204 protein-coding genes, 6 tRNA genes and 1 riboswitch (2 of these 211 only partly in view) are annotated in these 230686 nt (G+C 52.8%); of the genes, 54 read left to right on the top strand and 156 right to left on the bottom strand.

Annotated features, from left to right (window positions below):
* From uvrA to NHM04_RS02365, 3 genes are all read right to left on the bottom strand, one after another.
* On the bottom strand, positions 1 to 3113 hold the 5' portion of the coding sequence (uvrA, locus tag NHM04_RS02355; protein WP_254265451.1) for an excinuclease ABC subunit UvrA. Its footprint begins 2440 nt before the window's first position; 3113 of the gene's 5553 nt are visible here — the first part of the coding sequence; the start codon lies at positions 3111 to 3113; the stop codon falls past the left edge of the window.
* Between the two features lie 128 nt (positions 3114 to 3241).
* Complete coding sequence (locus NHM04_RS02360; protein ID WP_254265452.1) at positions 3242 to 4153, bottom strand: M56 family metallopeptidase; 912 nt, start codon at positions 4151 to 4153, stop codon at positions 3242 to 3244.
* Positions 4150 to 4563 (bottom strand): BlaI/MecI/CopY family transcriptional regulator, encoded by a 414-nt coding sequence (locus tag NHM04_RS02365; RefSeq protein WP_254265453.1) that lies wholly within the window; start codon positions 4561 to 4563, stop codon positions 4150 to 4152. Before NHM04_RS02365 ends, NHM04_RS02360 begins: the two co-directional genes overlap by 4 nt.
* Before the next feature lie 238 nt (positions 4564 to 4801).
* On the opposite strand from NHM04_RS02365, the gene NHM04_RS02370 reads away from it, so the two are divergent.
* Positions 4802 to 6859, top strand: coding sequence for a TonB-dependent receptor (locus NHM04_RS02370; RefSeq protein ID WP_254265454.1), 2058 nt, complete (start codon positions 4802 to 4804; stop codon positions 6857 to 6859).
* 40 nt (positions 6860 to 6899) lie between these two features.
* On the opposite strand, the gene NHM04_RS02375 is transcribed toward NHM04_RS02370, so the two are convergent.
* From NHM04_RS02375 to glgC, 4 genes are read right to left on the bottom strand one after another with little or no spacing between them, the layout of a single operon-like run.
* Positions 6900 to 7250, bottom strand: coding sequence for a PilZ domain-containing protein (locus NHM04_RS02375; protein WP_254265455.1), 351 nt, complete (start codon positions 7248 to 7250; stop codon positions 6900 to 6902).
* A 3-nt stretch (positions 7251 to 7253) separates the two neighbouring features.
* On the bottom strand, positions 7254 to 8813 hold the full coding sequence (gene malQ, locus NHM04_RS02380) for a 4-alpha-glucanotransferase (protein ID WP_254265456.1): 1560 nt from the start codon (positions 8811 to 8813) through the stop codon (positions 7254 to 7256).
* Positions 8810 to 10543, bottom strand: a complete 1734-nt coding sequence (locus NHM04_RS02385; RefSeq protein ID WP_254265457.1) for a glycoside hydrolase family 57 protein — start codon at positions 10541 to 10543, stop codon at positions 8810 to 8812. The genes malQ and NHM04_RS02385 overlap by 4 nt, the downstream gene beginning before the upstream one ends.
* Positions 10544 to 10554: 11 nt before the next feature.
* Positions 10555 to 11808: a glucose-1-phosphate adenylyltransferase gene (glgC, locus tag NHM04_RS02390; protein WP_254265458.1), complete on the bottom strand. Its 1254-nt coding sequence runs from the start codon at positions 11806 to 11808 to the stop codon at positions 10555 to 10557.
* 586 nt (positions 11809 to 12394) lie between these two features.
* Between glgC and glgB the strand changes: the two genes are divergently transcribed.
* The 4 genes from glgB (at position 12395) to NHM04_RS02410 (ending at position 18603) form a co-directional block, all read left to right on the top strand.
* Positions 12395 to 14569: a 1,4-alpha-glucan branching protein GlgB gene (gene glgB / locus NHM04_RS02395; protein ID WP_254265459.1), complete on the top strand. Its 2175-nt coding sequence runs from the start codon at positions 12395 to 12397 to the stop codon at positions 14567 to 14569.
* Between the two features lie 2 nt (positions 14570 to 14571).
* A complete protein-coding gene (glgA, locus tag NHM04_RS02400) occupies positions 14572 to 16053 on the top strand; it encodes a glycogen synthase GlgA (protein WP_254265460.1) in 1482 nt (493 codons plus the stop codon).
* A 546-nt stretch (positions 16054 to 16599) separates the two neighbouring features.
* Positions 16600 to 17553, top strand: a complete 954-nt coding sequence (locus tag NHM04_RS02405; RefSeq protein WP_254265461.1) for a GlxA family transcriptional regulator — start codon at positions 16600 to 16602, stop codon at positions 17551 to 17553.
* A gap of 21 nt (positions 17554 to 17574) precedes the next feature.
* A complete protein-coding gene (locus NHM04_RS02410) occupies positions 17575 to 18603 on the top strand; it encodes a DJ-1/PfpI family protein (protein WP_254265462.1) in 1029 nt (342 codons plus the stop codon).
* A 190-nt stretch (positions 18604 to 18793) separates the two neighbouring features.
* On the opposite strand, the gene NHM04_RS02415 is transcribed toward NHM04_RS02410, so the two are convergent.
* Positions 18794 to 19246: a DUF3592 domain-containing protein gene (locus NHM04_RS02415; RefSeq protein ID WP_254265463.1), complete on the bottom strand. Its 453-nt coding sequence runs from the start codon at positions 19244 to 19246 to the stop codon at positions 18794 to 18796.
* Between the two features lie 1109 nt (positions 19247 to 20355).
* Between NHM04_RS02415 and NHM04_RS02420 the strand changes: the two genes are divergently transcribed.
* Entirely contained in the window at positions 20356 to 20697 is a 342-nt protein-coding gene (locus NHM04_RS02420) for a transposase (protein WP_254265464.1), read from the top strand.
* 154 nt (positions 20698 to 20851) lie between these two features.
* Here the strand turns inward: NHM04_RS02420 and NHM04_RS02425 are convergent, their stop codons facing one another.
* From NHM04_RS02425 to NHM04_RS02450, 6 genes are all read right to left on the bottom strand, one after another.
* Positions 20852 to 22249: a tetratricopeptide repeat protein gene (locus tag NHM04_RS02425; protein ID WP_254265465.1), complete on the bottom strand. Its 1398-nt coding sequence runs from the start codon at positions 22247 to 22249 to the stop codon at positions 20852 to 20854.
* Between the two features lie 183 nt (positions 22250 to 22432).
* On the bottom strand, positions 22433 to 22987 hold the full coding sequence (locus NHM04_RS02430; RefSeq protein WP_254265466.1) for a 2OG-Fe(II) oxygenase: 555 nt from the start codon (positions 22985 to 22987) through the stop codon (positions 22433 to 22435).
* Positions 22977 to 23567 carry a 2OG-Fe(II) oxygenase gene (locus NHM04_RS02435; protein ID WP_254265467.1) on the bottom strand — a complete coding sequence of 197 codons (591 nt, stop codon included), beginning with the start codon at positions 23565 to 23567 and terminating at the stop codon, positions 22977 to 22979. Before NHM04_RS02435 ends, NHM04_RS02430 begins: the two co-directional genes overlap by 11 nt.
* A 6-nt stretch (positions 23568 to 23573) precedes the next feature.
* Positions 23574 to 24077 carry a hypothetical protein gene (locus tag NHM04_RS02440; protein WP_254265468.1) on the bottom strand — a complete coding sequence of 168 codons (504 nt, stop codon included), beginning with the start codon at positions 24075 to 24077 and terminating at the stop codon, positions 23574 to 23576.
* A gap of 103 nt (positions 24078 to 24180) precedes the next feature.
* Entirely contained in the window at positions 24181 to 24885 is a 705-nt protein-coding gene (locus tag NHM04_RS02445; protein WP_254265469.1) for a GIY-YIG nuclease family protein, read from the bottom strand.
* An 846-nt stretch (positions 24886 to 25731) separates the two neighbouring features.
* Positions 25732 to 26583 (bottom strand): ATP-binding protein, encoded by an 852-nt coding sequence (locus NHM04_RS02450; RefSeq protein ID WP_254265470.1) that lies wholly within the window; start codon positions 26581 to 26583, stop codon positions 25732 to 25734.
* Positions 26584 to 26715: 132 nt separating this feature from the next.
* Here NHM04_RS02450 and NHM04_RS02455 point away from each other — a divergent pair, with 132 nt between their 5' ends.
* Positions 26716 to 27300: a response regulator gene (locus tag NHM04_RS02455; RefSeq protein WP_254265471.1), complete on the top strand. Its 585-nt coding sequence runs from the start codon at positions 26716 to 26718 to the stop codon at positions 27298 to 27300.
* 156 nt (positions 27301 to 27456) lie between these two features.
* On the opposite strand, the gene NHM04_RS02460 is transcribed toward NHM04_RS02455, so the two are convergent.
* From NHM04_RS02460 to NHM04_RS02500, 9 genes are all read right to left on the bottom strand, one after another.
* On the bottom strand, positions 27457 to 28302 hold the full coding sequence (locus NHM04_RS02460) for an ion transporter (RefSeq protein ID WP_254265472.1): 846 nt from the start codon (positions 28300 to 28302) through the stop codon (positions 27457 to 27459).
* 9 nt (positions 28303 to 28311) lie between these two features.
* Positions 28312 to 28626 (bottom strand): DUF3012 domain-containing protein, encoded by a 315-nt coding sequence (locus tag NHM04_RS02465; RefSeq protein ID WP_254265473.1) that lies wholly within the window; start codon positions 28624 to 28626, stop codon positions 28312 to 28314.
* Positions 28627 to 28632: 6 nt separating this feature from the next.
* Entirely contained in the window at positions 28633 to 29613 is a 981-nt protein-coding gene (gene hemB, locus NHM04_RS02470) for a porphobilinogen synthase (RefSeq protein WP_254265474.1), read from the bottom strand.
* 3 nt (positions 29614 to 29616) lie between these two features.
* A complete protein-coding gene (locus NHM04_RS02475) occupies positions 29617 to 30042 on the bottom strand; it encodes a hypothetical protein (protein ID WP_254265475.1) in 426 nt (141 codons plus the stop codon).
* A 23-nt stretch (positions 30043 to 30065) separates the two neighbouring features.
* Positions 30066 to 32120 (bottom strand): NAD-dependent DNA ligase LigA, encoded by a 2055-nt coding sequence (gene ligA / locus NHM04_RS02480; RefSeq protein WP_254265476.1) that lies wholly within the window; start codon positions 32118 to 32120, stop codon positions 30066 to 30068.
* 32 nt (positions 32121 to 32152) lie between these two features.
* Complete coding sequence (gene zipA / locus NHM04_RS02485) at positions 32153 to 33133, bottom strand: cell division protein ZipA (protein WP_254265477.1); 981 nt, start codon at positions 33131 to 33133, stop codon at positions 32153 to 32155.
* Positions 33134 to 33165: 32 nt separating this feature from the next.
* Complete coding sequence (gene smc, locus NHM04_RS02490; protein ID WP_254265478.1) at positions 33166 to 36678, bottom strand: chromosome segregation protein SMC; 3513 nt, start codon at positions 36676 to 36678, stop codon at positions 33166 to 33168.
* 261 nt (positions 36679 to 36939) lie between these two features.
* Positions 36940 to 38199, bottom strand: a complete 1260-nt coding sequence (gene ccmI / locus NHM04_RS02495; protein ID WP_254265479.1) for a c-type cytochrome biogenesis protein CcmI — start codon at positions 38197 to 38199, stop codon at positions 36940 to 36942.
* On the bottom strand, positions 38196 to 38708 hold the full coding sequence (locus NHM04_RS02500; RefSeq protein WP_254265480.1) for a cytochrome c-type biogenesis protein: 513 nt from the start codon (positions 38706 to 38708) through the stop codon (positions 38196 to 38198). Before NHM04_RS02500 ends, ccmI begins: the two co-directional genes overlap by 4 nt.
* Positions 38709 to 38879: 171 nt before the next feature.
* Between NHM04_RS02500 and NHM04_RS02505 the strand changes: the two genes are divergently transcribed.
* Together NHM04_RS02505 and NHM04_RS02510 are read left to right on the top strand one after the other, a co-directional pair.
* Positions 38880 to 38955, top strand: a tRNA-Val gene (locus tag NHM04_RS02505).
* Positions 38956 to 38967: 12 nt separating this feature from the next.
* Positions 38968 to 39044, top strand: a tRNA-Asp gene (locus NHM04_RS02510).
* Positions 39045 to 39465: 421 nt separating this feature from the next.
* Here NHM04_RS02510 and NHM04_RS02515 read toward each other — a convergent pair.
* The 7 genes from NHM04_RS02515 to ccmA are packed head-to-tail and all read right to left on the bottom strand — an operon-like array spanning position 39466 to position 44788.
* Positions 39466 to 39996: a DsbE family thiol:disulfide interchange protein gene (locus NHM04_RS02515; RefSeq protein WP_254265481.1), complete on the bottom strand. Its 531-nt coding sequence runs from the start codon at positions 39994 to 39996 to the stop codon at positions 39466 to 39468.
* A gap of 2 nt (positions 39997 to 39998) precedes the next feature.
* Complete coding sequence (locus NHM04_RS02520) at positions 39999 to 41972, bottom strand: heme lyase CcmF/NrfE family subunit (protein ID WP_254265482.1); 1974 nt, start codon at positions 41970 to 41972, stop codon at positions 39999 to 40001.
* On the bottom strand, positions 41962 to 42426 hold the full coding sequence (ccmE, locus tag NHM04_RS02525) for a cytochrome c maturation protein CcmE (protein ID WP_254265483.1): 465 nt from the start codon (positions 42424 to 42426) through the stop codon (positions 41962 to 41964). Before ccmE ends, NHM04_RS02520 begins: the two co-directional genes overlap by 11 nt.
* Positions 42427 to 42434: 8 nt before the next feature.
* Positions 42435 to 42653, bottom strand: coding sequence for a heme exporter protein CcmD (gene ccmD, locus NHM04_RS02530; protein ID WP_254265484.1), 219 nt, complete (start codon positions 42651 to 42653; stop codon positions 42435 to 42437).
* A gap of 5 nt (positions 42654 to 42658) precedes the next feature.
* The gene (gene ccmC, locus NHM04_RS02535) at positions 42659 to 43417 is read right to left on the bottom strand and encodes a heme ABC transporter permease CcmC (protein ID WP_254265485.1); all 759 of its coding nucleotides are present in this window, start codon (positions 43415 to 43417) and stop codon (positions 42659 to 42661) included.
* A gap of 17 nt (positions 43418 to 43434) precedes the next feature.
* Positions 43435 to 44127, bottom strand: coding sequence for a heme exporter protein CcmB (ccmB, locus tag NHM04_RS02540; protein WP_254265486.1), 693 nt, complete (start codon positions 44125 to 44127; stop codon positions 43435 to 43437).
* The gene (gene ccmA, locus NHM04_RS02545) at positions 44120 to 44788 is read right to left on the bottom strand and encodes a cytochrome c biogenesis heme-transporting ATPase CcmA (protein WP_254265487.1); all 669 of its coding nucleotides are present in this window, start codon (positions 44786 to 44788) and stop codon (positions 44120 to 44122) included. Before ccmA ends, ccmB begins: the two co-directional genes overlap by 8 nt.
* 147 nt (positions 44789 to 44935) lie before the next feature.
* Here ccmA and NHM04_RS02550 point away from each other — a divergent pair, with 147 nt between their 5' ends.
* Complete coding sequence (locus tag NHM04_RS02550) at positions 44936 to 46537, top strand: hypothetical protein (RefSeq protein ID WP_254265488.1); 1602 nt, start codon at positions 44936 to 44938, stop codon at positions 46535 to 46537.
* Positions 46534 to 46815, top strand: coding sequence for an EscU/YscU/HrcU family type III secretion system export apparatus switch protein (locus NHM04_RS02555; protein WP_254265489.1), 282 nt, complete (start codon positions 46534 to 46536; stop codon positions 46813 to 46815). The genes NHM04_RS02550 and NHM04_RS02555 overlap by 4 nt, the downstream gene beginning before the upstream one ends.
* Here the strand turns inward: NHM04_RS02555 and NHM04_RS02560 are convergent, their stop codons facing one another.
* The 16 genes from NHM04_RS02560 to NHM04_RS02635 all read right to left on the bottom strand — a co-directional run bounded on the left by NHM04_RS02560 (position 46816) and on the right by NHM04_RS02635 (position 62916).
* On the bottom strand, positions 46816 to 47535 hold the full coding sequence (locus NHM04_RS02560; RefSeq protein WP_254265490.1) for a hypothetical protein: 720 nt from the start codon (positions 47533 to 47535) through the stop codon (positions 46816 to 46818).
* Positions 47536 to 47544: 9 nt separating this feature from the next.
* On the bottom strand, positions 47545 to 48054 hold the full coding sequence (locus tag NHM04_RS02565; RefSeq protein WP_254265491.1) for a DUF2878 domain-containing protein: 510 nt from the start codon (positions 48052 to 48054) through the stop codon (positions 47545 to 47547).
* Positions 48047 to 49315: a cyclopropane-fatty-acyl-phospholipid synthase family protein gene (locus NHM04_RS02570; RefSeq protein WP_254265492.1), complete on the bottom strand. Its 1269-nt coding sequence runs from the start codon at positions 49313 to 49315 to the stop codon at positions 48047 to 48049. The genes NHM04_RS02565 and NHM04_RS02570 overlap by 8 nt, the downstream gene beginning before the upstream one ends.
* The gene (locus tag NHM04_RS02575) at positions 49308 to 50084 is read right to left on the bottom strand and encodes a DUF1365 domain-containing protein (protein WP_254265493.1); all 777 of its coding nucleotides are present in this window, start codon (positions 50082 to 50084) and stop codon (positions 49308 to 49310) included. Before NHM04_RS02575 ends, NHM04_RS02570 begins: the two co-directional genes overlap by 8 nt.
* Positions 50081 to 51346 carry an NAD(P)/FAD-dependent oxidoreductase gene (locus tag NHM04_RS02580; protein ID WP_254265494.1) on the bottom strand — a complete coding sequence of 422 codons (1266 nt, stop codon included), beginning with the start codon at positions 51344 to 51346 and terminating at the stop codon, positions 50081 to 50083. Before NHM04_RS02580 ends, NHM04_RS02575 begins: the two co-directional genes overlap by 4 nt.
* The gene (locus NHM04_RS02585; RefSeq protein WP_254265495.1) at positions 51346 to 52101 is read right to left on the bottom strand and encodes an SDR family oxidoreductase; all 756 of its coding nucleotides are present in this window, start codon (positions 52099 to 52101) and stop codon (positions 51346 to 51348) included. Before NHM04_RS02585 ends, NHM04_RS02580 begins: the two co-directional genes overlap by 1 nt.
* A complete protein-coding gene (locus NHM04_RS02590; RefSeq protein ID WP_254265496.1) occupies positions 52098 to 53525 on the bottom strand; it encodes a deoxyribodipyrimidine photo-lyase in 1428 nt (475 codons plus the stop codon). Before NHM04_RS02590 ends, NHM04_RS02585 begins: the two co-directional genes overlap by 4 nt.
* Complete coding sequence (locus NHM04_RS02595; RefSeq protein ID WP_254265497.1) at positions 53525 to 53971, bottom strand: nuclear transport factor 2 family protein; 447 nt, start codon at positions 53969 to 53971, stop codon at positions 53525 to 53527. Before NHM04_RS02595 ends, NHM04_RS02590 begins: the two co-directional genes overlap by 1 nt.
* Before the next feature lie 62 nt (positions 53972 to 54033).
* Entirely contained in the window at positions 54034 to 54984 is a 951-nt protein-coding gene (locus tag NHM04_RS02600) for a DUF523 and DUF1722 domain-containing protein (protein ID WP_254265498.1), read from the bottom strand.
* Between the two features lie 155 nt (positions 54985 to 55139).
* Positions 55140 to 56114, bottom strand: a complete 975-nt coding sequence (cysB, locus tag NHM04_RS02605; RefSeq protein ID WP_254265499.1) for an HTH-type transcriptional regulator CysB — start codon at positions 56112 to 56114, stop codon at positions 55140 to 55142.
* A 111-nt stretch (positions 56115 to 56225) separates the two neighbouring features.
* Positions 56226 to 57152 (bottom strand): 5'-nucleotidase, encoded by a 927-nt coding sequence (locus NHM04_RS02610; RefSeq protein ID WP_254265500.1) that lies wholly within the window; start codon positions 57150 to 57152, stop codon positions 56226 to 56228.
* Between the two features lie 9 nt (positions 57153 to 57161).
* A complete protein-coding gene (pepN, locus tag NHM04_RS02615; protein WP_254266674.1) occupies positions 57162 to 59843 on the bottom strand; it encodes an aminopeptidase N in 2682 nt (893 codons plus the stop codon).
* Positions 59844 to 59859: 16 nt separating this feature from the next.
* Positions 59860 to 60123, bottom strand: coding sequence for a YeaC family protein (locus tag NHM04_RS02620; protein ID WP_254265501.1), 264 nt, complete (start codon positions 60121 to 60123; stop codon positions 59860 to 59862).
* Positions 60120 to 61010, bottom strand: a complete 891-nt coding sequence (locus NHM04_RS02625; RefSeq protein WP_254265502.1) for a rhomboid family intramembrane serine protease — start codon at positions 61008 to 61010, stop codon at positions 60120 to 60122. The genes NHM04_RS02620 and NHM04_RS02625 overlap by 4 nt, the downstream gene beginning before the upstream one ends.
* 44 nt (positions 61011 to 61054) lie before the next feature.
* Positions 61055 to 62020, bottom strand: coding sequence for a metallophosphoesterase (locus NHM04_RS02630; RefSeq protein ID WP_254265503.1), 966 nt, complete (start codon positions 62018 to 62020; stop codon positions 61055 to 61057).
* A complete protein-coding gene (locus NHM04_RS02635) occupies positions 62017 to 62916 on the bottom strand; it encodes an NAD(+) kinase (protein WP_254265504.1) in 900 nt (299 codons plus the stop codon). Before NHM04_RS02635 ends, NHM04_RS02630 begins: the two co-directional genes overlap by 4 nt.
* Before the next feature lie 58 nt (positions 62917 to 62974).
* On the opposite strand from NHM04_RS02635, the gene NHM04_RS02640 reads away from it, so the two are divergent.
* Complete coding sequence (locus NHM04_RS02640; RefSeq protein ID WP_254265505.1) at positions 62975 to 63931, top strand: DUF1853 family protein; 957 nt, start codon at positions 62975 to 62977, stop codon at positions 63929 to 63931.
* Here the strand turns inward: NHM04_RS02640 and NHM04_RS02645 are convergent.
* The 5 genes from NHM04_RS02645 to NHM04_RS02665 form a co-directional block, all read right to left on the bottom strand.
* Positions 63892 to 65025, bottom strand: coding sequence for a cyclic nucleotide-binding domain-containing protein (locus NHM04_RS02645; RefSeq protein ID WP_254265506.1), 1134 nt, complete (start codon positions 65023 to 65025; stop codon positions 63892 to 63894). The genes NHM04_RS02640 and NHM04_RS02645 overlap by 40 nt on opposite strands.
* A gap of 9 nt (positions 65026 to 65034) precedes the next feature.
* Positions 65035 to 65982, bottom strand: a complete 948-nt coding sequence (locus tag NHM04_RS02650) for a 1-aminocyclopropane-1-carboxylate deaminase/D-cysteine desulfhydrase (RefSeq protein ID WP_254265507.1) — start codon at positions 65980 to 65982, stop codon at positions 65035 to 65037.
* A complete protein-coding gene (locus tag NHM04_RS02655) occupies positions 65982 to 67313 on the bottom strand; it encodes a hypothetical protein (protein WP_254265508.1) in 1332 nt (443 codons plus the stop codon). The genes NHM04_RS02650 and NHM04_RS02655 overlap by 1 nt, the downstream gene beginning before the upstream one ends.
* A gap of 782 nt (positions 67314 to 68095) precedes the next feature.
* Positions 68096 to 68172, bottom strand: a tRNA-Asp gene (locus NHM04_RS02660).
* A 12-nt stretch (positions 68173 to 68184) separates the two neighbouring features.
* Positions 68185 to 68260 (bottom strand) — tRNA-Val (locus NHM04_RS02665).
* Positions 68261 to 68484: 224 nt separating this feature from the next.
* Here NHM04_RS02665 and NHM04_RS02670 point away from each other — a divergent pair.
* Genes NHM04_RS02670 through trmA form a run of 3 tightly spaced genes read left to right on the top strand, consistent with a single transcriptional unit; the run spans position 68485 to position 71824 of the window.
* On the top strand, positions 68485 to 69954 hold the full coding sequence (locus NHM04_RS02670; protein WP_254265509.1) for a nitrogen regulation protein NR(II): 1470 nt from the start codon (positions 68485 to 68487) through the stop codon (positions 69952 to 69954).
* A gap of 20 nt (positions 69955 to 69974) precedes the next feature.
* Entirely contained in the window at positions 69975 to 70730 is a 756-nt protein-coding gene (locus NHM04_RS02675) for an MbeD family mobilization/exclusion protein (protein WP_254265510.1), read from the top strand.
* A gap of 8 nt (positions 70731 to 70738) precedes the next feature.
* A complete protein-coding gene (trmA, locus tag NHM04_RS02680) occupies positions 70739 to 71824 on the top strand; it encodes a tRNA (uridine(54)-C5)-methyltransferase TrmA (protein WP_254265511.1) in 1086 nt (361 codons plus the stop codon).
* A gap of 24 nt (positions 71825 to 71848) precedes the next feature.
* Here trmA and NHM04_RS02685 read toward each other — a convergent pair whose 3' ends face one another.
* The gene (locus NHM04_RS02685) at positions 71849 to 72313 is read right to left on the bottom strand and encodes a DUF2489 domain-containing protein (protein ID WP_254265512.1); all 465 of its coding nucleotides are present in this window, start codon (positions 72311 to 72313) and stop codon (positions 71849 to 71851) included.
* On the bottom strand, positions 72306 to 73817 hold the full coding sequence (gene rmuC, locus NHM04_RS02690; protein ID WP_254265513.1) for a DNA recombination protein RmuC: 1512 nt from the start codon (positions 73815 to 73817) through the stop codon (positions 72306 to 72308). Before rmuC ends, NHM04_RS02685 begins: the two co-directional genes overlap by 8 nt.
* Before the next feature lie 137 nt (positions 73818 to 73954).
* On the opposite strand from rmuC, the gene NHM04_RS02695 reads away from it, so the two are divergent.
* Together NHM04_RS02695 and murI are read left to right on the top strand one after the other, a co-directional pair.
* Positions 73955 to 74377 carry a tol-pal system YbgF family protein gene (locus NHM04_RS02695; RefSeq protein WP_254265514.1) on the top strand — a complete coding sequence of 141 codons (423 nt, stop codon included), beginning with the start codon at positions 73955 to 73957 and terminating at the stop codon, positions 74375 to 74377.
* Positions 74370 to 75233 carry a glutamate racemase gene (gene murI / locus NHM04_RS02700; protein ID WP_254265515.1) on the top strand — a complete coding sequence of 288 codons (864 nt, stop codon included), beginning with the start codon at positions 74370 to 74372 and terminating at the stop codon, positions 75231 to 75233. Before NHM04_RS02695 ends, murI begins: the two co-directional genes overlap by 8 nt.
* Here murI and NHM04_RS02705 read toward each other — a convergent pair.
* Positions 75201 to 78194, bottom strand: a complete 2994-nt coding sequence (locus NHM04_RS02705) for an EAL domain-containing protein (RefSeq protein ID WP_254265516.1) — start codon at positions 78192 to 78194, stop codon at positions 75201 to 75203. The two genes, murI and NHM04_RS02705, sit on opposite strands and share 33 nt — an antisense overlap.
* A gap of 129 nt (positions 78195 to 78323) precedes the next feature.
* On the opposite strand from NHM04_RS02705, the gene NHM04_RS02710 reads away from it, so the two are divergent.
* The 3 genes from NHM04_RS02710 to NHM04_RS02720 all read left to right on the top strand — a co-directional run bounded on the left by NHM04_RS02710 (position 78324) and on the right by NHM04_RS02720 (position 85677).
* Positions 78324 to 81020, top strand: a complete 2697-nt coding sequence (locus tag NHM04_RS02710) for a PD-(D/E)XK nuclease family protein (RefSeq protein ID WP_254265517.1) — start codon at positions 78324 to 78326, stop codon at positions 81018 to 81020.
* The gene (locus NHM04_RS02715) at positions 81017 to 84448 is read left to right on the top strand and encodes an exodeoxyribonuclease V subunit beta (protein WP_254265518.1); all 3432 of its coding nucleotides are present in this window, start codon (positions 81017 to 81019) and stop codon (positions 84446 to 84448) included. The genes NHM04_RS02710 and NHM04_RS02715 overlap by 4 nt, the downstream gene beginning before the upstream one ends.
* Before the next feature lie 143 nt (positions 84449 to 84591).
* Complete coding sequence (locus NHM04_RS02720) at positions 84592 to 85677, top strand: 3-deoxy-7-phosphoheptulonate synthase (RefSeq protein WP_254265519.1); 1086 nt, start codon at positions 84592 to 84594, stop codon at positions 85675 to 85677.
* Positions 85678 to 85728: 51 nt separating this feature from the next.
* Here NHM04_RS02720 and NHM04_RS02725 read toward each other — a convergent pair whose 3' ends face one another.
* From NHM04_RS02725 to NHM04_RS02740, 4 genes are all read right to left on the bottom strand, one after another.
* Positions 85729 to 86817 carry a YdiY family protein gene (locus NHM04_RS02725; protein WP_254265520.1) on the bottom strand — a complete coding sequence of 363 codons (1089 nt, stop codon included), beginning with the start codon at positions 86815 to 86817 and terminating at the stop codon, positions 85729 to 85731.
* A gap of 62 nt (positions 86818 to 86879) precedes the next feature.
* Positions 86880 to 87467 carry a Fe-S biogenesis protein NfuA gene (nfuA, locus tag NHM04_RS02730; RefSeq protein WP_254265521.1) on the bottom strand — a complete coding sequence of 196 codons (588 nt, stop codon included), beginning with the start codon at positions 87465 to 87467 and terminating at the stop codon, positions 86880 to 86882.
* Between the two features lie 139 nt (positions 87468 to 87606).
* Positions 87607 to 88416 carry an ion transporter gene (locus tag NHM04_RS02735; RefSeq protein ID WP_254265522.1) on the bottom strand — a complete coding sequence of 270 codons (810 nt, stop codon included), beginning with the start codon at positions 88414 to 88416 and terminating at the stop codon, positions 87607 to 87609.
* Between the two features lie 27 nt (positions 88417 to 88443).
* A complete protein-coding gene (locus NHM04_RS02740; protein WP_254265523.1) occupies positions 88444 to 89133 on the bottom strand; it encodes a pseudouridine synthase in 690 nt (229 codons plus the stop codon).
* A gap of 76 nt (positions 89134 to 89209) precedes the next feature.
* Here NHM04_RS02740 and NHM04_RS02745 point away from each other — a divergent pair, with 76 nt between their 5' ends.
* The 3 genes from NHM04_RS02745 to NHM04_RS02755 all read left to right on the top strand — a co-directional run bounded on the left by NHM04_RS02745 (position 89210) and on the right by NHM04_RS02755 (position 92106).
* Positions 89210 to 89479 (top strand): DUF2970 domain-containing protein, encoded by a 270-nt coding sequence (locus tag NHM04_RS02745; protein WP_254265524.1) that lies wholly within the window; start codon positions 89210 to 89212, stop codon positions 89477 to 89479.
* A gap of 475 nt (positions 89480 to 89954) precedes the next feature.
* Positions 89955 to 91619 carry a nitrite/sulfite reductase gene (locus tag NHM04_RS02750; RefSeq protein WP_254265525.1) on the top strand — a complete coding sequence of 555 codons (1665 nt, stop codon included), beginning with the start codon at positions 89955 to 89957 and terminating at the stop codon, positions 91617 to 91619.
* On the top strand, positions 91603 to 92106 hold the full coding sequence (locus tag NHM04_RS02755) for a DUF934 domain-containing protein (RefSeq protein ID WP_254265526.1): 504 nt from the start codon (positions 91603 to 91605) through the stop codon (positions 92104 to 92106). The genes NHM04_RS02750 and NHM04_RS02755 overlap by 17 nt, the downstream gene beginning before the upstream one ends.
* An 18-nt stretch (positions 92107 to 92124) precedes the next feature.
* Here the strand turns inward: NHM04_RS02755 and NHM04_RS02760 are convergent, their stop codons facing one another.
* The 3 genes from NHM04_RS02760 to NHM04_RS02770 are packed head-to-tail and all read right to left on the bottom strand — an operon-like array spanning position 92125 to position 94109.
* The gene (locus NHM04_RS02760) at positions 92125 to 92748 is read right to left on the bottom strand and encodes a tRNA-(ms[2]io[6]A)-hydroxylase (protein ID WP_254265527.1); all 624 of its coding nucleotides are present in this window, start codon (positions 92746 to 92748) and stop codon (positions 92125 to 92127) included.
* Between the two features lies 1 nt (position 92749).
* A complete protein-coding gene (locus NHM04_RS02765; RefSeq protein WP_254265528.1) occupies positions 92750 to 93217 on the bottom strand; it encodes a DUF1289 domain-containing protein in 468 nt (155 codons plus the stop codon).
* A gap of 49 nt (positions 93218 to 93266) precedes the next feature.
* Positions 93267 to 94109, bottom strand: coding sequence for an SMP-30/gluconolactonase/LRE family protein (locus NHM04_RS02770; RefSeq protein ID WP_254265529.1), 843 nt, complete (start codon positions 94107 to 94109; stop codon positions 93267 to 93269).
* 349 nt (positions 94110 to 94458) lie between these two features.
* Here NHM04_RS02770 and acnB point away from each other — a divergent pair, with 349 nt between their 5' ends.
* From acnB to NHM04_RS02785, 3 genes are all read left to right on the top strand, one after another.
* A complete protein-coding gene (gene acnB / locus NHM04_RS02775) occupies positions 94459 to 97077 on the top strand; it encodes a bifunctional aconitate hydratase 2/2-methylisocitrate dehydratase (protein WP_254265530.1) in 2619 nt (872 codons plus the stop codon).
* Positions 97078 to 97140: 63 nt separating this feature from the next.
* The gene (locus tag NHM04_RS02780) at positions 97141 to 97980 is read left to right on the top strand and encodes an SDR family oxidoreductase (protein WP_254265531.1); all 840 of its coding nucleotides are present in this window, start codon (positions 97141 to 97143) and stop codon (positions 97978 to 97980) included.
* A 13-nt stretch (positions 97981 to 97993) separates the two neighbouring features.
* A complete protein-coding gene (locus tag NHM04_RS02785; protein ID WP_254265532.1) occupies positions 97994 to 98449 on the top strand; it encodes a methylglyoxal synthase in 456 nt (151 codons plus the stop codon).
* A gap of 50 nt (positions 98450 to 98499) precedes the next feature.
* Here the strand turns inward: NHM04_RS02785 and htpG are convergent, their stop codons facing one another.
* Positions 98500 to 100407: a molecular chaperone HtpG gene (gene htpG / locus NHM04_RS02790; protein WP_254265533.1), complete on the bottom strand. Its 1908-nt coding sequence runs from the start codon at positions 100405 to 100407 to the stop codon at positions 98500 to 98502.
* 162 nt (positions 100408 to 100569) lie between these two features.
* Positions 100570 to 100646: transfer RNA gene (locus tag NHM04_RS02795), tRNA-Val, on the bottom strand.
* Between the two features lie 246 nt (positions 100647 to 100892).
* On the opposite strand from NHM04_RS02795, the gene NHM04_RS02800 reads away from it, so the two are divergent.
* Positions 100893 to 102812, top strand: coding sequence for a nucleoside-diphosphate sugar epimerase/dehydratase (locus NHM04_RS02800; RefSeq protein ID WP_254265534.1), 1920 nt, complete (start codon positions 100893 to 100895; stop codon positions 102810 to 102812).
* 322 nt (positions 102813 to 103134) lie between these two features.
* Here NHM04_RS02800 and NHM04_RS02805 read toward each other — a convergent pair whose 3' ends face one another.
* The 18 genes from NHM04_RS02805 to gyrA all read right to left on the bottom strand — a co-directional run bounded on the left by NHM04_RS02805 (position 103135) and on the right by gyrA (position 123720).
* Positions 103135 to 104154, bottom strand: a complete 1020-nt coding sequence (locus tag NHM04_RS02805) for a glycosyltransferase family 4 protein (protein WP_254265535.1) — start codon at positions 104152 to 104154, stop codon at positions 103135 to 103137.
* Positions 104151 to 105104, bottom strand: a complete 954-nt coding sequence (locus tag NHM04_RS02810; RefSeq protein WP_254265536.1) for an NAD-dependent epimerase/dehydratase family protein — start codon at positions 105102 to 105104, stop codon at positions 104151 to 104153. Before NHM04_RS02810 ends, NHM04_RS02805 begins: the two co-directional genes overlap by 4 nt.
* Before the next feature lie 15 nt (positions 105105 to 105119).
* The gene (locus NHM04_RS02815) at positions 105120 to 106517 is read right to left on the bottom strand and encodes a mannose-1-phosphate guanylyltransferase/mannose-6-phosphate isomerase (RefSeq protein WP_256527132.1); all 1398 of its coding nucleotides are present in this window, start codon (positions 106515 to 106517) and stop codon (positions 105120 to 105122) included.
* A gap of 138 nt (positions 106518 to 106655) precedes the next feature.
* On the bottom strand, positions 106656 to 108041 hold the full coding sequence (locus NHM04_RS02820; protein ID WP_254265538.1) for a UDP-glucose/GDP-mannose dehydrogenase family protein: 1386 nt from the start codon (positions 108039 to 108041) through the stop codon (positions 106656 to 106658).
* An 80-nt stretch (positions 108042 to 108121) separates the two neighbouring features.
* Positions 108122 to 109309, bottom strand: coding sequence for a lipopolysaccharide assembly protein LapB (gene lapB / locus NHM04_RS02825; protein ID WP_254265539.1), 1188 nt, complete (start codon positions 109307 to 109309; stop codon positions 108122 to 108124).
* A gap of 1 nt (position 109310) precedes the next feature.
* Complete coding sequence (locus tag NHM04_RS02830) at positions 109311 to 109610, bottom strand: lipopolysaccharide assembly protein LapA domain-containing protein (RefSeq protein ID WP_254265540.1); 300 nt, start codon at positions 109608 to 109610, stop codon at positions 109311 to 109313.
* A gap of 30 nt (positions 109611 to 109640) precedes the next feature.
* On the bottom strand, positions 109641 to 109931 hold the full coding sequence (ihfB, locus tag NHM04_RS02835; protein ID WP_254265541.1) for an integration host factor subunit beta: 291 nt from the start codon (positions 109929 to 109931) through the stop codon (positions 109641 to 109643).
* Between the two features lie 195 nt (positions 109932 to 110126).
* Complete coding sequence (gene rpsA, locus NHM04_RS02840) at positions 110127 to 111806, bottom strand: 30S ribosomal protein S1 (protein WP_254266675.1); 1680 nt, start codon at positions 111804 to 111806, stop codon at positions 110127 to 110129.
* 303 nt (positions 111807 to 112109) lie between these two features.
* Entirely contained in the window at positions 112110 to 113006 is an 897-nt protein-coding gene (gene galU, locus NHM04_RS02845) for a UTP--glucose-1-phosphate uridylyltransferase GalU (RefSeq protein ID WP_254265542.1), read from the bottom strand.
* A gap of 31 nt (positions 113007 to 113037) precedes the next feature.
* Positions 113038 to 114393: a phosphomannomutase CpsG gene (locus NHM04_RS02850; RefSeq protein ID WP_254265543.1), complete on the bottom strand. Its 1356-nt coding sequence runs from the start codon at positions 114391 to 114393 to the stop codon at positions 113038 to 113040.
* Between the two features lie 216 nt (positions 114394 to 114609).
* Positions 114610 to 115278, bottom strand: coding sequence for a (d)CMP kinase (gene cmk / locus NHM04_RS02855; protein WP_254265544.1), 669 nt, complete (start codon positions 115276 to 115278; stop codon positions 114610 to 114612).
* A gap of 7 nt (positions 115279 to 115285) precedes the next feature.
* Positions 115286 to 116005 carry an orotidine-5'-phosphate decarboxylase gene (pyrF, locus tag NHM04_RS02860; RefSeq protein ID WP_254265545.1) on the bottom strand — a complete coding sequence of 240 codons (720 nt, stop codon included), beginning with the start codon at positions 116003 to 116005 and terminating at the stop codon, positions 115286 to 115288.
* Between the two features lie 116 nt (positions 116006 to 116121).
* Complete coding sequence (locus NHM04_RS02865) at positions 116122 to 116412, bottom strand: ComEA family DNA-binding protein (protein ID WP_254265546.1); 291 nt, start codon at positions 116410 to 116412, stop codon at positions 116122 to 116124.
* Between the two features lie 135 nt (positions 116413 to 116547).
* Positions 116548 to 117966: a sulfate adenylyltransferase subunit CysN gene (cysN, locus tag NHM04_RS02870; protein WP_254265547.1), complete on the bottom strand. Its 1419-nt coding sequence runs from the start codon at positions 117964 to 117966 to the stop codon at positions 116548 to 116550.
* Between the two features lie 76 nt (positions 117967 to 118042).
* A complete protein-coding gene (gene cysD / locus NHM04_RS02875) occupies positions 118043 to 118954 on the bottom strand; it encodes a sulfate adenylyltransferase subunit CysD (protein ID WP_254265548.1) in 912 nt (303 codons plus the stop codon).
* A gap of 166 nt (positions 118955 to 119120) precedes the next feature.
* The gene (locus NHM04_RS02880) at positions 119121 to 120029 is read right to left on the bottom strand and encodes a prephenate dehydrogenase/arogenate dehydrogenase family protein (RefSeq protein WP_254265549.1); all 909 of its coding nucleotides are present in this window, start codon (positions 120027 to 120029) and stop codon (positions 119121 to 119123) included.
* Positions 120030 to 120031: 2 nt separating this feature from the next.
* Complete coding sequence (pheA, locus tag NHM04_RS02885) at positions 120032 to 121129, bottom strand: prephenate dehydratase (protein WP_254265550.1); 1098 nt, start codon at positions 121127 to 121129, stop codon at positions 120032 to 120034.
* Between the two features lie 5 nt (positions 121130 to 121134).
* Positions 121135 to 123720, bottom strand: coding sequence for a DNA gyrase subunit A (gene gyrA / locus NHM04_RS02890; protein WP_254265551.1), 2586 nt, complete (start codon positions 123718 to 123720; stop codon positions 121135 to 121137).
* Between the two features lie 231 nt (positions 123721 to 123951).
* Between gyrA and NHM04_RS02895 the strand changes: the two genes are divergently transcribed.
* Genes NHM04_RS02895 through NHM04_RS02910 form a run of 4 tightly spaced genes read left to right on the top strand, consistent with a single transcriptional unit; the run spans position 123952 to position 127470 of the window.
* A complete protein-coding gene (locus tag NHM04_RS02895; RefSeq protein ID WP_254265552.1) occupies positions 123952 to 125292 on the top strand; it encodes a TRZ/ATZ family hydrolase in 1341 nt (446 codons plus the stop codon).
* A complete protein-coding gene (gene ubiG / locus NHM04_RS02900; protein ID WP_254265553.1) occupies positions 125289 to 126014 on the top strand; it encodes a bifunctional 2-polyprenyl-6-hydroxyphenol methylase/3-demethylubiquinol 3-O-methyltransferase UbiG in 726 nt (241 codons plus the stop codon). The genes NHM04_RS02895 and ubiG overlap by 4 nt, the downstream gene beginning before the upstream one ends.
* A gap of 8 nt (positions 126015 to 126022) precedes the next feature.
* On the top strand, positions 126023 to 126700 hold the full coding sequence (locus NHM04_RS02905; RefSeq protein ID WP_254265554.1) for an HAD family hydrolase: 678 nt from the start codon (positions 126023 to 126025) through the stop codon (positions 126698 to 126700).
* Positions 126701 to 126708: 8 nt separating this feature from the next.
* The gene (locus NHM04_RS02910) at positions 126709 to 127470 is read left to right on the top strand and encodes a YciK family oxidoreductase (protein WP_254265555.1); all 762 of its coding nucleotides are present in this window, start codon (positions 126709 to 126711) and stop codon (positions 127468 to 127470) included.
* 2 nt (positions 127471 to 127472) lie between these two features.
* Here the strand turns inward: NHM04_RS02910 and NHM04_RS02915 are convergent, their stop codons facing one another.
* From NHM04_RS02915 to NHM04_RS03185, 55 genes are all read right to left on the bottom strand, one after another.
* A complete protein-coding gene (locus NHM04_RS02915) occupies positions 127473 to 127856 on the bottom strand; it encodes a DUF2802 domain-containing protein (protein ID WP_254265556.1) in 384 nt (127 codons plus the stop codon).
* A gap of 15 nt (positions 127857 to 127871) precedes the next feature.
* On the bottom strand, positions 127872 to 128357 hold the full coding sequence (locus tag NHM04_RS02920; protein WP_254265557.1) for a chemotaxis protein CheW: 486 nt from the start codon (positions 128355 to 128357) through the stop codon (positions 127872 to 127874).
* Positions 128358 to 128466: 109 nt separating this feature from the next.
* A complete protein-coding gene (locus tag NHM04_RS02925) occupies positions 128467 to 129306 on the bottom strand; it encodes a chemotaxis protein CheW (RefSeq protein WP_254265558.1) in 840 nt (279 codons plus the stop codon).
* Positions 129303 to 130121, bottom strand: a complete 819-nt coding sequence (locus NHM04_RS02930; RefSeq protein WP_254265559.1) for a ParA family protein — start codon at positions 130119 to 130121, stop codon at positions 129303 to 129305. The genes NHM04_RS02925 and NHM04_RS02930 overlap by 4 nt, the downstream gene beginning before the upstream one ends.
* A 27-nt stretch (positions 130122 to 130148) precedes the next feature.
* A complete protein-coding gene (gene motD, locus NHM04_RS02935) occupies positions 130149 to 131045 on the bottom strand; it encodes a flagellar motor protein MotD (RefSeq protein ID WP_254265560.1) in 897 nt (298 codons plus the stop codon).
* Between the two features lie 2 nt (positions 131046 to 131047).
* A complete protein-coding gene (locus NHM04_RS02940) occupies positions 131048 to 131788 on the bottom strand; it encodes a flagellar motor protein (RefSeq protein ID WP_254265561.1) in 741 nt (246 codons plus the stop codon).
* Positions 131788 to 132873, bottom strand: coding sequence for a chemotaxis response regulator protein-glutamate methylesterase (locus NHM04_RS02945; protein WP_254265562.1), 1086 nt, complete (start codon positions 132871 to 132873; stop codon positions 131788 to 131790). Before NHM04_RS02945 ends, NHM04_RS02940 begins: the two co-directional genes overlap by 1 nt.
* Before the next feature lie 30 nt (positions 132874 to 132903).
* Positions 132904 to 135129, bottom strand: a complete 2226-nt coding sequence (locus tag NHM04_RS02950) for a chemotaxis protein CheA (protein ID WP_254265563.1) — start codon at positions 135127 to 135129, stop codon at positions 132904 to 132906.
* A gap of 11 nt (positions 135130 to 135140) precedes the next feature.
* The gene (locus NHM04_RS02955; RefSeq protein WP_254265564.1) at positions 135141 to 135938 is read right to left on the bottom strand and encodes a protein phosphatase CheZ; all 798 of its coding nucleotides are present in this window, start codon (positions 135936 to 135938) and stop codon (positions 135141 to 135143) included.
* A gap of 26 nt (positions 135939 to 135964) precedes the next feature.
* The gene (cheY, locus tag NHM04_RS02960) at positions 135965 to 136348 is read right to left on the bottom strand and encodes a chemotaxis response regulator CheY (protein WP_020209487.1); all 384 of its coding nucleotides are present in this window, start codon (positions 136346 to 136348) and stop codon (positions 135965 to 135967) included.
* Between the two features lie 138 nt (positions 136349 to 136486).
* A complete protein-coding gene (locus NHM04_RS02965) occupies positions 136487 to 137206 on the bottom strand; it encodes an RNA polymerase sigma factor FliA (RefSeq protein WP_305881975.1) in 720 nt (239 codons plus the stop codon).
* Positions 137207 to 137233: 27 nt separating this feature from the next.
* A complete protein-coding gene (locus tag NHM04_RS02970) occupies positions 137234 to 138061 on the bottom strand; it encodes a MinD/ParA family protein (protein WP_254265566.1) in 828 nt (275 codons plus the stop codon).
* 54 nt (positions 138062 to 138115) lie between these two features.
* Positions 138116 to 139486: a flagellar biosynthesis protein FlhF gene (gene flhF / locus NHM04_RS02975; protein ID WP_254265567.1), complete on the bottom strand. Its 1371-nt coding sequence runs from the start codon at positions 139484 to 139486 to the stop codon at positions 138116 to 138118.
* A 14-nt stretch (positions 139487 to 139500) separates the two neighbouring features.
* Entirely contained in the window at positions 139501 to 141702 is a 2202-nt protein-coding gene (gene flhA, locus NHM04_RS02980) for a flagellar biosynthesis protein FlhA (RefSeq protein ID WP_256527143.1), read from the bottom strand.
* A 90-nt stretch (positions 141703 to 141792) separates the two neighbouring features.
* On the bottom strand, positions 141793 to 142929 hold the full coding sequence (gene flhB / locus NHM04_RS02985; RefSeq protein ID WP_254265568.1) for a flagellar biosynthesis protein FlhB: 1137 nt from the start codon (positions 142927 to 142929) through the stop codon (positions 141793 to 141795).
* A complete protein-coding gene (fliR, locus tag NHM04_RS02990; protein WP_254265569.1) occupies positions 142930 to 143715 on the bottom strand; it encodes a flagellar biosynthetic protein FliR in 786 nt (261 codons plus the stop codon).
* Positions 143715 to 143984: a flagellar biosynthesis protein FliQ gene (gene fliQ / locus NHM04_RS02995; protein WP_254265570.1), complete on the bottom strand. Its 270-nt coding sequence runs from the start codon at positions 143982 to 143984 to the stop codon at positions 143715 to 143717. The genes fliR and fliQ overlap by 1 nt, the downstream gene beginning before the upstream one ends.
* Before the next feature lie 2 nt (positions 143985 to 143986).
* On the bottom strand, positions 143987 to 144769 hold the full coding sequence (gene fliP / locus NHM04_RS03000) for a flagellar type III secretion system pore protein FliP (RefSeq protein ID WP_254265571.1): 783 nt from the start codon (positions 144767 to 144769) through the stop codon (positions 143987 to 143989).
* 34 nt (positions 144770 to 144803) lie between these two features.
* The gene (fliO, locus tag NHM04_RS03005; protein WP_254265572.1) at positions 144804 to 145166 is read right to left on the bottom strand and encodes a flagellar biosynthetic protein FliO; all 363 of its coding nucleotides are present in this window, start codon (positions 145164 to 145166) and stop codon (positions 144804 to 144806) included.
* A gap of 51 nt (positions 145167 to 145217) precedes the next feature.
* Positions 145218 to 145667 (bottom strand): flagellar motor switch protein FliN, encoded by a 450-nt coding sequence (gene fliN, locus NHM04_RS03010; protein ID WP_254265573.1) that lies wholly within the window; start codon positions 145665 to 145667, stop codon positions 145218 to 145220.
* Positions 145657 to 146664, bottom strand: a complete 1008-nt coding sequence (fliM, locus tag NHM04_RS03015; RefSeq protein WP_254265574.1) for a flagellar motor switch protein FliM — start codon at positions 146662 to 146664, stop codon at positions 145657 to 145659. The genes fliN and fliM overlap by 11 nt, the downstream gene beginning before the upstream one ends.
* A gap of 11 nt (positions 146665 to 146675) precedes the next feature.
* On the bottom strand, positions 146676 to 147203 hold the full coding sequence (locus NHM04_RS03020; RefSeq protein ID WP_254265575.1) for a flagellar basal body-associated FliL family protein: 528 nt from the start codon (positions 147201 to 147203) through the stop codon (positions 146676 to 146678).
* A gap of 312 nt (positions 147204 to 147515) precedes the next feature.
* Positions 147516 to 149021, bottom strand: a complete 1506-nt coding sequence (locus tag NHM04_RS03025; protein ID WP_254265576.1) for a flagellar hook-length control protein FliK — start codon at positions 149019 to 149021, stop codon at positions 147516 to 147518.
* Between the two features lie 131 nt (positions 149022 to 149152).
* Positions 149153 to 149494 (bottom strand): Hpt domain-containing protein, encoded by a 342-nt coding sequence (locus NHM04_RS03030; RefSeq protein ID WP_254265577.1) that lies wholly within the window; start codon positions 149492 to 149494, stop codon positions 149153 to 149155.
* Positions 149495 to 149529: 35 nt separating this feature from the next.
* Complete coding sequence (locus NHM04_RS03035) at positions 149530 to 151227, bottom strand: fused response regulator/phosphatase (RefSeq protein WP_254265578.1); 1698 nt, start codon at positions 151225 to 151227, stop codon at positions 149530 to 149532.
* An 11-nt stretch (positions 151228 to 151238) separates the two neighbouring features.
* The gene (locus tag NHM04_RS03040) at positions 151239 to 151544 is read right to left on the bottom strand and encodes an STAS domain-containing protein (RefSeq protein WP_254265579.1); all 306 of its coding nucleotides are present in this window, start codon (positions 151542 to 151544) and stop codon (positions 151239 to 151241) included.
* A gap of 150 nt (positions 151545 to 151694) precedes the next feature.
* A complete protein-coding gene (gene fliJ / locus NHM04_RS03045; protein WP_254265580.1) occupies positions 151695 to 152138 on the bottom strand; it encodes a flagellar export protein FliJ in 444 nt (147 codons plus the stop codon).
* Positions 152139 to 152143: 5 nt separating this feature from the next.
* Complete coding sequence (fliI, locus tag NHM04_RS03050; RefSeq protein WP_254265581.1) at positions 152144 to 153553, bottom strand: flagellar protein export ATPase FliI; 1410 nt, start codon at positions 153551 to 153553, stop codon at positions 152144 to 152146.
* Positions 153550 to 154428, bottom strand: a complete 879-nt coding sequence (locus NHM04_RS03055; RefSeq protein ID WP_254265582.1) for a flagellar assembly protein FliH — start codon at positions 154426 to 154428, stop codon at positions 153550 to 153552. Before NHM04_RS03055 ends, fliI begins: the two co-directional genes overlap by 4 nt.
* A gap of 11 nt (positions 154429 to 154439) precedes the next feature.
* Positions 154440 to 155426 carry a flagellar motor switch protein FliG gene (gene fliG / locus NHM04_RS03060; RefSeq protein WP_254265583.1) on the bottom strand — a complete coding sequence of 329 codons (987 nt, stop codon included), beginning with the start codon at positions 155424 to 155426 and terminating at the stop codon, positions 154440 to 154442.
* 42 nt (positions 155427 to 155468) lie between these two features.
* Positions 155469 to 157166, bottom strand: coding sequence for a flagellar basal-body MS-ring/collar protein FliF (gene fliF / locus NHM04_RS03065; protein WP_254265584.1), 1698 nt, complete (start codon positions 157164 to 157166; stop codon positions 155469 to 155471).
* Positions 157167 to 157180: 14 nt separating this feature from the next.
* On the bottom strand, positions 157181 to 157546 hold the full coding sequence (gene fliE / locus NHM04_RS03070; protein WP_254265585.1) for a flagellar hook-basal body complex protein FliE: 366 nt from the start codon (positions 157544 to 157546) through the stop codon (positions 157181 to 157183).
* A gap of 198 nt (positions 157547 to 157744) precedes the next feature.
* Positions 157745 to 159232 (bottom strand): sigma-54 dependent transcriptional regulator, encoded by a 1488-nt coding sequence (locus NHM04_RS03075; protein ID WP_254265586.1) that lies wholly within the window; start codon positions 159230 to 159232, stop codon positions 157745 to 157747.
* Positions 159233 to 159281: 49 nt separating this feature from the next.
* Positions 159282 to 160493 carry a PAS domain-containing sensor histidine kinase gene (locus NHM04_RS03080; protein ID WP_254265587.1) on the bottom strand — a complete coding sequence of 404 codons (1212 nt, stop codon included), beginning with the start codon at positions 160491 to 160493 and terminating at the stop codon, positions 159282 to 159284.
* A gap of 214 nt (positions 160494 to 160707) precedes the next feature.
* A complete protein-coding gene (locus NHM04_RS03085; RefSeq protein ID WP_254265588.1) occupies positions 160708 to 162150 on the bottom strand; it encodes a sigma-54 dependent transcriptional regulator in 1443 nt (480 codons plus the stop codon).
* 160 nt (positions 162151 to 162310) lie between these two features.
* On the bottom strand, positions 162311 to 162709 hold the full coding sequence (gene fliS, locus NHM04_RS03090; RefSeq protein ID WP_254265589.1) for a flagellar export chaperone FliS: 399 nt from the start codon (positions 162707 to 162709) through the stop codon (positions 162311 to 162313).
* Between the two features lie 51 nt (positions 162710 to 162760).
* A complete protein-coding gene (locus NHM04_RS03095) occupies positions 162761 to 163036 on the bottom strand; it encodes a hypothetical protein (RefSeq protein ID WP_254265590.1) in 276 nt (91 codons plus the stop codon).
* Complete coding sequence (fliS, locus tag NHM04_RS03100; RefSeq protein WP_254265591.1) at positions 163033 to 163431, bottom strand: flagellar export chaperone FliS; 399 nt, start codon at positions 163429 to 163431, stop codon at positions 163033 to 163035. The genes NHM04_RS03095 and fliS (NHM04_RS03100) overlap by 4 nt, the downstream gene beginning before the upstream one ends.
* 188 nt (positions 163432 to 163619) lie before the next feature.
* Positions 163620 to 165632: a flagellar filament capping protein FliD gene (gene fliD / locus NHM04_RS03105; RefSeq protein WP_254265592.1), complete on the bottom strand. Its 2013-nt coding sequence runs from the start codon at positions 165630 to 165632 to the stop codon at positions 163620 to 163622.
* A 120-nt stretch (positions 165633 to 165752) separates the two neighbouring features.
* Complete coding sequence (locus NHM04_RS03110) at positions 165753 to 166142, bottom strand: flagellar protein FlaG (RefSeq protein WP_254265593.1); 390 nt, start codon at positions 166140 to 166142, stop codon at positions 165753 to 165755.
* 54 nt (positions 166143 to 166196) lie between these two features.
* Positions 166197 to 167963 (bottom strand): flagellin, encoded by a 1767-nt coding sequence (locus NHM04_RS03115; RefSeq protein WP_254265594.1) that lies wholly within the window; start codon positions 167961 to 167963, stop codon positions 166197 to 166199.
* Positions 167964 to 168150: 187 nt separating this feature from the next.
* Positions 168151 to 168480, bottom strand: a complete 330-nt coding sequence (locus NHM04_RS03120) for a flagellar protein FliT (RefSeq protein WP_254265595.1) — start codon at positions 168478 to 168480, stop codon at positions 168151 to 168153.
* A gap of 12 nt (positions 168481 to 168492) precedes the next feature.
* Positions 168493 to 169749 (bottom strand): flagellar hook-associated protein FlgL, encoded by a 1257-nt coding sequence (gene flgL, locus NHM04_RS03125; protein ID WP_254265596.1) that lies wholly within the window; start codon positions 169747 to 169749, stop codon positions 168493 to 168495.
* A gap of 58 nt (positions 169750 to 169807) precedes the next feature.
* A complete protein-coding gene (gene flgK, locus NHM04_RS03130) occupies positions 169808 to 172522 on the bottom strand; it encodes a flagellar hook-associated protein FlgK (RefSeq protein WP_254265597.1) in 2715 nt (904 codons plus the stop codon).
* 2 nt (positions 172523 to 172524) lie between these two features.
* The gene (gene flgJ, locus NHM04_RS03135) at positions 172525 to 173436 is read right to left on the bottom strand and encodes a flagellar assembly peptidoglycan hydrolase FlgJ (RefSeq protein ID WP_254265598.1); all 912 of its coding nucleotides are present in this window, start codon (positions 173434 to 173436) and stop codon (positions 172525 to 172527) included.
* Complete coding sequence (locus NHM04_RS03140; RefSeq protein ID WP_254265599.1) at positions 173436 to 174536, bottom strand: flagellar basal body P-ring protein FlgI; 1101 nt, start codon at positions 174534 to 174536, stop codon at positions 173436 to 173438. Before NHM04_RS03140 ends, flgJ begins: the two co-directional genes overlap by 1 nt.
* Positions 174537 to 174546: 10 nt before the next feature.
* On the bottom strand, positions 174547 to 175233 hold the full coding sequence (flgH, locus tag NHM04_RS03145) for a flagellar basal body L-ring protein FlgH (protein WP_254265600.1): 687 nt from the start codon (positions 175231 to 175233) through the stop codon (positions 174547 to 174549).
* 16 nt (positions 175234 to 175249) lie between these two features.
* Complete coding sequence (gene flgG, locus NHM04_RS03150) at positions 175250 to 176035, bottom strand: flagellar basal-body rod protein FlgG (protein ID WP_254265601.1); 786 nt, start codon at positions 176033 to 176035, stop codon at positions 175250 to 175252.
* Between the two features lie 37 nt (positions 176036 to 176072).
* Positions 176073 to 176816 (bottom strand): flagellar basal-body rod protein FlgF, encoded by a 744-nt coding sequence (flgF, locus tag NHM04_RS03155; RefSeq protein ID WP_254265602.1) that lies wholly within the window; start codon positions 176814 to 176816, stop codon positions 176073 to 176075.
* Between the two features lie 241 nt (positions 176817 to 177057).
* Complete coding sequence (locus NHM04_RS03160) at positions 177058 to 179430, bottom strand: flagellar hook-basal body complex protein (protein WP_254265603.1); 2373 nt, start codon at positions 179428 to 179430, stop codon at positions 177058 to 177060.
* A gap of 40 nt (positions 179431 to 179470) precedes the next feature.
* Entirely contained in the window at positions 179471 to 180187 is a 717-nt protein-coding gene (locus NHM04_RS03165; protein ID WP_254265604.1) for a flagellar hook assembly protein FlgD, read from the bottom strand.
* Positions 180188 to 180197: 10 nt separating this feature from the next.
* Positions 180198 to 180638, bottom strand: a complete 441-nt coding sequence (flgC, locus tag NHM04_RS03170) for a flagellar basal body rod protein FlgC (RefSeq protein WP_254265605.1) — start codon at positions 180636 to 180638, stop codon at positions 180198 to 180200.
* Positions 180639 to 180650: 12 nt separating this feature from the next.
* On the bottom strand, positions 180651 to 181052 hold the full coding sequence (gene flgB / locus NHM04_RS03175) for a flagellar basal body rod protein FlgB (RefSeq protein WP_254265606.1): 402 nt from the start codon (positions 181050 to 181052) through the stop codon (positions 180651 to 180653).
* Positions 181053 to 181236: 184 nt separating this feature from the next.
* Positions 181237 to 182097, bottom strand: a complete 861-nt coding sequence (locus NHM04_RS03180) for a protein-glutamate O-methyltransferase CheR (RefSeq protein ID WP_254265607.1) — start codon at positions 182095 to 182097, stop codon at positions 181237 to 181239.
* A 69-nt stretch (positions 182098 to 182166) separates the two neighbouring features.
* The gene (locus NHM04_RS03185) at positions 182167 to 183120 is read right to left on the bottom strand and encodes a chemotaxis protein CheV (protein WP_254265608.1); all 954 of its coding nucleotides are present in this window, start codon (positions 183118 to 183120) and stop codon (positions 182167 to 182169) included.
* Positions 183121 to 183325: 205 nt separating this feature from the next.
* Between NHM04_RS03185 and flgA the strand changes: the two genes are divergently transcribed.
* From flgA to NHM04_RS03210, 5 genes are all read left to right on the top strand, one after another.
* Positions 183326 to 184036: a flagellar basal body P-ring formation chaperone FlgA gene (flgA, locus tag NHM04_RS03190; RefSeq protein ID WP_254265609.1), complete on the top strand. Its 711-nt coding sequence runs from the start codon at positions 183326 to 183328 to the stop codon at positions 184034 to 184036.
* Positions 184037 to 184182: 146 nt separating this feature from the next.
* Complete coding sequence (gene flgM, locus NHM04_RS03195; RefSeq protein WP_254265610.1) at positions 184183 to 184497, top strand: flagellar biosynthesis anti-sigma factor FlgM; 315 nt, start codon at positions 184183 to 184185, stop codon at positions 184495 to 184497.
* A gap of 61 nt (positions 184498 to 184558) precedes the next feature.
* The gene (locus NHM04_RS03200; protein WP_254265611.1) at positions 184559 to 185035 is read left to right on the top strand and encodes a flagella synthesis protein FlgN; all 477 of its coding nucleotides are present in this window, start codon (positions 184559 to 184561) and stop codon (positions 185033 to 185035) included.
* Between the two features lie 88 nt (positions 185036 to 185123).
* Positions 185124 to 185200 (top strand) — tRNA-Arg (locus tag NHM04_RS03205).
* 14 nt (positions 185201 to 185214) lie between these two features.
* A complete protein-coding gene (locus NHM04_RS03210; protein WP_254265612.1) occupies positions 185215 to 185925 on the top strand; it encodes a 16S rRNA (uracil(1498)-N(3))-methyltransferase in 711 nt (236 codons plus the stop codon).
* Here NHM04_RS03210 and NHM04_RS03215 read toward each other — a convergent pair.
* The 3 genes from NHM04_RS03215 to ttcA all read right to left on the bottom strand — a co-directional run bounded on the left by NHM04_RS03215 (position 185922) and on the right by ttcA (position 190432).
* Positions 185922 to 188363: a bifunctional diguanylate cyclase/phosphodiesterase gene (locus tag NHM04_RS03215; protein ID WP_254265613.1), complete on the bottom strand. Its 2442-nt coding sequence runs from the start codon at positions 188361 to 188363 to the stop codon at positions 185922 to 185924. The two genes, NHM04_RS03210 and NHM04_RS03215, sit on opposite strands and share 4 nt — an antisense overlap.
* A gap of 8 nt (positions 188364 to 188371) precedes the next feature.
* On the bottom strand, positions 188372 to 189472 hold the full coding sequence (gene ald, locus NHM04_RS03220; RefSeq protein ID WP_254265614.1) for an alanine dehydrogenase: 1101 nt from the start codon (positions 189470 to 189472) through the stop codon (positions 188372 to 188374).
* 69 nt (positions 189473 to 189541) lie between these two features.
* Positions 189542 to 190432 (bottom strand): tRNA 2-thiocytidine(32) synthetase TtcA, encoded by an 891-nt coding sequence (ttcA, locus tag NHM04_RS03225; protein WP_254265615.1) that lies wholly within the window; start codon positions 190430 to 190432, stop codon positions 189542 to 189544.
* 220 nt (positions 190433 to 190652) lie between these two features.
* Between ttcA and NHM04_RS03230 the strand changes: the two genes are divergently transcribed.
* The 3 genes from NHM04_RS03230 (at position 190653) to bioA (ending at position 194372) form a co-directional block, all read left to right on the top strand.
* Positions 190653 to 191408 (top strand): flagellar brake protein, encoded by a 756-nt coding sequence (locus tag NHM04_RS03230; RefSeq protein ID WP_254265616.1) that lies wholly within the window; start codon positions 190653 to 190655, stop codon positions 191406 to 191408.
* Positions 191409 to 191430: 22 nt separating this feature from the next.
* Positions 191431 to 192996, top strand: coding sequence for a PAS domain-containing methyl-accepting chemotaxis protein (locus NHM04_RS03235; protein ID WP_254265617.1), 1566 nt, complete (start codon positions 191431 to 191433; stop codon positions 192994 to 192996).
* Positions 192997 to 193082: 86 nt separating this feature from the next.
* The gene (gene bioA / locus NHM04_RS03240) at positions 193083 to 194372 is read left to right on the top strand and encodes an adenosylmethionine--8-amino-7-oxononanoate transaminase (RefSeq protein ID WP_254265618.1); all 1290 of its coding nucleotides are present in this window, start codon (positions 193083 to 193085) and stop codon (positions 194370 to 194372) included.
* Here bioA and NHM04_RS03245 read toward each other — a convergent pair.
* From NHM04_RS03245 to adk, 6 genes are all read right to left on the bottom strand, one after another.
* A complete protein-coding gene (locus tag NHM04_RS03245) occupies positions 194362 to 195369 on the bottom strand; it encodes a tryptophan--tRNA ligase (RefSeq protein WP_254265619.1) in 1008 nt (335 codons plus the stop codon). The two genes, bioA and NHM04_RS03245, sit on opposite strands and share 11 nt — an antisense overlap.
* A 32-nt stretch (positions 195370 to 195401) precedes the next feature.
* Positions 195402 to 196538, bottom strand: coding sequence for a DUF3524 domain-containing protein (locus NHM04_RS03250; protein ID WP_254265620.1), 1137 nt, complete (start codon positions 196536 to 196538; stop codon positions 195402 to 195404).
* Positions 196535 to 197863, bottom strand: a complete 1329-nt coding sequence (locus tag NHM04_RS03255; RefSeq protein WP_254265621.1) for a M18 family aminopeptidase — start codon at positions 197861 to 197863, stop codon at positions 196535 to 196537. The genes NHM04_RS03250 and NHM04_RS03255 overlap by 4 nt, the downstream gene beginning before the upstream one ends.
* 34 nt (positions 197864 to 197897) lie before the next feature.
* Positions 197898 to 198590 carry a tRNA (adenosine(37)-N6)-threonylcarbamoyltransferase complex dimerization subunit type 1 TsaB gene (tsaB, locus tag NHM04_RS03260; protein WP_254265622.1) on the bottom strand — a complete coding sequence of 231 codons (693 nt, stop codon included), beginning with the start codon at positions 198588 to 198590 and terminating at the stop codon, positions 197898 to 197900.
* 114 nt (positions 198591 to 198704) lie between these two features.
* Entirely contained in the window at positions 198705 to 199385 is a 681-nt protein-coding gene (locus NHM04_RS03265; RefSeq protein WP_254265623.1) for a hypothetical protein, read from the bottom strand.
* 267 nt (positions 199386 to 199652) lie between these two features.
* Positions 199653 to 200309: an adenylate kinase gene (gene adk / locus NHM04_RS03270; protein WP_254265624.1), complete on the bottom strand. Its 657-nt coding sequence runs from the start codon at positions 200307 to 200309 to the stop codon at positions 199653 to 199655.
* A gap of 235 nt (positions 200310 to 200544) precedes the next feature.
* On the opposite strand from adk, the gene NHM04_RS03275 reads away from it, so the two are divergent.
* The gene (locus NHM04_RS03275) at positions 200545 to 200874 is read left to right on the top strand and encodes a type 1 pili tip component (protein ID WP_254265625.1); all 330 of its coding nucleotides are present in this window, start codon (positions 200545 to 200547) and stop codon (positions 200872 to 200874) included.
* 62 nt (positions 200875 to 200936) lie between these two features.
* On the opposite strand, the gene NHM04_RS03280 is transcribed toward NHM04_RS03275, so the two are convergent.
* From NHM04_RS03280 to NHM04_RS03290, 3 genes are all read right to left on the bottom strand, one after another.
* Positions 200937 to 201464, bottom strand: coding sequence for a shikimate kinase (locus tag NHM04_RS03280; RefSeq protein ID WP_254265626.1), 528 nt, complete (start codon positions 201462 to 201464; stop codon positions 200937 to 200939).
* Between the two features lie 25 nt (positions 201465 to 201489).
* The gene (locus NHM04_RS03285; protein ID WP_254265627.1) at positions 201490 to 203115 is read right to left on the bottom strand and encodes a methyl-accepting chemotaxis protein; all 1626 of its coding nucleotides are present in this window, start codon (positions 203113 to 203115) and stop codon (positions 201490 to 201492) included.
* Between the two features lie 131 nt (positions 203116 to 203246).
* A complete protein-coding gene (locus NHM04_RS03290; protein ID WP_254265628.1) occupies positions 203247 to 204962 on the bottom strand; it encodes a potassium/proton antiporter in 1716 nt (571 codons plus the stop codon).
* A 97-nt stretch (positions 204963 to 205059) separates the two neighbouring features.
* Here NHM04_RS03290 and NHM04_RS03295 point away from each other — a divergent pair, with 97 nt between their 5' ends.
* Together NHM04_RS03295 and NHM04_RS03300 are read left to right on the top strand one after the other, a co-directional pair.
* Complete coding sequence (locus NHM04_RS03295) at positions 205060 to 207069, top strand: VacB/RNase II family 3'-5' exoribonuclease (RefSeq protein WP_254265629.1); 2010 nt, start codon at positions 205060 to 205062, stop codon at positions 207067 to 207069.
* 6 nt (positions 207070 to 207075) lie between these two features.
* Entirely contained in the window at positions 207076 to 207534 is a 459-nt protein-coding gene (locus tag NHM04_RS03300; RefSeq protein ID WP_254265630.1) for an EVE domain-containing protein, read from the top strand.
* 66 nt (positions 207535 to 207600) lie between these two features.
* On the opposite strand, the gene NHM04_RS03305 is transcribed toward NHM04_RS03300, so the two are convergent.
* Complete coding sequence (locus NHM04_RS03305) at positions 207601 to 210171, bottom strand: pectinesterase family protein (RefSeq protein ID WP_254265631.1); 2571 nt, start codon at positions 210169 to 210171, stop codon at positions 207601 to 207603.
* Positions 210172 to 210511: 340 nt separating this feature from the next.
* Between NHM04_RS03305 and NHM04_RS03310 the strand changes: the two genes are divergently transcribed.
* The 8 genes from NHM04_RS03310 to NHM04_RS03345 all read left to right on the top strand — a co-directional run bounded on the left by NHM04_RS03310 (position 210512) and on the right by NHM04_RS03345 (position 219159).
* The gene (locus tag NHM04_RS03310; RefSeq protein WP_254265632.1) at positions 210512 to 211090 is read left to right on the top strand and encodes an outer membrane beta-barrel protein; all 579 of its coding nucleotides are present in this window, start codon (positions 210512 to 210514) and stop codon (positions 211088 to 211090) included.
* A gap of 47 nt (positions 211091 to 211137) precedes the next feature.
* Positions 211138 to 211974 carry a S1 RNA-binding domain-containing protein gene (locus NHM04_RS03315; RefSeq protein ID WP_254265633.1) on the top strand — a complete coding sequence of 279 codons (837 nt, stop codon included), beginning with the start codon at positions 211138 to 211140 and terminating at the stop codon, positions 211972 to 211974.
* A 396-nt stretch (positions 211975 to 212370) separates the two neighbouring features.
* The gene (locus NHM04_RS03320; protein ID WP_254265634.1) at positions 212371 to 212835 is read left to right on the top strand and encodes a VapA/VapB family virulence-associated protein; all 465 of its coding nucleotides are present in this window, start codon (positions 212371 to 212373) and stop codon (positions 212833 to 212835) included.
* A gap of 86 nt (positions 212836 to 212921) precedes the next feature.
* On the top strand, positions 212922 to 214046 hold the full coding sequence (locus NHM04_RS03325; RefSeq protein WP_254265635.1) for a helix-turn-helix transcriptional regulator: 1125 nt from the start codon (positions 212922 to 212924) through the stop codon (positions 214044 to 214046).
* 479 nt (positions 214047 to 214525) lie between these two features.
* Positions 214526 to 215041, top strand: coding sequence for a hypothetical protein (locus tag NHM04_RS03330; protein WP_254265636.1), 516 nt, complete (start codon positions 214526 to 214528; stop codon positions 215039 to 215041).
* A gap of 100 nt (positions 215042 to 215141) precedes the next feature.
* Positions 215142 to 215882 (top strand): molecular chaperone, encoded by a 741-nt coding sequence (locus tag NHM04_RS03335; protein ID WP_254265637.1) that lies wholly within the window; start codon positions 215142 to 215144, stop codon positions 215880 to 215882.
* A 93-nt stretch (positions 215883 to 215975) separates the two neighbouring features.
* Entirely contained in the window at positions 215976 to 218312 is a 2337-nt protein-coding gene (locus tag NHM04_RS03340) for a fimbria/pilus outer membrane usher protein (protein WP_254265638.1), read from the top strand.
* The gene (locus NHM04_RS03345; protein WP_254265639.1) at positions 218305 to 219159 is read left to right on the top strand and encodes a hypothetical protein; all 855 of its coding nucleotides are present in this window, start codon (positions 218305 to 218307) and stop codon (positions 219157 to 219159) included. Before NHM04_RS03340 ends, NHM04_RS03345 begins: the two co-directional genes overlap by 8 nt.
* Positions 219160 to 219169: 10 nt before the next feature.
* On the opposite strand, the gene NHM04_RS03350 is transcribed toward NHM04_RS03345, so the two are convergent.
* The 3 genes from NHM04_RS03350 to guaB form a co-directional block, all read right to left on the bottom strand.
* Positions 219170 to 219721, bottom strand: a complete 552-nt coding sequence (locus NHM04_RS03350; protein ID WP_254265640.1) for a YceI family protein — start codon at positions 219719 to 219721, stop codon at positions 219170 to 219172.
* Between the two features lie 58 nt (positions 219722 to 219779).
* Positions 219780 to 221357 (bottom strand): glutamine-hydrolyzing GMP synthase, encoded by a 1578-nt coding sequence (guaA, locus tag NHM04_RS03355; protein WP_254265641.1) that lies wholly within the window; start codon positions 221355 to 221357, stop codon positions 219780 to 219782.
* An 82-nt stretch (positions 221358 to 221439) separates the two neighbouring features.
* Positions 221440 to 222915 carry an IMP dehydrogenase gene (gene guaB / locus NHM04_RS03360; protein WP_254265642.1) on the bottom strand — a complete coding sequence of 492 codons (1476 nt, stop codon included), beginning with the start codon at positions 222913 to 222915 and terminating at the stop codon, positions 221440 to 221442.
* 199 nt (positions 222916 to 223114) lie between these two features.
* On the opposite strand from guaB, the gene xseA reads away from it, so the two are divergent.
* The 4 genes from xseA (at position 223115) to NHM04_RS03380 (ending at position 226866) form a co-directional block, all read left to right on the top strand.
* On the top strand, positions 223115 to 224485 hold the full coding sequence (gene xseA / locus NHM04_RS03365) for an exodeoxyribonuclease VII large subunit (RefSeq protein ID WP_254265643.1): 1371 nt from the start codon (positions 223115 to 223117) through the stop codon (positions 224483 to 224485).
* Positions 224486 to 224499: 14 nt separating this feature from the next.
* Positions 224500 to 224641, top strand: a riboswitch (TPP riboswitch).
* 42 nt (positions 224642 to 224683) lie between these two features.
* Complete coding sequence (gene thiO, locus NHM04_RS03370) at positions 224684 to 225847, top strand: glycine oxidase ThiO (RefSeq protein ID WP_254265644.1); 1164 nt, start codon at positions 224684 to 224686, stop codon at positions 225845 to 225847.
* Positions 225840 to 226064 (top strand): sulfur carrier protein ThiS, encoded by a 225-nt coding sequence (gene thiS, locus NHM04_RS03375; RefSeq protein ID WP_254265645.1) that lies wholly within the window; start codon positions 225840 to 225842, stop codon positions 226062 to 226064. Before thiO ends, thiS begins: the two co-directional genes overlap by 8 nt.
* A 1-nt stretch (position 226065) precedes the next feature.
* Entirely contained in the window at positions 226066 to 226866 is an 801-nt protein-coding gene (locus NHM04_RS03380; protein ID WP_254265646.1) for a thiazole synthase, read from the top strand.
* Positions 226867 to 226873: 7 nt separating this feature from the next.
* Here NHM04_RS03380 and NHM04_RS03385 read toward each other — a convergent pair whose 3' ends face one another.
* The 4 genes in view from NHM04_RS03385 to NHM04_RS03400 are tightly spaced (at most 42 nt apart) and all read right to left on the bottom strand, a layout consistent with a single transcriptional unit that may run on beyond the window.
* A complete protein-coding gene (locus tag NHM04_RS03385) occupies positions 226874 to 227767 on the bottom strand; it encodes an AEC family transporter (RefSeq protein ID WP_254265647.1) in 894 nt (297 codons plus the stop codon).
* 5 nt (positions 227768 to 227772) lie between these two features.
* A complete protein-coding gene (gene der / locus NHM04_RS03390; protein WP_254265648.1) occupies positions 227773 to 229155 on the bottom strand; it encodes a ribosome biogenesis GTPase Der in 1383 nt (460 codons plus the stop codon).
* A 42-nt stretch (positions 229156 to 229197) separates the two neighbouring features.
* A complete protein-coding gene (gene bamB / locus NHM04_RS03395) occupies positions 229198 to 230340 on the bottom strand; it encodes an outer membrane protein assembly factor BamB (protein WP_254265649.1) in 1143 nt (380 codons plus the stop codon).
* Positions 230337 to 230686 carry the 3' portion of a tetratricopeptide repeat protein gene (locus NHM04_RS03400; protein ID WP_254265650.1) on the bottom strand. 319 nt of this gene lie beyond the right edge of the window, so 350 of the gene's 669 nt are visible here — the last part of the coding sequence; the start codon falls outside the window, past its right edge — the gene reads right to left on this strand; it ends in the stop codon at positions 230337 to 230339. The genes bamB and NHM04_RS03400 overlap by 4 nt, the downstream gene beginning before the upstream one ends.

Raw genomic sequence — 230686 nt, forward strand, 5'->3', positions numbered from 1 at the left:
TGACCTTCGCCAAAAATTAAATCGAACGCTAGGGTACTTTTACCACTGCCGCTCACGCCGGAAATAACCGTGAGCTTATCGCGCGGAATGGTCACGTCAATATTTTTTAGGTTGTGTTCGCGGGCGTGGTGCACACTGATCACGTTAGCGGCTTTTTTCGATGCTGCTCTGGCGTTTGCTTCGGACAGCGGTGAGCCTTTTGAAAGGGTTTTTACGTAATCATTCAGGGCTTTGGCAGTGTAACCCGTGCCCTGCTGCATCACCTCAATGGGTGTGCCCTGGGTAATCAGCTCGCCGCCGGCATCGCCTCCCTCGGGGCCGATGTCGATCATCCAGTCGGCGGCACGAATGACATCCAGGTTGTGCTCGATAATCAGCAGCGAATGCCCGGCCGCCTGCAGCTGCCGGAACGCCTGCATAAGCGTGGCGATATCGGAAAAATGTAACCCCGTGGTAGGCTCGTCGAACATAAACAAAATATGGTCGCGGTCTTTCCCTTTGCTGGCCGCCAAATGGCCCGCCAGTTTTAAACGCTGCGCTTCACCACCACTTAAAGTAGGCACCGCCTGTCCCAACTGCACATAATCCAGCCCCACATCGGCCAATGGCTGCAAACTTTTAACCACTTCGGGCTTGTCGTCAAAAAAGCTCAGAGCCTCACTAACGGTCATAGCCAGAGCATCGGCTATGGATACCGCGCGTTTGTCTTTGAGTAATTTAATCTCCAGAATTTCGTCGCGAAAGCGTTTGCCGTCACAATCGGGGCAACGCAGGTACACATCGCTTAAAAACTGCATTTCCACGTGTTCAAAGCCGTTGCCCTGACAAGTAGGGCAGCGGCCATTGCCTGAGTTAAAGCTGAAAATGCCGGGTTTGTAGCCGCGCTCTTTGGCTTGGGGCGTGGCGACAAAGCACTTGCGGATGGCGTCATAGGCGCCCACATAGGTAGCCGGTGTCGAGCGGGTGGTTTTGCCGATGGGGCTTTGGTCCACCATCACGACTTTATCCACGGCTTCTAAGCCGATAATACAATCGTGTGCGCCGGGCGCTTCGGTTTGCTCGCCAAAATGTTTGAGCAGTGCCGGATACAAAATCTGACGCATCAAGGTGGATTTTCCCGAGCCGCTAACCCCGGTTAAACACACCAATTTACCCAGCGGAATACGGACATCAATGTTTTTCAGATTATGCTCGCAGGCGCCTTTGATCTCGATGGTTTTACTGTGCAGCGCATTTAGATCCGGCAGATATTGAGGTGACATTTCGGCGACGCCATCGGTCACCGTCATTTCAATTTGTTCACTGCCGTTCAAATAGCGCGCCGTGGTGTTGTTTTTGCGCTTTAACAACGCCTTGGGGGTACCGAAAAACTCGATATTGCCGCCATCACGACCGGGTTTGGGGCCAATATCCAAAATGCGATCGGCGGCCAGAATCACCTGCGGATCGTGTTCTACCACTAACAGTGAATTACCCGCGTCGCGCAATCGGTGCAGAACATTCACCAACCGATCAATATCGCGCGGATGCAAACCGGTGCTGGGTTCGTCCAGCACAAACAATGTATTTACCAGCGAAGTACCGAGCGCGGTGGTTAAATTTATGCGCTGCACTTCGCCGCCACTTAAAGTGCGCGATTGACGATCAAGCGTTAAATACTCAAGCCCCACTTCGCACAAAAAGCCGAGGCGCGAGCGCACCTCGCCCAGCAAAAGCTCGGTGGCCTCGTCAATGGCCGAGCCGCTGTCCGCCGCCAACTGGTTAAAAAACGCCAAGGCATTGGCCAGAGGCAACTGCATGGTATCGGCAATGTTTAAACCCGGCAGTTTGTGAAAGGTTTTGTCGGCCAGGGTGGCGCCCACAGGCTTAAAGCGCGTGCGTCCCGCCAGGGCTTTTTGCGCCTCGGCAAACGAGCCGATGCGCCACCAGAGTGATTCGGGTTTTAAGCGCGCCCCGCCACAGGCCTTACACGGGGTATAGGCGCGATACTTCGACAGCAGCACCCGAATGTGCATTTTGTAGGCTTTGGATTCCAGCCAATCGAAGAATTCACGCACCCCGTACCAGACGCCTTTGCTCCAACTGCCCTCGCCTTCAATCACCCACTGGCGATCTTCTTCGCTTAAGTCTTTCCAGGCGGTGGTAATCGCAATACCGCGTTTTTTGGCGAATTTGATTAAATCGCGCTGCACTTCAGCGTAGCTTGGGGTTTGGATGGGCTTAATAGCGCCGTCTTTTAAACTTTTGTTTTCGTCGGGAATCACCAGGCCCCAATCCACCCCGATAACCCGGCCAAAGCCTTTGCAGGTTTCACAGGCGCCGATGGGCGAGTTAAACGAAAAGTGGCTGGGCGTGGGTTTGCCGTAGGTAATATCGCAACTGGGGCAATGGTGGTGACTGGAGTAATGCGCCGCCTGTCCGACCTCGCGGTTGTCGTCCAGCGGGTAAACCAGCACATGGCCTTTGCCATAGTGCAACGCCGCTTCCAGCGCTTCGGTTAAGCGGCCGCGATTGTCATCGTTTAGGCGCAGGCGGTCCTGCACCACTTCTACCCGGCTACCGTCGCGTTGGTGAATGCGGGCATACCCCTGCTGGTTGAGCAGTTGCAGTACTTCATCATCGCTGAGCTTTTCCGGCACGGTAATGGGCAGGCATACCATCAGACGTTGCTCGGCGGGCCAGTTGCTGTACAGCGACTCAACAATACTCTGGGGCGTATCAATAACCACCGGATCGCCGCAACCCGAGCAATAGAGTGTGGCCACGCGAGCAAACAGCAGTTTTAGGTAATCGTTAAGCTCGGTCATGGTACCCACGGTCGAGCGCGAGGTCCGCACCGTGTTGTTCTGCTCGATGGCAATGGCCGGGGGAATGCCGTCAATGCTATCGACGGCGGGTTTATCCATGCGGTCCAGGAATTGTCGCGCATAGGCCGAGAAAGTTTCAACGTAGCGACGCTGGCCCTCGGCGTAGATGGTATCGAACGCCAGCGTAGACTTGCCCGAGCCGCTGACTCCGGTAACCACCACCATTTCCCCTAAAGGGATGTCTAAGTCGAGGTTCTTCAGGTTGTTCTGGCGCGCGCCGCGCACTTTAATGGCGTCGAAACTCATGGATAGTATTCTCGCAGCGGATAAAAAGACTGGCTAAATATACAGTAGTGACCGTTAATGGCCAAGGCTAATAGGTACGCATTGCTGCGTCTGTTGGTTCAGATTGTGACAATGCTCTGGCGAGCCTGCTACCAGAGCCACTCCAACAGATGGTGCAAGGGATCTAGCCCCAGAGTAAAGCCCATGGCGGCAAAAAGCCAAATAAGGCACATAATAATACCGCTGTGAGCGCGCTGCGGCACTGGGGCCAACAGGGCTTGCACCCTGGCGCTAACGTGGCTGCGAGCAAAAAAGCTGGCGCTGGGAGTATCCGTGGCGGATTGCTGCAGACGGGTTACATCGATAATAGTCTGCGCCACCAAAGTGGGGGAATTACGCTGGCAGGCAGCGCGGTCGCAGGCTTTTTCGTGGTTGAGGTCAAGGTCTGCCAGCAATTGCCGACACACGGGCAGCGCCGGCAGCAGCGCAAGGCGGGCGAGAACATTGCGCAGGTTGTCGCCACGGCGCTTGTGCGCTTGTTCGTGCGCGGCAATAACTTGCAATGCGTCGGGGCTAAGGGCGGCGAGCAGCCCCTGGCTGGCAACCAGCTTGCAATGCCAAAAGCCCAGGGTAAAAGCCGTAGGGGCCTGAGTGGGCAATATCCACCAGTCGCCCTGGCGCTCGGCTAATTGCAGCAGTTGCCGTGCGCGGCGGCGATCGCGCTGCCAGTGCCACAGCGCCCACAACAGTAAAGCGGACAAAAGCCCCGCGCCGAGAATCAGCAGTAGCAGCGGGTACTGAATGTCCGGGCGATGCTGGCTACAAATATCACCGTGGCAGTGAGATAAGAGCAGCCCCCCTGCGCCGCCGTTAACGGCCCACACCAAAGCGCCACTTAACACCACCGGCACAGCGTAAAGCGCTAGCTGTATAGTCGCTGCATCCGAGGGATGAAGGCGCATTAAAGGTTGCCTGAGCGCAGAGTAAACCATGCGCAGTACCAGCAGTGCGAGCACCCAGAGCAACAACCACTGGCTGACAGGCGCGAGCAAACTGCTCATGGGGCCACCTGGCGCTTTTGTTTTTTAGCGGCAATCAACTGTTCCAGTTCGGTCAGCGACTCTTCGCTGATGTTATCGGCAAAGTCGACAAATCCGCTGAGAATTGGCGATAAGGTACCCGTGTGAACTTTGGCAATGACCCCGCCCAGTAATTTGCCTAAAAACTCGCCGCGCTCTAGCGCCGGGCGATAAAAATAGGCCCTGCCCTTTTTGTGCCGATGCAAAAGCTGTTTGCGATGCAAGCGCTCGAGGGTGGACTGTACCGTGTTAAGGCTTAAGCGCTCTGCCTGGGGCAAAGCCTGCCAAATGTTTTTTGCCTCCTGCTCCGGGCACTCCCACAGCAGGCGTAACACCGAAAGCTCTAGCTCTCCCAATTGCGGCAAGGTGTTACTTTGTGACCGATGTTTCATTCGTTTGCCCAAAACCGATTGCGACGCGGTTTTTATCGCTTTTTACTCAAGGTTAATTCTTTTCTCTAACACGCTGAATTGTAACTGTTTTTTACGCTTTAGTGGTACGGCCATGTGCGCTTGCCCTCCGCTTTGAGCAAGCCGCCGCTAGAATATCGCGTTTTTCAACGGCGCCACTGAATCCATCAGGCAGCCTGCGCCGTAGAGTGATTAGGTTTTATATAAAAAAGGAGCAGTCATGGATCGTCAAAGATCTATTAAAGCGGGCATTATCAGTGTGATGGCAATTAGCCCCTGGGTCAGCGCCCACCCCATTATCGAAGAGATCAATGTGTCGGGCCAGCGCACCAACCTGATTGGCAAAAGTATGTCCGCATCGCAAGGGATGGTATCCCAAGCGGATATGGAAATACGAGCCATGTTGCGCGTGGGAGAAATTCTAGAGCTGGTGCCGGGCATGGTAGTTACCCAACACAGTGGTACGGGCAAGGCCAACCAGTATTTTCTGCGCGGCTTTAACCTGGACCATGGCACCGACTTCGCCACCGCTTATGACGGCATGCCGGTCAATATGCGCACCCATGGTCACGGCCAGGGTTATACCGATATCAATTTTATTATTCCCGAAACGGTGGGAACGCTTTACTACCAAAAAGGCCCCTACTACGCCGATGTGGGCGACTTTAGCGGTGCGGGCGCGGCGAATATTAACAGCTTGCGCAAGCGCAACCAGGGTATGGTGCAATTAACCGCTGGTGAAAATCAGTACCAGCGCTTGCTCGCCACCGACAGCATCAACACCGGTGCCAGCGATGTCCTGTGGGCGCTTGAGTACACAGCTTACGAAGGGCCCTGGAGCGATATTGATGAGGATCTGGACAAAATCAACGCGCAATTAAAAGGCACCACCGACCTCTCTAACGGCACCTTCCGCTGGGGCTTTATGGCCTACGACAACCAGTGGAACAGCGCCGATCAGATTCCCGCCCGCGCGGTGGAGCAAGGCATTATTGACGAGCTGGGCTCTATTGATACCACCACCGGCGGCGAGTCGCACCGCTACAGTGTGAACCTGGGCTTTGAAAATGAGCAGTGGTTAGTGGAGGCCTATGCCATAGATTACGGCATGAACCTCTGGTCAAATTTTACTTACTTTCTCGATGACCCCGAGCGCGGTGACCAGTTTGAGCAGGTGGACGACCGGCAAATTTTCGGCGGCCAGGTGCGCTACACCATTAACTCCCAGTGGGCGGGTAAAACCGTACAAAACCGCTTTGGCTTGCAGACCCGCTATGACGATATCGGCGAGGTCGGCCTTTACACTACCGAACAGCGCATTCGCGATGGCGTGGTGCGCGCCGATGCAGTGGATGAGCTAAGCCTGGCGGCCTACTGGGATAACACCATTGAGTGGAGCGAGCGTTTTAAGACCGTTCTTGGCCTGCGCTACGATCAGTTTGAGTTTGAAGTAAACGACAAGGTCGGTGTTAACACGGCGGGCGTAAACCTCAGCCAAAACTCGGGCGACGCCTCAGACGGTATTGCCTCGGTTAAAGCCAGCGGTATTTTTACTCTGACAGATCACTGGGAAACCTATTTGTCCGCCGGCAGCGGTTATCACTCTAACGACGCCCGTGGCACCACGATTGTGATTGACCCCAACGATGGTGCGGCAGTTGATAGCGTCGACCCATTGGTACGCTCGCTGGGCGCTGAATGGGGGGTACGCGGTTACCTGGGGCACAACTTTAATGTTTCAGCGGCGCTGTGGTACCTGACACTGGACAGTGAATTACTTTTTGTGGGTGACGCTGGCAATACCGAACCCAGCGATGAAAGTGAGCGCCGCGGTTTTGAGTTAACAGGCTACTACCGTTTAAGCGATAGCTGGACCTTGGATTTGGAATACGCCTACACCGACGCCGAGTTTACCCACGAGCAACCGGGCCGGGAAATTCCAGGGGCCGTGAAGGATGTTGTGCAATTCGGGGTCAGCGGTAACTTTAGCAATGGCCTTTTTGGCAGCGCGCGACTGCGCTATTTCGGCCCGCGCCCTCTGGTAGAAACCGGCGAGGTTGAATCCAGCTCATCAACTCTGGTTAACCTAAAAGCGGGTTACCACTTTGAGCCCTTCACCCTAAGCCTGGATGTACTCAACCTGCTCGACAGTGATGACCACGATATTGACTACTACTACGAGTCGCAATTGGCGGGCGAAACCGAACCGGTGGAGGATGTGCATTACCACCCGCTGGAGCCGCGCACAGTGCGAGTGTCTTTAGAGATGAGCTTTTAACAATAAAACGCCGGGTTTAGCCCGGCGTTTTATTATCAAGTTATTCATTCACCAGTTTATTAGCTGCACCCGGCAAAGCTTCACTATGAAAGCTTTTAATCGCGCGCAGTAAACTAGCTGACTGATGATAGGACTGGGCATTGGCATCCAACTCAATAGCAATGCCATTGTCCTGCAGGCGAACAATATTTCCTTTTAATGTGTAGGTGGCATTAGTGAGCCGCACCACCAAGTGCAACGCCTGGTGAAGCCTGTACTCGTCTGGTGCTGTGGCAATAAAAACGCCAAGCAGGCTAATGTTTTTTAGGCGCCCGGCTGCACGGTGCTTATTGGGAGTAATTAGCTCGGCCAGTAAATCGGTATTGGTACGAACGCTTGCGCGGTGTTCCATAGGTTAATCCTCTGGTGTATTGGCCTGGGCAAACGGCAAATCCCGCCCCAGTCGATCGTAGATAGAAACTTCGTGATGAATACGTACGGCTAAATTCTCTGGCAACTCGGACCAATCAAAACGCCAGTGCCAGTTATTATCCGTGGTGCCCGGGGTGTTCATACGGGCGCTGTTGTCCAGCTGTAAAAAGTCCTGCAGCGGAATAATCGCCATACGCGCCACAGACGCCAGGGCGGTTTTAATCAGTCCCCAGCTGCTAACCTCTTCGGCTCCCAAGTAGTCACCGAGGGCCAGACGTTGCCCGGTAGACAAACTGGCGAGCCAGCCCGCTGTTGTGTCGTTATCGTGGGTGCCGGTGTAGACAATATTCACCGGTTCAAAGTGGTGTGGCGCATTGATGTTTTCGGCGTTACCGTCAAAACCAAACTGCAACACCAGCATGCCCGGCAGTGCAAATTGTTTGCGCAGCGCTTCGACTTTGTCGGTAATCAGCCCCAGGTTTTCTGCCACAATGGGCAAACTGTGAAAATGCTCGAACAGACTCGCCAATAACTCTTGCCCCGGTGCCTCTACCCATTTTCCGCCGCGGGCATCTTGCGCATCGGCGGGAATTTCCCAGTAGGCTTCTAGACCGCGAAAATGATCGATACGAATTAAATCAAACTGTGCCAGCTGCCCGGCTATGCGCTCGCGCCACCAACTAAAGTTATCCGCTTGCATAACGGCCCAGTTGTAATGGGGGTTGCCCCAGTGTTGCCCGGTTGCGGAAAAATAATCCGGCGGCACACCCGCTACGGATAAAGGCTTGCCAGCGCTATCCAGTTTAAACTGCTCCGGGTGGGCCCAGACATCGGCGCTGTCCAGGGCGACAAAAATGGGAATATCGCCAAACAATTGCACACCCTGCTCCAGTGCCGTTTGCTTGAGTGCTTGCCACTGGGAGTAAAACGCAAACTGCTCAAAGTGTGCCTGTTCAATATCGCGCCGATAGAGTTTACGCGCTCGGGTCAGCGCCTCGGGCTCGCGCAGGCGCACAGACGCTTCCCAGTCCAGCCAGGAGGCCCCTTGATGAGCGTTACGCAGCGCTAAAAACAGCGAAAAGTCATCCAACCAATGATGTTGCTCGGCGATAAAACGTTTAAAGTCCTGCCCCAGCGCTCCCCCCTCGGGCGTAGCAATGTGGGCGTAGAATGCCTCGCAGGCCAATACCCGTAACTCGGCCAGCTGAGTAAAGCTAAGAGGTTGAGGTCGCTTAAGTACGCCTTGCAAAGCGGCAGGATTTATCCAGCCCCAATCGATTAAGGTTTGCAGGCAAATGAATTCAGGGTTGCCCGCATGGGCGGACCAAGACTGATAGGGCGAGCGATCATCGTGGGTGGGGCCGGTGGGCAGCATTTGCCATACACTCAGGCCGGCATCGTGCAAAAAGCGCACGAAGTTTTTGGCGTGATAACCCAGGTTGCCACAGGGCACGGCACAGCCATTTAGCGCCGCTGCCGGCAGCGAGCTTGGGTGCAGTAAACAACCGGCGGTGCGGCGATTAAAAATATCCGCAGGCTTCATTGGCCGCCGTCCATATGCCCTTGTCGCATCACGCCGCCATTGGCGGGCGTGCCCGAGCCTTTGCTGATGGGCTGGTCGATTTTGGGCGGCGCTTTTTTGCCAATAAGCTGATACAAATTGGAAATGTGTTGGCGAAACAGATAATCAAAATCGCGTACGCTGTCGGAAGGGTTGTAATCGCCAAACCACCAGAACCAATCGCTGCCCTCACACAAAGCCAACTGTTCGGTGGCCAGTGCCAGGGTTTCAGCGTCCAGGGTTCCTGCTTCCACCACTTCATCGTATTCGGTTTTTGCCTGGCAAAGCATATCCCAAGCTTTATTTTTTTCCACATGGGCAATCCAGGTAGAAAAGGTGCCGTAAACCCAACTGCCCGCACACAGGCCCGCAAGTTCTACCGGGGTGGGTTTACGCTCGAGCCATTCGCTGTAGGTGGTGGTGTACAAACGCGGGTGGTCGGCCAGGCGCGCGTAAAGCGTGTCGAGAAAATAATAAGCGTTCTCGGGGTAATACTCCCAGGCGTTTTCGCCATCCATAATAATGGAAATAACACAGCTTTTGGGATCGCTGGCACTGTCGGCAATATTTTCCAGGTGATGAAGAAAATCCCCCACCGCATCATCGGCGTGCCAGTTGGCGTATTCAAAACCGATTTTGTCCGACAGACCGTCGTCGCGAAAAAACACCCCAACCGATTTATCCGCCACGGTAAATTCTCGATGGCGCTTATCCGGGTGCTGATTAATATCGTCAGCGGCGCTCTGGTTTTGTTGTTGCTTCAGGCTGTGGTGCATGACCGAATCACCGGTAGCCGTCCAGCGAAACCCGGCTTCACCCAGGGCCTCTAAGGTGGCGTCGCTGACGGCCCCCTCTGAGGCCCAACAGCCTTTGGGCTTAAAACCAAAGTGCAACTCAAAAACCTCTAACCCTTTTTGTAAATGCCAGGCGGCGCGGGTGTTGCCGCCGGGGTAGTGAGACGCCGCCGGCAGTGGCGCGTCCGGCATAGCCTCGCGGGTAGTTTTAAAATCCTGCAACAGTGGCACTATCGGGTGGGCATAGGGGCTGGTAATAATTTCTGCCTGTCCGCTTTCAGCTAAACGTTTGTAGCGCGGTAACAAGTCGCTCATCAGTTCGGCAATTACCGTCAGCAAGGTGCGGCGCTGCTCATCGGTAAAGCCTGTGCCCTGCTCTTGCAGCTCGCTGACACGCAGATCTTTGCGCCGCACGGTTTCGGCCAGCCAACCCAGGTGGTACCACATGGCCAGGTCAGTCAGAAACTGTTGGTTAAAGTAGCAGGGTAAATCGTCATCCTGACGCCAGGCATCGAGCATATGCACCAACTGGCGAAACGGCGAGAAGCGATCGATAATACGGTCGCGGTTAGCGCGGGTACACTTTTCCAATAGGTCAAGAAACTCAGGGCTGCCCGGGCTCGGTCTTTCGGCGTCGGTTAATAGCGCCAGCAGTGGGTCTTTAATGGCGCTGCCGGTTTCCAGGTTAGCATTTAACTGCCGCGCGTAATCGTCCAGCTGTTCAATCAAAATAGGCACAAAGTTAAACACCGCCTTGCACTCTGGGTGAGCCTCAAGGTGTGCGGCCATATCGACATAGTCTTTAATGGCGTGTAAGTAAGTCCAGGGAAAATAGTAAGTTCCGGTAACGCAATCGCGGTAATCCGGTTGATGCATGTGCCACAAAAAGACAACGGGTATTTTTGTGCCAGTGCTCATGGTAATAACCTCTAGTCTTGGTTGAGCATGTCGGGGGTCACCAGTACGACACCGCCTGGTGAGACATAAAAACGTTCTCGATCGGCCGCTTCGTCATAACCGATGACGGTATCTGGCGGAATAACACAGGCGCGATCAATTAGCGCTTTTTTAATTTTGCAGTTGCGGCCAATTTCCACACTGGGAAACAGCACCGAGTCGGTAATTTCACTGAAGGAGTTCACCCTTACCCGGGGAAACAGCAGCGAGTGTCTGACCACCGCGCCCGAGACAATACACCCGCCGGCGACCATAGAGTCCACCGCCATACCGCGACGGCCGCTGTCATCAAAAATAAATTTCGCCGGCGGCACATGCTCCTGGTAAGTCCAGATGGGCCATTCAGCATCGTACAAATCCAGCTCGGGGGTGATTCCGGTCAGCTCCAGGTTCGATTGCCAAAGCGCGTCCACGGTGCCCACATCGCGCCAGTAAGCCTCGCCGCCCGAGACCGGATCTTTAAATGGAAATGCCTGTACCTTACGTTTGCTTAGCAGCGATGGAATAATGTCTTTGCCAAAATCGTGGCTGGAGCCTTCGACGCTGCTGTCATTTTCCAGCTCGTTAAACAGCACCTCGGTCGAGAACACATAGATGCCCATGGATGCCAGGGCAATCCCCGGTTTGCCCGGTATGGATTCCGGGTCGGCGGGTTTTTCTTTGAATTTTACAATTTGGTAATCTTCATCCACCGCCATCACACCAAAGGCGCTGGCCTCGGCACAGGGCACCTCGATACAACCAACGGTAATGTCTGCCCCACTTTCAACGTGTGCGCCAATCATGGTGCCATAGTCCATCTTATAGACATGGTCACCGGCGAGAATTAATACGTAGCTGGGATCGTGGCGCTTAATAATATCCAGGTTTTGCAGTACGGCATCGGCGGTACCCGCGTACCAGGAGTCCCCCAGCCGTTGCTGCGCCGGAATCAGCTCAACAAACTCCCCCAGCTCGCCGCCTAAAAAGCCCCAGCCGCGCTGGATATGACGGTTAAGCGAATGGCTTTTGTATTGCGTTAAAACACTGATGCGGCGGATGCCTGAATTCACACAATTGGAAAGGGGGAAGTCGATAATGCGAAACTTTCCGCCAAAGTGAACCGCCGGCTTGGCCCGCCAGCGGGTTAAATCCTTTAACCGGGTTCCCTGTCCACCTGCCAGTACCAACGCCAAGGTTTCACGAGTTAAACGACTGACAAAGCGGCCCGATCTGTGATTGGTCATAGGGTGAAGCTCCTTCTTAAAATAACGGTAGTTAACGCATAAGTCCCCTGCGAGTCAGTGTAGTACTACCATTAGCCGAAGCTATACCCACACCAAACGGCGCAACAAATTTGAAGCTGATACTGATGGATGTCCCTGTTCGATTCGCTGCCCTTTTTACCCGGCAACGGTTACTCCTTGTAAAAGATTCCTGGGCAAGTCAGTTTTGCCCGGTGATTATGTTACCGAAATATTTAACAGCAATATGAGTGCCACAAGCCGACACATCGTTCAGCTTTGCGAACTGTGCCCCTGAAGAAACTACGGCTTAAGAAAATAATGCTGAGGGTCGTCTGACTGTCATGCGCCATGGCTACACTCGCCGTTTTACGACGACGGACACCGAGGGTGATAACCATAGAAGCCGCGCGAAACAAAACCCTTGAATAGAAAGTAATAGAGTGGCACCAATAGTGCAAAAGCATTTTGCGTAAAACCTTAATGTCGCTGTAGAGTGTTGCCAAAAGCGGGCATCGATTTCACGCTACTATAACCATAGTGTGTTACGGTTTTGTGTTTAGCACAGATGAAAAGGAATAAGTCAGCTATGACGCGCTCCAAAGGAAGTCACGTTACCCCCGAGATGCAACGAATCAGTGCAGCAACCCACCACGACCCTTTTTCGGTATTGGGCAAACAAAACGATCAGCTACTGGTTTACCTGCCCGACTTAAACGCCCCGCCTTCGGTGGTGACCGAAAAAGGACAACAAGCGCTAATCCCCATCGCGGCCACCGGTTTTTTTACCGCGCCCTTAACCGAGCTTAACGGAAGTCACCAAAAGCTGGTGTGGCAGAACGGCTCGGGTTATACCCACGAGCGCTATTACCCCTATACCTTTGCACCGCAAATTTCCGACTACGACCTGCACCTTTTTAATGAGGGCCGCCACTGGGAGGTCTACAAGGTATTGGGTGCCCATGTAAAAGAGGTGGACGGTATCAGCGGCGTGTTGTTCGCCACCTGGGCACCAGGGGCCGAGCGCGTCAGCGTGGTGGGCAATTTCAACCACTGGGACGGGCGCCTGCACCCTATGCGATCGCGCGGCAGCTCGGGCGTGTGGGAGCTGTTTGTGCCGGGGCTTGGGCCAGACGAGCTGTACAAGTTTGAAATTCGCAGTCGCGCCACCGGCCAGGTAGTGGTTAAATCCGACCCCTACGCCCAGGCCTTTGAGCTACGCCCCGCCACCGCCGCTAAAGTAAATGCCGAACCGTCCTACCAATGGCAGGACGGCAACTGGATGGAACAACGGGCCCAATGGGATTGGCAGCACAGCCCCTTATCGGTTTACGAGGTGCACTTAAGCTCCTGGCAGCGCAGTGACGATGGCGGATTTTTAACGTATCGCGAATTGGCGCACCGGCTTTGCGACTATGTGAAGCCGCTGGGCTTTACCCATATTGAAATTTTGCCGGTGGCCGAACACCCTTTGGACGACTCTTGGGGTTATCAGTGCACAGGTTACTTTGCCCCTACTAGCCGCTACGGCTCGGCGGATGATTTCCGCTATTTTGTCGACCACCTACATCAACACGGCATTGGCGTTATTCTCGACTGGGTGCCGGCGCATTTTCCCAAAGACGAATTCGCCCTGGCACGCTTTGACGGCACAGCACTCTATGAGCATCAAGACCCGCGCCTGGGGGAGCACAAAGACTGGGGCACTTTAATTTTTAACTACGGCCGCAACGAAGTGCGTAACTTTCTTATTGCCAGCGCGCTCTATTGGCTAAAAGAATGTCACATTGATGGACTGCGGGTAGACGCGGTTGCCTCTATGTTGCACCTGGATTATTCGCGTAATGAAGGCGAGTGGATTCCCAACCGTTATGGCGGCAATGAAAACCTTGAAGCAGTCGAGTTTATTCGCGAACTAAATGTTCAGTGTCACGGGCAGTGCCCAGGCGCACTGGTCATTGCCGAAGAGAGCACCGCCTGGCCGCAGGTGTCGGGCCCTGTTTACCTCGGTGGGTTGGGCTTTTCGTTAAAGTGGAACATGGGGTGGATGCACGACACCCTGGACTATATGAGCAAAGACCCTATCTTTCGCCAGTACCATCACAACAGCCTAACGTTTGGCATGATGTACGCCTACAGCGAGAACTTCCAGCTGCCTTTTAGTCACGATGAAGTGGTGCACGGTAAGGGCAGCATGATCAACAAAATGCCCGGCGATTACTGGCAAAAGTTTGCCAACCTGCGCTTGCTTTACACCTATCAATTCACCTACCCCGGCAGCAAATTACTGTTTATGGGGTCGGAGTTCGCCCAGTGGGCTGAATGGGCCGACAAGGGGCAGCTGGATTGGGCGTTAATGGAATTTGACGCTCACACCGGAGTGCAAAAAACCGTGGCTGACCTGAACCAACTGTATCGCCAGTCGCCGGCGTTGTATCAGCGCAGCTACCAAAGTGACGGCTTTAGCTGGGTAGACTGCCATGACAACACCCAGTCGGTAATCAGTTACTTGCGCATTGCCGATGAACAAACCTATCTCGTCATCTTAAACTTTACCCCAGAGCCTCGCACAGGCTATCGCGTGGGCGTACCGGCGCTGGGCACCTACCGCGAGGTGTTTAACTCCGACTCGCAATACTATGGCGGCAGCAACCTGGGCAATGGCGATGGCCTGGTAGCAGAAGAGATTGCGTGGATGAATCAGCCCGCCAGCCTTGAGCTGACCTTACCGCCACTGGCGGGCGTTATTTTAACTAGGGATTAAGTTTGAAAATTTTATTTGTTTGCAGCGAAGCTTATCCGTTAATCAAGACCGGCGGCCTCGGGGACGTAGGCGGCGCCCTGCCCCGTGCGCTGTTAAAACGCGGCGCTCAAGTGCGCCTGCTGCTGCCTGCCTATGGCGCCGTGATGAGCAAAGCCAAAGACGCTGGCCTAAAACTACTGCTTGAGTTTGAATGTGACGGCGCGCCGGTAAAGCTGTGGCAAACCCGCCTGCCGGGCAGCCGTGTGGTAACCTGGCTGGTGGATATCGCTGAGTTTTCCGCTCGCGATGGCGGCCCCTATGGCGACCATACCGGCGCCGACTGGCACGACAACGCCTGGCGCTTTTACCTGTTTAGTCGTGTCGCCGAGCTGATTTCCACCGCTCAGTTAAGCCTCGATTTTACTCCCGAGATAACCCATTGCCACGATTGGCAAACCGGCCTGGTGCCCGCCCTGTTAAGCCGCCATACCAAGCGCCCGGCCACGGTATTTACCATTCACAATCTGGCCTATGGCGGTATTTTTAACTACGAAACCTTTGCCTCGTTGCGCCTGCCCGAAGACTGGTGGCACCACGAAAAGCTCGAGTTTTGGGGGAATTTTTCCTACTTAAAAGCCGGCCTGGTCTACGCTGACAAAATTACCACCGTCAGCCCCAGCTACGCCGAAGAAATACAAACACCTGAGTTTGGCCAGGGGCTAGAGGGCTTGTTATCCCACCGCAAGGCCGATTTACTGGGTTTAATTAACGGCATTGATACGCAAACCTGGAACCCAGGCAGCGATGCTTTTATACCCAGCAAATACACCCGCCGCAGCTTAAAACGCCGCATGGCAAATAAACTTGCGCTGCAGCAAGAACGAAAACTGCCAGTAAACGAAAACATTCCCCTGTTCGGATTTGTCGGCCGCCTAGTTGAGCAAAAAGGTGTCAGCCTGATACTGGAAGCCATCAAGCCACTACTCGCTGCAGGCGAGTGTCAACTTGTAGCCGTAGGCACCGGCCAGCGTGAATACGAACAGGGCCTATTAGCGCTACAGGAAGAATTTCCCGACGCAGTAGCTGTCACCATCGGCTACAGCGAACCGCTTTCTCACTGGGTAGAAGCCGCCTGCGATATTTTCCTAATGCCCTCGCTGTTCGAGCCCTGCGGCCTAAACCAAATGTACAGCCAGCGCTATGGCGCACTGCCCATATGCCACTATGTGGGCGGATTGCGCGATACCGTCGTCAACTTTTGCCAACCCCAGCTAGACGCCTACTTAAACGGCAGCTTAAGCGTTAGCGACATAGATGAAACCGGCTTTTTATTTCGCGAACCCAGCGCCGAGGCTTTAGCCCAATGCATCCACCGCGCCCTCGCCTGCTACCAACAGCCAGAGTTGTGGCAAGCGCTACAGCTCAACGCCATGCATAAGGACTTTAGCTGGCAACAGTGTTGTGAAGGGTATATGGAGCTTTATCGGGAATTGCTGGAGGAATAATGGCCGGCTCTGTACGGCTAGTGCGCCGTGTCTCGAACGCTTCGAACGTCCATATTACATAAATCAAAAGGCTCACCTTCTCTAGAGCCCCATGCCACTGACGGGGACTTTTGATATGCGCGAGTTGTCGCGCGGGCAAGTCACTTTTCTTTGTTTGGGCAAAGCAAACTAACGAAAAGAAAGCCCACCCCGGCTACCAGCCCTGCGGGTTTCCTCTCTCCAACCGATTTTAGAAGGCCGTATCGACACGCCTTCCCTGGCGTGGCGATACTTGCGTACACGTCCATGCGTACTTACCCCCTAAAATAGGTTTCTACTCGGCTGTATGCAGGGGGATTGAAAGCGGCGCTTCGTAGCTAAGCTGGATACCAAGCTGTAGTTTCTATTTACCCACGGAGGTCGGTTCGAAACAATTCAAAACCGAAGAATCCTGTCACGTTTTCACTTCACAACGTTGAAATCCACCATGGCCGAAAACGTCGGGTATTTGTCATTCCAGCCATATATCCTTATGCTACTGTACTGCGTTAATGACAGGACAGATTCATGCAGATAGGTTTTCTATTATTTGACGGTTTTCAGACCATGGATATCGCGGGGCCGCTAGATGCACTGGACTTAGCGAATCAGTGGTTGGCGGAGCAGCGTGAGCCTCCACTATTTGAGCTGAAGTTTATCTCCCAGGCGAACAAGAAGCTTACCAGCGAACCCGGACTAACTTATGTCGCGGACATTAGTTTAAACGATGTAGAGACCTTAGATTGGTTAATCATCCCCGGCGGTAAAGGCACCCGCGAGTTGATGAATCAACCCGAAACTTTGCGAAAAATCATCGAACTGAGTACCAAAGCATCGAGGGTCATATCGATCTGTACTGGAGCCTATATTCTTGCCGCGACCGGACTAATAGACGGGCAGTCATGTTGCTCCCACTGGCGTTTTATCGATGATTTAGCGCAACGCTTTCCCAAGGTAAAATTTGATTCAAACTCTTTATACACAGTTCACGATAAGTATTTATCGTCAGGGGGCTTATCCACAGGTATCGATTTAACCCTATGGTTGATTGAGCAGGAACTGGGCAAGCAAGCGGCTCAATATGTGGCAAGAAATCTAGTGGTCTATTTACGCCGCAGTGGCGACCAGTCCCAATTCTCGTCAGCGCTTAGCGTACAGTCAATGGACTCTCGGTTTTCAAAACTCCAGGACTGGCTAATGGATAACCTGAACAAAGCCATCACTATTGAAGACATGGCAGACCAAGTGGCATTAAGCCCAAGGCAGTTCCGACGGGTCTTCAGCGAGCAAATTCAGCTATCACCCAAAGAGTATCTTGACCAAATCCGACTAGATCGAGGGCGTAACCTACTACTCAGCACTCATATGCAAATAGAAGATATTGCGCGACAAACAGGCTTCTCCGACAGTGACGTGTTTCGTCGGAGATTTAAAAAGCAATTCGACATTACCCCCGGGGAATACCGCAAACACTTTTGTTAAAAATAGAAAAAGGACTACAGTATGTTTTTTGCAGTAAAGCAATCCATGGCTCTTGTTTTTCTTCTCACTTGGTGCATTTGTGCCGCAGCCGAGCCCCCGCACGGCGACAGACAGCATAATTCGCACGACTCAGCCGCTAATAACATAGAAACGGTGGGCATTTTAATATACCCCGGCGTGCAGATCATTGACTTCACCGGCCCCTGGGAGGTGTTTGGCCACGCCGGCTACAAGGTCGCGACGGTGAGTAAAGAGGGGAAGACCTTGAGTACCTCAATGAACATGACCGTAGTGCCCGATTACAGCTTTGAAACAGCCCCGCAATTTGATGCCCTACTGATTCCTGGCGGCCATCACCACAATGCCTACGATGAGTCGACCTACAACTGGATTAAAAAACACGCTGAATCTGGTAAGACGATACTGTCTGTATGCACGGGATCATTTATTCTGGCTGAAGCCGGTTTACTAAAAGAACAAAAGGCGACCACTTTTTTCAAATTACTTGACCCTTTTGCAGAGAATTATCCTGAAACCCAGGTTATCCGCGATCAAAGATTTGTGGATAGCGGAAAAATCATCACCTCGGCTGGGCTCTCATCCGGCATAGATGCCGCCCTACATTTAGTGGCTAAAGATCAGGGACAGCGCGCCGCCCAAACCCTTGCCATGCACATTGAATACGACTGGGAGCCCGAGCAAGGCTTTGTGCGTGGAAAAATGGCCGACCGTTATATGCCGCATTTTTCATTACCTATCCCCGAAGCATTCACATTCCACCGCGAATATGCCTATGGTGACGAAAGTCATTGGTATGAGTCCTACATTGTGACGTTGGCGACATCCGACAATATAAAGCAGAAAACTGTCGATCTGGTCGAAGAACAAATGGCGGCCCTGAACGACTGGAAGCCACACCCCAAAAGCGACAGCATCTGGATCAAGCACTCCGAAGGCAAAGAGTGGCGCGTTTCCATGCAATACACCCCAATTACCAAAGATCAAAGCCTGCGCTATGATCTATCACTCGAGGAAGTAACAGACCAGTAATAAAAGTCAGGGGGAAATCTTGGCGCTTCTTATGCATCATGAATCGGAACAGTTTCAGTCAAGATTTTCCGGTCCTGTTCACGATTCTGTCCTTCGGCTGCGTAATTGAAAGTCAAACACCTGGCCCCTGCTCCCTTTGACCCTGGCTCCCTTAAAGTTAAGCCTTGCCACCAAGATTCTTTGATGCTAGTCATTGGAACGCTTTATTTATGCGAAACGCCACAAAAATAAATAGGCAACCAAAAACCATGGAGGTTAAATGTGGTCTCCGAATGCCGGCCTCTAACGATGCCTGCGCGTGATTTCTTGGGTTCACATAGATCTCTATATACTCTCCGACTCTATAACTTCGAGTTGGGCCAGAAAAACCAAAACCCACAAAGGAGGAAGTATACTCCCTCCCCGCAATCTCATAGGAGTAGCTAAACCGCCCTCCAGAGCCGCTATTGCTTAAATGGCGAGTAACGGACACAACAGAAACTCCCTTGTCATATGCCCCCTGAACTTTCGCCTGAATCGAGTGCCACGAACTAGCTTTAGCACTATTAAAACCGTTCCAAAGCGAACTCCCAACCAGAAACAAACCAGCCACCAGCGGTAATCCAATTAGCAATAGCTTGATAAATTTTAATTTAGTATTCATAGCATCCGTGGAGCCGAGTTAAAATAGACAAAGCCGAGCACCTACGCAATTTTTTGAATGACGCACAAGACCTGTAGTCAGGCTGTATATATTGCAGGCACTTAACACTATACATGTCAGTTTTAGGGTCTGCCGCGAGAATTTCTACGCAGTTGGTTATGTATTTCCAATTACGACGAACACTATTGATGACAACAACCCAAGAATAATAAGACCAAAACCCACATACGAATAACCCTTTGAGCTTTTACGCTGCCTAATCCACTTTAAGCGAAGGTAGTTATGAGCGAATAGCGATATTGAAGCGCCGAACCATAGACATGCCACAAAATACGCTTCATACGCATGAAACCAGATATACTTTGATCGACCAGGGAAAACCGACTTGCCATCCACAGCGAGAAAATATACAGCAAAGATAAAAATAGCAATTGGTAGTAGCAGACCCAACGCTGCTATCTGCAACTTTTCGAACCTATATAATCTTCTTTTTCTTTAATAAATATTCGAAGAGATCGAAGTGTGCGGAGTCAATGAGCTCTCCGGTACAGCGATTTCGATCGTCGAGGCGCCGTCTTAAGTTTTCGACTTGAAAATCGCGCCTAAACTGCTCAGTACCGAGCGCGGTTGCTCTATTTATTGTATCTCGGTTGCTTTGTAGCTCCCATCGAGGAAGCTTGTATTTGATAGGTTTTGGTAAATAGCTTACTACCCAGTTAAGCAGCGCCCCCAAACTAACCACTCTGACACCATTGATCACTCGTATGTCCTTCGGCTGCAACGATTCAAAATCAAAGACCTGGCCCCGGCTCCTCTTCTTACGGAGCTCGGGTGATTAATTGATTACCCTTGCACCACAATTCTTCTCTTTCAGAGGGAGTTTGCTTAGACATACAATGGTTGTTCAATTATCGAGAATAAGTCTGTTCACATTAAATTTAGCAACGGTATTAATGGCTGTATAACATATCGCCCCGTAGTCAGTGAGTGTCCCCAAGTTGTGGGTTAGATAGCCGTCCATACCCGATTAGGCGCCACCGAGGCTACCCCACGTTAGCACTGCGACCGCTGCCAAGGCGACCCAACCAGGGTGCCGACCACAGGTCCCGATGAAGGCGAACGTTGCACCACCCAAAATCAACGACTCTGACCCCATTGATCCCAAGCAAAAGCAGTCTGGAACATCGATCAATGGGCGAAGTAGCCTGTCACGCACTGGGCATAATGCTGCGAGGAAAGCTCTTTTTATGCCCGGCATGGTTGCCAAGCGCTTCAACCCCGTCATCATTGCAGCATCAAGAAGGATTGAGGCAAGAGGGCTGACTCCTAAAGCGATTATTGGCGTCAGCATGAGGAAGCTGGTTCACATGATCTACGGTGTCGTGAAGTCAGGAACCCATTTTAATGCGAAAATTCCACTTTCAGGTCTTGATCTTCAAAAGGGTATCTGACCCGATTGATCGCCTTTTGGCAAGCCCCGATTTTAGCAAAAAACGCCTTGTTTTTAGAGTTTTTCTACAGCCTCAACGCCACAAGAACCGGCGGTGCGACCATCCGATTGCTTTTCTTGTTATATGCTTTTTAGATTCAACGTTCATGGCCATATTAATTTCCTAGGCCCTCTAGGTTTGTTTTTATTAAACCAAAGACCATATGATCATCACTTAATGATTGAGAAAAACAATTACGGGCATCCTGGAAATTATTAATAGCCTTGTTTTTTTGTCCAACCGCCTGATGATATAGTCCTAGGTGATAGAGGATGTTTCCTTTGGCCTCAAGATCAAAAGTATAATTGTCTGCCACTCTAAGCATTGCAGGCTCTATTGATGAGAGCGCGTCATGTTCATCATATAAGTCCAGTAAATCCTGGCAAACCGTCGGATTTCTTGGGGCTAGTTCGAAGAAATCATCGACGGCTTTATCTAGCTTGGCCTCAGCTGCATTTGATATAAGACTCAGCTCAATATTTCCCTTTAGTGCCCCATAACTCGTTGGTAATATTTCAATACTTTTATTAAACTTTTCCTCTGCCTGCTCATACTCTTTAAGCCTCATTAATGTTTTGCCCTGCTCAATTAATATCTCGGCCTTTTCCACTTGGTCCTCGCTATTGGCTAAGTGATAGTCAAGTTCACTTAGCCTAGCCCGACTTACACTATCAGTATCAACATTGAAAGGCAGGGCTCTAGATATTATGTGCTGGAGCTTCTTAATGTTTTTTTCTCTAAGTTCTTCAGGAGTAAAGAGAACGCAGAAAAATATAGACTCCCCAAAATCTATAAAGCCAGTGTATTCTACTGTTGGGTATTCCTCTATTTCTATTGTTCTTAGTAATGTCTTGTACTTCTCTCTCTTGACGGTCTTTTGATAATTAATTTTTGCCTTTGGAAAATTCTTCAGCGTTTCAGACTCATGTAATGCTATGAATGAATCTAAATCACATATTTCCTCATTCTTACTGAAAATATTTAGATACATCCATTCATTTCGATTTCCGGCCTCTTCAAATGTAAGGCCTCGCTGATAAAGAGTTGCTAGAACGCCATCTCTTCTCTCTGCATCAATGACCCAGCCGAAAGGTGCAGGCAATATAACACCATGCCTTCCGCTATAAGGAAGCGCTCCGAATCCTTGAAATCGCTTTAGCTCATCAAAATTTAGAATGTCGAGCTCAACACGTGAAGGGTCATTATGGGCTCTAGCTATTGCAGCTTTTGAATATCCCTTTTGAGCAACTAGCAGGCCTTTATCTGCACCTACGTCTTGCATCATGCCTATAAAAGACTCTACTTCTTTTACATCGATAACTTCCGAAAAAAACTTTGCGTCCACCATTATTCTAATATTTTCGCCGGCAACAAAATCTTCTACCAGCATATCTATCTGTCTATCTACCTTTGAATATCTCCCTCGAACTTTGGCATCATGGGTGATATCAGCATCAGGATACATTTCCTGAAACTGCTGATGTATTTCCTTTTCATAGTCTTTCCAATTCACCTGAGGTTATTCCTATTCCTACTGATGCTTTTTACGTGCCATTTTGGACACCTCCATATAGGGCAAATATAACTATACAGGGTGTCTACTTTTTATGGGTAACTTGGGTGCATAACGCCACGCTCTGCGGAAAATTTGTAGCGCAGCGTAACATTTGTCCAGCAGCATCGCCTTGTTAAACGATTACTGGCAATTGTATCGAGCGCTAATCGTAACTCTTGTTTCTTTACATGGTCTTTGCGGAACTCCAGCTCGATGATAAATATTGGCGTGAAACAAGACTAGCCTGCCGGGTTTAACTGAAACGCATACCTTTGAATCCTTACTTGAATCAAAGAAAATAATTTCTCCACCCCAATCATGATGCCAATAACTATTTACAAAATATAGCGCAGAAATGACATCTGGATTCTCACAATCTTGATGAGTGAACGTATTACAGCCAAAGCGTAAATAATTTCCTAGCACCTTGTAACATACATATCGTTTGCCAAAAGCCTCAGAGATAGAATTCAAAATTGATTTCCCAAGATTCGTTAAAGAGAAATCCTTCTCCTCTAAATCAAACATGATTTCTCTAAACTTATTAGACTTTTCATTTGAGCAGCCAAGTATTGATACATCCGCCCTAATTAAGGCCTGATGAAGGTTTTCAACTTTATCCGTATCAGCTAATACATCAAAGATAAAAATATTACCGTCATCTATTGAATGCTTGCTTACTAACTTATGCTTCATTCCAACAGAACCTCAGATTAAGTGTTACTCGCATTTCTGGGCATGTTCGAAGAGGCAATCCAGGTCTATGAAGAGTATCATTCATAAACGCCACAACTCTACCTGGCTTCGGGCTGACTGTGATTTTGGCTTCATATTCTTCATCAAAAAATAGCAGTTCACCTCCCCAATTAGAGTCCCATTCAGTGTTTAAAAAACATAACATCGAAATTCCTTTTCCACTTTTGCGCTCATCCCTATGTGTAAAAGTAGCGTCTCCATACTGGAAGGCATTGCAAAACCCCCTTTCAAGCCAAACATCTTCGCAGCTGCATATTTCTTGAGCTATTTTTTTAAAAGTTGGATAAAGAGAGTGCTCTTTAAAGTCTTCAACATCTAGCTCAAACTGCAAATAGTCGCAAGGAACATCTCCTGCCAGCTTATGTAGCTTTTGATCATTTATTCTCCATGCTTTGTATGGAGCAGCAGTCAAAGCTAGTGAAAGTTTAGAAAAGGATTCATAATCAATAGCTCCATCAACAACCAAAACAGGGTTGTTGATGGAAATTGAGTCATTCCTTTCGACTATCTCAATACTCATGCCTAGTTAAAACCCTGAGTCTTTCATTTTCTTTAAGAGTTGAATGGGTTCTAAACCACCATTACCAAGCTTTGATACGGCATCTTCGAGAGCGGATAATTTCTGAGTGGATACATCTAGTTTTTTGCTAGCAGAAGTTGAATCTAATGCAACAATTCTTGAGTTTAAGACAATTTGGTCACGCCCTATAACATGAATAGCTACATGAGTAATACCATCATCCAATTCAATGTCTTTTAGAGCCCAAGAGACTGGCCTTCCCTGAAAATCCGAAGGCGATTCAATACTACCAACCATTTTGAGAGGCAGAGTGATATGGATTACATTATCGGATTCCATGGTGATAGTGCTAGGGGTTGAAACCTTCGCTTTATCCGCCTGATATAGTGCGTTTGGGACGAAAGCAAAGGCAGATATATCAATACCTTTATTACCTGGAAGTAACGATCCTTGCGGTTGGAAAAACGGAACGAAATTTCCTTCACTACCTAATTGATCTTCATTGTTCATGTTTATATCTCCTTTTAGTTTCATAGGTGGTCGATAAATCATGACCGTTTAACGCCCTTCAACAACGGCGCCGGCTCAGCCGGCGTCCGATTGCTTGAAATTGTTACGTGTTGACGGGCACAAACTCATGTTCTATTAAATCAATTATGGAGGCCACAGTTACAGTGCTTATGCTCAAAACTTTTGCGCCTCCCTTTTTTCCTTGCTCCACATCAAATCCGTGGTTTTCAAGGAACTCCTTGATGTCTTCGTAGACGTCTTTACTGCGACCAATAGATAGATGGTGCTTACCGGACTTCCTAGCATTTACATAGTATGTGAGCTGCTTTTCATCACTGAAAAATGTTGGTCCGGCAATACGCGAACTTGACCTCAACGGCTTAGAGAGAAAGTCTAAAATTTCACCAAGTAATATGTGGTCAGTCTTTTGCTTGCTCTCCACTTCTTTTTGCATAACGCTCTTTGTATAGGGATCATTACTCTGCTCGATGGGCACTTCTCTGGCACCGATAAGATTCATAATCGGATGCATGCGTTCTACCAGTGAGTCATCTCGGTCCACAAACCACTCACCTTCGATGCGACTATCATCCAGCAGCATATGCAGAGCAGTCTCAACTGCTCTGGCATCACTATGCTCCCAGGCAGCAATGCACTGAGCCTTTATTGGCGACTTGGTATTGCTGATCTGTTGCAACCGAGAACTAAGAGTTGCATTCCCTGCTCCAGTAACACCCACCTTCTTATATGGAATGTCAACATTGCCGCCAATATCTATGTGGCGCATTACGTAGATGATATTCTGCATTACTTAAAAGTTACTCCAATTTCGCAGAAACACGTAACATTTGTAGATCGCGCATGCGCGTTATCATTCCCTGAAACAGAATTAGGAATTGTACGCAGGCTTATGATTTATAAACTATTTAACCAATTTCTTGGACTTGGGAAGGAGAGGCAAAGTGAGCTTGCGCATAACGCCCAACACCGGCCTTATTATCTGTCAGGCTGTTGCAAAGCTACCTACGTTGCCGCTGCGGCGTTAAAAATAGCTTCAAACTGCTCATTTACTAAATGTAAACTCCGCGTTTTCACCGATTTTTGCCTTGCATCGGCTGCCTCGCCTACGTTTTTCAACGGCCTGTTCACCTTCCCAGTTGGTTAAGTGTCTGACTATAAACGTTTTTTAAATTAATGAAAACCGCAAAGCGAGCCAGCTTTGCAGGCAATACGTGCACTTTAGGCGGTAGCGGTCAAATATACCTGTATAAAAAGTCGCGCCTTAAAGGTGAGATAGAAAACCTCAGCCAACTACGAAGCACCGCTCTTAGAATCCCCTGCATCCAGCCGAGCGAAGGCCTATTTTAGGGCGGTAAGTATGCATGGACGCGTACGCAAGCATCGCCACGCCAGGGACGGCGTGTCGATGCAGCCCCCTAAAATCGGCCGTAGCGAGGGCACCCAACGGGCTGAATGCCGGGGTGGGCTTTCTTTTCGTTAGTTTTCTTTGCCCAAACAAAGAAAAGTGACTCGCCCGCCCGGCGACCCGGGCAAACAAAAAGTTACCGCCTCCGGCGGCGCAATTTGTCTAGACACCGGTTCAAGGCCGATGATGATAAAACAGCGGCAGCTCAATGACTCGCGCCAGCGAAACCTAAACCCCCGCTCCCCCCACATAATCCCTAGCAAACTGCCAAGCCACCCTGCCGCTCCGCGACCCACGGGTCATACTCCAACGCAAAGCCGCCGCACGAACCTCATCACTCCACTGCCCGCCTAAGTACTCCACCCAATACTCACAGGCGGCAAAGTACTCGTCCTGGCGAAACGGATAAAAAGTGAGCAAAAGTCCAAAACGCTCCGACAGCGATGTTTTCTCTTCCATGCTGTCGCCGGGGCGAATTTCTCCGTCCACCTGCTCGGTTTCCAGGTTATCGCTCATTTTGTGGGGCAGCAAATGGCGGCGGTTACTGGTGGCGTAAAACAGGATATTGTCACCCGGAGCGCGGATAGAGCCATCCAGAGCTGACTTGAGGGCCTTGTAGTGGTGCTCGCCCTCTTCGAACGATAAGTCATCGCAAAACACAATAAAGCGTTCGGGCCGTTTTGCCAAAATAGTCAGTAGCTGGCCCAGGTCTTTTAAGTCTGGCTTGTCGATTTCAATCAGCTTGATGGCGTTTTTGTGCTGATACCAGCAGGCTTTAATCAGCGTGGATTTACCCGTGCCCCGCGAGCCGGTTAGGAGAATATTATTGGCGGGTTTACCCGCTGCATACTGGGCGGTGTTACGCAAGATGGCTTGTTTCTGCCGGTCGACGTTTTGCAGCGCATCGAGGGGAATATGGTGCGGGTTGTCGACGGCTTCCAGGTAGCCACCGCGGGGATGAGAGCACCAGTAGAAGGCGTCGGCATCCCACTGGGTTTGTGGTGGCAGTGGCGGAATAAAGTGATCCAGGCGATCCAGCAGACGATCAACTTTGGATAAAACATCGGACAACTCGGCCATAGGGCTCTCCTGGAGGGCGCGAAAACAAGGCGCTCACAATAGCAAGTGAAGCGGGAAAATCAAGCGCTCTGCACCTGTGAGATTTACTGAATTTTGATCTATAGTGTGGTTAGAATTTGAGGCCGAGCACTTATGCAGTTTACTCCCCAGGAAAAATCGTTAATTACTCAGACACTACAGCAACGCTGCGACTGGCTAGCCAAGAAACTCAGTCAGATGGATACAGGCGAAGCCAAGCAACAGGCGCAGACCGTCAAGCAGGAGTTGGACGCTATTATTCAGAAAGTCTCCCGCGCCGAAGCCGCCGCAGACACGACTACGGCGCTGGCGGCCGAGGATTTACGAATACTGGTGGTAGATGACGACGAGGCGGTGACCCAGTTGCTGGCCACCATGCTAGAGGGCCTGGGCTTTTGCAATATTGATATCGCCCACGACGGCCAAGCCGCGATTAAGTTTATGTACGACACGCCTCTGCCCTATCACCTGATTTTGTCGGACTGGAATATGCCGATTAAGAGTGGCCTGGAAGTACATGCGGCAATGCAGGCCTCAGACAGGTACACCAACTCGGTGTTTGTGATGACCACCGCCGTTACTCAAGCGAGCCAAATTCGCGAGGCGATTGAGCGCGGGGTCAGCGATTATTTGGCCAAACCCCTGTCGGGCGAGGCGCTGGAGCGCAAGTTAAAGCGGCTGTTTCCGGGCGTAATCTAGGCCTGCATGGATAAACCTCAGTGTTTGGTATCTGGGCCACCGGCGCTGTGCAGAATGCTTATTTAGTCGTGCAAGGCTGCACTCCGGCGGCACCTTTACCTTTGCGCGGTGCTCGCGATGCCTTTGTGCGGTGCTCGCGATGCTGAGAGAGCTCCCCTACTCTTTCTTATTCTGCGCCAAAAGCTCATCCACCGATTTTTGCAGCTGAATAAGCTGGGCTTCAAGCTCGGAGCGGGCGGGCTGCTCGCCCTCTTCTTCGATTTGGCGGGCGCGATTTTCCGACTCAATCACATTGACCACAATGCCGATAATCATATTCAAAAAGGCAAAGGCGGTTAAAAAGATAAAACTGACGTAGAACATCCAGCTGAGCGGATACTCGGCCATGGTTTCGTACATAACGTCGGTCCAATCCTCGAACGTCATAATACGAAACAAGGTCAGCATACTGATGGCAATATCACCCCAGAGCACCTCGTTAACCTCGGCAAAAAAGAAGCTGCCCACGGCGCCGTAGATATAAAAAATAATAAACATTAAAAGCGCCACATACCCCAGCTGCGGCAAGGCTTTAATCAGCGAGCTGAGCAGCATCCGCAGCTCGGGGATAATGGACACCATCCGCAGCACCCGGAACACGCGAATTAAGCGCCCTACCAGTGCCATCTCGCTGTCTTCGATAGGCACCAGGCTGATCACTACGATAAGAGTGTCGAATATATTCCAGCCGGATTTAAAAAAGTCGCGCTTGCGCGGCTCACCGATAAAGCGAATGGTGATTTCAAACAGAAAAAACAGCGTGATTAACCAATCAAGGACCACGATGACCTGCGACAGCAGCGGCGGAATATCGTAAGTTTTGGCACCGATAACCAGCGCCGAAAACACAATAATGGACACCACAAAAAGCTCAAAGGCTTTGTTGCTGCGCAGGCGATGAAACTTCGCCTGGACACTGTTGGGGTCGAAATGCAGTTCGGACAAATCAGAATGACCGCTCACAGGTTAGCCCTACTGGTAAATACAATGCTGAGAAAACAGACGCGCGTCGGCGTCGGACCATTCGCCATCCGGTGTTGCCATCATGGCCTCACACCAGGCCTCTGAGCCTGGCTCGGCGTCGGCATCCGGCACCAAAGTGGCGTTGCTGCCACTGATTTGCGGGACCACCGCCAGCGGCTCTTTGGGGGCAGTTGATTCACTCTGTGGCGCTGCGGCAGGCTCAGGGGCTGGAGCGGGTGTAGTCGCCAAAATATACAGCCCCACCGCCAGGGTACAGACGCCAATAATGGTCGCCACTAAGGCGATAACAAGTGATTTATTCATGGGTGTTTACTTCGCATCGCCGGCGGTGAGCCAGCGCGCCAAATCAGAGGCGTAGTAGGTAATAATCAAGTTGGCGCCAGCGCGCTTGAACGCCAGCATGGTTTCCAGCACTATGGCTTTTTCATCGATAACCCCGGCGGCCGCTGCCGCTTTGATCATCGCGTATTCACCGCTAACGTGATAAACCGCAAGCGGCAAAGCGCTGTGCGCGCGAATATCGGCAATAACATCCAGATAGGCAATGCCGGGTTTTACCATTAGCAAGTCCGCCCCTTCGACTTCGTCTTCCAGCGACTCGGCCAAGGCTTCGCGGCCGTTGGCCGGGTCCATCTGATAGGTATTGCGGCTGCCCTTAAAGGTGCTGTCTACCGCATCGCGAAACGGGCCGTAAAAAGCCGAGGCAAATTTGGTGGAATAGGACATTACCGGAATATGGCTAAAGCCACTGCTGTCCAGCGCCTCGCGAATAGCGCTGATCATGCCGTCCATCATGCCAGAGGGCGCGATCATATCGACCCCGGCGCGGGCGCAGGTGACCACCTGTTTTTGCAGGTTTTTAAGAGTTTTGTCGTTGTCTACGTCGTGATTGCACACCACACCGCAGTGGCCGTGGCTGGTGTACTCGCAAAAGCAGTTATCGCTAATGATCAGCATCTCGGGCACAGCGGCCTTGGCAATGCGAATCATGCGTGCCAGTAAACCGTCTTCGCGCCAGGTATCCGAGCCTATGTCGTCTTTGTTATCGGACACGCCAAACAAGAGTACCGCTTTAATACCCAATTGCCAGGCATTTTGCACGGCGTCTGCCAGCTGGTCTTCCGGGTAGCGCACTACTCCGGGCATGCTGTCGATGGTGACCGGCTCGCTGATGCCTTCCTGCACAAAAATAGGCAGAATCAAATCATCAATACTGAGCTGGTTTTCGCGCACCAAATCGCGAATGGCCGGGGTGCGACGGCGGCGGCGAAAACGAATAGCTTGGTTCATAAATCAGGCTCTTAAGTAATCTTCATGGCTCCACTGGCACTGGACGAACATATCGCCAGAGCCGGGCACGTGAAAGTTGCGGCTGCTCTCCCAGCTAAAGGTGTGGGTGCCGTAGAGTTCAGTTTCAAGGTGGACGGTGGCTGAGACCCAGTACATTTGACTGAGCAAGCCTTCAAATTGCTCTATCCACTGGTTCCATTCGTATTCGACCGCTTTATAAGAGGCGCCGAAATGCATCACCTCGGTTTGATAATTGGTGCTTAGCACACGCTGCTCGGGGATGGAGAACATCTCCTGACAGAGAAATGGCCACTGCTCGGCCCGGGGCAACGCCAGCATGGCCTCGCGATTGACCCGCAGCCGATCGCCCTGCCCGGTACCAACAATGCTGTCTTTGATGCAACCGTAGACAATCGATTCCTGATCCATTGAGCTCACCTATTGGTTTAAATTTACGCGCCGTATTTGTCTAACAACTGAAGCAGAGCTGCTTCATCGAGCACCTCAACGCCCAGTTGCTCGGCTTTTGCAAGCTTGGAGCCCGCACCTGGGCCGGCCACCACAAACGCGGTTTTTTTCGACACACTGCCCGCTACCTTGGCGCCCAGGGCGCGCAGTTTATCCCCCGCTTCGTCGCGGGTCATGGCCTCTAAGGTGCCAGTGAGTACGCAGGTTTGCCCTGCTAGAGGCTGTTGCGCTGCTGCGGCTGACGCATCCGGGCTAGCGGCGGACTTTTCGGGCCAGTGCACGCCTAGCGCTTGTAGCCTTTGAATGATATCCAAGTTCTCGGGCTCAATAAAAAAGTCGCGCACAAAACGCGCCACTACCGGGCCGATATCATCGACCTCTTGCAATGCCTGTTCGTCGGCTTCGCTGAGCGCCTGTAAGGTGCCGAAGTGATCCGCCAAATTGCGCGCGGTGGCCTCGCCCACTTCGCGAATACCCAGGGCGTAGATAAAACGCTCGAAGCTGACCTGTTTGGATTTTTCCAGCGCGGCGATTAAGTTCTCGGCCGACTTGGGGCCCATGCGCTCAAGCTCGGCGACGGCTTGCGCCTCTAGGGTAAAGAGATCAGCTACCGTGGTAATCAAGCCCTTATCGACCAGCTGCTCCACCAGCTTATCGCCCAGGCCATCTACATCCATGGCTTTACGGGAGGCAAAGTGAATGATCGCCTCTTTGCGCTGGGCCGGGCAAATAAGGCCGCCCTCGCAGCGAATCGCCGCTTCGCCCGGCACTTGCACCGCCGGTGAGTCGCATATGGGGCAGCGCTCGGGAAATTCAATAAGTTGTGCGTCGGCCGGGCGGCGCTCTTGCACCACGCCGACAATTTGCGGAATAACATCGCCAGCACGGCGCACAATAACCGTATCGCCAACCCGCGCATCCAAACGGGCAATTTCATCGCGGTTGTGTAGGGTGGCATTGGAAACGGTGACGCCGCCCACAAACACGGGCTTTAAGCGCGCTACCGGGGTGATAGTACCCGTGCGTCCCACCTGAAATTCCACCGCTTGTAGCTCGGTCATCTCTTCCTGCGCGGGAAACTTAAAGGCGATAGCCCAACGCGGCGCGCGCGAGACAAAACCGAGCTTTTCCTGGGTGGCGATATCGTTGACTTTGAACACCACGCCATCAATTTCGTAGCTGAGTGAGGCGCGCTTTTCGCCCAGTTGACGATGGTACTCGATGCACTGCTCAATCGAACGGGCGGCAATCATTTCACGATTGATTTTAAAACCCCATTGATTCAGCAGATGCAGAATATCCGTGTGCCGGGGCGGCAGCTCCATCCCCTGATGCACGCCTACGCTGTAGGCGCATAGCTCTAACGGGCGTTTTGCCGTAATGCGTGAATCCAATTGGCGCAAGCTGCCAGCGGCGGCATTGCGCGGGTTAACAAACACCTTTTCGCCCGCCTCGGCGGCGCGCTTATTTAACGCCGCAAAGCCATCGCTGGGCATGTAAATTTCACCGCGCACTTCCAGCCGCGCGGGAAAGTTATCGCCGCGCAGTTGCAGTGGTACCGAGCGAATGGTGCGTACATTTTCGGTAATGTCTTCACCATTGGTGCCATCGCCACGGGTGGCCGCACGCACCAGCTTGCCCTGCTCATAGAGAATGCTGATGGCAATACCGTCGAGTTTAGGCTCGCAGGCGTATTCGATATCGGCGGTTGCTTTTAGCCGATCTTTAAGCCGCTGATCAAATGCCCTAAGGTCATCGTCGCTAAAGGCATTATCCAGCGACAGCATGGGCATTTCATGGCGCACAGAGACGAAGCTGTCCAGGGGCGCAGTGCCCACACGCTGGGTGGGCGAGTCGGCGCTGGCCAGTTCGGGGTATTGCTGCTCTAAACCCTTTAGCTCGCTTAACAGCCGGTCGTATTCAGCATCGGGAATGCTGGGTTCATCAAGGGCGTAGTAACGGTAGTTGTGGTCGTCGATTTGCTCGCGCAGCTGCTGCACACGGCTGCGCACTTTCGGGGAAACAGAGTCTTGCGACACTGGGTGCCTCGTCTTAATGTCGGGTAGAGGAATCAGGCGCCGGCGCGGGACAGCCGCTTACGCTCGTATTCGGCGATGCGCTGACGGCAGTGCTCCATGGTCTGGCGAGTCATTACACTGCGGTTTTCGTCTTTAAGTTCGCCGCCCAAGCCGTCGGCAATAGCCCAGGCGGTATCGCGCATAATATCGAAAGCTTTAATGCTATCGACCCGCAACGGCAGAGTCAGAAACAGACTGATACCCGGGGTTTGAAAGCTGGCCATATTGTCCAGATCAAAAGTGCCGGGCTTGACCATATTGGCAAGACTGAACAGTACCGGTCCCTCGCCATTTTCACGTGCGTGACGGTGGAATATATTCATCTCACCGTAGCGCATACCCACCTGCAGCAGAGCGTCTAACAGCATTTCGCCGGCGAACATCTGCCCTTCGCGAGCCATGACGTTAATAATAATAACTTCGTCTGGGGCAGCCGGTGGTGCTTCGCTGTCATTTTCCGAGTATACGGGTTCTGGCTCGGCGGCTGGCTCGTCCGGCTGTTCATCGATGGCCGAGAAAGATGGCTCCTGGCGGCTTTGCGGCTCGGCGTATGGGCTGCGGTTATGGGGCTGCTGCTCTTCCGGTTCGGTGGCACTGAAGCTAGGCTCCAGACGCTCTTCGTGGCGGGGCTCCGGGGTTTCGTTTTGCTCTTCTACCGACTCCATCAGCATGGGCACGGACTCATCCAGGTTCAGCGTGACCTGCTGCGGGATGGTGTCGCGCTCACGGCTGTGTTGGTGCTGCGCCGGTGTGGGGGTATCGAGAATTTCACGCTTGGCAACCACCCGCGCGCCGCCGTTGGGAAGCTCACTGGTGTAGGGCTCGTCATCGGGTTCAGGGGTGGATTCAAACTGCCGTGCGCGCTTGGAAACCCTGATACTGTCGCGTTTGGATGCGCGCATTCGGCGCCAGCCATCCAGCAGGATACCGACGATTAACAGAACGACTATGACCGTTAACCAATCTTTAAACATGATGCGTATTCCAATTCCCGAAAATTCGTTGATTACACGGCGGCCAGTTCGGCTGCCTCGTCGACGTCTACTGTTACCAGGCGGGATACACCCGGCTCATGCATAGTAACCCCCATCAACTGATGCGCCATTTCCATGGCGATCTTGTTGTGGGTGATATAAATAAATTGTACCTGGGCGGACATCTCTTCCACCATGCGCGCGTAGCGGCCCACGTTGGCATCGTCCAGCGGCGCGTCCACCTCATCCAGCATACAGAAAGGGGCCGGGTTGAGGCGGAAAATAGAAAATACCAGCGCAATCGCCGTAAGCGCTTTTTCCCCGCCGGACAACAGATGGATGGTGCTGTTACGTTTGCCCGGTGGGCGCGCCATAATCGCAATACCGGTATCGAGCATATCTTCGCCGGTGAGTTCCAGATACGCGTGCCCGCCGCCAAAGACTTTGGGGAACAGCTCCTGCAAGCCACCGTTCACCTGATCAAAGGTCTCTTTAAACCGGGTACGTGTTTCCCGGTCAATTTTCTTGATGGCGTTTTCCAGGGTTTCCAGCGCTTCCATTAAGTCTTCGTTTTGCGCATCCAGATAATTTTTGCGCTCGGACTCGGACTTGTACTCTTCGATGGCCGCCAGGTTAATGGCGCCCAAACGGGAAATCCGATTAGCCAGCTGTTCCAGCTCGGCTTCCAGCGGCGCCATTTGCGCATCTTCCGGAGTGTTATCCAGCAGTGTCTGCAAATCGAAATTGTCTTCTGCCAATTGCTCGGCCAGGGTGCGGCGCTGAACTTCAAAAGTTTGTGCCTGCAGGCGCTCTTGCTCAAGATGCGAGCGCACCGCCTGCACTTCCTGCTCGGCGCGGTTGCGCGACTGCTCTACTTCTCGCAGCTCGTGCTCCACCGCTTCCAGCGCACGGCGTGATTCGTTTAACTCTTCTTCCACACTGACGCGTTTGGCCAGCAGCGCTTCCAACTCCAGTTTGTTTTCTTCCGCCGGATCGCGGTTTTCCGCCATGGATTCGGCCAACTGTTCACGCCGCTCGGCAAGCCCCTCGCTTTGCTCCTGCAATCGAGCAATGCTCAGTTTGATGCTATCGATTTGCGTATTCAACGACGAGGCGCGCATTTGCAGCTCGTGCGCCTTGTCTTTATCGTGCCGTGCTTTTTGTCGCGCGCCGTCCAGCTTGCCGCGAATATCGTCGCGCCTTGCCAGCAGGTTTTCCCGCTCTTCGGTATCGGCCTCCATGGCTTCAATCGCGTCGCTCAGAATCACCCGAGCCTCGGCCAGTTGCTCGGCCTCCTGCTCCATCTGCTCGCGGGCTTCGCGAATTTCGCTCTCGAGTCGGGATTTACGCATGCCCAACTGTTCAATTTGCACCTGCTTAGCGCTGATGCTGGAGCGCAGCTCGCCGTGGCGGCTGTTGAGCCCGTCGAGTTCACGGCGCAGATTTTCGCGCTCTTGTTCTTGGGCTTTGATCGCTTCGCGGTTTTGCTCGCGCTTTTCCGATAACTCGTTGACCAGTGCCTCGGTGGTTTCGATCTCGGCGCTGAGCTCTTCGAGCTCTTGGCGGCGGGCAATCACACCGGCGCTGGCGTCAGTGTCGCGAGCAACTTTAATCCAGTGGGCGCTTAGCCAAATGCCATCGCGCGTGACCACTGTGTCGCCACCGGCCAGTTGCGTGCGCAGCGCCAGTGCCTGGCTGAGATCTTCCGCGACATGCACACCGGCCAACACCCCTGCGGCATCCCACTCGGCGCTGACGTAATCGGCCAACAGCGGGCCTTTACCCGAGGTTGCGGGGGCGGCTTTGGCGCTGGCATCAAGCAGAACCAGCTCACCCTGACTGAGGCTTTCTAAGGTGGCGGCCACTTGGTCTGTGCCGTCTACGCATACGGCCTGCAGAGTCGAACCCAGTACGGTCTCCAGGGCTTTATCCCAGCCGTCGCTGACACTGACTTGCTCGGCAAGGCGCGGCGCGTCGGTCAGTGATTGGCTTTCCAGCCACTGGGTGACAGCCTTGTTTTTCTCGCCCAGTGCTGCTTGCTGCAAGGCTTCGAGGGAGGCATGGCGGCCGCGCATGCTCTGCAACTTGCTGCGCGTGGTGTCCAGCTCATCGCCTATGTCTCGCCCGGCATTGCGCGCCTGCTCAAGCTCGTCCGACAGGCTCTCGCTGCGTTCGCGCCGAGTTTCCATATCCACTTCCAGCTCGGCCAGCTCTTCGCGGGCGATGGCCAGGTCTTCGTCCTCGACGGCATTTTCGCCCAGGCTTTTCTTTTCATCGTTGAGCTTTTCTACCCGTGACAGCAGCCGGGTTTGCACCTGCTCTAAATGCTGGATACGAGATTGCTGCACTTCGGCGCGCTGGCGCGGCTCGGCGGCGCGCTGGTTAAAGCTGTCCCAGTCGCTCTGCCAGGCTTGCATAAGCTCTTCGGCCTCGTGCAGTAGGTCGCCTGAGCTTTGCTCGGCTGCTTCAACCATTTCCAGTTCCGGCTCAATTTCCAGCAATTCGGCCTGCCATTGCTGTTCGCGATCGGTGTCTTGCTCTAACCGCTCGCGGGCTTCGCGAACTTCGCGCTCGGTGCGCTCAAGATCGGTTTGCAGCTGACGGTTGCGCTCTTCGGCGTGTTTGATGCTTTGTTCAATGCGCGCTATATCAGCGCCAATGGCGTAGTAGCGTCCCTGAACCTCGTGAAATCTATCCCCCAGCTCAGAATGCTGCGTGCGGTACTTTTCAATCTGGGTGTCTTTGTTCACCTGCCCGGTGACAAAGGACTCCATTTTCAGTTCCAGCTCGCGGATCGCATCCTGTTTGGCTTTCGCCTGCTGGTCGAGATCGCGGTACTTGAGCGCCTGCACCTGAGCCTTCAAGGTGCGCTCTTGCTTTTTATACTCGGTGTATTTTTCCGCCGCCTGAGCCTGGCGTTCGAGGCGCGCCAGCTGACGCTCCAGCTCGTCGCGAATATCGGTTAAGCGCTCCAGGTTCTCCTGAGTGCGGCGCATGCGGTTTTCGGTATCGCGGCGGCGCTCTTTGTATTTGGAAATGCCGGCGGCTTCTTCAATATACACCCGCAGCTCTTCAGGTTTGGCTTCAATCAAACGGGAGATCATGCCCTGTTCGATAATGGCGTAGCTGCGCGGCCCAAGGCCAGTGCCTAAAAAGATGTCGGTAATATCACGGCGACGACATTTGGCGCCGTTGAGAAAGTAAACGTTTTGCCCGTCGCGGCTGACACGACGCTTGATGGAGATTTCGGTAAACGCAGCGTACTCGCCCACCAGCGAGCCGTCGCTGTTGTCGAATACCAGTTCGATGGAAGCCTGACCCACCGGCTTACGACCGCCGGAGCCGTTGAAAATAACATCGGTCATGGATTCGCCGCGCAGGTTTTTGGCGGAGGATTCGCCCATTACCCAGCGTACAGCATCGATAATATTGGATTTGCCACAACCGTTGGGGCCTACCACAGCGCAGAGGTTACTGGGAAAGTTGACGGTTGTCGGGTCGACAAACGACTTAAAGCCCGCCAATTTAATACACTTTAACCGCATAGGTCCTTGTCACTCGTTATGTGCCTTGCCGGCGAATATTTTGCGACAAATGTCTGGTAAGCGCCTGTACTCTATGACGCTTTAAACGCCACGGGGCAGCTCATTTGCCCGGATAAAGCAAAGAATTCTACACATTTGCCGAGGGCATTACACCTGCCCGACCGGCGTTTGTGACAAGTTTTTTGCCACTTTGGCGGGAGCGCGGCGGCGACTGAACAGGATTTAACCAGTGTGCGCAATTAGCCGCCGCTTTACGCTTACTTAGGGTCTGACAGTGTCGATGGTGATGGTCAGCTCATCTGGCAGGTTTGCCATATCCACCGGCGCAATACTGCCCTCCAGATCGCCGCTTGCGGGCATTGCCTGACCCGAGCGGGATAACCTGGCCACCAGTTCCACCTGTGCATTCTTACTCAAGCGATCGACACTGGTCATGGCCATAGATTCATCCAGAGTAACCGAGGTGGGAAACTCACCCGCTGGGCCGCGGTAAACCGCCAGCGGCATGGGGCTGCCTTGGTATTCGCGGGCGAACACAAACAGCGTCGCGTTGGCCGGCGCTTGCAGACCCTGCCCCAAAGCAACGTCCACCGTAACTTGCCAGGCCGATGACTCTGCCGAGTTCTGCTCCGACGAGGTGCTGTCCGTTGAGTTCACCCCGGCCTCGGCGCGGGCGCGCTCTACCCCGGCCAGCAGCGCCTGACGGCCGGAGGCACCAGGTGGGGTTAAGTCGGCTGCGCGCTGCCAGTGCTTGGCGGCCTCGGCGAAGTTGCGTTGCTCGAAGGCGCGAATACCAGCCAGGCCAAGGGCGGTGGTATCGTCGGGATCAACCTCCAGAGCCCGGTCGGTAAGAAAGCTCACCTCATCGCTCATGCGGTTGCCCTGCCCCAGGAATATTACTTGCGCCAGCTCTGAAGCACTGCCCGGCTCATTGGGAGCGCGCTGATAGACCTCGCGATAACCTTGCTCGGCGAGCGCAAAGTCGCCCAGCTGGCTGGCGTAATTACCCAATAGATACCAGTACTGAGTATTGTCCGGGTGTTTTTGCAGCCGCGTTTGCACCCGCTCAATCAGCTGCCGGATGCGCTGGGGATCGGGCGACTGACCTGCCTGCATAGCGAGAAAATTTTCTTCCATCACCTGCCGCTGCAATTGATTGAAAGCAATATCGCCGCTAGAGCCACGGGCAAAGTACAGCAGCGCGGCAGCCACCAGACTTAGCAGGGCCACCATCACCAACAACCACTTGCCACCGCTGGTGTAGCTGGCAGCGACGGCATTTTGATCAGCAAGCAGGTTTTTCTTTGCTTCCAGTTGCAGCTTATCAAACTGGCTTTGATCGATATCGCCCGCGTCCAGTTGCTGAGCCAGCTCTTGCTCGTGCTCGCGGTACAGCGCGATGTTTTCTTGCAGACGATCTTTGCTGGAGGCAGTATTCGGCGTGCGGACAAACAGCGGCCAGATAACGCAGGCAACAGCCACCAAACAAAGCGCAATAGCGCCGATAATAAAAACAGTCATTCGGATTTCTCGCGGCGAGTAGACGATTCGGTTTTGCTCTGTTGGTTGCCGGTCTCGGCGTTAGTCGCCAACAGCGCGTCGATGCGAGCCTGCTCGGCGGCGGACAACCCCTGGTCGCCAACTGGATCCGCTTTTGCCCGCTTGCGCACCATTGCCACTACAACGCCCACACCCACCAGCAGCAACACCAGCGGGAATGCCCACAAGATCGCCGTAGAGGCGTCAAACGGAGGCCGATAGAGAATGTAGTTACCGTAGCGGCGCACCATTTCGTCGACAATTTCCTTGTCACTGCGCCCGGCCTGAATTTGCTCGTACACTTCGCGGCGCAAATCCCCTGCCTGCATCGACTCCGAGTCGGCTATGTTCTGATTTTGACACTGGGGACAGCGCAGCTCTTTACCAAATTGTTCGAATCGGGCGCGGTCCGCCGGATCGTCAAACTGATAAATTTCTTCCGCCTGCACCTGGGCAAAAAACAACAGAAAAACAAAAACTAAGCGTGTCATATTGACCTCGATTATCATCGACTGGCGAGTATACCGGTAGCCTTAACCCGGTGCGAGCCCGACGCCGATTGCTGAACGCTTTTTAACCTTCGCGCAAGCGGTAATAAAAAATTTAAAAAAGTGGTTGACCTCAGGCGGTTTATCATTAGAATACGCAGCTCTTGAACGGAGGGGTGGTTAGCTCAGCTGGGAGAGCATCGCCCTTACAAGGCGAGGGTCACAGGTTCGATCCCTGTACCACCCACCAATTCAAGACTGCGGACCGGTAGTTCAGCTGGTTAGAATGCCGGCCTGTCACGCCGGAGGTCGCGGGTTCGAGTCCCGTCCGGTCCGCCACTATTCAGAAAAGGCTCCACACTGTGGGGCCTTTTTTATGTCTGTTTAAAATGCCCATGTCGGTCGCGGACGGGACGATGAACCCGCGAAGCGGTGTTCGACAAAATGGCAGGATAGTCATTTTGCACAGCGCGGATGCGCTGCCCGTAGGGCGAGGGCCACGGACGGCCCGAGTGTTTCCCGTCCGGTCCGCCATACATACAAAAGAGCCCTCGCGAATGCGGGGGCTTTTTGTATGTATTGTGGTTCGTGATGGGCGAGAGCTCGCGTTCGGGTTCGACCAATTCGCCGGGAGCGAATTGGCACAGCGCGCATGCGCTGCCCGCAGGGCGAGGGCCAGGACGGCCCGAGTGCTTCCCGTCCAATCTCCTCCCCCTTGTATTTATCGCCTAACTCTACGGTCTCTGAAGCTTAAGCCCCCCTACTGCCCTTCCAACTCCCGATACATTGGCCCCAGCGTTTCACTCCACACTTTGTCGTTCACCACACCAATATGGCGGTAGTGGATTACTCCATCTCCACCGACAAGATAGGTTTCGGGCGCGCCAGTCACGCCCAGGTCTAACCCAAGACGCCCTTCGTCGTCGTAAACGCTGAACAAATACGGATTGTGCAAGTCGCGCAGCCATTTCTGCGCCGCACTGCGCTCGTCTTTGTAGTTGACGCCGATAATTCGAATGCCCTGCTCTGCCAATTTGTTCAGATAGGGGTGCTCTGCCTTACAGGCAAAACACCAGGTAGCCCAAACATTTAACAATACCGGCTGATCGCCAATATTAGCTTCGGTAACAAACTCATCGGCATTGGCCACTTTGCTCAAGCGAAACTCGGGCACGGGGTTGCCAATTAACGCCGAAGGCATGGCGCTGGGGTCGAGCCGCAGGCCCACATAAAACAGCGGCAACAGAATCAGTAAAATAATGAGCGGTAAAAATAATTTAAAACGCCCCATGCTTACGCCTCCTGCACTCTGGCGGCAACCTCAGGCGCCTGTTTTGGTACGCGCTTGCGGTAGCGTTTATCGATGACCGCAAGAATACCGCCCGCTGCCATTAACAAAGCGCCCAGCCAAATCCAGCGTACAAAACGCATATAGTGAATGCGAACGGCCCAACTTTCGGCATTGATCTTATCGCCCAAGGCAACATAAACATCGCGGAAAAAGCCCGGGTCTAATGCCACTTCAGTCATAATCTGGCCGCTGGCAAAATAGCGCCGCTTTTGCGGCTTGAGCACCTGAATCACCTTTTCGTTTTTACTCATCACCACCACGGCTTGATCGGCCATATAGTTGGGGCCGCGAACTTGCTCAAGTTTTTCCAAGGTAAATTGATAGCCGGCTACGGTGACCGGTTGATTGAGGTTCATACGGACTTTTTGCTCGTCGGCGTAGTGACTGTTTAGACACACACCGAGCACTGTAACCGCAATACCAAGATGCGCGGTAATCATGCCCCAATAACTTAAGCTCAGTTTACGCAGCCCATTTACCCTACCTTCGCTGGCGCGGCTTTTACGCCACAGATCAAACAGTGTGGCAAGCGCCACCCAGCTACCGACAAAGACTGCAAAGGCCATTGTCAGCGTAAAATCACCCAGCAGTATTGGTACGGCAATACCAATCAACACACTTGCAACGGCTGGTGCGAGCAAAACTCTGCCGACTTTTTTCGTATCGGTTCGCTTCCAGCGGCTTTCTGGGGCAATACCCATCAGGAGACAAATGATGGTGATAAATGGCAGGAAGGTCATATTGAAGTAAGGCGCACCTACCGAATATTTACCCAATTTAAGCGCATCGGCCACCAGCGGAAACAGAGTGCCAAACAGAACGGTAATCATGGCGATAACTAACAAAATATTGTTAGCCAACAGCAAAGTTTCCCGCGACAGTAATTTAAACCCGGGCGCACTTTTCACTACCGGCGCGCGCAGCGCAAACAGCAGTAGCGAGCCGCCGGCAACCACCGCAAGAAACACCAGAATAAACAAACCGCGCTCCGGGTCGTTGGCAAACGCGTGTACCGAAGTGAGCACGCCAGAACGCACCAGGAAGGTTCCCAACAAGCTTAGCGAAAACGCAAAAATAGCCAGCAGGATTGTCCAGCTTTTAAACAGGCCGCGTTTTTCGGTAACCGCCAATGAATGTATCAGTGCGGTTCCCACCAGCCAGGGCATAAACGAAGCGTTTTCCACCGGGTCCCAAAACCACCAGCCGCCCCAGCCGAGTTCGTAGTAAGCCCACCAGCTTCCTAAAGCAATGCCCACGGTTAAAAACGCCCAGGCTACGGTTGCCCAGGGGCGCGACCAGCGCGCCCAGGCGGTATCCAGTTTTCCGGTTAACAAGGCGGCAATGGCAAAAGCAAAAACACTGCTGAACCCTACATAGCCCATATACAGTAACGGCGGATGAAATATCAGCCCCGGATCTTGCAGCAGCGGGTTTAAATCGGCGCCCTCTTGCGGCGGCAGTGGCAAAATCCGATCAAAGGGGTTGGAGGTAAACAGAATAAACATCAAAAAGCCGGTGGCGACAAACCCCATCACCGCCAGCACCCGGGCTTGCATATCCAAAGGCAAAGAGCGGCTGAATACCGCGATGGCAAAGGTCCAGCCCGAGAGGATAAAAATCCACAACAGTAGTGAGCCTTCGTGACCACCCCAGATCGCACTGAGTTTATATTTAACCGGCATCAGCGAGTTGGAGTGATTGGCCACATAGGAAACGGAAAAATCGTCTTGCAAGAATGCCCAGCCCAGCACCACAAACGCTGCGCCAATCATTACAAGCTGCCCGGTGGCCAGTGACCTGGCCGACAACATTAAGGTTTGGTTTAAACGGTAGGCGCCCCACATGGGCAACACAAACAGCGCGGCGCTTAATACCAACGCCAGAATTAACGCCAGGTGACCTAACTCAGGAATCATATTTGGCCTCTTCGCAGGTAGCCTGATGTTTTTCGCCGTTATTCATGGCCTCAGCCACTTCGGGCGGCATATAGTTTTCATCGTGCTTGGCGAGAACCTGGTCGGCGTAAAAAATGTTGTCGTCGCGCCAGATGCCATTAACCACAGCGGCCTCACCCTCGGCAAACAGGTCGGGCAAGATGCCTTCGTAGTTAACAGTCAGCCGACCGGCAGGATCGACCAATTCAAATTGCACCTGAAGCGAATCTTCGTCGCGCACCACGCTGCCTGGCTGCACACAACCACCTGCGCGCAGGCGCACATCGCGCGGCACTTCATCGGTGCTGAATTTTGCCGGCGGGTAAAACAAGTTGATGTTCTCGCGCAGGGCAAACACCAAAAGCCCAATGGCAATGGACGACAGCACCACCAGGGCGAGCACTATAAATAAACGCTGTTTGCGGACTGGATGCATACTCTTCACTACTCGGTAACGGTTGGACGCTTATGGCGTTGTTGCTGATACTGCTTGAGAGCCAGCTGCTGGGCGATTTTCCGCTTTTGGTTTTTCTGCAGCCACAGCGGGTGCAGCAACAGCGCGGTTAAAATCACCAGAGCAATAACAGTACAGCTCCAAACATAAATGCCGTGGCCGTCCATGGCGGCGAACTCTGCAATAGAGGAAAATTTAAACTTGGGCATATTGGCTAATCTTTTGTATTCGCGGTTTGCTTGCTTACCAGTTCTGCCACCCATTTGGTTCTTGCCTCACGGGCAAGTATCTCCTGACGGGTGTATAGAATCAGCGACAAGGTATAGAAACAGTAATAGGCAAGAATGCACAGCAGCAGCGGATACAACATGCTTGGGTGAATGCTGCTGGAGCCGGTGAATTTAATGCTGGCTGGCTGATGCAGGCTGTACCACCAGTCGACCGATTTATAGATAATCGGCACATTTACCGTGCCCACCAACGCCAAAATAGCACAGGCTTTATCGGCGGCATCGCGCACTGGGTAGACCCGCCCGAGCATGATGATGCTGAGATACAAAAACAGCAGGATCAGCATAAAAATATTGCGCGCATCCCACTCCCAAAAAGTTCCCCAGGTAGGGTAGCCCCAGAGCGAACCGGTAATGAGCGTAAGGGCGGTGAACGCGGCGCCAATGTAAGCGGCCGACTGCATCACCATAAACGGCAGCTTCATTTTCCAGATTAATCCGATACCGCCGGCAATGGCCATGAGGTAATAACCGGCCAAGGACAATACCGCCGCCGGCATGTGAATATAAATTATGCGGTAGCTATTGCCCTGTTTGGCATCCACGGGGGCAAACGCCAGCCCCCAGCTCAAGCCAAGCAACAGCAATGCAATGCTAAGCGGTGCGAACCATGTCAGCCAGCGGCTGGTATTGTCGTAAAACCAGCGCGGCGAGCCCAATTTGTGAAACCATTGCCAAGCCAAAATTTATACCCTCGTTGTTATTGATTGGCGGATATTTTTAACGCGCCGGCAATGGCCGCCGGCATAACAATAAGCGCCATGGCTAACCCCGCGCCCAGCAGTGCCAGTTCACGCTGGTAACCAAAACCTGCCACAGCACTGCTGACGCAATTGGCGCCGATGATCAGCACAGGCAAGTACAGCGGCATGACTACCAAGGTTAGAATCAGGCCGCCGGAGTTCAGGCATACGGTCAGTGCCGCACCCAAGGCGCCAATCAGACTCATAATCGCGGTGCCCAATAGTAGGGATAACACCAGTGCAATGTAACCCCCGTCGGGCAATGCCAGCATTATTCCCAGCAGCGGCGAGATAAGCGCCAAAGGCAAACCGGTGGTGAGCCAATAAGCGGTCACCTTGCCAAGTACCGTGAGAAATAAAGGCTGGGCCGAAAGCTGGAACTGAACCAGGCTGCCGTCTTCATAATCACTGCGAAACAAGGAGTCCAGCGACAGCAAAGTCGCTAACAGCGCCATAATCCACAGCATACCCGGGGCGATACTGCCCAACAGCTGGCGGGAAGGATCAACCCCCAGGGGCAATAGCGTTATGGTGATCAGGTAAAACACCAGCGGATTAATCATGTCGCTGCGCTGGCGCCAAATCAGCTTGAGATCGCGCGATACGATAGTGCGCCAACTGCTACGAGCGACTTGCGGTAATTCAGACATAGGCATAGGCCTCATCTGGCTGAAATTCCGACAAATCGAGAGTGTTCAGGTCATCCAAAGCCAGCGCCTGGTGTGACGTAAGAATCGTGATGCCACCGCGCTCGGCGTGCTCGCGAAGCAGCTGCTGTAAGCGCCCCACCCCCTCTTTATCGATGGCGGTGAAAGGCTCATCCAGAATCCATAGCGGTGAATCGCTGAGATACAACTGAGCCAGCGCCACCCGCCGCTTTTGACCGGCCGACAAACTGCCACAACTGGTATCGTGGTAGGCTTCCAGATCAACTTGCGCCAGGGCGCTGGCAAGCGCGGCCGACGTAGGGCACTGGCCGCGCAACTGGGCCAACCATTGCACATTTTCGGCCACAGTTAAGGCCGCTTTTACCGGCGCCTGGTGGCCCAAATAAAACATGCTGCGGTAATAATCGCGGTTGCCGCTGATTGCCTCACCACCCCAGGTGATAGTGCCACTGCTGGGAGTCATCAGCCCGGCTAGCGTGTGCAGCAAGGTGGTTTTACCCGCGCCGTTAAAACCCAGCACCTGCAACACGCTGCCAGCACAACAGTTATACTGCAACTGAGTAAAAAGTACCCGGTCGTCCCGCACACAGGTCAGGTCATGTAGCCTAAGTTCGATCTGGGCTGGGTCTTGCCACTGCGACATCGGGACACTCAATGATTATGGCCTGCGGCCGAAAACAATTAGCCAATGGCCAAAGAAAACGTTGCGCGGCGATTATATAGCCACAAGCACTAAAAGTTTACCCAAATCCGGGTTAAATGACGTAAACAGCACCCCTACAGGACGAATATGCCGATAGATTTCACCCAGCTGTATACGGGAATGGGCGCAAAAACTGCCGCGCGCACTGCGGGTGCTAGCCCACAAGCCAATAGTGCGCTGGCTCAGCTGCGGCTGACACCGGGAGAGGCCGTCAGCGCCGAGGTGCTGAATGTAAAATCCATTAAACCCGAGCACCAGCAGTGGCTCAGCCGCGAGCAGCCGGCGAGTTTACCCCCCGCCAATACCAGGCCCGGCGACGCACGGGCCGCGTTGCGCTTAGCCACACTGCTGATAAAAGGCCAGAGTTTACCTGTCATCACACGCGAAGCTCTGCAGCCGGGGCAACAAGTTGCTGTAGCGTTAACCAGTAATCGCCAGCTCAGCCTCAGGCCAGAGACAAGCGCAGCGACGCCCCGGCCAGAATCCACGGGCAATAACCGTCCAGCAGTGGCGGCCGAGGTATTAAACCAGGCGCTACGGGAAATACTGCCGCGCCAGGCGGGCCCAAGTGTCGAGCCGCTCGCTGCAGCACTGGCCCGCGTGTTGCAAAAGCTACCGCAGCCTCCGGGCACGCAGCCGTTAACACAGTCGCTCCAGCAGCTCGCCAAAGCGCCTGTTGCATTGCGACCCGGGGTCCCACTTGAACCTGTGCAATTAAAATCGGCGCTGGAGCAGAGCGGCAGTTTATTCGAAAGGCATTTGGCAAACGCCAAAAGCAAAGGCCCGGAGGCGGTGCAGCAGGTAATCAGTACCGACCGCAAAGCCACCCTGCTCCATCTCGCCAAACAAGTGACTGCGCAATTACCCGCGGCGGCACAAGCAACAGCGCCTGGACTGAAAATTCCAGCGACACAGGCGGCCTTACGCCCCAGAGAAGCGGCCGACGTAGCGGCTATTGTGCGTCTGCTCTCAGCAGGCTCAAACGCTCAGGGCGTTAATAGCCATGGCGCCCAAGCGCAACTCTCCAGCCCCGTCAGTCCCACTGCAGTCAATCCCGCGCAGGGCAAAACACCAGCCGGCAGCTTACCTGCCGGCATGGATAGCTTGAGCATTAAAGGCGGCGAACTCAATTTAAGCCAGCTGTTACTAAACAGTCAGCATATCCCTCGCGAGACCTCCGAATCCAGAGCGCTGCGCACTCAATTACTGCTGCTCACCCATCAGCTGACGCTCAACAGTTTGGCCCGTATTCGCCAACAGCAATTGCAGCCCGAGGCCAGCCGCGCAAGAACCGGCGAAGCAGCGCCGGGGATCAATGTGCATTTTGAGCTGCCAATACGCTTAGATCAGGGGGTTTACCCGGCGAAAATCGCCATTCAGGAACAGCCCGAGCCCGGCGAAGAAAAACCATCAGCCCAAAAGGGTAAACGCTGGCAGGTGACCTTGGCGCTACAAACTCCAGAAGCCGGTGACATATACGCGCGCCTGGCCTACATCAATGCGAGTCTGGATATCGTCATCTGGGGCGAAAACCAGCAGCTACTGAAACAGGCCAAGACAAAATTTAGCGACTACCTAAAGCCGATGGCAGCGGCCGGACTTGAGGTGAACAGTGTACAGTTTCGCGAAGGCGTGCCAACCGCCGAAGGCAACACACTCGCTTACAATCTGGTGGATATCAGTACATGAGCAATACCGCTGAGCTACAGGAACTGCAAAAGGCCGTCGCCCTCTATTACGATGGCAAAAACAGCCCGGTCATTAGCGCCAAGGGTACCGGAGATCTGGCGGCGCAAATCATCGAACTGGCGCAGGAGTATGACGTTCCTCTGTGTGACAACCCATCTCTGGTGGACTTTTTGGTCACCTTGGAGCTCGGCGATGAAATTCCGGAAAAGCTTTATCTAGCCGTGGCCTACATTATTGCTTTTGCCTACGAGCTTAAAGGAGAAGCGCCACAGAGCTAACTACTGGCTACTCTGCGGCGGGTAGCGATACTGAATCAGGACATCGAATGCCTGATTATCAGAGTCGGTTAAATTGGAACGCCCGGCATAGCCGGAAAGGCGCTTGTCAGAGTCAAAAGCGAGATAGATGGGGTCGAGAAACATGGCGAAAAACCGATTGTTTAACTCCATTTTCAAATACGTATAGTTTGACTGACGTTGTGTAAAGGGTGTTGCAGCAAAATCCACCGTTATCGCGCGCAGGCTAATATTTTTTAACCGACCTGGAAAGGCAAACGAAAACTCCAACCCCTGCTCCAGCTCGGTGAAATGCTGCTGAATCATGGCGACAAACCCAGCATCAATTACTTGCCTTTCGGCAAGGTCCACCCGACCGCTTTCTTGCTCTCCTGCTGCCGACTTGCTTAAAGCAATCTCACCGTCGATATTTTTAGCCTCGAGAATCAGCTCAAATCTCAGATCCTCAAAGCGAAAGTCGGGAGCCGTTTCGCTGTTGCTATAGTTCAGGGTTTTACGAGCAATGAGTTCTTGTTCGGGAGAGAAATACAACACCCTATGGTGAGCGTTGCCATCATCGTAATATTGTTCGCGATAAACAAGCTCGTCGCGATCATCCAGCTTATAGGCCTCTCCGATAGCGTAAGGATCGCTTTCACCACGAGCGAATACGCTGAGAAGAAGAGCCGTTAAAAAAGCAAGCATATGCGCGAAGCGATACATACAATGACCTCAGGCTTTTGCAGCAACTTTCAGAGAATCCGTAATGGCTTTGTGCAGCGGCAAGACTGTCAGCCACAAGGCAGCGATCACCAGCGCCCCCACCGGGCCTAGGTAGCCCCAGCTTACCCCGCTTAAGGCGACGCCGGCACTGTAGGACAAAGCCGCTGCGACGGCGCCCAGCAGACTCGCCAACCAAAACCGCGAATAGATGATCCAGAGTGAGTGGCGTAGCGTCATGCCCAGCATAAACCACAGGCAAGCCAGCCATAGAGGTTGCAGCTCGGAGCTGTAGCGCAACACGTCTGCTTGCAACAGCGCAGTGTCGTGCACAAAGCCCAAAATCAAGGCGATAACTACCGCAAACATATCCTCTCGACGCTGCTTACTAAGATAAAAATGTAGCATTGCAAATACAAAGGTATAAGCTAATGCCCAGCCGAGCGGCGCGAGCAGGCAGATAAACCACCCAGCCTGAAAAGCCACCGCATTGGCGATGGTGAAACTGTAGTGATTAGCCATGACGATAATCGGGGCCCGCGAACAAAAACTGGCCCGTACCGATACTGCGTTCCACGAAACCACCCTCGCAATAACACAAGTAATATTCCCACAGACGAATAAAACGATCATCAAAGCCCTGCTCACGAACCTGGGGCAACTGCTGCAAGAAGCGCTCGCGCCAGCACTTCAAGGTTTTGGCGTAATCGAGGCCGATATCTTCAAAACTCAGCAGATTGAGCTTGGTCACATCGCCCATCAAGGCAAGCACTTTACTCACTGAGGGTAAACCACCGCCAGGGAAAATGTAGCGTTGAATAAAGTCCACTGAATTTTTTGCCATTTCATAACGCTGGTCGGCAATGGTAATGGCCTGGAGAAGCATCAATCCGTCGTCTTTTATTAATCCGGAGCAGACTTCGAAGTACTTGGGATAGTGCTCATAGCCCACGGCCTCGATCATCTCTACCGACACAAGCTTGTCGTATTGCCCCTGCAGATCGCGATAGTCATCGAACAGCAAAGTAATCTTGTCGTTTAGCCCCAGTGCGGCAACTTTTTGTTTGGCATACTCATACTGTTCCGCCGAAATGGTGGTGGTAGTCACCTTACAGCCGTAGTGCTGCGCCGCATAAATGGCCATTCCGCCCCACCCGGTGCCAATTTCCAACAAATGATCGGAAGGTTTCAGTTCGAGCTTTTCACAAATGGTGTGCAGCTTATGTTCGGCGGCTTGCTCAAGGCTCGCACTGGCATCGGGAAAAATAGCCGACGAGTACATTAACTTTTCATCCAAAAACAAAGAGAAAAAATCGTTACCCAAGTCATAGTGGGCACTGATATTACGCCGGGCACCCTCTTTTGAATTTCGTTTGAAATAGGCAAAAAGGCGCAAGATCATTTTACTCAGGCGCGACTGCCCCTGGTCCATTGCATCCAGCGCATCCATATTGCGCACAAATATACGCACCACACTGGTCAGATTAGGAGTCGACCAGTAGCCCGACATATAGGCCTCACCCGAGCCCACAGAGCCGGAGAAAGCCACATCGGCGTAGGCGGCTGGATCGTGAACATGAATATCCGCCACCAGCTCAGCGGATTGAGGCCGCTCACCAAAGGTGTAGCAATCATCATGTTCATGAATACGCAAACAGCCGTGCCGTAGTTTTTTCAGTGTTTTCAGCACCAGCTTCTTGGCCACCTGTTCGCGATAGCTAAAGGTCCTGGATCTGTGGGCGCTGAAGCCGGCGATACCTTTGCGTGTGGACGATTCAGTCACAATGTTTCTCCTCTGCCAAATCCGAGCCCGGGTGGTTGTACACTGGCACCCGCTTTAACCACAGTTTTAGTGCCTGCCAGTAAATAGCGATCGGCACTTTGATGCTATTGTAGGGTGTACGCCATAGAATGCGATTCAGATGTGCGGCACTCCATGATTCTTTGCTAAGCGTCAGGGTCGCGTCCATGTGCTTGACGCCCTGCTTGTGATTTTCCATGTGCACACTGAGCTTTTCACCCGGCCGGCTGCTAAACCAGTGATAATCCATTGCCAAGGGGTTAAACGGAGATACATGAAATTTCTTGGAAAATCTCACATCATTCGCTCTTTGTTTCTCATCCATTGGAACAAGATAACAATGCCGCTCATTCCAAGGGGTGTTATTCACCTCAGCAACAATCGCCATCAAACGGGAATTTTGATAAACGTAATAAAGACTGACAGGATTAAAACAAAACCCCCAGAGTCGCAAATTAGCCAACAAAAACACTTTGCAGGGAGCGTCGGTGTCGATCACAGCTTGCGCCTTCTGCAAAACCACGTCTTTTAAGTTCTGACTGACCGGCGCCATATAGTCCTCGCGGCGAAAGCAGCCAAGATTGCTTTTATTGAACGACCAAAGACGGCTTTGCGAAAACAGCTCTGGCAGAGCATCTAAGTCCATAAAAAATAAATGCTGCCGATAACTAAATTCATGCTTTTTAGGTGTGAAACGTCTATGCCTTACCCACCCGCTGTAAATAGCACTTTCAGGGTTTGGGGTGCTCACAGGGACACTCCAAAATCTTTCGCGACTCGCAGTGCAGACACCACGCCATCTTCGTGAAATCCATTGTGCCAGTAGGCGCCACAATAATGGGTATGGTTTTGTGCGCTAATCTCCCGCCAACGGGCTTTTGCTGCAACACTTTGCTGGGTAAAAACAGGGTGGGCGTAGTCGTACTCCCCGTATATTTTATTAGGGTCGATACGATCACCCGGGTTTACGGTAACGCAAAAGGTTTGCTCTGCCGCAAGCCTTTGCAATATGTTCATATTGTACGTCAGTAAGGTCGCATCATTATCATTCTTGGGGATACAGTAATTCCAGCTCGCCCAAGCACTATGGCGCTTTGGCAATAGCGATTGATCACTGTGCAAGACAACACGATTGTCTTTGTAGGGAATGCTGCCCAGTATCGAATTTTCTTGCGCGCTGGCATCACCTAGCATGGCGAGAGCCTGATCACTGTGGCAGGCGAACACGACTTCATCGAATTCATCGATACGGCCGTCCTGGTGCTGGATTAAAATGCGGTTGGCCTCGCGAGTAACCGTTTGAATGCGGGCATCGGTAACAATTGCGTCTTTAAACGGTTGAACTAATGGGGCCAGGTATGCGTGCGAGCCTCCCACTAAGGTATACCACTGAGGTTGATCGGTAATCGTAAGTAGACCGTGATTGTGGAAAAATCGAATAAAGAATTCCAGAGGCATTTGCGCCGCTGTTTCGGTGCCCGATGACCAAATCGCCGACACCATGGGAAACAGGTAGAAATTGATAAACTGGCTGCTGTAGCCCTCCCTTGCCACGAAATCCGCAAGCGTAAGGCTGGAATCAATCGCCTCGCGACGGAAGAGCTCGGTGCACTGGCGGTTAAATTTGACGATATCGGTAAGCATTTGCCAGTGCGTCGGCTTAAATACATTTCGCTTTTGCGCAAACAATCCCTGTATTGATGTGCCTGCATATTCATAACCGGTGGTTTCACAACTAACGCTGAAACCCATATCGGTCTTCTGCCCTGCCACACCCAGCTCTTGCATCAATTTAATAAAGTTTGGGTAGGTTCTGTCGTTGTAGACAATAAAACCGGTATCAATCCAGTAGTCACCCTCGTCCGTTGCTACCTTTTTGGTTGCTGTGTGACCGCCAATTTCGCTGGCTTTCTCGAACACAGTGACATTGTGATGCCGGCTGAGCAGATAAGCACAACAAAGTCCACTAACCCCCGCACCAATAACGGCGATATTCTTTTTCTGTTCACTCATTAAGTGCGCACCATTTTTTGCAGCAACTTTAGTTGGAGTCCGGTTGGCAAGCGGCCGATAATGCCCAACGCGCAAGACAGCTGCCAGGGAAACTTATACAGATAACGCCGCTGTGCAATGGCTTTTAGCACATGTGCGGCCGCTTCATCAGCCTCCATTAGAAAAGGCATAGAAAAGTTATTCTGCGCGGTTAAGGGTGTCTTAATAAACCCGGGCTTAATAATGGTGACATCAATACCCCGGCGGTAAACATCGACCCTAAGGCTGGACAAGAAATAGTCGACCGCTGCCTTAGAGGCACCATAAGCCTCTGCCCTGGACAGAGGAGCCTCGGTCACTAAGCTGGAGATACCGACAATGTGAGGAGCATTTTCTGAATCGGCCAAAAGCCCCATACAGGCATTGAGCACATTGATGGACCCTTGAAGGTTCACTTCAATGACACGCTTGCACAGCGCTGCCTCGACCTTACCCGGGTCCAGATATTCACAGGTACCCGCATTCAAAATCAGGGTATCGATTCCTTTTATCTGCGACGCGACACGCTCTACGCTTTCTATATCAGTGATGTCGGCTTTTAACGTTGTCAACTGCAGCCCGAATTGATTTTTCAAGCTTTCCAATGGGCTGACATCTCTCGCCACGGCGTAAACATCACAGCCCTGAGCCAAAAGCTGCTTAACACAGGCCAGCCCCAGGCCTTTGCTGCCACCGGTGATCAGCACGCGACGACCGGCTAACGGATGTGAACTCATAAACTGACCTCTTTGTCTTTCGCCTCGGCAAACCGCTCGATAGCTTGCTTGCGGCTGAGCTTTACATCAACCAGAGGCTTCGGGTAGCCCTCTGCGCCCTCGCCTCGGTGCACACCTTTAGCTTTGACGCCATTAAATTCTGGTAATTGCGAGCAAATGAACTCCGCCTTTGGGTCATAACGTTCAGATTGGGTAATAGGGTTCATGATGCGGAAATACGGCGCCGCATCGGTACCGGTTGAGGCACTCCACTGCCAACCACCGTTGTTCGCACAAAAGTCCGCATCAATTAACTGCTGCATAAAATAGCGTTCTCCCCAGCGCCAATCGATAGCCAGGTTTTTGCAAAGAAACATTGCCACAATCATGCGCAGACGGTTGTGCATCCAACCGGTTGTGTTTAGCTGCACCATCGCGGCATCAACAATGGGCACGCCAGTTTTTCCTTCACACCAGGCGTTGAAAACACTCTCTTTGTAACTCCAGCTGACCTGATCGGTATAGGCTTGAAGTGGCTTGTAGCGACATACCTCGGGGAACGCAGCCGCTACATGCATATAAAACTCACGCCAAATAAGCTCGTTGACCCATACGGAGATACCGGGGGCTGCACTCCAGTGCTCATCGCTGGCAAGGCTGGCAGCCGTTAGGCACTGTTTAGGGCTGAGGCTGCCAACCGCTAAGTAGGGTGAGAGGCCAGAGGTTCCGGCCATGGCGGGAAAGTCGCGGCGTTCATGATAGGTATGAATATCCTCGGCGCAGAATTTCTTCAGCTGCTTCAGCGCGGCCTGTTCACCCGGAGCCCAATAATCACTGAGTGGCTCCAGCTCAAGCCCCTTAAAACAATTCTCCAGCGCCGACTCGTCCACATTCCCCTTGCGGTTGCCCTTGGGCGGGGAATAAACGTCGAGCCGCATCTCGGCCACCAATTTTTTCCAGGCCTTACTAAACGGTGTAAACACCTTATAGGTATCGCCCTGCTGGGTATGAAGTGCTCCTGGCGGCACCAGACATCGGTCATGGTAGCGCTTGAAATCGATATCAGCTTTTTCGCAGGCGTGCTTGGTGGCGCGGTCGCGCTGAATCTCATCCAGCGGGTATTCGGCATTGCAGGTTACCTTGCCGATATTATGCTTTTGGCAGTGGTTCACAATCGCAGTGGGAATGTCTTTCGCTTTAGCGACGCGCAGTAAATCAAGTTTGATTCCACTGGCGGCCAGATCGATTTGCAACTCTCGTAGGGTCTCGCGCACAAACCACAACTTTCTCGCCCCCACCGGATGGGAGGTGATAAATTCGTCGCACAGTACATAGACTGCCTGCACCTGAGGTTTTGTGGCATCCTCCTGATCTTGCAACGCATAGTGAAGTGCGGGGTTGTCGTGGACACGCAGGTCGTTGCGAAACCAAACCAGTGAGTGCATCAGTGCTCCAAACGCTGACGAATTTTACGAACAATGGCACCGACTACAGGGACGTGTTCGTAGAGCATATTACCGAGATCGTAATAGTCGCGATGGCTAAAAATCTCGCGATTAGAATGCTGCAAATAGGAAACGCCCGGCACGCTGATTGACGCACCGGAGCTTAAGCGCGGATGAGAAAAAGTCATCACCCAAGTGAGACTGCTGTGGAATACATCGCCTTTGGGCTGGGTAACCACCTGCTCGAAGTGAAACTCACAAGCATTCAGACCTTCGGCCATAGCAGAAAAGTAAGATTTAAGCGCATCGCGACCGTTAATTTGTGTCACCGGATCGGTGAAAACGACATTGTCATGGTATAGAGAAACGATCTCGCCGATGCTCTCGCTGTTAAAGCTCTGATAACTGAGCATAAGGCGGTCGATCAGTGTGTTATCCGCGTTCATTTGCAACTACCCGATCAATAAATACTACGTAAAAGGTACGCTCAGAAGCCCGGTTCGGATCACTACACATTGCGTAAGCCCAGTTTCTCCGGGTGTGGTGACCAAAAGCTCTGGCGCTGTAAATAGGGGTCGTCCACTTTCAGCAAATGATGCTTTAGCAGAGTCATAGGCACCACAAGCGGTACATAGCCTAAGCGGTAGTTTTCAATCAAATCGCCCAGCTCGGCTTTTTCACTGGTATCCAGTTGATTCTTCAAATAACCGCGCAAGTGCATTAGCGCGTTCGTGTTACCTTTGCGAGTTGCCTTGTGCCCCAGGGCGTACATAAATTCGCCGATAAAATCATTGCAAATGTCATCAATAGGCCGGCTTTTCAAATTGGCCAATAATCGACCAATGGTTTTATAGCTCTCGGGATGATGAGCCATTACTTGGTATTTGTAACGCGAGTAAAAATCAATCAGGCCTTTTGCACTGGGTGATGGCTCAACATTAACTCGCCAATCGTAATACGCGTAAACACGAGTAATAAAATTTTCTCGCAAGCCGGCATCATTCAAGCGCCCCGCTTCTTCGACGGGCAGTAAGGGTAACTTATCAATAATTTGCTGAGCGTAAAGCCCGCGACCGTCTTTGTCTTTGGGGTAACCATTGGCGCCATAGCGTTTCATATCATACACACCGCAGCTGGGCGAGTTTTGCATGAAAATGTAGCCGCACAAATGGCTGAGTTCGCCGGCCATTTTGCGACCATAGTCTGCCAATGGCTCTGTCACATCGATACTGGGGTCGTCATTTTGTTGTACCCGTGTACCTTTATCAGTGGCCACCAGGCGGATGGGTTTACGCGGGGTACCCAACCCGATTGCCACTTCGGGGCAAACCGGGTAGTACTCGAAGTATTGGCTCAGCTGGTCGGTAATATAACGTGATCGCTTGTGCCCACCGTCGTAGCGCACTGTTTCGCCAAGCAAACACTGACTGACTCCTACGGGTATTTTTTCTAGCGCCATACTTAACTGCTCCACTGCCGGCTGCGAATATTTATCGTCAAGCAAACCCCTGACTCTGGCAAGGTTATTCGCTGTCATCGAAAGTATAGATCACCGGACTAAAACGAAAACAGCCAGCGCTGAGGCTGGCTGTTGGAGGGAGCGAGGAGAGCTTGTTAGTACGACGGTAAGGGGATATCCGCAAACAGCTCTTCAAGCTCGACGCGCGAATGACAAGCGTAGGCCTGATCGATGACCTCACGGGTTAGGTGGGGTGCGAACTGCTGAATAAAGTCGTACATAAAGCCTCGGAGGAAAGTACCGCGGCGAAAACCGATTTTGGTAATACTGGTATCGAACAAGTGGCTCGCATCCAGCGCTACCAAGTCATCGTCCAGCTCCTCATCGAAAGCCATGTGGGCAATAATGCCAATACCGAGGCCCAGGCGCACGTAGGTTTTTATGACATCGGCATCGGCAGCGGTAAACACCACCTTAGGGGCCAGGCCTTTGCTGATAAATGCCTCGTCGAGCTTAGAGCGTCCGGTAAAACCAAACACATAGGTAACAATGGGGTGTTTGGCCACCTCCTCCAGGGTGAGCTCGGGCAAATTAGCCAAGGGGTGGCTTTTCGGTACCACGATGCAGCGATTCCAGCGATAGCAAGGCATCATTACCAGATCGCTGAACAGCTCAAGCGCCTCGGTAGCGATGGCAAAATCTACCGTACCGTCGGCTGCCATCTCGGATATCTGCATGGGTGTACCCTGGTGCATATGCAGCGACACCTCGGGATACTGCTCAATAAAGCCTTCAATCACCTTAGGCAGCGCATAGCGCGCCTGTGTATGGGTGGTGGCAATCGACAGACTGCCCTTGCGCTCATTACTGAACTCCTGGGCAACCTGTTTAATGCTCTCGACTTTGCGCAGAATCTCGCCCGCGGTTTTCAGGATTGCCTCACCCGCAGGGGTAATTCGAGTCAGGTGCTTGCCACTGCGGGAAAAGATCTCCACACCCAGCTCATCTTCCAAGAGGCGGATCTGTTTACTGATGCCCGGCTGAGATGTGTACAAGCTCTGCGCCGTCGCGGATACATTCAGGTCGTGGTGCGCCACTTCCCATATATACCGGAGTTGTTGCAGCTTCATAAGCCCTCCAAATGGCCATTGAATTTCGTGTTATAAAAATATAGTTGATTATTCAGAGCAAGAATAGCCGAATTTCATATATCCACCAAATTAGTGGGATAAGAATCACTTTTAACCAGATTTTGGCTTGAATTCGGGTGAGTTCGCCACCCCGTGAGGGACGTGCCCGCTGGCCACATGCTCACTCGCCGATTCGATATGCGCCTCCTGGTCGTCAAAAAACACATCCGCGCCATAGGCTTTTAAGAAGGCACCTTTGGGTAAGCCACCCAAAAACAGCGATTCGTCAATACGAATTTTCCAGGCCCGCAGGGTGCGAATGACTCGCTCGTGGGCAGGCGCCGAGCGCGCCGTAACCAGTGCGGTGCGTATAGGGCAGTTATCGGCATCGCCAAACTCAGCCTGCAACTTGTGCAGCGCATCCAGAAAAGGCTTGAATGGGCCTCCGGGCAAGGGGGTTTTGGCCGCCGCCTTCTCACTTTCGGTAAACGCTGTGAGCCCCTGGCGCTTAAAAATCTTCTCCGCTTCATCGGAAAACAGCACCGCGTCGCCGTCAAAGGCAAAACGCAGCTCGTTGTCATTATAGTTACGGGTTTTGGGCGCAACCAAGGTGGCGGCCGCTATTCCATGGTCCAGCGCATCGCGAACATCGGACGCTTCGGTGGATAAAAATAAATGACAACCAAACGCACTGGCATAGCGATACGGGCTTTGGCCACCGCAAAAAGCCGCGCGGGTGATGTTCAGCTGGTAATGCTCGATGGAGTTAAACACCCTGAGGCCTGTGTCGGCGCTGTTGCGCGACAACAGAATGATTTCAACCCGCGGATCGCCCTGCTGCGAATCGTTCAGGCTCAGCAGTTTTTTGACCATCGGGAAGGCATCGCCGGGCTCCAGGGGTTCTTCCTCGTGCTCAATTTGATATTGGGCGTAGGCCTCAAGCCCCTTTTCGGTAAACACTCGATGGCTGTCGTCCAGATTGAACAGTGCCCGCGACGAAATAGCGATTACCAACTTGTCTCCAAATCCGCTTGCCATAATTAGTCCTCAGAGGCTCTTGGTGGCAATTTCGTTGCAGTCAGGCGAGAGACCTGGCGCGCTTTTTATGCGGCTCAACTCATCGCGCATGGCCTGCCCTCTCGTTGCGTCGAATCGACGCCAGCGAGTTAAGGGCGTCATAAGCCGTGCAGCAATTTGTGGGTTTTTCTTGTCCAGCGCAATAATCTGATCGGCTAAAAACCGATAGCCGGCGGCCGGGTCCTGGTCGGTGCCGCCATGAAAATTAACCGGATTGGCGTTACTGAACACGCCGATTACCGAGCGAATCTTGTTCGGGTTGGTGCCATCATAGGCCGGATGGTTGAGCAGCGCCTGCACCCGTGCCAGGCCACCCGGGCTGGCGTTACGTGCCTGCAGCGCCAACCAACTGTTAATGACCAAGGGCTCGTGCTGCCATTTTTGATAAAAGGCTTCCAGCTGCCGTTCGGCGAGTATTTTTACCCCGCTGGCATCGCAGTTGACGAGCGCGGTCAAGGCTGCAAGCTCATCGGTCATATTATTGGCCTGCTCTAACTGCTTCAGGCAAATATCCAGAACCTCTTGATTGGGATTAATCATCAGATAATCCAAGGCCGTGTTGCGAATCAGGCGCGCAGCGATATCTGCAGCCACCGGCCGGTAATCAAGGCTAGGGTCGAACGATTGCGCCCGCTGTAAAAGCTCTGCTTGTAAGTTATCGGCCACGAAAGCGGCTAAAAATCGCCTGGCAGCGTGAATCGCTAGCGGGTCGACCACCTGTTGCTGCTCGGCAATATAACCCTCACTGGGCAGGGTCAGCATATAGCCGAGCATCGCCTGGTCGAGCCCAGACTCTTGCAGCAATTCGCGATAAACCTGCAGCAGCCTTGTATCTGGAGAAAAGTCTTGCAGGTCGCCGCAGTGGTAGGCCTTAAGTGCATCTTCAATCACTGCCAGCGCCAGCTTTTGGCTGGCCTCGTAACGATTAAAGCCGTCGCTGTCATGCAGCGCCAACTTGACCAAATCGTCGCGACTGTACTGATAATTCAGCTTTACCGGCGCAGAAAAACCGCGCAATAGCGAGGGTACCGGTTTCTCGGGTAGGTCGGTAAAGACAAATTGCTGCTCGGCCTGGGTCAGCTCCAATACCCGATGGGTATTGTCAGCGGGCAAGTCCTCAGGTGTTTCATCTTTCAGCTTTAACGCCAGTTCGCCGGCATCGCCCAGCAAGCCCATCGCAATCGGAATATGAAACGGCTGTTTATCACTGCACTCCGGCGTGGGCGGAGTGTACTGGGAAATGCTCAGGGTGTATTCACGGGTATTCTCATCGTAACTATCGCTTACGCTAAGCTCGGGTGTACCCGCCTGGTTGTACCAGTTTTGGAACAGACTGAAATCGCGACCCGAGACATCGGCCAGCGCCTGCACGAAGTCCTCGGTTGTGACCGCCTGCCCGTCGTGGCGCTCGAAGTATAAATCGGTACCTTTGCGGAACAGCGCCGGGCCCAGCAAATTGGCCAGCATGCGCACCACTTCGCAGCCTTTTTCATACACGGTTAAGGTGTAAAAATTGGAGATCTCCATGTAGCTTGCGGGGCGAATGGGGTGCGCCATGGGGCCGGCATCTTCGGCGAACTGGTGCGTACGCAAAATAGCAACGTCCTCAACCCTTTTTACCGTGGGTGAGCCCATGTCCGCCGAGAACTCAGCGTCGCGGTAAACCGTGAACCCTTCTTTCAGGCTCAACTGAAACCAATCCCGGCAGGTGACGCGGTTGCCGGACCAGTTGTGAAAATATTCGTGCGCTACGACCCCTTCTACTCGTTGAAAGCCAGCGTCTGTGGTGGTTTCACGTTTGGCCAGTACGCAAGAGGTGTTAAAGATATTCAACCCCTTGTTTTCCATGGCGCCCATATTGAAGTCGTCCACCGCGACAATCATAAAAATATCCAGATCATACTCGCGGCCATAAACCTCTTCGTCCCAGCGCATGGCGTTTTTCAGCGAGGTCATGGCGTGATCGCACTTATCCAGATCTTTTGCTTCAACGTAGATTTTAAGCTCTACAGCACGGCCACTGGCGGTGGTAAAAGTATCTTCCACGGCACTTAAATTACCCGCAACCAGAGCAAATAGGTAACAAGGTTTTTTATGCGGATCGTGCCACAGCGCAAAGTGTCGTCCGCCCTCTAGTTCGCCGCTGTCGAGAAGGTTGCCGTTGGAGAGCAGCACCGGGCACTCGGTTTTGTCGGCACTGATACGAGTGGTGAAATCACTCATTACATCGGGCCGATCCAGATAATAGGTGATCTTGCGAAACCCCTCGGCCTCGCATTGGGTGCAGTAAATGGTGCGGGAGCGATAAAGCCCTTCTAATGACGAATTTTGCTCGGGACAAATACGCACCCGTGTTTGCAGCTGAAAGCGCGCCTCTGGATTCAGTAAGACCAGCCCGCCCTCTTCCACACGATACTGCGACGGATCGAGCGGCACGCCATCGACGGCGATATCGAGCAGCTCGAGCTGCTCGCCCGCCAACGCCAGCTCAGCGACCGCTGTGGTACCTGCGCGCACTAAATCGAGCTCTGCCTTTACAAAGGTTTCGCCCCGAAAGATTTCCACATCGAGATAGGTTTTTTCGATCTCGTAGGCCGGCGGTTGGTAATCTTTTAAATACACCGTACCGGGTTGCTGCAAAGATTCAGACATATTCATTGCGGTTACCTCACTGCCACTTCAGTGGCGTTTCAATATCTGAGTCATCGTCGGAGCTGCCACAATGACTGTGGGGCTGGGGTGGGATATAACCCGTGTGCTGCTCGGCCGGCAGGTGCTGATGCTCGTAGGCAATTACCGCCTGCATGCAAAGCTCTCGCTGCTCGCTCGTCAGTACGCGGCCGTCGGGCCATTTACCCAGCTCTACCGCTCGCTTCATGTTGGCGTATATTTCCGGCGTCAGACTCGCCAACAGTTGATTAAAATCACTCATAATACATTCTCAGTTTTACCGGCAAGCCCAAGTTTGCCCAACGCAAATACAGCGCCGCTGATCAAACCACCGAGGTGAGCACCATTGGCCACCCCGCCGGCCATAAAAAAATCCACCACGCCGAGCATACAAATACCCAGCCAGGCGAGCATAAAAATCAGAATACCTTTGGGCACGGCCAGCAGGGGCTCGGGCTTCAACCATTGGCATATACCGATATAGCCGACCATGGCATAAATTACGCCCGACATACCACCAAAAAGGCTTTGCGGTCCGGGCCAGAAATACTGCGCAAGATTACTGGCAACACCGGTTATCACAAAAAATACAACATAGAGGCCAGGCCCCATGCTCCATTCCAGCCGGCGCCCCAGCTCCCAGGTCCACAGTGCATTGAATACAATGTGAAATATTGAAAAATGCAGCAATGCCGGACTCAACAGGCGCCAGAACTGCTGGCTTTGGATTGTATCCTGCAGAGAACCCAGTATTAGCCCCTGCTGGGTCGGAATCACCGGTACAAAGGTGAGTTGCGCGACAAAGGCGCGCAGTGGCGCGAATTCAACACAGGCAAAGCCAAAGATACTGGCGAGAATCAATGCCACCGTAACGGGAGCGCGCACTAGGCTTTGCCAAAACTCCTGCCGCTCGGGGGGCGTCTGTGCCACCGATGCTGAGTCAGAACTTGGTTTGGACGGAACCCGCCCCTCCTCCCAGGCCTGGATAAATTCACTCACAGGCTCCACCAGCTCTGCTTGCGGTACTTGCAAAACTTGCGCGCCAGACAATTCGACAATTCGGTGAGGAATTCCCCGCTCGGCCAAAGCCGCATTCAGGGGGGCTAAATCATGCTGCAGGGAAAACTGCTTGACGTTACTCCAGGACACTCAGGCTCCAGCATCAATAATCTATACATCCAGGGCTTGGCGCCCTAGGGATCGACATACACCCAGACAAAGTTATCTGGACTAAGGCGTGGCTTGCCGTCGTGACGGTAGGCGACCAACCGGCCAAACCTCACGGCGCCGTAATCCAGACAAGCGATATTGGGGGCGACTGGAGAGGGCTTGCCACTCAGCCAATAGTGCCCCAAAAACAGCGGCGGCTGGCGGCTATCATACACCACCAATCGCGGGTTTAGGGCCGGATCGAGCGGCAAGCTGCCAAGATCGGGGGGAAGCGGATCGGGCTGAAACGCCAAGTCGGCATAAGACTCAGGCACAGGAGGCCAGAATCGTGCACGAAAACTGGTCCGCTGACAGCCATCGGCTGACAGCATGCTCGCTTGATTAGGCAGCGGCAGATCGATTCCGGAGGTGAGGCGCTTGATAGCCCGCGCCTCATCACTGCCGGGATCAGCCAGGGCCCGCCACTGATCGGTGGAAATCCAATCGCTATCACGCTTCTCAATAATCTGTGCATCCCAGCAGGCGTGTACCACCCGCATATGCTCATTCGCCAAATATAGCGGTAGCCGCGATATCCATTGCAAATGATCGCGCCAGTCGTCGCTGTGGTTGGCAAACTGCTCCAGGGTTTCAGCCACAATGGCGGTGTTGCGAGGCGTGTGGGGCCGCAGATAATTGCCGGGGGCCGTCGGATGCGCAGTGCAATAACAGTAGGCATGCACCTCGTGATTGCCCAGGATCAGGTAGGCAGCCCCCGCTTCTACCATGTCCCGCACCAGCGCCAGGGCTTCGCGGATACGAGGGCCGCGATCGACGATATCGCCGACGAAAACGACTTTGCGGCTTCGGTGGCGGTAGACACCCTGCTGCTTGCTGTAGCCCAACTTTATTAACAAGCGCTCGAGCGTTAGCGCACAGCCGTGAATATCGCCAATGATATCAACCCTGGCGGCATCATGATCGAGGTTGTACAACACCTGTTGAGTCATGACTTATCCAGCAGGTGTCCTCCCCAACCGAGCTTAGAGCGGCAGCGCTCGTAAAAATTATGGTTCAAAGGGTGGATCAATTGCAGACGCTGGGGTTTCTTACGGATGATAATCTGGTCGCCGCCGCACACCGAATCGTGAGTCTGACCATCACAGGTAACCTGGGGCACGGCGTTATTGCCCTCACCCACAAATATGCGAACCACGCTGTCACCGGCTACCACCATCGGACGACTGCTGAGGGTATGCGGATTCATAGGGACCAGCACCAGGGCATCGAGCTTGGGGTGCATAATCGGGCCGCCGCCACTCAGCGCGTAGGCCGTCGAGCCCGTGGGGGTGGAGACGATCATGCCGTCAGAGCGCTGTGAGGTTACAAAATGATCGTCCACATAGAGCTCAAACTCCAACATGCGGATAAACTCACCTGGATGCAGCACAACATCATTCAGGGCGTCACCGGTGCAGACGATCTCACCGTCTCGCTCTACACTCATATCCAGCAAAAAACGGCTCTCGCTGGTGAACTCGCCCGCCAGTACTTCAGCGACCTTTTGCTCGATGTCCTCTGGCACAATGTCGGTGAGAAACCCGAGCCTGCCGCGATTGATACCGAGCAGCGGCACATTGTAGTGCACCAGGTCACGAGCGCCGCTAAGCAAGCTACCGTCGCCGCCAATCACAATAGCCAGGTCACACCCGGTGCCCAGCTTATCCATGGTCGCGATAACGGCCTGCGGATAGCGCCGCGCAGCGTCGATGATCTCGGCGGTGCGCGCCTCAATTACAATTTGAAGCTGGCGCGAGCTGAGAAAACCAATCAACCGGTCGACACTGTACTTGGCCCGCTCGTTGTCCAGCCGGCCGATCAGGCCGATGGTGGCAAACTGTGTCATGATGGTCCTTTCGCAATGCAACAGGCCGCCATTATGCCTAACAGCCAGGCAAACGCCAATGACACCCGCTAACAATTGCGCACTGCAGTCGCTGCTGCCTCAACTGCGCTGTCGCCAGGTGCGCGAGCTGGCCTACGCCTGCTTTGGGCCGTCCCTTATGAGCTCACTAGGCGATGCTTCGGGCTGCTACGAGGCGGTGCTTGATAAATGTGCTGTCGAGAAGCTACTGGCGCTCGATCGCGACCCAAAGCCACTGCTGCACTTTATTGCCCAGGTGAGCAGCACCCGCCTCGGTGTATATTTTGAAACCCTGTGGCGTTTTTACTGGCTCACGTTTAGCGATGAACGGCTACTCGGTCACAATATTCAAGTAACTCGCACTGGCAAAACCCTGGGGGCGTTTGATTTTATTGTGCGCGCGAATCAGCAGCTGTCGCATATTGAAGCAGCGCTTAAGTTCTATCTTGGGTTCGGCTCAGATTTAACTCTGGCAGAGCAATGGCTGGGGCCGAACGCCAGCGATAACCTGGGCAAAAAGCTTCATCACATGCGCACCCACCAACTGCGCCTGGGCGAGAGCAACGAGGGGAAAGCATCCGTACAACTGCTGGCAAATTCGAGTATCAGCAGAACGCAATTTTTGCTAAAGGGATATTTATTTGCCCCCGCCCATGGCGCACCAGAGCTACCCCCGGGGGTCAGCTCTGAAGCGGTCCAGGGCCGCTGGTATTATTTAGATCAGTTGACTTACCACGTCACCCCAACGTTACCAACCGCTTACACAATTGTGCCTCGCAATCACTGGGTGGCACCTGTAATTCACCACAGGGCCCTGCAGCCTTTGAACAATCTTCAACTGTTGCGGGCGCTTAAAAGCCAGCTCACGCGCTTAGGCAAACCAAAAATGGTGGCCAAACTTGTTCAAATGGAAAATGGGGTATGGTACGAGTGGGAAAGATTTTTTGTAGTACCCGATCAATGGCCAGGCACCGCAAGTCCATCCCTTAACACATAGTTCTTATCCGTTTCCAAATAGCGATCGAAATCGGCGCGGTTAAAAAGCTCACTGCCATCGGCGAGCACTTTCACGTTAAAACCCTGTTCTCGCAGTAAGTGAGTGGCGGCGGTACTGCGCCGCCCGGTATCGCAATAACATATATAATCGACCCCCAAACGCAGCAGGCGCGATTTAATACCCAACAAGTGCAAGGGAATGTTAACCGCACCGGGTAAATGCCCCAGGGCATATTCTTCATCGGAGCGTACATCGACAATACTGGAGCTGGTCAAATCTCTTTGCTGTAGATGACTCAAGGTCGTAGACGGCACCTGCGCGCTGCGCAGCAAGCGAAAAAATCCCTGCTTGGGTAAACTCATTAAAACGCCATCGGTGAGCATACTGACCGTGGCGTTGCGTGGTGCATCGTTAACGAGCGCATCTTCGCCAAAGCACCGACCCGCCTCTATGAGCGCCACCTGCTCAATACCGGTTGCCCCTTGGCGGGTTACCTCGGCGCGTCCCTCTTTAATAAAAAAACACTTATCGCCTATTTCACCCTGGCGAATAATCACCTCACCAGCATCGACAACCTGAGCTGTCATTTCAGAGAAAATTTCCTCCACATTGAGCGGTGGCACTTTGTAAAACAAATTCGAATGCAATACCTGCATCATCCACTGCACGTCCTCATCCATATCGCGGTCGCGGGCAATAACACTGTGCAGATAATCTGCCACTTGACTCCAGGTAAGCAGCTTGTCCAGCTCTTCGCTGCGCAGCCGTAAAATGGCGCAATCGGTTGCCGCTGTGGCTTGAAAGCGCCGCGGCTTGTGATGCTTAAGCGGCATTATTTCGGATCGCCCTTTGAGCAGGGTTTCTCTGCCCTCGGCGTCCTCCAGTAATAAATCCCCGTAAAGTAGGTACAAGTGGCACTGATCGACCGAGCCACGATTAAACAGTACCTGCCCAGGGTATAGATACTCAGCCTTTGCCGATTGCAACAGGACATCCAGATGCTCTGGACTCATATCTTTGAGAGGCACCAACGATTTGGCTTGTTGCAAATCGATAGACACATCCAGATGTGGTGGTTTTATTATTTGCTCCATGATCACTACTCAACAACAAAGAGAATAGGTTGGCTCGGGCCACTTTATTTGCGCAGCAAAGCCACGCCGCCCCTGCAGACCGCCGCTGTGCACAACAATAATTCGCGAATTGCGTGGCCAGTAGCCCTGCGCTGCCAGCGACTCCACAGCGTAAAGCGCTTTTACCGTGTACACCGGGTCTAAGGGAATCTGGTGTTTTAGCTCAAAATCTCGCCAAAACTTCACCATTGGCTCGGGCAGCGCGCGACCATAGCCATTGCCAGCAAAACCCCACAGCAAACGCCAGTTACCCGCACCCATCGCCCTGCCTATGGCACTCGACCCAGCTGGCGCCTTTAATACGCTGACGCCCACACAACTAATACTGGGCGGCAGCGCCTGTGCAACACCTTTTAAAGTGCCCCCGGTGCCGACCGCCATACAGACAAACTCAGGCCTGGACGAGCCAAGCTTGGCGCCAATGGCTTGGCCAAGCACCGCGGCACCTTTCTCGCCGGCGCCGTTAGCGCCACCTTCAGGAATATAGTAATCGCCAGCGCCAAGATCATTCGGGCCCTGCTGACAAATACTCCGGTAATGATCGCGACTGACAAAAACCAGCTCCATCCCCACGCGCTCAGCATCCTGCAGGGTTTGACTAAGCTTACCGGGGCGCTCACCCCGAACCAGCGCTCGCGACAAGAAGCCGGCGTTACGCGCGGTGTGAGCCAGCGCGTAGAGGTGATTAGACCAGGCGCCGCCCGCCGTTACCAGTCGGGTAGCACCCGCTCGCTGAGCGGCTTTGAGGTTGTAAAACAGCTTGTAGAATTTATTGCCGCTGGCGTGTGGGTCGATTAAGTCATCGCGCCTGAGCAACACCTCTACCCCGCCTTTATCGCAGGCGGGTAACTCCAGGCGATGGTAGGGAACCTGCAGGGCGCGCCGCAGCAATTCTGTTTCGCTCTCGCAGGCACCCATCAGCTGCGTCCCGCCACGTAATTTGAGTTCTGGCTGCGGTGGTGTTCGCAGCGGTTGCTTTCACCGTCGTGAAAATCGGCCGGCTCAAGCACACGTTTCACGCCCTGACCACACTCTTCACCATCGCTGTTCACCGCCGTGCAGTATGGCGAATGGTGATGATCCAGCCAGAGCTTGTACGACTGCAAACTCAGGCCAGTGCGCTCGGCGGCAAACGCCACGGGGTCTGCCATATAATCCGGCACTTCGTCGGCGCTCAGAGTGAGTTGCCCGCAACCAGGGGCAAACACCACAAAGCTGATACCCGCCTTTTTCATCGGCGCTAACAACTGTACTGCGCCATGATTGAGCAGAGAGTCCCGCTCGCGCTGCAACACAGCCAGCTCTTCGCGCAAACTTTCCTCTTGCTGTTGGCGGTAGAATAGCTCCATTTCACGCATATCCAGCAGTTGCTGCATGTGCTCGGTTGACTCTTCCAGTTTCGCTTGCAGCTGTTCGGCAAATCCCGCCTCGAGCGCTTCAATTTCGGCGCCGCCATCTTGTTGCAGCGCGCGCAGTTTGTGTTCGTAGTATTCCCGCAACCCTTCTATCTTACCGTCTTTTAACGCCAGCTCGTGCTCGAGCTCTTGAATCCGGCTGCTGGCGTGTTTGACAGCTTCATCGGCATGATCAAGTCTTTGCTGATAGTTATCGAGGCGTATTTGATGCTCGCGTTTAAGGCCGTCGAGCTTTAATGCCATGCGATTTTTGAGCGTATTAATGCGCAGCCGCTGTTCTTTTAAGGTATGCGCCAGCCGGGTGCGCATGGTGGTAGCAAACTCCCGCTCCAGGTTAGCGCGTAAATTTTGCTGATCTGGCGCCGACTCTGTCTCTGCTTCGCGTTCACTGCGGGGAAAAACCAGCCCCAGGCGGTTAGCGGCAATGGCTTTTTTCATCAGCACAAAGCTGTTACGACCAGGCTCCATCACAGGATCCCAGAGCTTGGTTTTTTGCCAATCTATCGGGCATTGGCTGTAACAGGCTAGCGCAATCGGGCCGGCGCCCAGGTCGGGGCCTCGCGCGGCATTGTCCGCCAATGCCTGGAGCGGGACATTCCAGCGTTTGGCGATCATGCCTCCAGCTTCAAATTCAGCGAGAAAAAACACACACGCGGTAATGCGCAGAGACGGGTTAATACGCAGGTAAACCGCCGACATTTGGCGGTGGGCGAACTCCGGAATGGGTACAAAGCCATCCATAATGGCTTCAAACTCCGGGTACTGTAACTCACGGTCTATTTTGCCTTCATCGAAAACGATAACGGCTTCGACATTGATTGCCTGGCTGGACATGGCCGCCCCTTAGCTCTTATCCGTAATTCTGGCATTGCTATAGCGAAGCCAAAGTATAGGGATTTAGCGGTATGAAATCAGCAACTTGCGTAGTGGGGAGGGAAAGATCGATAAAATGTGGGAATCAGTTCAGCTTTTTCGGGATGGGGTTATAACCGTAAGGACTACACCTCTGCGTAGTCCTCACCGGTTTCATCATCTATTTCGTCAAAAGACACATCTAATAGCTCTTCCAGATAATCTTGCATACTCGTTCTCCTTGTTTATATCGCAAGTGGCGCTTTGCCTCTTGCCAGCGTTGTGGAGCGCTGAGTCCAGAATTCCACACCTGTGTGACAGTAATGTGATAATCGGGTTCGCCTAAAGCGCGGATTTTGTGAAGGCAGGCAAGGTTTAGGTACAAAGGGGGTTAGCGACTCGCGCCCGGAAAGAACAACGCACCCTTGGGGCGCCCCCAGGCCATATTGGCACCCCCTCCGAGGGCAAGTAGAAGATCGCTCAAAAATTCATCGCCCCGTCCGTGACCGACTTGGACATTTAAACGGGCATAAAAAAAGGCCCCACAGTGTGGAGCCTTTTCGTAATAGTGGCGGACCGGACGGGAAACACTCGGGCCGTCCTTGGCCCTCGCCCTGCGGACAGCGCATGCGCGCTGTGCAAAATGGCTATCCTGCCATTTTGTCGAACACCGCTTCGCGGGTTCATCGTCCCGTCCGTGACCGACATGGACATTTTAAACAGACATAAAAAAAGCCCCACATTGTGGAGCCTTTTCTGAATAGTGGCGGACCGGACGGGACTCGAACCCGCGACCTCCGGCGTGACAGGCCGGCATTCTAACCAGCTGAACTACCGGTCCGCATTCCTGATTTGGTGGGTGGTACAGGGATCGAACCTGTGACCCTCGCCTTGTAAGGGCGATGCTCTCCCAGCTGAGCTAACCACCCCCCGATCAGGTGGAACGCATTCTACCCAAAAGCTTTCCACTGTCAAACACTATTTCAAAAAAATTTAGCTAAGTGTTTAACTTATATACATTTATTGCGAATGTTGGGCAGTTTGTACAGCTTCTGATCCACCTCTCTTTATCTGCCATATTGCCACCGGTTATCGACGGGCTCAGTTCGGTGCTAGACTTTGACGCTTTGACGATATTCAGCGTAATTACGAAATGCAGTTAATCGCAGCTCTAACTTCAATTTTAATCCTGCTGGCGCAGCCTGTGTGGGCCGACACCACCGCGGTGTCTGAGCGAGATTGGCTGTGGGTTACCATTATTATTCTGCTGTTACTGCAGTCAGGGCTGATTATCGGTATGCAACGCAGCCGCCTGAAGCTCAAGCACGCGCGCCAGGCACTGTTTGAATCGCAAAAAGAGCTGGAGGCCAAGGTGAGCGACCGCACCGAGTCTCTGCACCGTACTAATGATCAGCTCTACGAGGAAATTGGACGCCACGAAGCCACCGAGCTGCTGCTACGTGAAACCCAGGAATACTTGCACAGTATTATTAACTCTATGCCCTCGGTCATTATCGGGGTCACCCACCGCGGGTTTATCACCCATTGGAACGCTGCGGCGAGCGAAAAGACCGGTATCGAGTCAGCCGATGCGCTCAATAAACACCTGCGTGATGTCTACCCCAGTCTGCCAGTGGACGGCGATATTATCAGCGACACCATTGAGGCGGGCATTCCCTACACCAGTCAAAACATCCAGGAAACTTACGCCGGCGAGCTGCACTACAGTGATCTGACCATCTACCCGCTGATTGCGGTTCAGGCTATTGGGGCCGTTATCCGCATCGACGACGTCACCATGCGGGTAAGGGTAGAAAACATGATGATTCAGAACGAGAAAATGCTGTCTCTGGGGGAGCTTGCCGCCGGTATGGCGCACGAGATCAACAACCCCCTAAGCACCATTTTGCACGGTGTACAAAATATCTACCGCCGAATTTCTCCATCTTTAGCTGCAAATAAAGAGGCGGCACAAAACCATAACCTCTCGCTCGAACAACTGATGGCGTACTTGGACGAGCGAAAAATATCCCAGTTTTTAGAAGATATTCGCGAAGCCGGCGAGCGCTCTGCAGATATTGTTACCAATATGCTGGATTTTTCGCGCTCCAGCGGGCAATCTCAAAGGCTCTTTGATCTCACCCACGTTATCCGCCACGGTGTAGAGCTGCTGGCAGCCGAGCGCGCGCAGCTGCCCGATATTCGCTTAGCGCTGGATAGCGCAGTACCACAAATAATGGGCAGCGCCGCCGAAATCCAGCAAGTGCTCCTTAATTTGGTGCGCAATGCCGCCCAGGCCATAGGCGATGACTTCGATAATTCAGACTGGATCAAAATCACCTTGCGGCAAACCGACGTCGACGCCATCTTGGAAGTCGAAGACAGTGGCCCGGGTATGGCCGAGGAAGTAGCACGACACATATTTGAGCCTTTTTTCACAACCAAAGAGATTGGTCAGGGCACAGGCCTTGGACTTTCGGTATCATATTTTATAGTGACGGAACACCATGGGGGCAGCATTGAAGTATCATCCACCCCCGGTGAAGGAACACGGTTTACGGTGAAACTGCCCAAGCAATCAGCCTCGGCAGGTTCAATTTCTCCACCTCCATTACTTCACTGAGTCGATAAGGGTTCTCTGGCATGTCACTATTTACTCCCCTGCGCCTTGGCGCTTTTTATTTCGCCGCTTGCACCTTGCTTAGCGCCTGCCAAACCAAACCGGTAGTGCCGCCGACCCAGTCCGAATTAGAAAACTATGCGGCCCAGGTTCAGCGCACTGCGGTAAACGATTTAACTGTGATACAGCAATGCGAAAACTTAGGTGGCAGTATTGGCATGCTCGCAGTCACTGCCCGAGACACCTGGGAGTTCAGCAATAGTCATTTACTAGCGGCGGCCGAGTCGCTCCAGGCGCACCAAAGCAAGGACATCGTTCACTGGCAAGACCAAGCCTACTCCCTGCAAACCCTGGCAATGGTGAAAGAGGCAAGTCAAAGCCGCGCCCAAAGCCTGAATCTTTCCCAGCGAGTTCCCAGCGCGCAAAAAGCGACCTGCGAGCGGGAACTGCGGCGTATTGAAACCACCTCCTACGCGGACATTGGCGCTGACCCAAGGCTAAGTCAGGCACTGTTGGCCAGCACCAGCAATACAACAGCAGACTTCGCCGGCGTTACCCAGATAGCCGATCAATTCAGCCCTTGGCCCGAGCCTGGACGCACCTACTTCACCCTCAAACAGTCGATTGATAAGGAATGCGAGGCCAATTCGCGTATAATGCCGCTGGTTAATCGTTGGCCCGACGAGGTCTATGCCTATTTTTGTGGCGACAAACCCATCTCCCTGATCGAGTGCCACTGGGTTGAATGCACCAGCCAGGCAGCCGGTCGCGCTAATTGAGACATTGAATGACACAGGCTTTAAACTCCGAAGCTTACGCAGAGCAGCTGCAGCAAAAAATCCAATATATTGAATCTCTGTTTGCGCAGTTTGCTCTGCCCGCACTCGAGGTGTTCGACTCTCCCGCTAGTGGTTTTCGCATGCGTGCCGAATTTAAAATTTGGCACGAAGGGACGCGCGCCGATTACGCCATGTACCGTCAGGGAGAATACAAAAAGCCCTACACCATTAAGGAGTTTCCACAGGGCTACGCTACCATCGGTAGGTTAATGCCACCGCTGCTAGAGGCAATTAACAACAGCGAACTGCTGCGCCGCAAATTATTCCAAGTGGAGTTTCTCACCACCTTGAGTGGCGAGGCGTTGGTCACTTTGATATACCACAAAAAGCTGGATGAGCAGTGGCGCCTGCAGGCCGAGAGACTACAGCAGCAACTTAACATCAAATTAATAGGACGCAGCCGCAAACAAAAATTGGTATTGAGCGAAGATTTTGTCACAGAAACGCTGAGCGTTAACGACCGCCTGTACCACTACCAACAAATTGAAAGCAGTTTTACACAGCCCAATGCCCGTGTGTGTGAAAAAATGCTCAGCTGGGCGGTAGGAAAAAGCGAAAACCTCGGCGGCGACTTACTAGAACTGTACTGCGGCAACGGCAACTTTACCCTGCCGCTATCGCAAAACTTCAACCGTGTTGTAGCGACTGAACTGGCGAAAAGCTCGGTCAATTCAGCCCAATACAATCTGGCACTTAACCAGATAGACAATGTATCCCTGGCTCGCATGTCCAGTGAAGAATTTTCCCAAGCTCTGGACAAAGTCCGCCCCTTTCGTCGCCTAAGCCACATTGATCTGGATGCCCACAACTTCAGCACCATTTTTGTCGATCCGCCGCGAGCGGGGCTAGATCCGCACACCACTGAAATATGCCAAAGGTTTGAGAACATCCTGTATATATCGTGCAACCCGGATACTCTCAAACGTGACCTCCAGGAGCTGACAAAAAGTCATTCGATTCAGGCTTTTGCACTGTTCGATCAGTTCCCGTTTACCCATCACATTGAATGCGGCGCACTACTGCAACGGCGATAATGTAAAGTTGGGAATAGAGTAAAACTAAAAGCGACGCCCTTTGATTCGCTGTGCAGCATCGAGGACAAACTCACTGTACTTACCCTCGTGCTGCTCGCGTTCTTTATCCAGGGCCAGCTTTTGCTTGGTAGGCAATTTTTTCCAGGCATCCAAAATTGGAATGTGCGCGGTAGCGTCACGCAGCTGATAAAACGCCGAAAACTCCTCGCGCACAGAGTCCTCTACCCCCAAGCTATCGAGCAGAACAGAAACTCGGATACTGGCCTCGGTCAGACTTATCTCATCCGTAACGACGGCCGCGGCAATCACCTGAATACTGTTATTCACCCGCTCGCGCTGTGCTCGCCCCTGCTCTTCCAGTTGTTCGAGCTGACTTTGTTGTCGCCGGCGCAGTTCGCGTAACTTAAGCAGATAGTAGAGAGCCACTACGCTCAGGATAAGCACGATAGCCAGAGCTACTAGCGAAATTACTAACATCAAATTACTCATCGGAAGTATCCACCTCGCTTTGCTCTTCGCCGCCCATATCCAACAGCGCTGGATCTATGGTCTTTTTGGTTTTGGCACCCAGGCGGCGAATGGTGTCCACCCGGCGCAGTAAGTTGCCGCGCCCAGAATGCAGCCGCTTGTGGGTTTTATCATAGGCATCGCGGGTTTTATCCAGTTGTTGGCCCAGCTGATCCAGCGCTTCAAGCACACCCACAAACTGATCGTGCAAACCACCCGCGTCTTTGGCGATCCGCTCAGCGTTGCGGTTTTGCTTTTCATAGCGCCAAATGTTTTCCACTGTACGCAAAATCGCCAGCAAGGTTGTTGGACTGGCGAGGATAATCTGGCGGTCGTACGCATCTTTGTACAGATTGGCATCGTGCTGCAGCGCAAGCATAAAAGCAGCTTCAATAGGAACAAAAATAAAGACAAAATCTAAGGCGCGCAGGCCAGGAAGATTCTCATAGTCCTTCGCACTTAAGCCTTTAATATGGTTGCGCACCGACTGGATATGAGCCTGCAAATATTTTTGTCGCTCACCTTCATCATCGCTGCTGCAGTAGCGCTCGTAATCAGTCAACGATACTTTGGCATCAATAACAATGTCCTTACCCTCGGGGAGTCTCACCACCACATCTGGCATCCGCCTAGCGCCGGTTTCACTGGTAAAGCTCAGCTGGGTTTCGTATTCGCGCCCTTTTTGTAATCCAGATTGTTCCAGCAAACGCTCTAGCACGATTTCACCCCAGCCACCCTGAGCCTTACTATTGCCCTTCAGTGCCTGGGCTAAATTGACGGCATCTTCGCCAATTTTATGGGCCTGTTTTTGCAACTCTTGAATCTGTCCGGACAGGCGGTTGCGCTCGGCATTTTCCTTCTCGTATACATCTTCAACCTTTTTGCGAAAGTCGGACAGTTGCGCTTTGAAGGGTGAGAGCGCGCCCTCCAATAGACTTTGGCTTGTGCTATTAAACTGTGCGCTTTTTTGTTCAAACAGTTTGTTGGCGGTAAGCTCAAACTCTTTCTTTAGCTCTTGCCGGGTCTGCTCCAGCAAGCTTTCCTGAGCTTTTAGTTTATCTCTTTCCGCCTCAAGCTGAGTGCTCAACTGCGAGCGCTGTTCACTCAAGCGAACAACCTGCGATTCCAACGCCTGCTGTTCTGACTTTAATGTTTCAAAATGGGTCAAGCGCTCCTTGAGACCAGAATTGAGCGACATCTGCTCGGATAGTTTGCGATTGAGCTCGTCCCGACTTTGCTCTAGCCGGGTAATATTCAGCTTTTGCTCCTGTAGCTCTGTCTCAGAGTGATCCAGCTGCGCTTCAAGCTGAGTTTTTTGCAGCTTGTGTTGATGCGCTTGATCCGTCAGCGCAGTATTCATTTCTGTCTCGCGCGCTCGCAGTTTGAATGCCGCATACACGGACACAACCAGTGCGCCCAACAAAGCGCTTGCCGCCGCTATCGATAACAGCGCAAGTGTCGATAGCGCTAATAACTCTTGAATCATTTTATTGTCCACTTGTGTGAGGCTTCACTTGGCTGTCGCCTCATCGATATACTAGAATCAGGCCTTGGGTGTGCCGCAGGCCAATGGTCTGTATGAGGCCTTGGCTAATATCCAACCATTAGAGACATAACAGCAGCATGGGCAAACCAGATCTGACGCTACAGGTTCGCCGTCTTTGTGCCGACGGCTACCGTTTGTACGATAGCAAAGAGTATCGATTGGCGTTGCGCTCATTCTACCAAGCCTGGCTTTTGATTCCCAAGCCCCAAAGCGAATACGCCGAAGCCGGCTGGGTGCTCACAGCCATTGGCGACACCTACTTCAAGCTGCAGCAATTTGAGCAAGGTGCCGAATCTCTCACTTCAGCTCTCTATTGCCCCGATGCCGACAAAAGTCCATTTCTACAATTAAGGTTAGGCCAGTGCCTGTTTGAGTTGGGACGCATCCCGGAGGCACGCAAGTATTTGCTTCATGCATATCACGCTAGCTCCAGTCTTTTTGATAATGAACCACCAAGCTACAGTGCAGCCATCGCTGATTTGATCCCGCAACATGACTAAGCAAGCAAATGTTCCTCATGTACTGGTGTTTGACTCCGGTGTTGGCGGGCTGAGTGTTTATCAGCATATACAACAGTTGATTCCAGCGGCCAGCCTGAGCTATTTATCAGACAACGGCGGGTTTCCCTACGGCGAGAAAAGCGATCAAGTTTTAATCTGCCGCTGTTTACATGTTATTGAGCACTACTTGCAAAACGCCGTAACCCAGCCCGACGTTATTGTAATTGCCTGCAACACAGCCAGTACGCTCGCGTTACCACAACTACGCCAGCGTTTACGCCAGCCTATTGTGGGCGTTGTTCCGGCCGTTAAGCCAGCGGCAGCGCTCTCTGCGAATAATTACATTGGGTTACTAGCGACACCTGGCACCATATACCGAGACTACACCCGAAATCTGATTCGTGAGTTCGCTAGGCATTGCCATGTAGTCACCAGCGGCTCGACCCAACTGGTTCATCTGGCGGAGAAAAAACTGTGCGGCGAGGCGGTATCCGAAGCGCAATTGGCAGCCTGCCTGGAAAAATTTATCGCCGCAAGCCCCGCCAACCCACACCCTGACGCTATGGACTGTCTGGTCCTGGCCTGTACCCATTTTCCGTTACTGAGTGAGGAGATTTCACGCCTGTTGGGGCCGGAGGTAAAATTATTGGACTCTGGCGAAGCGATTGCACGTCGCGTCGCCTATTGGCTGGACGAGCTTGGGTTTAATCTAAGCGATGTCGATCAAACCCCATCGGCGCACGCCTACTTTACTCAGAGCTCGAAAAGGCTCGACAAACTAGAAGCCGGGCTGCGCCACTATGGACTGCTCAGCTACTCGGTTCTAACCTCGCTTTTGCCGGTCGGCAAACAATAGTGCCATAAAGTCATCCACCGGCAGAGGTTTACTGTAGTAGTAACCCTGCCCAAAGTGACAACCGCAATTAGACAAAAAGGCGTGTTGCTCGGGCGTTTCCACCCCTTCGACCACCACTTTGTAATGCAGGCTTTTGGCCATGGCAACCACCAAGGAAGTAATCGCCCTATCCTCTTCGTCATCGGGCAAGTCCTGCACAAAGCTGCGATCCACCTTAAGGCTGTTAATCGGTAGGCGCTTAAGATAGCTGAGCGAAGAATAACCTGTACCAAAGTCATCAATCGCCAGACCGCAGCCTTTTTGCCGCAATTGCTCCAACATAGGAATAACATTAGCCACATCTTCCAGCAGCGTGCTTTCGGTTACCTCCAGCTCCAGCGACCCCGGAGATAAACCAGACTCCTGCAAGACCGCCTCTAGCATCTGTAAAAAACCAGCTTCACTGAGCTGACGCGCCGAGATATTCACTGACAATTTAAACTCCCGACCCAGCGCCTTTTGAATACCGCGCGCCTGATAGCAAGCAGTTTTAAGAACCCACTTACCAATAGGCACAATCAGCCCGGATTCCTCTGCTGCGGGAATAAAATCAGCGGGTGACACTAATCCCCGAGTGGGATGCTGCCAGCGAATTAATGCTTCGGCACCCACTATGCGACCACTGCCAAGATCCACCAAAGGCTGATAGTAGAGCATAAACTGGCCAAATTTCAGTGCCTGACGCATATCCCGCTCGATAGCCAAACGCTGTTCCACCGCCGCGTTCATGTCGGCGGTGTAAAACTGAAATACATTGCGCCCCTTATCCTTGGCCCGGTACATAGCAAGGTCGGCATTTTTCATTAATACATCCAGATTATCGCTATCATCCGGCGCCATGGTTATGCCAATACTCACCCCTGCAACAACCTCCTTGCCTTCCAACTCCAGCGGCTGGTTAAGTGCACGAATTAATTTGGTAGCCACCACATAGGCATATTGGGGGCTCTCTACTTCGTCCAGAAGCACCGCAAACTCATCCCCCCCGAGACGCGCAACACAGTCTTCTTCGCGTAGGTGGCTGCGCAGCCTGCCGCTTACCTCGATTAATAATTGATCGCCAGCCTCATGACCGAAGGTATCGTTAATTCTCTTAAAGTGGTCGAGATCGAGATAGAACAGAGCGATATGACTGCCGCTGCGCAAGCTGCGATTGAGCGCCGTGTGCAACTGCTTTTTAAACAGAATGCGGTTAGCAAGACCCGTTAAATGGTCGTAATAGGCGAGTTTTTCAACTTCACGTTGCTTTTCTTTTAAATCGCTAATGTCCTGACCGACGCAGACATAGTATTCAGGCTCTTGTTGGGTGCTGAGAATTGCCGTAACGGTTTGCATCAACCAGAAACTGCGACCGTCGGCTGTGCGAGCCAGATACTCGGCCTGCCACCGGGCCGACTCTTCAACATCTTGCCCCCGCTGCAGCTGCTCACGTAAGCGGCTGTTAATAGTCTCGGGACTAAGGCTGGCGCTATCGCTCAACAACAACGGGTTATCGGCTTGATATTCAGGACCGGCAACCTGCCAGTACTGCGAATTGGCATACACAATTTCCCAGCTCTTGTTGAGAATGACAACCAAGCTTGCGCTGTTTTCAATGGCCGCCATAAGTTGGCGCGACTCAGCACTGGCTTTATCCAGCAGCAATATCTTATCGTCTAAGCCGCGAATCAGATGGCGAATCTGATCCAGCATGTCATTAATCGCATTACTTAAACGACCTATTTCATCGCGCCCCATAGAGGGCAGACTGGTCTGCCAGTTGTCGCGGCTGACCTGGCCCGTTGCTTCGGCCAGCACGCTTATTCGCCGCACCACAAAGAGCCGGATACTGAAATACAACACCACAAACAAAAACACGCCCAGCATGGCGATATTGGCGTAGACACTCATCATTGACGAGCGAAAACTGGATGTAATCAACGACTGCGGGTAGTAAAAACTGATGTACCAGTCCATGTCTTTCAAGCGGGTAGCAACAATATTGACTCGCTCACCGTCGATACTGCGCGACTCAACATGCCCCAGCGGCACCTTGCGCTCTATTACCTCGCGCAAATATATTGAGTTGGAAGCCGGTAGAGATTCATTCTCATTGAGTATGGGATAGGAATCATCCCGGGTGTTGACACTCGCCTGCAGACGCGGCGCCTGCCTGCTGTGTAACACGACCTCCCCTTCAAGATTAAACAAGAACGCCTGAATGAGGTCGTTATCGGTATCCAGTGCACGCAGCTTGCCCATCAGATAACTGACATCAATATCACCGCCCATCACACCAATAAAACGCTCCTGCCAGTAAATAGGTATCACCAGTGAGGTCATCCAACGGTCCGTGTATGTGTCGAAATAGATGGGCGTCCACTCCGCACTGCGATCGGGGTTGTTAGCTGGTGTGGCAACGGTGTAAAAAATCTCTGTGGTCACATCGTGATCAGCGCGGTGGTTTTCAACAATCGTTTTCGGCCAGACGCGGCTTAAGCGCTGCTCACTGATAAAATAAAAAGCACTGAACAAGCTGGCCATGACCGGGCTGGTTTGCTCCCATGTTTCTTCCGAGGCCAGCAATAAACGCAAGGTATCTTCGCTCGGTGGAAAATCCTTGTGTATAAAAGCCCCGGAGTGAGGGGAAAGCACCCTGTAAGCCCCATCAGGAGCCGGGGCAAGCCTAGGTTGCGCGCTATAGTCGTGAGTGTTCAGTTGATAGGCAAACGCTTCTGCCGCCGCCTTCAGAGCATTTAAGCGGCCGCTCAGCTCGTCTTCCAAGTAACGGCTATAGCGACTGGAGAGCGCCTGTAAGCGCGAATCGTATAAGGTCTGAATACGGCGAGATTCAGAGTACCCCACCCGCACAGCGCCAAGGATGCCACTTAAAATGACAAACCCGATCACAATAATCAGCAACTTTGCATTGAGGGAACGCATATCCGCGCAGCTTCACTCCGTGTTATTTACACTTCACTATACACCAGATTCACGGATTACAGGCCTCGCTAGCTTGCCCCATTCCCGTGCAAAACCGTAAACTGCGGCGCTTACTTGAAGGAGTTGTGTATGTCGGCGGTGTTATTTGCAATTGAGCCTCTGGTAGATCGTCTAAGTGGCGGCCAATTACTGCTTACCGCCAACAATCGTCAGCGCAATCAGATATTACGTGCTTACCACCAATATCAGCACCGCCAGGCAAAACTGAACAGCTGGCCCGAGCCGCGAGTGTACGCGCTCAATCAGTGGCTGGAACGTCAGTGGGAGCGGTTTCAATTCCAACACTCAGACTCCCCTAAAGCCCTGTTAAACCGCTGGCAAACCAGCCTGCTATGGGAGCAGGTAATCACCGACAGCCTCGGTGCCGAGCAACTTATGCAGGCGCGTCAGCTTGCCAGCAAAGCAGAAACAGCCCGGGTGGCGCTGCAAGCGTGGCGTTGCCCGCTGACTCAGCTCGAGCAATGGCCCACCGCCGAGCCCCGATTCATCGAATGGTACCAGGCATTCCATCAGCAACTCGATAAGCACCTGCTCATTACCCGCGAAGGTGTACAAGAGAGGCTTTTAAGTGCGCTGCAAAGTGGCGAACTAAAACCGACTGCCAACGCCAGTGTGTATGGCTTTGACGATATTCCGCCATTGACTCAAGCCCTACTGGAACTTGCTCTGCCAAATGCAGAAACTGTAGCCGACCCGAGTAGCGATAACATACAAACGCTCACCAGCGAAGCCGACAGCGAAAGCGAGATTCGCCGCGCGGCACTCTGGGCGGACGACATTTTGGCAAAGGAGCCAGAAGCGGTTATTGGCATTATCGTGCCCGAGCTCGGCCGCGAGCGCGAATTGGTAGAACGCATTTTTACCGAGGTCTTTAATCCACTGACACCCCAACCAAGCCAGCCCCGTCAGGTAGCCCCCTTTAACTTTTCTGCCGGCACGCCGCTGGGGCAGGCTCCAGTTATCAAAGCGGCGCTGGAGCTGGTGGCGCTGCACTGTCGCCCCATCACCACAGATGCGGCTGCAAGGCTGCTGGACTCGCTATTTTGGGGCAATTACCAAGAGGAAAAGCCCATACGGGCTAAGGCGATCGCAAGCTTGCGACGCCTTGCTAAGCGCGAACTGAAAAGCTCAGAAATTCGCAAAGTGTGCCGAGGTTTAATCGAGCGCAGCGAGAGCGACGTGCAATTGGCAAAGCGCCTGGAAATGGCCATGGATATCGAGCGTCAGGCCCGCTTTAAATTAACGATCAGTGATTGGGTGGAGAAAATCACCCACCTGCTAGAACAACTCGGCTGGCCCGGCGAACGACGTCTGGATAGTGTTGAATATCAACAGGTCGCACTTTGGCACGAGACACTGTTTGAGCAGACCAAGTTGGCGCAGCTACAAGCACCTTTGAGCTTAAGCGAAGCTCTAAGCTTACTGCAAAGACAGTTGGAGCAAACGCCTTTTCAACCGCAAACGCCCGACTCGCCAATTCAGATACTAGGTTTGCTGGAAGCCTCCGGTCTACAATTTACCCACGCCTGGGTTATGGGCATGCATCAGCAGGCCTGGCCGCCCGCGGCCAAACCTAACCCTCTGTTGCCGGTGGGCCTGCAGCGCGATTGGCAGATGCCGCGCGCCAGCGCAGAACGCGAGTTGCTTTACGCCGAGCGCTTAACCAAACGACTACGCCAATGCGCCGCCACAGTTGTGTTTAGCTACCCCAAGGCCGATGGCGATCGCCATTTACTATCCAGCGCGCTAATACAGGATATACCCGCCGTAAGCCCGCAGCAGCTAAGTCATGGCTCACAATCACTGACGCAAGATAACTACCAACGGCTGTGCGAGAGCACCTCTCTCGAATGGCTCGACTGCGAATTTGGCCCCCCACTCGATAGCAGTAAACTGCCCGGCGGCAGCGGCATGTTTAGCGCCCAGGCCAAGTGCCCTTTCTCAGCCTTTGCCCGTTACAGGCTGGGCGCCTACGCCTTTGACCCGCCTAGGTTTGGTTTTTCTGCGGCAGATAGAGGCAATTTGTTGCATCTCATTCTCGCCGAGCTGTGGCAAGGCCTAAACAACCAGGCCGAACTCGTAGCCTTGGATGCAAATCACCTCAACCAGCGCGTTAATCAACTTGCACAAGAGTGCGTCAGCCACGCGGCACGCAAACGCCCCGAGATCTCCCCAGCCCTGCAGGCTTTGGAAAGCGAGAGACTAAGCGCACAAATTACTCAGTGGCTAGAATTCGAAAAGCTCAGGCCGGACTTTGCCATTGCCTGGCTGGAGCAACAAGTAACTGCCGAGTTTGCGGGCCTGCAATTCGATGTGCGCATTGACAGGATGGACACCCTGGACAGTGGCGAGCACCTGTTGATTGATTACAAAACCGGCAGCGCCAGCACCAACGCATGGAAGGAATTGCGCTTTACCGATCCGCAGCTGCCACTGTACGTCTGTGCCCTTACCGAACATAACATTACTGCCATCGCGCTCGTGAGCATCAACGCCAAAAACACGCAATTATCCGGCTGGGGCGATCAAACAGCACTGAATATTACCGGTATAGAGCCTCCGGAAAAGCAAAGCTGGCAACACCAATTGGATGCTTGGCAAAGTGCTTTACAGCAACTGGCCGCAGAGATTCGCCAGGGTTACGCCAGCACCCTGTATCGCAGCGTCGATGCGCAGCGCTACGACAACTGGTTAGCCCCGCTATCGCGAGTTGACGACGAGGCGCAGGTGCAGCGCTGGTTGAATCAGCCGGAGGCCGCAAAATGAGTCAGCTGCAACCTGTCGACAGCTCAGCGCGCGCGCAGGCCTTAAACCCAGAGCAATCTTTTGCCGTTAGTGCTCCGGCGGGCTCGGGCAAGACCGGGCTACTGACCCACCGCGTGCTTAAACTATTGCTTAACGTGGAAGCGCCCGAACAGGTATTGGCGATCACTTTCACCAATAAAGCCGCCAGTGAAATGCGCGAGCGTATTATCACTGCCTTGGAACATGCCGCCCACTGCCCAGAGCCAGAGGCTGGACACGAAAAAGCGCTGTGGCAGACGGCCTCCGCGCTGCTCGCCCACGACCGTAAACACAACTGGCAGCTGCTGAAGAATCCCAGCCGCCTGCGGGTTTTAACTATCGATGGATTATGCCGCGCCATTACGGCGCAACTGCCTTTTCACAGCGGCCTGGGGGAACTCCCAGACACCTTAGAAGATCCCCAAGCGGTGTATCGCGAGGCCGCCTACCGGCTGCTGCAAGCTGCAGGCGATGACACACCTCACGGTCAGGCTTTGATTCAGCTATGCCGCCATTTGGATAACCGCCTGGAAGCTCTGGCAGATTTGTTTGTGGACTTACTCAGCAAACGCGAACAGTGGTTAAGCCTGATTTTATCGGCATCGGACGCCGAAGCGCGGGATTATTTTGAAGCCGTGCTGGGCTCGATTATCCGCGAGCATTTAAGCCAGATTCGCTCCCACCTGCAGCCAGTTGCCAGTGATTTATGTCTGCTGTTAGACAGAGCCGGTACATTCTTGCGCGAACAGCAGCCCGACAACCCCTTTGCCGCATTTGCCGGTATAACCGAATTGCCCGCTCCCGAGCCTGAGCAGATAGAAAACTGGAACTTGCTGGCGAGCTTTTTACTGACCAATACCGGCAGCTTTCGCAAAAGCTTAAACGTAAAACAAGGCGTCCCCGCTGGAGCAGCCGGCAAAGAGAGCAAAGTACTCTACGGTGAAATAACAGCATTACTGCAAACCGAGAATTCGCAAGTCGCAACCACCCTTGATGAAATTCGTTCACTACCCAGCATCGGCTACAGTGACAGTGAGTGGGATATTTTGCAGTGCTTAACCCGCAGCTTGCCCCGCCTTGCCGCTGAGCTGTGGCTATGTTTTGCCGAACGCGGTGCCACCGACTTTACCGAAATCACCCTTGCCGCCCTGCAAGCGCTGGGCGAAGACGATGCCCCGAGCGAGATTGCGCTAAAGCTGGACTATCAAATCCGTCATATACTGGTCGATGAGTTTCAAGATACCTCACAACCTCAACTGCAACTGCTGGAAAAACTTACCGCGGGCTGGGAGCCCGGCGATGGCCGGACGTTGTTTATCGTTGGCGATGGCATGCAGTCCTGTTATGGCTTTCGTAACGCCAATGTAGGCCTGTTTTTACAGGCCCGAGCCAGCGGCATTGGCTCGGTGGACCTGACCCCGCTAGACTTGGAGGTGAATTTCCGCTCCCGCGCTACCGTTGTGGACTGGGTAAACAGCACCTTTCAACAGGCCTTTCCAACGCGGGACGATATATCTCGCGGCGCTGTCAGCTACAGCCCTTCGCAGGCCTTTAAACCGGCATCAGAGCACAGCGATGTACAGTTACTTGTTTGCGCCTACGACGAGCAACAAGAGCAAACTATTGATGACGCCCGCGCCAGCGAGGCGAATGCTATTGTCGAGATTATTAGAGAGGCGCTTGCGCAAAAACCCGACGACACAATTGCTGTGCTGGGACGAAACCGCGGCCACTTGAGCCTTATTATCGAAACCTTAAACCGCGAAGGTATCGCCTTTCAGGCGCAAGACATGGATTCGCTGGCAAGCCGCATGGTGATTGCTGACCTCTTCAGCCTGACCCGCGCCCTACTGCGCCCAGAGGACCGCACTGCCTGGCTCGCGGTACTGCGCGCCCCATGGACCGGGCTGGATTTACACGATCTGAGCGCACTGGTAGGCAACAGCGATTCCGAAAACCCCCTCAGCGAATATCGCGGTTTTGATTTTGTTTGGGCAAGGCTCTTCAACCCGAAAGCACTATCCGATCTCAGCACTGCAGGCCAAAAGCGCTGCGAGCGCCTTGCCGAGGTTTTTCAACAAGCGTTTGCGCACCGGCAGCGCAAGAGCCTGCGCACCTGGGTTTACGGTATTTGGTGTGCACTCGGCGCCCCGGCGGCCCTGTTAGCCGAGGACGACCACACGGTCGCCTGCCAATTTTTTGATCTGCTGGATAAATACGAAAAAGCCGGCACTCTGGAAGACTGGGACGGGTTTAGCCGCGCGATTGAATCTCTGTATGCCGCCTCTAACAATGCCGATGCCCGAGTGCAGGTGATGACCATGCACAAATCTAAGGGTCTGGAATTCGACACGGTGATAATTCCCGGCCTCGATCGGCGCTCGCGTGGCGATGATAAATCTCTCTTATTGTGGCGCGAAAGGCTCTCTGCTATCGGTGAGCCGCAACTGCTGCTGGGGCCGCTCGCGCCCGAAGGACAGAACCAAGGGCCAATTTATAATTACCTGCGCGCCGAGCAGAAAAAGCAATCCGCGTTTGAGGCGATCCGCCTGCTTTACGTGGGCTGTACTCGCGCCATCAGCAACCTCTACCTGACCGCCTGCATCAAGCAGGACCCTGAGCAATCAGCGGATGCCTTGCGCCCCGCCGGTCAGCTGAGCTCACTCTGGCCGTACTTGTATCAACAGGCGAAATTTTTAGCGACTAAACCAACGGCCAAATCATCCAGCCAAGCGTCTATGGCACAACCATTAAGGCGCCTCCCCGACGCTTGGCGCCCCCCCGAAGCCATGGATAACCCGCGCCTGGCGATGCTAAGAGGCAAAGAGTTTGCCGACGACGATGACAACTTACCCGACGCGGAAACTACTGAAGCTCGTCTGGCAAGGCTCACCGGCACAGTCATCCATCGGGTTTTTGAAGCCCTCGCCAGTGGCAAATTACCACCGGATACGGAGAGCTACATCAGCTCACAGCAGCCGCTGTGGCGCAGCCAGTTAATGACCATCGGTGTTGCGCCGCAGCAACATGCCGCTGCAATCGCAAGAATAAAACAGTGTGTTAGCAATGCGCTTAATTCTAATCGGGGTCGCTGGATCCTCGACTGCGGTCATCAAGACGCTGCGGTGGAGGCCTGCTATATCAGCCCGGCACCCGGCTCCAGCAAGGGGTACCGGCGCCACGTAATTGATCGCACTTTTATCCACCAAGGTGAGCGTTGGATTATTGATTACAAAACCACAGAAATACTTGCAGACGAGACTGAGCAGGCGCTGGTCGCGCGCCTGCGCGAGCAATACAGTGCGCAACTGCAGCGCTACGCAGGCTTATTTGCCGACCATATCTACCCGATAAAACTCGCGATCTATTGCCCGCTGTTATCGGCACCGCTGGACTTTCTGGAGTTTTAATTAATCTTACTCAACCCATAGATTCCTGATATATCTGCAATTGGCAAAATCATCACCAAAAAGCTATTGAAATTCAGTAGAATGGGCGCGTCTGATGATTTTCAGACGCGCAACTACGACAACATAGGAAATCTGCAAAGACAATGTCACACGATACTCAAGATGCAGCGGTAGACGACATCAACGTCGTTTCACAAGAGCTGCTCATATCTCCGGCAGAGCTAAAACGCGAACTGCCGCTGAGCGATAGCGCGCGCAAGGTTATTACCGAAGGCCGCGCTACCATTCGCAATATTCTCGATCGCAAAGATCCCCGTATTTTTGTTGTGATAGGCCCCTGCTCTATTCACGACGTCGAGGCGGCCAAGGATTATGCTGCCCGACTGAAAAAGCTGGCGGAAGAAGTCAGCGACACCATCTATGTTGTAATGCGCGTTTATTTTGAAAAACCCCGTACCACCGTGGGTTGGAAAGGCCTGATTAACGACCCTTATCTGAATGACTCATTCAAAATTCAGGAAGGGCTGCACATTGGCCGTAAACTCCTGCTGGACATTGCCGAATTGGGCTTACCCACTGCCACCGAGGCATTGGACCCGATTTCGCCGCAGTACTTGCAAGATTTGATCAGCTGGTCAGCCATTGGTGCGCGTACCACTGAATCGCAAACGCACCGCGAGATGGCGAGCGGCCTGTCCTCTGCGGTGGGTTTTAAAAATGGCACTGACGGTAGCTTGACCGTGGCCATCAATGCCCTGCAATCGGTCTCTAAGCCACATCGTTTTCTGGGTATTAACTCTGACGGTCAGGTGTCGATTATCCATACCCGCGGCAATGGCTACGGCCATGTGGTTCTGCGCGGCGGCAACGGCAAACCCAACTACGACTCTGTCAGCGTTGCCATGTGTGAAGACGAGCTGGAAAAGGCGAAAGTGCTGCCCAATATCATGGTGGACTGCAGCCACGCCAACTCCAACAAAGACCACAACCTGCAGCCGCTGGTAATGGATAACGTTGCCAACCAGATTATGGAAGGCAATAAATCCATTATCGGCCTGATGGTGGAGAGCAACATTGGTGCTGGTAATCAGAAAATTCCGGACGATTTAAGTCAGCTGGAATACGGTGTCTCGGTTACCGATGCCTGTATTGATTGGAGCGCTACCGAAAAAGCGCTGCGCTCAATGCGCGAGAAAATCAAACCCATGTTGGAAAAACGCTACCCCTAGCGCAAAAGGCCTGCCGGCATTGCTGGCAGGCCTTTTTCATGCCCCGCCAGTTTAATAATTCCAAGTTACCCCGACCGACATAGTGTAATCGTCTTTTTCCGGTAGCAACCCATCCTCATCCACTTGAGGTTTCTCAGTTCTATCCCACGTGTAGGTAAAGTCCACGGCCAGCTTGTCGGTAACATCCAGCTTCAGGCCACTTTCTAAATAATGCTTATAGCGCCCCGTTTCTTCGTTGGTAAACTGTGGCTGGTAGGTCAGCTCATAGGTAATATCGTCGGTGATATCCCACTTTAAATTCGATTCGGCCAGAAAGGCGGGAGTCTCTTGGGTCAAATCCTGTCCCACAGGCGCAGTGGTAAATTCTTGATATTGATAGCCAGGGCCGCCACTCACGCTCCAGGTAAAAGTTTTATTATCCGCGATGTAGTAACCGATAAAAACACCATAGGTAACGCGCGTATCGATATTCTGGAAACGATCTCGGAAGTATTCAATATATGCAGGCGTCCAATACAATGAAGTACCAATAAAGCGGTCAAAACGTCCGTTAGCACGGTGACTTTCCTGTGTTTGCACGCCGCTGGTTTCGTCGAAGCTGCCACGATAATCAATGCTCAAGCGGGATAAGGCAGTACGCCGGGCCACTTCAAAATCAAGGCTGTAGCCTTTCTCGTCGACATTTCCTCCTTTCAAAGTGCCACTAAAGCCGAGCTCCGTTCGCCAAAGATCCAGCTCCCGATCGCCTTTTACCGTCATAGCTATGATGGAGGAGCGAGGATATTGAGCCTGCACTGGAGAGGAGAAATTAAGGAACTCTTCATCGATAACCACGGGACCGTAAACAGTCTCGCCTGTACTGAGCCTGACGCTCATGCTGCGGGCAGACAATACCCGAGTGACGTCATCATCCCAGTCGAGAGTCATCTCATCGAAGTGATCGGAATCAAAGGTGAGCGTATTATCGTAGAGGCCGATAATTTCACCTTTGACCCACTCGCCGGAGTCCAATTGCAGCCAATCCCAACCGGCCAATCTTTCGGGGGGGGCGGGCCATGCGGAGCCGGACGACTCCGTGCCCGTCTGGGCCAAGGCAGTGGCCGGGCCGAGTAACAAACCCAGCGCAAGAGTTTTTAACACTGTTAACCTTGTATTCAACCGGCTTTCCAAATCCTTGTGATAAGCCTGTCTGTCACAGGCTCTTAGTAGTAAGCTTGGGTGCGATCCGTATGGTCCGTAATGTCGCGGATGCCTTTAAGCTCCGGCAGCTTATCCATCAAAGCCACTTCCACCCCGTTTTTCAGGGTTAAGTCTACCGCGCTGCAGCCCTGGCAACCACCTCCGAAACGAAGAATCGCGTAGTTATCGTCGGTAACCTCCACCAGACTTACATCCCCGCCATGGGACGCCAACCCCGGGTTTACTTCATTGAACAATACATAGTTAATGCGATCTTCCAGCGGGCTGTCGTCGGTAACCTGAGGCATTTTGGAATTGGGCGCGCGGATGGTCAGCTGCCCGCCCATACGGTCAGCGGAGTAATCAACCTTGGCATCCTTTAAAAATGGCAGACTGCGCTCTTCAAAGTAGGCATTAAACCCCTCTAGCTCCATAGTCACATCGCCCTCTTTGACTTCGTCGGGGCGACAGTAAGCGATACAGGTCTCGGCCTGCGCCGTGCCCGGGTTGGCGACAAACATACGAATGCCGATGCCCTCGTTGTTGTCCTGTTTGTCCAGCAAGCCTTTAAGGTAGGTTTGTGCGGATGGGGTAATGTCGACGCTGAGCATAACCGAAAGTATCTAACCTCTATACCTGATTAATTTAGTCAGGTATTTTACGCTAGTTTCCGCAGAATTAAAATTGTCTCGCCAGAGCGGCCTTGGAATCGATGCTTACAAGCTTATAACCCAGTTCAAATACCGCTGGTTATTTAATGATTTTATTGTGCTTTGTATGGGTCACAATCTCATCCCGCCCGCGGCGCATGGCATCGCTGAAAGCAGAAGCCAGAATACCTGTTGGCATGGCAATCAAGCCGATACTCGATAGCGCGGTTAGCGCGGCAAACACCCTGCCCCATTGAGTAATCGGATAGACATCTCCGTAACCCACGGTAGTAAACGTAATAATGGCCCACCACATAGCACGTGGAATACTGCCAAAAGCTTCAGGCTGAACCTCGCGCTCAGCAAAATACAGCAATGTGGATGAGGCTAATATCATACCGACCGCAATAATAATGCTGACAGTGAGCTCGTAGCGACGCAGCATAATCGCTTTAAATACATGCTGTACCGCGCGCGCTAATTGACCATAGCGGGCCAGTCGGAGAACCCGAAACAGGCGTACAAACCGCAGCAGCAGTGATTCAGAGCTGGACACTCCCAACAGCAGCGGCAAACAGGCGATTAAGTCGAGTAGCGCAGCCGGGGTAAACGCGTATTTAGCCCGCCCCAAGAAAGGTTGGCGATAGCGACGATCTTCGACACAAACCCAAAGCCTTGCCAGATATTCACAGAAAAATAACCCACTGAAAAAAACTTCCAGAGCGCGAATTAGACGCTCATGCCCCCGACTAATACTGGGTTCAGTCTCCACAATAGCGCCAACCATGGACAACAGGATTAATCCGCAAATGGCGAGATTCACCGGTGAGATCCCGAAGGGCCAGGCACGAGGCTCGAGAGAAATATAAACCTTGCGCCTCGGCGTCATGCTACGGGACCGCTTAACCACAGCGTGATTCTCCCCGGACTGCTCGCGTTAAAACGGACACGCACACTCCCCCTCAATCACTTCGCCACTACCCGGCGCCTTAAAACGCAACCGCGTAGCATGCAGCAACAACCTGGGAGATAAGGCCGCAATGGCTGGCTCGGCGTAAAAGCCACACCCCAGAATGGGGTGCCCCAAAGCCGCCATATGCAATCTCAGCTGATGGGAGCGACCGGTTAGAGGCTCGAGTAACACACGACTGCTGTTACTCGACGCATCAAAAGCTTGCGCTCGATACCGGGTAACTGATGGCTTGCCGGTGTCGGCGTCAATCTTATATTTGGGGCGATTTTGTTTGTCCGCAGAGATGGGTAAATCGACCTCGCCTTCGGGTTCGGCCAACCGCCCCGCGACCACAGCAGTATAAAGCTTGTACGTTTCGCGCTCCTGAAATTGTCTCGCGATATATCCGTGGGCCGCCTTGTTGAGCGCCACAACCATAATACCGGAGGTATCAAAGTCGAGCCGGTGCACAATACTGCAGCCGGGGTGGAGTTTTAGCAGACGCGTGTGAACACAGTCGTGATTGTCCGGGTGTCGCCCTGGAACACTCAGCAGGCCAGCGGGCTTGCTGATCAGCAAAAAATCGGACTCTTGCCGCAAAATGCCGATCTCTTCAGAGCAAGGCGGCAAAATCGCCAGCTCGTTGACGGGGGTCTTCCCTGCTGGTGTATTCATGGAAATGAGCTGTTATCCTCAAAACTTGCCATTTTAGCGGATAACAACATAAACCAAAAACAAGAGTCGAAAAGACATGATTGAGAAGCAAAAGCCGCAGCAACCAGAGACAGCGGTGGACGACCGTTCACAGCAGAAGGCCAACAAACGGGCCCCCAGTTTATGGCAAATAGTAGTTAGTACCCTGGCGGCTGCCGTGGGGGTGCAAAGCAACAAAAACCGCGAACGCGACTTTACCCAGGGCAACCTTATAGCCTACGTAGTGGCTGGAATTGTTTTTACCGGTCTTTTTATTGGCGGGCTTATCTTTCTGGTTAACCGGCTGCTAGCGGGCTCGCTTGCCTGACGGGGACTTTTTTTGCTGGGCCAGACACACAAAAGCCGCCAGCTGGCGGCTTTTGTGGCTTTAGGATCGAGGGCCGGTTATTGACCGCTGATCCAAAAAATACAGGTCACGACAAAGATGGCGATCAGGGACACGGCCGCAATGGCATCTGCCACACTGTCGCCCTGCTCTTGCATTTCAATCTGTTCGTTCATTATTTTTATTCCCCAGTCTTGAAGATTTAAAGTAGGTTCAATTGCATCCTATGCCGTTTCATCCTAAGTAGAGCTTCTTATATACCACCCGAGCCAAGCATTCAACCCTATTACGCTATTTATAACTACAAGATTTAAAGATAGTAAAATATATTCGTTCAAACCCGGGTTCTAACTTGATACCTTGCCGCTCTCCGGGCCTCGCGGCAGGGCGCGTTTTGCTGTATCCTTGCGCGCCTGCGACGCCCTGCCCGGGCTTTTTCAGCTATGGTAAATGATTTATGTATATTTACGACCAGTATGACCACGAGATTCTGCGCCAGCGTGTGGCACAGTTCCGCGATCAAACCGAGCGCTACCTGGCCGGCGATTTAAGCGAAGCCGAGTTCCTGCCGCTGCGCCTGCAAAACGGCCTTTACGTACAGCGATTGGCCCCTATGTTGCGGATTAACGTGCCTTACGGCATGCTCAACAGCACTCAGCTGCGTCGGCTGGCGCGCATCGCCCGGGACTATGACAAAGGTTACTGCCACGTCAGCACCCGGCAGAACATTCAATATAACTGGCCCGCCCTGGAGCAGGTGCCGGATATTCTCGCCGAGCTGGCCGAAGTAGAAATGCACGGCACCCAGTCCAGCGGCAACTGTATTCGCAACGTCACCTCAGACCAATTCGCCGGCGTTGCGCCGGACGAGGTGGTGGACCCGCGCCCTTACTGCGAAATTATTCGCCAGTGGTCCAGCTTCCACCCAGAGTTCGCCTTCTTACCGCGCAAATTCAAGATCGCGGTATCTGGCTCGCAAATGGATCGCGCCGCAATTCAGGTACACGACATAGGCTTGCAGCTGGTTAAAAATGGCGCCGGCGCCATTGGCTTTAAAGTGCTGGTGGGCGGCGGCTTGGGCCGCACCCCGGTAATCGGCAGCGTTATTCGCGAATACCTGCCCCAGGAGCACATTCTTACCTACCTCGAGGCAATTTTGCGGGTCTACAACTTGCACGGTCGTCGCGACAATAAGTACAAGGCCCGTATCAAAATTCTGGTCCGCGCCATGGGCCCCGAGAATTTCGCCGAGGCGGTAGAAAAAGAATGGGAGCACTTAAAAGACGCCCCCAGCACCTTGCGCGATGAAGATATTGTGCGTGCCAAGTCGTACTTTACCGAACCGGACTACGCCACACTGGATGATGCCAGCGCCCAGGCGCAGCTGGATCAGCAGGCCGGCGAGAACGTACCTTTCTCGAAATGGTTAATGCGCAACGTGCGTCAGCACCGTGTTGCGGGTTATGCGTCTGTTACCCTGTCGCTTAAGCCCACCGGCATCGCCCCCGGCGATTTAACTGACGCGCAACTGGAACGCATCGCCGATTTAGCGGAGCGCTTCAGCTTTGGCGAGGTGCGCACCACCCACGAGCAAAACGTGGTGCTGGCCGATGTGCGCAAAACAGACTTGCTGGAGCTGTGGCAAGCGGCAAAAGAAGCCGGTTTTGCCACACCCAACATTGGCACACTCACCGACATTATCTGCTGCCCCGGTGGCGATTTCTGCTCGCTGGCCAACGCCAAGTCCATTCCTATCGCCGAGGCCATCCAGCGCCAGTTCACCGACTTGGACTATGTATACGACCTGGGCGATCTGGACTTGAACATATCCGGCTGTATGAACGCTTGCGGCCATCACCATGTGGGTCATATCGGCGTGCTCGGTGTAGACAAAAAAGGGCAAGAGTTTTACCAGGTGATGCTGGGCGGCAACGCGGGCAACGAAGCCTCACTGGCCAAGGTGTTAGGCCCTGCTTTCGAAGCTGAGCAAATGCCTGGCGTGGTACAAAACCTGGTGAATGTGTACCTGGAAAACCGTACCGAAGAAGAACTGTTTATCGATACCTACAACCGTATTGGTATCGCCCCATTTAAGGAGCGCGTTTATGCCAAAGCTAGTTAAAGACGGCGCCATTATTGACGACACCTGGACGCGCCTGGACAAACCCGAGGGCGATGCCGCTGAGGTAAACGTACCGGCGGGCCAAGTGATCGTTCCACTAAGCGTCTGGCAAGCACAACGCGAACAATTGCAAGCACGCGATGATATCGGCGTGTGGCTCGACAGCGATGAAAGTGCGTTCGACCTGGGCGACGATGCCAAACAGCTGCCGCTGGTAGCGGTGAACCTCCCCGCCTTTATGGACGGCCGCGCTTTCTCTACCGCGCGCCTGGTTCGCGAGCGCTTTGGCTTTAGCGGCGAGCTGCGCGCCGTTGGGAGCTTTATTCGCGACCAAATGTGCTATTTATCGCGCTGCGGAGTCAACGCCTTTCGTTTTGACGACGAAACCATCGACTTGGAAAAAGCTAAGCAATCACTGCAGGACTTTACCGAGTTCTATCAAGCCGGTGTAGACCAGCAGCAACCGCTGTTTCGCCGTCGCGCCTAAGCTGCAAGGCTAACGGCACTAGCCGTTAGCCTGTTTTCCCGCAACCGGACCGCTGTGAAAGCGAAACTCGGAATCCCCACCCTCAACCAGTTGACGCTCCAGCGTTAGAAACTCATTCACCCTGTCTTCAATGGAATCACTCCCGGCCGCCTTTTGCGCCAGGGTTAGATAATCCTTAAAGTGTCGCGCTTCAGACTTTAACAGCGAAACGTAAAAACTTTGCAGTTCGTCATCCAAATGCGGCGCGAGCTTGGCAAAACGCTCGCACGAGCGCGCCTCGATAATGGCGCCCACAATCAGGGTGTCAATTAACCGGCCCGGCTCATGGGTGCGCACCGGCTTACGCAATTCGGCGGCATAGCGCGAGGCGGTAATTTGCTCATAAGCTATGCCCCGCTTCTCCATAATCGCAATTACCTGCTCGAAATGACGCAGCTCTTCGCGGGCCAAACGCGACATTTTGTTTAGCAGCTCAAAGTCGGAAACATAGCGATACATTAAATGAATCGCTGTAGAGGCGGCTTTTTTCTCGCAGTTGGCATGGTCCAGCAGCATCAGCGCGGGATGCTGCAGTGCATTGTCGACCCAGCTGTCCGGAGTTTCGCAGCGTAAAAAGGCTTTAATTTCAGATAAATCAATCATATTAGGCGTCGGAGGCAATAAGCCCTGGGGCTATGTATCGGTCGTAGTAGGCGCACGACAGAGCATAAAAATCTTTGTCGATATCGTCGCGAATCGTCACCAGCGACGTCCCACGCCACGCGGGCATCAGCTCAAGGCCATAGGGCTGCAGGTCGTCTATCTGGCTTGCGCCTGCGCGCAGCAAATCAAACACCCAACATTCGGGACTTTGTTCTGGCTTGAACTGAATTTGTTGGTGACGTATCTGCGTTAACAGCAATGTCTCGTCGAGCACACGAATACGATTGGCCACCACTTGAGTAAGATACGATTCCAGGCGATTGGCAATAATTCGCCGCTGCTCCTGACTGTAGGCATTCCAGTGGATAACCTCGTGAGAAAAACGCTTGCAGCCGCGGCAGACGCTATCGCCAATACCGGTCGAGCAGATACCAACACAAGGTGTTTTTACGGGTTTAAATACGGGCATAACTGTACAGCGGTGCGGCAAGTGAGCCAGTATTCTACATCAGCAGCGGCTAGTAAGGCAGGCCTTTGACCGCCAAATCTACCTGCCACAGCGAACCGGCGCCGGTGATATACAAAGTTTTCCCATCCGGTCCACCGAAGGCGGCATTGGTGACATTGGCATCCAGAGCAATAGTGGCGATAACTTCACCTTCAGGGTTTACCACCCGAACACGCTGCGCAACATGCTCAGTGACATAGACATTGCCCAGACAATCGACTGCCATGCCATCGGGCACCTCTACATCATCCAGCAAATGTCCGGCTGCTTTTGGCTCCTGCGCTGTGAGGTCGTAGCGACGCACAAATCCATCTTTACCGCCTCCAGCGACGTAAAGAGTTTTTTCATCCGGCGAAAGCGAAATGCCGTTGGGGTTTTGGATGCTGCTGTCTATCAGCGTAACCTCCCCGTCTTTTACCCGATAAACACCGGTTAAAGTCTGGCCTCCCGGGGCAGCGGCGCGCTGAAAATCCGGATCGGTAAAATACAAGGTGCCATCTTGCGCCTGGGTTAAATCATTGGGGGAGTTAAATACCTCTTGCGCGTACTGCGAGGCGACATCACTGCGCTGCCAGGTTTCACGGTCGTAGCGCGACACGGCTTTATATTTGTGCGTACCCGCCAGGATATTACCCTGCCGATCCCGCGCCAACCCATTGGAGCCGGAATCTTCTAGGGCTACCGAAAGTGTTTCGCCATCATAGGCTAGGATTTTAGAGGGGAAGCCTTCGCTAAACAGAAAATGAGAAAAATACAGGGCGTCGTCAATCCACACCGGCCCTTCATAGAGACCCGCAGCGGCATTATCCGCTATATCAATTCGCCGGGCACTGAGCGCTCCGGCAGGCGCCATGCCTAAATCCCCCTCACAGACTGGACTGATCTGGGTTCTGGCTTCTTCAGGTCGATCCGCAAAGCTACACGCTGCAGTCATCAACATTACAGTAACCGGGAAGCATCTCTTCATTTTTTATCTCTCTTAGTCGCGTGGCCAGGCGCGCCATTCTAGCAGAGAATGTTTGCGCTACCAGCAGAAAAACCACACAAGTTAACAGGGAGGGCCCGATAAGGTATAATTCGCGCCCGATTAGCCCGCAGGGCCGAGTGACAGGCCCGGGTATCATCCATGTGGGTCATGGATAGCCTCCAAAGCAGCGATCCTGCCGACGGAGTAATTCAAATACAATCAGAGGATCACAATCGTGCTTGAAGCCTACCGCAACCATGTTGCCGAACGCGCTGCCCAAGGCGTGCCCGCAAAACCTTTATCCGCAGAACAGGTCGCCGACCTGGTTGAACTGTTAAAAAACCCTCCCGCTGGAGAAGAACAGTTTCTGTTAGAGCTGATCAGCGAACGTGTGCCACCGGGCGTTGACGAGGCAGCCTATGTAAAAGCGGCGTTTTTAAGCGCACTAATCAAAGGCGAAGCCCAATCCCCCCTGATTGATAAACCCAAAGCCGTTGAACTGCTGGGCCTGATGCACGGTGGTTACAACATCGAAACTCTCGTAGAGCTGCTGGACGACGAGACCCTGGCACCACTGGCTGCCACCGAGCTGAAACACACCCTGCTGATGTTCGACGCCTTCCACGACGTTGAAGACAAGGCCAAGGCCGGTAACAAACACGCTCAAGAAGTTTTACAGTCCTGGGCCGATGCCGAGTGGTTTACCTCGCGCAAAAAAGTGCCAGAAAGCACCAAACTGACCGTATTCAAAGTCACCGGTGAAACCAACACCGATGATCTGTCACCGGCGCAGGACGCCTGGTCCCGCCCCGACATCCCACTGCACGCGCTGGCCATGTACAAAAACAGCCGCGACGGCATCACTCCAGATGATGAAGGCAACATCGGCCCCATCAAACAGATCGACGAACTGAAAGCCAAAGGCCATCCGCTAGCCTTCGTGGGTGACGTTGTGGGCACCGGCTCTTCGCGTAAGTCAGCCACCAACTCGGTACTGTGGTACATCGGCGAAGATATTCCCGGCGTTCCCAACAAGCGCACCGGCGGCGTATGCATTGGCGGTAAAGTCGCGCCGATTTTCTACAACACTATGGAAGACGCTGGCGCACTGGTGTTTGAAGCCCCCGTTGATGACTTAAATACTGGCGATGTGATCGATGTTCGCCCTTACGAGGGCAAAATCCTCAACGCCGAAACCGGCGATGTCATTTGCGAATTTGACTTGAAATCGCAAGTCCTGCTGGATGAAGTGCAAGCCGGCGGCCGTATTCCCCTGATCGTTGGTCGCGGCCTCACGGCTAAAGCTCGCGCCTCTCTCAACTTGCCCGCTACCGATGTCTTCCGTCTGCCTGAGCAGCCCGCCGACACCGGCAAAGGCTACACCCTGGCGCAGAAGATGGTAGGCCGCGCCTGCGGTACCGAAGGCATCCGCCCCGGCACCTACTGCGAGCCCAAAATGACCACCGTGGGCTCACAGGACACCACCGGCCCAATGACTCGCGATGAGCTGAAAGATCTGGCTTGCCTCGGCTTCTCAGCCGACCTGACCATGCAGTCTTTCTGTCACACAGCCGCCTACCCCAAGCCCGTTGACATCGACACTCAGCACACCCTGCCCGACTTCATCATGAATCGTGGCGGTGTTTCTCTGCGTCCGGCCGACGGTATTATCCACAGCTGGCTGAACCGTATGTTGCTGCCCGACACCGTGGGCACCGGTGGCGACTCGCACACCCGCTTCCCGCTGGGCATTTCCTTCCCCGCCGGCTCTGGTCTGGTAGCTTTTGCCGCCGCCACTGGCGTAATGCCGCTGGATATGCCCGAATCGGTATTGGTTCGCTTTAAAGGCGAGATGCAGCCCGGCATCACCCTGCGTGACCTGGTGAACGCCATCCCCTACTACGCCATCAAGCAAGACCTGCTCACCGTTGAGAAAAAAGGCAAGAAGAACATCTTCTCTGGCCGCATTCTTGAAGTAGAAGGTCTACCCAAGCTAAAAGTAGAGCAGGCTTTCGAAATCTCTGATGCCTCGGCCGAGCGCTCTGCGGCTGGCTGTACCATTAAGCTGGACCAAGAGCCAATCATCGAGTATCTGAAGTCCAACATTGTGATGCTGCGCTGGATGATCGAACAAGGCTACGGCGATGTTCGCACTCTGGAGCGCCGCGCCCAGAAAATGGAAGAATGGCTGGAAAACCCGGAACTGATGGAAGCGGACGCCGACGCCGAATACGCCGCTGTAATCGAGATCGACCTGGCAGAAATCAAAGAGCCTATTCTGGCTTGCCCGAACGATCCCGATGATGTGAAAACCCTGTCGGATGTGCAGAACACCAAGATCGACGAAGTATTTATCGGTTCGTGCATGACCAACATCGGTCACTTCCGCGCCGCTGGTAAGCTGCTGGATGCCGCCAAAGAAGAACTGTCCACCCGTCTGTGGATTGCGCCACCCACCAAAATGGATGCGCACCAGTTAATGGAAGAAGGCTACTACAACATCTACGGCCGCAAAGGTGCCCGCACCGAGATGCCGGGTTGTTCGCTGTGCATGGGTAACCAGGCTCGCGTTGCACCTAACTCTACCGTGGTATCCACCTCTACCCGCAACTTCCCCAACCGTTTAGGCCAGGGCGCCGGGGTGTATCTGGGCTCTGCTGAGCTGGCTGCCGTTGCGGCAATTTTGGGTAAGATTCCAACGCCGGAAGAGTATTTAAGCTACGCCAGCAAGCTCGACAGCATGAGCGCCGATATCTACCGCTACCTCAACTTCAACGAGATTGAGGAATACCAAAAATCAGCGGATGAAGGTAAGCGCATCGCTGCCGTTGAAATTCAAAATGTAGCCGTGTAATTTACCGGTTAACTTGAATTTAAAAGCCCACCCGTCGGTGGGCTTTTTTATAGGCCAAATAAAATGAGCAGCGAATCGAAGAGTATTTTAATTACCGGCGCCTCGACAGGTATCGGCTACTACTGTGCCAAGGCGCTTGCCCGAGATGGCTGGCAGGTCATTGCCAGCTGTCGCAATCCAACCGATGTAAGCCGCCTGCAAGCCGAAGGGTTCACCTGCATTCAGCTAGATGTATCGAGCAGCGAGAGCATTCTGTCAGCACTACGGAAAACCCTGAGTATCACTGGCGGCACGTTAGACGCACTATTTAATAACGGCGCTTACGGTCAGCCAGGTGCGGTAGAAGATTTAAGTCGCGACACCTTGCGCAAACAATTTGAAACCAACTTTTTCGGCTGGTGTGAACTGACCAACGAAGTCATTAAGGTCATGCACCAGCAAGGTCACGGTAGAATCGTTCACAACAGCTCCGTACTCGGCTTTGCCGCCATGCCTTTTCGCGGCGCCTACAACGCCAGCAAATTTGCTTTGGAAGGCATTACCGACACTTTACGACTGGAATTGGCCGATACGAATATTCACGTGAGTCTGATAGAGCCCGGCCCCATTTTAAGCGACTTTCGTAAAAACGCCCTTAAAGCACTGGAGCAGAACATTGACTTTAATAGCAGCAGGCATGGCTTTAAATACGCCGCCGCGGTAAACCGCCTATCCAAGCCGGGCCCGGCCTCCAAATTCACCCTGGGGCCAGAAGCGGTTTACAAAAAACTCAGCCACGCCTTGCACGCGAAACGCCCCAAACCGCGCTATTACGTGACCTTCCCCACCTACCTCATGGGTTACTTAAAACGCATCCTGACAACCCGGATGATGGACAATATACTGGGACGCATCTCCAGTTAATACGGATCTGATTATGCAATATAAAAACATTACCCTGCCCAGCAGCAAAACAATTGCCCTGGTGGCACACGACAACAAAAAACCCGACATTGTGCGCTGGTGTGAAACCCATGCCGAAGAACTTAGCAAGCATACTCTGTATGCGACCGGAACCACCGGTACAGTGATTAATAAGGCAACCGGGCTTGAGATTAACAAGCTGATTAGCGGGCCTTTGGGCGGCGATCAGCAGGTCGGCTCTCTCATCACTGAGGGCAAGGTTAATTTTCTGATTTTTTTCTGGGACCCTTTTGAGCCTATGCCCCACGACCCGGATGTAAAAGCTTTGCTCAGAATCGCGGCGGTGTGGAATGTTCCGGTCGCTTGCAATATTATCAGCGCCGACTTTATGGTGGCCTCGCCACTGTTTAAGCAGGAATTTGAGCGCGCCGTACCCGACTATGAAGGGTACATGAAAAGCCGTGCATAAAAAGCCGCACATAAAAAAGCCGGGCAGTTGCCCGGCTTTTTTATGTTTGGTTAACCGTTACTTAATTCAAGTAACAATTTATTTAAACGCTGTACGTAAGCGGCAGGGTCCGCCAGATGAGCGCCCTCAGCGAGGTTGGCCTGATCGAATAACACTTCGGTCAGATCCGCAAAGCGGTCTTCATCCTGTTCCAGATCAAGCTTTTGCACCAGTGGATGCTCGGGGTTCAGCTCGAAGATTGGCTTGGACTCGGGAACTGCCTGGCCAGCAGACTCCAGCAAGCGGCGCATTTGCGCTCCCATCTCATGCTCGGGTACCACTACGCATGCAGGAGACTCTGTAAGGCGGTGTGTAACGCGCACCTCGGCCACCTTATCACCCAGAGCTTTTTGCGCACGCTCGATTAAAGGCTTCATGGCTTCGGCGGTCTTTTCTTTCGCTTCTTTGTCCTCTTCGTTATCCAGCTCGCCCAGGTCAAGTTCGCCTTTACCGACATCCTGCAGGGTCTTACCGTCAAACTCGGCCAAATGACTCATTAACCACTCATCGACGCGGTCTGACAACAGCAGCACTTCAATACCCTTTTTGCGAAAAACCTCGAGATGGGGGCTATTCTTGGCGGTATTGTGATTTTCGGCAGCGATATAGTAAATCTTATCCTGCCCCTCTTTCATACGGCCGAGATAATCATCCAGCGACTGAGATTGCTCTGCGGTATCGGTATGGGTGCTGGCAAAGCGCAGCAGCTTGGCAATTTTTTCGCGGTTGGCAAAATCTTCTGCCGGCCCTTCTTTCAATACCTCGCCAAACTCTTTCCAGAACTCGGCATACTTTTCTGGCTCATTCTTGGCGAGCTTGGCCAACATATCCAATACGCGCTTGGTGAGCGCTGAACGCATGGAGTCGATGTTTGGATCTTTTTGCAGAATTTCCCGCGACACGTTCAGCGAGAGGTCATTGGAGTCCACCACACCTTTTACAAAACGCAGATACAACGGCAAAAATTGCTCGGCGTCGTCCATGATAAAGGTGCGCTGTACGTAGAGCTTTAAGCCGCGCGCGCCGTCGCGATTGTACAAATCAAAAGGCGCCTTAGCGGGAATGTACAACAAGCTGGTGTAATCGAGTTTACCCTCAACCCGGTTATGACTCCAGGTAAGCGGCTCGGCATAATCGTGGCTGACATGCTTATAAAACTCTTTATACTCTTCATCGGAAATTTCCGAGCGCGAGCGCGTCCACATGGCGGTAGCGGTATTGACCACCTCTTCTTCGCGGGAGGGCTCTTCGCCCTCCTCTTGCGCGGGCACTTCTTTTTCCATCACGATCGGGATGGCAATGTGATCTGAGTACTTTTTGATGATCGAACGCAATCGCCAATCGTCGGCAAACTCGTGAGCGTCGCTTTTCAGGTGCAGCTCAATGGTAGTGCCGCGAGAGGCCTTTTCGATATTTTCGATGACGAATTCGGCTTCTCCATCACACTCCCAGCGGACGCCCTGAGAGGCATCTTCACCGGCTTTACGAGTGGTTACCACCACCTTGTCTGCTACAATAAATGAGGAGTAAAAACCGACCCCGAACTGACCGATCAACTGCGCGTCTTTTTTATCGTCCCCGGTGAGATTTTGCATAAAAGCCGCCGTACCGGACTTCGCGATCGTACCGAGATTTTCAATCACATCTTCACGGTTCATGCCGATACCATTGTCGCTGATAGTAATCAACTTGGCATCCTTATCAACATCAACACGCACTTTCAAATCGCTGTCGCCTTCGTAGAGGCTGTCATCTTTAACCGCCGCAAAACGCAGCTTATCGGCCGCATCCGAGGCGTTAGAAACCAGCTCGCGCAAAAAAATCTCTCGATTGGAGTAAAGCGAGTGGATCATCAAGTGTAAAAGCTGTTTGGCCTCTGTTTGAAAGCCACGGGTTTCTTTTTGCGCTTCTACCGTCATTTTGAGACTCCTGTACACAAACACAATGCCGCCTGGCGGCTATTCATATCCGGTTCAGTAGATGGGGGGCAAGATGGCAAAATTCAAGCGCTCAGGAGTAAAAATCTGGACTTTAGGCAAAGTCTAGATAACAAGCGTAAGACAATGAAATAAAAAGAGAATTGGTACGACCGAGTGGACTCGAACCACCGACCCCCACCATGTCAAGGTGGTGCTCTAACCAGCTGAGCTACGGTCGTACAGAGAGACAGATCACCCGCACTGAAAACACGCTCGGGCAACTGGGCGCGAACTTTACCAAGCATTTTCAGGCCAGGCAAGTGTTAATTTGGCTCCGACTGGTAACAATTTAAAACAGCTTTAAAAGATAAGCCGTTGAATAATAGTAAAAACTGAAAACTCGATCTCACTCTCTGAGCGTGAATACCGTATAATGCAGCTTGTAAGGAAACAGTCGCGTGATACCCACATCAAGGCTAATCGGCATGCTGAAAACCCTTTTCGAGTCCTCCCGCACGACTAAGCGATTAATTTCATTAGCTTACGACTCTCTGGCCATTACGCTGTCGCTTTATGTCGCCATCTGCCTGCGCCTTGGCAGCTTTAATATCCCCATTACCGAGCGCGAACTGGCAACCCTTGCCATTACCATCGTGTTTACTTTGGGGGCCTTTATTAAGATGGGTATGTATCGCGCCATCTTGCGCTACATGACCCCCCAGGCCTTGAACACCGTATTTCTTGGCACCTGCTTCTCAGCCCTTATTCTCGCAGTCGGCAGCTTTTTTACACACTCTTTCATACCCCGTTCGGTGCCCTTTATATACTTGACCGTGGCACTTATTTTATTGGGGGGGCCTCGACTGCTCGTTCACCACATTGTAATGGTACTCAATGGGCAAAAACTAGGCAGTAAAGAACCCGTAATCGTCTACGGTGCCGGCTATACAGGCCACCAGTTGCGCTTAGCCTTGAAAGCGACCAATTACAAAGTTGTAGCCTTTGTCGACGATGATTTATCCCGGCAGGGCTCGGTATTTGCCAACATACGCGTGCAAAGCCCCGCCGAACTGCCCCAGATCATCCGCAAATACAGTGCAACCCGTGTTCTCTTGGCACTGGGTAATACCCCTCATTCGCGCCGCGCCGAGATTATTAAAGGTCTTGAACCGCTCGGTGTCACTGTACAAACCGCGCCCGCGATACCCGATTTAATCAGCGGCCGCGCCCGTATTGAGCATATTCGCGACGTGGATATCGAGGATTTGCTGGGCCGCGACCCAGTTAAAGCGAACAGCGAGCTTCTCAGTGCCTGTATTACCGGCAAGGTAGTAATGGTAACCGGCGCTGGAGGCTCTATCGGCAGCGAGCTATGCCGCCAGATTGTTCGCCAGAAACCGCGCCGTATCGTGCTTTTTGAACTGAACGAATTCAGCTTGTACCGGCTCGAAGCAGAGCTGCAGCAAATTATTACGCAGGCAAATTTAACAGTAGAAGTTACCCCCCTGCTCGGCTCAGTGCAAAAAGAGCACAGGGTCGAGACCATCATGAAAACCTTCTCGGTCCAGACGGTTTATCACGCCGCCGCTTACAAACATGTACCACTGGTAGAGCACAATATCGTCGAAGGCGTGCGCAACAATGTTTACGGCACTTGGTACACGGCCGAAGCTGCCATTCGAGCCGGAGTGGAATCCTTTGTGCTGGTATCGACGGACAAGGCTGTCCGGCCCACAAATATTATGGGGGCATCCAAACGAATGGCAGAGCTTGTACTGCAGGGCCTTTCACTGCGGCAAACCAATACCCGTTTTACTATGGTTCGTTTTGGCAATGTATTGGGCTCCTCAGGCTCTGTTGTGCCACTTTTTCGCCAGCAAATAAAAGTCGGCGGACCAGTTACCGTCACCCACCCAGAAATCATCCGCTACTTTATGACCATCCCAGAGGCGGCAGAGCTTGTTATTCAGGCGGGCTCAATGGGTACCGGGGGTGACGTACTGGTTCTGGACATGGGCGAGCCGGTACGTATCGTGGATCTTGCCAAACGAATGATTCACCTCTCCGGGCTCAGCGTGAAAACAGACACCCATCCGGATGGCGATATAGAAATTACCTACACCGGTCTGCGCCCCGGAGAAAAGCTATATGAAGAGCTGCTGATCGGCAACAATGTCTCGGGCACGATGCACGATCGAATTATGCGGGCCGAGGAATACGCCATGCCCTGGCTAGAAACCAAAGCGGTACTGGATGAGCTGGATAAAGCCTGCCATGAATACTCATGCGATAAAGTGCGCGATTTACTCATGCTGGCCCCGACCGGCTACACCTCAGAGGAGGAGCTGGGGGATGCTGTTTGGCTGCATAAGACCAATACCGCGAAATTACGGGTGATCAAATAGCCTAGGGCCTGTTAACACTAATTAAATGCGCCTGCTGGAAGCCAGTTTTGTCTCCAGCTAGGCGTCGTGAGCGCAGTTTGGTATTCCAAATAAGCGATCGGCAACAACGCTGGGGGCAAAACTGGCTCCAGCCCTTCGGGTTGCGGCTAAAAATCCGCCACTCTGCGTCGCCTGCATGGACGCAGGTGAGGCGCGAGAGCAGGATGCGGTAAGCTTTGCTCGTCGTTCATTTGGAATAACCAAACCACTCTCCTCGCGCCTTGATTGGCAAATTTTTAGTCGCAACAGGCTGCGTTTAATTAGTGTTAACAGGCCCTAGGTGCTAAGCCGTTTTAATACCCGCTTTAAAGCAAAGCGCCAAACCCAGCGGCGCAAGGTAAGCCAGCGGCAATCCGAGCCAGCCCGGGACAACCGAGAGAGCTACCAACAGCGCCCAGGGCGCAAGCCAAAAAAAGTTCAACGCTGCAACACCCAGAGTGACCTTGGTATGACTATCAAAATACCTAGACGCTTTTTGGTAAGCGTGATCTCGATGGGCGCTTTGTACTTGCTCACCCGTAAACAAGCGGACTAAAAGCGTAGCAGTCGCATCGATAATAAACACCCCGTGCAGAATAAGCCCGGCAACAAACAGCCTTTGCGATATACACAGCAAGTCTATCAACCCCAACGCCACCATCAACCCTAAAAAACCGCTGCAGCAGTCCCCCATAAAAATTTTCGCCACAGGGAAATTCCACAGTAGAAAACCCACACAGGCTGCTGCCAATAGCAGCCAATAACCGGGAGATATATTAGCCTCCGGCGCCGCAGTCGCCACCAATATTGCAAACCCAAGAAAAACAAAGACAGCTTGCAGCGAAGCAATGCCGTTTATGCCATCCATAAAATTAAACAGATTGACGGACCAAACAACCGCAATCAACGCGAGACAGCTAACCAACAATGGAGGCAAAATTATGCCAGGCAAGGCCAGCTCGGGCAGCGGAAAAAAATAAACAATAAATGCAGCGGCAAGCAATTGCACACACAGACGCTTAAAAGCGGACACATTTTTTATATCGTCGACAAGCCCCACCACCGCAATTAGCACTAGGGGCACCAGTAAGACCCCAGGAAAAGTGACACGGTCCGCCCAGAAGCCCGCGCCACAGGCTGCTAACGCCACTGCAACTATAGACGCCCCACCAGCGCGCGGAGTGGTTTGTATATGGGAGCTGCGACTGCCGGGCACATCGATAATATCTCTAGCCAGTGCGTAACGACGAATGACGCCCGTCAAGCCATAGGCGGACAAAAAGGCGACTAACAGCGCAACAAAATCCAGCAAGTCAAACATCATGACCAACCGCCATCAGCGTTAAATTCCCGTGCCATGGCGATCAGCTCATCCCTGGCGCACAATGGCGGCTGCCATTGAAACACGCGTGTTAAATTGCCAGTATCGACTGTCAAAGACCCACAGAGCTTATGATACACGCTCGCCCGTCCGCTCAACGCCAGCACACCTTGCAAAAAACTTTGCGGAAAAGGAAACAGTCGAGGCTTGCACTGCAAGCCACTCGCGAGGCACCGTAAAATCTCAGGTGTAGCCAAAGACTCTGGGTCTGCCAAGTTAAAATGCCCCGACTCAGTAATCATTGAAGTTAAGGCATGATCGATAAACGCCGTTAGGTTATTAACACTTAGCATTGTGCGACGGTTATGCACATTCGCCAACGGCAATGGATAGCCACGACTCACAAGTCGTAACAGACGCCGCATATTGCCTTTCGCACCGACGCCGTAAACGAGTGGCATACGCAAAATTATGTATTGAATACTGCAAGGATCTAGAGTTTTTTGCAGGACTTTTTCGGCGGCTAGCTTTGAACGACCATACTCAGTGCTTGGGTTGAGGCTGCAACTTTCGGTCAACTCCGAGAGCGGGTCCACTGCGTAAACGCTAACTGAGCTTAGCTGAATAAATCTTTTCACCCCGGCGTTAACCGCTGCTTGAGCAAGCTTTTCAGTGAAAACAACGTTGGCGTCATGAAAAGTAGCAGCATCCTCACCGGGCGAACCAAACACATGGGCTTTGCCCGCAGCGTGAACAATGGCATCACAGCCTGCCAGCCTCTCGGACCACTCTGCAACCGAGGATATACTCGACAAGCCGTATGCGTCGGTGGTCAGTGGATCGTCACCGTGCTGATTGCGCGAGGCTGCGATCACAGCATAACCCGACTTACGAAGTCGTTTGACAATGTGGTTACCGGCGAAGCCATCGGCCCCGGTAACGAGAACTTTCACTGGCTTACTGGCCATCTACGTCAGGTAATTGTTAGTAAAGCGCACAACATCGGCCTCATCGATAAATGTGCCTGTCTGAACCTCAATGATCTCTAACACATCAGAACCAATATTCTTAATTGAGTGCACATCCCCCGAGCGGATATGCACTGAATCATTTTCAGAAAAAGTACACACTTCACCTGCCAAGTTAACCTCGGCCGTGCCACTTACGATCACCCAGTGTTCAGAGCGATATTGATGTACCTGTAGTGCGATAACTCCGCCAGGCTTTATCATTACATGCTTAATTTGATATTGCTTGCCCAGATTGACCGTTTCTACGCTGCCCCAGGGTCGATAGCTATGCTGGGGTATTCGATGCTCTGTGCGGCCCAATTGCTTTAACTGCTGAACAATACTTTTGACGTCTTGAGAGTGAGTGCGATTCATCACCAAAAGTGCATCTGGCGTATCAATAACCGCAAGGTTATCTACGCCAACCGCAGCCACCAGTCGATTGGATGTGTTGATGTATGAATTATGAGTTTGCTCCAACAGAACATCGCCAATACAAACATTGCCATCGTCATCCTGTGGCTGCGTTTGGTGCACTGAGTCCCAGCTTCCCACATCACTCCAATCGCCAACATAAGGCATAACCATACCACGCTGGGTACGCTCCATCACCGCGACATCGACAGAGATATTCTTTGCGCGCTTAAATGCCTCCTCCCCCGCACGAATAAAATCCAGATCCGTATATCTCGCCTCATAGGACTCGCGGACAGCGATATACAGCGAAGGCTCCAGCGAATTCAACTCACGTAAAAACAGCTGCGCGGGGAACAAATACATACCACTATTCCAGTAGTAATTACCCGCCTCCAGATACTCCTGTGCTCGATCTAAAGAAGGCTTTTCATGAAAGGCCGATATAGCGGAAAGTTCACCGTAAGAACTCGCTTCAATATAGCCGTATCCTGTCTCCGCATATTTGGGGACCACACCAAAAGCCAGAAGCTGATCATTGAGCGACTTATTGGCCGCTATCACAGCCTCGGTAAAGCTGCCTTTATCGCTGATAAGGTGATCAGCAGGGAGAACCAAAAGACGCGCATCGGGGTTGCGAGATAAAGCGGCAAACGCCGCAAGAGCGATTGCCGGCGCGGTATTACGTGCGGCGGGCTCCAGTAAAATATCCGCTTCTACATCAAGTTCTTGTATTTGTTGTGCGATCAGGAATCGGTGTTCGTTATTACACACAATAATAGGCGGCTCTGTGAAGCCGCTGTGCTTAACGCGCAGTAAGGTATCCTGGATGAGGGTAAAATCAGAGTTGGTTAACTTGATACACTGTTTGGGGCACAGCTCTCGGGACAATGGCCAAAGCCTATTCCCCGAGCCTCCAGCAAGCAGCACTGGTATGATCATACGGGCTCATTTCTCACGCCACTCGCGAGTCCAAACGGCTACTCGCGAGATGTTTGTTAGATTACTCAGAGCCCGCCATTTTGACACATAGCCGATAATTAGCAAATCAGCCTGGTGCCTTAAAATGTAACAGGGATGTTAACCCAACAGCCTTTCAGCGCTTATTACCGGCGCGATTGCCTGGCGCACCGGCGGAGCCACCGGCATCCGACCAACAGAGTGATAAGTAAAGCCTCGCTTAACCATTCGCTGCGGTTGATAGACATTTCGGCCATCAAAAATCAGCGGCTCGACCAACTGGCCGGCGATAACATCAAAATCAGGCGCCCGAAATGCCTGCCACTCGGTCATCACCACCAGAGCATTGGCGCCTTGTAGAGCCTGCTCTTTAGTGTCACACAAAATCAAATCGTCACGCTCGCCATAAATCCGTGCGGTTTCAGCCATCGCCTCAGGGTCGTAAGCCTGCACTGTCGCGCCCGCCTGCCACAACGCCTCCATCAGACAACGAGACGGCGCCTCGCGCATGTCATCGGTATTTGGTTTAAATGACAACCCCCAAAGGGCAAAAACTTTGCCCTGCAGGTCATTTTGATAGTAAGCAGAAATTTTCTTAAACAGTACCTGCTTCTGCGCCGCATTGCGCTCTTCCACTGCACGCAAAACTTCGGGGGCAAACCCCTGAGCCTGGGCCGTATTTATCAGGGCTTTTACATCTTTAGGAAAACATGAACCGCCGTAACCGACGCCGGGATAAATAAAGTGATAACCAATCCTCGGGTCACTGCCTATACCACGACGCACGGATTCAATATCGGCCCCCAAACACTCCGCCAGATTGGCCATTTCATTCATAAAGCTGATTTTTGTAGCCAGCATACAGTTAGCGGCGTACTTGGTAAGCTCGGCACTGCGCACATCCATCACCATGATCTTTTCATGGTTGCGGTTAAAGGGCGCGTAGAGCTCGCGCATCAACTCTTCGGCCCAATCCTCTGCGGTGCCGATGATAATACGGTCTGGCTTCATACAGTCTGCAACTGCAGATCCCTCTTTGAGGAATTCGGGGTTAGACACAACGGCAAAATTCAATGAACTCGCTCGCGCAGATAAGCAATTGGCTATGGTTTGCGATACCGCATCTGCGGTACCGACGGGAACGGTTGATTTGTTCACGACAACCGCGTCTTTAGACAGGAATTCGCCTATTGACCGAGCCACCGCCAGCACATACTGCACATCTGCCGCCCCGCTCTCATCAGGCGGGGTACCGACGGCAATAAACTGCACTTCACCATGCTCCACCCCCTGACGGGTGCTATCGGTAAACTCGAGCCGACCGGCGGCATAATTATCAATTACCAGGGCTGACAATCCGGGCTCAAAGATAGGAATTTGGCCGAGCTTTAACGCAGAGATCTTGTCGCTATCGATATCGACACACACCACATGGTGCCCTACTTCAGCCAATACGGCGGCCTGTACCAGCCCTACGTAGCCCACCCCAAACACTGTTACCTTCATAAGAACCCGGCCTATGCTGACGAATTAACATGGCCAGTTAAGCAACAGAAGTTTACAGTTTCGTTAAAGCTTGCCTTCGGCTACTCTCCCGCAACACCCCGAATTGGCTTGATGCTGCCCCAGGTTTTACAGCCAGGACACAACCAATGCAGGCTGTTGCCGGTAAACCCACACTTGCTACAGCAATAACTGGGTTTTTCCGCGATCACGGTATCAACAAGCTGCTTCAGTAATTGCAAGTTTTCGCGGGCACGCCCCGCTGAGTGGGGCAAATAAAGCTCAATAAGACGGTTTAATGTACGGATACTGGGCCTTTGCTTAAATTGCTCAGCAATAAAATCGGCCGCGATATAGTCATCGCCATCCCAGCGTAAGCGATCGGCGATTTTTATTACCAAACTATTGCTGGGGTGAGACTGCAACAACCCCTTCAAATACCGTAAAAGCGACGCCGATTCACCCAACTTTTCGTAACTTTCGCAGGTCATCTGTAGGGATTCGGGAATATAGTCTGGGTCTTGGTCAGGAATTTTATGCAAATGATCCAACGCATCTCTGTAGCGACCCTGGGAGATCTCAAGGCGCGCAAAGAGAAGACTGGCGCGCGCTGAAGCAAAATCGTAACCGAGCGCCGCTAGCAGGTGAGTTCTGGCCTTCGAGTAATTTCTTTGCTCAAGGTCAACCAGCGCCTGCTCGCAGGAAAAGTGAGCTTGCAGCTGGGGTAAAGATTGGCCGCCCCCAGATTGATAAGACTTTTCTTCAACTTTCGAGGCCATTGAGATTGCATTATCCCACTCGTTTTCATCCTGATAGATTTCAATAAGATGCACGAGTGCAGCCTGTTTATAGGCAGATGAAAGTTTTACCAGCTCTAGCAGTAGTGCCTCTGCCCGGTCCAGCAGCCCAGAGCGAATGTAATCTCTAGCCAGCTCAAGCTGAGATTCGTGCTGCTGCTTAATTGTCAGCCCGGGCCGGGCCAGTAAGTTCTGATGTATCTTGATAGCCTTACTGACTTCGCCGCGTTTGCGAAGCATATTGCCCAGCGCAAGATGGGTTTCCAAGGTGTCACTATTGACGTCGAGAGAGGAAATAAATGCGTCTATAGCACTATCTGGCTGTTCGTTAAATAGATAGCTCAAACCCTTATAGTATTGCAGCGCATAGTCTTTAGGTCGCGAGCTATCGCGGCGAGTATAGCGATATCGACCTAGGCCATAGCCAACAGCAACCGCAATCAACAATGCCGCAAAAAATACGACAGCATCCATACTAATCTCGTAAACTCTGACTTCTAATTTGACGAAGCTCCTGCTCAAGCTGTTGCTGACGTTTGATAAGGGATTTAAGCTTCCTCGCCTGGACAAATACAGGCAAACTGGTGACCAGCATACCCAAGAGCAGTCCAATCAGCGCAAACCCCAATAGCCAAAGTCCCAGGCCAAGCGCGGGAAAAGTGAAACCGAATAAGGTAACAGCTACCGGAGAACTATTCTCCAAACTGAATAGATAGCCAAAGAACACAGCCACCAATGCCAGCGCCAAGTAAATCCAGCCAGCGACCTTCTTCATACCAACCTCAGATTGTTCGGGTGCGTGAATCTATGCCTGAATGCTTTCATTCACTCTATCCCGCATCTCCTTGCCCGGCTTAAAGTGAGGCACATACTTTCCCTCTAACTCGACCGATTCACCGGTCTTGGGGTTACGCCCCATACGGGGTGCTCGATAGTGCAATGAGAAACTGCCAAATCCGCGAATTTCTATACGCTCACCGTCGGCAAGCATTTCCGACATATGATCCAGCAATAGTTTTACCGCGAGCTCTACGTCCCGTACCGGTAGATGATCTTGCTTTTCGGCAATATATTCTATGAGCTCTGATTTTGTCATAGCCTGATCTCAGTTGTCCGTTGTTGTACAGGCCCCGCACCAACGCCGAAGTTAGCTTATAACGTAGCCATAATGGACGCAACACTTAACATAAACATAACGAACTGAATGTAAGTCCTTGATCTGCATCCTATAACAAATCAGCAGGCAAAAAAAAGGCCGGCGAGCTGCCGGCCTTTTGCTGAAGCGTAAGAATTAGTCTTTTGCTTCCATTTGCGCCTTGATCAGGTCACCCAGAGTAGCGGGCTGAGCCTGCTCTGACTGCTTAGCAGAGTGCTCTTTAATCGCAGCTTTCTCTTCAGCAACGTCTTTAGACTTAACAGACAGGCTGATAGAGCGGTTTTTGCGATCTACACTGATGATCTTAGCTTCAACTTCTTCGCCTTCTTTCAGCACGTTACGGGCATCTTCAACTTTCTCGCGAGAAAGTTCAGAAGCTTTAAGCACAGCCTCAACGTCGTCAGCCAGAGTCACTACAGCTGCCTTCGCTTCAACTTCTTTAACCACACCCTTAACAACAGTGCCTTTGTCGTTTTCGGCTACGTACTCAGAGAACGGATCGGCTTCCAATTGCTTGATACCCAGAGAAATACGCTCACGCTCGGGATCAATGGCCAGCACCACGGTTTCGATCTCATCGCCTTTCTTGTACTTGCGCACAGCTTCTTCACCAGCTTCGTGCCAAGAGATATCAGACAGGTGAACCAGACCATCGATACCGCCTTCCAGACCGATGAAAATGCCGAAATCGGTAATTGACTTGATCTTGCCGGTGATTTTTTCACCTTTGGCGCAAGTGCGTGCGAAGGCATCCCAGGGGTTCTCTTGGCATTGCTTAACACCCAGAGAAATACGACGACGCTCTTCGTCGATGTCGAGAATCATCACTTCGATCTCGTCACCTACATTCACAACCTTAGAAGGATGGATGTTTTTGTTGGTCCAATCCATTTCGGATACGTGAACCAGACCTTCAACACCCTCTTCCAGCTCGGCAAAGCAACCATAGTCGGTCAAGTTGGTCACAACCGCTTTAACGCGGGCACCTTCCGGATAACGACCGGTGATTTGCAGCCATGGATCTTCACCCAGTTGCTTCAGCCCCAGAGATACACGGTTGCGCTCGCGATCGAACTTCAGGACTTTAACGTCGATTTCGTCGCCTACATTTACGATTTCGCTCGGATGCTTAATGCGCTTCCAGGCCATATCGGTAATGTGCAACAGACCATCAACACCGCCCAAGTCAACGAAAGCACCATAGTCGGTCAGGTTCTTAACAATACCTTTAACAACCATGCCTTCTTGCAAAGTAGCCAGCAGCTCTTCGCGCTCAGCCGAGTTAGCTTGCTCCAACACCGCACGGCGTGATACCACTACGTTGTTGCGCTTTTGATCGAGCTTGATAACTTTAAATTCGAGTTCTTTACCTTCCAGATGAGCAGTTTCGCGCACCGGACGTACATCCACCAGAGAACCAGGCAGGAACGCACGGATACCGGCTACATCGACAGTAAAGCCACCTTTGACTTTACCGTTAATAACACCTTTAACCACCTCATCAGCAGAATGCGCCGCTTCCAGCACTTTCCAGGCTTCAGCACGCTTAGCTTTTTCGCGAGACAGACGTGTCTCACCAAAGCCGTCTTCTACGGTTTCCAGGGCAACCTGAACTTCATCGCCCACTTCCAGCGTCACTTCGCCGTTTTCGTCGGCAAACTGATTGGCGGGAATAACGCCTTCAGACTTAAGGCCCGCGTGTACGGTAACCCAGTCTTTGTCTACGTCGATAACAACCCCAGTCACAATGGTGCCGGGCGCCATTTCAACGGTTTTCAAGCTCTCTTCAAATAACTCTGCAAAACTTTCGGTCATGGTCACAAAAATTACCTATATAAAGACGCTGCCCAGAATAAGCGAGAAACAACCTATTCGACACAGCACCGTACGGTCAGTCGCACGGGTCGATTCATTAATTAGAATTGGGGCTTTCAGTGCTGACAAAAACCCCGATTCGACCGCAAACTCCTGTTAACTGCCAGTGTTTATGATCCATTGGGACCAAACTGAAACAGACCAGGTATCAGCAGGTGGGGCAGGCTAGCAGAACAGGCTAAAGAAGGCAAGGAAAATAAGGCGCCTCATAGAGATAGAGGCGCCTAAAGTATCAGGGCTGAGTTATTTGGCCCCATAGGTCTTTTGCAGATGCTCAGTTACAGCGGAGCCCACCTCGCCATGGCGAGCCGCGTAGGTGATATTGGCAATCATATAGCCTGTTTTACTGCCGCAATCGTGACTGCGCCCCACCAGCTCGTAAGCCTCGACTTTTTCTTTCTCCAACAGTTTATCCAGAGCATCGGTCAATTGGATTTCACCACCGGCGCCCGGCTGGGTGCGCTCAAGCAAATCCCAAGTCGTTTCGGACAGAATATAACGCCCGACAATGGCCATATTAGAGGGCGCCTCATCGACCGGCGGCTTCTCGACCATGGCTTTAATTTCGCGGCTATTGCCCGCGCCGATCTCCTGGCCATCACAATCGACCACCCCGTATTTGTATACCCACTCCCAGGGGACGCCCTCTACCAGAATCTGGCTTGCGCCAGTTTGGTCGAACTGCCTGACCATACCTGCAAGATTGTCTTTCTTCGGGTTGCATTCATAGCTGTCCACCAGAACGTCCGGCAAGAGTACGGCAAATGGCTCGTTACCAATAACCGGCTTGGCGCACAAAATAGCGTGACCTAACCCTTTGGCCTCGGCTTGGCGCACTGAAATCACCGTTAGCCCAGGAGGCGTAATCGACTGCACCTGCTCCAACAAAGAGCGCTTCAGACGGGCTTCAAGCTGGGCCTCGAGCTCAAAACTGGTATCGAAGTGGTTTTCGATCGAGTTTTTTGAGGCGTGAGTTACCAGCACAATCTCTTTAATACCGGCCGCTGCAGCCTCATCCACCACATATTGAATCAATGGTTTGTCCACCACTGGCAGCATCTCTTTCGGAATCGCTTTAGTGGCGGGTAACATTCTCGTGCCCAGGCCCGCTACCGGTATAACCGCTTTCTTTACTTGCATTCTGATCTCCTTAAACTGCTTTCAATATGACTTAGCTATCGAGCAAGGCTAAAATCTCGTCGGTTTTGGCTTGCATCAACGCCTTATCTGCCCGGCTTTCAACATTCAAACGTACGACAGGCTCGGTATTAGACATACGCAAGTTAAAGCGCCAATTCTCGAAGGTCATGCTGATGCCGTCGGTGATATCCACCTGCAGCGCTTCGGCAGAAAAATGCTTACGAACCTTTTCAATCGCCGCCTTGGCGTCGGCCACTTCGCGGTTTATCTCTCCGGGGGACGGGAAACGCGCAATACACTCGGCCATCATGGAGGACAGGGTGGCACCCTTGCGACACATTAACTCGGTTACCAATAACCAGGGAATCATTCCACTATCGCAGTAAAAGAAGTCGCGAAAATAGTGGTGAGCGCTCATCTCACCGCCATAGATAGCATCTTCCTTACGCATGCGCTCCTTGATAAACGCATGGCCGGTTTTTGATTGCACCGCTTCGCCGCCACAGCGCTCAGCGATATCGATGGTATTCCAGGTAAGGCGTGGGTCGTGGACCACCTTACCGCCCGGCTCTTTGGTTAAAAACGCTTCGGCCAGCAGACCCACCAAGTAGTAGCCTTCAATAAACTCGCCGTTTTCATCAAAAAAGAAGCACCGATCAAAGTCGCCATCCCAGGCTATCCCGAGGTCGGCTTTATGAGCCAATACGGCCTCACGGGTTGAATCACGGTTTTCGACCAGTAGAGGATTGGGAATGCCGTTGGGAAAGGTGCCGTCGGGCTCATGATGGATTTTAATAAATTCGAAAGGCAGGTGTTTTTCAATGGCGTCAATCACATGTCCAGCGGCGCCATTACCGGCATTAACGACAATTTTTAACGGCTTTAAATTATTGCTGTCGACGTACCCCAGCAAATGCTCAACATAGGCCTCCAGAGTATCGACCTTTCTATAGGCCCCTCGATCAGATTCGGCCACCGGCTCAAACTCACCGACTTCAGCAAGCTTTTTTATATCTAGCAAGCCGGTATCACCGCTAATGGGTCTAGAGCCCTCACGCACCGGCTTCATCCCATTGTAATCAATGGGGTTATGGCTTGCGGTGACCTCGATACCGCCACCGGCTTGCAAATGGCTGGTAGCGAAATACACCTCTTCGGTACCTGTCATGCCGATGTCGATGACATCGACGCCTTCATCGCGCAAACCATTACCCACCGCCTGCTTTAGAGCTTCACTGGTTTGGCGAACATCACCACCAAGCACCACATCTTTGGGTTTTAAAAACTGACCATAGGCTCGTCCGATCCTATAAGCGATTTCCTCATTAAGCTCCTCTCCTAACTTTCCACGAATATCGTAGGCTTTAAAACAGGTCAGGCTTGCCATATTTTCTTCCACTGTTGAATTGGTTAAGCGGTACCAGAGCCGCGTCTCAGGTAAAAGTTACAATTGTTGCTCGCAAATGGTGCAAATAAAGTAAACCGTTTGTTTATGACATTTGCCGTGTCGGGATACCGAAGCAGGGGTATCCCGGCCCTGCCACCCAAACCGTCCACACTTCAGCTTGCACAGACAGCTTCACTGCAAAGATCGTGCGCGTTATTAACCCTGGTCGATATGAGCCATCATGACGGCCAAAACTTCGTCAATGCTTAGTGCCGTACTGTCAATCGAGATGGCGTCCTCAGCGGGCCGTAGTGGCGAGCTGGCACGATTGCGATCTTGCTCATCGCGTATTTGGATATCCGCAACCAGGCGGGTCAAATCAACATTTTCGCCAAGCCCTTGGAGCTGTTTATAGCGCCGCTGGGCACGGGCCTCAGCGCTGGCGGTAAGAAAGAACTTGCAGTCCGCTTGCGGGAATACGGTGGTACCCATGTCGCGCCCATCAGCCACCAGAGGCCCGTCTAACGCAAACTGACGCTGGCGCTCAAGCAATGCTTCTCTTACCTCGGGAATCGCGGCCACCTTGGAAGCCAGCATGCCAACCTTCTCTTCACGTATTGCCAGAGTGACATCCTCATTATCAAGCAAGATGACGCTGCGACCGTCTACCTGCACAAAGCGCACAGGGAGCACGCGTGCAGACTCACTTAATGATTGAATATCGTCAGATGCTATCCCGGTTTTCAGGCTATGGAGCGCGACCAAGCGATACAGAGCACCACTGTCGAGTAAGCTGGCACCCAACTTCTGCGCCAACAATTGACTCAGAGTACCTTTTCCAGCACCACTGGGGCCATCGATGGTTATGACAAAATTCTTTTTCATCGGCTTCTCACCACTCCCCAGCAGGAAGTTTCAACTCGGCGAGAATTTCCCGACATGCCTGGCTCGGATCCTGCGCCTGAGTTACTGGGCGGCCCACCACCAAATAATCACTTCCGCTAGCCACTGCTTCGGCGGGCGTCATAATACGGCGTTGATCATCTTTTGCCGCCGCCGTAGGGCGAATCCCAGGAGTAACCAATGTAAAGTCTTTGCCTAATTCACGCTTTAAAGGGCCAGCTTCCCAGGCCGAGCAAACTACCCCATCCAGGCCGGAGGACTGAGCCAGTGCAGCAAGCTTCAGAACCTGTTGCTCCGGCGAGACATCTATGCCGACCGCAGCCAAATCTGAAGCCTCCATACTGGTCAGCACTGTCACCCCAATTAACAGCGGAGGCTGCGAAAATGGCGTAAGCGCTTCGCGGGCAGCCTCCATCATACGGCGACCGCCAGCGGCGTGAACATTAACCATCCACACCCCGAGATTGGCGGCAGCAGCGACGGCCTTGGCTGTAGTGTTGGGAATATCGTGAAATTTTAGATCGAGGAAAACGTCAAACCCGAGCGTCATTAACTGCTCTACAAGCTGGGGCCCGCTCGTGGTAAACAGCTCTTTGCCGACTTTCAGGCGGCAATCCTGTGGTGACAATTGATGTGCGATTTTTAGGCAGTCTTCAGCGTTATCGTAATCCATCGCCACAATTAGGCGAGGTCCATCCGGCTGTTGCATATTTCCCCCGTAGTCCACTTCCCGCCGCAGCGGGTTATCAGGCTGCTATTAAAACAAACTTGGGGTAAATAAGCAGCAACAAATGCCATTGGGGTATACCCCAATGGCAGGTGCATTTACTGCAGGGTTATCTGTTGCATAATATTTTCGAGTGTCGCCTCGCCGATACCATTCACGGCCAGTAACTGCTCCGGGCTTTCGAACGCGCCATTCTCTTCCCGCCACGCGATGATCGCCTCAGCTTTGGCCTCACCAATTCCCTTTAACTCGGTCAGAGTCTGGGCATCTGCGATGTTAATGTTAATAGTTTCAACAACCGCTGCAGGTGCGTCATCGGCTAAAGCTGTAAAAGGTGTAAAAGTGAGGATCGCGAGGGATAGAAAAATGAGCTTTAGGTAGTTTTTCATAACATTCTCCATATGTTGTCAAGAAGTGACTTGGGCCCTGTCACAGGTAAAACCTTAGTCCACCGTCACATTTTTGCAACATAAGACATAAAAAAACCGCGGCATCAGCCGCGGTTTTTTTGAACTACTTAACACTTACTTCAGCAAGGCTGAAAGATCTTTTGCCTCCCAGTGCGGGAAATGCTTCCTGATTAGCGCATTAAGCTCTACTTCAAATTCACTGTAATCCGTTATGCCTGTCTCGTCCGCAGCAAGGCTTTCAATCACCATGCCGGCGCCCACTGTAATATTAGTGAGCCGGTCGATTATGATAAATGCGCCGGTTTCGCGGTTACGCTGGTAAGAGTCGGTCACCACCTTTTGCGCTAGGGCAACTTTAGCCACCGCAATATCATTGAGTGACAACTCGCTTATCTCAGCATGCTCTTGAGTGTTTACATCAATCTGATATTCAAGCTCCGCAAAATGGCCACTAACCACCTTGCTCGCAAATTTAAATAAATACTCACTTTTTTGCTTGCCCGGATTTTCATTCATCCAAACGACATGCGCTTTTAAATTGCTGGTCTGCTCGACCTGATCACTGGCAAGCACCAGCATATCGCCGCGGCTTATGTCGATTTCATCTTCTAAAGTAAGAGTGACAGCCTGCCCCGCAAAAGCCTCCGGCAGGTCACCATCGTAGGTCACGATGGATTTCACCTTGCTACGTTTACCAGACGGCAAAGCTTTGACTTCGTCACCAACTTTGACAACCCCCGACGCTACGGTGCCACAAAAGCCGCGAAAATCCAGGTTGGGACGATTCACGTACTGCACCGGAAAACGGAAGTCATCAAAGTTCTTATCGGCGGTAACCGGCACCGACTCCAAGATTTCCATTAACGTCTTACCGCTGTACCAGGCAGATTTCTCTGAGCGGTTGACTACATTGTCACCGTCGAGCGCAGAAATCGGTACAAACTCAACATCTTTCATACCCAGTTTCTGCGCAAACGCCAGGTAGTCAGATTTGATTTTGATAAAAGCCTGCTCGTCGAAATCCAGCAGGTCCATCTTATTCACCGCAACCACGATGTGCTTAACGCCCAACAAAGAAGCGATATAGCTGTGACGACGGGTTTGCGTAACCACACCGTAGCGGGCATCGATCAGAATAACCGCTAGGTCGCAGGTAGAGGCGCCGGTCGCCATATTACGGGTGTACTGCTCGTGCCCAGGGGTATCGGCAATAATAAACTTGCGTTTTGAGGTAGAAAAGTAACGGTAGGCCACATCAATGGTGATGCCCTGCTCGCGCTCGGCCTGCAGACCATCCACCAACAGCGCTAAGTCCAACTCTTTACCCGTGGTGCCGTGGCGGCTGGTATCCGAGCGCACAGCATCCAGCTGATCTTCGTAGATCATCTTGGAATCGTGCAATAGACGACCAATCAGGGTACTTTTACCATCGTCTACGCTGCCGCAGGTTAAAAAACGCAGCAACTCTTTATGTTCATGCTGCTTTAAATAAGCGTCAATATCCGTTTCGATCAAGTCCGATTGATGACTCATGTTGCACTCTCAAATTAGATAACTTTTGGGGAGGCCGCGCCTCTACCCTGAAACTGAAACTAAACAGGCGCTACTTTTAGAAGTAGCCCTCCTGTTTTTTCTTTTCCATAGAGCCGGCGCTGTCGTGGTCGATAACTCGACCCTGGCGCTCTGATGTGGTGGTCAGCAGCATTTCCTGGATAATTTCCGGCAAAGTGGTGGCCTCTGACTCAACCGCACCGGTAAGCGGGTAGCAGCCCAAAGTTCTAAAGCGCACCATCTTTTCTTGGATCTCTTCACCTGGCTCCAGCGGCATACGATCATCATCAACCATAATCAGGGTGCCATCGCGTTCGACCACAGGGCGCTTAGCCGCAAAGTACAGAGGTACCAGAGGGATGTTTTCCAGGTGAATGTACTGCCAGATATCCAGCTCGGTCCAGTTAGATAGCGGGAACACGCGGATGCTCTCGCCCTGATCCACACGGCCGTTGTAAATGCTCCACAACTCCGGACGCTGATTTTTCGGGTCCCAACGGTGGTTGCGATCACGGAACGAATAAACCCGCTCTTTAGCTCGCGATTTTTCTTCGTCGCGGCGCGCACCACCAAAAGCCGCATCGAACTTATATTTGTCCAACGCCTGCTTGAGAGATTGGGTTTTCATGATGTCGGTGTGCTTGGCGCTACCGTGGGTAAACGGCCCCACACCCATATCGACACCTTCCTGGTTAATATGCACCAGCAAATCCCAACCCAGCTCTTTCACTCGGTTGTCGCGAAACTCGATCATCTCGCGAAACTTCCATGTGGTATCCACGTGCAGCAGCGGGAACGGAGGCTTGCCGGGATGGAAGGCCTTCATTGCCAAGTGCATCATCACCGCAGAGTCTTTGCCGATAGAGTAAAGCATTACCGGGTTATCGAATTCTGCCGCGACTTCGCGAATGATTTGAATACTTTCAGCTTCAAGCTGTTTTAGATGGGTAAGGTTATATTGCTCGGACATGCCGCTCACAGTCTGTTGATCAAAAGTTAACCGCCAACCTGGCGTCAGGAGGCGCGTATTATAGACAAAGTTAATCCGCTATTCATCTCAAACGCGCGCAAGGTAACGCGTTTTAGCCGCAAAGTGAACAAACGAATGCTTCTATGCTTATACCGGTAGAGAGTCCTCAGGCGTTTTTCTGCTTTACCTGAGAGTGGATGTAGCGATCGCGTGCGGTCTTGGCGCGGGTAAACGTCTCTAGCAGATACTCACTGTTGCCGCTTTCAATAGCGCCTCGTAGGCGCTGCAAATTCGCCATAAACAAATCCAGCGACTGCAATACATCAGTCTTGTTGGCTCGCATGATATCGTGCCACATCAAAGGGTCGCTGGAGGCAATGCGGGTAAAATCGCGAAAACCACCGGCTGCGTAGCGAAAAATATTGGGGTTGTCGATGTCATGCGCGAGAGTATCGACCAACGAGTAAGCTATCGCATGGGGCAAGTGACTAGTGGCCCCGAGGACCTGATCATGTTCGGCGATGGACATTTCGACCACTTGTGCGCCAACACATTCCCACACCGCTTTGACTTTATCTACATGCTTTTCGCCAGCCTCATCTGACGGCGTGAGGATCACCCGATGATTCTCGTACAAATCTGGGTTTGCCGCATCGACGCCACTTTTCTCCGAACCGGCGATAGGATGCCCTAACACCACCTGGGCGGGAGCCGTCCCGTAAACACGGACAACGGCATCAGCCACATTGCCTTTGACGCTGGCACCGTCAGTTACCGTAACCTCTGCAGCCACCGTATTTTTAATTTCTTCAAGCACCTGGGTGACCGCCAAGGTCGGCACGGCAATAAAAATCAGATCCTCGCCATTGAGCTCGGGAGCTATATCCGCAAGGCTTAACACCGCGCGATCGGCAACACCCGTTTCCAGTGCTCTGTCGGCCACCTCTTGGCGGCGCACCACCACGATAGCCTCCTCGCAGCCGTGTCGCTGCTTCACCCCCTTAGCAAGACTGCCACCGATAAGTCCGGCGCCAATGACTACCAACTTGCGAATAACCGGCCTGGGTTGCACCATAATTACAAAACAGCCTTAGGGTAAGAGCCAAGAATTTTCAAATCGGCTACCCGTGACGCTACTTCGTCCAGTGTTTCGCGCACAATTGGCTCATCCACATGGCCGGTAAAATCGACGAAAAATACATACGTCCAAACCCCGGTGCGAGAGGGTCTGGTCTCCACTCTTGTCAGATCAATTTTGTTGCGATGGAAAGGCTCAAGCAGATTATGTAAGGCGCCAGGCTGATTGCGCATGGCCACCAACAACGAGGTTTTGTCGTGACCACTCGCCTGGACTTGCTCGGTGCCAATAATTAAAAAGCGCGTGCTGTTATCTGGCTGATCTTCAATTTTTTCGGCGAGTATATTCAGCTCGTAAATCTCGGCCGCTTTAGCCGGTGCAATTGCCGCAGCATTCCACTCACCTTTTAAGCGACGCGCGGCCTCCGCGTTACTGGAAACGGCTATTCGCTCAGCTTTAGGATAATGAGAGTCCAACCACTTGCGACATTGAGCCAATGACTGGCCGTGAGAATAAATTCGGCTAATGCTGTTAACATTGGTTACCGACGACACCACCAAGTTGTGGTGCACACGCAGCTCCACCTCACCGCAAATTTTAAGGTTAGACCCCATAAAATTGTCCAGCGTGTGGCTGACAACACCTTCAGTAGAGTTTTCTACCGGCACAACACCGTAGTTAACGGCGCCCGCCTCCACTTCGCGAAATACTTCATCAATAGCGGAAAACGGCAGAGCGACAGCCGACTGACCAAAGTGTTTTAAAGCTGCCTGCTGGGTAAAAGTACCCTCGGGGCCGAGATATGCGACTTTGATGGGTTGTTCCAACGCCAAACAGGCGGACATGATTTCGCGAAACAGGCGCGCCATTTCTTCGTTACTAAGAGGCCCTTCGTTGCGCTCCATAGCTTTGCGCAATACCTGCGCTTCACGTTCCGGGCGATAGTAAAGGACATCGCCACTGCCGCTGGCGCTTTTCACTTCGGCGACCTCTTGCGCGCAGCGGGCGCGCTCCGAAATCAGCTTGCCTATGTCGGCGTCAATAGTATCGATTCGATCACGCAGCGCGAGCAATGCATCCTGAGTTTTATCAGACATTTAACTTATTCCTCACCCGACTCGTCTGCGGCGCCCTCTTCTTCGCCACCTTCTTCCTCGTCGCCTGCGTCTTCAATACGTGCAGCACCTTTTAAGTGCTCGTTTTCGCGCAGCTTAATCAGGCGTACCCCCTGGGTATTGCGACTGAGCACCGACACTTCGTCCACCCGGGTGCGCACCAGAGTACCCTGGTCGGAAATCAACATAATTTCTTCGCCGTCCAATACCTGTACGGCACCAACCAAGGGACCATTACGCTCGCTTGCCGCCATGGCAATAACGCCCTGGCCGCCGCGCCCTTTGGCCGGAAACTCTTCCACCTCGGTACGCTTGCCATAGCCGTTTTCACTGACTGTGAGCACTTTGCCGTTTTCTACCGGTACAACCATGCCGATAACCGACTGACCTTCGGTCATTTTGATGCCACGCACACCACGGCTGATACGCCCCATAGAACGTACAGCGGACTCGTTGAAACGCGCCGCCTTACCATTACTGGCAAACAGAATAATATCGCGCTCGCCGTTGGTAATAGCGGTGTAAACCAGATGATCCCCTTCGTCCAAATCAATGGCTCGCAAACCGACACTGCGCGGGCGGGAGAACTGATCCAGAGAGGTCTTCTTCACTGTGCCTTTTTCGGTGGCCATAAACACAAAGTGATCGGCATCAAATTCACGCACAGGAAGGATAGAAGTAATACGCTCGCCGTCTTCCAGCGGCATTAAATTCACTACCGGGCGACCACGAGATTGACGCCCGGCTACCGGAATCTGGTACACCTTAAGCCAATAGACCTTGCCCGCGCTGGTAAAGCACAGCACCGTATCGTGGGTACTGGCAATCAGCAGGTGTTCAACAAAGTCTTCATCTTTAACGGATGTTGCTGATTTGCCCATGCCACCGCGCCGCTGCGCCTGGTAATCAGCCAGAGGCTGGCTCTTGGCATAGCCGCCGTGGGAAATCGTAACCACGCGCTGCTCTTCATTGATCAAATCTTCGACGGTTAAATCCAGGGTCGATGCGGTGATTTCGGTACGGCGCTCATCGCCATACTCTTCAACAATCGCTTCCAGCTCTTCGCGAATAACCTGCATCAAGCGCTCGAAGTTACCCAAAATTTCCAGGTACTCGGCGATTTGTTCCAGTTTTTCGCTGTATTCGGCGATCAGCTTATCGTGCTCCATACCGGTCAAACGGTGCAGACGCAGCTCCAGAATCGCCTGAGCCTGGGTCGGAGATAGGTAATATTTACCGTCACGCAGGCCGAAGGTGTCGGGCAGGTCTTCCGGGCGGCATGCATCTTCACCGGCGCGCTCTAAAAACTGCCCCATTTCGGAGGCTTCCCAACCGCGTGAAATCAAGCCTTCTTTAGCGTCCGCAGGCGTCGGAGAACTTTTAATCAGCTCAATAACCGGATCGATATTGGCGATGGCGACCGCCAAACCTTCAAGTATATGGCCGCGCTCACGGGCTTTGCGCAACAAATAAACCGTTCGACGGGTAACCACCTCACGGCGGTGACGCACGAACGCCTCAAGCAGTTCTTTTAAGTTGAGGACTTTGGGCTGGCCATCCAGCAGAGCAACAATATTGATGCCAAATACGTTTTGCAGCTGGGTCTGTGCGTAGAGGTTATTGAGCAAAACCTCAGCCGATTCGTTGCGTTTTACCTCGATTACGACACGCAAGCCGTCTTTATCAGACTCATCGCGAAGCTCGCTGATGCCTTCGATCTTTTTCTCTTTTACCAGCTCGGCAATCCGCTCGATCAACCGGGCTTTATTCAGCTGGTAGGGAATTTCAGTGACGATAATCGTCTCGCGACCGGTTTTCTCGTCAACCTCGATATCTGCCTTGGCGCGCACATAGATGCGCCCACGCCCGGTACGATACGCCTGCACAATACCCGCGCGGCCATTGATGATGGCGCCAGTGGGAAAGTCTGGCCCGGGAATAAACTCCATCAACTCGTCGATGGTGATATCTTCGTTATCAATCAGCGCCAAGCAGCCCTGCACCACCTCGCGCAAGTTGTGGGGAGGAATATTGGTAGCCATACCCACAGCGATACCCGACGAGCCATTCACCAACAGGTTGGGCACTCGGGTGGGCAGTACATCAGGAATTTGTTCGCTGCCGTCGTAGTTGGGGACGTAATCGACGGTTTCTTTGTCGAGATCGGCCAGCAGCTCGTGGGCGATTTTTTTCATCCGCACTTCGGTATAACGCATGGCAGCGGCATTGTCGCCGTCAATTGAGCCGAAGTTACCCTGCCCGTCTACAAGCGTGTAACGCAGAGAAAACGGTTGCGCCATACGCACCACGGTGTCGTATACCGCTGAGTCGCCGTGCGGATGGTATTTACCAATTACGTCACCAACAACACGGGCAGACTTTAAATAGGATTTGTTCCAGTCGTTTTTCAACTCGCTCATGGCGAAGAGCACACGCCTGTGTACGGGCTTTAAGCCATCGCGCACATCGGGCAGCGCCCGCCCAACAATTACGCTCATGGCATAGTCCAAATAGGACTGCTTGAGCTCATCTTCGATATTGACGGGTAAAACTTCTTTCGCTAAATCGCCCATGGATCAACGGGTTCCTTATTGTCATAAAGCGGAGTGCAGGCCCAGTGCGGACCCGGGGGGCTCGATTTGTAATCGGCCGCCTTGCGCCGCATACAACGCGGCGATAAAGCGGCTAATATTACCATAAAATCAGATGGATAGGGGGTAAGGAAACACCCAGGCAAACCCACAGCCCTGCGCGGTTGCGATATAATCACGCCTTTGCAAAGGTCGTAATTTATGGGAGCCGATATGCCCTCCAAGCAGGCTGTACGCTTATTAATCAAAGCTCGCTGGATTATCCCAGTTGTGCCCGCCAATCGAGTACTGGAAAATTGCGCCATTGCCATAAAGGGCCAGAAGATTATCGCTATCACCCCTTGGGAAGAGGCGGAAAAGCGCTTTCAGGCAGAGCAGACACTTAACCTCGAGAATCATATTCTCATTCCCGGGCTGATCAATGCGCACGGCCACGCCGCCATGAACCTTCTGCGCGGTTATGCGGACGACTACCCCCTGGAGACTTGGCTAAACGAACACATCTGGCCCGCGGAGGCCAAGCATGTCGATGCAGAGTTTGTCCGCGACGGCACGGAGCTCGCGATTGCAGAGATGATTCGCTCGGGCACCACTTGTTTTGCGGATATGTACTTTTTCCCGGAGCAGGCAGCACAGGTGGCACGCCGGGCGCATATCCGAGCACAGATCACCTTCCCCATCCTGGACTTTCCTACCGCCTGGGGCGACGGCCCAGACGACTACTTTGCCAAGGGACTGGCTCTGCATGATGAATACCGGGCCGACGACTTGATTCGTATCGGCTTTGGCCCTCACGCGCCCTACACGGTATCCGATCAACACCTGCAGCGAGTCGCCACCTTGGCAGGCGAACTGGAAGCACCTGTGCAAATTCACCTGCACGAAACGGCAAAAGAGGTGAGCGATGCGCTTGAGCAGACTGGCAAGCGACCGATTGCCAGACTACAGGAACTGGGGCTGTTAACGCCGCAAACCCAGTGCGTGCATATGACCGAGCTCGACGAGCAGGATATTGGCACTATCGCCAACAGCGGCGCCCATGTGATTCACTGCCCCGAGTCCAACTTAAAGCTGGCCAGCGGCTTCTGCCCAGTGCACAAGCTCGGCCAGGCTGGTATTAATGTCGCACTGGGCACCGATGGCGCGGCGAGCAATAACAACCTGAATATGCTGGAAGAAATGCAAACCGCCGCCCTACTCGCCAAAGCCGTCAGCCAAAACCCGGCGGCCATGAACGCACACCAGGCCTTAGCGTGCGCCACCATCAACGGCGCCAAAGCGCTCGGCATCGATCAGGTAACCGGCTCCCTTGAGGTTGGCAAATCTGCCGACATTTGTGCCCTTCAAATAGACGACTTGGCCAACTTGCCACTGTACGATCCAGCCGCCGCCATCGCCTATAACAACAGGGCCCTTAAGGTCAGCCATGTCTGGGCCGCGGGCCGTGCGCTGCTGCTGTCAGGGCATCTGCAGACGCTTAACGAGCGAGACATTAAAGCGCGCACCCAAGTCTGGGCCGGGCGCATCCACCCAAATAACGGGAGCACACCATGACTCTGTCAGAGCAGGCACAAGCAGGCAATGCTGACGCCGAAGAGATTGCCAAATTCGAGCAGTTAGCTGAACGCTGGTGGGATACCGACGGCGAATTTCGTCCGCTGCACGAGATGAACCCTGTACGTGTCAATTATATTGACGAGCGCGCTCCGTTGGCGGGTAAAACCGTACTGGATGTAGGTTGCGGTGGCGGCATACTGAGCGAGGCGATGGCCCAGCGCGGCGCCCAGGTCACGGGCATAGATTTGGGCAAAGCGCCTCTGGAGGTGGCCGAAAATCACGCCAAGCAAGGCGAATTGAACATTGACTACCAACTGATTAGCGCCGAAGAAATGGCAGCCGCGCACCCCGGCCATTTCGATATTGTCACCTGCCTGGAAATGCTGGAGCATGTGCCTGACCCGGCCAGCATCGTCACTGCCTGTGCTCAGCTGGTGAAACCCGGCGGTCATGTGTTTTTCTCCACTTTAAACCGCAACCCGAAAGCTTGGGGGCTCGCGGTTGTTGGCGCCGAATATCTACTAAAATTGCTGCCCAAAGGTACCCATGACTACGCCAAATTTATCAAGCCATCAGAGCTGGCCGCCTTCGCTCGCGGCGCGGACCTCAGCCTGGTGGACACCTGCGGCATCAGTTACAACCCCATCGGCAGACACTTCAAACTCGCCCCCAGTGATGTCAGCGTCAACTACTTAATGCACACGCAGAAAAACAACTAAGGTTTTACGTGAATAAATCCAACTACCAAGCCGTAATGTTCGATTTGGACGGCACGCTACTCGATACCGCCAATGACCTGGCCAGCGCGTTAAATCGGCTGAGAATCGAGAAAGACCTGGAGCCCTTAGACCATGCCAGCATCCGCCCCAGTGTTTCCAATGGCGCCAGAGCTCTGATCGAGCTCGGCTTTAACGAGCCCACCGGCAGCGACAACTTTGAAGCCTTGCGGACTCGACTACTGGAGCTTTATATGCTCCACATTGCCGACCACACTCAAATCTTTGCGGGTATTAACGAGCTGCTAAAGTGGCTTAGCGAGCAGAACATCGGCTGGGGTATCGCCACCAATAAGCCGGCGCTCTATACCGAAGCCCTGTTAAAGAAAATTGAGTTTCCCTCGCCGCCCGGAATTGTCATCTGTCCCGATCACGTCACCCATCGCAAACCAGACCCCGAATCTTTGCTATTGGCAGCCACGCATTTTAACTGCGCGCCCAACGAAATCATTTACCTGGGTGATCACAAGCGAGACATAGACTGCGGCAAAGCCTGTGGGGCCACGACAATCGCCTGCGCCTATGGCTACATCGAGGCTCATGACGATCCCGCCAGTTGGCAAGCCGATCACCTTATCAACGACTCGAATGAGCTGCCCGAGCTTTTACCTCAACTTATCAACGCTTGAATACTATTATGACCGATGCCATCGAAACTTTACCCGCTGGCTACCAGCCGGAGAATCAACTATTGCAGGATAAAATCATCCTGGTTACAGGCGCCGGCAGCGGTATCGGCCGCGTAGCCGCCCTGACTTTTGCCCGCCACGGTGCCACTGTTATTTTGCTAGGGCGCACTCTGCAAAAGCTCGAAGCGGTTTACGATGAAATAGAGACTGAAAACCTAGCGCAACCGGCAATCTACCCAATGAATTTCGCTGGCGCCAGCGAACATGACTTTACCGAGATGTGCAATATTCTTGAGCAAGAGTTTGGCCGCCTAGACGGCATTTTGCACAATGCCTCCGAGCTTGGTGATCGCATGCCGCTTAGCGGTTATGCGAGTGATACCTGGAACCGAGTAATGCAGGTAAACGTCAATGCACCCTTTATGCTGACCAAGGCGCTGTTGCCGCTATTACAGCGCGCGACCAGCGCCAGCATCGTTTTTACCGGCTCAAGTGTCGGCCGCAAAGGGCGTGCCTATTGGGGCGCCTACGCTGCCAGCAAAGCCGCACAAGAAAATTTAATGCAAACTCTGGCCGACGAGCTTGAGGACAGCAATATTCGCGTCAACAGTATCAACCCTGGCGCCACTCGCACCGAGATGCGTGCCGCAGCCTATCCGGCTGAAGATCCAACAACGCTCAAAACCCCGGAAGACTTGATGCCACTTTATTTATACTTGATGGGGAAGGACTGTAACGACACCAACGGCAAGCGATTTAACGCCCAGTAATCCTAGCTGGATTTTTTACGCAAGGCGTCGAGTAAGGAGGCCTCGGCACGGGACAAGCCGCAGCGACTTGCCACTTCGTCTTTATCCAAACCTAAAGACAATAAATGAGTCGCTTCGGTGTAGGGCCGTGTGTTCGCTGCAACAGCATCACTACTACCTTGGCGCTGCAGCGTTTGCGACTCTTCCATCGCCAAAATTCTTTGCCCCATACCCACCGCACCGGTTCTGAGGCCGCCTAGATCTTTGGCGAGCCTGGCCAGCTCACTGCGGTCACGACTGACCTGCTTTCGTAACTGCAAGGTTAATACGATAGCCAGCGAAGAAACACCCAGCGCAAAACTCGCGAGCAACAAGACCAACCAAGGGGCGGCTATCCAATCTGGCATAACAGGTCGCTACCGTTAAATTTCGTCCAACTCCGCCCACTCTTCATTGGTGAGCAGCTTGTTCAATTCGATTAGAATCAATAGTTCATCGTTTTTGTGGCACACGCCCTGAATGAATTTAGCACTTTCTTCATTGCCAACATTGGGCGCCATTTCTATCTCTGATTGACGCAGATAGACCACCTCGGCAACACTGTCTACCATTATCCCGATTACATGGCTATCGGTTTCAATAATGACGATACGGGTATTATCCGTAACTTCCCCGGTAGGCAGCGCGAAACGGTGACGGGTGTCGATAACGGTCACCACGTTGCCGCGCAAGTTGATTATACCCAGAACATAGGCAGGCGCACCGGGAACAGGCGCAATCTCCGAGTAGCGCAACACTTCCTGCACCTGCATAACGTTAATTCCGTAGGTTTCACCATCTAGGCGAAAAGTCACCCACTGCAGCACCGGATCGTCGGCGTTCACATTTTGCTTGGCATTTGTCGCCATGGTTTTATCCTCAGTCACAAGGCCCGCAGGCCGCCATATTTATCTTAACTGTATTACTCTAGCCGCACTGCCATTTCAGCTATAACTATAGCACTAACAAATGCGCCAACTAGCGGCGGGCATTGCGATCCGCCTTGGTTAGTAATTCACCCATCTTAGGAATGTCTAACAGAGCGCACATATGCGCTTTAACCGTGCCGGCCAACCAGGGGCGCTGACTGCGCTCACTACGCCACTTTACATCCTCAGGATTGAGACGTATGGGCTGCTCTACCTTATCCACCGCCAGCCCCCAAGGCACGCCATTTATCGATATCACATACTTAGCGGTTTGCTCAAACACAGGGTCATAGCGCTCGGGCATAACAAATTTTGCGGTGTTTATCGTTCGCACCTTTCCTGAGGGTGCTGGTTGCAATCCCATAAACCAGTCCGCCTGACCGAAAAGGGGCGTCAATTCATCCGTCAGCGGCGTTATTTGGCCCAAGGTAATCAACGGCACCGCCAAAGTCAGCCCGCATACCTTAAACAATAACACCTCAAAATCGTCTTGTGCCCACTGGGGGCGGCCGTTGGCGGCCCATTGCAATTCTTGTCGAAGCGACTCAGCAGCCTCTTCAGCCACCTGTGCCTCGGGCTCGTCAGCGACCACCGGAGGTTCGAGGCTAGGCTCTGACAAGGCACTGGGCTGCTCTGGCAGTGCGACGGCTTCTGCGATTTGCGCCACCGGTGCCTCCACCACTTGAGCCACCTGCAGCTTGGCGCTGTACAACAGCTTTTGCAGTTGCGCCTTTTTCTCATTTTCCGCGACCTCAGAGGGTAACGGCTCGGAGCTTTTGAGTTTTGGCTCAGGTTGCCGCGCGGGCTCTGGCCGATCCACTGGAGGCGACCCTGCCTCAAGCAAATCATCCAGGTAATTTTGCAATAGATCATCTGGTTGCGGACTCATCGCGCCCCCCCGGCGGTTTTTGACCCCGCCTCCACAGCAGCGCTGTCGGGCTGCCTGCGTAACCACTTAAACAATGAGCGATAGGCATCCACACCACGACTCGATGGCTCAAATAAATGCGGCGGTACACCGGCTTTACTGGCATCGCGAAACTTTGTGTCAATGGGTATGCGGCCGGGCCAGGTATGTTCGGGATAATCGTGGCGAATGGTACGAAACGTACTTACAGAGGCCTGGGTGCGCCGATCGAACATGGAAGGCACAATATGATAGCTGACTTGCCGCTTGTTCGAGCGGAACATCATGTTCAGAGTGTTTACCATTCGCTCCAGGCCCTTAAGAGCCAAAAACTCGGTTTGCACCGGAATCACCAGCTCATCGCAAGCGGCGAGTGCATTGATCATTAACACGCCCAACAGCGGAGGGGTGTCAATAATAACCAGATCATAGTCGTCCGCCACTGCTGTCAAAGCCTGTTTTACCACCAAACCCAATCCACCCTGTCCAGCTGCCTTACGCTCCAGTGTCGCAAGCGCGGTAGATGCGGGCAACAGGTGCAAACCCTGGTATCCGGTGGGCAGGATATTGTCCTGGACCAGCTTTGCTTCGATCTTTTCACGGGCCATAAAAAGGTTAATGGCGCCCTTGTCCAGGCGGTCTGGGTCTTGACGAAAATAGCTTGTCAGAGAACCGTGAGGGTCCAAATCGAGCAGCAATACGCGCATGCCCTGCTCTGCCGCTAGACCGGCCAGTGCCACGCTGGTGGTGGTCTTTCCTACACCACCCTTTTGATTTGCCACAGTCCAGACTTTCAATCTCTGCCCTCAATAAACCTTACGCTATTACTCCGCCGTACCATTGCGAGGCAACTCCGGATCACTACTAAACAACAAATTTCCATTGCCGGTTTCTACCGCTTGAATGTCGCTATCAGCGTTATCGGCATTTCGCCCGGTTTCTTCAACTTCGACTGCAGTCGACGCAGACGCACCTGTCAATTGATTCAATTGCCGCTTTGGCCTTGCGCGCTGATCTCTGGCGATCATTATCGCTACGCGACGGTTTTGCGCTCGGCCCTGTTCCGTTTGATTGGATGCCACAGGCTGAAACTCCCCATAGCCTACCGCCGCCAACCGACTTGGCTCGACGCCCTCTAGCGCCATCCATTTGACGATCGCACTGGCCCGAGCCGCCGACAACTCCCAATTACTGGGATACTGAGCGGTCTGAATGGGAACATTGTCAGTAAATCCCTCAATTTGTACCGGATTATCGGTTTGCAGCAAAATATCGGCCACTGTCGAAAATATTTCCTGTGCCTGGCCGCTGACGTCGGCGCTGCCAGATGCAAACAGGATACTGTCTCGAAGCTCTATCTGTAGCCACATCTCATTGCTCGAGATTTGCATCAGCCTGTTATCGATCAAGTCAGCGAACTCCTGGCGAAACTGTCGCTCAAGCTGCGGCAAATTACCTCGGGACTCGGACATCTCGGTGGTTCTGATGTCAAGCGCTGAGCTACGCGAGGGCGTGCCCATTTGAATCGGTCGGCTGGACTTCGGCACGGGCTTAAAAGCCTCCTCCAGCGTTGACGATAAAACTCGGTACTTACTCTCGTTAACCTGCGAGATGGAGTACATCACCACAAAAAAAGCAAATAGCAAGGTAATAAAATCAGCGTAGGAAACCAGCCAGCGCTCGTGGTTAATTTTTAATTCTGAAGAGCGACGCCGGGGCATAACTAACGCAGATAACCGTTCAGTTTTATTTCAATGGCCTTGGGGTTCTCTCCATCGGCCACACCCATACACCCCTCAATAAACAACTCGTGATAGCGTATATCCCGGTCAACGCATTGGCGGAGTTTGTTGGCAACAGGCAACAAAAACAAGTTCGCCAAAGCAACCCCGTAAATAGTCGCCACAAAGGCCACGGCAATACCCGGACCTAGCTGCTCAGGGTCAGCCAAATTACTCATCACATGAATTAACCCCATAACCGCGCCGATGATACCGATGGTGGGCGCGTAACCACCCATGCTTTCATAGACGCGCACAGCATCCATCTGGCGTTGCTCATGCAGCAGCATGTCTGCCTCAAGAACCCGGCGAATAGTATCTGGTGTACTGCCATCCACCATAAGCTCCAGCGCCTTGCGGGCAAACTCATCACGCTCTTCATCCGCGACCCGCTCAAGCCCCAACAAGCCTTCCTTGCGCGCCACCTCAGACCAGCCAATGACTTTTTTTACTCCGGCGCGAAAATCGATTGATGGCGGGCGAAACACCCAGGAAAACATCGACATTGAGCGCTGCAGACAATCTTTTGGCGTTTGCAGCATAGCCGCACCAACAGTGCCGCCAAACACAATCAAAGCAGCGGGCAGGTTAACCAGCGATGATAGCGAGCCACCTTCGATAAAGTTGCCACCGATGATCGCGGCAAAACCTAGAATAACGCCGATTATGCTGAGCAAATCCATCAGCGCACCTCGGTTGCGATTGCCGGTCCAATTTCTTTTAGGGGTAGAACCTTGTCGGTCAGGTTAGCCCGCGCAACCGCCATCGGCATGCCGTAGATAACGCAGCTGGCTTGATCCTGACTCCAGATGCTGGCCCCGCGTTGTTTTAAGAGCTCTGCCCCCTTACAGCCATCCGAACCCATCCCGGTCAATACAATACCCAGCACTCTATTGCCATAGGCATTTGCGGCGGACCCAAAGGTAATATCCAAACTGGGTTTGTAATTTACCCGCGCATCGTCGGGTACCACTCTTACCTGGCCGGTGCCGCGCTTATCCAGCATAAGTTGCTTGCCGCCCGGAGCCAAAAGCGCAAGACCGGGCCGCAAGATGTCCCCATCAACGGCTTCACGTACCTCGATGGCGCACTGTTTATTCAAACGCTCGGCGAACGCCTTGGTAAAATTTTCGGGCATGTGCTGTACAAGCAAAATAGGTACAGCAAAGCGGGCCGGCAACTTAGTCAGAACCTCGGTCAGCGCCACGGGCCCACCCGTTGACGCGCCAATAATTACGACACTGGGTTTTATCGCGGAGCGAGCGGGTGAAACTGCATGTCTGGGTGGTGGTGTGGCGGCCGACCTGTGCGTACGAGTAAAATCGACTTCCGGTTCTGGAGCTTTCTTTTCAACGCTAGGCGTTGGGCCTTTCTGCCCGGCCAGAGTCAATAGACGTTCGTGCAGTTTTTGCGTTAACCCAATGGAGTTGCGCGAAACTTCGGCAAAGTCTTTGGGAATAAAATCCAAAGCACCGGCGGCAAGGGCATCCAAGGTTATTCTTGCGCCCTCATACGTAAGCGACGAAAACATCAGTATCGGTGTCGGATTGTCCGCCATAATGTGCCTTACAGCGGTCACACCATCCATCACCGGCATTTCAAAATCCATGGTGATGATGTCTGGCTTCAGTTGTTTGGCTTTTTCAACACCTTCGCGACCGTTGCTGGCCACGCCAATCACTTGCAGGTTCGCATTCTGACCGATTATTTCTTTTAAGCGGGTCTGAAAAAAGTGCGAATCATCGACAATTAGGACCCGTACGGGCATGTCTGCTCTCCAATTATTTTATGGCGTTTTCTACGCCCCCGCCGAATAATGTTTTAGCAAACTGGGCACATCCAGTATGAGCGCAATTGTGCCATCACCGGTGATGGTAGCACCTGCCATGCCCGGCGTGCCTTGCAACATTTTACCCAGCGGCTTAATGACCACCTCTTCTTGCCCGATAAGCTGGTCTACGACGAATCCCACCCGGCGGGTCCCCACAGAGACAATAACCACATGCCCTTCCTGCATGGATTTTGCCGAGACATACTCACCGGCAACAAGCCAGTTTTTCAAATAGAAAATGGGGATCGCCTGATCACGCACGGCAACACATTCTTGACCATCTACGATATGAGTTTTCCGCAAATCCATATGGAAAATTTCGTTGACACTCACCAACGGCAAGGCAAATGTCTGACGCGCCAACATAATCATCAGGGTTGGCATAATCGCCAGAGTCAAAGGTACTTTAATGTTAAATCGCGTTCCTTCTCCCATGGTTGATTGTATTTCTATGGAACCATTGAGCTGAGTAATCTTGGTTTTCACCACATCCATGCCTACCCCGCGACCGGAGACATCGGAGATTTCTTTCTTGGTAGAAAAACCCGGCGCGAAAATTAAATCGAAGGCTTCGCTATCCGAAAAGCGCTGCACCGTATCTTCATCAAACAACCCTTTGTCGACGGCAATCTGACGCAACTTGTCGGGATCCATACCGGCGCCGTCGTCAGTGATAGACAAAAGTATATGATCGCCCTCTTGTTCCGCAGCAAGCACCACCCGGCCCTGACGAGGTTTGCCGTTGGCCTCGCGCACCTCTGGCAACTCAATGCCATGATCCACCGAGTTGCGCACCAAATGCACCAGTGGGTCGGCAAGCGCTTCGACTAAGTTTTTATCCAGATCTGTCTCTTCACCCACCAGCTCAAGGTTGATGTCTTTTTTCAGGTTGCGCGCCAAATCCCTGACTACGCGAGGAAAGCGACCGAATACTTTTTTAATCGGTTGCATCCGGGTTTTCATTACAGAGGTTTGTAAATCAGCGGTTACTACATCCAAGTTGCCGACGGCCTTGCTGAGCGCTTCATTTTGCGCACTGTCACCCAGGCGCACCAGGCGATTGCGCACCAACACCAGCTCGCCCACCATATTCATGATTTCATCCAGGCGCTGAGTATCAACCCGCACCGTGGCCTCCACCTGAGGTCCCGCTTCGCGCTCAGCGCGCGGCTTTGCCGCAGCGGCAGAAGCTGCCTGAGGTGCGGACGATGGCTTTGGCTGCGCCGCGGGTGAGGCTTCTGCACTTGCCGCCTTTGGGCTCTGCGCTAACGACTCGCTGGGTTCGGATGCGGCGGGAGCACTAGCGGTGGCCTCACCCTGAACACTGGGCCCTTTACCTTTACCATGGAGTTGATCCAGCAGCGCTTCGAATTCGTCGTCGGAGATATTGTCCTGATCAGCTTTTGTGTCAGCCGCAGCTGGCTCGCTTGGCTTTGCCACGGCGCCGGCCGGACCTTTGCCCGCACCGTGTAATTCGTCGAGTAAAGCTTCAAATTCATCGTCACTGATGTCGTCGCTGGCATTTGTCCCAGCAGCAGGCGGAGCGCTCTTTCCGGGTGCCTTACCTTCACCGTGAATCTGATCCAGCAAAGCTTCAAATTCATCTTCCGAAATGTCATCGCCAGCGCCGGAGGCCGGCTCACCGGTGTTTGCACCAGGCGAGAGCGCATCCAGCAAATCGTTAAATTCCTGATCAGTAATATCACTGCCGCCGCGAACTGTAGCAGGCTCAGTTTCAGGGGACGCTTGTGGCTCAGGCGCGGGGGGAGATTCAGCCGCTGGCTGTGGGGTCGCCTGCAGATCTTCACAGGCCACCAGGCGTTCAAGGGTGTGAATTAATTCAGGCTCGGGGGGGGAGATGGGCTCGCGATGAGACACTTGATCGAACTGCTGGTTAACAACATCCAAAGCCTGGAGTACGACATCCATCAACTCTGGGGTTACTTGTCGCTTGCCATTGCGCAGAATATCAAACAAATTTTCAGTGACATGGCAGCACTCAACCATGGCCGTAAGCTGAAGAAAGCCCGCACCGCCTTTTACTGTGTGAAAGCCGCGAAAAATAGCATTAAGAAGATCTTTATCTTCGGGCCGGCGTTCCAGCTCCACCAGCTGCTCGGAGAGATTTTCAAGAATCTCACCGGCCTCGACCAGAAAATCCTGGAGAATATCTTCATCATCACCGAAACCCATGCACTATTCCTCTAAAAACCGAGACTGGAAAGCAAGTCGTCTACTTCGTCCTGATTGGAGACTACATCGGCTTTATCCGCATTAATCTGCGGGCCTTCGCCGCTGCTTTTATTGTCGACAACCTTTGTCTTTCCTTCTTTATCGGCCTCAAGGTGCAAACCTGTAATTTCTTCAACCTGCCCAGCAATTCTCACCAGGCTGACCAGATCTTGTTCGACCTCTTCTATCAGCCCCATGACACGCTTCAGTACCTGCCCGGTTAAATCCTGAAAACCTTGCTCGAGAATAATTTCCTGCAGATTGTGCCCTAGGGTTTCGGTGCCGCTTTCCATTTGCCCGAGAAAATCATCCATACGGGTGTACAGACTGCGAAACTCTTCCGCACTCATCTCACCGCTTTGTAGACGAGACCATTCACCGCGCAGAGCATTAGCCTCTTGCCCAAGGTTCATAGCGATAGGAGCAGCCTCCTCGACCATGTCCATGGTTTTGTCAGCGGCTTTTTGTGTTAAGTCGATAACGTATTTAAGTCGATCGGTGGCATCGCGAATTTCTGAGCGCTCTATATCCGGCGGCTCTTTGCTTAAATCCCCATCCACGTTGAAGTTGACAATGGCATTGTGCAAACCACGAGTCAGCCGCCCTACTGACTGATACAGATGCTTATCGCGAGACTCCATAATGGCCTGGATTAGCCGGGAGGCCTCGTCAAAGTCATCGCCCTGTAGCTTTTCCACCAGCAAGCTGGCACTTTCTTGCAGCTCTTTGACAAACAGGCTGTTGTCTTGCTCTTGAATCTCAGAAGTCATGGCCGTGCCTTGTTGTTATGGTTGGATCAACCCACCCGTTCGAATATTTTCTCGATCTTTTCTTTTAGTGCGGCCGCGGTAAAAGGCTTCACCACATAGCCGTTCACGCCTGCTTGGGCGGCCTCGACAATCTGGTCCCTTTTTGCTTCTGCGGTCACCATTAATACCGGCAAAGAGGCAAGCTTTTCATCCGCTCGCACCGCTTTGAGAAGATCAATACCGCTCATGCCCGGCATGTTCCAATCCGTGACCAAAAAATCAAATCCACCGCTTTTCAGCATAGGCAGTGCAGTGACGCCGTCGTCTGCCTCGTGGGTGTTGGTGAAGCCCAAATCTCGTAACAGGTTTTTAATAATCCGTCGCATTGTCGAAAAATCGTCGACAATGAGAATTTTCATGTTCTTATCCAATGCTGCCTCCGTCTCACCCGGGCGGGAAGTTGGGTTAGTGTTAAGTCTAGTAACTGGCCAGGGCGAGTCCAGCGCCATGGCACAATTTTCTTCTATTTGCTGTTATCGGCTGAAAAGTACTGGGATTTAGCTCAGCGGTCAATCTTCTGTTCGCCAATCGGCCATGCGAGCGCGTAGCCGGCTAGCGGCTTGAGAGTGAATTTGACTTACCCGCGACTCGCTAACGCCCAAAATTTGACCAATCTCTTTCAGGTTAAGCTCTTCGTCATAATACAGAGCCAATACCATTTTCTCTCGCTCTGGCAGCTGGGTGATTGCCTCGGCGAGGGATTGCTTAAGGCTATCTCGGGCGACCCCCTCCTGGGGATTTATAAAATCGCTCCCTTCCCCGGCGAGTGAAGCGCTGGCATCATCAGCAAACGTTTCTTCGTAGCTAAACAGACGGCTGGAGTTGGCGTCGCGAAGCATCGCATGGTATTCGTCGAGCTCCACCTCCAGCTCGGCAGCCACCTCAGCGTCTTCAGCATCGCGCCCCTCGCGCGCCTCGACCTTGGCGATGGCATCGCTGACCCTGCGGGCATTGCGGTGTACCGAGCGCGGCGCCCAATCGCCACGTCGCATTTCGTCCACAATGGCGCCGCGGATTCGAATACCGGCATAGGTTTCAAAGCTCGCGCCTTTGGCGCCATCATACTTTTGCGAGGCTTCTAACAAGCCGATCATTCCAGCTTGAATCAAATCATCCACCTGTACGCTGGCGGGCATTTTTAACATCATATGATGGGCAATACGCTTAACCAAACCGGCGTATTCCTCGACTTGTATGTCATTGCCCTGCACTCGCGCTTCACTGTACATAGCTAACCCACTTGCCGCGTTCACCTGTCAATACTCCGAAACCGCCGCCTGTAGCAGCCGCTCGACAAAAAACTCTAATCGCCCGGTTGGTGCCGAGGGCAACGGCCAGGCGTCTACCTTGTTTGCCAGCTCCCGCAACGCCTGTGAGGCTTTGCAATTAGGGGCAAATTCAAGCAGCGCTTGGCGGCGCTGCACAGCCTTACGAACTGACTCGTCAAAAGGGATTTGGCCTACATATTGTAAGGTAACATCGAGAAACCGCTCGCACACAGTGTTGAGCTTGCTGAACATCTGCTGCCCCTCGGCACTGGTGCGCGTCATATTTGCTACCACCCGAAAACGCTGCAGGTCATACTCTTTATTTAACAGCTTTATCAGCGCGTAGGCGTCGGTAATCGAAGAGGGTTCATCGCATACCACCACAAGGGTTTCGTTGGCCGCACGCACAAAGCTGAGCACGGTATCGGAAATACCGGCTGCCGTATCAATCACTAATATGTCCACCTGATCACTCAGGTCACTGAACGCGCTGATCAACCCCGCGTGCTCCTGTGCGCTCAGCTCAGCCATGCGCTGCACGCCCGAGGCAGCAGGAACTATTTTAATACCCCCGGGTCCTGTCATAAGTACTTCTTGCAAAGAGCGCTCACCGGCTAACACATCAGCCAGGGTATATTGTGGCGATAAGCCCAGCAGCACATCGATATTGGCCAGCCCCAAGTCGGCGTCCATCAATACCACCCGACGACGCAATTGCGCTAAGGCAATGCTGAGATTAACGGAAATATTGCTTTTCCCTACGCCCCCCTTTCCTCCAGAGACTGCAATTACCTGTACGGGGCGACTTTGGCTCATTCGTATTCTCTCTTAGTAGTCTGTGCGTAACCCGATGGAACAACTTTAAGCGAGCTAACCATTAACGGCCTGCCGGCTACTGCTCTGCTGTATCAGCTGAGCGGCTTTGCTGATTAACTTGTGGCCGCGTGCCTGTTCAATATCGTAAGGCACTTCTTGCCCATCGCAAGTATAGGCTATTGGCAGCCTCGCTTGCATAGCGCAATCCACCGCTTCCCCCAAGCTAGCAGCTTCATCTAGCTTTGTAATAATACAGGCCGTCAGTGCCGCCGTCTGATAGGAGTGCAAAGCCGCTTTTAAGACCTGAGCCTGACTGTTTGCAGGCAGCACTAAAAGACTTTGCACAGAGCGAATATTCGCGAGCTCTTGCATACCGGTTTTGAGTGCGGGATCCCCCGCACGAAGACCAGCGGTATCAATCAACACCAACTCACAATTGCGCAGGCTTCGCAATACTGCAGACAGGCTATTGTTTTCATCCACTACCCGCAGCGGCACCTGAAGAATACGGGCAATGGAACGCAATTGGTCCTGCCCGCCTAAACGCTGGGTATCATTGGTGACCAGCGCGACTTTGTCAGCGCCATGCTCCATCACATACCGCGCCGCTAACTTGGCTACAGTAGTGGTTTTGCCGGCACCTGTCGGCCCCACAAAGGCAAACACGCCACCGTTTGCGGTAATGTCTTCATCCATAACCGGAATAGCATGCGCCAGCCTTGCCATCGCCTCAGGCCAAGCTTTAGCCAGCATGCGGTTATTCAGAGGGCGGCGCAGGGTGGCATCAGCGACTTTGGCCGAAAACCCCATGCGTTCCAAGCGCTGCCCGATGGCGCTGGTTTGCTTACTGCCCGGGCCACGGGCAGCCGCACCCAGACGCCCTAACTGCTCTTCGAGAATCAGACGCATCTGAGCAATCTCTTCGTGCAGAAGTTCGATGTCATCGCTGCTTTTGCTCTGCGCCAAGGGCTCGGCCAGTCCATATCGTTCAGCGGCTGTCTGAGCAGTGCGAGGCCGGTCAGCTTCGGGAGCGGCGGTCGGAAGTGAGGTTGGCGTTTGCGCTACGGCAGAACGCACCCGGATGCCCGCATTCACCACCTGATCTTTGCGCAAATATTCATCGGCCGATGCTTCGGCCAGCTCGCGCGCAGCCAAGCGCTGGCTGGCAAGCTCGATCTGCGCGGCAATATCTCGCCCGGTTTGCACCGGCGCTGGACTTTCACTCGGCGGCGCACTGCTGGGCGCAGATTCAACTTCAGGCGTAGGTTTGGGTTCAGTAAAAGTGGAGCCTGCCACGCTGGTTAGCAGTTCCACCCCGTCTTTCACGCGACGGCTAGAATGGATAATGGCCTCTTCCCCGAGTGCTTGGCGCACCATTTCCAAGGCCCTGCGCATATCTTTGGCAACAAAGCGTTTAACCTGCATGAGTCATCTCCTGCCTAGCCATCGGCACTGACCGAGGCGTCTATCGTGATCTGTTTGTTATCCGGCACTTCGGTATAAGCCAGTACATGCATATCGGGCACACTGTGGCGGCAAAAACGTACCAGCATTTGTCGCAGCGGCGCCGCCACCAACAGAACTTGTGGCTTGCCAGCCATCTCCTGCTTTTGCGCAGCACTCGCCAAAGAGCGTTGCAGCTTCTCTGCCAGCGCCGGCTCGACAAATGCGCTGTCATCTGCGCCAGCTTTCTGTGCCTGCTGAACAGTACTCAGCAACAACTGTTCCAATTGAGGGTTTAACGTAATAACAGGCAGATTCGCCGCGGTACCATTGATGCTCTGCACGATTTGCCGGGCTAGGGCTACCCTTGCGATGGCGGTTAGGGCGGCGGGATCTTGACTCTTACCCGACTGCCCCGCCAAAGCTTCGGCGATCGTGCGGATATCCTTAACCGCGACTTTCTCTCGTAAAAGGTTCTGCAGAACCCGCAGCAGAGTGTTTAAATTAACTGTATTGGGCACCAACTCTTCCACCAGTTTGGGAGAGGTTTTAGCCAGCATATCCAGCAACTTTTGCACATCTTCATGGCCAAGCAGTTCGTGCACATGCTGATGCAATATCTGATTGAGATGGGTGGCGACAACCGTGCTGGCATCAACCACGGTATAGCCGAGAGTTTGCGCCTGCTCTTTTTGCCCGGCGCTGATCCAGATGGCGTCCAGGCCGAAGGCCGGATCTTTAGTCTTGATGCCTTCTAAATCGCCAAATACCTGGCCGGGGTTGATCGCCAACTCACGATCCGGGTGAACTTCTGCTTCAGCGGCGGTAACGCCCATTAAGCTAATGCGATAACCATTGGGGGCTAGCTCGAGATTATCGCGAATATGCACTGTAGGAATCAAAAAGCCCATTTCCTGAGAGAGCTTTTTGCGCACGCCTTTAATACGCCCCAGCAGAGCACCACCCTGAGACTTGTCTACCATGGGAATAAGACGGTAACCGACCTCTAATCCGATCACATCGACAGGCTGGACATCATCCCAGTTAAGCTCGGCATTCTCGGCGGGAGGCAAGGCAGCTGGCGGCTGCGCACCGCTCGGTGCGGGGCTTGGGGAGGTAGGTGTGGCGCCGCTGCGTCCAGAACCACTACTGGGAAAGTAATCATCCTCAACCGCTTCGGGTTGCTGCTTGCGCCAATATATATAGTACGCCAATGCTGCACACAAAATTGCCAGCCCCAAAAACGCGATGTGCGGCATACCGGGAATAACGCCCATAATAAACAGCATCCCAGCGGCAATACTCAGCGCTTTGGGTGAGTCAAACATCTGCGACATAACCTGCGAGCGCATGTCCTGAGAGCTGTTTACCCGCGTCACCAAAATGGCCGTAGCGGTAGACAGCATCAACGAGGGAATTTGTGCGACCAGGCCGTCACCAATAGTCAGAAGAATATATTTTTCCAGCGCATCACTAAATTCGAGGTTGTGCTGCACCATACCGACACTCAGGCCGCCAATGATGTTAATGGCCAAAATTAAGATGCCTGCAATCGCATCGCCTCTTACGAACTTGCTCGCACCGTCCATGGCGCCATAGAAGTCGGCCTCGCTGGCAACATCTTCACGCCGCTGCCGGGCCTCTTCCTGATCAATTAAACCGGCATTTAAGTCGGCATCAATGGCCATTTGCTTACCGGGCATCGCGTCCAAGGTAAACCGCGCACTCACCTCAGAAATACGCCCAGCGCCCTTGGTAACCACCACAAAATTAATGATCATTAGAATCAAAAACACCACCAGACCAACAGCATAGTTGCCACCAATGACCACCTCACCGAAAGCCTGGATCACTTTACCGGCCGCATCACCGCCTTCATGGCCATTGAGCAAAACAACCCGCGTGGAGGCGACATTAAGAGCCAGGCGCAACAGTGTCGCAACCAGCAAAATAGTCGGGAAGGCAGCAAAATCCAGCGGGCGCAAAGCGTACACACCCACCAGAAGCACAACAATGGAAAGCGCGATATTGAAGGTAAAGAATGCATCCAGCATAAACGCTGGCATGGGCAGGATCATCATGCCCAGCAGCATAATCAGCAAAATCGGGATACCGATATTGCCCTGCCCCAGGCCCTTCAGCTGCAAAAGTGCAGCCTTGCTGTTGGTTTTATTGATCTGCCCGAAAGAAAAAGCCATATGTGTACGTTTTTTTGACGCGTTGCGGTATTACCGCTAGTCATCGCAAAAAGCGTACCTACAATTGGCGCGGGACTGAAAAGTTATTAATTAATCAAACTGCAGATCGCGGGGCACGGAAATATTACGCGGATAGGTCGGCTTTTCCCCCTGGCCGCGGCGGTAGTTGCGTAGACCAAATACATAGGCCAACACCTGAGCGACAGCCATATAGAGTCCAGCGGGGATCTCCTCATCAATATCGGTTGTGTGATAAATAGAGCGGGCCAGCATGGGCGACTGGATGACCTCGATACGGTGAGCGCCAGCTATTTCGCGAATTTTTAGCGCGGTGTGATCTACCCCCTTGGCGAGCAAGATTGGGGTTCCCATATTCTCCGGGTCGTATTTAAGCGCGACCGAATAGTGAGTCGGGTTGGTGATCACAACGTCGGCCTCGGGCACTTGCGACATCATGCGCCGCTGCGCCATTTCGCGCTGCAATTGCCTTATGCGGCCTTTCACCTCGGGTTTGCCCTCGGTGTCCTTATGCTCGTCTTTTAATTCCTGATGGGACATTTTCAGCTTTTTTACGTGATCCCATATCTGAAATGGGACATCAATAGCGGCTACCAGCAAGGTAACCGCAGCCATCGCAATGGTGGCATACGCGCTGATTTGCAAAGATTCAACCACACCAACTTCGGTCTCTTGAGCGGCCAGCTGTAGCATATCTTGCTGCCAGTAGAATAAAGCTGCCATGGCCACCACCATCACTATGGTCACCTTGGCCAGCGATTTACCCAGTTCAACCAATGCCTTGACTGAAAACATGCGCTTGAGCCCGGCGAGCGGATTCATCCTGCTGGCTTTGGGAGCCATAGCCTTAGCACTGAGCAGCCAGCCACCTAAGGCAATCGGCCCAACCACTGATGCGAGCAGTAGCATTACCATTAATGGCACCAGCGCCATTAAACCGTCGTAGAAAGAACTGACTAAGTGAGCAAACATCGCCTCGGTATCGAAAGCTTCGTTTCGTGACAGAGTGAAGTTATTGATTGACAGCCCCGCCATAGCGCTGCCGATCATTTCACCAAAAACGGCCAGACCTATGGCTCCGGCGAGTAGAATAAATGTAGTAGTAAGATCACGTGAACGAGGAATTTGCCCATCCTCGCGGGCTTTTTCCAGTTTCCTCGCACTGGGTTCTTCCGTTTTTTCCTGACTGCTGTCTTCACCTTCGGCCATTTAATTGAGCCTCATTAACAAGCGGCCAATGGAGGCCGTGTCGGCAAACACTTGTTCAAAATAAGGCAAAAACGCTACCAGGCTGACCCACATAAAAAAGAGACCAAAAATAAGCGTGATAGGAAAGCCCACCGTAAACACGTTGATTTGCGGTGCCGAACGGTTCATCACCCCAAACGCCATATTAATCACTAAAAGCGCGGTAAATAACGGCAATACAAATACCAGCGCCGCGCTGAACATCCAGCTACCCAAGCTGGCAATTTGAACAAACTCTGTTGCACCAAGCCCCTCGCCGCCCATGGGCATGCTGGTAAAACTGGCTACGATCAGCCCAATCATCAGCAAGTGTCCATCAAAGATCAAAAACAACACCGTGGACAAAAGCAAATAAAACTGCGACAGCACCGTCACCGAGATGCCGTTAGACGGGTCATTCATAGAGGCAAACCCCAAGCCCATCTTCATTGCGACCAACTGTCCCGAGAGCACGAAGATATGCATCGCCACTTGAAAGGCAAAGCCGAGAGCGAGACCAATAACCACCTCTTTGGCGATAATCACGAGCGCGTCCAGACTCAAAAAGTCGACCGCTGGTGGCTCTGGCAGCATGGGCGCCACCAGCATAGTGACAAACAGAGCTAATAGCACCCGCACCCGCGCTGTAACCGTCCTCGCGCCAATCACAGGGGCCGCCATAAATAACGCAGCAATACGGAACATGGGCCATACGTACTGCGCCATAAAACGCATCAGCTGATCGTCTGATAGCGCCAAAGCTTCCATCAGCCAATTAATCCCGGAATACTGTTAAACAGCCGATCAAAATAATCCATCAGCTCTGACACCATCCAGGGCCCTGCAATCATGATAGTTACCAACATTACGATTAAACGTGGTAAAAAACTGAGGGTTTGCTCATTAATTTGCGTGGCGGCCTGAAACATACTGACCACCAGGCCCACAATCAAACTGGGACCGACAATCACCAGAACCATCAATACAGTCAGGTATAACCCATCGGCAAACAAACTCAGCGCGATCTCGGGTGTCATCGTCAGACTCCAAAGCTCGCCGCGAGTGTGCCGATAATCATGGCCCAACCATCCACCAGCACAAATAGCATAATCTTAAACGGCAAGGAAACGATAAGCGGCGAGAGCATCATCATCCCCATGGCCATCAGTACGCTGGCGACAACGATATCAATGACCAGAAAAGGGATAAAAATAATAAAACCAATTTGAAACGCGGTTTTCAGCTCGCTGGTAACAAAAGCGGGGACCAAAATGGAAAATGGTGTGTCTTCCGGTGTTTGAATTTGCTCAATACCGGCAATACCTACAAACAAGGCGATGTCACTTTCGCGTGTTTGCGCAAGCATAAATTCGTGAAACGGGCGAGACGCTTCGGCCAACGCCTGCTGTGCGGATATTTCGCTGGCTATGTAAGGTTGCAGCGCATTGGCGTTCACATCTTCTAACACAGGCTTCATAATAAAGAGCGTTAAAAATAGAGACAACCCAATTAATATCTGGTTAGACGGAGACTGCTGCAAGCCAAGCGCCTGCCGCAGAATCGCGAAAACAATAATAATACGAGTGAACGATGTCATCATCATGAGCAGTGCTGGCAAAAACGTCAGCATGGTCATAATGGCAAGGATTTGCAGTGTTACCGAGTACTCCTGTTCACCATCATCGTTCGTGGTGACAGTAAAAGCAGGCAAACCAGGTATTGCCGGCAGAGCGCCCCGCTCTACCGATTCGGCAAGTGCACTGGTGTCTTCTGCGGGTTCAGCGTCTTGGGCATAGCCCGCAGGCGCAAAGAGGCTTAACAAGAGCGCCGCAAACAGCGCAGCGAATCTTAGAGCTCTAGAGATTGCCGGTACCGGAGTCATTATTCTTTTCTCGTTTCTGCGGTAGAAATTCTGCCAGTTTGGCGGCAAACTCTGGGCTAGATGTCTCCCCCTCTTTTACAACAGGTTCGGCAAACACGTGTAACTGATTAACCGAGTGCGCGGTCACGCCTAAGAGTATTTGCGTTCCGCCGACATCCACCAGCATTAATCTTTCACGTGTGCCAAGAGCAAGGCTGGCAACAATTTTTAGATTATTGGACCTGACCCAGCCGTTGCCGGTACGCCTTACAAGCCAGGCGAGCACAAAAATAAGCCCAATAACCGCGGCTAATCCCATAAAAACCGAAAACAACTGTGCGGCTGTTCCGGCTTGCATTTGCGCGGCCGGCTCTTGACTAGCTGACGCTGCCGCTATGAAAGTAAACATCTAGCGCAGCTTCTTGATACGTTCAGAGGGGCTGATAACATCGGTCATGCGAATACCAAATTTCTCATTCACCACTACAACTTCGCCATGGGCAATTAAAGTGCCATTGACTCGTACATCCAACGGCTCCCCGGCAAGACGATCCAACTCAATGACAGAGCCTTGGTTGAGCTGTAACAGATTACGAATGGTGATGGACGTGCTGCCAACCTCCATGGAAATACTCACCGGAATATCCAGAATCAAATCCAGCTCGGGCCCAACCTCACGCGGGGCACCTTCGCTTTCCAGCTCATTCAGCGCCATTGCACTGGCCATATCCGTCTCATCCGACTGCTCGGCCGAATCATCAATCGCTTCTTGTTCTTGCATGGCTGCGGCCCACTCGTCCGCCATGGCATCTTGATCCAGTTCTGAATCGTCATTATTCTCGATATCATCATTTGCCATGTTTGCCTCCTTCAGCAGCGGTTATATTGTAGGCGCTGCTGTGATCAATAAAATCGTTAATTTTTAAAGCCAAATTGCCTTTGTGCTGGCCTAATTGAGTCCGAAAAACGGGTACCCCGTTCGCCGTTAGCACATGGTGCTCGGGAAATTCAATGGGAATAATATCGCCCACGTCCAGATCGACGATGTCACGCAAAGGAATCTCCCGATTGACGATCTCGCACTCTAAATCTACCTGAGCACTAAGCACATCTTCGCGTAACGCTTTAACCCAGCGTTCGTCTTGTTCATCGCTATCGCTTTGCAACCCCGCATCAAGCACTTCACGAATGGGCTCTATCATGGAATAAGGGATAGTCAGATGCAGGTCGCCGCCGCCACCGTCGAGCTCAATATGAAAAGTACTAACCACAACCACTTCACTGGGGCTAACGATATTGGCGAGAGATGGATTAACCTCTGAGTTAATGTATTCAAACTCAATCGGCATTACCGCTTTCCAAGCTTCGCCCAAGTCTACAAACACCTGGTTTAATACCATTTGCACTACACGCAGCTCGGTAGGAGTAAACTCCCGCCCTTCAATTTTGGCGTGACGACCATCGCCACCAAAGAAGTTATCAACCAACTTAAACACCAAGCGCGCATCGAGAATAATAAGCGCTGTGCCTCGCAGCGGGCGAAACTTAACCATGTTCAAACTGGTAGGCACATACAGTGTGTGGACATACTCACCAAACTTTTGAATTTGAATACCGCCCACCGAGACATCGGCGGTGCGACGCAGCATATTGAACATGCTGATCCGGGTATAACGCGCGAAACGCTCGTTAATCATTTCCAGTGTGGGCATGCGCCCACGGACAATACGATCCTGGCTGGTTAAGTCATAGGATTTAACCGCCCCCGGGTCCTGATCCGATTCGGTATCGATATCGCCTTCATCGACACCATGTAACAGCGCATCGATTTCATCTTGTGTTAATAGATCCTGCACTGAATTCGCCTCTATTGCAGTACTAAGTTGGTAAATAACACTTGTTCTATACCAGGCTTGCCGATTTCCTGCTCCAGCACGCCCTGAATCTCAAACAGCGCTTGCTGGCGCAACAACTCTTTACCCTCAGGGGTTTGCAGCTCTTCGTAACTCTGGCCGCGCATCAGCATCACCAGGGCATTGCGAATGGCGGGCATGTGCAGCTCCAGGGCCGGGACCACGTCATTTTCGCGCAACATTAGTGTCATCTCGACCTGCATAAAGCGCTGCCGCCCACGCACCTCGAAGTTAGTAATGAACTCCGGCTTGAGCGGGTAATAGATAGCGGCTTGAACCTCTTGTGGAGCTTGCTCTTCTTCTACAGCTGGCGGTTCTGGCTCAGTGGCAAAAAAACCGAGAAAGTAGAGTGTTGCGGCTACCGATAGCCCAATCAGCAATAGTAAAATCAACCCCAGCAACAACCATTTTTTCTTCTTTTTTGGCTGCTCTGTTTCACTCCCCTCTTCGGTTTGTTGTTCTTCCTGCTCGTCTTCGGCCATGTCAATTATCCGTCATTCCTACGCGTAATAAGGCTTATGGGAACCTATGAGCAAAGCTCGTGCCACAGGTATGGCCTGAGTTTAGCCGAGGCGACTGATAGGAACAAACATTGATAAGAACACAGACAGGAACAAAGATAGTTACGTGCTGATAAGAAAAAGCCCCCCACTTTCAGCGGGGGCTGACAGTACTGCCAAGAAGCAGTCCGACGGAGTGCTATTGAGCGCCTGAACGAGCACCTTGGCCTCAACGAACGCAGCTTATGCAACAGGCGACTCGCGGAAATCGCTTTACTTCACGCAGGGGTCGAATCAGGCGTATTGATCGATCAATCTGACTACAGAATCCGCGGATTTTCTAGTATCGCTTGAGCTGTCGGACTCATCAGCGGCAACAGCACCAGTACCTGAGGAGCCGGATGCCCCTCTTTCATCACCCTGCTGCTGGCCTTGCTCGGATACGTTCACATCCACTTGGGTCATACCCTGTTCGGCGAGCATTTCTCTGAGCCTGAAGGCGTTCTGATCCAACGCTTCACGCACCACTGGCTGCTGACTGGAGAAAGTGATGTGCGCCTGATCGTTCTGCACGCTCACTCTCACCTGTACGGGGCCCAGATCCGGCGGATCTAACCGCAGCTCTGCAGAGGTAATATTTTGGCGTGCCATCCACAGTACTTTTTGCCCCACCGCATCCCCCCAGGCACCTGTACCAAAACGTGTGCCCAGTTGACTCTGCAGTACCGGCGCCTGTTCGCTACTGGCTGAAAGCTTCTGTGCCGCACTCAACATCGCGGGTACATTAGTGGTTGAAGCAGCGGCCTCATCATTGCCACGCGCCGAAAACAGATTGTGAAGTTTGGCAATTTCAGCAAACTTTCCTTGCTCGGAAGCTTTCACCGATTCCAACAACTTTCCTGATTCCAGCGATAAATCCAGGCCATCTGGGCCTTGCTCCGTTGCGGTTAACTTGACCAGGGTTTCCGGTGTTTTAACGTACTCAGCGGTGCTGCCAGCATCCACCGTGCCGAGATGTGTATTCGTCAGGTTATGGGCTGTGGTCGTCCGATCACTCTTCTGCGCCACAACCAACTGTGCTCCGGCAAGCCAATGCGCCAGCGCTTCAATGGTACTGGAGTCTTTATCTGGCATAGAGGTGGCGGCAATATCTCCCAGCTGTTGTGTCAACAGATCAGCTAATGCTGTTTCACCCAGCTGCTCATCGATTATTTGCTGGGCCTTGGATATTACTTGCTCCATCGACTCGGCCGAGTTAAACACTCTGGCAAGATCGTTAAGCACACCTTGCAGGCGTTCGAGATCGGCCTGGGATAAATCAGCAAGAATGGCGTCAATTTCTGGAGTGGCACTGGAAAACTTCTGCTGTTGCGCCATCATCATCTGTAAAACTTCTGCCATCCGCTTCGGTGTCAATGCGTTCAATGCCGCCTGCTGCTCTTCTGGAAGAGACTCAAAGGCCTGGCGCTGCTCATCAGTAAGGGTTACAGCAGGTTCTGGGTCGTTAGCCGCATGCTTAGGGCCGCTTTCAGCAACTGCCCGATCCTCCCCGTCGCTAGCGGGGGGAGTTTGCTTTGCCTCCGGGGCAGCTGCTGTCTCCTTGGTCACCGCTTCACGCGCCTTACTCGGCGGCTGATTTTCATTCCGAACGCCCACTTGACGGGCTGGCTTGTCGTTGCGGACAGTGTTTAAGACATTCGAGAACGGATCCGACTTGCTCTCACGTAGAGAACCCGATTCCGACTTTGCCTGACTACTGGGCCGAGGCGAGAGGGCGTTTAGCAGTGTTGTATCGGTCATTGTCCGACCACTCCTGTATCAAAGCGGCAACACTTGGCCGCCGGCAGAGGTTTAAATAGGTACTAAGGAGTAATCAGCAAAAGCGGTGCCAAAGAGATAGGTATAAGGCGATAGAAGCCGCGGTTAAGCGCTTAGGCGTAAATATCCAACTGCTGTTTGACTTGGGAGAATTCGCTCTGTAGATCCACCAGCAGATGCTCGAGACCGGTGAGATCTGAAGCCGCGGCGCGGACCTCGATTTGCCTGCAGGCTTCCATCAGCCCAGCCGCGCCTATATTTGAAGAGCTACCCTTCAGGCTGTGCGCTGCACGGCGCAACTCTTCGCTCTGCCCGGCCGCCAGAGCTTTTTGCATGGTATTAATTTTAGCTCGCGAATCGCTGACAAAGGTTTCAATCAGCTGTAAAAAGTCGTCTTCCATAACGTCGCGCAAAGCCGCCAGGGCCTCGTGATCTATATGCTGAGCGTTAGACAAAGTTAACCTCCTGTTGAACAAAGCCGGCGGCTGGGCTAATCGTCTACATGCCAGCGATAGGTGGCGCAAACGCTATTCCCAGGTTCTTGATATTCAAGGCTATCACACAGAGACTTAACAAGTTTCAGCCCCCGCCCACTGTAATCATTGACCTCATCTACCTCCAGGCCGTCCAGGTCAAACCCGGGGCCACTGTCTTCCACCGTTATCTGCAGACAGCCACCCTCGGCAAAAGTTTGGTGGGCTAACGTAATGCGGATATAGCCCTCACTGATTTGCTCGGTGCGGGTTTTGCGCAATTGATAATAGTGGTCAAAGCCGTCGGGATCAGCCTTCATGGTAGAGTCTAGCTGCAGCACGCCATGCTCCAGAGCATTACTGTAAAGCTCCGAAATCACGGTATAGAGGGTGCCACTGTGATTACGCAGTCCTGGTACCTCAAGCAGAACGCTCAGCAGCAGAGGCAGTGGGTCAAAAATAGCGAAACTGGATGGTTTCACCTCAAAAACCAAACTCCACTCGGCGAGCCGCGACTGATCTTGAGAGGGCTGACTGGACTCAGAGTATTCGAGCTGCGAGGGCGCCATCACCAATTCGATAAGCGACAGATCGTCGCTTTTTTCACCCTCACCGACAAAGCTTTTCACCTTGGCGAGCAACTCATCAAACATGCATTGTCGCGACTCGTTGCGCGCGAAAGCCGCGAGAATACGCTCCTCGCCAAACATTTCGTCGTCGCTGTTGCGAGCCTCATGGATGCCATCAGACCAGAGATACAAACGCTCTCCGTGATGCAGCTGAAACAAAGCCGCGTCTGCCTTAAAATCTTTGTTATTCAGTACGCCAAGTGGCAAATGGTTAGATTTAACCTGCTCGATGGAGCCACCCAGACGATAAATATAGGCAGCAGGTAGCCCGCCGTTCCAGATTCTGGCAGTATTTTTTCGATAGTTCACTTCCACCATAGTGGCGCAGCAAAAAAGCCCCACCGGCAAAATACTTTTTAACTTGCCGTTAATCTCGGCGAGAATATCAGACATGGAAAAGCCCTTGCTCACCATGCCATAGAATGTGGTTGCCAGCGGCATAGCCCCTATCGCAGCGGGTAAACCATGCCCAGTAAAATCTCCCAGCAACACCATCAGGTTGCCCGCAGGTGTAGTGGCGGCCACCATGACGTCACCGTTAAAAACCGCCAGCGGCGACATAAAGTAGCGCAGGCAGGCGCTATTTAATTGTCCACCACTGGTAATATTGTCAAACACCTGCTTGGCGACCGTCTGTTCTTGCAAAAAATGTTCGTTATGGCGGGCAATTTGGTCACGCTGCTCAAGCATCGTGCGGTTCATCGTACGCATGCGATAGAAAGCGCGGATTTTGGCCTGCAGAATGACCCGGTTGTAAGGCTTGGAGAGAAAGTCGTCGCCCCCGGCTTCAAGGCACTTCACCAACGAGGGAGTGTCCGTGAGCGAGGTCAGAAAGATAATCGGGATCAGTTCTTCACCCGCAAGAGCTTTAATTTGCCGAGCCGCTTCAAAGCCATCAAGGTGAGGCATTAGCGCATCCAACAACACGATATCGGGCCGGTGCTGCTTAAATTCTTTGACCGCCTCGCGTCCGTCGCGGGCACTAATAACATTGTGACCCTCTTTGCGGACAATAGCCTCCAGAATCAACCGATCCGTGTCAGTATCATCGGCGACCAGCACGGTAATGGCTCGGTCGTCTCTCATGCGCACAACGCCTAACTGATTGTGAACAATTGTTCGAAGTTAGAAATCGTCAAAATCCGCTTAACATCACTACTGGTATTAATAATTTCGATGTCAGAGCTGTCGCCGCCAGCGTAGTCGCGCAACAGTAATAGCATACCCAGAGCCGAGCTATCCAAATACGCGGTGTCTTGCATATCAATCACATACCGGCTTGGTTTGTGAGGAAGATTTTCATAAGTGCCACGAAAATCCTGGTGTGAACTAAAGTCAAACCGCCCCTTGATTGCGATGTGCAGCTCCGAGCCATCACCAGAAATCGTTGACGTTACAGCCATAACCACCTCTTTATCGTTCCGCTAGGAAGTTCCTTGGTTGGGTCTCCCCACAATGATCTGCCGCGATTGTTATATTTTCTGCCACGCGACCAACCTAGAATAGACCATTTTGAACGCAAACAATAGACGTATACGCCGCATAAAATTGCTTTATAAGGGTCTTTTTCCTGCTGCCTGAGCCATATCGTCCAGCTGCTTTTGCAGCTGCCGTTCGGCTGCCTGATCTTCGCCCTTTCTCAGGCGGGTAATTAAATCTTCGATGGCGCGGCGGCGCAAATGCTGGCCGTGCCAGTGCTGGCGCAGCTTTACTAGCTGCTCGATGAGCTGGGCAACAGCGCTCTCTTGCTGCTTTATCGCATCGCCCAACTGCTGAATAAACTGACTGTAGCGGGATAATTCTTCCGGGCGCATCCCACTCTGGGCTCCGGCGTATTGCTCTACATAACCTGTGCGATAGTCAGCCAGCTCGCTCGCTTTTTGGCGCTGCTCATCTACCAGCTTTTGGTGCCTTGCCAAATAATCGGCAGCCTCTTGCTCGTGGCGCTCTGCCAGCATTAATACCACACCCAGACGCTGTGACCGCTTCGCCGCCATAAACGTCAGGTTTTATGTTGTGCCGTGCTATTGGCAGAGGTTTTACCGTGTGCTGCGGCCAGCGGGCTTTGGCCGCGGGACTGTGCCGGTGCAATCACTGCCTTTAAGTTGTTGATCGATTCAGGCAAGTGCACCGACTCCTTGAGCCCCTGCTGAATAAACGCCCGCAGCTTGGGAAAGCGTTCAATTGCCTCATCGGTCACAGGGTCTGAGCCCGCGCTGTAGGCGCCAATGGTGATTAAGTCACGGTTTTGGTTATAGCGAGACAACATCTGCTTAAAGGACTGCATCAGTTTTAAATGATCGGCAGGGACGATGTTCGGCATAGCACGGCTGATAGAGGCCTCGACATCAATTGCGGGGTAAACCCCCTCCTCTGCCAAGGTGCGCGACAACACAATATGGCCATCCAGAATCGCTCGCGCCGAATCGGCAATAGGGTCCTGTAAATCATCTCCCTCGGTTAACACCGTATAAAAGGCCGTAATCGAACCCTCTCCTTCCGCGGCGTTGCCAGCACGCTCCACCAATTCAGGTATTTTGGCAAATACCGAGGGCGGATAACCTTTGGTTGCGGGCGGCTCACCAATGGCGAGGGAAATCTCTCGCTGGGCCTGGGCAAAACGGGTGAGTGAATCCATCAGCAAAAGTACATTCAACCCTTGGTCGCGGTAGTATTCCGCCACCCGACTCGCCAGCTGCGAGGCCCGCAGCCGCATTAGCGGGGCATCGTCAGCCGGTGACGCCACGACGACCGCTCGCTGCATACCCTCGGGGCCGAGAATATGGTCGATAAATTCTTTTACTTCGCGCCCGCGCTCTCCCACCAGCCCCACCACCACAACATCGGCGGTGGTATATTTGGTCATCATGCCCATGAGTACACTTTTACCCACACCACTGCCGGCAAAAAGCCCCATACGCTGGCCTCGCCCTACTGTTACCAGAGCATTGATTGCACGAATGCCCACATCCAGAGGCTCGCTGATGGGGTGACGCCTTAGGGGGTTAATATCGCGCGGGTGCGCATCGAGAAACTCACCGCCCTGTAAAGGACCCAGCCCGTCCAGAGGCTGCCCCAAACCGTTAATCACACGCCCCAGGGTTTGCAAGCCGATACGCATCGCAGAGCTATGGGCAAGAGGTATAACTCGCGCGCCCGGCTCCAACCCTTCGACGCGCTTTACCGGCATCAGGAAAATACTGGCGCCCGCAAAACCTACCACCTCGGCTTCCACCCGGCGCCCATCGCGAGATACGACCGCACACTGACGCCCCACCGAGACATTTAGCCCGACCGCCTCAAGCGTTAAACCCACTGAGCGCACCAACTTGCCTTCGGCTTCGGGCTCTACCGCAGATGGGCTAGGTAAATACGGTCGCAATCGGTACCAGAGGTCGCGCCGGCTATTCATAACTCGGGCTCTTGATCGTCCGAGGGCTGAGAAGTATCCGTAGGCGGCTCAGGCTCCTCGCCTGATATGTCTGGCGCGATGGGATCAGAGCCTGTATTGGCAGCCAGCAATTGCTCATCCGAGGTGTGCTCGTCGACTTCTTGTTGGGATAAAAACCGCTCAATGACTTCATCCAGGCGCCGTTCCACCGAACAATCCACGAAACTGTCGCGGGTGGCGACCTTGACCCCGCCCTGTGCCAGCTCTGAATCCCGATGGAAAGACCAGTCTAGCTGGTGCTCCTGGGCATATTGCTCGACTTTCTCAGCGTCCTGAGGGTTTAGATAAACGCTCAGGTGATCACTGCCCGCAGGCAAAGCTTTTACGGCCGACTTTACCAGGGTGACAATATCGGCGGGCTGGGTGGTCAACTCCCGCTCAACCACAGCGCGGGTCAGTCGCGTCACGGTCTCGAGCAGTAGCTTCTCAAGGCGCTCATCCTGCTCATCAATCGGCTGCAGCAATGCTTCGGCTAGCGCCTGAAAAGCTTGCTGTTCAGCCACCAGTTGCTGGCGCATCTCAAGCGCACCTTTGTGCTCACCGGAATCAAAGCCGTCGTCGTAACCTTTTTTGAAACCCTCTTCGCGGCCTTTAGCAAATCCTTCGAGCTCAGCTTCGCGCACAATCGCTTCCAGCTCGTCGGCGGTTAGTCCACCCTGAGGCAGCTCCTCGACTTCTACATCTTCGATACTTTCTTCGCTTTGCTCTTCTTGTTTTTGCGTCTTTTTATGGGCATTCACCACGCTGCCGTCGTCGTCGATCACGGGCATCGCCCAGGATCGCCAGGCGTCGGCATTGGCAGCGGGAATACGGTTGGGGTTTTTCTTTTCACCCATGCTCGGGCAGCCTACAGCATCTGTTCGCCACTGCCGCCGAGCACGATTTCACCGGCATCGGCCATACGGCGGGCAGTGGTCAGGATTTCTTTTTGCGCAGCCTCGACTTCTGACACACGCACGGGGCCTTTCACTTCCAAGTCGTCACGCAACAGCTCGGCCGCACGTTTGGACATATTTTTGAATATTTTTTCCTGCAAGTCTGTATCCGCACCCTTGAGGGCAATAATCAAGACCTCAGATGAGACCTCGCGCAGCAGCGCCTGAATACCGCGGTCATCAACATCTTTAAGATTTTCAAACACAAACATCAAATCCTGGATCTGATTGCCCATGTCTTCATCGACTTCTTTAATGGCGTCCATCAGTTCAGTTTCAATACTGCCATCAAGGTGATTCATGATTTCAGCCGCAACTTTGTAGCCACCCATGGCTTTGGTTTGCGAGCCGGCTTTACCTGAGAACTGTTTTTCGAGAATATCGTTTAGCTCTTGCAGGGCACTAGGCTGCACGGTATCCAGCGATGCGACGCGCATCATGATATCGATACGGACTTTCTCGGTGAAAAACGTCAAAACCTCGGCGGACTGGTCCGCGTCCAGATAGGCAATAACGATGGCTTGAATCTGGGGATGCTCGTTACGAATAATATCGGCCACCGAGCGAGCATCCATCCATTTTAAGGTGTCTAGCCCGGTGGTATTACCACCCAGCAGAATACGATCCACCAGCGAGTTTGCTTTGTCTTCGCCAAGGGCCGCTACCAGCATATTGCGGATGTAGTTATCGGCCCCCATCCCTAAGCCGGTTAAATTGCGCGCCTCGTCCAAAAAGCTTTGCATTACCGCTTGCACGTCGGCCTGCTGAACATTGGTTAGTCCTGACATGGCCGCGCCAATTCTCTGTACTTCTTTCGGCCCCATGTGCTTGAGCACTTCGGCGGCATCTTTTTCCCCCAGCGACATCAGCAAAATAGCCGCTTGGTCTACAGAGCTCATTCGCGAGGCGACGCTTCTTTCTTCGTTGTTTGCCACTGCCAGTTACTCGTCTTTATTGATCCAGGATTTCACCACCTGAGCCACCCGGCCCGGGTCTTCGGCAATCAGTCCTTTAATCGCGTTCAATTGTTGTTCATACCCTTCTTCCGGTCCCGGCAGGGCCACTGCACCGCCAGTTAAGGTGACCGAATCACTGGACAAATCGCCGCCCAAACCCGCGGCCTCCAATGCCTCCAACTGGCGAGCCTCTTCATCTTCGGCTGCCTCAGAACCCGACCGGGCGATGGATTTGAGAACCGGCCGCAACAATCCGAAGATCAACGCCAGCACCAATAAAAAGCCAACCACCGGTTTGATGTAAGGCTGCAGCCAAGACTGCTGCCACCAGGGAATCTCGAGCGCTTCCAGCTGGCCGTCATCGCGGGCAAAAAATGCCGAGTTGACCACATTCACGCTATCGCCACGGGCCTCAGAAAAACCCACTGCATCGCGCACCAGCATGGTTAATCTCTGCAGTTCTTCAGGAGTCCAGGCTTCGCGCACCTGCTGACCTTCGGCGTTAGTAACCAGTTTATCGTCCAACACTACCGCAACGCTCAACCTTTCAACATTGCCCTGCTGCCGGCGAGTGTAGCTTATGATTCTGTCTACTTCATAGTTACGAGTAACTTCTTCACGACGATGCTGCGGGGTGGGTTCAGCCTCACCTTCGGCTCCGGGTGCGACCTGCTCAGGCGCTTCGCCATCCACCGGTGGTTGATTGGTCAGAGCGCCGGGAATACCGCCAATGGTAGCGTCGCCGGTTTTGTGCTCAACATGCGAGTGCTCGCTGCGAAGTGCCGGTTGTTCATCCTGATAACTCTCTTCGGCCTGCTCTACCGCGGTGAAATCGACATCGGCACTGACTTCGGCACGGAAGTTCCCTGCACCCACTACGGGCTGCAAAATGCTATTGACCCGTGCCAATAAGCTGTCTTCCAAGTTTTTTGTATATTGGCGCTGCTTATCCGCCAAAATTAACTCTGGGGACTCATCTCCAGCCGACAGCAAGTTGCCATGCTGATCAATCACGGTTACGTCTTCATTTTTTAGCTCACTGATACTCGACGCCACCAGATTGGCAATGGCCTTAACCTGGCGCGGCTCAACCTCGCGCCCGGGATATACCTCGAGAAACACAGAAGCACTGGGCTTGCGCGCATCGCGCACGAAGACACTGCGTTTAGGAATTGCCAAGTGTACTCGGGCCGAGCGCACCGTGTGAATACTCATAATAGTGCGCGCCAGCTCACCTTCAAGACTGCGATGATAGCGAGCACTCTCAATGAATTGGCTGGTGCCTAAGGGTTGCTCTTTTTCCAGCAACTCAAACCCGACTGACTGGTTGGTACCAATACCCATCTCGGCCAATTTTAAGCGCGCCGTGTGCAACTCCTCGCTGGTGACCAGTAAGGCACCCGTTGAAGGTTCTATCTTGTAGGGAATCTGGTTTTGCTCGAGTACATCGACAACCTCGGCGGAATCCAACCGATCCAAACTGCCATATAGAGGTTTGTAATCTTCACTTTGACTCCACAAGACCGCGTAAAAGCCGATCGCGACCGACGCCGCCAGACCGACCATCAGACCGATCTGACGCAGTAACGGAAGATTGCTGAAACCTTCCACTAAGTCGCTACCACTGCGCGAATTGTTGCTAGAGGACTCGGCGGGTAGGTCTGCGCTCTGTGCTTCTGCCATTTCGGTTTACTCCGTTAAATCGGCATGTTCATGACGTCGCGGTAAGCTTCTACCAGCTTATTACGCACCTGTACCGCCGCCTCGAAAGAGACGCTGGCTTTTTGCGAGGCCACCATCACATCGGTGATATCCACATTGGGTTCGCCGCGCTGATAGGCCTCGGCCATCGCATTTGCGCTCTGCTGAACATCATTCACTTTGTTGACGGCCTGCGCCATAACCTCGCCAAAGCCCGGCACCTCGCGGGTGGTGTTGACCTTATCTGGCTGGTTGGTTCTGCCGATCTCATTGAGCGCCTGCGGCTTTTGGAATGCCTGAGTCTGTGCTTTTAGCGAGCGCATTTCCGAGAGAAGATTATTGATATCCACCCGATTGCTCATAGTCTGGCCACTTTAGTTTTCAATTTAGGTCGTCGGTTTTTTGGCATTTATAAACAAAAACTGCCTTTAGGTGACTTATTGCACAAAGTGGGCCAAGGTTTGCCGGCGGCTAACAGCTGCCGCCTAGAGACGACGTCCTGTCAAAAAATGGCAAAAAAAAAGCGGGCCTAGGCCCGCTTAGCAACTCGCGACATTAAGTTAAATATCCAGCTGATATCCATCATCTTTTAGGCGAGCGATTTTGTAGCGCAATGTGCGAGCACTGATTCCCAAGCGCTCTGCGGTATTTTTACGACTGCCTTTTTCTGCCAAAAGAGTTTCGCGAATAATCTGAAACTCGCGCTGCTTCAAATCCTGACCCAATACCGCACCCTCATCGCCGCCGGTGGCTAGAGTGTCGTGCGGCTGTGCGACTGCCGAATCAAGTTTATTGGTTTCAACATTATCACTCGCTGACGGGGAATTATTCTCACGCCGTCCCTTATCGACCGCCAATAAACTGGGTTTTTCGCTGTAGCCTGTGTGTTGGTTTAACCCCAGATCTTCACCGCTAATAATACGGCCAGGTTGCAGGATTAACGCTCGCTGCATAATGTTATCGAGCTCGCGAACATTGCCTGGCCATGCGTAGCAAGTAAGTTCAGCGCGGGCACTGGCATCCAACTTCACCCCGGCGCGCTTTTGCTTTTTGGCGTGTTTGTGCAACAGCTTTTCTGCGAGCGGAATAATATCTTCGCGCCGATCGCGCAGCGGCGCCCACTGCAGCGGCAAAATACTCAAGCGAAAATACAAGTCCTCGCGAAAGCGTCCATCCATAACCGCCTCGCGCATATCACGGTTGGAGGTGGCGATAACCCGCACATCCAACTCAATGGTTTTCCGCCCACCCAAGCGCTCCACTTCTCGCTCTTGCAGCACGCGCAGCAATTTGGCTTGCAAACCGATGTCCATCTCTGAAATTTCATCCAGCAGCAGGGTACCGCCATTGGCTTGCTCAAACTTACCGGGAGTGCTGCTATGAGCGCCCGTGTAGGCCCCTTTTTCGTAACCGAATAAGGTCGCCTCTAACATGTTTTCAGGAATAGCGGCACAGTTAATGGCGACAAAAGGTTTATCATGGCGCGGCGACTGATCGTGGACGTAGCGCGCCAGTACCTCTTTGCCCGTACCAGATTCGCCGACAATTAATACCGTAGATTCCGACTGCGCCACCCGCTGCGCCAGCTGCAATAACTTTTGGCTGGATGGCGCTTGTGCAACCGGCGCTTCACCGGCCGCAGTACCTGCCATGCCCGCGTGGCGGGCAACCACCTCAAGCAAGGCATCAGGCTCAAAGGGCTTCACCAGATAATCCACCGCGCCTTCTTTAATGGCCATTACCGAATCGGAGATGCTGGCGTAAGCGGTAACCAACACAAGGGGAATCTGGGGATAGTCGGCTCTGACCTGGCGCAGTAAATCATAGCCAGACAGGCGCCCCATATTGACGTCGGAAACTATCAACGCGAACCCGGCATCCTCTTTTAGGATCAGTAGCGCCTCTTCCGCACTAGCCGCTTCGCTGACGTCATACTCGGCGAGCATTAGGGTATCGGCCAAAGCCTCGCGCAAATCCGGATCATCTTCCACCACCAGCACGCGCGCCAGGGGGGATGAACTTGGTAGTTTTTCTGCAACACTTAACATGAGCACACCTTTAATAGGTAACGGCGTAAAAATTTTTATCCAACAAACACTAATCGAGACAAGGTAGTAGCAAAATAGCGCGAGCCCCCTGCCCTTGCTCTGATTGAAGGCTGAAGCGTCCTCCGTGGGCCTTGGCTACAGCTTTAACCACCGCCAATCCCAAACCAGTTCCTTGAGATTTGGTGGTGACAAACAATTCGCCCAGACGCGGTAGAAGATCAGCGGGAATACCCGGCCCTTTGTCTGCCACTTCAATAGCCAGCCAGGGCGCATCGGCAATCACGTGGGCCTGCATGGTGATGCGAATCTGTGCCCGCTGACCTACCGCTTGAATGGCATTATTAACAAGGTTGGCTAAAGCACTGACCAAAGCATCGCGATTACACGCCAGGCTTATGCTTTCATCGTTTACCTGCCAATCAACCTCGCTGTTACTCGCGGCTACCGACACCTCGGTAGCCTCGGCCAGCTCGCGATGAATTTGTCCTAGCTCACAGACATCCTCAATAGGCATTTCACCTTTCACAAACAGCAGCATATCTTGTACTTGTCGCTCCATATGCTGCAGTCGTTTGGACACTTTTGCCGCAAAGGTTCGGCGTTTATGTTCGTCCAGAGATTCTCGTTGCAGATGCCCGGAATACAAAAGCGCAGCCGATAAAGGTGTGCGTATTTGATGGGCTAGCGCGGATACCATTTGCCCCAAAGCGGATAAACGCTCGTGTTTGGCAAGCTCGGATTGCAAACGCCGAGTTTCGGTCTGATCAGTCAACAGAATAATCTGACCATCGCTACCCAAGTTTCGCGTTGCCAAACTAATGCGCCGACCATCGCGCAGCGATATTTCGTGACCATCATCGCCACGGGGGGCAAAGCTACGACTGATGACGTCGCGCCAGATCTCGCCCTCGAGAGGCTCGCCCAACAAATCGATAGCGGCGGGATTGCATTCACGCACCCGGCCACTGCTATCCAGTACCACCACACCACCGGGGAGAACGTTTAGTAGCCCCTCCAAACGGTGCGCCAGTCGCTCTTTCTCGGCGAGCTCTTCCAGACGCTGCTGGGTGACAGCGGTCAGCTCCTCGTTGAGCTCTGCTACGCGCTCTTCTAACTGACGATACGAACTGGTCAGCTGGTCCGACATTTCGGTGAAAAGTTCAAACGCATCGGCCAAAGCCTGAGCCTTGTCTCGACCGTCCGCCTCGCTGGGCGCTATAGCATCGGCCGCTATTGAATGCACGCTGGCTTTTCGCACCATAATCAGTTCCAATTCTCATGACGAAACTCTGTCGCCAAAGTGAGTTTTAATGTTTGCTTATGGTGTTAATAGCAAGAGCAATGCCAGCAAAATATCTCTTTAAATTTCAAAAGGTTGCACAGCAGGTAAAAATAGAAAAGCCAATAAATTGGCAGGTCGACGATATCGGGGGACTATAAAAGGAGGGATCGGGGCCTCGTTGGCCCCGCAAAGCTCAGCGCTGCAAATCGTATTTGCGCATTTTCTCCACCAAGGTGGTGCGCCGAATTGAAAGCTTATCCGCAGCGCGGGCCACTACCCCGCCACAGTCGTTAAGCGCCTGCTGAATCAAATCTTTTTCCAAGCGAGTCAAATACTCTCGCAGGTCGATTCCCTGATCCGGTAGCAGTGGCGTGTCGTTCATACTCACCACCGTCGTACCCTTAGCCGTTTCGGCGGGCGCCGAGTCGATGACAAAGGGCTCCTCTTCACACTCCACGTGACGATACTTGGTAGGCAAATCGGACACACCGACTACGCCGTAGGGATGCATGATCGCCATACGCTCTACCAGGTTTGCCAATTCGCGAATATTCCCGGACCAGCTGTGACGGCATAGCGACAAAATTGCCGCCGAATTAAAACGAATTGAGCCGCGCTTCTCGCTTTCCATTCGCGACACCAGCTCGTTAATCAGCAGCGGAATATCTTCAGATCGGTCTTTCAGTGAGGGCAATTCAATGGGAAAAACGTTGAGGCGATAGTAGAGGTCTTCGCGGAACTCGCCGTTTTCAATCATGGTTTCAAGGTTTCGATGTGTAGCCGCGATAATCCGCACGTCCGTCATAACGGTTTTATTGCTTCCCACTCGCTCATAACAGCGCTCCTGCAGTACGCGCAGAATCTTCACCTGCATACTTAGGGGCATATCGCCGATTTCATCCAGAAACAGGGTGCCGCCTTCGGCCAACTCAAAACGGCCTGCACGGGCAGAAATAGCTCCGGTGAAAGCGCCTTTCTCGTGGCCAAACAATTCACTCTCCAGCAACTCGCCGGGAATTGCGCCACAATTTACCGGCACGAAGGGCTTATCGCGGCGCGCAGAATGATAGTGGAGGTTGCGCGCCACCACTTCTTTGCCGGTACCCGACTCCCCGGTAATCAATACCGACACATCTTTATCGGCCACCTGCGACATCATCTCGCGAACGTGGCTGACCTCGCGGCTGGTTCCCACCAACGAGCGAAATAAATGCACGGGCCGCCGCTGTACGTGTTTTTTATTGGTCTGCTGAGCCTGTCGGTACATTTGCGCCCGATGCAACAAGTCAACCAGCGGGTTGTAGCGCACGGGTAAGTCCAAATGGCCAATCACCCGCTCTTGAGACTCCGCCGCAACCGATTCAAGGGTGGGCCTAGACTCGCCAAAAGTCGCCACGGCCACTTCGTCATCCCACGCGCTCAAGGCCTCAACGTAAGCCTGCAGCTCGGGCTGGCCCGTCTCGCCAATAATAATCAGGCTGTAGTCGCTTTCCAGAGGGTTGCTTTGCAGTATTGTTTCCAGCTCTTTAGCGCCACAAAAATGGACGCCATCGCCAAGAAAGGTAAACACAGTGTTCAGTGCGGAGACCCGCTGTGCGTCGTCTTCTAAAACCAGCACTTTATTGTTTTGAGACATAATACTTCCAAGTCGGTGTGGCGATCCCCGAGGTCAAACAAGCCTAAACGGAATTGTTATCGGGCCATGCAATAGAAATAGCGCGCTCGCGGGCAGATGTCAAACTTTTGACACAAAAGATTACGAAGAATAGTAAAAACAAAGACTTAAAGGAAGTATCTCAAGTATTTTCGATAGGAGCAATGCCGTCCCAGCCGGATTTTAATACACTCACCAGCTGCCGAACCTCACGGATCTGATCGCCGTTCTGATTGCGATTAGCATTTAGCAGCGCAATTGCGCAATATTCATACAAACTATCCAACTGTCCGGCGATCTCGCCAGCTTCTAAATTCAAGCTGTCGCGCAGCCCTTCAATAATCGCGATAGCCCGACCAAGCTGTTCGCCAGTGGTGGCAATGTCCTTTCTTTCTCCGGCCGCCAGCGCGGCATCCAGACGCTGCAAAACACCTTCAAATAACAATTGAATCAATCGGTGGGGCGAGGCATCGGCGACCTGCCCTTGTAATCCCAGCTGGCGATATTGTGATGCAGCTTTTTTCGTATCGTAACTTTTCATATCCGAATCATACCCGAACTCAAATCTGGCGCTAATTAGGCGCTCCAGTGCTTAATTGGCTTTGCTGCTCGCAATGCGGGCGCATTCACCGATCAAGGTCGCGTATACGGTCTTTACATCCAATAGCACTTGCAGCAACAGAGTTTTGTCATCCTGGTTGTCGCGAGTGACTTTGTCCAGCAAGCGTGAACAAGTCGCGTCAAGCTGGCTTAGCCGATTAAAGTCAGAGCACGCAAGCGCTTTGGCCATGTCGTGCTGCAGCTGTTTGAGCGCATTGATACCCGCCTGCCCAGCCAGCTTTTCTGGCTCTACGACGACAAGGCTCACACCAAGGCCCCCGCATCAGCAATTTGATCCCAGGCACTTTTTATTTCACCCAGCAACTGTCCGCACTCGTCCAGCAGCTCGGGCTTGTTCTGCCGGTTGGCCTGAATCATGGTGCGGATAATATAATCATAGATCTGATCTAAATTGGCAGCCAGATCGCCGCCCTCGTTATCGTTAAGGCTGCCCTGTAAGCCCTGAATAATTTTGATTGCTTTACTGATCAGCTCACCTTTTAAGGCGATGTCGCTGCGCAACATAGCGCCTTTAGCCTGGGCGATTCGCTCCAGAGCGCCTTCAAATAACATTTGAATTAGCCGGTGTGGGGATGCGTCGACAACGCTCGACTGTACATTGACCTGCTGATATTGCCTTGCCGCTGCACTGTAGGGACTCATAAGCTGCTTCTCTTATCGCGTTTTTAACACCCTTGGGGGCCTGTAAAGCTAACGACCTGCGAGCGAAAAACTTTAGATAATTAGCCAATAAAAACTGAGAAAACTCGATGCAAACCTAAAGTGCGGGCAACAGTTTGACAGGAGCACAAAAGCCAAGAGGCAAGTCTTATTTGCCTCTTTTGAGGGCGCTATTTTTTCGCGGTAAAGGGCAAGCGATCGTTAATATCTTCGAGAAATGACCCGGTATTATTCAGGTTATTGACGATCAACTCCATTGCCAAAAATTGGCTCTCGAGGCGGGCGCGGTAAGCGTCGGTGCGCCGTTCAAGATCGGTACGGTCATCTTCAATATCGCTCAGATCCTGCTCGATATTGTCTTCACGTGTGGCGATTAAACCATTGCTGGATAAGAAGCTGTTAATCAAGCTGCTCATACCACCGGAAAAGCCGCGCGAAAAATTTATATTGGCGGTGGTTGCTCCCTCTTTGACCTTCAGTGCTAAACCCTCAGCGGGGCTACCAAGTTTTGGCAGCAATACCTGGCCCGAGCCAAAGGCCACTTCGCCGTTGACCGTCCCCGCTACGTTAGTGCCTGCAACGCCTGCCGCTACGCTAAGGCCGAGCTCTGCGGCATCGGCGCCCACACTGGTAATTTCGACACGGCTGCTACTACCGTAAGCATCGGAGGTAAACGTTAGCGCACTGCCATCAAAATCTACCGCGACTTGAGTTCTTGTGCCAGCGATGTCCTCACTAGCGTTAATCAGAGATTCAATCTCGGCGGCCAATTCGGCGCCACTGGCGTAAACCGTTCCATCAGGCAGGCTTATCTGTGCGGTTTTGTCATCAATTTCTATCTCGAAGCTATAATCTTTACCGGTGGTATCCAGAGGAAAACCTGCCGTTGCTGCACCGGCAAGACTGCCGCGGCTGGGCTGCTGGGTGATCACCACCTCGTAATTACCGGGCTGGCTGTTCTGAGTAAAGTTGGTGACCTCAATGGCGGCTGCATCCGAGCTCGTTTGCGGCACAAACAGATCCCGCACCAAGTCGTAGTTCTGCGACATTACCGCATTAAAGTTGGTATTGACCCGCGCCGGGTCCTCATTGATAGACAAGGTGCCGTCTTTGACATTGGTTTGAATACCCAGCTGCGCCAAAGTAGCAAAGCCATCATCGATACCCGGCACCGATGCACTGATGATGTTGCGCACCCTGTCGATAATATTGTCGGCCATCGAATCATTGTACAAACTGCCAAACTCGCCGGTTTCATCATTGACGCCCACCAGCTGCTCCACCGCACCCAAAAAGGTGTTGTAGGCTTCGACAAACTCACGGATGGCCGTTTCTGCCAGCGCCCGGTCGTTACCAATGGTGATGTTGACCGTTTCGCTAGAGGCGCTAAACAAATCCATCGACAGGCCATTAATGACATCATCGACACTGTTGGTTTCGCGAGTCACCTGCAAACCATTGACACGCAAAATGGCATCTTTACCCTCTTGCTGTTGGGTCATGTTTTGACTCAGGGCATTAAAGTCAAATTGAGCTAACCCAGGGGCGCTGGCGTCTTCAGTGGCAGTTAGTTCGATTTCGTTACTAGCGCCAGTGGGGCTGGTGAGCAGCAAGCGATAATCACTGCCATCGCTGACAATACTGGCCTGTACCCCTACCCCCGCATCGTTAATAGCGTCGCGCAGGCCCTCAAGCGTATTGTTAGAGTCGTCAATGGTAATCGTGGCGCCGGATTTTTCGGTATCCACGGCAAAACTGTCTAACGCGGCGTTCCAGTCACCAAAGCGCAGGGTAATCTCGCCTTTGCCTATTTCGGCATCGGTACTGGCAAAGCCGCCGCTGGCGACAGACTGGGATTGCGCGATCTGCTCTACTTTTACTTGATAGCTACCGGCCACTGCGCTCGAGGTCAGCTCGGTCAGTGCCAGCAGCGAGGTGTCCGGCACAGAAACGGATTTGGCGTCGAAGGTGTCCGCGCTACCCAACTGCGCTACAGAGCCCTCGAGCTCTGACAGTGCGCTGCGTAGCAGACCGTAATCGGATATCTGGGTTTCAAGCTTGGTCTCGCGAGAGTTGAGGCGGTTTTCCTCCGGCGCGCGGTTAATACTCACCAAGTCATTAATTAAGTTGGTGGTATCAATGCCCGAGCCTCCGCCCAAACTACTGATGATGTTGTTTGCCATGACCTACTCCGCGAAAACGCTGAAATAAACTGCCCGTATACCCCTATATCGACCCAGTAGAAAGAAACTTTAGCCCATAAAAAAAGGTGCCCGGGGGCACCTTAAAGCGTTGGTTTGACTCTATGCCTGAGCAGTCAGTAAAGGTACCGGCTCATCTGCATTCAATTCACGGGCCAGCTTTAGGAAAATCTCGTCAGGAATTTGCCGAATCAGCTCTTGGGTAGAGCTATCAACCACTCTCACGATGGTGTCGCCTGAGTCACTGTCGTAGCTGAACTGCAAGTCGCGCTGGGTAGACTGTATGAACTCGTTCATATGTGCTACCGCTTGCTTGACACTCTCTTGAAAATCCCCTGCAGAGACCTTCTGCCGTTGTTCCGCCTCGGGCTTTTGACCTTCCGGCGGCAAACTTTTACCGCTTTGATTGGCGGCGCCTGCCTGTGCTGATGAAGCCGCCCCAGTATTAACGGGCGTTATTCGCTCCGCTCCTGTTGCGCTCACTTCATTCATAGCTTAGTCCTCAATCAATGAAACCCGCCGGTAACCCGGCGGGCCGATTCAGTCTTACTGCAGCAGAGACAGAACTTGCTGCGGACGTGAGTTAGCCTGGGCCAGCATGGCGGTAGCCGCCTGCTGCAGTACCTGGGCTTTACTCAGGTTGGCGGTTTCTTTGGCGAAGTCCGCATCCATAATCCGCGATTTGGCCGCTGAGGTCTTCTCTGACACGTTGGTCAGGTTAGACACGGTGAAGTCCAAGCGGTTGTTTACAGCACCCAAGTCGGCGCGGGTTTCACTTACCTGGCCAATGGCTTCATCGAGGATACCAATGGCTTTTTGTGCGCCCGCGGCGGTTGAGATGTCAATACTGGCAACAGAACCCGCGCCCGAGGCAGAATTACGCTCTTGCAGGCCAGTGTCGGTAGCAATTGTGCCAGCCGCATTGTCACCATACTTAATGCTCAAGTCACCACTGGTACTACCCAGAGCGATTGCTGCTGTACCTTGTTCACCCTGGAACGCAACCACGCCAGTCAGGTTGCTGACTTTGTTGATAGCTTCGATAAGGTTATCTGCCTGCTCGTCGGCATCAGCACCGGCATCAACTTTACCGATTGCAACACCGTTGATGATCAGGTCGCCTTCTTTCAGATCATTCTGAGTGGTTGTGGTAGCACCCTGCAGGTTGCCTTCGTTATCCACGGCATCCAAACCCAAGGCGGCGAGGTTGGTCATCATGGTCGCTGTGGCAGCAGCATCATCACCACCCTCAACTTTTACGCCAGCACCGTCACTGCTAGTGTCATTGAAACTCAAGCGGAAGTTTCCGTCTGATTCAGTGCCGTCAAAGCCAGCGGCGTCTAGCGCTGCAGTACCACTACCCGTAACCGTGATTGATACCACGTTTTCTTGGGAAAGCACCAAGCGGCCCTTATCGTTCAAGCTCGCACTAACGGTAGTGTCATCATTAATTTTCTGTACCAGTTCTTCCATATTGTTGGTGCCAGTCAACACAAACGATTGCGCGTTGCCATCACCGTCAGTCACAGCGATAGTCAGGGTGTCTGTGCCGGCAGTCAACTGGCCATCACCAGTGCTCAAGCCCTCGGTTGATACCAGAGCGCTCGCTTCCACGTTCTTACCTTCCAGGTCAGAATTGATGGTTGCCAACTTTTCATTAAGCGTGGTACCAGCTGCAGCATCAGCCAGGCTGCTAAGAGCTACATCATTCACGTAAAGCGTGGTGTCAGCATCAGCACCAGTGAAAGCGCTCAGTGCAGCAAGACCGGTTGAGGCTTCGCCCACCACATCGCCAGAGCTGCCGCCCAGAGAGTTAGCACTGAACGAACCAACAGACACGCTGATGGTTTGATTCTGCTCAGAACCCACTTGCAGGGCAGTGTCTTTCAGGCTGCCATCAAGCAGAGCCTGACCGTTAAAGGTGGTTTCTTTTGCGATACGACCCAACTCCGCTTTTAACTGCTGAGCTTCAGAGTCCAGGCGTGCGCGGTCGTCGTTAGAGTAGATGCCGTTAGCAGACTGTACCGACAGTTCACGCATACGCTGCAGAATGTTGGTCACCTCTTGCAGGGCACCTTCTGCGGTTTGAATCATTGACACGCCGTCGTTAGCGTTACGAACCGCTTGGTCCAGACCGCGTACCTGTGAGGTCATGCGGTTAGCAATGGCGAGGCCAGCGGCATCGTCTTTAGCAGAGTTAATGCGGTTACCGGACGACAGACGCTCGGTTGCTTGGTCGAGAGCGTTGCCTGATTGCAACAGCTGGCGCTGAGTATTCAGGGAGGCAACGTTGGTATTAATTACTAGAGCCATGAGTAATCTCCTAAGTTATTTCCTGTTCACAGTCTTGCCAGCTGTGATCAGCCGATTATTGAAGCCGGTGAATGGGTTTTGGCTTCTGTGTAGGTTATCGGTCTGGTTCGGGGAAGCTTTAGGATTTTTTACTATCTTTTTTACAGGCCTCTAAGGCTTTGTTTTTATTGAAAAAAGACGGCATTACTCAGGTTTTCTGGTAGGCTTTTACCGCTTTATCCCCTTTGACGGTTTGGCGGTGGCTTTGTTGTAACTGCTGCTTGTGGGTTTGCGCCAAGGCTACCAGGTGTTGATTTTGCTCGCCGAGCTGCTGCAGTCGCCGGCTCAGTGCCAGGCTCTCATCCTGTGGCAAAGACTCTACGGCTAACTCATTAAGCTGAGCGAGCAGCCGATCGCGAACAGCCAGCTCGCGATTAAACTCATCCCATTCGCCAGATACAGCGCATTTTGCCAAACGGGCGTTGACCCGCTCAGCCTGATCGATAATTGACGACCATCTCGCAGCACTGTCACTCACACGGGGCTCCGGTTAAGAGATATAACTAAACAGCGATAAACTGGCGACTTTGACAAAGCTTTTCTGCGCCGCCGAAAGCACTAACTCTTGCATTTCCAAACGGGTGGAGGCCTCAGCATAGTCAAGCGCTTCGAGATCGTTCAGTACAATTTCGGTGTACAGCTTACTGTCGATATTCTGTTCGCGCGTACTTTCCAGCGTATTCAGCCGTGCACCAACCTCGCCCTGTACAACCGAAATATTGGTTACCGAGTTTTCCAGGTTAGCCAGGGTTTGTGCTACAATTTCATCCAGGTACGCCTTGCTCTCGGGGGTTTCATCCACCGCATCCATAGCCTGACTCAGGCGGGTTAAGGTGGTAGCCAGACTCTGCTTATTAGTGCTGGTTAAACTGAAACTATCGCCAGGCACAGTTCCGGCGCCCGGATAGGGTTGACCGGTGATAGTAAAACTCGCCCCGGCCACCTCTATAGGTTGCCCACTGACAAAAGTTTGCTGATCATGGCCCGGCATCACCAGGCCGGTAGTGCGATTAGTAATGGTGTAAACCGTCTCTCCTGCCACCTCGCTAAAGGACACGAGCAGGTTATCAGGGTATAGCTCGTCAAAACTGTCCTGATCCGTCACTCGGCCCACGCTGATACGAGCAGCGGGCTCAGAGCGGTTGTTCGGGTTGGCCTCGGTAAAAAAAGTGGTGTTTTCACTGGGAATATCCATAAACACCCTTTTGCCGGAATCGCTAACGTCCACCGCGACACTGCCCGAGGCGTTAATTTGCCGCTGGCCCTCGTCGCCATGATAGCTAAACTGCCCTTCCGCATTGCGGGTAAATGGCTGAGTACTGCCCTGGTAGCCGGCAAATATGTACTGCCCGGCGGCATTGCGGGTGTTTTGTAAGTTCAGTAACTCATCGATACGGCTATTGGTTTCAGCCACCAGAGCCTTGTAATCATTAGGCGTCAGCACTGCCGTATTACCAGCGCTGACCGCCAGCTCTTGCATCCGCTGCACCAGTGTCAATACGCTGTTGAGAGCTGTTTCTTCAAGGTTAAGGCTGTTTTCGGCTACATCAATGTTTTTGATGTACTGGTCAATACGCGACACTTCTTCATTCAATTGAAGAATTTGGGTCGCCGCAACCGGGTCGTCCGCTGGACTCAGGATACGCTTACCCGAAGCCATCTGCTCCTGAGTTTTGGTCAACGCCGTTTGGGCATTGTTCATGCCGATATTAGCGATATTGTATATTTGCGATGTTGCCACACGCATGGCTGCTACCTTTGCTTGGCTACTGAGTCGGTTAAATAGCGTTAATCGTTAAATAGCGTTAAATAGCGTTAATCAGAGTATCGAACAATTCTCGGGCGACGGATATCACCCGCGCGTTAGCACTATAGGCCTGTTCAAATTTAATTAAATTGGCCGCTTCTTCATCTAGATTGACTCCCGAAATACTGTCTCGCAGTGCCTGAGTTTGCTCAAGTAAACTTTTACTGGCCTCGGTGTTGGTGTTCGATAAATTGCTCTTAGTGCCTACATCTTCCACCAGCCGGCCGTAAGCCTGGGCAAAACTCAACGAGTCGTCACCTATCGTTCCCTGCGTTTCTAAGGCGGCGAAGTTGAGGCCATTGCGGTTATCGTTGCTGGCGTCATTGTTGAAGTCGATAGTGAATATATCGCCCGCTTCCGGCTGACCTTTAATGCTCACCTGAAAGCCCATGTAATTGGACTGGGCAAAATCGGGGGCCGAGCTGTCACCCAGCAAACGACTGTTGCCGGGTACCGTTTCCAGTTCAACGCCATCGGCCATTGTGATGTCTATGCGGCCGCCAACCGTGATGGCATTGTTGCCACCACCGGTGAGCGTTTGCGGCGCACCGCCCACATCGTCAGAGACAGCAACCGTATTAGCAGCGCCCTCCAAACGGATATCGAGGTCGACGCCACTGGCGGCACTTAAAAACAGCTGTGGTTCTCCTGTGCCATCAGCGGTGACGCTGGCATACACCCCTAGCGCAGTGAGTGCCGGATTGGCATTAACCTGTTCGGCAATATACTGGTAGAACCCTAAGGCATCCGTATCCGGGTTTGGCACGCCAGTCGCGAGAGTGCCGGCCTCCTGTTCAACGAGACTTTCTCCATTAACAGTGATTTGCAGCGGATCGGTATAGGGTGTGCTCAGTGCCCCAATCGTGGCGGTTGTATGGGCGTTGGCCTCAACCCCAGCAATGGAGCTCAGCATCGCTGCCGTTTGCTGCGCCGAGGCACCGGGGCTGGTGAGTACTACCTGCTCTTGCTGCACGCCCGTTGTCGGGTCTGTGCGACTAAATGTGTAGCGCTCCGCAGGGTAACTGTTACTTTGCGGTGCATCCGCTGGCGCCAGCGCGACGGGCTGTCTGCTGCCCAATCCCGTTGCGGTGCCGGTGCCTGAGACCAGCGTAGAACCGGAATCGGTACTGAAAATCGGGTTATCCAGGTTCGGCGTAAACTCCAAATTCGCCATAGGCGGATTCAATGGCACTGGGTTGTTGGGGTCTGAGTTGTCCAGCACATCGAAAGTCGTCGGCGAGGTAAAGCGAATCACCAGCGGCGGATTCAGCTCGCCGGGATTGGCAAACATCGGCAGAGTATTGCCTTGCGCATCGCTGACCTGCAATAAGTCACCGGCACTGACTATGCCGCTGCCGGTGTTGCCGCTTGAGGTGCCAGTGCGTATCGGCGATGCCAGGGCCAAGTCCTCAGGTCTTGATAGCAGCGCCTGAATATCCCGCGCGCCATTTTTGGTAGGCTGAATGGTAAAGCTGTCGCCGCCCTGAAAACTTCCCGACTCAAGATTCACGGTGACCCCGTCGAAACTGATTTCGACCGGAAAATTACCGGGCAAGAGTCCCTGCGCCACCACTTCATTATCGCTTTTGCGCGTAACCACATAGTTACTTGAGCCCACCGGCAACTTAAGCGTGTAATCGCTAGTGGTCAGCTGGCTGACATCGTCAATAGTGACTGATACCTGACGATCGCTGGGCGGTGGATTATCTCCGTGCTGCACCCGGTTTTGAATTATGCTGGCATCATTAATATCGGCAAATAAGTTGGCTCCGTACTCGCCGTCCAAATCCAAGCCCTGGCTTTGCAAACGGTTAAATTCATCGGCCAGGGCAATAGCCACTCGGCCTAAATCATTCATGGATGGCTGCAATACGTCGTCGCGAAAACTCAGTAAGCCGCCTAACTTACCGCCGCTAATTTGATAAGTAACATCAGCACTTTGCGAACCGTTGCGCAGCTGAATTTGTCCAGTTCGGTCCACCGAGAAGCTGCCCACATTTGTGCCCACCACCAAGGACTGGCCGCTGCCGATATACACATTTACCTGACCGCCACCCGCCTCTACTGCCTGTACCGACACCAGCTCGGATAAGCTGCGCAGCGCCTCGTCACGTCTGTCCAGTAAATCATTGGGGCCGTTGGCCGAGCCCCCCGTCTGACTGATTTGGCGGTTCAAGTCAGCAATGGATTGCGCCAAGGTTGTGATTTGACCGGTTACGGTTGCCAGCTCGCTGTTCACATCACTTTGTAATGACTGCAGCCGACCGAACAGCTGATTAAAGCGCAGAGATAAACTCTCTGCCTGATCCACGAACAATTGTCGCGCCGGTGTAGAGGAAGGCTCATCCGCCGCATTTTGAATAGCGGAGAAAAACTTTTGCAGAGAGTTCGACAGCCCAGTGCTGCCGTCAGCAAACAAACTGTCAATTTTGCCAATATTCAGATTATAAGAAGCCAGCTGATTGTAGGCCGAGGTATCCATGCGCAACTGATTGTTGACAAACTGATCCACCACCCGCTCAATGGAGGTTGTGGTAACACCACTTCCGATATAACCGGCATTGCCAATAGACTGTTCCGGACGCGTGGCATTATTGACTTGCTGGCGACTGAAACCCGCCGTGTTTGCGTTTGAAATATTGTGCCCGGCGGTGCGAAGCGCATTTTGACTGGCCTGCAAACCGGATATGGCATTGGAAAGTAAACCACCCATGATTAACCCTCACCCGTACTGGTAGCCGTATCCAAACGCTGCATAATGGCTTGAATTTTTTCGGCGTAATCCGGATCTGTGGCATAGCCCGCCCGCTGCAGCTGCTCGGCAAACATAGCGCCGTCTTTACCCGCTGCCAGTGCTTCGCGATAGCGGGGTTTACGCATTAAATCTACAAAATCAGAAAAGCTTTCGAATAGCGAGTTATAACGACGAAATTCAGCTTTTTCTGTGTAAGGGGTGTTGTTTTCATACTCAGTGGTGTTGTGGCTAACCACATCCCCTTGCCAACCGCCACTGGCTTTAATATTAAACAGATTAAAAGAACTGTTACCCTGCGGGTCACGCAACACATGTTTGCCCCAGCCGGTTTCCAGTGCTGCCTGTGCCATCAGTGCTTTTGCGTCTACACCCAAGACTTCGGCGGCCCAGTTGGCGTAGGGCTTAATGCTCTGCACAAAATTGTCCGGATGCTCTGCGCCTTGTTTGCCAGCCGCGCGGCTCGCAGCCACCTGCGGTAAAACCTCGTCGGTACGGTTTATGTTGCTACTGGCAACCTCTGATACGGTAGACTTTTGCTCGCCATAGCTCTGTTGTAGCTGCTGATAAAGAGCGTCGGCAAGCCCCATGCCCCGCCCCTGGGTCAGCTCGAGAGAGAGTTGCTGATCCAACATTTGCTGATAAAACTGGCTTTCCGACGAATTAAGAAAGTTGTCTTCAGAAAAGGCTTCACTCGCCGCCCGCATGCTTTTAAACATCTGCTGCACGAACATGGCCTCAAACTGCTGCGCCACCGCTTTCAGTGCTTGCGGGTCGTCATTGCGGCCCATTTTGCGCACCGCATCCAAACCAGCACTGTTAAAGAAAGTGTCTTGCGCGTTTTGTTCGATTAAGCCGCTGCTGATGCTTTTCATTAAATCACCATTAAATCGGCCTTTAAGGCGCCGGATTGTTTTAACGCTTCGAGTATGGCCATTAAATCCGCAGGCGATGCACCCACGTTGTTCACGCTTTTCACAATGTCCTCTAAGGTTGCGCCCGGTGCGAATTTAAACATCGGGTTCACTTCCTCATCGATTTCCACGCCCGAGTTTGGTGTTACCACAGTTTCCGCGCCACGGGTGAATGGGCCAGGCTGGCTAACCTCATAATCTTCAGAGATAGACACGGTTAATCGTCCGTGGGTAATTGCAACGGGTGATACGCGCACATGCTGACCAACCACGATAGTGCCAGTGCGCGAATTAATCACCACGCGGGCCGGTTCTTCGCCAGGGGTTACTTCTATGTTCTCTAACAAGGCGAGAAAATCGACGCGCTGCGCCGGATCAACCGGAGCGTTTACGCGCACCGAAACGGCATCCATGGGCTTGGCCACTTCGGGGCCTAGCATGTCGTTTACCGCGCGGGCCAGACGGTTGGCGGTGGTAAAATCCGGATGGTGTAAATTAAACACAATGGGCTGTCCTGCAGCGAAGTTATTGGGTACCACCCGCTCCACTAGTGCGCCGCCGGGAATGCGCCCTACACTTGGCACGTTGACGGTAATGCTGGAGCCATCTGCGCCCTCGGCACCAAAGCCGCCTACCACTAAACTACCCTGCGCCACCGCGTAAGTATTGCCATCCACACCTTTAAGTTCTGACATCAGCAGGCTACCGCCGCGCAAACTTTTCGCATTACTAATGGACGACACGGTTACATCCAGCTTTTGCCCGGGCTTTGAGAAAGGCGGCAGTTCGGCCTGAATCATCACCGCAGCGACGTTTTTCATTTGCATCCGCGTGCCCTCGGGAATGGTGATACCAAACTGCTTCAACATGTTGTTGAACGATTGCGTGGTGAACGGACTTTGCGTAGTTTGATCGCCTGTACCATCCAAGCCCACAACCAGGCCATAACCAATCAGCTGGTTGGTTCTGACCCCGGCTACCGAGGCAATATCTTTAATCCGTTCCGCCGCCGCGCTGACGGGTAAAAGAACAATACAGACAACCGCAAGAAGCTTTTTCATAAGTGATTCCTTAAAACGGCCAGTAGCCACTGTTAAAGAACTTGGATAGCCAGCCCATATTCTGAGAGTTAGCCAGCTCACCCGTACCGCTATAAGAAATTTGCGCATTGGCAAGTCGAGTCGATGAAACCGTATTTTGTGGAGAAATATCCTCGGGGCGCAGTATGCCGCTGATGCGAATAAACTCATCGCCACGATTCAATGTCATCCACTTTTCACCGCGTACAATCAGGTTACCGTTAGGCAGAACATCCGCCACTGTCACAGCGATACTGCCGGTTAGGCTATTGCTTTGGTCTGCACCGGCGTCCCCGGTAAAATCGCGGTCCTGATTAATGCTGGTATCGAAAGGCGAGCCATTCAGTGTCGGTGTCATACCAAAAATGGTGCCGGCTGGCAGATTGGTAGAACTTTCTTTACTGACATTCACGCCCGAGCTTTTACTGGATACGGTGCGCTCACTCAACATGATGGTGATAATATCGCCTACATTGCGCGCTTTCGTATCGGTAAATAGACTCATGCCCTGCGTAGGCTGATAAAGCGAGCCGTTAGTGGTAGTTGGCTCTTTTGCGTGAGACGAAACTGTCGGTGCATAGTAAGGGTCCCCCGGGGTGGGGCGCGGCCCAGTAGCGCAGGCTGACACCACCAGCGCGGCAACAACAATACTGGCTTTTTGTAGTTTTCGCTCAAGCATGACTAAACCTCAACCCTTAAAGTGTTTGGGTGATGTACTGCAGCATTTGATCAGCAGTGGACACCACTTTTGAATTGAGCTCGTACGCGCGCTGGGTGGTAATCATATCCACCATCTCTTGCACGATCTCAACATTGGAGTTTTCCAACATGCCTTGCTGAATGCTGCCCATACCGTTTTCGGCGGGCGCACCAATCAGCGGATTGCCGCTGGCTACACTTTCCAAAAACAGATTGCCACCAATGGCTTGCAAGCCGGCAGGGTTAACAAAATCGGCCAACAAGATATCGCCCAACTGCTGAGGTTCTACTTCGCCCTCCACAAAAGCACTGACGACGCCATCATTACTGATGGTAATTTTGCTGGCGTTCTCGGGCACGTTAATGGCCGGATCAAGGAGCAGCCCGTCGGCGTTTACCAGCTGCCCTTCCCCGTTAATCTGCAACTGACCATTGCGGGTGTAGGCGATGGTGCCGTCAGGTCGCAACACTTGTAAAAAACCGCGGCCGTTAATGGCAACATCCAGTGCCTGATCGGTCACCTGCAAGCTACCTTCGGTAAACTGCTTTTGTGTGCCGACAACGCGAACCCCGGTACCCAGCTGCAACCCTGATGGCAACTGATTGTCCTGATTGGCCTGAGCGCCAGGCTGGCGCTGGGTTTGATATAGCAGGTCTTCAAAGGTAACGCGATCACGTTTAAAACCCACAGTGCCCACATTCGCTAAGTTGTTAGAGATTGTGGTCAGCTGTTTGTCCTGCGCTGTGAGCCCGGTTTTACTGACATAAAGTGCAGCGTGCATGGTGGTAACCTCGTGTTATGACAAATTGAAAGATCGCTTAAGAGACCTGTAGCAGGCGTGCTGAACTTTCAGATTGTTCTTGTACTGTCTTCATCAGCTTGACTTGAAGCTCATACTGACGCGACAAACTTAAAATTTCGGTAAATGCTTCCACGGCATTTACATTGCTGCCCTCCAGCGCGCCGCTGATGACTTGAACATCCGCGTCGGCTTGCAACACCGGAACCTCACCATGGCGAAACAAACCATCGGCAAACTTTTCCATTTGCGCCGGATCCGGGTTAACCAGCTTAAGCCTATCGACCTCTACCAGCGTTTCCGGGCCTTCACCCTGAGCGACAATTGACAAGGTGCCATCGTTACCGATGGAGACTTTTTCAACCGGAGGCAGTGCAATTGGGCCGTTGTTGCCGTACACCAACAAACCATTACCGGTACGTAGCAAACCGTTGGCATCCAGCTGTAAATCGCCCGCGCGAGTGTAGGCTTCGCCACCGTCTGGGCTTTGCACCGCGAGAAAGCCATTGCCGTTAATCGCGACATCCAGGTCCCGCCCTGTTTGCTTGAGCGGGCCTTGGTCAAAATTCGTTGCTGGTGATTCACTCAGGGCGTAGGCGCGAGTGGGATGACCATCACCGTAATAGACCGACATAGAGCGGGCCTGGGCAAAATCGGCTCGGAAGCCGGTGGTATTCACATTGGCCATATTATTGGCGTGATTGGCCTGGGCTTTCATGTTGTGCTTGGCCCCGGTCATGGCAATGTAGAGCGCTTTGTCCATGGTTGACTCCGCTGGTTTTTTGTCGCTTTGACTAACAAAAGTGTGTTCTGAAGGGGATACAGCAAGCGCTGTGCCAGCGCGCAAAAACAGGCGGATAAATATTTTTATTCAAATAAAATCAGACAGTTACTGAAAGCCCCAACAGACTAACAACAACACAAGAAATGAATACCGATACTTCAGTAGGAAGGAAATGGCAGCGGCGGCAAAGGGCTTCCGCCCCATTGCCGCCTGCTGCAAATTAACGCAGGTTGATAATTGTTTGAGTGGTCTGGTTTGCCGTTTCAATGGTTTTAGCGCTCGCCTGGAAATTGCGCTGTGCAATAATCAGGTTAACCAACTGAGAAGACAGATCCACATTCGACTCTTCCAGAGCTCCCGAGTTGATACTGCCCAAAGAAGCAGAACCCGGCGTGCCGATAATCGCTTCACCCGTATCGGCGCTTTGCGCCCACATGGTATCGCCCACCGGCTTTAGCGCTTCAACATTGTTGAAGTTGGCAAGCGCCACCTGCCCCAGCACCTGAGCCTCACCATTGGTAAAGCGGGCAAAAATAATTCCCGAATCATTAACGTCCAGACCCGACAACCGACCGGTGGTGTAGCCGTTTTGATCCAACTGCTCTACCGCAAATTCAGCGCCGAATTGCGTCGAGCCGGCCAAATCAATCACGAAGTTAGAGCTTGAAGGGGGCTCGGGCACGGGCACGGTACCACCCTGCAACACATTTAAGGGACCAAAGGCGCCGATTTCATTGCCATCTTCATCCAGCGGGGTCCAGTTTGAAATCAGCATACTATCGGTCAAAGATTCGTTTAATGAGCCGTCCTGATTGAAATGGACATTAAACGACGCCCTTGTTGGCAGAGTGTTTTCCGGTGGCGGTAAGGTTGGATCTGGATCCCCAACCTCTTGCCCATCAACTTGTACATACATTACCCAGTGGTTGGGCGATGTGCTGGCATCGGCCGGATCGTAGGGTTGTTTGACAAAATACTGAGTCATCACATGGGGGTTACCCATGCTGTCAAAAATTGTATTGGAGGTTGCATGGTTGTAGGTAGACTGGTCATTTGGATCAAACTGATTCACCGGAACCTCAGTAAACGAGGTGGGTGCAAACGGAGAAAACAGGTTGCCGATCGCCGGGTTACTGCCGGCAATTTCGTAGCCCTCATCCATCAACACCGAAATTTGGCCACCAACAACAATGGTTTGCTCGTCATCACCCGGCGCAGCTGGCGCGGTTAAGGTTTGCGATGAGCCGGCGCCGTCACTACCATCCACGGTAATACTCTCGGCCCCCGGGGCGACAAAGTCGTAATCAAAGGCAAACTTTAAATCGGTACCTACAGACGAGGTGATAACAAGATTACCCGCGGTGTTTACCTCTGCCGTGACGCCGGGCAGAGTCGAGGTAGAGAGCTCGTTAATCTCATTGGCAAGTTCGGGCAAAGTAAGTGACGAAAGTGCCACCCCGTTGAGCTGCAAATTGCCATTGGGGTTATTAAAGCCCGCTTGCTGCACGATCGCTTGGGTAGTGGCGGTGGCGGTAATACCGGGCAGCGCATTCAGCTCTGAGGCTGTTTGTGCGGCCGACGCACCAGCCTCGGAGGTGAAGGTTACGCTGGAGTCATCTGGCCCGGAAATTTCAAGCTGCTGCGACAAGTAACCATTATCCGCCGCTGGCTCCCCCTGCACACCATTGGCCGTTGAGTTGCCCGCACTAAAGTTACCACTGGCTGTGGCAATGGTTATGGTGCTCGCCACGCCTTCGGAAATATCCTGAATTTCAACATCCGTACCATTTAACACAGCCTGAACATTGACTGCGCCGCTGGAGAATATCGCATTGTTAATGGCATCAACCAATTCTTGTTCGTTATCGACGACCTGTCCGTCGAGATTCACCGTAACAGTGCCATTGGTGGATGCCGGTAGCGAATCTGCCAGGGTAATATCAAAGGTATCGGCCGGGCCAAAGGTCACCGGATAGGTAAAGCTCGTGGTATCCGCCACCGGCATAGATGTGGTCTTTTCATCTTTCAAGCCCACTTGCGACACGCCCACTGCAGGCCCATCGGTTTCGAAGCTCAGCCCAACGGTTTCCAACACCTGCTGATTCGCATTCAGGTTTAAAGACGCATCCACACCCGTTGTTTGGCGCGGCGCCTGGGTGCTTACATCCACCTGCAAATCACTGAGAATACCGCTGATATTGCCGTCGTCATCGGCGGCATAGCCCTGCAGGTTAAAGCCGGTGTTGGTCACGACAAAACCGTCTTTATCCAAACCAAAAGCGCCAGAGCGGGTAAACAACTGATCACCGCCGTTATCAACGACGAAAAAGCCACCGCCGTTAACCGCCAAATCCAGCTGATTATCGGTAAAGTTCAAATTGCCCTGACTAAACTGCTGGCGAATATTCTGTACCGTTACCCCGGCACCTGGTGTATTCGAGGTGCTGCCCAGCAGCGAGCTGGCGTAGACATCGCCGAACTCGACCCGAGAGGTTTTAAACCCCGTGGTGCTGGCGTTTGCAATATTATTGCCCGTGACTTCTAAGTCTGTATTGGCGGCACGAATACCGCTTAGCGCTGTGTTAAATGGCATGGTTTTGCTTCTCCCGTATTAGGAACACCACAGATTTTAATTAGTTAAATTGCGTTACTTGGCCGATATCCACGGCGCCCACCCCGGCGAGGTTAAGAATAATTTCGCCGTTCGTACCCAGAGTTACACTATTGACATTGGCGCTTAGTGAGGTCGCCAGCTGCTCGGTTTGGCCATCGACATTGGCGTTGACCTCAAAGCGGTAATCACCTGCCGAAGCGGCCTCCTCTCCCATGCTCCAATCCAGCAGCTCACCGTTCACCTCCATGTACTGACCATCCCAGCGGAACACCAGCTCACCGGCGGGCTGCGACCCCAGAGGGACCTGCCCCACCAGGGAACCGCCCTCGTCGTAAATATTGACCCGTAAATCCGAGGTAGACTGCTCCAGATCGACCGAACCGGCCACGATGCCGCCTGGCATCAGCTGTGTGGTTTCAGTTGGCACGGACACAGATGTGCCCACCAGACTGGAAGCCTGCAATGCCTGGTTCGACATAAAGCTGCCGCTAAAGGCCTCGAACTGACTGTTGAGTTTTTCCAGGCCTTCCACGGAACTAAACTGAGCCAGCTGGGCGATAAACTCACTGTTTTCCTGCGGGTTCAGCGGGTCCTGATTGTTCATTTGGGTAATCATGAGCTCAAGAAAGGCCGATTGCCCCAGCTCGTTGGTTTTGGTTTCGGGCTCTTTCTCTTTAATACTCAAATTACTGAGAATATTGGCCGCCGCACTGCCATCATTGTTGACTGTGGTCATTAGCGTTTCCTCACTGCCCCATGGTCAGAACGCGCTGGGCCATTTGCCGGGCGGCGTTCATCACCTCGACATTCACCTGAAAAGAACGCGAGGCCGAGATCATGTTGGTCATTTCTTCAACCACATTAACGTTGGGATAAAACACATACCCCTCTTCGTCGGCGAGTGGATGATTAGGCTCGTAGCGCTGCTCGTAGGGCGCATCACTTTCAACCACACCCATCACCTGCACCCCGGCACTAGCGCGCTGGTCAGCGCCGTCAATGGCGAGCCCTTGGCTCATGGCATCGCGAGCCAAGGCCGCAAATACAGGCTGCCTGGAGCGGTACACATCGCCGGCACTGGAAGCCGCCGACTGTGCGTTGGCCAGATTACTGGCAGTGGTATTAAGACGCAGACTCTGTGCATTCATGCCGCTGCCGGCCACATCAAAAATATTCGCGAGTGACATATAAGCCTCCTGTTATTGGCCGGTAAGGGCTTTGCTCAGCCCTTTGAACTTTTTGTTCAGCATCATAAAGCTGGCCTGAAAATCTAAAGCGTTTTTCATAAATTCAGCGTGTTCCACCTGGTCTTCCACGGTGTTGCCATCGATGGAGGGCTGCTGGGGAGTGCGATACAACAGGTGTTGGCTGGAAGGCGAACCGTTATTGAGCTGCAGGTGTCCCTCGGCGGTCTGCGCCATAGACACCGTGCGTGAGCCGCCGGTGTGCTCGGCCAGCACTGATTTAAAATCAAAATCGCGCGCTTTGAAGCCGGGGGTGTCTGCATTAGCCAGGTTATTCGCCAACACCTCGGCACGACGCGCTCTGAGCGCCAGTGCCGGTTCGTGAATGCCTAAGGCCTGCTGAAAGGAGATTGCCATTGCCGCACCTGTTAAAAAATAAGTTCTGAGGAACCTATAGCACAGGCTGTGCCAGCAACAACAAAACCACTCAAGATATTGATTTATATATGTTTTTTAAATTTTCAAATGGTGACCTGGAGCAAAGCGGGAGAGGCGGGCACGGCAAAGCGGTAAGCAGTTGCCGCTTTGCCGATTGAGAGAACTACAGTGCGCGATAGAGGATTCCGGGCTCGCAACGAACCATCTCAAACAAATGCCCAAGCTGCCCTACCCCCTCTGAAGATCCCAAAAAAAGTACCCCGCCAGGTTTGAGGCTGGCGTGGATTTTCTGCAGAATTTTGGCTTTCAGCTCGGCGTTAAAGTAAATCAGGACATTGCGGCAAAACACTACGTCAAACCGACCGAGTGCGGCGTAGGAATCGAGCAAATTTAACGGTCGAAACTCGATCTTGTCTCGCAAAATGGGCTTGACCCGCCAGCGACTGGCATCGACAGCGTCGAAAAACATATCCCGGCGCTCCGGCGATAAACCTCTCATCACGGATAATCGGTCATATTCGCCCAGGCGCGCCTGCTGCAAAACAATCGAAGAAAGGTCAGTCGCGACAATTTGCACCGGTCGGCTCAGGGTGCCCATGGCTTTGCGCTTGTACTCTTCGACCGTCATGCTCAAAGAGTAAGGCTCCTGGCCAGAAGAACAGGCTGCCGACCAAATACGCACAGGCCCGTACATGCGATTAGCCGGCGCCATTAGCTCCGGCAATAACTTGTTTTTTAAATGCTCAAAAGGATAGGTATCGCGAAACCAAAACGTCTCGTTAGTGGTCATCACATCGATAACCTGATCACGCAGACTGCGATTCGAATTGCGTTTTAACTCGGTGATAAGCTCGCCGAAGCTGTGCAGCCCGTGCTCCTCCAGCAACCGTCGTACCCGGTTGGTGACCAGGTATTGCTTATTTTCTCCCAGCGCAATGCCACAGGCATCCTGCAAAAACTGGCGGAAGTGATCAAACTCCGCCTGCTCCATTTGCTGCTCAGAACCTCGGAACTGGCTACTCATAAACGACCCTGCCTGACACGTTCGCCTAGCGAACGTTTTAGATGAACTAAAGCGTCTAATTCGCTGATTTTACTCACTTTCAGACAAAAGATCTTCACCGGTAATAGCCAGTACCCGATCGTTGACTCGCTTGGCCAATTCATCCGGGTGAAACTTGGCCAGAAAATCGTCCGCCCCTACCTTTTTCACCATGGCGGCATTAAATACACCGCTTAAGGACGTGTGCAATATAATGAACATATCCTTCAACTGGGGGTTTGCTCGCACTTCGGCGGTGAATGTATAACCATCCATCTCCGGCATTTCAATATCTGAGATAATCATAATCAGCTCATTGAGCGGGTCCTTGCCATCCTCCAGCAGTGAATGCAAAAACTCAATCGCCTCCCGGCCGTCTTTCTTCACGGTGGTGGCTATACCCATGGATTCCACCACCCGCTGAATTTGTTTTCGGGCAATGGTGGAGTCGTCCACGATCAAAATCTGCTTCTTGACTACGCGCTCACTCAGGCCATCTTCCACCACCCCGGCGCTGATCGTTTCGCTGATGGGCGAAACCTCGGCGAGGATTTTTTCAACATCGACAATTTCCACCAGCTTGTCATCTACTTCTGTCACCGCGGTCAAGTAGTGCTCTTTACCTGCCCCCTGCGGCGGCGGGTGGATGTCACCCCAGTTCATATTGACGATGCGCTCGACGCCGCGAACTAAAAAGCCCTGCGAAGTCCGGTTGTATTCGGTGATAATCACAAAGCAGTTTTCGATATCTTCCAACGGCTTGCGACCGATCGCGAGGTTCATATCCAAAATCGGAATAGTGCCGCCGCGAATATGCGCAACGCCGCGCACAACACCACTGCGCCCCGGTATTTCATTCAGCTTGGGGCACTGTAATACCTCTTTTACCTTGAAGACATTGATGCCGTAGAGTTGCTGGCCCGAGAGCCGGAACAACAACAGCTCCAGCCGGTTTTGCCCCACCAATTGGGTTCTTTGATTGACGCTATCTAGTACACCAGCCATACGGACCTCATTATTACGCTAAAGAATGGGGGCCACCCTCACTCAATTATTATCGGTTCAGCTGTCGCTGCCAGTTTAGGTTTAAGACTTTCGTCTGCAGGCACAAACCTTGCTAATTCAACCGTATTAACCAGTTATCGGCTGAAATTTGACGGAGTTTAGCTGTTATTAAAGCATCGCGCCGTCTTTATTAGGATAGGACACTATGACGCTGGTACGAAATTTTTGCGCCATTATCTTGCTGGTCGTCACCGCAGGCAGCGTCAAGTCGCTACAGGCCGCTGAGCATCATGACTTAAGCGCCCTGCTAAAACAGGCGCACAACTACCTGCAGCGGCATTATGGCGAGCACTCCGAGCGAGTCGAAATCGACGTTGCGGCGCTGGACAGACGCCTAAAACTGGCCAATTGCTCGCAACCCATAGATTTCGAGGTGCGCGATTTAACCGGCGACGGCGGCTCTGTTAGTGTCCTGGCACGCTGCGACGGCCAGGCCCCATGGAAAATTTATCTGGGAGCCCAGGTGGATATTTACCGCCAAATTCTCGTCGCTCGCCGAGGAATGGGGCGACAAGAGGTCATCAGCCAGAGCGATCTAGAAATAGTCATGATGCCGGGTTCCGATCTCAGGTCTGGCTACTTTACGGACAACCAGAGGTTGATTGGCAAACAGCTCAAGCGTCCTATAGAAGCCGGCGAACCCTTTCGCCCAGCGCTGGTTGAGGAGCCACTGGCGATCAACCGAGGCGATGTGGTCACTTTAGAGTCGGGCAGTGGCGCCATTAGTGTCGCCACACAGGCCGAGGCCCTGTCGAGTGGCCGCATCGGTGAGCAGATTCGGGTGCGTAATTTGAGCTCAGAGCGTATCATTCGCGCCCATATCGTCTCGCAAGGGCGGGTCGCGGCCAACTTTTAGCCATAAAGTGGGCAGTGGTGCACAAAAAAGTTATTAATCGCACTAAAGTTATCGAGACCCCCGCCGATAGCGGATAAGCGAGACGTGCAACTGCCGTCTCGTGACATAAGTTTCGGTCATGTAATTAATGTAAGGTTGGGAAAATTATGGCTATCGATACCAGTAACACCGTAAAGCCGGGCAGCACACTTACCCAAAGGGGCAGTGGCACCTCAAACACGGCAAACCGCAGCGACGCGGGCAACCGTGCAACTCAAAGTCCGGAAAGGAGTTCGGAGAGCGTGGTGTTAAGCTCCGAGGCCCAGAGCCTGAATAAACTTGAAGCAGCAATTGGCAGTGCATCCGAGGTTAACAGCGACAAAGTATCCGCTGTTAAACAGGCGATTGCCGAGGGCCGCTTCGAAATTAACGCTGAGCGCCTGGCCGAAGCCATGCTGGCGCAAGACGACCTGCTCGGCTAACACTAAAAGCCTGGATTGAGGTGGCCCCAACCTACCTCACTCCTCGCCCGAGGTATAACTTATGTCAGTCAATCCCCAACTTGTGCGGGAAATGCTCGCACGCGACCAACAAGCTGCTGAGCAACTGTTAACTCTATTACAGCAAGAGTCAGAAATCCTTAAGCAGCGTGATCATGAGGCGCTCGCTACGTTGGTAGAAGCCAAATCGGAATACATCAATATTCTCGAGGCGCATGCCGGCGAACGAACCGCGCTACTGAAAAGCTTATCGCTACCTGCCGACAGTAACGGCTGGTTAAGCTATATGCAAAATCAAACTGAATTAACACCTATGATTTCCGCTTGGGAAGAGCTCCAGCAAACACTGGCGCACTGCAAAAAGCGCAATGAGATCAATGGTAAGTTGATTGGCCGCTCGCAGCAGACCCTTAAACGCTTAGTCAATTTAATCAAAGGTAAAACGGAATCCAGCGAGCTGTACAACGCCAAAGGCGGCACCACTAATAGCTCTTTGTCCAATACTGTTGTCAAAGCCTGACCATATGTTGGGGCATGGCGTTAACGGGCAATTTTTTTTACAATAGCGCCCCGTTGTTTGAGGCGCACAAAATGCCCTTAGCCAATATGCCCCGGTAGCTCAGTTGGATAGAGCAGCCGCCTCCTAAGCGGCAGGTCGGACGTTCAAATCGTCTCCGGGGCGCCACTTTTAAGGCGCCTATGAACCTAATTCTGCTATTACCCGAAGATTTACGCTCAGAAAACATCGCCGAGATTCGTGATGCGCGGCGCATCGAACATATCACCCGTATACAAAAGGCGCGTATCGGCGACAGTTTAAAAGTTGGTTTACTGGGCGGCCATATCGGCAGCGGGATTATCACCAAGCTCAGCACAGAAGCCATCACCTTGGCCATTGAGCTAAACCAAGCGCCCCCTTGCGCGGCAAAAATACGCGTTATCCTCGGGCTTCCCCGCCCCCCGATGCTCAAACGCAGCCTGCAAAATATGGCCGCCTTGGGAATAAAAGATATCGTATTACTGCAAAGTGCACGGGTAGAGAAAAGCTACTGGCAGTCCCCGCAGTTAACACCACAGAAGTTAACCGAGGAGCTAATCCTGGGCCTGGAACAAAGCTGTGACACACAATTACCGCAAATAACCTTTGCCAAGCGGTTTCGTCCTTTTATAGAAGATCAGCTTGAAAACTATTGCGGTGAAGATAAAAAGCTGATCGCTCACCCCTATGTTGAGCACCCCTGCCCTTACCAGATACAAGAACCTCTGGTTTTAGCCATTGGGCCAGAGGGTGGCTTTCTCGATAAAGAACTGAATAGTTTTTGCCAAAGAGGCTTTCAGGGGGTTACTCTGGGGCCACGCATACTGCGTGTGGAAACAGCCATTCCGTATTTGCTTGGGCGCTTGAGCTAAGCCTTATCCGCAAGGAACGACTCAAACCGATCTTTTCCCACCGCAGGGCTGAAATAAAAGCCCTGATAACAGTGACAGCCATAATCGCGCAGAATATCGAGCTGCTCTAACTGCTCAACCCCTTCTGCTACAATTTCGAGCTCCAACAAGCGCCCCATGGTAATAATGGTTTCGACCAGCACTCGATCACTGTGATCAACGATAATATCGCGGATAAAACTCTTATCAATTTTTAGTGTTGCTACAGGCAAGCGCTTTAAGTAACTAATAGACGAATACCCGGTGCCGAAATCATCCAAGGAAAAGCTTACCCCGTGGGCTTGTAAGCGGGTCATAGTGGCAATGGTTTCATCTACCTGCTGAATGACAATACCTTCGGTTACCTCCATATCCAACACATCGAAGGGCAAGTGGTATTTATCCAATGTTTGTATAACATCATCGGCAAAGCGATCGCGACGAAATTGCCGTGGGCTGATATTAACACTAAGCCTCATACCTTCACGCCAAAGCCCCCGGTCAATCCAAGACTCTAAGTCGCTGCAGGCCTGCTCAATAACCCAATGTCCTACTTGTAAAATCAAACCGGACGTTTCCAGCACTGGAATAAACTCCAGCGGGGAAACATTTCCCTTTTCCGGATGATGCCAGCGCAAGAGAGCCTCAGCGCCAACCACATTGCCAGTAACTACATCAATTTTAGGCTGATAATGCAGGGCAAACTGACGGTCCTCGAGCGCGCGATGTAAATCGCCCTCCAGCACCAATTGACGACTAACCTTATGCGCCATTTCTTCGTTAAAGAACTCAATCGCATCGCGCCCAGTCTCTTTCACTTGATACATAGCAGTATCTGCATAGCGAAGTAATTCGTGCACACTGTTGTTTTTATCGGGATAGATAACCACCCCAACACTGCAAGTTACACGTAACTCCATATCCTCGTGTAGATACGGAACACAGATTAAAGAGCGTATTTTTTCGCTGATTTCACCAGCCTTTAACGCAGCTGTGTCAATATTTTGATCCAGTACAGTCAGAACTACCACAAATTCGTCACCGCTGAGACGGGCGACCAGATCTTCCTCTCGTACCGAGGACTGCAGCCGGCGAGACACCTCTTGCAACATCCTGTCACCTACCGGGTGTCCCAATGAATCGTTGATATTTTTGAACTTATCTAGGTCAATAAACAGTACCGCACCATAATACCCATGACGTTGAGCCCGCTTTGCTTCGTGCTCGAGCCTTTCAACCAATTGCAGCCGGTTCGGCAGGCCGGTAAGTGCGTCGTGATGGGCCATGTACTCCATTTTGGCCTGCGCATTCTTTCGCTCTGTTACATCAACCGAGACCACCAAGCTGACTTTCTCGTCGTAGTAATCCAGCGGCATCATGTGAGTTTGCAAATACAGTTGAGAGCCGTCTGCACCGACAAAGCTCTCTTCAATGACATCGACCTCCTCAGCGTCACGAATAACGCGCAAATCATTAGCGAGAATAGTGTCTACGTCCAGGACGGAATCTTTTAGTAACTGCCGCACATGCACGTTGCGCATTTGCTCCGGGGTATAACCCAGGGTATCTGCCAGCGCTTTATTGGCGAACAGATAGTACCCCTCGATATTTCGCGCACCAATAAGCACCGGTAGGCTATCGACGATTTGCCTGAGATGCTCCTCACTTTTGCGCAGCGCCAACTCGACCGCCCGTCGCTTGGCAAGAGACAATTCAACCACATCCAATAACTGGTTACTGCTACTGATCACCGTACCCAGCTCATCGCGGCGGTGTGCCTTTAAGGGGGTTAGTCTTCTGACACCGGGCTGGTCTGGATCGATTGAATTAATCTCTTGGGATAGGCGCACCAAAGGCTTGGTAAGAATAAAGTAAAAGGCAATAAACAGAAGCACCACGAACAGAAAATTGCGCAGTATACCCACTAGCAGGTTCACTTCAGAGCGGCGGTAAAAACTCGCTAAGGCAAGGCTTTTATCAACCCGAAAAATGATTTCACCCGCGCCCTGAAGGCCATAGCCGGGGACCTTGAGCTGAGAGGCGTAGGTAAAATCCTCTCCAGCGACAACAGTGCTAAGCCAGCTGACATCTTCGTGGGAGTGTTCTCGGCGCACTTCGGCAAGGATGTTACCGCGCTCGTCTTTTACTACCACCTCGTCAATAAACTGGTAGGTCAACAGGCCGTTGACCACTTCAAGGGCGAGATCGTTATCCAAAGTATGCACGGCGCGAGCGGCTGGAGGGGTGGCAACTTCGACCACATGATCGATAAGTTGCTCCAACTCGCGAGATTGAGCTTTGTAATCGATATACACCTGCAGTGAGCTAATCACAAAGCTCACCACAAAAGCCAAAATAATGCCGATCTTAGCCAGTTGAAATGATATGCCTTCGAAAAATGAAGGCGAATTATCTTTCATTATTGTGCTCAATCCTCAGATGGCGCCGTCGATTTCCAAGCTTGGGTCACTGCGCGGGCAACAACAGGGTGCACAATCCTCCCCTGCTCAATATTTATACCTGCCCGCAGCTGGGGATGCGACAATCCCGTTTGCGCCAAAATCTTTACCAGCGGAAGTGTCGCATGGCACAGCGCTATTGTCGACGTTCGCGCCACGGCACTAGGAATATTAGCGACGCAATAATGCAACACGCCGTCCACTTCATAGACTGGCCGAGTGTGTGTGGTCGGCTGAGACGTTGCAAAGCAACCGCCCTGATCAATGGCCACATCCACCAGCACACTGCCCGGGCGCATCCGCGCAACCTGCTTTCGACTGAGCAATTGCGGTGCCCTATCCCCCGGCAAGAGCACAGCACCAATACACATATCACTTTGCGCCGCCAGCTCTGCGACGCGCGCGGGTGCTGCATACTCTAAAGATACTCTGCCGGCAAAAAGCTCATCAAGCTGCCGCAAGCGTGCCAGCGAAGTGTCCAAAACACTGACCCTGGCGCCCAAGCCCAGCGCCACGCGCGCCGCCTGGGTACCCACAATACCTCCACCGATAACGGTCACCTGCGCGGCTGGCACTCCGCCCACTTGACCCAGGAGTATGCCGCGCCCGCCTTGGGGCTTTTCCAGATAATGCGCCCCGGCCTGAGCCGCCAGACGCCCGGCAATCTCAGACATAGGTGTCAGCAGTGGCAGGTGCCCAGCTTCATCGGCGACGGTTTCGTAACCAATGGCGGTGACACCAATATCGCATAGCCTGCGCGCCAAGTCAGGGGAAGCGGCCAAATGGAGAAAGGTAAACAATTTATGGGAGGGTTTGAGCAGTCTGCACTCGTGCGCCTGGGGCTCTTTTACTTTAACAATCAGCTCGGCTGCGGTGAACACTTCACCTGCCTCGGATACCACTTGCGCACCCAACTCAGCGTACTCGGCATCGCTAAAGCCACTGGCCTCACCCGCTGATGCCTGCACAAATATGCTGTGCCCCGCAGCAATCAGTTCAGCCGCCGCAGCCGGCGTCAGGGCAACCCGATACTCTTCGCTTTTAATCTCAAGGGGTACACCAATTCGCACTACAACCTCCTGAAGTTATGGATCATCGGCTCAAGGCAGCCTGAGCGATATACCTTCAGTATAGAGGTGTTATATCTCCATGGCGTTAATAAACGCTGGCCCCGCATAGGGCTTTCCCTGGCCGGAGTCTGCCGTGTCAGGCTGAGTCTGCTGAGGGGACAAGCCTGCAAAGTCAAACAGATTGCGATCGGCCAATTGCGACGGCGCGACATTACAAATGGCGGTAAAAATAGTTTCAACCCGACCCGGATGTGATTTTTCCCAATCGCCCAGCATTTGCTTGATCACCTGGCGCTGTAAATTCTCCTGCGACCCACACAAATTGCAGGGAATAATCGGAAAGTCACGGGCTTCGGCAAAGGCCGCTAAATCTTTTTCTTTACAGTAGGCCAAGGGTCGAATCAGCACATTGCGGCCGTTATCGGCCAACAATTTAGGGGGCATAGCCTTCAATTTACCGCCGTAAAACATGTTCAAAAATAACGTTTCGATAATGTCGTCGCGGTGGTGGCCAAGAGCGATCTTATTGGCCCCAATTTCATCGGCAAAACTGTAAAGCGTGCCACGGCGCAGTCGCGAGCAGAGACCACATGTGGTTTTTCCCTCTGGTACAACTTCTTTGACGATGCTGTAGGTATCTTTTTCCACGATGTGATAATCAATACCAATAGCATCCAGGTATTGAGGAAGCACATGTTCAGGAAAGCCCGGCTGCTTTTGGTCCATATTGACCGCCACCAGCTCAAAATTTACCGGTGCGGTTTTCTGCAGACTGAGTAAAATATCGAGCATGCCATAGGAGTCCTTGCCACCCGACAGGCACACCATTATTTTGTCGCCCTCTTCAATCATATTGAAGTCAGCAATGGCCGAGCCCACCTGCCGTCGCAGGCGCTTTTGCAACTTGTTAAATTCCAGCCGCTCTTTGCGCGTTGCCGCTTCAGATGCCGTGTCGCTCATGCAATGCTTTCCAACCTGTCTTGAATTCGGGGCGCCATTGTACGGATTTTACCCAGAGGATGGAATTGTCTTTGCCGCCGGGCGGCACCAGTTTGCCGGATAAGCGTCCAGCGTTTTACCCGAATTGCGTGCAGCCCAGGCGGTGCGTGGCCGACAGCCCAATGGCACAGCCTTTGCTCTGGCGGTATTAACCCGCTAATTCATCATCTGAGACGCACCTATGTCACTGCTTAGTCGCCTATTCAGTAAAAAGAGCGAACTTCCCAAACCGCAAACGTCCAGCGCGAGCAGTCCCCCACCCTGCTCTTTGCAAGCACTAGCGCAGCTAGAGCTCTGGTACAGTAAGCGCCAGTTTATCGGAGTAAAAATTCCGGGCATCGAAACCAGCTACCAAAGCATGGTGTTGGCGGTGGACAAAGCGCGCGGGCTGATCTGGCTGGATGAGTTGAATCCGAACAACTTGAGCGCAAACGTAGCCGAGAAACTGATAATAGAACAACGCCATGGGGACGAGATCATCAGCATGACCCTGGAACGGCTGGACACGGCCGCGCCGCGCCGGGAGATTGCCTGTTTATTACCGCACGAAATACACTACCGCCCGCGTCGCAGCTGGGAAAGATTCACCCTGCCGGGCGAGCCGCTAAAAGCAAAAGTGCGCAGCGTCGGCAGCGAACCGCAAACAGTGAACATTATCAACTTATCTGGCGGGGGGATGCGCCTGGCGCTGCCAGGCAATCATCTTGGCTCATTACATCGCGAAGCCTTCTTGCCCCTTTGCGAATTTCAATTAGGCAAGCTACATATAAGTACGCAGGCGCACGTAAAATCGGCGCGGGTTGTCACCACCCCATACCGTCACACTCAAGTGAGCGTGGCATTTGCCGATATTCCGCTAAGCACACAAAGAGCGCTGGCAAGCCAATTACAGCGCCTGTCTGATCTATATCGCAGCAGCGAAAGATCAGCAGCCTAACTGCAACACTAAGGGAAAAACCATGCGTAACAATGGGCCGGTCACTCAAAAAGAAGTTCCAGTAAAACCCGGCGAAGAAATCGTCTCTGCCACCGACTTAAACAGTAAAATCGTTTACTGCAACGACACCTTTTGCACAATAAGCGGTTTTGAAGAATCCGAGCTAATCGGCCAGCCACATAATATTCTGCGCCACCCAGATATGCCCAGCGACGCCTTTGCCATGCTCTGGGGGGCCTTAAAGCAGGGCAATGCCTGGATGGGGCTAGTAAAAAACCGCTGTAAAAATGGCGATCATTACTGGGTCGACGCCTATGTCACTCCGGTGGGCGAAGGTGGAAAAACCACAGGTTATGAATCAGTGCGGGTACGCGCTGATTCCACGCTGGTGCAAAGAGCTGAGCAATGCTACAGCCGCTTGCGACAAGGTAAATCTTACTGCTCTGCAGCGGTTAAAATCTGGCAGCGCAGCCAAGTGGCCGTGGCGACTTTTGTGGTGGCACTGCTACTGCTCACCGCTATCGGTTTTCTCAGTGGCACCGGCCTATCAATCACGGCGCTCACGGTAAGCGCCGCAGCACTAGCGCTATGCGCCCATTTGGGGGCAGGTTTGCTGCTTAAAGTGCCGCTTAACCGCGCTCGCGAAACCCACAGTGATCCACTCGCCGCTTTTATCTATACCGGCAGAGCCGATGCCATTGGGGAAATCATGCTGGCCAATATCGCCCAACGCGCCAGGCTTCGCACTGCGCTGGGCCGCTTTGAATCCTCTGCCGGAGACGTTGCCAGACATGCCAAGGAAGCCCGTCAGCAAGCCGAGCAAACCTTCTCTCATATCGACGAACAGCGCCAGCAAACGGCCAATGTCGCTCATGCCATGAGCCAGATGAGCCTTGCAGTACAAGAAGTAGCCTCTGGGGCCACGCAAACTTCCAGCGCTACCCGCGAGGCGTTAAAAGAGGTAGAGCGCGGCCGCACTGTAATTGTCAGCGCCGGGGCCGCCATTGGCGACTTATCTAATACTGTGGGCGGATTAAGTGAGGTACTGAACCGTTTAATCGAGCGCAGCCGCAACATCGGCTCTGTGGTGGATGTGATTCGGGGTATTGCCGAGCAAACCAACCTGTTAGCGCTCAATGCGGCGATCGAGGCCGCCCGAGCTGGAGAACAGGGGCGCGGCTTCGCCGTAGTGGCCGATGAGGTACGCACCCTGGCTCAGCGCACCCAACAATCGACTGAAGATATCCAGGGAATGATCGCAGAACTCACCCAGACCACCACTCTCGCCGATGACCAGATGCAGGACTGCCATTCCCATGTGGAGCGCAGCAACACTGAAATGGAGAAAATCACCCAGGCCCTGCAGTCAATTGCCGGAGCCGTGGAGACCATCGATCAGATGTCCCATCAAATTGCCGCGGCGGCGGAACAGCAGTCAGCCAGCGCCAGCGATATTGATCGAAATACCCGCAATATCACTGATATTGCGGAATCGGCGCAATCGCAAATCCAAGAAGCGGATCGCCTTAACCAAGCGGTTGCCACATTAACGCAAAACCAGTTTGAGTTAGTGAAACGGTTCCAATAGTACACTGGACATAAACGACTAAGCCTTTTAGCCTTGGGCGCCTCTGACACGCAAAGGCGCCCGACTGATCGATTGGGCTAAAAGTTATGCATTTATCCAACGAACAAGTACTCGAGCTGGACCGCGAACATGTCTGGCACCCATATTCATCATTTTTAAATCCGACTCCGACCTTCGCCGTAAAGCGCGCCGAAGGCGTGAGGCTGTATTTGCATGACGGCCGCACGCTGATTGACGGCATGTCCTCCTGGTGGAGCGTATTGCATGGCTACAATCATCCGCGCCTTAATCGCGCCCTTAACGAGCAGGCCGAGGCCATGAGCCATGTGATGTTCGGAGGTCTGACCCACGAGCCCGCGGTGCGGCTGTGCGAAAAGCTGGTTAAACACTCCCCTGCCGGCTTAAACAAGGTCTTTTTATCGGACTCCGGCTCGGTGAGCGTCGAGGTGGCTATGAAAATGGCCCTGCAATATTGGCATTCAGCGGGACAACCGCAAAAGCATCGTTTTATTGCACTGAAAAATGCCTATCACGGCGATACCTTCGGCGCGATGAGCGTGTGCGATCCGGTGACCGGAATGCATCATTTATTCGCCGAAAACCTGATGCAGCAGTATTTTGCCGAGCGCCCTCAGGCGCGCTTTGGCGAGACGCTGCAACCTCAGGATATAGCCAGTATTCAGCACTTGCTTGAGAACAAAAAAGATGTGGCCGCGGTGATTGTTGAACCCATTGTTCAAGGGGCGGGCGGCATGTGGATGTACAGTGCCGACTACCTCAAGGCGCTGCGCGAGTTGTGCGATAAACACGATGTGCTGCTCATAGCCGACGAAATCGCCACCGGCTTCGGCCGCACCGGCAAGTTGTTTGCCTGTGAGCACGCTGATATCAGCCCCGACATTCTCTGCCTGGGCAAAACCTTGACCGGCGGCTATATGACCCTAGCGGCGACTCTGTGCAACGATAAGGTCAGTGAGGGTATTTGCCGCGGCGAGGCTGGAGTGTTTATGCACGGCCCAACGTTTATGGGCAACCCGCTGGCCTGTGCAGTGGCCTGCGAGAGCATCGATATGCTGCTGGAAAACGATTGGCAAGCCAATATAAAGCGCCTCGAAACACAGCTGAAGATAGAATTGGATGCCTGCCGCAAGCTCAAAGCAGTGGCAGATGTACGGGTGCTGGGAGGGATAGGCGTGGTAGAGCTACACAAGGCTCAAGCACTGGAGCAACTGCAACCGGCCTTTGTGGAACAGGGAATCTGGGTCAGGCCTTTCGGCAAACTGGTGTACATCATGCCGCCCTACTGCATCAGCGAGGCGGACCTGACCACGCTGACACAGGGTATTTACCGGGTCGTTAGTAAACTCAAATCATAGGCTTTAAACCAACGGCGCGGCGCACCTTTTCTAACAAAGGTGCGCTGTGCTCACGAGCTTTGGCAGCGCCGGCCTGAAGTATCTCTTCGATGTCTGCAGGACGCTCCATCAAGTCGAAATACTTTTCTCTCGCCTCGCCTATTTGACCGTTAATCAGCTCGAAAAGCTCTCGCTTGGCCTCACCCCAGGCAATGCCCTGGGCGAATTTATCGCGCATTTCAGCCACTTGAGTGTCACTGGCGAAAGCCTCCCAAATTTGGAATACCGTTGAGGTATCCGGGTCTTTCGCCTCGCCCGGCTCAAGCAAATTGGTTTTAATTTTATTGATGTGCTTTTTCAGCTGTTTTTCTGTTAAAAACAGAGGAATGGTGTTGTTGTAGCTCTTGCTCATTTTGCGGCCATCAAGGCCATTCAAGGTGGCCACTTTATCATCTACCACCGCCTCGGGCAGCGCAAAGTGTTCACCGTAATGATGATTGAAACGAGCCGCAATATCGCGTGCCATCTCGATATGTTGAATCTGGTCTTTGCCCACAGGAACTTTATTGGCGTTGAACATTAAAATATCCGCCGCCATTAACACCGGGTAATTGTACAAACCCATAGTAATGCCATAGTCTGGATCTTCGCCCGCCTCTTCGTTAGCAGCCACTGCCGCTTTGTAAGCATGGGCGCGATTCATCAGGCCTTTGGCCGCCATGCAAGTGAGAAACCAGCACAACTCAGTAATTTCAGGCACATCTGACTGACGATAAAAAACCGCTTTGTCGGTATTTAAGCCCAGCGCAAGCCAGGTCGCCGCAATTTCCCGACGCGACTGTTCTACACGCTCCGGATCATGGCATTTGATCAATGCATGGTAATCGGCGAGAAAATAAAACGACTCAAAGGACGGGTCTTCACTGGCGGCAATCGCTGGGCGAATGGCCCCCACATAGTTACCCAGGTGCGGCGTCCCTGTGGTGGTGATACCGGTCAGTACTCGTTGCTTGCTCATCAGACTCTCTTCGTTGGTTCAAAAGCGGGGGCCTATAATACAGACCCTTTGCCGGTATGTGTAGCAAGGTCGGTCAGCAGACTGCGATATACCGGAGCAAGCCTTGACCAGCTCAAGTCTGAAACGTCAGGCGCATGCCGCAGGGGGTTGCCATCCGCCGTCTGCTGCAGCTGCACGAGCAACTTATCGGCAAGACTCCGGGCGTCTGTATTTAGATCGCCGGTGACGTTGTAACAGTAATCCAGGTCGAAAAATTCTGGATAGACCTGGCGCCTGGGCAGCACCGGCACACAGCCCGCCGCAACGGCTTCCAATACCGACAGGCCCTGAAAGTCATGGTCCGCCGTTGATAAGACCCATTGGCAGCTCTGTAACAGCGCGCGATATCCTGCCAAGTCCTCCATATAGCCCCACTGGCCCAACGCCCCGGTCTCTTGCAGTAACAACTTTATTTTTGCAAAAGCCGGGGGCGCGGTGCGAAATCTCTGCCCCACCACATGCAAGGTAAAAGGCAGATGACCACCATAATGTTTTTGCAAAAGCTTTAAGGCAGCCAAGAGTAAATCCGGGTTTTTATCGTATTCCCAGCGATGATTCCACACCATTTGCGGTTTTTCGTTTTGCCCCCCGACTTTGTCATGGTAAAGCTCCGTTTCGAGGGGGACGGGAATCACCCGTGATTTTTTCGCAAGCTCTAGCTCCAGTCCCTGGGGAACCAAATCAGGCAATTTTGCCATTAGTTGCTTCACTCCGAATAAAAAGCTGCTGCGGTTAAATTCAGTGTTAAATACTACACGGTCAGCGCAAACCGCCGCATAAAGCGTCACAATTTGCGGCTCGACGCTAGGCGTTTGATTTTCGTTCGGGGGATAAGCGAACTGGTTCTCGTGGAAGTACACTAGTGTAGGCAAACCTGCCAGCGCAGGCACCATGCCGCGCAAACTGGATAAGTCCACCATGGACGTCACTAATAATACATCGTACTGAGCCTCAAGCGAGTCGCGGTAGAGCGTTGCCAGGGAAAGACTGTTGCCGCGAATACGCCAACTAAAATAGCGTGGCGGCAGAGCAATATGGGTAAACGCTATATCCGGCAAGGCGACCTCCAGCCCTTGCCGCCAGCGCTTGTGGCTAGCGGCGTCGTAACCGGATATGACTAGTACCCTCACCGGCCAGCGAAACGACCGGGAGCTTGCGGCCTGGCAAAATACTGCCGCGCGACTTTGTACAAGGCGTGTGCATCCTCGGTACCGGCCAGCTCGCGGGTTGAGTGCATTGCAAAAGTCGGAACACCTACATCCAATGTCTTAACACCAACTTCAGCTGAGGTAATCGGTCCGATCGTACTACCGCATTCCATGTCCGTACGTGAAACGAAGCTCTGCACCCCGACCTCGGCCTCTGAACACAGCATCTTAAAAAGGGCACTGGTTTCACTGGTGGTAGCGTAACGCTGGTTGGCATTAATTTTAATCACCGGCCCACGGTTTAACACCGGGCCATGCTCGGCGTCGTGTTTCTGCGCAAAGTTAGGATGAACACCGTGGGCGTTGTCGGCAGAAATCATCATAGAAGCATCCAGAGCGCGCAGGCGATCGCTGGTATTTGGCACCAACCGCTGAAGAAATTGTTCCAGCATTGGACCTTTCGCGCCGCAGGCCGAGGCGCTGCCGATTTCCTCATGATCCGTACACACCAAGAGGCTACTCTGCTCATCACCTGCGTCTAACAGCGCTTCAAGACCAACATAACAGCTGAGCAAGTTGTCCAGCCTGGCACTGGCGATAAATTCTTTGCGCAGACCAACAACAGCGGGAGCTTGTGTGTCATACAAACACAATTCGAAGTCGAGAATCTCTCGGGCATCAATATCGGGATACTGAGACTGAAGTTGCGCCAGCAATAATGCTGCAAAAGTGAACTGATCGGGATTGTCATCGGCAAGCATCAGTATTGGGCGGATATCGGTTTGCGCATTAATGCTGCGATTGCGGTTGGCTTCACGATCCAGGTGAATCGCAAGACTTGGCACCATGGCAATAGGCGCCTTGAAATCAACCAAACGGCTCTCGGGCGAGTCGCTGGCGGAGCGAAAGCTTACCCGCCCGGCAATGGACAGATCGCGGTCAAACCAGGTCGCCAACAAAGCACCGCCATACACTTCGACGCCTAACTGATAATAACCGGAGCTGATAATCCGGGCATTGGGCTTGACCTTTAAACAGGGGCTATCAGTATGAGCGCCAAACATTCTAATTCCCGCATCCACCAGCGGCTCACGACCGTGAATAAACGCGATCAAAGAAGAATCATTGCGAATCACATAGTACCGGCCACCAGGCTCTAACGACCAATGCTCTGACTCTTTCAGCTCACTGAAACCGGCATCACGCAATTTTTTAGCCATAGACGCGGCTGCATGAAACGGCGTTGGCGAAGCGCTAACAAAGTCAATTAACCCTTGATTGAATACAGTGGTGTCTTGCTCATTCATAACGTATCTCGATGGTAGGAACGGTAAACCGGCTCTAGGAGCGAATGCGCTCGCGTTTTTTCCAGGAAACAGTATCTCTGACATATTTCGGCTGCACTGTTAGAGCATCTTGCATCTGGCCTTCACGCCAGCGCTGAATAGCGAGCTCTACCACGGCCGCAGCCCGAGGTAAGGCATCGCTGTCGTAGCGAGCGGCGCAAGCCTGCAGAGGCTGCAGCTTCCATCCGCCCCCAGCTCCCAATATAGGCTCGCCCAGCTCTGGTAAAGCAGCGGCAACCTGAGAAGGATCTGTCGCGGCAGGCGGGCTAAGTTCAGTCAATCTATCTGGGTCAGCCCGCCTGTAAAGCCCCCAGTAGACTTCTCCCATACGGGCATCCAATGCCGGCAAAACAACATTGGCATCGGGATTGTCCAGAAGCGCCTGCCAAGCCAACGCTTCCAGAGTACAAACCGCAATCACGGGCTTGTCGCAGGCGAATGCCAATCCCTGAATAACCCCCATACCAATACGTAAACCGGTAAATGATCCGGGGCCAGCACCAATTGCCAGTGCATCAATTTGCTGCAACGTGATGCCGGCCTGCTCCAGTAGCTCGTCAATCATAGGCAGGGCGCGCTGAGTGTGGCTTTGCGCAGCCAACTCAAAGTTCTCGCGCACCTGGCCATCGTGCCACAGAGCTACAGAACAGGCATCGCCCGACGTATCTAATGCGAGAAGTTTAGTCATAGGGGTTTCCAGTTCGAAAACGCCTATTTTGACAGATCGCGCAATTGTCACCAAGCTCGGGGAAGGGTTCGAGAAAGAAAAAGCCCCTACAATGCAGGGGCTTGGAGGGTAAAACTATGCTTTTTTGGCAGGGCGTCCACGGCGCGCTGTGGTTTTGCGTTTAGCCGGAGCCTTGCGAGTTTTGGCTTTAGCTTTAGCCGCCTCTTTACGCTCGATGGCACGCATCTTGGCCTTCGCCTTTTTTTCCGCAGCCTTTGCCTTCGCCTGCAACTTGCGCGAAGCGGTTTTTACTTTTTGTGCATCCGCTTTCGCCCGGGCCTTCAACCACTTGGCCTCAAATGCAGCTTTTGCCTTTTCCAAATCACTGCTGGCGCGACTAGACAAGCGCTCTTCCAATTCTGTCAATTTCGCTTTGCTTGCGGCTTCAAGAGAACGCACCGCCGCCAGACTTTTCTCTTTTGCCAGACGCGCTTTCTGTTCAGCTAAATTGGCACGCAAGGTTCTGGCTTTTTCATTCGCTTTGGTAACGCCATTTGCGGCCGTTTTAGCTGCACGCTTATCAACAGCTTTACCACTTTTTGCCGCTTTTGTTTTTGCAGCCTGTGCTTTCTTACGCGCCGCATCAAGCTTTTTCTTGTGCTCATCGAGCTGCGCTTGTGCCTTATCAACAGCAGTTTGGATTTTTGCTACAGCTGGATCAACTGACGTTGACGCTGCGCGCTTAGGGGATTTTCGGGTTACGGATTTACGTTTTGCCGGCGCTTTGCGCGCTGCTTTTTTCGCAACTCTGGCCATTTTCTATCTCCTAATATGTTTTTGCTTTGTCGCACCTGTGAATGCACAGCACATTTAACGCTGCAGGAGCATTGTAAATATATTTAAAAAATACTCAAATTGCACGTTTCTCAGGCAAAACTGTAGTTATTTTTAAGTTTTTTCAATAAAAGTGAGAAATAACGACTTAGTCCCGTGGAAAAATTGGCTCACAATAAATTCCAGATAATAAAAAAGGCCCTGCGGGCCTTTTTTATTATCTGGAATTTATCAAGCTATCGAATGTAGTCAATCGCTTAACACCGAGAATAATTGTGTGCGAATGGCATCGACGCTGCCAACACCTGCTACGCGGGTAAACTTGGGCGCAGTATCTGGATTTTTCGCCTCAAGCTGCTGATAAAAATCTACCAGTGGTTTTGTCTGTTCATGATAAACCGCCAGACGCTTACGTACAGTTTCCTCTTTGTCGTCTTCACGCTGTACTAACTCTTCGCCGGTTTCGTCATCAAGGCCTGGGGTTTTAGGTGGATTATGCTCTATGTGATATACACGGCCAGAAGCCTCGTGCACGCGACGACCGCTTAAGCGACTAACAATCTCTTCATCGGCCACGTCAATTTCAATTACATGGTCAATATCAATGCCCGCTTCGAGCAAGGCTTCAGCTTGAGGGATGGTACGAGGGAAACCATCAAACAAAAAACCTTTGACGCAATCATCGGCTGCGATACGCTCTTTAACCAAAGCGATGATCAGATCATCTGGCACCAGGCCGCCGGCCGCCATTATATCTTTTGCCTGCACACCCAAAGGGGTACCCGCCTTTACCGCAGCACGCAACATGTCCCCGGTAGAAATTTGCGGAATGCCGAACTTGTCCATAATCATTTTTGCCTGCGTGCCCTTCCCTGCACCCGGCGCCCCCAGTAAGATGACCTTCATACGTCTGCCACTCCTCAGTATTATTTGCAGCAATTGCCGCCGTGTAGCGGACAGTGTGCACGCAATTCTTGCTGTATAGAAAAAAGGCGATACGATACACGGCTGCCAACACAATCACAAGAAGACGCTCCGGGTGGCGGATAAACCATTGTTTTACAAATACTTTTATTCTATATTCAAAGTACACAGGCCCAGTCGAGCGGGCAAATTCAGTAATATTGGCGAGGTATAAACCATGGATATAAAGCCCGGAGAACTACTGACTTACTGGGAGAAAACCGCCAGTGGCGAATTGACCAGCAACGACTACAGCATCAAGTTGCCGGTAGAGGTAGCGGCCAAGCTCGAAGCGCTGGCGAAAATGTATCCTAAAAAGACCCGGGAACAGCTCATAGCCGACTTAATTGCCAGCGCTCTTTACGAGCTGGAAGCTTCAATGCCTTATATAAAAGGCAGTAAAGTCGTGGCTCATGATGAATTTGGTGACGAAATCTACGAAGACGCAGGCCCCACCTCTCGCTTCCTGCAGCTGAGCAGTGAACAACTCAAAGTATTAAAAAGCTAGATATTAAAAAAGCGCAGCTGCTCAGCTGCGCTTTTTTAGTTCTGGTCAGCGGTCATTCTAAATTAGGCATCCATGTCGGCGTACTGCTCAGCTTCCTGGTAGATAATTTCATCCACAATCTGCGCCGGGCTTTTGTCGCGACAGTCGATGGTGATATCGGCATACTTTTCATATAGAGGTACTCGCTCGGCGTACACCTCAGCAAAATTCTGCTCAGCTGGCTTTGCCAGGCCGCGGGTACTCATATTGTGGATACGCTCGACCAATTCTTGCTCGGGCAGCTGCAAATATACGATTTGACCCAATGACTTAAGCAGCGCCATGGCGGCATCACTGTAGACCGCGCTGCCGCCAGTGGCCACCACATGCTGGTCGCAACTAAGCTGCAATAATGTCGCCTCTTCCAGCTCCCGCAAATGCAAATAACCTGCTTCGTAGACGATATCCTGCAGGGTCTTGCCCGCGTGCGTCTGAATCAGTAAATCCGTATCGACAAACTCACGGGCCAACTCCTTTGCCAATAAAACGCCTATGGTGCTTTTCCCAGCACCCGGCATACCAATAAGAATAATACTGTCACTGCGCTTCACGTTGTGCTCCTGTATAGGCCAAGGCCTACACTCTAAAGCTACCCACAAGATCGCGCAAATTTTGTGACAGCGCACTTAACTCGCGACTGGCGTTGGCCGTTTTGGCCGCATCGTCCGACGTATTCATGGCCAATTGATTGATTTCCACCAGGTTTTTATCAATATCGGCCGTCACAGAGCTCTGCTCTTCGGCTGCAGAGGCAATTTGAATCGCCATATTGGTAATCGAACCCACAGCATCGCTGATACTGACCAGAGATTCGCCCCCATCGTTAGCCGCCTGCACTGCCTCGCCGGTCATTTCATTGGAGTAGTTCATCGCAGACACCGCGCTTTGCACGCCCGTTTGCAGCTGCGCCAGCATTTGTTGAATATCTTCCGTGGACTCCTGGGTACGACTGGCCAGGGTGCGCACCTCATCGGCCACGACAGCAAAACCTCTGCCCTGCTCGCCGGCACGCGCAGCCTCAATGGCCGCATTCAGCGCCAGCAAATTCGTCTGCTCGGCCACTCCTCGGATTACATCGATCACCGAGGTCACATTTTTTGCCTCATCCTCAAGTTTGGCCATTACCTGGGCAGTTTCTGCAATGCGGTTAGACAACTCCTGCACCCGACTTACCGCGACGCGAATTCGCTCCTGACCCGATTCGGTCACGTCACTGGCGCGTTTAGCGCTGTCGGCGGTTTCATTGGTATTCTGCGCCACTTCATGGATAGCAACGGTTAATTCATTAACCGCCGTCACCACCATGGTAATGGAGTGGCACTGCTCATCCGCAGCACTCTGGCTGCGCTCTGAAACACTCAGCATGGTGTTAGCTGCCTGAGTAACTTCTTCGGTATTGGTTCGTATTTGACCAATCAGATGTTGCAGCTTCTCCATAAAGTGGTTGACATGACCGGACAACTCGCCCAGCTCATCGTTGTTTTGCGCGTCGATACGAATAGTCAGATCGCCGTCGCCTTCAGCGATGTTCTGGATGCGGTTACTGATAGATTTGAGTGGTTTAATCACCATAACCGGCAGAACTAATGCGGCGGCGATCGCAATCAGAGTGCACACGATGGCAATACCAATCAGCTGAGTAGTAATCGCCTCTTCGTCGGCCAAAATTTGTTGCGTAAACTCATCGACATGTACGAGGCGCCGCTCGCCTACTACGTCTATATGGGTTCTCACCGCTTCAAACAGCTCATAGCTACGCTCGTAACCTTCGCGCTCGAAGTCGTCAATACTATCGGGGTCACCTGTGGCGGCGCGCTCAATCAGCGCGCGACTGTACTCATACCAGGCGTCAAAGAGCGTAATAAATTCAGACTTTTCCGCGTCGACACTACTGTTCGACAAAGCCAACGATTGCAAAAACCTGTCCCGCGCCTGCAGGGCATTTTCTTTATGCTCAGCCATCAAGGTGGCCACGCTGACGCCACTGGCGCCATTTACAAAGGCCGTCCGCTCAGCGGTTAACGCCTGATACAAATCACGATCCGCTTGCAGCAACAGCTGCAGCTCCTGCAGATTTATTTCAGCAATTGTATCGGCATTTTCGGCCAGTTTTCTCGCCGACAATACAGAATAAATACTTGAATAGAGAAACAACGCCACTAGCACCAAAAGTGGCAAAGTCAGCTTCCACCGAAAGCCCATATTATTATACCAGCGCAGCATAGTGTTTCCCTCGATTTGGGCGGATATTGCATTTAGTGTAGTACAGTTTTTGTCGTCTAAACTGTCATACAGCAGGTTATCGGCCCGGCGAGTAAAAACTTAATTTCAGCCTAGCTTTTTAACTTCAAACTAACCTTGGTGACGCGGGAGTCAGCCATCTCCAAAACGATAAATTCGACCTTGCCAAGGGTAATTCGGTCCCCCACCACAGGCTGTTTATAGCGGCGGTAGATGTAGCGCCCTATACTCCAATTGGCCATTTCTTCCGGCACCTCAAATCCATAGAGCAGCCCTAAATCCATAAGCTTGGCCAGAGGCGACACCACAAACTCGCCAAAAAAGGCCTGGGCCGACAAGCGATCTGGCTCTCTCTCCCCCACCAGCCATTTATCCAGCACGCTAAGGGCATCGGGCCGGGCCAACAGGTAGACGTGATCGCCTTCTCGCAGCGGACCATTACTCGGCTCGGCGAGGGGCTCGCCCTCTCGAATCACACAGAGCAAACGCGTTCCGGTGCTCTCCTCGAGACGCGTGACCCCCGCCTTAAGCGCAGGGGAATCCGCGAGCAGCTTATAGCCCACAAACTCATAACCCGCCTGCCCTGGCACACCCAGCTCCACACGCTGGACTCGCGATGAGCTGGTGGGCACATCTACTTTTAACCACCGCGCTAAAGGTGCCACTGTCCAGCCCTGTAATACCAGGGAGATAATGACGATAAAAAAAGCAATGTTAAAAAAGAAGGGCCAATGCTCAAGTCCGGCCAACCAGGGAAACATAGCCAGCACAATCGGCACGGCGCCACGCAACCCCACCCATGAAATAAACAGCTGCTCGCGCCAGGAAAACTGAAACGGCAACAGAGAAATCGCCACCGCCAGCGGCCTGGCGATAAAGATTAAAAACAGACCGATAAGCAAAGCGCTGGGCGCGTAGGTCACAAGCTCTGTTGGGGTAACCAGCAAACCCAGCATCAAAAACAGACTGATTTGCGCCAACCAAGCAATGCCATCGTGAAAGCGCTGAATGTTGTATAGGCCTCGCGATACACGGTTGCCCACCATCAAACCGGCCAAATAAACCGCCAGAAAGCCACTGGAGTGGAGCACGGCAGCCAGGCCAAAAATAGACACGCCCCCAAACAGAGCTAACAGCGGATAGAGCCCTGGGCTGAGAGCCAAACGGGTTACGCCCCAGGCCAGTATTCGCCCCCCCAGTACCCCCACCAGAGCACCCACGCCCATCTGCCAGGCAAACCCCAATAGCATAGCAGCGTTAAACCCGGTCTCACCCATACGGATAAACTCCACCACTGTCAAAGTGAGGAAAATCGCCATGGGGTCGTTAAGACCGGACTCAATCTCCAGGGTCGCACCCACACGTGCCTTGAGTGCCAGCCCCTGCATATTCAACACAGAGAATACCGCCGCCGCGTCGGTCGAGCCGACAATGGCACCCACCAGCATGCCTTCCACCCAGGGCAGGCCCAGCATCCAGGCGGCAAAGGCGCCGCAGACGCCCGCAGTTATAACAACCCCCAGAGAGGCCAGCGACAAGGCCGGCTTGAGGCCGACACGAAAATTGTGGATATCCGTGCGCAATCCACCGTCAAACAAAATAACCGCCAGCGCCAGGGTGCCTAAAAACAACGCCGACTGCACATCGTCATAGGCAATACCGCCAATGCCGTCTTCACCACCGAGCATGCCCACCAACAAAAACACCAGCAACAGCGGCATGCCCACCCGAGGAGAGAGTGCACTGGCGAGGATACTGATTAAAAATAATACAGCACCCAATAAAATAAGCTGATTTAGAATATCCATAGGGAAATGATACTACACAGTGGGCCGATCACAGCGAGAACCTCTATTTGGTGTTATTATTTCGTTTTTAAACCCGCCAGAAACAAGTTGTTTATTCATGCTCAGTAAAGACGCGCTGTCGCAGCTATCGCAATTAAAATCTAATATTGTCTCTAATAAAGAATATGCCGAAGGTGTAGTCAGGCCTACAGCCAAACGTTTTGGCTTTGTCCGCCTAGACGACGGCCGCGACGCCTTTCTTGACCCAGACCAGATGCTGCGCGTGCTGCCGGGTGATCGGGTAAAAATTAGCCTGACTGAAAACAGCAAAAAGCAACTCGAAGCAACGCTCGAGTCATTGTTGGAGTCCAGCTTGAGCACCTTTGTCGGTCGCTACGTACGCAAAGGCCCCGCGCATTTTGTCGAGCCTGACCTCCCCCCCTTTAGCCGCTGGCTGTTTATCCCACCACAAGAGCGCACCAACTGCAGTGAGGGCGATTTAGTGCAATGCGAGCTGATTCGCCACCCATTTAAGCACGAAGGTAAAGCGCAGATTCGGGTTATCAATCGGATTGGCAAACCCGAAGAACCCGGCATTGAAGGCCGCTATATTTGCGCCAAGTTCCAGCTTCCCGGCGAATGGAGCGAAGCGGCTGCAGCCCAGGCGGCAACCATCAAGCCAGACGCATTGCAGGGACTGGAGCGCGAAGATCTGAGCGATATTCCATTTGTTACGATCGATTCGGAGTTCACTCGGGACATGGACGACGCCCTCTACGCCGAAAAGACCGCTAACGGCTGGCGGCTGATTTCCGCCATTGCCGACCCCAGCAGTCTGATTGAGCTGGGCAGCCCGCTGGAGCAGACAGCGCAAGAGCGGGTCAGCACGCTGTACCTGCTGGGCCATCCGATCACCATGTTGCCCACTGAACTCTCGCACGAGACTTTTTCGCTGATTCCAGACGCCGAGCGCCCAGCTGTTATCTGCACAATGGACATCAACTCCGACGGCAGCATCGAACACTACACTTTTAATACGGCAAACATTAAATCTCATCACAAGCTCAGCTATCAAAACGTTAGCGAACTGCTTGACGACAGTGGCGATACCCTAGAGCAGGAGTTGCCCGCAACGATCATCGCCAGCCTGCGGGCTCTGGCTGACTGCGCTAAAGCGAGATTAAACTACCGCCAGGAAAATGCCCTGGTGATGGAAGACCGCGCCGACTATCAGTACTGGCTTAATGACAATAAAAAGATTGAGCGCATCGAAAAGCGTCTGCGTAATACTGCGCAGAAAGTCGTCGAAGAAGCCATGCTGGCAACCAATATCTGTGCGGGCGAACTTTTCAATACGCATCCCAATAGCGCCTATTATTCCGGCCACATCGGCTTTCGCCCCGAACGCCTGGACGATGTAAAGGCACTGGTGGCAGAAGTGTTGCCCGAGCTGTCGGAGTTAGACTTTACCCAACTAGAAAACTTTCAGCGCCTGTTTAAAACTCTGCGCCAAAACGCCGTGCACTCGCAAGATCAGGCGCGGCTGCTGTCGCTGTTGCAACGCATGCAACAAGCTGGAAGCCTGACTACCCAACCGGTGGGCCACTTCGGCCTTGGCTTTAATTCCTATGCCACGGTTACCTCACCGATTCGCCGCTACCAGGATTTGCACAATCACATGGTGCTAAAAGCCATTTTGCGAGGCGAAACACCGCAGCAAACGAATGAAGAACAGGCAATAGCACTGCAAGAGACTCTCAGCATCGGCCGCCAGGCCAGTCGCACCCTTGAGCAATGGCTTTTGTGCCAATACCTGAGCGAACACTTGGGTACTGTACAGTTTGGCACCATTACCGGTGTCAGCGCCCGGGGCATTAGCGTGCGCTTAGAAGAGGTAGGTACCGATGGTTTTGTCCAGCTGGCAGAAAAAGGCCAGCCCAAACCTAAGTTCGATAGCCGCCGACTCAGTCTGGTAACCGACACTGCTGAGTTTTTCCTGGACCAAACGGTCGCGGTAAAAATTAAAGATGTCGACGTAAACAGCCGTCGTATCAGTCTCGAACTGGTCGACCCGGCCATGGCCGAACGACTGCAAGCGTTTGACAAACAAGAGCAAACAACTCAGTAATTGGGCATGGCATACTGGCTGTTTAAATCGGAACCCGACTGCTACAGTATTGACGACCTTGCGCGTGAGCCAAAGCAAACCGCGCGTTGGGACGGCATTCGCAATTATCAGGCACGCAATTTATTGCGCGATAAAGTAGCGCTGGGCGATGAGGTGTTTTTCTATCACAGCCGCTGCAAACACATAGGGATTGTGGGAACGGCAAGCGTGGTTAAAACCGCTTACCCGGACCCACAACAGTATCTGCCCGAAAGCCCCTACTTTGACCCTAAAGCAACCCCCGACCAACCGCGCTGGTTTTGTGTGGACATTACATTAGATCAGCGGTTCAAGACGCCGGTGTTGTTATCCACCATCAAAGAGATTCAGCAGCTCGAAGAGATGATTCTTTTAAAGCAGGGACGGCTATCGATACAGCCGGTAACCCAAGAACAATGGCAGACCATTGTTGAACTGAGCCGCTAGTCGTTCTAAAGCTCCATAACAAAACGCCGGCAATTGCCGGCGTTTTTTCGTACCAAGCATGAACGGCTAAGGTTCAGGGTTCCAACCTTCACCACCGTTGTAACCGGCAAACACCGAAGCACGATCCATAAAAGGCGCAGCCTCACCGGCACTCAACACATAACCGAATTCCCGGCTGCTCAAATCTAACGGCACACCATCCAAATCTGTGCTGCCGTACTCACGCCAGCCAGACTCTGCACTGGCAACAACCGGATTAGGTGCGGGCTGGCTGTTAATACCCTCTCCAGCCCAGCCGATAGCATTGATATGGCTGTCCATTGCGCAATTAATAAAAGTGACATTGTCAAAGTAATCGGCGCTGCCACCACTGCGAGCCAAGTAAGATGCGCCGGCAGGAATCACATTGCCGCTCGGCCCTGGCCCCTGAGTTAAACGCGAGTTTAAAAACACAAAGCCCGGATCGGTGATGTTTTGCGTGCGAGCCTGTAACACGTAGCCGCCGTTCGAGCTGCTTTTCGAGTCACCCAGCGAGCGAATCTCACTGTTTTCAAACAGTGACGCCACACTGTAACCCCAGATAAAGTCCACATTACCGGCTACTAAGGTGTCGTAAAACCAGGTATACCCTTTCAACAACAGCGTGTCTTGCTCGCTGATGAAATTCGCATTTTTTGCGATCAAACGATAGCTGCTGTTGAAGTAAATGGTTTCAGCCTGGTTCGAAGCATCATCCACACGCAGGTGATCATTTTTCAGCGTTAGGGTATCCAGCACTAAATTGTCGGCCCCTTCAACCAAGAACACACTGCGACCACCACCCGGTGTACCCGGCCCTGGTGCTGCACTGCCGCCAGAACCACCGTTGAACGACTCGTAATTATCGTAGTGAATAACCACACCATCGCGGCTTTCGCCCTTAATGGTCAGATTGTTTTTATTACGCAAAAACAACATCTCTTGATAAGAGCCGTTTTTCACCGTAATCACCGCCGCGTCATCTTTACCCACGTCCGCCATCATGTAGTTAAGCGCGCCTTGCACTGAACGGAAATCAGCGGCGCCATCGTCATCGACAATCACCTCGGTTCCCGTCGGCTTTTCAGCTTTAGTGCTAAAACTCCAACCCGCCGTTTCGCCTAAACCGGCAAACGCTTTGCCGTTCAAGGTTGCGTTCACAACGCCGTCACCAATGGCCACATAATAATCCGCCCCATACTCCAGTACTCCCGTATGCGGCTGAATGTGCAAGGTGTTGCCGTCAATCATAAAGGGCTGATAGTACACACTGCGCACCCGATCCTGACCGGGGTAACCGATGTGATTGATCTCTGGCCCCAGATTAATAACGTCCACCAGCGCATTGTCGCTGCTACGGAATATCCGCACAGATCCGATATCACCCAGTTGCGGAGTATCGTCAAAGGTAATTGAAAGCGGCTGATCAATATGCACATCGGTCGCTGCGACAGCCGGCATTACTTTATTGGCCAGGTCACCGTAGGTCTCACTGGGCATAGTAAAGCCTTCAGCCACAACCACATCAATGCTGCGCGTAATGCTGCCATCAGAGCCACTGGTAAAAGTAATACTCGCCTCACCTTGGGCGAGCGGCGTCAGGCTTACCAAATTACCGTCGGTGCTCACGCTCACCACCGCTGGATCGGACGACTCGACGCTAAAAGTATCAGCCGTGACACCGTCATCCTGTAGCGCTGCGACCGTAACCTGTAACGGAGAGTTACCGGCTTCTACTTCCCATGTGGGCTCTGCATAATCAATGGTGAGCTGTACAGGTTTGACCGCTGGGTCGCCGACCTTTATGTCGTCGATTTCAAACGAGCGGTTGTAGGTATAAAGACCAATCAGGCCTTTTTCTCCGTACAGGTTTTCTTCGCTGGTGCCGAGCTTCTCACCGTTTAAATAAACACTCAAAGCATCGCCAATCAACTCAAAACGCACGGTATACCAAACGCCATCCGTCTCGCCCGCTTCACCCAGTAAAATTGGTTTGCCTGCCTGCACCGGGCGCGAAATAGAGCCGGCTTCACTTTTGGCAACTTCAACCTTGGTGCTGCTGGAAGAGTTTTGCACATTCAAACCACCGGCATACCAATTTCCAGGGCTGTCGTAACGCGCCATCATGTAAAGAAATTTACTCGCGGTATTGCTGTTTTGCCGTGGGCGAATGCGCGCCTCAACAAAATAATCTGCTGACGGGACATCGGCGAATGCCTCTGGAGTTACCAGTAACAACTCCCCGTCTACTTTATTCGGCCCCGCGGTAGCGGCGGTATAGCGCAGAACATTGTTGCCATTATCGTCAAGAATATCGAACTCACCGGTCGCACCTTCGGTGTTTTCAGGGCTTGCCAGAATATTCCAGCGCGACAAATCACCCGAGGCAAAATCTTCACAGAAGTAAAGGCCGGTTTCCGGGCACACAAAAGGCCCACTCGGGACTTCAGGCTCGGGTTCGGGTTCGGGTTCGGGTTCGGGTTCGGGTTCGGGTTCGGGAGTAGAGTCTTGCTCGGAGGGTACTTTGATAACAATAGGGTCATCGTCATCACTGTCACTGCCACATCCGGCCAGACTGCCCATAAGCACCACCGCCGACACCAATAGCATTCTATTCATACGCTGTTCCTTATTATTGTGTGATTATTATTTGCCCACGCAATACCGCGTTGACCACAAGCCGTTATTTGGCCTTACCAACTATACGACACAGTCATACCAAAAACAATCGTATGATAAATTCATCTTGGCACACCTAAGAAGATTCTTGTAGATAATCGCTTAAGTCACTGTAAAAGCTACAATTTCATCTTATTTCTCTGGATAAAACATGATCTAAGTGTCGATTCTAAAAGCACTTACGTGACCGAATACACAAACCAAACCGGGAACTGCCCCCCTGGCCCACAGATTGCTCTATAGTTCGCAACCCAATTTTAAGCGACTAAGGAGTCACACAATGGTCAAACCAATTCGTTGCATTGCCCTTTCTACCGCCGCCCTACTCAGCTTGGGCGCCCACAGCACCCAGGCTCAATCGGCTAACGGTGCGTCGGTCAGCTACACCTACGGTGGCCTGGAATATGTGGAACAGAATCTGGACGATTATGATTGCAATCAAGACGGCCTGAGCGCCTACGGCAGCTACGCTATTGATGGCCCCTGGTTCGCAGTGGGCAGCCTTACGGATGTTAGCGGTGATAAGAGCTGCGGCTCTACCACCATCCAGCTTGGCGCCGGCTATCACACCCTGCTAACACCCGGCTGGGACCTGTACGGCACCTTGAGCGCAGAGCGCACCGACCCAGATCACGGCGATAGCGACACTGGCTTGGTTGCCGCTATTGGCGCGCGCGGCTGGATGTTTCAGCAACTGGAAGGCAAAGCCGAAATCGCGCACCACACGGTGTTTGATGACACTACTGAACTGAACCTGGGCGCCAACTATTGGTTTACCAAGGCTATTGCTGGCACTTTGGACACCAGCTTCTCAGACGAAGGCGAATCTATTGCCCTGGGCGCACGAATGAACTTTTAGTACGCTGCCGGCAAAGCTACAATAGTGGCTTTGCCGGAACCCTTCCCATGGCCCAAATTGGACAGTTCGCCCGCCTTCCTATTGTTAAACTTGTCGATTTCGGCGCTTATCTCGACGGCGCAGAACTGGGCAACATCCTACTACCCAAGCGCTATCTCAATGATGAGCAGGGCTTGGGCAGCGAGATGGATGTTTTTATTCACCTGGACAGCAATGACATACCCGTCGCCACCACCCTAAAGCCCCGCGCCTGTGTCGGCGAAGCGGCGTACCTGCCCGTTGTGGACATTAACGATGCCGGGGCGTTTATGGACTGGGGGCTGCCCAAACATTTGCTGGTACCTTTTAACGAACAGCACAAACGCTTTGAACTTGGCCGCTCCTACGTGGTGACATTGTTTCTCGACCCCTACAGCCAGCGCATCGCCGCTTCCTCTAAGCTCAACAAACACCTGGACGAAACCAGCCGCCAGCTCAAAGTTAATCAGGCGGTAGATTTACTCATCTGCGGCAAAAGCGATATGGGGTACAAGGCGATTATTGACAATCAATATCTGGGGCTTATTTTTCGCGACGATGCCTTTCGCCCCTTAAGCTATGGAGAAAGCACCCGTGGCTATATAAAAAACATCCGCCGCGATGGAAAGATTGATGTAAGCCTGCAAGCACTGGGAGATAAAGGTCGCGATCGCTTGCAGCAAAAAATTCTCGATCACCTCAGCGCCAATGGTGGTCGCAGCGAGTTAAACGATCGCGCGCAACCGGATGATATTTACCGCGAGTTTAACGTCAGTAAAGGCGCTTATAAAAAAGCCTTGGGCGCACTTTACAAGCAGCGCCTGATAAGCATTGATCCCGACGAAATTCGTTTGAACAATTCTTGAACCGTCTGGGCGGCGCGCTGGCAACAAGGAGCTGGCGCGCTGTAACTTAGCCTCATCATAAGAAGCCATAGTTCAAAGTCGAAAAAACTATAAAAATAACGTCATTCTACGTCGCCACTCTTCTCGCTTGACACGCGAATGCAACACGCCAACTTTAGTATCTCTGCCCTCGCACTCGAGAACCCACAGGGTCGTTGGGTAGCTGAAGACGATAAGAAGCTCTGCACCAAGGGTTGGATATTGCGCAAGACAAAACGTTTGAATCTAACCAAACCCGGCTCTTATATGTTTATTAGAGTTTCAAGCCTTATGTAATAGCGCGTAATAGTAAGGCTGACTAAGTCATCGCTAGGGTTAGTTTTTAGTAGCGCCGCGAAGAACCGAAGGAATGGGATAATGACTGCAATTAACGAACAGCCAATCCGGCTCGCCACAGATTTCGCCAAACACTGTAAAGGCATGCTGGATGCGTCCGCGTTAAGCCGGGCAGTACAACTGTTAGAAAGTACCACTGAAAACCGTCTGCGCACGCAAACACCACTTGACGCCGAGGGCAGCCTTAGCAGTCTTATTTATTACATTAAGGTGAGATGCTGCGTTGCCGGCGGCCGCTGTTTTAGCGGTCGAGTATGGGGGCAAGGACTCGCAAATAGCGGCACCCTTTGCGGAGATTTGTACCCCGCCGAAGGCTGCTCTCTCGACGATGTCTATTGCCGCACCTGCGAGTTTACCTATACCGCCACACCTGCCTACACGGCGGTGTATTTTTTTGATTTCAATGAACTCTTATTGGGGCACTTTCAAGCCGGCGCGGTTGACAAGGTGTATTCCGCCGGCAAGGGAGAAGGCGGTTGGCGATAATTCTCCACCTGAAACTTTACTACCGCTATTACTCATTAAGCATCTCGCTTGCTTGTTAACAAAGTAAGAACAATATGGAAACAGCCATGAACTCGAGTGACCTAGAGCTAATTGACCAAGTATATGCCGCCACCACTCGTGAGGGCTCGTTAAAAAATGCCACGCGAACATTTCTCCAGCAACAAAACGATTTAGCCGGAGCAATACTTCATTACGATCCTATTAAAACCTGCACTCACCATTACGAGCCTGTAAGCCGAAATGCGGACCAGGAGGCGTTAATTCGCGCCCTACTCGACCAGCACATTAATAAGACTGGCCAACTCCGGGACCCTCTTATTCTCTCGGCGAGTCAAAAGCTCAAAGCCGGTGAGCTGCTGTTATCAGACGAGCTACTCTCCTACGATGAGTTCAGCCAAACTGACTATTACCAAACGGTGCTCAAGCCTCTGGGAGCGCGTCACTCTATGGGATGGGTTGCCTGGGGAACAGACCAGACCTGGCAAATATTCACCAGCTCCAGAGATGCCTGCGCGGGAAAATACGGCCGTGAAGAGCGCCACAGAGCAAAACTTTTTCAGCGCCATTTTGCGCGGGCTATGTACACGCTAGAGCTACTAAGCGAAACCCGTAACACCCAGCTGGTATTTGAACAGGCTATCGATAAAGTGCCACAGGCTTTGATGCTGGTGGATGAGCAACTAAATGTGTTGTTCCATAATGCGGCGACGCACCAGCTGCTAATGGCGGACAAATCTATTTCCATCATGGGCAATAAGCTTCGCCTTGGTACCAGCGCCCATGAAAAATCTCGTTTTGACAGCTGGTGGCAACTGCTTAACCATACCCGTATCAATGACGGAGCAAGGTTCAACCCGAGCGACGCCAGCAATATCTGGGAGCTAGAAGCGAGCCGCGTATCCAGCAGCCCGATCGGTAAATCAACCGGGCAACATTGGCTGCTGACGCTAAAACAACAGCCCACTAAGGGCGAGCGCCCCATCCCCTACCTGACCCAAAAATACGGTTTGAGCGAGGCCGAAGCCAAGGTGTGCTTCGCACTGTGCGACACGGGCGACGCCGTCTCTACCGCGCAAATCCTGGGTATAGCTGCCAACACCGCACGTATTCACCTCAAACATATCTTTAAAAAAACAGGCTATAAAAACCAGGTTCAGCTAGCGGTAAATATCACTGCCGAGACGACTTAGCCCACTCAATTTAGCCCCCACTTATTAATCCCCCTCCCTCCAGTGACGAAGGCGCTCTTTTAGGTTTTCGTTGTTCTGGCTTCACCTCTGCAGGTCCTGACTCAACTCTAGATAAAAGCACAGCGCCGTAAAAAAACCTTGAGAAAAAGCAAATTTCTCCCCCTCAATAACCCATCTGGGTAATGCCCAAAAGATATAGATACTGGATACTAATTCCAAAAGCGAATTACCTATTGCAGATACAACAGTACTCAAAGCTCATAAACCTGCCAGCTCAATCCAGCTCGCAGGCGTAAACAACCAGCCTAAACAAGCGCGACGAGCGAGATCATTGCGCCCTGAGTGAAATACCGCTGGTTAACCAGAACGTGCGCGCGGGGGGGGGCGCCACGGCCTGATAAATCTCTCAGGCGTTACACCCCAACACTAACGGCTCCTTGAGCCAATAAAATTCATGTTTAACGTAAAAGGATCTACCCATGAAAAAGCTACTTTTGACTTCCGTACTGCCTCTGGCTGCCCTGGTATCTACTTCGGCCTCTGCCACTCCAGACACCGACAGCTTGAAGCTGGAAGGTAAAATTGACTACCAGTGCACCCTGACCCTGTCTGGACAAAACGGCAGCAGCGTAAACCTGGTGATCGGCCAGCAGAGCGTAGGCAACTTCGCCGTTATTTGTAATGACCCCGACGGTTTCGAAGTATCTGTCACCTCGGCCAATGGCAGCAACTTGCAAGACGATGGCGGCAACTACTCGGCTCCTTACAAAATGAAGTTCACCCCAAACGCCAACCAGCCATCAGTCAGCCTGTTCAGTGGCGGCTGGGAAGCTCTGGATGTGTCTGACCAGGTGAATGGCTTTGTTGCCGACTTCGCCGACGCTGACGGCGCGGCTTACGGCATGATGTTCAAGATTGATGATGGTTTTAACAACGCTCTGCCTGGCGGCGTTGCGTTGAAAGATACCGTTACCTTCTCTATCGACGGCTTGTAATCGTCCGCTCGTCCTAAGCAGCCGCCTGCTCAGGCGGCTGCTTAGGAGTCGTGCTTAACAGATAAGTTTTTACCGTCATTCGCGATCCCAGGTAAACCCCATGACTCTCATTAATCGACACATCCGTCTCGCCGTTATTACGGCATTCGCTCTGCTGCTAGCCAGCCACAGTTTCGCCTACAGCGTATCGCCCTTACGCACTGAACTGACGCCTATCGGTAAAGGCAGCACTCAGAGAATCACCATTACCAATACCGAATCCAAGCCTATCACGCTGGCGCTAAATCCTGAGAGGATCACTACCGATAGCGAAGGCAAGGTTTCCCGCGAACCGGCCGCGGATGACATTCAGGTGTTTCCGCCCCAGGTGATTCTCGCCCCCGGCAAACGTCAAATGATACAAATTCGCTATACAGGCGATGCCAATACTTTGTCGTCGCTGTACACCATTCATGTCAGTCAAGTACCCATTTTGGCCACAGAAGGTGCCGCCCAGATTAAAGTCGCCATGGATTTTCACGTCGCCGTATTAGTCCAGCCTGACGATGGAGCGCCGCAATTGTCAGTAGAAAATATCATTCAGGACGAGACGAATTCTGGCTGGAAAGTGAACGTGGTCAATCGCGGCAATGCGGCGGGAAGATTCAATTGGGGCGAATGGTCCGCGCAAACCGATAGCGGCAAAGTAAACATTCCCCACAATGATCTTGAAATTGGCGAGAGTGGTTACATTCTTCCGGGCGACAGTCGCTGGATTACCCTGCCCCCTTCGCAGTCACAGACCTTTTCTCAAATTCACTCTATTACTTTCACGCCGAATACGGCCCTGGCCAGCCAATAAACTGTGTGCCAAGCGAGTCGGCTTTGTTTTACTTTCACCTGCATCCTTGTGTCAATCTTCCTCGGCTTGGATGCAGGTGCTAACGAGCCCAGCGTGAGCGCAACTGACAATTCAGATGCGCTGTTTCAACTGACCGGCCCTCTTTACCTTGATGATCGCTATCTTGGCGATATTGATCTGCAAGTTGACATGTCGGGCAACGGCGTTGTCGATGCGAAAAGATTCTTGCAACTGCTTCAACCCCTTGTGTCGCAGCAGCTGTATACCGCATTCGCCACCATAGCCGAGTCAAATGACTTTGTGACGTTTCAGTCTCTCAGCGTCTTCGGTGCACAAGTGAGTTACGACTCCTCGACTCTGGGCGTGAATGTGGCCCTGCCGGCAAGTCAGCGCGGCGGGAAAGTTCTGCGCCTTAGCGGAATGCAAGCCCCCAAGCCAACCAGTGCCGCCCAGCCTGCACCGGTCGCTGCTGGATTGCGCTTGTCAGGCCAAAGCTCTTGGGTGTATGGCGATATTGACTCGATGCAAAGAGATATCGGGCGCGCCGAAGGTTTTATTACTCTGGGGGGATTTGAAGGCATAACCATTGAAAGCGCGGTGAATTACAACTCCACCTTGACCGATAAAACCGATATCGAAGGCTGGAAGCTCACCAAAGATTTTTTCTCCAGCGCGACACGTTTGCAGGCGGGGGAAATACCCATACTCGGAAGCGGCTTACAATCGTCCACAACGATACAAGGTTTCGGTGTCTACCGACAGTACCAAGAGATTCGCCCGTTTCAGAATGTACGCCCTACGGGCCGACAAAGCCTTTTACTTGAGCAGCCCTCTACCGTAGACATTTATGTCAATGGCACCAAACTGCAATCCATAAATCTTCCTCCCGGGCCCTATGATCTTGATGATTTCCCGCTGCTGGACGGTTTTAACGACGTACAATTTAGGATTCGCGATGCCTCGGGCAATGAAGAGATCATCGATAAATCCGTCTTTTACTCTCCCGCAATTTTAGGCGACGGTGTCACGGACTTTGGCGTTTGGGCTGGAGAGCCCGCCTATAACGACAACAGTGGCAATGATTTTGTCAGCTCAGCGTATCTGCTGCGCGGTTTTGGCTTGGCAACCGTGGGCGGCAATATGCAAGTGAGTACAACCGGTTATCAACTGGGTAACTCAACCGTTATTGCCGGTCGAAACGGCTTTCTCGCCTTTGATCTGGCCTGGGGGCAAAACCGATACACAGGTCAACACGGAATGTCCGCTGCGGTAAATGGTCATTTAAATCTTTCCCTGCGCAAAGAAGAGGACTTAAGACTCGACTTTCGCGCCGAGCGAATCGGCCGGACCATGTTCAACCCTATGGCGGGTAATGCACGCAACTCCCAGCTCTGGCAAACCTCCTTAACCGGCTCATGGAAGTACAATCGCGACACATCCTTTTCTTTTGGCGCAACGCTACAGCAGCGCCGCCGGTACGATGAAAACGATTGGTCCACCAACCTCGGCCTGACGCGTCGCTTTGGCGAGCTGAGCCTGAGCGTCAATGCCACCCACACCGAGCGGGCCAATCGCAACAGCGAAAGCTCTTTTCGTTTAAGTCTGACCCTGCCCATAGGGCAGGACTCTCGGGGCGCCAGCCGTTATGATTCACGCTCGGGTCGCACCGAACTCGAATTATCACGTTTAAGGCGCAACGAAACCTCCGACTGGTCTGCCCAGGCCGTGGTAGGCTCTGACTCGCTCGAGCACAGCGCCGACATGGAAGCTGCCTGGTATGGCCAGCGTTTTTACTCCCGCGTCAATCACAACTCGGTCGAACCAAACCAGTCTAACAGCGGCAGAATACACGCCAGCTCAATCCAGCTTTCGACAACGCTCGGCTATGCCGACGGTAGCCTCGGCTGGGGCCGCTCCAGTCCAACGGGTTTTACTCTGGTGGATATTCACCCTTCACTAAAAGAGACGAGCCCCTATGTCGTGCAGACCGGCGAAGTTATGTTTAAACACGATGGCCTGGGCCCCGCACTTATCCCCGCGCCTTTGGCGTATATCATGTCAGACCAAGAGGTGGTGATTGACGACTTACCCCTGGGGTACTCCTTCGCCAACAGTGTAAGACGCATTATGCCCGGCTTTGTGAGCGGCTATAAATTTGCTATTGGCACCGATGCCCACAAATCGGTAACAGGAATATTGCTCACAGCGGCGAATCAGCCAGCCGCGTTGCTAATGGGCAAATTGATTCCGCAAGCCAACGACTCACCGACGGTAGAGTTTTTCAGCTCGACCAACGGCCAATTTTTTGCCGAGGGCCTGGCACAAGGCCGCTACGATATCGTCATCCAAGACACCGTCCGCGGAACAATCGAGATTCCTGATGGTGAAGACACGCTTATTGATCTCGGGAGGGTTCTAATCCATGAATAATCTACGTTCTGCGCTCACGGTAGTACTGTTAACACCGTTTCCCGCTCTCGCCTGTAGTTTAGACTTTGCCCTTAAGCCCACACCTATTTCGGTTAATTACGAGCCCTTTTCCTCCTTGGGTGCGCTGGGAAAAACCACATTTGAATTAAAAAATACCGGCGCCGAAGACGAGTTTATTCTCGAACTTCGCAAGCTTGAGGGCTCCCAGCTTGACGATTTCAGCTTAAGTTTTGAAGCAAAAACCAGTGACGCTCAATTGCGCACGATTGACGAAAATCGCTTTCGACTGAGTATTGATTCGGGCCAAGCCAAGCAAATTAATCTAAATACTTTGGTATCCCATGCCTCAGTGCCCGCTGCTGGCGTCACCACAGCCACTTACGAGCTAGAAGCAACCAGTGCCACCACCGGCTTAAGCTGCTGGGAGGAGGAGTATCTATCGGTACAAATAAACGCGCCTTCTCGCGCACAACTCAATATTGCCGGAACCGATTCGGCCTTTGTCGATGGCCCTGATATTTATCATCTGGATTTCGGCCGACTGGTAGAGGGTTTGAGCCGCAGAATATTCCTGCAGCTGCGAGCCAATGAAGATGTGTTAATGACTCTTGAATCAGAGAATAAGGGGACAATGCGACATAAAGAGTTGGTAAAGTACGCCGTCGCTTATCAATTTGCGTTATCGGGGCAGGTATTGGACCTAAGCAGTAAAACCTCACTTAGTCTACCGGCAGCCCCGACTTTTCGCGGCGTTTCGCTACCGGTGGATATTACCATCGGCGAAGTGGACGGAGTCCCGAGCGGAGATTATGCAGATACCATCACTATTGATGTCTCGGCTCTTTGAGTGTGCTCGCTTAATTGCGGATAAATTCGGCGTGAATTTCTATATCGATGTCATCGCCAACGGCGGGAACAAAACGCCCCATATCGAATGCCGAGCGCTTAAAACTAAGGTTTGCCGCAAAGCCGATAATATAATCGCCGGTTAAGCGGTTAGTAGTGGCACCATTAATTCTTACATCTAACTGCGCAGACTGAGTTACGCCGCGAAATTGTAAAGTGCCGCGAAATATCAAAGTGTTGCCGTCTCGCTCAGCACGCCCATCAGAGACGAATAGCGCTTGGGGATAGGTGTCAGCACAGAGCCAGTCACAGCTTTTTAACGTTTCTGCAAAATCCGGATTATTGACATCCAATGACTGCATATTTACCGACGCGCGAATGCGGCTCGCTGCAGGATCTTCAGGTACATAATCGAGCTCTGCACTGGCCTGGTTAAAGCGGCCGACAAACTCAGAGACATTCAGGTGGGAAACTTTAAAAAGGACACTGGTGTGTTTGGGATCGAGCGAATAATTGCCCTGTTTAAGGGCGGTTAAATCTGTTTCTACATCCGTGGAAAGCACTGCCCCGCAGCTGCACAGCAGCAGCGAGGCAAGCAATAAGAATAATCTGCGCGGCAGACTATTCCCACTCAATAGTCGCAGGCGGCTTGCTGGAGACATCGTAGGTGACCCGGGATACACCCGAGATCTCGTTAATAATTCTGTTAGAGACTTTCTCCAGTAGCTCGTAGGGCAAGTGCGCCCAGCGGGCGGTCATAAAATCGATGGTTTCTACCGCGCGCAGGGCAATCACCCACTCGTAACGGCGACCATCGCCCACCACGCCCACGGATTTAACCGGCAAGAACACGGCAAAAGCCTGGCTGGTTTTGTGGTACCAATCGGCATTGTGCAGCTCTTCGATAAAAATCGCGTCCGCCTCGCGCAGAATATCGGCGTATTCCTTTTTCACTTCACCGAGAATGCGCACCCCCAAACCTGGCCCCGGAAACGGGTGACGGTACACCATGTCATAAGGCAGGCCCAATTCTAAGCCTATCGCGCGCACTTCATCTTTAAACAACTCGCGCAAAGGCTCTACCAGCTCCAACTTCATGTCGTCGGGTAAGCCGCCAACATTATGATGGGATTTAATCACGTGGGCTTTACCGGTTTTCGCGGCGGCCGATTCAATAACGTCTGGGTAGATAGTGCCCTGAGCCAACCAGTGAACGTCTTTAATTTTGGCGGCTTCTTCGTCGAACACTTCAATAAAAGTGTTGCCGATAATTTTGCGCTTGCGCTCCGGATCGTTCTCGCCTTCCAGGCGTCCCAAAAACAGCGCTTCTTTGTCGGCGCGAATCACGTTAACACCCATGTTCTTGGCGAACATGTCCATCACTTGATCACCCTCGCCTTTGCGCAACAAACCATTGTCCACAAACACGCAGGTGAGCTGATCACCAATGGCTTTGTGCAACAGCGCGGCCACGACTGAAGAGTCCACCCCACCGGACAAGCCCAGCAAAACTTTATCCGTACCCACCTGCTCGCGCACTTTGACGATAGCGTCTTCAACAATATTCGCGGGCGTCCACAATGCTTCGCAGCCACACAGCTTTAATACAAAGTGTTCAAAAATACGCTTGCCCTGCAGTGTGTGGGTTACTTCAGGGTGAAACTGCAGGCCGTAAAACTCTTTTGCTTCGCAGTGCATGGCCGCAATTGGGCAAGAAGGCGTAGAGGCCATAACCTCAAAGCCGTCGGGCAGAGCCACAACTTTGTCACCGTGGCTCATCCACACGTCCATCAGCGCGCTGCCATCGGCGCCCACATGGTCTTTAATGTCGTGTAACAAGGGGCCTGCGTCTTCAACCTTTACCTGGGCATAGCCAAATTCCTGCACCGCAGAGCCCTGTACTTTACCGCCCAGCTGTTCAGCCATGGTCTGCATGCCATAGCAAATACCCAGTACCGGCACGCCCAAAGTGAAAACCACATCGGGGGCACGGGGTGAGTTCTCGACAGTAACGGACTCAGGGCCGCCGGCGAGAATAATGCCGCTGGGGTCAAACTCGCGAATCTCCGCTTCGGTCATATCATAGGCGCGAATAATGGAGTAAACCCCCACCTCACGTACGCGGCGGGCAATCAATTGGGTGTACTGAGAGCCGAAGTCGAGAATCAGAATGCGCTGAGCGTGAATGTCCTGAGTCATGGGTGTTCCAGTTTGCTAATGGGAAAATGAAAAACCCCTGCAGTTGAATACAGGGGTTATTGAATCAATCGAACGGTCGAACCTAGCGCCCGCTTACCGGGTAGTTAGGCGCCTCTTTGGTAATCTGCACATCGTGCACATGGCTTTCGCCCATACCCGCTGCAGTTACTCTTACAAATTTGGGCTGGGTGCGCATTTCCAGCATGCTGCGGCTACCGGTATAGCCCATAGCCGAGCGCAGGCCGCCCATCAGCTGGTGCACAATCGCATTGAGCGGGCCTTTATAAGGTACACGCCCCTCGATGCCTTCGGGCACAAGTTTCTCAGCGCCTTCGCTGGCATCCTGGAAGTAGCGATCAGACGAACCTTGGGTCTGAGCCATAGCGCCCAGCGAGCCCATACCGCGATAGGCCTTGTAGGTGCGCCCCTGGTAGAGTTCAACTTCGCCCGGTGCCTCTTCAGTACCGGCGAACATAGAGCCCATCATGACACAGTCGGCGCCAGCCACAATCGCTTTGGCCAAGTCGCCACTAAAACGCACGCCGCCATCGGCAATTACCGGCACCTCGGTGCCCTGCAATGCTTCCACGACATTGGCAATGGCAGAAATTTGCGGCACACCCACACCACTGACAATGCGAGTGGTGCAAATTGAACCCGGGCCAATACCCACTTTCACCGCGTCTGCGCCAGCTTCGGCCAGAGCCACAGCAGCTTCAGCGGTGGCAATATTACCGCCAACCACCTGAACTTCGGGGTATTTTTGCTTGATTGAGCGCACCCGCTCGATCACATTTTTTGAGTGACCGTGAGCGGTGTCGACAACCAATACATCGACACCCGCCTCCACCAGTGCCTTCACCCGATCGTCGGTGTCGGCACTGGTGCCAACACTGGCACCCACACGCAGACGACCCTCTGGGTCTTTACTGGCATTGGGGTATTTTTCTGCTTTGTTAATATCTTTGACGGTAATCATACCGCGCAATTTAAAATCTTCGTTCACCACCAGCACCTTCTCAATCCGGTGCTTGTGCAGCAGCGCGCGAATTTCGTCAGCGCCAGTTCCTTCCAGGGTGGTCACCAACTTTTCTTTGGGGGTCATGATGCTGGAGACCGGCGCGTCCTTGTTGGACTCGAAACGCACATCGCGACGGGTCACAATGCCCACCAGGTCGCCATTTTCCAATACCGGAACACCGGAAATATTGTTGGCCTTAGTCAAGGCCAACAGATCATTAATACTAGCGTTCGACTCAATGGTGATTGGGTCTTTGACGACGCCGGCTTCGTATTTCTTAACCGCGCGTACTTCCTGCGCTTGTTTTTCGATGGACATGCTTTTGTGAATGATGCCGATGCCGCCTTCCTGGGCAATGGCGATGGCCAAACGCGCTTCGGTAACGGTATCCATTGCCGCAGAGACCAGAGGAATGTTCAAAGCGATACCGCGTGTCAGACGGGTTTTTAGCGACACATCTTTAGGTGTCACCTCGGAATACCCGGGCACCAGCAAAACATCGTCAAACGTGAGTGCTTCTTCAGCGATTCGCAACATAGCTATCCAACCTTTGCGCTTGGGAAAAATAAGCGCGAAAGTATACCGCAAAAGTGCCGCACAGGTAAACTTAAAACTATTCATGACAGGACTGTAACCTGCTGAATTTGTTTTATTTTTGTAACACTGCCAGCAAAGCACGGCGGCGCCCGAAAACAAACACTGCCAAGGCGCAAAAAGCCTCTGCTACAATGGCGCGATGAATACGATCTCAAGTGATAACCCCCACCCCGATAACCTGCCAGCCGAGCGCGAAATACTCAGCGTATCGCGGCTTAACTGGATCAGTCGGCAGCTGCTGGAAACCCACCTGCCACTGATTTGGGTTGAGGGCGAAATTTCCAACTTTGCCCAACCCAGCTCCGGACACTGGTACTTCACCCTCAAAGACGATAAAGCTCAGGTGCGCTGCGCCATGTTTCGCGGCCGCAACCAACAGGTGCGCTTTGCAGTAAAGAGTGGCCAGCAAGTGCTGCTGCGCGCTCGAGTGAGCATTTATGAAGGTCGCGGCGACTACCAGCTCATTGCCGAACACATGGAGGAAGCGGGCCTTGGCGCCCTACAGCGCGCGTTTGAGGCGCTAAAGCACAAGCTCGCCAACGAGGGGTTGTTCGCCCCCGAACGAAAACTACCTCTGCCGCCGCAAGCCCACCATATCGGTGTTATTACTTCAGCCACTGGCGCCGCCGTGCGGGATGTACTGGCGGTCATCAGGCGGCGCTATCCATCGCAAAAGGTGACCTTGCTGCCAGTACCCGTGCAGGGCGAGAGCGCCGCCCCCGCGATTATCCGCGCGCTGCAACTGGCCGAGCGCAGCGGTCTATTTGATCTGTTAATTCTGACCCGCGGCGGCGGCTCAATTGAAGACTTGTGGGCGTTTAACGACGAGGCGCTCGCCCGCCAGATCGCCGCCTGCCCTATTGCGCTGATCAGCGCGGTGGGACACGAGACGGATTTCACCATCGCCGATTTTGTCGCCGATCACCGCGCGCCAACCCCGTCGGCTGCGGCTGAGATGGCCGTGCCGGATATCCGCGAACATTTGAACGCTCTAAAACAGAGGGAGTTGGCGCTGGGTAAAGCCATTGCCAACCAGCTGGCGCAACAACACAGCCGCCTCAATGCATTGCAAAAGCGGCTGCGTCATCCGGGCGAGTCACTGCGCCACCAATCTCAGAGGCTGGATCAACTGGAAATTCGGCTGACGCGCTGCATGCAACAACGCCTGGCCAATTGCGCCCAACAGTTTACCGATCTGCAAAGACGGCGACAGAACCAGAACCCCCAAGCGCGCCTGACACAGGCACAAAACAACCTGCACACCTTGCGCCAGCGCCTCGAGCAAAATATGCACAGACAGCTTGGGCAATGGCAGCAGCAACTGCACGAAAAGGCCCGCGTGCTCGACAGTGTCAGCCCCCTGGCAACGTTAAACAGAGGCTTTGCCGTGGTGCGGGATGAGCAGGGTCAGGTGGTGCGCAGCGCCTCAGACTTACGCCCCAAACAGCAACTCAACACCACGCTCGGCACGGGTGAATTTACCTGCGAGGTGATTGCAACCTCGAGCTAATGTCTTTATATTGAGCGCACTTGTCGGGGCGCCTTGACCACCAAAAACCAGACACTGGACCCAGTGCTGCGTGGTACGAAGGCTGAGATCGGTACGGCCGAACCCGTGGAACCTGAACAGGCTGGCACCTGCGGAGGGAACAAGTAGCGCCAGCATCGGCGGCCTCCCTCTGCTCCAGCCTCATGTGTCGAGGCAATAGTGACTCCAGATCTCTCTTATTTAAAACCTGATGCCAAGATAGGCATTGCCGGAGCCGGCCTGCTCGGCCAATTGCTTGCCTGGCAGCTCAGCGCGGCGGGATTTAGAGTGACTCTGTTCGATGCAGCCAGCAGCGCCAAACCACAAAGCGCCGCCCACACTGCAGCCGGCATGCTCGCGCCTATCAGCGAAGCGGCCGAAGCTGGCCCCGATGTATACGCTATGGGCGTTTACGGAATTGAGCGCTGGCGCGAATGGCTGAGCCACATTGGTACACAGGCGAGTTCTTGCTTGCACGAACATGGCAGCTTATTGGTGGCCCACCCGCAAGATGAAAGCGAGCTGGAACAGTTCATCAGCGATACCCGCCCCCTGCAGCACTACGCTGACTGCAGCATCCGCCACCTGCACCGCGACGATTTGCAGCATCTGGAACCCGATTTAAGCGGGCAGTTTCAACGGGGTTTATTACTCTCGCCCGAAGCGCATTTGGACAATCGCCAGCTGCTGCAACAGCTAAGCGCGCAAATCAGTACGCAAGATGTGCGCGTATATGAAAACACCCCCGTGAGCGCCGAGCCTTTTGCCATTATCAGCGAATCTACTGGGCAAAAATTTTCTTTTGATGTAGTCATTGATTGTCGCGGCGCTGGTGCCAGAGCAGCACTTATCCAACTGCGCGCCGTGCGTGGTGAAACTCTACACCTGGAAACATGCGAAGTAACACTGCAGCGCCCGGTGCGCTTGATGCATCCGCGCTATCAGCTGTATATCGTTCCCAAACCTGGCAATCGATTTGTTATCGGCGCCACGCAAATTGAAAGCGAAGACCTCTCCCCTATTTCATTGCAGTCCAGCCTCGAGCTTTCAAGCGCTGTGTACACTCTGGCACCGGCCTTTGCCGAAGCGCGCATACTTGAAGCTGGCGTGAATCTGCGCCCGGCGTTTGCCAACAATATGCCAAGCGTTTGCGCCCAGCGCGGCCTGATCAGCGCCAACGGACTTTATCGACACGGCTACCTGCTAGCGCCAGCGGTAGTCGATCATGTGCTGCATTTGCTCGACGCCCAGCGGCAAAGCCCTTTTGCTCATTTGCTGCAAGCACGGCGACAGAGGAGTGAGCGTAGAGACAATTCTTTCAACAGTGAGCCTGTGTATGAGTAACCGCACCATTGAAGTCTTTTTAAACGGCGAGTCCTGCGAGCTGCCCGCCGGTACCGACCTCGCCAACGCCACTGCTCTTTGGCAGAGTGAGCAACAAATACCAGAAAAGTTTGCCGCGGCCGTCAACGGTGAATTCGTGCCTCGCTCGGCCTACGCTGATACCTTGCTTGGCAGCGGCGACTTGATCGATATCGTAGCCCCTGTAGGCGGAGGTTAACATGCAAAGCGATAAAATCACGCTATACGGCAAGGAATTTAACAGCCGCTTTTTACTGGGCACGGCCCTGTATGAGTCGCCCCAACAAATGCGCGATAGCGTCACTGCATCGGGCGCGGAAATCGTGACTCTGGGGCTGCGGCGGCAAAACCCCAGCGCCGGCGACGGGGAGCGTTTTTGGCAGCATATTCGCGCCACTGGCTGCACTTTGTTACCCAATACCGCGGGCTGCAAATCCGTTAAAGAGGCGGTTAACTTAGCGCAAATGTCCCGTGAATTATTTGCCACAGACTGGATTAAGCTGGAAGTTATTGGCGATGATTACAACCTGCAACCAGATCCTTTTGCGCTGTTGGAGGCAACCCGCGAATTAATAAGCCAGGGCTTTAAAGTATTGCCCTATTGCACCGATGATATGATTTTGTGTCAGAAGCTGGTGGAAGCCGGTTGCGAGGTACTGATGCCCTGGGGCGCCCCTATCGGCACCGGACGCGGCCTGCTGAACCGCTACGCGTTAAAAGCGTTGCGCGAGCGTTTCACATGCCCGCTGATTGTCGATGCGGGCCTTGGCGCACCATCGCAGGCGGCCGAGGCGATGGAAATGGGGTATGACGCGGTACTGCTTAATACCGCCGTGGCGAAAGCGCAAAACCCGCCGCTGATGGCAAAGGCCTTTGCCGGCGCCATCCGCTCCGGGCGCGAAGCTCATTTGGCGGGATTAATGCAAACCCGACAAACAGCAAGCCCCAGCACCCCAACCATTGGACAACCTTTCTGGCACCAACAGCCGGGCAAAGCGTAACGACCTTTTACAGCGCAAAACGCCAAAAAAATAATGAAACAATCGCCGCCGGCAAGCTGTAACCCACCAGGGATGCGGCCAGCCGCGGCGCCAAATTGTAGCGCATCGCCAACACCCCGGCCGATATCATGGCTGGCATACCCGCCTCTAAAACCACCACCTGATGTGCGAGCCCACTGCCGCCATAGAGCGTAGAAAATCCCAGTGCGACGGCGGGCTTTAACACACAAAAGGTTAATAGCGCAGCAACAAATACAGCTACATCGTCACGGCTTAGTTTTAAATGCCAGGAAATACCCACCGCCACCATCACCACTGGCACCAGCGTCCAGGCAATAAATTTAAAACCCTCCTCCAGCCACAACGGGTACTCCCACCACAGTAAAGCGAAAGCCAATAACAAACTGATAAAGGGCGGAAAACTGAGAATTCTTTTTGCGATAAACCAAACCGATGTGTGGCCACCGCTAAAACCTACCGCAATAGCGATACCGAAAGTATTCAGTGCGAGAAAAGTACCAAACTGATCGTACAGAATCGCGTAGCCAATTCCCTCTGCGCCCACCAGGGCTTCAATCAGCGGAATACCTACAAACCCGGTGTTGCCCAGCGGCAGCATCAGTAATAAACACCCGGTGACGGCGCGTGACAGTGAAAACAGTCGTGCCGCCAGCAGTACACCCAGCACCGTCACCACCATCACCGACCAACACACCAGTACCGGCAGCAGGACAGTAGAGTCGAAGGTTAAACGAGGCAATTCGTAGAGAATAAGTGCGGGTAGAGCGATGTTGATGACATAGGCATTGAGCCTGGCGGCCACAGACTCACCGGCCACGCGCGAGAACTGTAACACCAGGCCTATGGCCAAACATAGAGCGATTAAAACAAATGGATTCACAACCTTTATCGACTGCCTTTGCGAGGCGCTCGACGAGCACTGCGCGGCGGTGCTTTTGGCTTTTTGCGCCCGGCAAATGGGTTGTCGCTGGATCTGAATTCAATACGTACCGGCGTGCCGCGTAAATTTAACGCCCGCCGATAGGTTTTTTCCAGGTAGCGCTCGTAGTGCGCTGGCACTTTCGCCGTTTGATTACCGTGAATCACAATAACCGGCGGGTTAGCGCCGCCGGCGTGGGCATAGCGCAGCTTAATACGGCGGCCGTTAATCATCGGCGGCTGATGCTCACTCACGGCGTCTTGCAGAATTTGGGTTAAAAAGCTGGTGGACATCTTATCGGTGGCACTCTGATAAGCCTGCTCAATAGACTTATAGAGATCTCCCACACCCGTGCCATGCAGCGCAGAAATATAGTGAATATTAGCAAAATCGATAAAGCGCAAACGCCGATCAATCTCGTTTTTCACATACTGCTTGTGGCTGTCTTCCAGACCATCCCACTTATTTAAAGCCACAACCAGCGCACGGCCGGCATCGATTACTGTGCCCATCAGATGCAGATCTTGCTCTACCACACCCTCACTGGCATCAATCACCAGGATCACCACATTGGCATCGTCAATCGCCTGCAGAGTTTTCACGATCGAGAATTTCTCAACCGCCAGTGACACGTTTTTGCGCCGCCGCACTCCTGCGGTATCAATAATGGTGTAGGGCTTACCGAAGCGCTCGTACTGAATATAAATACTGTCGCGGGTGGTGCCCGGCAAATCAAAAACCACCACGCGATCTTCGCCCAGCATACGATTTACCAGTGTCGATTTACCCACATTTGGGCGCCCGACGATGGCCATTTTTATACCCTTGGGGGCTTCGGTCTCGGTTTCTTCGGGCTCGGGCGGCACAGCTTCCAGAACCATTTCCATCATGGATTTTACGCCGCGACCATGGGTGGCGGTGGTGGCAAACACTTCGCCAAGACCCAGCTCGTAAAAAGGCGCAAGCGCAATGTCCGGGTCCATGCCGTCGATTTTGTTGGCCACCAGATAGGTTTTTTTACCGCGCTGACGTAACTCTTTGGCAATCATGTGATCGGCAGCAGTCAGACCGTCGCGCGCCGATACCATAAATAGAACAATATTGGCCTCTTCAATCGCCTGCAGTGATTGCCCCGCCATCACCGTGTCTATGCCCTCTTCCTCACCGCTGATGCCGCCGGTATCAATCAACATGCAGCGTCGCTCACCGATAACAGCCTCGCCATATTTACGGTCGCGGGTCAGGCCGGCGTAGTTGGCAACAATAGCATCGCGGGTGCGGGTAAGGCGGTTGAACATGGTGGACTTGCCGACATTGGGGCGTCCGACCAAAGCAATTACAGGGATCATAGTTTTGGTATCTGATAGTGCCGCCCGCAGGCGGCACGAGGGTTATTTGGGCGAAATGCGATAGGCGGCAAGTTTACCGTCGTTGGCCAATACATAAAGCAGCTCGCCATCACTCCACAAAGGTGCACGCACCCCTGAGCCATCGATGTTAGTGCGAGCGGCAAAGCTGCCGTCGCTGCGATTTAGCACATGAATATAGCCGTCGTCATCGGCTACTGCCACATAGTCTCCCACACTGGCCGGGCCAGTCAGCAAGCGGCGCAGCATCTGCTCGTTGCGCCAGGTCTCGGTGCCGCTGTTGGCATCGTAAGCGACTACAGCGCTATTGTCCTGGGTGACGAACAGCTCGCTGTTGTCAAACCACAATTCTTGATAGCTCGACGAATCGACCGACCACAAGGGCCGGCCAGTGCCTCTGCTGACCGCCATCAGCCGGCCCTGATAGCCGCTCACGTACAAAATACCATCGACCAAAACAGGCGTGGCTTGGATATCGACCATTTTTTCCAAGTCTGAGCGCCCTTTGGGCATGGCAACCCGCTGCTCCCACAAAATCAGACCATTTTGTGGGTTAAAGGCCATCAAACGACCATTGGAGAAACCGGCGTATATGGCCGAATCGGTAATGACCGGCGCCGAGCGTCCACGCAGGGTGAGCTTGGGCGGCGGATTATCGTAAAACCACAGCTCTTCACCGGTTTCGGCATCCAGAACAGTCAGACGGCCATCCAGAGTATGCGCCGCGACGACTTGGGCATCACCGGCTGGGGTCGACATAATTTCACTGCTTAACTGGGTACGCCACAGCTCTGTGCCGTCGTTAATATCCAGCGCCAGCACTTCACCTTCATCAGTACCCAGCAGTATCTGGCCACTGCCGATACCCACGCCACCGGCGAGCACTTCATCGAGATCACGATCCCACTGCACTTTGCCGGTAGTACGGTCAATTACCGTCAGTTCACCGCGATAGTCCACCGCGTAAATCAGATTCTGGTGAACCGCAGGCTCTAGGCGGGTATAGCCATCGCCCTGACCCACGCCCGTGCCGCGCTTCCAAACCCGGTCTATCTCGGCAGTCGGCTCAAAATCCACCAGCTCCATGGGCTCAGTGCCGTCCTCTTTGCTAAACAGCGAGCAACCGGCCAGCAGTGCAGTGAGCGACAGGGTCAGAACTAATCTCATGCAGAAGGCTCCTCGGCATTGGCCGGCTTCATATCATCGGCTTTCATTTGCAGCACCAGGCGGCGCTGTTGATCACCGTCGAAATTTTCCAGCGCTTCTTGATAAGCGCTGTAAGCGGAAGCTTGATCGCCGCTCATACGCAAGATATCGCCGCGCACCTCAGCCTGTTCGGCAGCAAAACCTACAGCGGGGGCTGCGCTCACCAGCTGCAAAGCGCTATCGTATTCACCTTTGGCTGCCAGTACGCGAGCCAGGCGCATACGAGCGATCTCTTGAAATGCCTCGGTTTTCGAATTGTCGATCACCCATTGAAGTTGCTGCTGGGCCTGATCCAGATTATCGTTTT

This window comes from Gilvimarinus sp. DA14 (assembly GCF_024204685.1).
GTDB lineage: Bacteria > Pseudomonadota > Gammaproteobacteria > Pseudomonadales > Cellvibrionaceae > Gilvimarinus.

What these genes read in the sequence shown, in the direction of transcription:
- NHM04_RS02555 (WP_254265489.1), top strand. Translation starts at nt 46,534, where the DNA reads ATGAGCAATACCGCTGAGCTACAGGAACTGCAAAAGGCCGTCGCCCTC.
- fliS (WP_254265591.1), bottom strand. Translation starts at nt 163,431, where the DNA reads ATGAGTCCCTACAGTGCAGCGGCAAGGCAATATCAGCAGGTCAATGTA.
- NHM04_RS02635 (WP_254265504.1), bottom strand. Translation starts at nt 62,916, where the DNA reads ATGACACAGTTTGCCACCATCGGCCTGATCGGCCGGCTGGACAACGAG.
- bioA (WP_254265618.1), top strand. Translation starts at nt 193,083, where the DNA reads ATGCATTTATCCAACGAACAAGTACTCGAGCTGGACCGCGAACATGTC.
- NHM04_RS03325 (WP_254265635.1), top strand. Translation starts at nt 212,922, where the DNA reads ATGAACTCGAGTGACCTAGAGCTAATTGACCAAGTATATGCCGCCACC.
- NHM04_RS02945 (WP_254265562.1), bottom strand. Translation starts at nt 132,873, where the DNA reads ATGCCCGTACGGGTCCTAATTGTCGATGATTCGCACTTTTTTCAGACC.
- NHM04_RS02620 (WP_254265501.1), bottom strand. Translation starts at nt 60,123, where the DNA reads ATGAGTGATTTTAATCAACTGTTGGCGAGTCTGACGCCGGAAATATAC.
- NHM04_RS02770 (WP_254265529.1), bottom strand. Translation starts at nt 94,109, where the DNA reads ATGGCGCCTGCCGGAGCGCTCAGTGCCCGGCGAATTGATATAGCGGAT.
- NHM04_RS02455 (WP_254265471.1), top strand. Translation starts at nt 26,716, where the DNA reads ATGCAGTTTACTCCCCAGGAAAAATCGTTAATTACTCAGACACTACAG.
- NHM04_RS02695 (WP_254265514.1), top strand. Translation starts at nt 73,955, where the DNA reads ATGGGCAAACCAGATCTGACGCTACAGGTTCGCCGTCTTTGTGCCGAC.
- rmuC (WP_254265513.1), bottom strand. Translation starts at nt 73,817, where the DNA reads ATGATTCAAGAGTTATTAGCGCTATCGACACTTGCGCTGTTATCGATA.
- malQ (WP_254265456.1), bottom strand. Translation starts at nt 8,813, where the DNA reads ATGAAGCCTGCGGATATTTTTAATCGCCGCACCGCCGGTTGTTTACTG.
- NHM04_RS02630 (WP_254265503.1), bottom strand. Translation starts at nt 62,020, where the DNA reads ATGACTCAACAGGTGTTGTACAACCTCGATCATGATGCCGCCAGGGTT.
- NHM04_RS02970 (WP_254265566.1), bottom strand. Translation starts at nt 138,061, where the DNA reads ATGAGCCAAAGTCGCCCCGTACAGGTAATTGCAGTCTCTGGAGGAAAG.
- NHM04_RS03380 (WP_254265646.1), top strand. Translation starts at nt 226,066, where the DNA reads ATGCAAAGCGATAAAATCACGCTATACGGCAAGGAATTTAACAGCCGC.
- fliI (WP_254265581.1), bottom strand. Translation starts at nt 153,553, where the DNA reads ATGAATAGCCGGCGCGACCTCTGGTACCGATTGCGACCGTATTTACCT.
- flhF (WP_254265567.1), bottom strand. Translation starts at nt 139,486, where the DNA reads ATGCAGGTTAAACGCTTTGTTGCCAAAGATATGCGCAGGGCCTTGGAA.
- hemB (WP_254265474.1), bottom strand. Translation starts at nt 29,613, where the DNA reads ATGAACCAAGCTATTCGTTTTCGCCGCCGCCGTCGCACCCCGGCCATT.
- adk (WP_254265624.1), bottom strand. Translation starts at nt 200,309, where the DNA reads ATGAAGGTCATCTTACTGGGGGCGCCGGGTGCAGGGAAGGGCACGCAG.
- NHM04_RS02850 (WP_254265543.1), bottom strand. Translation starts at nt 114,393, where the DNA reads ATGGCAAGCCTGACCTGTTTTAAAGCCTACGATATTCGTGGAAAGTTA.
- thiS (WP_254265645.1), top strand. Translation starts at nt 225,840, where the DNA reads ATGAGTAACCGCACCATTGAAGTCTTTTTAAACGGCGAGTCCTGCGAG.
- NHM04_RS02710 (WP_254265517.1), top strand. Translation starts at nt 78,324, where the DNA reads ATGTCGGCGGTGTTATTTGCAATTGAGCCTCTGGTAGATCGTCTAAGT.
- glgC (WP_254265458.1), bottom strand. Translation starts at nt 11,808, where the DNA reads ATGACCAATCACAGATCGGGCCGCTTTGTCAGTCGTTTAACTCGTGAA.
- smc (WP_254265478.1), bottom strand. Translation starts at nt 36,678, where the DNA reads ATGCGGTTAAAGTGTATTAAATTGGCGGGCTTTAAGTCGTTTGTCGAC.
- NHM04_RS03085 (WP_254265588.1), bottom strand. Translation starts at nt 162,150, where the DNA reads ATGTCTCAAAACAATAAAGTGCTGGTTTTAGAAGACGACGCACAGCGG.
- NHM04_RS02865 (WP_254265546.1), bottom strand. Translation starts at nt 116,412, where the DNA reads ATGAAAAACTACCTAAAGCTCATTTTTCTATCCCTCGCGATCCTCACT.
- fliE (WP_254265585.1), bottom strand. Translation starts at nt 157,546, where the DNA reads ATGAGCAATCGGGTGGATATCAATAATCTTCTCTCGGAAATGCGCTCG.
- NHM04_RS02755 (WP_254265526.1), top strand. Translation starts at nt 91,603, where the DNA reads ATGCCAAAGCTAGTTAAAGACGGCGCCATTATTGACGACACCTGGACG.
- NHM04_RS02965 (WP_305881975.1), bottom strand. Translation starts at nt 137,206, where the DNA reads ATGTACAGTGAAGCGCGAGTGCAGGGCAATGACATACAAGTCGAGGAA.
- NHM04_RS02815 (WP_256527132.1), bottom strand. Translation starts at nt 106,517, where the DNA reads ATGATCATACCAGTGCTGCTTGCTGGAGGCTCGGGGAATAGGCTTTGG.
- NHM04_RS03110 (WP_254265593.1), bottom strand. Translation starts at nt 166,142, where the DNA reads ATGAATGAAGTGAGCGCAACAGGAGCGGAGCGAATAACGCCCGTTAAT.
- NHM04_RS02375 (WP_254265455.1), bottom strand. Translation starts at nt 7,250, where the DNA reads ATGGAACACCGCGCAAGCGTTCGTACCAATACCGATTTACTGGCCGAG.
- NHM04_RS03295 (WP_254265629.1), top strand. Translation starts at nt 205,060, where the DNA reads ATGCTCAGTAAAGACGCGCTGTCGCAGCTATCGCAATTAAAATCTAAT.
- NHM04_RS02685 (WP_254265512.1), bottom strand. Translation starts at nt 72,313, where the DNA reads ATGAGTAATTTGATGTTAGTAATTTCGCTAGTAGCTCTGGCTATCGTG.
- NHM04_RS03210 (WP_254265612.1), top strand. Translation starts at nt 185,215, where the DNA reads ATGAACCTAATTCTGCTATTACCCGAAGATTTACGCTCAGAAAACATC.
- NHM04_RS02895 (WP_254265552.1), top strand. Translation starts at nt 123,952, where the DNA reads ATGCCCTCCAAGCAGGCTGTACGCTTATTAATCAAAGCTCGCTGGATT.
- pheA (WP_254265550.1), bottom strand. Translation starts at nt 121,129, where the DNA reads ATGTCTGATAAAACTCAGGATGCATTGCTCGCGCTGCGTGATCGAATC.
- NHM04_RS03265 (WP_254265623.1), bottom strand. Translation starts at nt 199,385, where the DNA reads ATGGCCAGAGTTGCGAAAAAAGCAGCGCGCAAAGCGCCGGCAAAACGT.
- flgL (WP_254265596.1), bottom strand. Translation starts at nt 169,749, where the DNA reads ATGCGTGTGGCAACATCGCAAATATACAATATCGCTAATATCGGCATG.
- NHM04_RS02740 (WP_254265523.1), bottom strand. Translation starts at nt 89,133, where the DNA reads ATGAATACACCAGCAGGGAAGACCCCCGTCAACGAGCTGGCGATTTTG.
- NHM04_RS02580 (WP_254265494.1), bottom strand. Translation starts at nt 51,346, where the DNA reads ATGAGTGAACAGAAAAAGAATATCGCCGTTATTGGTGCGGGGGTTAGT.
- rpsA (WP_254266675.1), bottom strand. Translation starts at nt 111,806, where the DNA reads ATGACCGAAAGTTTTGCAGAGTTATTTGAAGAGAGCTTGAAAACCGTT.
- pepN (WP_254266674.1), bottom strand. Translation starts at nt 59,843, where the DNA reads ATGTCTGAATCTTTGCAGCAACCCGGTACGGTGTATTTAAAAGATTAC.
- NHM04_RS02910 (WP_254265555.1), top strand. Translation starts at nt 126,709, where the DNA reads ATGACCGATGCCATCGAAACTTTACCCGCTGGCTACCAGCCGGAGAAT.
- NHM04_RS02515 (WP_254265481.1), bottom strand. Translation starts at nt 39,996, where the DNA reads ATGGGGCGTTTTAAATTATTTTTACCGCTCATTATTTTACTGATTCTG.
- fliG (WP_254265583.1), bottom strand. Translation starts at nt 155,426, where the DNA reads ATGAGCTCTGTAGACCAAGCGGCTATTTTGCTGATGTCGCTGGGGGAA.
- flgM (WP_254265610.1), top strand. Translation starts at nt 184,183, where the DNA reads ATGGCTATCGATACCAGTAACACCGTAAAGCCGGGCAGCACACTTACC.
- ccmD (WP_254265484.1), bottom strand. Translation starts at nt 42,653, where the DNA reads ATGCCCAAGTTTAAATTTTCCTCTATTGCAGAGTTCGCCGCCATGGAC.
- nfuA (WP_254265521.1), bottom strand. Translation starts at nt 87,467, where the DNA reads ATGCTCAGCGTCGACATTACCCCATCCGCACAAACCTACCTTAAAGGC.
- NHM04_RS02450 (WP_254265470.1), bottom strand. Translation starts at nt 26,583, where the DNA reads ATGGCCGAGTTGTCCGATGTTTTATCCAAAGTTGATCGTCTGCTGGAT.
- NHM04_RS03080 (WP_254265587.1), bottom strand. Translation starts at nt 160,493, where the DNA reads ATGGTGCGAAAAGCCAGCGTGCATTCAATAGCGGCCGATGCTATAGCG.
- NHM04_RS03300 (WP_254265630.1), top strand. Translation starts at nt 207,076, where the DNA reads ATGGCATACTGGCTGTTTAAATCGGAACCCGACTGCTACAGTATTGAC.
- NHM04_RS02550 (WP_254265488.1), top strand. Translation starts at nt 44,936, where the DNA reads ATGCCGATAGATTTCACCCAGCTGTATACGGGAATGGGCGCAAAAACT.
- NHM04_RS02940 (WP_254265561.1), bottom strand. Translation starts at nt 131,788, where the DNA reads ATGGATTTGCTCAGCATAATCGGCGTTATTCTAGGTTTTGCCGCGATC.
- NHM04_RS02410 (WP_254265462.1), top strand. Translation starts at nt 17,575, where the DNA reads ATGTTTTTTGCAGTAAAGCAATCCATGGCTCTTGTTTTTCTTCTCACT.
- ccmB (WP_254265486.1), bottom strand. Translation starts at nt 44,127, where the DNA reads ATGTCTGAATTACCGCAAGTCGCTCGTAGCAGTTGGCGCACTATCGTA.
- NHM04_RS02805 (WP_254265535.1), bottom strand. Translation starts at nt 104,154, where the DNA reads ATGATGTTTGACTTGCTGGATTTTGTTGCGCTGTTAGTCGCCTTTTTG.
- NHM04_RS03345 (WP_254265639.1), top strand. Translation starts at nt 218,305, where the DNA reads ATGAATAATCTACGTTCTGCGCTCACGGTAGTACTGTTAACACCGTTT.
- NHM04_RS03025 (WP_254265576.1), bottom strand. Translation starts at nt 149,021, where the DNA reads ATGACCGATACAACACTGCTAAACGCCCTCTCGCCTCGGCCCAGTAGT.
- NHM04_RS02585 (WP_254265495.1), bottom strand. Translation starts at nt 52,101, where the DNA reads ATGAGTTCACATCCGTTAGCCGGTCGTCGCGTGCTGATCACCGGTGGC.
- htpG (WP_254265533.1), bottom strand. Translation starts at nt 100,407, where the DNA reads ATGACGGTAGAAGCGCAAAAAGAAACCCGTGGCTTTCAAACAGAGGCC.
- NHM04_RS02365 (WP_254265453.1), bottom strand. Translation starts at nt 4,563, where the DNA reads ATGAAACATCGGTCACAAAGTAACACCTTGCCGCAATTGGGAGAGCTA.
- cysN (WP_254265547.1), bottom strand. Translation starts at nt 117,966, where the DNA reads ATGAGTCATCAATCGGACTTGATCGAAACGGATATTGACGCTTATTTA.
- NHM04_RS02590 (WP_254265496.1), bottom strand. Translation starts at nt 53,525, where the DNA reads ATGCACTCACTGGTTTGGTTTCGCAACGACCTGCGTGTCCACGACAAC.
- NHM04_RS03215 (WP_254265613.1), bottom strand. Translation starts at nt 188,363, where the DNA reads ATGAAAGATAATTCGCCTTCATTTTTCGAAGGCATATCATTTCAACTG.
- zipA (WP_254265477.1), bottom strand. Translation starts at nt 33,133, where the DNA reads ATGTTTAAAGATTGGTTAACGGTCATAGTCGTTCTGTTAATCGTCGGT.
- NHM04_RS02920 (WP_254265557.1), bottom strand. Translation starts at nt 128,357, where the DNA reads ATGGCGACAAATGCCAAGCAAAATGTGAACGCCGACGATCCGGTGCTG.
- flhA (WP_256527143.1), bottom strand. Translation starts at nt 141,702, where the DNA reads ATGGCTTTTTCTTTCGGGCAGATCAATAAAACCAACAGCAAGGCTGCA.
- NHM04_RS03230 (WP_254265616.1), top strand. Translation starts at nt 190,653, where the DNA reads ATGTCACTGCTTAGTCGCCTATTCAGTAAAAAGAGCGAACTTCCCAAA.
- NHM04_RS02655 (WP_254265508.1), bottom strand. Translation starts at nt 67,313, where the DNA reads ATGTCCAGCCAGGCAATCAATGTCGAAGCCGTTATCGTTTTCGATGAA.
- NHM04_RS03200 (WP_254265611.1), top strand. Translation starts at nt 184,559, where the DNA reads ATGTCAGTCAATCCCCAACTTGTGCGGGAAATGCTCGCACGCGACCAA.
- flgB (WP_254265606.1), bottom strand. Translation starts at nt 181,052, where the DNA reads ATGGCAATCTCCTTTCAGCAGGCCTTAGGCATTCACGAACCGGCACTG.
- NHM04_RS02600 (WP_254265498.1), bottom strand. Translation starts at nt 54,984, where the DNA reads ATGGCGCTAGAAAAAATACCCGTAGGAGTCAGTCAGTGTTTGCTTGGC.
- cysD (WP_254265548.1), bottom strand. Translation starts at nt 118,954, where the DNA reads ATGTCCGAGCAATATAACCTTACCCATCTAAAACAGCTTGAAGCTGAA.
- cysB (WP_254265499.1), bottom strand. Translation starts at nt 56,114, where the DNA reads ATGAAGCTGCAACAACTCCGGTATATATGGGAAGTGGCGCACCACGAC.
- NHM04_RS02405 (WP_254265461.1), top strand. Translation starts at nt 16,600, where the DNA reads ATGCAGATAGGTTTTCTATTATTTGACGGTTTTCAGACCATGGATATC.
- pyrF (WP_254265545.1), bottom strand. Translation starts at nt 116,005, where the DNA reads ATGCAACAGCCGGATGGACCTCGCCTAATTGTGGCGATGGATTACGAT.
- NHM04_RS02465 (WP_254265473.1), bottom strand. Translation starts at nt 28,626, where the DNA reads ATGAATAAATCACTTGTTATCGCCTTAGTGGCGACCATTATTGGCGTC.
- NHM04_RS02820 (WP_254265538.1), bottom strand. Translation starts at nt 108,041, where the DNA reads ATGAAGGTAACAGTGTTTGGGGTGGGCTACGTAGGGCTGGTACAGGCC.
- NHM04_RS03075 (WP_254265586.1), bottom strand. Translation starts at nt 159,232, where the DNA reads ATGTTAAGTGTTGCAGAAAAACTACCAAGTTCATCCCCCCTGGCGCGC.
- NHM04_RS03275 (WP_254265625.1), top strand. Translation starts at nt 200,545, where the DNA reads ATGGATATAAAGCCCGGAGAACTACTGACTTACTGGGAGAAAACCGCC.
- NHM04_RS02650 (WP_254265507.1), bottom strand. Translation starts at nt 65,982, where the DNA reads ATGGGTGCCTGCGAGAGCGAAACAGAATTGCTGCGGCGCGCCCTGCAG.
- der (WP_254265648.1), bottom strand. Translation starts at nt 229,155, where the DNA reads ATGATCCCTGTAATTGCTTTGGTCGGACGCCCCAATGTCGGCAAGTCC.
- NHM04_RS03180 (WP_254265607.1), bottom strand. Translation starts at nt 182,097, where the DNA reads ATGAGTAGCCAGTTCCGAGGTTCTGAGCAGCAAATGGAGCAGGCGGAG.
- bamB (WP_254265649.1), bottom strand. Translation starts at nt 230,340, where the DNA reads ATGAGATTAGTTCTGACCCTGTCGCTCACTGCACTGCTGGCCGGTTGC.
- NHM04_RS02415 (WP_254265463.1), bottom strand. Translation starts at nt 19,246, where the DNA reads ATGAATACTAAATTAAAATTTATCAAGCTATTGCTAATTGGATTACCG.
- flgJ (WP_254265598.1), bottom strand. Translation starts at nt 173,436, where the DNA reads ATGAAAAGCATCAGCAGCGGCTTAATCGAACAAAACGCGCAAGACACT.
- NHM04_RS02595 (WP_254265497.1), bottom strand. Translation starts at nt 53,971, where the DNA reads ATGAACGCGGATAACACACTGATCGACCGCCTTATGCTCAGTTATCAG.
- NHM04_RS02385 (WP_254265457.1), bottom strand. Translation starts at nt 10,543, where the DNA reads ATGAGCACTGGCACAAAAATACCCGTTGTCTTTTTGTGGCACATGCAT.
- flgA (WP_254265609.1), top strand. Translation starts at nt 183,326, where the DNA reads ATGACGCTGGTACGAAATTTTTGCGCCATTATCTTGCTGGTCGTCACC.
- NHM04_RS02955 (WP_254265564.1), bottom strand. Translation starts at nt 135,938, where the DNA reads ATGACTTCTGAGATTCAAGAGCAAGACAACAGCCTGTTTGTCAAAGAG.
- fliO (WP_254265572.1), bottom strand. Translation starts at nt 145,166, where the DNA reads ATGCAAGCCGGAACAGCCGCACAGTTGTTTTCGGTTTTTATGGGATTA.
- flgH (WP_254265600.1), bottom strand. Translation starts at nt 175,233, where the DNA reads ATGCTTGAGCGAAAACTACAAAAAGCCAGTATTGTTGTTGCCGCGCTG.
- NHM04_RS02880 (WP_254265549.1), bottom strand. Translation starts at nt 120,029, where the DNA reads ATGGTGCAACCCAGGCCGGTTATTCGCAAGTTGGTAGTCATTGGCGCC.
- NHM04_RS02360 (WP_254265452.1), bottom strand. Translation starts at nt 4,153, where the DNA reads ATGAGCAGTTTGCTCGCGCCTGTCAGCCAGTGGTTGTTGCTCTGGGTG.
- fliS (WP_254265589.1), bottom strand. Translation starts at nt 162,709, where the DNA reads ATGAAAAGTTACGATACGAAAAAAGCTGCATCACAATATCGCCAGCTG.
- NHM04_RS03335 (WP_254265637.1), top strand. Translation starts at nt 215,142, where the DNA reads ATGACTCTCATTAATCGACACATCCGTCTCGCCGTTATTACGGCATTC.
- NHM04_RS02640 (WP_254265505.1), top strand. Translation starts at nt 62,975, where the DNA reads ATGACACCCGCTAACAATTGCGCACTGCAGTCGCTGCTGCCTCAACTG.
- flgC (WP_254265605.1), bottom strand. Translation starts at nt 180,638, where the DNA reads ATGTCACTCGCGAATATTTTTGATGTGGCCGGCAGCGGCATGAATGCA.
- NHM04_RS03245 (WP_254265619.1), bottom strand. Translation starts at nt 195,369, where the DNA reads ATGAGCAAGCAACGAGTACTGACCGGTATCACCACCACAGGGACGCCG.
- NHM04_RS02560 (WP_254265490.1), bottom strand. Translation starts at nt 47,535, where the DNA reads ATGTATCGCTTCGCGCATATGCTTGCTTTTTTAACGGCTCTTCTTCTC.
- NHM04_RS02705 (WP_254265516.1), bottom strand. Translation starts at nt 78,194, where the DNA reads ATGCGTTCCCTCAATGCAAAGTTGCTGATTATTGTGATCGGGTTTGTC.
- flgG (WP_254265601.1), bottom strand. Translation starts at nt 176,035, where the DNA reads ATGCACGCTGCACTTTATGTCAGTAAAACCGGGCTCACAGCGCAGGAC.
- NHM04_RS02370 (WP_254265454.1), top strand. Translation starts at nt 4,802, where the DNA reads ATGGATCGTCAAAGATCTATTAAAGCGGGCATTATCAGTGTGATGGCA.
- ccmE (WP_254265483.1), bottom strand. Translation starts at nt 42,426, where the DNA reads ATGCATCCAGTCCGCAAACAGCGTTTATTTATAGTGCTCGCCCTGGTG.
- NHM04_RS02765 (WP_254265528.1), bottom strand. Translation starts at nt 93,217, where the DNA reads ATGCCCGTATTTAAACCCGTAAAAACACCTTGTGTTGGTATCTGCTCG.
- ihfB (WP_254265541.1), bottom strand. Translation starts at nt 109,931, where the DNA reads ATGACAAAATCAGAGCTCATAGAATATATTGCCGAAAAGCAAGATCAT.
- NHM04_RS03140 (WP_254265599.1), bottom strand. Translation starts at nt 174,536, where the DNA reads ATGAAAAAGCTTCTTGCGGTTGTCTGTATTGTTCTTTTACCCGTCAGC.
- glgB (WP_254265459.1), top strand. Translation starts at nt 12,395, where the DNA reads ATGACGCGCTCCAAAGGAAGTCACGTTACCCCCGAGATGCAACGAATC.
- NHM04_RS03160 (WP_254265603.1), bottom strand. Translation starts at nt 179,430, where the DNA reads ATGCCATTTAACACAGCGCTAAGCGGTATTCGTGCCGCCAATACAGAC.
- NHM04_RS02745 (WP_254265524.1), top strand. Translation starts at nt 89,210, where the DNA reads ATGATTGAGAAGCAAAAGCCGCAGCAACCAGAGACAGCGGTGGACGAC.
- NHM04_RS02950 (WP_254265563.1), bottom strand. Translation starts at nt 135,129, where the DNA reads ATGGGTTTCGGTGATGATGAAGATATTCTCCAGGATTTTCTGGTCGAG.
- galU (WP_254265542.1), bottom strand. Translation starts at nt 113,006, where the DNA reads ATGCAAGTAAAGAAAGCGGTTATACCGGTAGCGGGCCTGGGCACGAGA.
- NHM04_RS02435 (WP_254265467.1), bottom strand. Translation starts at nt 23,567, where the DNA reads ATGAGTATTGAGATAGTCGAAAGGAATGACTCAATTTCCATCAACAAC.
- flhB (WP_254265568.1), bottom strand. Translation starts at nt 142,929, where the DNA reads ATGGCCGAAGGTGAAGACAGCAGTCAGGAAAAAACGGAAGAACCCAGT.
- NHM04_RS02440 (WP_254265468.1), bottom strand. Translation starts at nt 24,077, where the DNA reads ATGAACAATGAAGATCAATTAGGTAGTGAAGGAAATTTCGTTCCGTTT.
- ttcA (WP_254265615.1), bottom strand. Translation starts at nt 190,432, where the DNA reads ATGAGCGACACGGCATCTGAAGCGGCAACGCGCAAAGAGCGGCTGGAA.
- fliQ (WP_254265570.1), bottom strand. Translation starts at nt 143,984, where the DNA reads ATGACACCCGAGATCGCGCTGAGTTTGTTTGCCGATGGGTTATACCTG.
- NHM04_RS02750 (WP_254265525.1), top strand. Translation starts at nt 89,955, where the DNA reads ATGTATATTTACGACCAGTATGACCACGAGATTCTGCGCCAGCGTGTG.
- NHM04_RS03020 (WP_254265575.1), bottom strand. Translation starts at nt 147,203, where the DNA reads ATGGCCGAAGACGAGCAGGAAGAACAACAAACCGAAGAGGGGAGTGAA.
- NHM04_RS02500 (WP_254265480.1), bottom strand. Translation starts at nt 38,708, where the DNA reads ATGACACGCTTAGTTTTTGTTTTTCTGTTGTTTTTTGCCCAGGTGCAG.
- NHM04_RS02420 (WP_254265464.1), top strand. Translation starts at nt 20,356, where the DNA reads ATGAAGGCGAACGTTGCACCACCCAAAATCAACGACTCTGACCCCATT.
- NHM04_RS02830 (WP_254265540.1), bottom strand. Translation starts at nt 109,610, where the DNA reads ATGAAGAAGGTCGCTGGCTGGATTTACTTGGCGCTGGCATTGGTGGCT.
- fliR (WP_254265569.1), bottom strand. Translation starts at nt 143,715, where the DNA reads ATGGAAGCTTTGGCGCTATCAGACGATCAGCTGATGCGTTTTATGGCG.
- NHM04_RS02645 (WP_254265506.1), bottom strand. Translation starts at nt 65,025, where the DNA reads ATGGAGCAAATAATAAAACCACCACATCTGGATGTGTCTATCGATTTG.
- NHM04_RS02670 (WP_254265509.1), top strand. Translation starts at nt 68,485, where the DNA reads ATGCAGTTAATCGCAGCTCTAACTTCAATTTTAATCCTGCTGGCGCAG.
- NHM04_RS03285 (WP_254265627.1), bottom strand. Translation starts at nt 203,115, where the DNA reads ATGGGCTTTCGGTGGAAGCTGACTTTGCCACTTTTGGTGCTAGTGGCG.
- NHM04_RS02715 (WP_254265518.1), top strand. Translation starts at nt 81,017, where the DNA reads ATGAGTCAGCTGCAACCTGTCGACAGCTCAGCGCGCGCGCAGGCCTTA.
- flgF (WP_254265602.1), bottom strand. Translation starts at nt 176,816, where the DNA reads ATGGACAAAGCGCTCTACATTGCCATGACCGGGGCCAAGCACAACATG.
- xseA (WP_254265643.1), top strand. Translation starts at nt 223,115, where the DNA reads ATGAATACGATCTCAAGTGATAACCCCCACCCCGATAACCTGCCAGCC.
- NHM04_RS03305 (WP_254265631.1), bottom strand. Translation starts at nt 210,171, where the DNA reads ATGAATAGAATGCTATTGGTGTCGGCGGTGGTGCTTATGGGCAGTCTG.
- gyrA (WP_254265551.1), bottom strand. Translation starts at nt 123,720, where the DNA reads ATGGGCGATTTAGCGAAAGAAGTTTTACCCGTCAATATCGAAGATGAG.
- NHM04_RS03310 (WP_254265632.1), top strand. Translation starts at nt 210,512, where the DNA reads ATGGTCAAACCAATTCGTTGCATTGCCCTTTCTACCGCCGCCCTACTC.
- guaB (WP_254265642.1), bottom strand. Translation starts at nt 222,915, where the DNA reads ATGTTGCGAATCGCTGAAGAAGCACTCACGTTTGACGATGTTTTGCTG.
- ccmA (WP_254265487.1), bottom strand. Translation starts at nt 44,788, where the DNA reads ATGTCGCAGTGGCAAGACCCAGCCCAGATCGAACTTAGGCTACATGAC.
- NHM04_RS03255 (WP_254265621.1), bottom strand. Translation starts at nt 197,863, where the DNA reads ATGAATGAGCAAGACACCACTGTATTCAATCAAGGGTTAATTGACTTT.
- ccmI (WP_254265479.1), bottom strand. Translation starts at nt 38,199, where the DNA reads ATGACTGTTTTTATTATCGGCGCTATTGCGCTTTGTTTGGTGGCTGTT.
- fliJ (WP_254265580.1), bottom strand. Translation starts at nt 152,138, where the DNA reads ATGGCGGCGAAGCGGTCACAGCGTCTGGGTGTGGTATTAATGCTGGCA.
- NHM04_RS03185 (WP_254265608.1), bottom strand. Translation starts at nt 183,120, where the DNA reads ATGGCTGGTGTACTAGATAGCGTCAATCAAAGAACCCAATTGGTGGGG.
- trmA (WP_254265511.1), top strand. Translation starts at nt 70,739, where the DNA reads ATGACACAGGCTTTAAACTCCGAAGCTTACGCAGAGCAGCTGCAGCAA.
- NHM04_RS03290 (WP_254265628.1), bottom strand. Translation starts at nt 204,962, where the DNA reads ATGGATATTCTAAATCAGCTTATTTTATTGGGTGCTGTATTATTTTTA.
- NHM04_RS03165 (WP_254265604.1), bottom strand. Translation starts at nt 180,187, where the DNA reads ATGACCACAGTCAACAATGATGGCAGTGCGGCGGCCAATATTCTCAGT.
- NHM04_RS03055 (WP_254265582.1), bottom strand. Translation starts at nt 154,428, where the DNA reads ATGGGTGAAAAGAAAAACCCCAACCGTATTCCCGCTGCCAATGCCGAC.
- NHM04_RS03235 (WP_254265617.1), top strand. Translation starts at nt 191,431, where the DNA reads ATGCGTAACAATGGGCCGGTCACTCAAAAAGAAGTTCCAGTAAAACCC.
- NHM04_RS02780 (WP_254265531.1), top strand. Translation starts at nt 97,141, where the DNA reads ATGAGCAGCGAATCGAAGAGTATTTTAATTACCGGCGCCTCGACAGGT.
- tsaB (WP_254265622.1), bottom strand. Translation starts at nt 198,590, where the DNA reads ATGACTAAACTTCTCGCATTAGATACGTCGGGCGATGCCTGTTCTGTA.
- NHM04_RS03320 (WP_254265634.1), top strand. Translation starts at nt 212,371, where the DNA reads ATGACTGCAATTAACGAACAGCCAATCCGGCTCGCCACAGATTTCGCC.
- NHM04_RS02720 (WP_254265519.1), top strand. Translation starts at nt 84,592, where the DNA reads ATGTCACACGATACTCAAGATGCAGCGGTAGACGACATCAACGTCGTT.
- NHM04_RS02785 (WP_254265532.1), top strand. Translation starts at nt 97,994, where the DNA reads ATGCAATATAAAAACATTACCCTGCCCAGCAGCAAAACAATTGCCCTG.
- flgK (WP_254265597.1), bottom strand. Translation starts at nt 172,522, where the DNA reads ATGGGTGGTTTACTTTCCAATGCCATATCCGGTTTGCAGGCCAGTCAA.
- NHM04_RS03330 (WP_254265636.1), top strand. Translation starts at nt 214,526, where the DNA reads ATGAAAAAGCTACTTTTGACTTCCGTACTGCCTCTGGCTGCCCTGGTA.
- cmk (WP_254265544.1), bottom strand. Translation starts at nt 115,278, where the DNA reads ATGAAAAAGAATTTTGTCATAACCATCGATGGCCCCAGTGGTGCTGGA.
- fliF (WP_254265584.1), bottom strand. Translation starts at nt 157,166, where the DNA reads ATGGCAGAAGCACAGAGCGCAGACCTACCCGCCGAGTCCTCTAGCAAC.
- NHM04_RS02475 (WP_254265475.1), bottom strand. Translation starts at nt 30,042, where the DNA reads ATGGATCAGGAATCGATTGTCTACGGTTGCATCAAAGACAGCATTGTT.
- guaA (WP_254265641.1), bottom strand. Translation starts at nt 221,357, where the DNA reads ATGACTCAGGACATTCACGCTCAGCGCATTCTGATTCTCGACTTCGGC.
- ubiG (WP_254265553.1), top strand. Translation starts at nt 125,289, where the DNA reads ATGACTCTGTCAGAGCAGGCACAAGCAGGCAATGCTGACGCCGAAGAG.
- NHM04_RS02915 (WP_254265556.1), bottom strand. Translation starts at nt 127,856, where the DNA reads ATGCCAGATTGGATAGCCGCCCCTTGGTTGGTCTTGTTGCTCGCGAGT.
- NHM04_RS02675 (WP_254265510.1), top strand. Translation starts at nt 69,975, where the DNA reads ATGTCACTATTTACTCCCCTGCGCCTTGGCGCTTTTTATTTCGCCGCT.
- NHM04_RS02520 (WP_254265482.1), bottom strand. Translation starts at nt 41,972, where the DNA reads ATGATTCCTGAGTTAGGTCACCTGGCGTTAATTCTGGCGTTGGTATTA.
- murI (WP_254265515.1), top strand. Translation starts at nt 74,370, where the DNA reads ATGACTAAGCAAGCAAATGTTCCTCATGTACTGGTGTTTGACTCCGGT.
- NHM04_RS03040 (WP_254265579.1), bottom strand. Translation starts at nt 151,544, where the DNA reads ATGGCTGTAACGTCAACGATTTCTGGTGATGGCTCGGAGCTGCACATC.
- NHM04_RS02565 (WP_254265491.1), bottom strand. Translation starts at nt 48,054, where the DNA reads ATGGCTAATCACTACAGTTTCACCATCGCCAATGCGGTGGCTTTTCAG.
- NHM04_RS02610 (WP_254265500.1), bottom strand. Translation starts at nt 57,152, where the DNA reads ATGGCAAGCGGATTTGGAGACAAGTTGGTAATCGCTATTTCGTCGCGG.
- NHM04_RS02430 (WP_254265466.1), bottom strand. Translation starts at nt 22,987, where the DNA reads ATGAAGCATAAGTTAGTAAGCAAGCATTCAATAGATGACGGTAATATT.
- fliN (WP_254265573.1), bottom strand. Translation starts at nt 145,667, where the DNA reads ATGGCAAATGATGATATCGAGAATAATGACGATTCAGAACTGGATCAA.
- NHM04_RS03315 (WP_254265633.1), top strand. Translation starts at nt 211,138, where the DNA reads ATGGCCCAAATTGGACAGTTCGCCCGCCTTCCTATTGTTAAACTTGTC.
- NHM04_RS02925 (WP_254265558.1), bottom strand. Translation starts at nt 129,306, where the DNA reads ATGAGTCCGCAACCAGATGATCTATTGCAAAATTACCTGGATGATTTG.
- NHM04_RS02800 (WP_254265534.1), top strand. Translation starts at nt 100,893, where the DNA reads ATGCTGAAAACCCTTTTCGAGTCCTCCCGCACGACTAAGCGATTAATT.
- fliD (WP_254265592.1), bottom strand. Translation starts at nt 165,632, where the DNA reads ATGGCAAACAACATCATCAGTAGTTTGGGCGGAGGCTCGGGCATTGAT.
- motD (WP_254265560.1), bottom strand. Translation starts at nt 131,045, where the DNA reads ATGCCCCGGCGTCGCTCTTCAGAATTAAAAATTAACCACGAGCGCTGG.
- NHM04_RS03115 (WP_254265594.1), bottom strand. Translation starts at nt 167,963, where the DNA reads ATGGCTCTAGTAATTAATACCAACGTTGCCTCCCTGAATACTCAGCGC.
- lapB (WP_254265539.1), bottom strand. Translation starts at nt 109,309, where the DNA reads ATGGATGCTGTCGTATTTTTTGCGGCATTGTTGATTGCGGTTGCTGTT.
- NHM04_RS03035 (WP_254265578.1), bottom strand. Translation starts at nt 151,227, where the DNA reads ATGAGAGACGACCGAGCCATTACCGTGCTGGTCGCCGATGATACTGAC.
- NHM04_RS02445 (WP_254265469.1), bottom strand. Translation starts at nt 24,885, where the DNA reads ATGCAGAATATCATCTACGTAATGCGCCACATAGATATTGGCGGCAAT.
- NHM04_RS02760 (WP_254265527.1), bottom strand. Translation starts at nt 92,748, where the DNA reads ATGATTGATTTATCTGAAATTAAAGCCTTTTTACGCTGCGAAACTCCG.